The following is a 225,547-nucleotide window of genomic DNA, read 5'->3' on the forward strand; positions in this document are numbered from 1 at the left end:
GTCATCGATTCGGTCGCCGATCTTCCGGCCCTTCTCGGGGTCGTCCTCGAGGCTTGACCAGCCGGGGGTGACGGACTTCACTCGAGCGGGTACTCTCGCGCCCGAATCCAATGAACCTGTTCCACGAAGGAGTTTTCTATGCCCTTGATCTCGTCAGTCTGGTTCCGTCGCTCATCCTCTCGAGTCAGCGGAATTTCCAGTAGTCGGTTGGGGGGCCGCCTGGCGAGAACAGGGGCTGTGATGACTGTAGGTATGGGGCTCGCCGCCGGGCTGGCGCTGACCGGTGCGGGAGCTGCTTCGGCAGCCCCCGTCACGTGTGTCTCGCCGCCGTCGGCCAATGACATTCAGGTCTCCGAGACCGCGAGCTGCGGCGCGCAGTCCGTCGGAGCCGGCCGTTCGCAGGCCGGTGCTGCCGAGAGCGGTACCGCTGTGAGCGTCGCCGCCGACAACGGCTACTCCAATTCATATGCAAACGGCTTCGGAACCGCGCTGGGGGCTTCTCGCGGTAACGGTCAGGCGCAGGCATTTGCGCTCGGCGGCGGTATCGCGCGGGCCGGGGCGGCTGACGGAAACGTCACTTTCGCTATCGCCGGTTACGGAGCGGGCGCTACGGCTGATGCCAACGGCGTCGACTGCGTCGGAGTGCTCTCGTTTGCGGTCAATTTGAGTAACGGACAGTTCTGCATCGCGGGCTGAGGCTCAACCTTGCACTCGGCACGCTCGAGTGCTAAAAATGCAGTTGGCACTCGCGAACCGTGAGTGCCAGGTCGAGGCAGTGAGACCGGGAACCATAGACACCCCCGGTCGTCCGTCGCGGGCACTGACTAGACCACAGGCGTAGATGGGTGACCAGGCAAATCGGTCGCCCGTGTAATGAGGTGACTGGTCAAACGGTCGCCTTGTGCCGATGAGGTGACCCGACGAGCGGTCACCTTGTGTGTCACCCCCTATCCGGAGGATCACTTCGCAATGGCAAAGATCATCGCGTTCGACGAAGAGGCACGTCGTGGCCTCGAGCGAGGCCTCAACGCCCTCGCCGACGCTGTCAAGGTGACGTTGGGCCCCAAGGGTCGCAACGTCGTTCTCGAAAAGAAGTGGGGCGCCCCCACGATCACCAACGATGGTGTTTCCATCGCCAAGGAGATCGAACTCGACGACCCGTACGAGAAGATCGGCGCCGAGCTCGTCAAGGAGGTCGCCAAGAAGACTGACGACGTCGCTGGCGACGGCACCACCACCGCTACCGTTCTCGCACAGGCTCTGGTCCGTGAAGGCCTGCGCAACGTCGCAGCCGGCGCGAACCCGCTCGGCCTCAAGCGCGGCATCGAGAAGGCTGTCGAGGCTGTCACAGCTCGCCTGCTCGAGACCGCCAAGGAGATCGATACCAAGGAGCAGATCGCTGCTACCGCCGGTATTTCCGCCGGCGACCCGTCCATCGGTGAGCTCATCGCCGAGGCTATGGACAAGGTCGGCAAGGAAGGCGTCATCACGGTCGAGGAGTCCAACACCTTCGGCCTGCAGCTCGAGCTCACCGAGGGCATGCGCTTCGACAAGGGCTACATCTCGGCGTACTTCGCCACCGATGCAGAGCGTCAGGAAGCCGTCCTCGAAGACGCGTACATCCTGCTCGTCAGCTCCAAGATCTCCACGGTCAAGGACCTGCTGCCCCTGCTGGAGAAGGTCATCCAGTCCGGCAAGCCGCTCCTGATCATCGCCGAGGACGTCGAGGGCGAAGCTCTCTCCACCCTCGTGGTCAACAAGATCCGTGGCACCTTCAAGTCTGTTGCCGTCAAGGCTCCCGGCTTCGGTGACCGTCGTAAGGCTCAGCTCGCCGACATCGCCATCCTCACCGGTGGCGAGGTCATCAGCGAAGAGGTCGGACTCTCCTTGGAGACCGCAGGCCTCGAGCTCCTCGGCCAGGCACGCAAGGTCGTCATCACCAAGGACGAGACCACCATCGTCGAGGGTGCCGGCGACGCCGACGCAATCGCCGGTCGTGTCAGCCAGATCCGCGCCGAGATCGAGAACAGCGACTCGGATTACGACCGTGAGAAGCTGCAGGAACGTCTGGCCAAGCTGGCCGGCGGCGTTGCAGTCATCAAGGCCGGCGCTGCTACCGAGGTCGAGCTCAAGGAGCGCAAGCACCGCATCGAAGATGCAGTGCGTAACGCAAAGGCAGCTGTCGAAGAGGGCATCGTCGCCGGCGGTGGCGTTGCACTTCTCCAGGCAGCTCCCGCACTGGACGACCTCAAGCTCGAAGGTGACGAGGCAACCGGCGCGAACATCGTTCGCGTTGCACTGTCCGCTCCGCTCAAGCAGATCGCATTCAACGCAGGCCTCGAGCCCGGCGTTGTTGCGGACAAGGTCTCCAACCTGCCCGCAGGTCACGGCCTCAACGCTGCGACCAACGAGTACGGCGACCTGCTCGCTGCAGGCATCAACGACCCGGTCAAGGTCACCCGCTCGGCACTGCAGAACGCAGCGTCCATCGCGGCTCTGTTCCTGACGACCGAAGCCGTTGTCGCTGACAAGCCCGAGAAGGCCGGAGCGCCTGCAGGCGATCCGACCGGCGGCATGGGCGGCATGGACTTCTGAGTCCATCTCCACCTAGCTCCTAGAGCCCGGCCCACCGTTTGGTGGGCCGGGCTTTTGCTTGTCTGGAGATAAATGCGGGCATTTTGTCGACTACTGCGACGCGATTGCGCTGTTTGGCTGTCCACCGATTCCGGATCAATTTCAAGTTCGTACAAAAGTAGTAAGGCTACGATAAATGCCCTCAGGTTCGTACTTTTGTAGGATATTTTGGGCCTTGACGGCGAATTTTCTTGCTACTTAAGTCTAGCTAATCGGATACCCTTGCTTTCGCTAATGTTGTCGAGAATTCGGGAGTTCAGAGCTGCTCCAGGAAAACTGGTACACGTTTCAGAAGTATGGTCTACGCTCGCAAATGCCGCATAGCCCCCAGAGTCGACGCTTCGGGCAACGCGGATCGGGCGTCAAAATTCGAACAGAACGGTGCGCGCGGTTCTGATTCAGTTTCTTCGAATGTTTGATGCACATGCTCGCTTCTCGATAGCAGTGATTGTGTGCTGCGGAGAGAGTGAAGCATGCTTTCGGTAGTTGAAGATATCCTGATACCTTCAACTGCTTCATTCGTCTATCCCCTTTATTGGGGATTACTTCATGATGAAATCTGGAATTAAATTCGAGAGAGATGAAGGAACGATGAAGAAGATGCGTCATTCAGCTGTTCGTCAAATTGCTACCAGTGTCGCAATACCCGCAGCTGCGATAGGGCTGGTGCTTGCTGCAGTTTCGCCCGCATCGGCTCACACGGTTGCCACCACGGATAACATGGCGTGCATGGGTGATCCGGTAGCGTCCGGAATTGCGAATGTTCACCAGAGTTTGGTCGCGTTCACTGAAAATGTCACGCATCCCACGGCAAACACTTTTCATGTGCAGCCAGGCACGCAGGTCTTCAACAACTCCACCCCCTTTGCCATGAAGCGACTTGAAAATGTGCGAATGGTGTACAAGATCACCAACACGTCCAAGTTTGTGTCGGCCGCGGTGGGTACTGCAGGAAGCGGCTACACCGGGACGCCCGCCGTCACTCGTGTTGACGCTACCCTCTCGCCCAGCGCGACGGGGTCCTATCTGCTCTTGAGTGGAATCACCGTGCCTGCGGTAGCGGGAGCGACAACGTCTTTCGTTCAGCCCGGGATCACGATCAATCAGACTGACGATGCCGATCTGTACCTGGAGATCAACCGTGATGGCGATGCAGGAAAGTATGCCAATTCGAAGAACTTCCTGACCTTCACGTCGGTCGCAACTTTCCTTGGTTTCGAGCAAAAAGCCGCGACAATGTGTCTCGCTACTGATGTCAGTGCTCGCTCCGACTCCGATATCGGAAGTGTGTTGGCAACTAACGATTTGGGTGGGGACCTGCACCCCTGAACGAAGATTGGTGATCGACAGTATTAGTACATACCAATGAAATGGTTACCTTCATTCAATTTCTGGATGAAGGTAACCATATTGTGGAGGAAGTTGAATATCGGGTGCGCGCAACCGATGTGGCGCTTCCGGCTCTCAGGTGAGGTGGGAGCGCGCCCTAGGGCAATTTGGCTGGGAGGGTCTGCATGCCCAGGGGTGATCGGACGCATGGGCATGTTCATATCTGTTCCTTGTGAGATCTACACGGGCGCTAGCACTTTCGGCGGTATTTCGGGAGGGGTACCTCCTCGAGTACTAGTACTTTTGCTCTGCGTCGACTGCAGTGCGTTGCCGTCGAAAAGTATTGGTGGGCAGATCGATTGCACTCGTCGGCAGATACGTTGCAGTGTGTGGTGCCGCGTTGCCGAAGCTATTGAGTGCGGTGTGTTGATGGATTTCAGTAGAAATTGTGGCCGACTCGGGCCCGCGACCTGCAAAAATGGAACAGGTTTCAGAAAGCTTCAAAATGTTTAGCCGAAAGTTCCCCAAATCGGGCTCTTCTGCACTACCTTGATGTCACCCCACAGCCGCGGAAAGGGCGCGTACGCCCCGAAGAATATCGGTTACCTGGTTTGCAAAATCTTTCTCTTTGCTGCTCGGACCAGTTCTTTGTGGGCTACTGCAAGCGGTCCGATGTAAACGTCCTATGAGTAATCCAAGACCTACGAAAGGGTGGGAATCAGTATGATCGTCATGTTCCTCCAGGCGACTGCGCAATTGTTCACCGATCTGCTGGGCAACACATGGAGCGGGTCGATGCTGCCGGGCGTAGAGGCCGGCACAGGCTCGTTGGTATCCGCTATCGAACTCAGCTGATCGATAGTTTCAATTTCCGAGGATCTTTCTGACAGTGGGAGTGAATGATGGGTAGTTTGGGATCGGTCGCTGATGTGCTCGAAGGCGAAATGGGAGGGTTGATCAAGTCGGTCATTGCGGGCATCATTTTCGCGCCGATAATGTCGTCGATCGACCTGGGGTGGCAGGTTCCCCCTCTGCCGTAATTCGGAATCGTCAAGACCCGCGTGTTTGGATAACGGCCACGCAGATCTGATGGACTCCGCTGTTTTTCTTTTCAAAACCCGAACGAACGAATTCCAAGGAGTGTGGAAGTACAGTGGATACAGCAAGTTTGATCGACGCGGTCGGCAGTATTGACGCGAACTCGGTCCAGTTGCCTTTGGCGGCTCTCAAGGGAATTATCGAGGGAGTTTTCGCAGCTATCTCTTCTTTCATTGAACTGGGTGTCACAGGATCCGCTGCGTCAGCCGGATCGATCCAATCCGGCCTCGGCTCCATAGCCGGCACCTAATCCGAAGAGGAGAAAGAAATGTTGAACGGATCATTGACGTACCTGTCCGATCTCGTCAGTTTCGGGTCGGTTGATCTCGTGGGCACGATCGGGAAATACCTGAACGCGCTTTCGTCCTTCCCAGTGTGATGAAAGGAAATGCACAATGCTTGAAAGATACCTGACTTCGATCGTGCAATGGGTTATCGACACAGCGGGCCTCACCTCCGCCGGAAGCAAGATGCTTCAGAATCCGAAGTAGGAAATTCTTGGTGGAGTCTGAATTGGAATACGCCACCGAGTCCGAATGATCCCCGAGGCTGACGTAGGCCTCGGGGATCATTCGGTTTCGAGTTCCGGTCACGATTACCGATGCAGTGAGACGAGGTAGTGTCGATGCGATTGCCCAGCAAATTTGCGGTGCAGTTGGCGCGGTTGAGCCCGCGTGATGCCGATTTCATCTACAACGAGGCGGACGGCCATCTGGGGCATTTGATAGGGGTGTATTTCTTCGATACTTCTCAGCGCCCTGAGTCGGAGTTCTCGCGCGAGCAAGCAGTCGAATGGGTGACCGCACGGCTCGGCCACCATCGCATGTTCACCCACAAGGTAGGTCGTATCCCGCTCGGACTCGATCATCCGTACTGGATGCCAGTCAATGACTTCGACATCCGTGACCACGTACACGTCACAGACCTTGCGGAGCCTGGTTGGGCGTCACTCGAGAAGCCTTTGAGTGCTTTGATGACTTCCCGGATGGACTTGACCCGTCCGCCATGGGAGTTGCACTTCTTCAACGGAATCGAAGGTCTCGACGATCTGGACGGGAGGCTGACCGCCGTAGTGCTCAAGTCCCACCACAGCGCAGCGGATGGGATAGCAATCCGGATGTTGGGGGAATCCATCTTCTCGGGCGAAGAGCGAGCCGCCCGACACGTTCCAGTACCTCGACTATTGAAGGTGCGTGTACTCCTCGAATCGTTGGCGAGCATTCCCAGCCAGATGTTCAGATTCGCCCGGAGCGTTCCAGGGAATCGCGCTGCTCAACGAAGTGCGAACGCGGCCCAATCGGCCGGTGAATGGGTCGAGAGCCTCAACGAACGTCCGGCTACCAGGTTCAACGGCAAAGTCAGCGGATCGGGAACGCTGCAGCAATTAACCCTTCCCGGTGCCGTAATCGGTGGGGTCAAACACGCGGTTCCAGGCGCCACTGTCAACGATGTTCTCCTGGCGATCGTCGGTGGTGCGCTGTCGCGGTATCTGACAGAAAATGGTGAGCCGCCAGGGGGATCCTTGGTGGCAATGGTGCCTCGCTCGATGCGCAAGGTCGAGGAGTGGCAGTCTGCCAATCAACTGGTGACCTTGTCAGTCGATATGCACACGTCCGTTGCGGCGCCGCTGGAACGATTGGCACTCATCGCGGAATCCTCGCGTTCGGAGAAGGTACGTACTTCCCACCCTGCCACTCGCCGTGTGGATGCCGCGATCGAAACGGCGCCGGCATTCCTGCTGAGATTCATTGCTTTTGCGAGAAGTAGGAATTCCCACGATGTCACTCGTCCCCGCTACCAGCACACAATGGTGAGCAATATTCCGCTCTCTGTTGAAGGGCTGACATTGAACGGTGCACCGGGTGCAGCCGTGCTGGCAACCCAGCCCCCGGTTGACGGCGACGGGCTACGGCATTTCATGGTCGCCGCAGCAGGTGGGGGACTGACCCTCAACGTCATCGCGGATACCGCGACCATGCCCGATCTCCACCATTACATCGAACTACTGCGAGCAAGTTTCGATGATTTGGCGGCGGCAGCCGCGATGCAGACTGCGGATTCACCTAACCAAGAGGTTGCCTCCTGATCGATCGGAATCGCAGGCACCTTCTCTGATTGCTGGATCCGGTGATACCCAACGATTCCGAGCAGAACCCAGAGGATCTGCATGTCAGCTCGCTACAATTCGGACATTCGTTCAGCGTCGGAATTGAGGGGCATGCATGATCTTTCGGAACTCGTTGCCAGCCGCGGTATCTCAGATGGGACCGCGAGACGCGGAGTTCGTCTACAACGAGTCCGGTGGACATCTGAGCCACATGGTCTGCGCCTACTTCTTCGACACGACGGGCCATCCGCTCGCAGAGATGACGCACGACGACGCGGTTCGGTGGATCACCGAAAGATTCGGGTACTGGCCACTGTTCACGAGTCGACTCCAGCGAGTTCCGCTGGATCTGGATTATCCCTATTGGGTCCCGGCCGATTTCGACGTCGATGATCATGTGCACGTCCATCGTGCCCCTGTTGCCGGGTGGGCCCCGGTTCGTGAATTGCTCGGGCGCTCGCTCGGGGAGCCGATGGACCTGTCCCGGCCGCCCTGGGAGTTGCACGTCATGACCGGCGTGCACGGGATCGACGAGCTACCGGGCAATCTGACGCTGATCATGCTCAAGACCCACCACGGGGCCGGTGACGGTCTGGCGATCCGCGATCTGACCAACCTTCTGTTCTCCGGTCCGCCGAAACCGGAGACGAAGCGTGCCGGTTCGGGGCTTTCGTCGCTGGATTTGATCGGGCGCACGGTCGTGGGTTTGCCCGGCCAGGCGATCCGTTTCGGCCGGGGTCTGTCCGTGACAAAGGTTGCGGCCGAGACGGTTCGGGAGGCGGAAGAGGCCGGAGAGCTACCTACGTACTCGGCCGACCGCCTACCGACCCGATTCAACGGCGTGCTGGGTGGAGACATCACGATCGATTTCCTGACGCTGGACGGCGCAGACATCAAAGCGATCCGAGCGGCCGTTCCGGACGTGACGGTCAACGACATCTTCCTGACCGTCGTCGCCGGTGCTCTCGACGCCTACCTGTCGGAGAAGGGCGAGAAGTCGGCCAGTGGGTTGGCGGCGATGGTTCCCCGATCGATGCGGCAAATAGCCGAATGGGAATCGGCCAACCAACTGGCGCTGTTGACGGTCGATCTGCACACGGACGTCGAAGATCCGGTCGAGCGGCTGACACTGATCAGGGATTCGGCGCTGATGGCAAAGGGGCGGAGTGCGCACCCAGCCGTCCGTCGTTACGGCACACGCATCGAAACCTCGCCTGCGGCTCTGCTCAGACTCACCGGTCTCTCGCGTCGGCTCAACAAGCTGGACCCTTCGCACAAGGTCATTCAGAACACGACGATCAGCAATGTCCCGGTATCGGTCGACGGCAATGTTTTCGAAGGTGCGCCGGCGGTGGCAGTTCTCGGCGGGCAGGCGCCGGTCGACGGAGACATTCTGCGCCACTTCCTCATTGCCGCGCGTGGAGGTTCTCTGACGCTCAATGTCATCGTCTCGCGAGAGACGATGCCGGATATCGAGCACTATGTCGAATTGTTGCGGGTGGGGTTCACGACGCTTCTGCAGGCAGTTTCTGAACAAAATCGTGAGGTAGTCGAACGATAAAGAGCAACTTGCGTCGGAACTTGTTGTGAATCGACGATTTGTGTTCGGGAAATTTCTGTCGAATTCGTCCTAATTAAGGTAATTGTCCGTAGTGGTGTCGAGTCGTTATCTCGCGGATTAATGTGACTGTCGACACGTCGAGTGTCTACCGCCGGACTGGTTCGATAATCGTCACCGACGGTAAAAAGAATCACCTACGCGAGGAGCTGAACATGGGTTCGTTGATGGATATTCTCGGTGGTCCGAATGGGGACGGTGCACCGATGCAGGCTTTGCTGACAATGCTGCTGGGATTGGACAATGTCGGTGCAAACCTCTTCGGTTCACTGGCTGACACCGCCGGTGGAATCTTCGGATCTCTCGACACCCTCAGCTTTGCGCCGCCTGTCGTTCCCTGAGTTTTCTGATCGGCGTCATTTGCTCGTCCCAAGTGAACCACTGAACATCTAAAGGAGAACGTCATGCTTGAAGGATCTGTCATGGACGCTGCCGGCTCAGTCGGTGCGATCATCGGTCAGGGGTTGGGCAGCGTCAGTGGCCTGGCCGTCAAGGGTCTCGAGGCCCTCGCTGCGCTCAGCGGTGGAGAGTTGAAGGCCGCCAAGTAGATTGTCGATTTCGGGGCCTGCTCGTGTTGGCGCGTAGGCCCCGAAATACTTTTTGTCGGCGCGTAATTCTCGCCATGTCAATTGCCGGAATTCTCACCCTAATGGCATGAGCATCCAGGCGGCGAGATATACCAATGCCGCGGTTCCACCCGTGCAAATAGCGGCGATAACGGCGAGTAGACGGACAAGATTGACGTCGGCGCCGAAGTAATCTGCAATTCCGCCGCACACTCCGGCGAACATTTTCTTGTCGTTGGAACGGGTGAAGGGGCGAGGTGTGTTGCTTTCGAATGTCATGCTTCAATTCTGAAGCGAGATCGCATCAGGCACCATCGGGGACGACCCCCATCTGCACCCTGATCTTTTGAGCCCGTCGTGTCATACCCCGGTAGTTCATCCCAGCTTCACCGAACGGTTGCTGCGGGAGACTACCTTGTCGGCGGTGACCGATTTAGCAGAACGCCGACCGTTCCTCAGCGCCTTCGCGGATCTCTCGACCGCCGTCGATCTGGCCGACACCGCCGCCTTCACCGTCGACGACAATGACGACGACGATCCGGTGCTGCTGACGTCGCCGGACGGTTTCGAGGTCGACACCTGGCGGGAGGGCTACCCGTACGACGCACGGATGCCTCGGGACGAGTACGAAATGTCCAAGCGTCTGCTGCAGATCGAACTCCTCAAGCTGCAGAACTGGTCGAAAGAAACCGGCGCACGGCACGCCATCGTGTTCGAAGGACGCGACGCTGCCGGCAAGGGCGGAACGATCAAACGATTCATGGAGCACCTCAATCCTCGTGGCGCTCGCGTCGTCGCGCTGGAGAAGCCGTCGGCTCGCGAGTCGACGCAGTGGTACTTCCAGCGCTACGTGCAGCACCTTCCCGCCGCCGGGGAACTGGTGATGTTCGATCGATCTTGGTACAACCGGGCCGGGGTCGAGCGGGTCATGGGTTTCTGCACCGACGAGGAGCATGAGCGATTTCTGCGCCAGGTGCCGTTGTTCGAGCAGATGCTCGTCGACGACGGCATCAGCTTGATCAAGTTCTGGTTCTCGGTTTCACCGCTGGAGCAGCGCACGCGGTTCGCGATCAGACAGGTCGATCCCGTGCGGCAGTGGAAGCTTTCGCCGATGGACATCGCTTCTCTGGACAAGTGGGATGCGTACACGGCGGCGAAGGAAGAGATGATCCGGTTCACCGATACCGCCACCGCTCCGTGGACCGTCATCAAGAGCAACGACAAGAAACGCGCGCGGATAAACGCGATGCGTCACGTGCTCAGTCAGTTCGATTACGACAACAAGGATTACGAGATCGTGGGTACTCCGGATCCGCTGATCGTGGGCAGCCTCGAATAGTCGGCGCGTGTGCTCTGCCCATCCGCGGCGTGGGTGGTTAGTGTGAGTTGAATGGAGACCGTACCGATCCAACTCCCCGACGGCACCGTGACCCCGATCCGTCTGTTTCCCGGACCGAACGACGACGCACCCGTGGTGGTGATGTTGCCCGGGCTCGGAGTTCCCGCCGGGTTCTACGATCCGGTGGCGCAGGCCCTGGTCGAAGCCGGCTTCAACGCGGCCATCGGTGAACTGCGCGGCCAAGGTGACAGCAAACCGCGCCCGAGCGCGTCGAGTGCTTTCGGATATCAGGAACTGGTCTCGATCGATTGTCCGGCGACGTTCGAGGTAGTGCGCGAGCGGTTCCCGGCCAGCGCACCATTTCTGATGGGGCACAGCATGGGCGGCCAGATCGGGGTGATGTACGCGTCGAGGATTCGGGGCCGGCTCGGCGGACTGATCCTGGTTGCCTCCGGATCGCCGTATCACCGCGGATTCCCCGGAATCCGTGCGCCCGGACTCTATCTGGGTTCGTCCGCGATGTCGGTGACAGCCAACATTGCCGGCTTCTGGCCGGGAGACCGGGTCAACGTCGGCGGCTTCGGTCGACAGTCGAAAGTACTGATCACCGATTGGGCACGGTTCGCCAGGACCGGTCGCATGGAACCCGTCGGTGGGGATATCGACTACGAGGAGCGGATCGCTCGCCTGACCTTGCCGGTTCTGTCGATCACGATCGAAGGGGACGATCTCGCTCCACGCCGGTCGGCAAAGAACCTGGTGGACAAGCTCTCCGGGGCCCAAGTGACGATGACGCACATCGACGAACCACTCGGTCACAACGGTTGGATACGCAATCCCACCGCTGTGAGCGAGCGCGTCGTCGCGTGGTTACGCGACCGCTGAAAGATCAGCCGAGTTTCTGCCAGAGGAACTCGTAGGTCAGCGCGGTCTTGAAGGCCAGCTGAGCATTGTCCGCGGCGCCGCCGTGGCCACCCTCGATGTTCTCGAAATACAGCACCGGCTTGCCCAGCTCTTCCAGCCGTGCGGCCATCTTGCGGGCATGCGCGGGGTGGACGCGGTCGTCGCGGGTGGATGTCGCGATCAGGATCGGCGGGTACGACGCGGCGGCGTCGATGTTCTGATACGGCGAGTACTCCGAGATGAATGCCCACTCCTCCGGGACATCGGGGTCACCGTATTCGGCCATCCAGGACGCGCCGGCCAGCAGGAGATGGAATCGGCGCATGTCCAGCAGCGGGACCTGGCAGACGATGGCGCCGAAGAGTTCGGGGTATTTGGTCAGCATGATGCCCATCAGCAGGCCGCCGTTGCTTCCGCCCTGAGCTGCCAGAAGATCCGGGGTCGTGATTCCGCGTTCGACGAGGTCTCTCGCGACGGCAGCGAAGTCTTCGTGCACCTTGTGGCGCCCGGCCTTGAGAACCTGTGTGTGCCAACCGGGTCCGTACTCGCCGCCACCGCGAATATTCGCAACCACATAGGTTCCGCCCTGCGTCAGCCAGGCGCGGCCCAGAGAACCACTGTACGACGGTGTCAGCGAGATCTCGAATCCGCCGTACCCGTAGAGCAGGGTGGGGCCGGGCTCGCTACGCGGACTGCGCACCACGAAGTACGGAACTTGGGTGCCGTCGGCAGAGGTGGCGAAGAACTGCTCCGTGGTGATGCCCTCGGCGTCGAAGAACGCGGGAGCCTGCTTGAGGGCAGTGGGTTCGGTTTCGCCGATCACGCCGTGCAAAAGAGTTGCAGGGGAGGTGTATCCACTCGAATTGACGAAGTATTCATTGCTGACATCGGGGTCGGTGTCGAGAATTTCGATACTGGTCAGTTCTGGAAGCCCTTCGAAAGGTCGATCCTCCCAGCCGTTTTCGCCCGGCGTCAGGATTCGCAGCGTCGTGCGCACGTCGGTCAGGACCACCAGAATCGGATGATCGCGTGTCCAGGTGTAGTGCTCGAGCGAGGAATGTGCGTCGGGTTCGAAGATCGATGTCAGTGCTCGTGAGCCGGCAAGGAAATCGTCGTAACGGATGGCAAGCAGTGCGCCGGTCGGATATTCGGTGTCCTCGACGGCCCACACGGACTTGGTGCGGATCAACAACCACTCGTGGTGAATCGAGATCCCGGCGTCCTCGGGGACGTCCACGAGCACCAGTTCACCGTCGGGGCGAACTTCGAAATGCTGAGAGTTGTAGAAATCGACCGAGCGAGTGACGAAGTCTCGTTCGAACCCGGGCGTCGGATCGTGCGAAGCCGAGACGGCCACGTCCGTGGCCTGGCCCTCGTAGACGGTCTCGGCGCTGGAGAGGGGAGTGCCGCGCTTCCACCGTTGGGCCAGACGGGGGTATCCGGAATCGGTGAGCGATCCTGGTCCGATATCCGTTCCGACGTAGACGGTATCGATGTCGATCCAGTCGATGTCGGTCTTGGCCTCGGGAAGGTAGAAGCCGGGATTCTCGCCCTCGGGAGCGAGGAACTCGCGCTTCTCGATGTCGAACTCGCGAACGACCGCCGCGTCTGCCCCACCGCGGGAGAGGCTGATCAATGCACGGTTGCGGTGTGGGCGCAGAAGTTGCGTGCCCTTCCAGACCCAGTTCTCGCCCTCGGCCTCGGCCAGGGCGTCGAGGTCGACGAGGACGTCCCATTCCGGGTCGTCGGTGACGTACTGATCGAACGTCGTGCGTCGCCACAATCCGCGAACGTGGGTGCTGTCTCGCCAGAAGTTGTAGAGGAACTCACCGCGACGGCGAACGTAGGGGATTCGCGCGTCGGTGTCGAGGATCTCGCGCACGTCGCTCTGCAGTCGATCGAAGCGCTCGTTGTCGGTGAGCTGCTCCTCGGTCACGGCATTGTGCTGACGGACCCAATCGAGTGCAGACTCACCGGTCACGTCTTCGAGCCAGAGGTAGGGGTCGTCGCCGGTGGTGGGCTGCTGATCGGAAGTCATACGTCCATTCTTACTGCTCGCTCCCGACAGCACTCGACCCCGCTCCCGAAACACCGGAGCGGGGTCGAGTACGAATCGAGTCAGACGCCCAGGGAGTGAGCGAGCATCGGCCAGGAGTTGTGGAGATCGTCCTGCCAGTAGCCCCACGAGTGGGTGCCTGTCGGCTTGAAGTCGAAGGTGGCCGGGATCTTCAGGTCGCTCAGGCGGTAGGCGAGGTTGTGGGTGCAGTAGTTGACCGCTGCCTCGATGACGCCGCCGACGATCGCCTGGTTGGCGAGCGCACCGACCTGACCGTTGATCGCGGGATTGGCGAGAGTGTCGTGTGGGCCGGGGAGTCCCGAGCCGGTGGAGACGTAGAGCTCGGTGCCGCGGAGCTTCTCGGCGTTGAGGACCGGATCGTTGTCCTTCCATCCCTGACCGTCGAGCGGGCCCCACATGTTGGTGATGTCAGCTCCGCCGCGGGTACCTGTGACAAGTTCGATCGCACTCTGACCGACGGGGGTGCTGGTCTCAGCGCATCCGCTGTACGCGCCGACGCCCTTGTAGAGGCCGGGAGCCGCGATGGCGAGGTTGAGGACCGAGGTCGCGGTCATGGAGATCGCGGAGATCGACTGGACCTTGTTGGTGTTGAACTCGGCGTCGATGACGGGCGGGAGTTCCTTGGTGAGGAACGTCTGCCACTTCTGGCGACCGAGAACCGGATCGTCGTTCACCCAGTCGGTGTAATAGCTGAACGCGCCTTCGAGTGGAGTGACGACGTTGACGTTCTTGTCCTGGAAGAAGTTCATGACGTCGGTCTTGCGTTGCCAGGTCGCCGAGTCTTCGCCGCCGCCTGCACCGTTGAGCAGGTAGAGCGTCGGGCGGGGTTCGCTGTTGTCTGCTGGGAGGATGACCTCGAGCGGGATGTTGCGATCCATCGCCGGGGAGAAGACCGAGATGGTGACCTTGCGGTCGCCGGTCTTGGTGTTGCTCACAACGTGCGATCCGGACGTGTCACCGCCCGCAGAAGCTGTCGCCGGACTGATCAGCATCGGCAGCACCGTGGCCACTGCGAGAGCTGCGATCACACTGCCACGCTTGAAAATTCGAGCACGCATACGTTCGGATCCTCCACCTGAATGTCTTCGGATCCGGAACGGATCGAAGTGCCTGTGAGCCCTTACTGGAACAGGTTCACTTTTTGTTATGTGTCAGTAAAGCAGAGCGGGCGCAGAAAGTGACGCGATTCGATTGCCTGACAATTGAATTGGCCCCGGAATTAACCCCGGAATTAACCCCCGAATCGGCCCAGACAAGCACTCGACCCCGCTCCCGGAAGTGCAGGGAGCGGGGTCGAGTCGGAACGATTTCGGTCAGATGCCCATCGAACGAGCGAGCATCGGCCAGGAGTTGTGGAGATCGTCTTCCCAGTAGCCCCACGAGTGGGTGCCGGTCGGCTTGAAGTCGAAGGTGGCCGGGATCTTGAGATCGTTGAGGCGGTAGGCGAGGTTGTGGGTGCAGTAGTTGACTGCTGCCTCGATGACGCCGCCGACGATCACCTGGTTGGCGAGTGTGCCGACCTGTCCGTTGATCGCCTCGTTGTTCAGGGTGTCGTGCGGGCCGGGGAGTCCGGAGCCGGTGGAGATGAAGAGCTCGGTGCCGCGGAGCTTCTCGGCGTTGACGACGGGGTCGTTGTCGATCCAGCCCTGGCCGTCGAGGGGGCCCCACATGTTGGTCACGTCAGCGTCGCCGCGCATGCCCACAACCAGTTCGATGGAGGACTGGCCGACCGGTGTGCTGGTCTCGGCGCATCCGCTGTATGCACCGACGCCCTTGTAGAGGCCCGGAGCTGCGATGGCGAGGTTGAGGACCGAGGTCGCGGTCATCGAGATCGCGGAGATCGACTGGACGCCGTTGGTGTTGAACTCGGCGTCGATGACGGGCGGGAGTTCCTGGGTCAGGAACGTCTGCCACTTCTGACGGCCGAGGGACGGGTCGTCGTTCACCCAGTCGGTGTAGTAGCTGAATGCACCTTCGAGCGGGGTGACGACGTTGACGTTCTTGTCAGCGAAGAACTCGTTGACGTCGGTCTGACGCTGCCACGTCGCCCGGTCTTCGCCGCCGCCTGCACCGTTGAGCAGGTAGAGGGTCGGGCGGGGTTCGCTGCCGTCTGCCGGGAGGATGACCTCGAGCGGAATATCGCGTTCCATGGAAGGGGAGTACACCTTGATGGTGGCGATGCGCCCGTTGTCCGTGCGGCTCGAGAGCTTGGAACCCGTTGTGTTTGCCTTGGCAACAGTTGCCGTGGTGGTCGACGGATCTCCGCCTGCGGACGACACTGCAGGGCTGATCAGCATCGGCAGCACGGATACTGCGGCTACAGCGGCGACCAGACGGCCACGCTTGAAAGTGCGAGCACGCATACGTTCAGAAACCTCCACCTAAAATTCCTTCGAATCCGCCCAGGAGTGAACGGTCCTTTGTTGCTGTTCCCGTACGGGAATTCATGCTGGGTACATGCTCTGTCGATAGGTACAGGGCGTGTGAGTCTTGTAAGTTCTACCGCATCGGTGCGTTATCCGCCAGTGAACCAGAGATTTGCTGAACGTACGACCAGTTTCAGGTGAATTTCCCTGATCATCGACGGGATTAGTGAGTGAACCGGACATATCCACTATGGGAACAACATTGTTGCCTACCTCTGCAGTCGAACGCGTCTGTCGAAGATCTTCTCCGATATCAGCGCCCAGCGGGGAGTTACGTTTCGGTGAACGTCGGTTACTCGCCGCAGACTCGCGCGGACTCGACGGCAATCGCCAAGAGTTTCGCGTGGCAGGCGCGGGTCGAGTTCCCGGAGATAACCCCTGTCTTCACCGTCGACGGCGTCGTCGAGATTCAGGAGTCCGGCGGAATCGCCCTGGCCTTCGACCTGGAGGACTCGAATCCGCTGGAGGGAGACCTGGCCAACGTCTCGTACTTCTACGACCTCGGAGTCCGCTCGATGTTGCCGACGTATAACTACATGAACGCTGCCGGCTGCGGCTGCTTGGACCTGGCGGACACGGGGTTGAGTGGATACGGCCGTGACCTGGTTGCCGAGATGAATCGCGTCGGAATGACGGTCGACGGCTCACATTGTTCGGTACAGACGGGGTTGGACATCTCAGCTATCACCCAGCGAGCAATGATCTACAGCCACTCGAACCTCCGAAGGTTGTGGGAGCATCCGCGCAACATCACCGACGATCAGGCCAGAGCGTGTGCGGAGACCGGCGGCGTCATCGGGATCAACGGCGTCGGCATTTTCCTCGGCGTCAACGGACCGGATGACGACCAGGCTCGGCTGTCCGCGATGGCCGACCACATCGAAGAGGCTGTGGGACTCGTCGGCATCGATCATGTCGGGATCGGCTCCGACTTCTCCTTCGACGCCGACGACTTCCGCGAAGAGATCGAGCAGAACCCGTCGTCGTTCTCCGAGGCGTACACCGCGTGGGGGCCACTGCAGTGGACTCCTCCGGAGGACGTGCTGACACTTGATCAGGTATTGCGTGACCGGGGCTTCGACGAGCCGTCGATCGAGGCCGTGTACGGCGGAAATTTCGCCCGAGTTGCCCGAGAAGTGTGGGCTACCGACGGGTAATGCGACCATCTGGGGACAGCGAAACGATGCAGGACTACCCTGGTGAATCGTGACCTCACACTATGACGTCGTTGTCCTCGGAGCCGGCCCCGGTGGGTACGTCGCTGCTATCCGCGCGGCACAACTGGGCCTGAGCACCGCCATCATCGAGCAGAAGTACTGGGGCGGTGTATGCCTGAATGTCGGCTGCATTCCGTCCAAGGCGCTTCTCCGTAACGCCGAACTCGCGCACATCTTCACGAAAGAAGCGAAGACGTTCGGCATGTCCGGAGACGTGTCCTTCGATTTCGGCTCCGCTTTCGATCGCAGCCGCAAGGTCGCGGACGGGCGAGTCAAGGGCATTCACTTCTTGATGAAGAAGAACAAGATCCCGGAGTACGACGGCAAGGGCACGTTCGTCGACGCCAACACCATCAGCGTGGAGCTGAGCAAGGGTGGCACCGAGACGATCACGTTCGACAACGCGATCATCGCGACGGGTTCGTACACCAAGCTGCTGCCCGGCACCTCGCTGAGCGAGAACGTCGTGACCTACGAAGAGCAGATCCTCACCCGTGACCTTCCGGGTTCGATCCTGATCGTCGGTGCCGGCGCGATCGGCATGGAGTTCGGTTACGTCCTCAAGAACTACGGCGTCGACGTCACGATCGTCGAGTTCCTCGATCGGGCACTGCCCAATGAGGACGCCGACGTCTCGAAGGAAATCGCCAAGCAGTACAAGAAGCTCGGCGTCACCATCAAGACCGGTGCCGCTGTGCAGTCCATCAGCGACGACGGCAGCAAGGTCACCGTCTCGATCAAGGACAACAAGTCCGGCGAGATCGAGACCGTGGTCGTCGACAAGGTTCTGCAGTCCGTCGGCTTCGCACCGCGTGTGGAGGGCTTCGGTCTCGAGAACACCGGTGTCGCGTTGACCGATCGCGGCGCCATCGCGATCGACGACTACATGCGCACCAACGTCCCGCACATCTTCGCCATCGGTGACGTCACCGCCAAGCTGCAGCTCGCGCACGTCGCAGAAGCTCAGGCTGTCGTCGCTGCCGAGACCATCGGCGGGGCGGAGACGCAGACACTCGGTGACTACCGGATGATGCCGCGTGCGACGTTCTGCCAGCCGCAGGTCGCCTCGTTCGGGTTGACCGAGGAGCAGGCCAAGGCCGAGGGCTACGACGTCAAGGTCGCGAACTTCCCGTTCGCTGCCAACGGCAAGGCACACGGTCTCGGTGACCCGACCGGTTTCGTCAAGCTGATCGCCGACAAGAAGTACGGCGAACTGCTCGGCGGGCACCTCATCGGACCGGACGTGTCGGAACTGCTGCCCGAGCTGACCTTGGCCCAGAAGTGGGACCTCACGGTCAACGAGTTGGCACGCAACGTCCACACCCACCCCACGCTCAGTGAGGCACTGCAGGAAGCGATCCACGGCCTCGCAGGCCACATGATCAACTTCTGACGGCAGGGCCTTCGGCCCCGTGCGCCTTTTCGGTAGTTCGCACTACCGGAAAGGCGCACGGGGTTTTTCGTCTTTTGTGTCGAGTTGTGTTGCGAAACCGCCATCTGAGGCCTTCGAGTCGGGGTATAGGCGCGCAACGCATTAGCGTCCCGAGTCGACCATCCGGCTTTCGAAGGACCACTCATGAAAACTCGTTCCGTACTGCTCGCGGCTTGCGTCGCGCTGACGCTCTCCGCCTGTGGAACCTCAGGTGATTCCGGATCGGACGCCGAAGCTTCGGGTGCCGCCGAGGCGGGGGCGTTCCCCGTGACCGTCGACCACGCCTACGGTTCGACGACGATCGACGCGGAGCCTATGCGCATCGTGACCATCGGATGGAGTGGCCAGGATTCGGTGATTGCACTGAACAAGGTCCCAGTCGCGATGGAGAGCTTCTCCGGCGACGGCATCGAGAACAACATCCTGCCCTGGGACGCTTCGCGTCTGAACGGTGCCAAGCCTGTTCTCATGACGACCAATCCCGATATCCCGTTCGAGCAGATTCTCGGGCTCGATCCCGACGTGATCCTTGCCGTCTACTCGGGCATCGACGAGGGCGAGTACAAGCGTCTCAGTGACATCGCGCCGACCGTCGCGTTCCCCGACCAGCCGTGGGATACGGCGTGGGACAAGCAGATGAGCATGATCGGTGCAGCGCTCGGACAGCCGGAGCAGGCTCAGACGCTGATCGACGAGACCGGGGCGTACTTCGAGAAGCAGGCCGCTGATCACCCACAGTTCCAGGGCAAAACCGCAACGTATGCAATGCGCACCGACGAGGGCCTGATCGTCTTCTGCGGCACCGACCCGCGGATCCGTCTTCTCGGCCAGCTCGGGGTGAAGACCTCGCCCGGTGTCGACGCAGTGTGCACTTCCGGCGACAGTTCGGTGTCCGTGGGCATGGAATCCATCGACACACTCGACGCCGACGTCTTCATTCTCGTCGACGCCGACGGCACCAACCTGGACAAGCTGATGTCCTTCGGTCCGTTCGCGAACATGACCTCGGTGTCGAACGGCCGTCTGGTTCGTCTGGTCGGAATGGACTACGCGATGGCTACGTCCGCTCCGACGGTGCTGAGCGTTCCCTACGCATTCGACGAGTTCATCGCTCAGCTTTCGGACAAGTTGAGCTGATTCCGAGCGTCGTACGACGCTTGTGACGCAACGATTTTCGGAACCTGCGACTCGAGTAGTTCGATCAGGGCCGTGATCTTTGCGGCGACGTCGGCGCCGAGTTCGGTCAGGCTGTATTCCACTTTGGGCGGGATGGTTTCGAGTACCTCACGGTGCACGAGGCCATCCCGCTCGAGTGTTTGCAGGGTCTGCGAGAGCATGCGCTCGCTGACTCCGTCGACGCGTCGGCGCAGGGCACTGAACCGGTACGGGCCCTCGTTCAATGCCGCCAGCGCGAGTGCGCCCCAGCGTCCGGTTGCATTCTGCAATGCCGCCCGAGAGTTGCATCCGCGAGCGAAGACGTCAGCCTCGAGGGTTGGGTCCACGACGTCGGCATTCGGATCAGGAGTCTGGGCAGCACGTGAAGGTGAGTCGGTGCTGGTCATGAACCCAGGCTACTACTGCACGATCCGATAGCGCTAACTCGCCGTGTTGCACTTACGAAAAATAAGTGCATGATGGTTGCGGAACGCATTTACGCTTCAACCTGGATCGGGAGTTCGCATGAGCATTGCAGTCACCGGCGCAACCGGAAACCTCGGACAACTGGTAGTCGAGTCGTTGATCGAGCGGGGAGCCGCCGCGTCCGACATCGTCGCAGTGGTCCGCAATCCACAGAAGGCGGAAAGCCTCGCGGCGCGCGGAGTAGTTGTACGTCAAGCGGACTATGCCGATGCCTCGGCGTTGGAAACCGCATTGGCGGGCGTCGACAAGCTGGTGCTGATCTCGGGAAGTGAAGTGGGGTCACGGCTCGCGCAACACACCAACATCATCGACGCGGCGAAGGCTGCCGGTGTCGGATTCATCGTCTACACGAGCATCTTGAATGCTCAGGACACGCCGATGAAGCTTGCTGCCGAGCACAAGGCGACCGAGGACGTGCTCACTCGGAGCGGTATTCCGTTCGCGCTGTTGCGCAACGGTTGGTACTGGGAGAACTTCACCAACGACCTGGCCGGTGTGATCGAACGCGGCGCACTGGTCGGTGCGGGAGCGGAAGGCAAGATCGCGGCTGCGGCGCGTGCGGATTACGCCGACGCCGCAGCAGTAGTCGCGACCACCGATGGCCACGAAGGCGCAGTGTACGAGTTGGGCGGTGACGAGAGGCTCACCTACGCCGAATTTGCCGAGAAGATCAGCGAATTCGCGGGTAAGCCCGTCGTGTATCAGTTCGTGGACGAGCAGGCATACGAAGGCATTCTCGAGAGTGTCGGACTGCCCGCACCGGTTGCGCAGATCCTCGCCGATTCCGATGCTGCAATTGCCAAGGGGGCGTTGGACACCGAGTCGGGTGACCTGCAGAAGTTGATCGGACGCAGCAGCACTCCGGTGGCTGAGGTGTTGAAGCAGGCCTAACCTGCTGTGCGCCTTTATTAACCGCGGGCGGTTAATAAAGGCGCACAGGGGGTTACCCCATGTGGACTGCACCCTCGGCGGGCAGATCACCCTTCTTGGCGCGGACCAGAACCAGCACTACCGGTGCGATGATCGCCAACAGGATTGCCGCCCAACCGAATGCGGCCGAGTATCCGGATACCTCGGCGCCGAAGAAGTAGTCCGTCATCGAGGCGACGAAGTCCTGCACCGGCTGGGGGAGTAGTGCCAATTGATCGCCGGTCGGGATGGTCGCGTTCGACATGTCGACAGGAATGCCTTCCGGCGGGATCGGCGCCGCGTTGTCGGCGGTGAAGGCCGACTTTGCCGAAGCGTAGATCGTGGTGAACAGTGCGGTTCCGAGTGCGCCGCCGATCTGCAGGGTGGCGTTGACCAGGGCACTGGCAGCGCCGGCGTCGTGGTCGGGGACACCGATCAGTGCGAGGTTCTGCATCGGCACCATCAGCAGACCCAGTCCGAAGCCGAAGATCGCGAGGCCGGGGAACACGTGCGTCCAGTAGGAGCTGTGTACCTCGATCTGGGTCAGCATGAGCAGTCCTACTGCTGCCACCAGCGGGCCGGCGACCATGAGCGGCTTGGGGCCGATCTTGGTGGACAACTGCGCTGCGATGGTCGACGCCAAGACGATGAAGAACGCCATCGGCAGCGATCCGACGCCGGCCATGACCGGGCTGAATCCGAGCACGATCTGTAGGTAGAACGTCAGGTACAACGTGCCGCCGAGCAGGGCAGCGCCCACCAACATGGAGCCGATCAGAGCGGCGCCGCGATCACGATGCCACGGAACACTCAGCGGCAGAAGCGGATTCTTGCTGCGGCTCTCGACGACCACGAAGATCGCGAGGAAGACCAGGCCCAGTGCGATGAACAGCAAAGTGTCCGCCTGACCCCAGCCGTGCTCGGCGCGCGTGAACCCGTACACCAGTGAACCGAGGCCGAGTGCGATGAGAATCGCACCGGGAAGGTCGTAGCTCGTGTCGCCGTGTGCCTTGGTTTCCTTGACGATCGGGACGGCCGCAGCGATGGCGATCAGCGCGATCGGGATGTTGACGAGCAGGCACCAGCGCCAGTCGACGTACTGCGTCAGCACTCCGCCGAGGAGCAGGCCGATGGCAGCGCCACCGCCGGAGATCGCGCCGTAAACGGCAAAAGCCTTGGCGCGCTCCTTCTCTCCGATAAAGGTGGTGGTGAGCATCGAGAGTGCTGCGGGCGCGAGTAGTGCTGCGAAGACGCCCTGGCCGGCGCGGGCGATGAACAGTTCGATACCGCTCTGCGCGATGCCGCCGATGCCGGAGGCAACCGCGAAGCCCGCCATGCCGACGATGAAGGAGCGCTTGCGGCCCCAGTAGTCGGCGATTCGGCCGCCGAGGAGCAACAGCGCACCGAACGCCAAGGCGTACGACGTGACCACCCACGCGCGGTCCAGGTCGCTGATACCCAGTTCCTCCTGGGCCGCCGGTAGGGCGATGGAGACGATGGTGCCGTCGAGCACCACCATGAGTTGAGCGAACGCGACGATGCAGAGCACCAGCCAGCGACGTTGATGATTCGGATTCTCGGAGACAGCCGGGGTCGGTGGCAGAGTGCCGCCGTCGACGTGGGACGTGGTGGTCATTGGAAAAAGGTATTCCAGCCTTCTCGGGTGAGTCAAACGAAATAGTTCGTTCGGTTACCATCATCACTATGGCTCCCACTGATGTGACCGCGACAAAACAGCGAATCCTCGACGCTGCGCAAGAAGAATTCGGCACCTACGGGCTTGCCGGTGCGCGCATCGATCGGATTGCGAAGAACGGAAACGCCAGTAAGGAGCGCCTCTACGCCTATTTCGGCGACAAGGTCGCGTTGTTCCACGCGGTGCTCGACGTCGACTTCGAGCAGGCAATGGAGTCTGTCGAGTTCACCGGTGAAGACATGCCCGCGCATGCCGTCGAACTGTTCGACGCGATGCTCGGCAAACCGCAGATTCAACGGATGATGATCTGGGGTCAACTGCAGGGTGAGGCGCCACGGATGAAGAAGCTGGCCGAGGAACATTCCAGTTGGGTTCCGCGAATGGCCACGATCCGCAAGGCACAGGACGACGGCATCATCTCGAAGCATTGGGATCCCCAGGACTTGATCACAATGCTGTTCGGCCTCGTGTTCGGCTGGGTGGTGGCACCCGGTGTGGCTGACAACCAGAACGTCGACGCCGACGAGATTGCGCGCCGACGCGAAGTGGTGCGTGAGGCGGTCACTCGAATCTGCAAGCCCTAGCTGTCAGCGAGCGAGGTACGCGGCCCAACCGCCGTAGCCGGTGATGTCAGCTGCGCCATTTACGGCGTCATGGGTGCAGCTGAAACCGACAGTCGTTCTGCCGTCGGATAACTCGACGCTCGTGAGCGCCATCGGCGCAGGCAGTGCAGCGAGGAACGTTCCCAGACCTGCCGGTGAGATTCGGAATATCTCGCCGACGACTGGCGCTCCGAGGTCAGGACCGCGGCGCACCAGGCCGGGCTTCGGTGGCGTTGTGTCGAGAGCGAAGAGCCGGTAGGCATCCGAGGTGGTGACGGTTTCGACGTACCGCGCACCGAGGTCGACCAACTGTGTGTTGAGGGGTTGCCCGCGCAGGTGAGCGCCGAACACTGCGAGGTCGATTCCGGTGTCCACGAGGGTAGGCGAAGGCACACCGCCGAGTCGCGCAGCGAGGTCGATGGCGATCTGGTCGTCGAAAGCGGGTACGACGAACATGACGCCGAACGGGTGGTCTTCGGCAGTGCGGTGCCCGGGCGCCGCCACAGCTGCCATGTCGAGCAGGTTGCAGAAGTTTGTGAAAGTTCCCATCCGGCGGTTGATTCCGATCGGATCCTCGGTCACGGCGGCGATGGTCGGATGTTCGGTGGTGGTCGGAAGCAGTAGGGCGTCGAACCCGGCGAGGAGTGCCCGGGCAGCGGCCTTGGCGCGGGTGAGAGCATCGAGATCGTCGACTAGCTGGTATCCGGTGGGGTGCTTCGCGCCGAGCACGATGTCGGACACCGCGGGATCTGCTCCGGCAGGACGAGTTTCGAGGAACTCGCCGGCCGCTGCATATCGCTGCGCCACCACGGCGCCGTCGTAGAGCAATCGGGCCGCGTCGAGCAGTCCGGAGATGTCGACGGTCTCGGTCTCGGCGCCGCCGGCTACCAGAGCCCCCACGGTGTCCTGGAACGCTGCCAGATACGACGGGCTCAGTTGCGCCAGATCTTCGATTCGGGGCACGGCGACACGGGGATTCGGCGCTGCTGCGAGACGAACATCCGAAGGCCAGACTCGGCTGCGGGGATCGCGCGGTTCGTGGCCGACCATGATTGCCGCTGCCGCGGTTGCCGATTCGAGGTCGCCGGCGAACACGGTCAAAGCGTCGTAGTCGACGCAGGCGGGTACGACTCCGTGGACGGGGATGACGCCGAGCGAAAGCTTGAGTCCGTAGATCCCGTGGAACGCTGCCGGGACTCGGCCGGAACCGGCAGTGTCGGTGCCGATTCCGATGTCTGCAATCCCCAGTGCGACAGCGACGGCGGATCCGGAACTACTACCACCCGAGATCAACTCTTCGTTCCAGGCGCAGCGAACGGCTCCGTACGGGCTCCGCGTTCCGACCAGTCCGGTGGCGAACTGGTCCAGATTGGTCTTCCCCAGAACAACAGCGCCGCGCTCGATCAACCGCGCAACGGCACTGGCTGTTTCATCCGGCGCATACGCGAATTCGGGGCACGCCGCTGTGGTCGACAGACCGACGACGTCGACGTTGTCCTTGACGGCGATCAGACTCCCGGCCAGGGGAAGCTGTTCGCCTGCGGCGAGTCTGGCCTCGACCGAGGCGGCGTCGGCAAGCACATCGTCCTTGCTGCGCAACGTGATCCAGACTTCGGGGCGATCTACTTCCTCGATCCGCTGGAATGCCTGCTCGACCCGGGCTGTCGGGGTGAAAACTTCTGCTGCGATGGTCATGTGTGTACTGCTCCGATCAGTCCGTGATGTGGGCGAGTGAGAGCGCGGTGATCGCACGGGTCACCCGGTCGAGAACGACGTCGAGAGACTCGCCGATGTGTTGGTGCAAAAGAGTGCGGGCCTCGGGCAGGTTGCCGGCAAGTAGTTGTTCGAGGATGCGAATGTGCTCCGCGATCGAGGTGTCGATGCGGCCGTTGACCATGAAGTCGTACATCCGAACGTGCCGGATACGGGAGTTCACGGACAGCAGTGACGCGACCAGTTCATTGTTTCCCGACGCCCTCAGTACGGCGACGTGGAATTCCTCGTCCAGTTCGACGAACCCCGGTTCCTGAGCGGGCGGATCGAGAGCCAGGGCACGCCACCGCACCAATTCGTCGTCGAGGATTGTTCGGTCGTGCCGGATCGTCGGATCTGCAATCGCCCGGGTAATTCCTTGTAGTTCCAGAGTGATTCGGAGTTCATACAGATCTCGGATCCGCGGGATGCTCGGGCGCACGGCGGAGAACCCGTACTCTTCCCGGCGCAGGAGTCCATCGGCGCACAGCATCGTCAACGCTTCCCGTACTGGTGTGCGAGAAATGCCGAAACGCGCGGAGAGTTTCGGTTCCGTCAGGCGCTGATCGAACCCGATAGTCCCGTTGACCAGTTCGGTGCGTAGTTCCCGGTAGACCACCTCACGCAGTGGCTCCGGCGCCGTATTCATCCCTGTCGACATACCTGTATACGCTATTGATCAGGTGTTTCGTCCAGATGTCTTCGGGTTAGAGCTGAGTTACGGCCGCCGCGGAACTTCAGGAGAAGTCGCGCTGAACCCGCAAGGTTCCGATCGTGGTGGCCAGGCCGTCGTACTGGGTAACCAGCAAGGTGAATTCGATCAACCGACGATCGTCGAGATGCTGTGAAAGCGTTCCCCACGTGGTGTCGGTGACGTCCTTGGTGGTGACCAGCTCGTCGACCGCAGTCAAGATCGCACGGTGACGCGGACTCAATTCGGAAGCGCCAGGGCCCTCGATGATTCGGGCCAGTTCTTCTGCGTCGATTCCGGCTTTGCGGCCGAGCCTGATGTGGTGATCCATCTCGTAACCGCAGTCCCGCAGGTGCGCGACTCGCAGGATGATCAGTTCGGTGTCGTGGCGAGAGATCTTGCCGCCGGGCATGAGTGAGCCGGAGTAGTGCAGCCAACCGCGGAAGAGTCCGCCCGTGCGCCCCAAGGTGCTGAACAGATGCGCATCGGGTGCTCCGGCAGCCTTCGACAGGACACGCCAGATTCCCCAGTTGATCGGACCGAGGTCCTTGAATCGGCCGGGCGGGATGCGGGGGTTCATGCGACTCCACGGATGTGAGAGGGACGGAGGTCGATAGCTCGTTGCGCGATGTGGCGGACCGCGGCGCTGCGGCGGGGCGCGTGTACGCGTGACTTTCGGCCGACGATACCGCGCTCGAACGCGTCGACGGCGTCAGCGACGGTGGTGGTGCCGACGCTGGCGAGGGTTCCGCGTGCTCCGTCGAACGACAAAGCGGTGGTGTCGGTGTCGATGTCGCCGATGTACGCGACGCCCACCTTGGTGCCGAGGTGTTTCATCTCCAGGCGCAATGCGTCTCCCAAGGCTTCGACGCCGGCGCGCGAAGCACCGAACGGTCCGCGAAGCGGATGCTTGGCGGCGCCGTGAGCCGAGGTGACCACCAGGGCGTAACCGTTTTCGTGACTGATGTGCGGACCGGATGCGCGCAGGGTGTAGTACGTGCCCATGAGATTGACTTCGACGGCGCGGCGCATGTCCGCAGGGTCGCCGCCGAGGATCGACGAGTTCGCCTCGACACCGGCATTGGCGACGACGACGTCGATGCCGCCCAGCTTCTCGGCTATGTAGTCGACGCCGCGAGATAGCTGCGCGAGGTCGGCGACATCGCACAACTGCCAGGGCGCGCGGCCGCAGGAGGTGGCGACTTGTTCGAGAAGTTCCGGCTCGAGTCCGAGGAGCCCGACGGATGCACCGCGGTCGTAGAGGCGTCTGGCCAGCGAAGAACCGATATTGCGGGCGGCGCCGGTGATCAGGATGCGCCGACCCGTCAGGTCGTCCGCACCACTCTTGGCCGATTCGGCCTTGCCCGCCTCGCTCTTGCCCATTGCTGTGTCCCTACGCAGTGACCTTCTGGTCCTCCGACGCTAACACCGCCGGGTAGCTGCGACTGCAAGTACCGCCAACTCCGTCCGGATGGACGCTCAGACCGATGCGGCTTCGAGACGCGGATGTGACGCGGAAGCCTGTGTCGACCGCAATCGGCGGAATCGGACCACGGCAACGACGGCGGCAACAGCCGCGAGGATCACCAACGGCAGTGACGGACCCATCGTGGGTTCGATGACGACCAGCAGCACCGGCAGTCCGAATCCGAGATAGGTGCCGACGTAGAAGATCCCGGTCAACGCGCCTCGCGAGGCCGGGGGAGCCAGCGACTCGAGATCGAGCAGGCCTTCACGCAGGCACAGTCCGTAGGCCGTACCGAGGACGAGCGCGCAGACGATGAACAACCCGAGCGTGGGGTGTGCACCGCCGACGGCGACCAGGCAGTATCCGAGTGCCGCCAGTGCGGCGCCGACCGTGCCGGCCTGGGGACCCCAATTACGATGACGCGCAGCGGTTTGAACCAGAATCCCGGCACCGAGAGTCAACGCCGCCGCGAAACCAGGAAGGAGCGGCCCGGAGTAGCGGTCACCGAGCCTGGCCGTCATGGTCACGAAAGAGACTGTTGCACTGGCGAACACCCACGGAGCCAACGGAAGTGCCCAGAACAGTGCAACCTTCACGCCGGTTCCCGACTGCTTTGCAGGGTCGGGAACCGGCGTGAAGGTCGCAGCTTTGGTGGGAGCAGGAGTACGACTCCACACGGCCGCCGCGGCAACCGAACCCACCGACAAGACGGCTGAGACGACAAACGGCGTGGCGAGCGGGAAAGCGGCAAATTCCGCCAACAGACCCGAAAACAGCGGTCCCAGTGCAAAACCCGAGGTAAGTACGACGCCCGCCATGACGGTGCCGGACTTGCCGCGAAGGTCGGCCGCCCACGCGGTACCGGCGCCGATCGCCAGACCGGCACCGATACCGACGACAAGGCGTCCGACCATGAGTCCCGGCGCGTCGTGCCAGAGAAGAAGAATCAAGGTTCCGAGCGAGGCTATGAGCGCACCGGGCAGGACAACGACAGCTCGACCGACGCGGTCCGACACAGCTCCACCGGTCAACAGGCCGGGCAGCAGCCCGAGCGCGTAGATGCCGAAAACACCGTCGAGCACGGTGTGCGAGAGGCCCTCGTCCACCCGGAGAACCGGGATGAGCGAGGCAAAGTGGTTGGCGGCCCAACCCATCGAAAGCAGAACGGCCAGTACCGAGATGAACCCGCGACGGGAAGGATCGCCCATACCGGCAGCTTATGCGGGCACCAGATCGCTCACGTCGGCGAGGAGTTCGAACGTACGCAACCATGCCTCGCGGTTGGTGCCGGTCGACACCGTGATCAGCTCGTCGGCCTGCGCATGCTCGGTGAACTCGTCGAGGTAGGCGCGGACCTCCGTGGGCGTGCCGATGGCGCTGTACTTGGTCATCTGCAGAACCTGCTGACCCGCGGGGGAGTCGAGCAGCATGTCCGCTTCGTCGTCCGTGAACTTGCGTCCGCGTCCGAGAAGAAGGCTGACGCGCGAACGCTTGGCCGCGAGGAAGTCCTGCTGAGCCTGCTCATGGGTGTCGGCGGCGATGACGTTGACGCCCGCGATGACGTACGGCTCCGCCAACTGCTCCGACGGCTTGAACTCGCGTCGATAGATCGCGACGGCGTCGCGCAGGGCGTTGGGGGCGAAGTGCGAGGCAAATGCATACGGCAGGCCGAGCATCGCGGCGAGCTTGGCTCCGAACAGTGACGATCCGAGAATGTAGAGCGGAACGTGAGTGCCCTTACCGGGAACGGCATTGATTCCGGGGACGCGCGAAGTGTCGCCGAGGTAGCCCTGAAGTTCGAGTACGTCCTGCGGGAAGCTGTCCGAAGAACTCGGGTCGCGTCGCAAAGCCTGCATCGTCTTCTGATCACTACCGGGCGCGCGACCGAGACCGAGATCGATGCGACCCGGGTGCAGAGTCTCGAGGGTGCCGAACTGCTCGGCGATCGTCAGCGGCGCGTGGTTGGGGAGCATGATCCCACCGGCGCCGAGGCGGATTTTGCTGGTGTGCGCGGCGACGTGGCTGATCAGAACACTCGTAGCCGAAGACGCGATGGAACCCATGTTGTGGTGCTCGGCGTACCAGATTCGCTTGTAGCCCCACTCCTCGGCACGCTGCGCCAAGGTCACGCTGGCGTCGAAGCTGTCTTTGGCGGTTTCGTTGTCGCCGATGTGGGCGAGATCGAGGATGGAAAGTGGGACGGCCATGAATGTGGTGCCTTTCTCAGCGAATAGAACGCAAGCGTCGTTGGAAGGTGCAACCATCTGGCAGGCTTTCCTATTTCCGAGAGCCTTCCCACCCTGAGCAAGTGCGATTTTCTGAGGGTCGGTGACTCCCGCTCGATCAGTTCCGTACAGCGTTGGCCATAGCGGCCAACGAGAGGGCTTGGCGGGCGCGGTCGAGGACGACCGTGCGAGAGATGTCGATGTGCGATACCAGTGCCTCGTGCGCCTGCGGAATCTTGCCGTCCAGAACCAGTTCGACGACGGAGATATGTTCCTCCACGGTGGCCTTCATACGGTCGGGAGTCAGGTAGTCGAACATCCGCACGGGGCGCAGCTTCGAGTTGACGGCCTGAAGAGCGTCGACCAGTGCGTGGTTGCCGGACGAGGCGAGGAGCGCAATGTGAAACTCTTCGTCGAGGGTCACGAAACCGGCATCCGGCGATGGCATCTGTTTGCGAAACGCGTACCACCGGTCCAGTTCGGAACCGAGCGCGTCTTTGTCATGGACGGGGGCTTCACCGTCGAGTACCCGCCGAAGCCCGTGCACCTCGAGGAGTACGCGCAGCTCGTAGAGGCCACCCAACTCGTCGAGGTGCGGTCGGTACGGAAAGAGGCCGTGTTCGTCGCGTTCGACGAGCCCGTCGGATTCCAACTTTGCGAGCGCCTCGCGGACCGGTGTTCGCGAGACGCCGTAGAGATGAGCCAACCGTTCCTCACCGAGTCGTTCGGATGGCGCGATCTGACCCGACATCAGATCGTTCCGGATCGACCGGTAGACCTGCTCGCGCAGCGGCGGCCGCACACTCATGTCAGATTGCCATCGCTCGACGAACCGCGTCGGTGGACGTGGTGCCACCCTCACCGGTCGAGGTCACGTGTCCGGCCGCGAGAATGCTGTAATGCTGCGCAGATTGGAGCGCGAAACCGATGTGTTGCTCCACGAGGAGGACACCGAGATCGCCTCGCTCGGTGAGTTCCATGACGGTCCTTTCGATTTCGGCGACCACGTTGGGCTGAATGCCCTCGGTCGGCTCGTCCAGGATGAGGATCTTGGGTTCGGTGATCAGTGCGCGAGCGATGGCAAGCTGCTGTCGCTGCCCACCGGAGAGAAGCCCGGCCCGTCGATCGAGCAGCGTGGTGAGTGCCGGAAACAGATCCAATGCCTCTGCGATGAGTGCTTTTCCGCGTTTGCGCCCGTCGGCGACCACTCGAAGATTCTCGGCAGTTGTCAGTTGTCCGAACGACTGCTGACCCTGGGGTACGTAGGCAAGTCCGCGAGCGACACGGGCGCTGGGCCGCAGACCGGTGATGTCCTCACCGTTCAGAAGTACCTTTCCGCGCGTGGGTTTGATCAGTCCGACGGCGGCGCGCAGCAAGGTGGTTTTGCCCGCACCGTTGTGACCCATGACTGCCGCAACCCCGTCGCTGGGAACCAGTAGGGAAACGCCGTGGATCACTTCGGTACGTCCGTAGCCGGCGCGGATGTCGACGAGTTCGAGCATGATTCAGTCCTCCGGGGTCGGTTCGGTGTCGGCGCCGAGATCGGTTCCGGCAGCGGCTGTGCCGAGATAGACCTCTTGCACCTTGGGGTCGGCTTGGACCTCGGCCACGGTCCCTTCGGCGAGCACTTTCCCAGCGGCGAGCACCGTGACGGACGTGGCGAAGGATCGCATGAAGTCCATGTCGTGCTCGACGACGACGACGGTTCGCGCACCGCCGATGCGCCGCAGAAGGTTCCCGGTCTCCTCGCGCTCCTCGAGGCTCATACCTGCGACGGGCTCGTCGAGCAGAAGCACGGAACAGTTCTGTACCAACAACATTCCGATTTCGAGCCACTGCTTCTGGCCGTGCGCGAGAATGCCCGCGGGAGTGTCCCTGAGGTGTTCCAAACCGGTTGTCTCCAGTGCTTCTTCGATCTCGGGAAGCACACCTTTGCGTTTTCTGAGCAGGTTCCACGGTGATCGGCCGGCTCCGGCCGCGATGTCGAGGTTCTGCAGCACCGAGAGCTCTTCGAAGACGCTTGCCGTCTGGAAGGTTCGCCCGACCCCGAGACGGGCGATCTTGTGAACTTTCTTGCCGAGCAGTTGCTCGCCGGACTTCGTGATGGAACCGGTAGCGGGAACCAGCCCGGTGATGGCGTCGACCAACGTTGTCTTTCCAGCCCCGTTCGGGCCGATGAGAAACCTGAGGTCGCCCTGCATGAGGGTCAAGTCGACGCCGTCGACGGCCTTGAAACCGTCGAAGCTGACCGAAAGGTTCCGTACTTCGAGGTACTCGGACGACATTCCGGCGTTGCCGCCCAGTGCCGGTGTGGGTTCGCTGGTGGCGGTTGTGTTGGTCATGACGACACCTCCACTGGTTCGGGTTGGGAGACCTTGACCGGCGGGTCGGCCGGGGTCTCACGCTTCTTGCGGTGGCGCATCAGGGCGAACAATCCGGCCACACCTGCCGGGAAGAACCCGACCACGACGATGAACATCAACCCTTGTGCGTAGATCCATCCCGAAGGGAGTTTTTCCGAGAATGTCGACTGCGCCCATGCGACGCCGATCGCACCCAGTACCGGACCCAGAAGCGTTGCGCGGCCGCCGATCGCAACTCCGATGAGGAAGGCGATGGACGGCACGATCCCGACGTCGGCGGGGGAGATGATGCCCACGATCGGAACGAAGAGCGCGCCGGCGATACCGGCGAGGAACGCCGCGGTCACGTAGGCGACCAGTTTGATGTTCGCCGGATCGTATCCGAGGAAACGCACGCGCTCCTCTTGATCGCGGACCGCGACGAGCAGTTCGCCGTATCGGGAGTTCATCAGCTGGCGAATCAGAGCTACCGACGCGAGAAGAACTCCGGCGGCGATGAAGAACAACATCTGCTTGTTCGCCGGATCATTGAGGTTGAAACCGAAGAACGTGCGAAAGCGGTTGAGGCCGTTGCTGCCACCGATCGATTGTTGTCCGATCAAGAGGATCGCAAAAGCTGCGGCGAGTGCTTGCGAGAGGATCGCGAAGTACGCGCCCTTGACCCTCCGCTTGAACACACCGAGTCCGAGGAGAAAGGCAACAGCGGCCGGCAGGAAAAGGATGGCGAAGATCGCCACGAATGGCGAGGCGAACGGTTGCCAGTACCCCGGCAGTTCGGTCTTGCCGGCGATGGACATGAAGTCCGGGACAGCGTCGCCCTTGAGTTCGGCATCGGCGATCTTGAGGTGCATTGCCATCACGTATGCGCCGATTCCGAAGAACACGCCCTGGCCGAGCGTGAGCATTCCGCCTCTGCCCCAAGCCAAACCGATGCCGACAGCGACTATGGCGAAGCACAGGAATTTGGCCAACAGTGACAGCCTGAAGTCCGAGAGTACAGCCGGAGCGATGGCGAACAGCACGATCGCGGCGAGTGCAAAACCGCCCCACACCCGAATTCGGGAATTGTTCAGGATGCTCATACGAGGCTCCTCGTCTTGACTGCGAACAGGCCCTGTGGCCGGACTTGAAGGAAGACGACGATGATGACGAACACGATCACCTTCGCGATCGACGCCGTCGTCGAGTACTCGATGAACGAGTTCAAGATGCCGAGGGCGAAGGCTGCGATCACAGCTCCCTTCATCTGACCGAGACCGCCGACGACAACAACCAGGAAGGCGTCGATCAGATAGGACTGACCGATGGTCGGGCTGGTGGAACCGATGAGCGTCAACGCGACACCCGCTACGCCGGCGAGCCCGGATCCGAGGAAGAAGGTCGTGATGTCCGTACGACGAGAAGAGATTCCGCTCGTCTCGGCCAGATCGCGATTCTGTACGACGGCGCGGATGCGTCTACCCATCGACGACTGCTTCAGCGCGACCGAAAGCGCGATCACCGCAGCGATCGCCAATACCAGAATGAAGATGCGGGTCTTCGGGACCACGGCGCCGAAGATGTCGACCCCACCCGAGAGCCAGGTCGGTGCCGAAACATTGACTGCCGGCGCCCCGAAGATGTCTCGTGCCAACTGCTGAAGGATCAATCCGACGCCGAACGTCACCAACAGGGTGTCGAGGGGTCGGTGGTACATCCGCGATACCAGGACCACTTCGAGTACGACACCCATCAGTCCGCCGACGACAAAACCGACGAGGAGAGAAATGATCAACGATCCCGTTGCATTCGAGATCACCTGCTGCACTACGTATGCGGTGTAAGAGCCGGCCATGATGAACTCGCCGTGTGCCATGTTGATGACACCCATCTGCCCGAACGTGAGAGACAATCCCAACGCTGCCAACAGGAGAATCGATCCGATACTCAAACCCGTGAACAACTGTCCGATCACAACATCCATGACAGACGCTCCACCTCTCTACTCGTCGATTCCGTCAATTCCGCCTTTCCTCGATCAGCTGCCGAGTCCCTCGGCCCAGGGGTAGTTCTTCAAGTACGGATCCGGCTCGATCGGCTGTCCCGAATCCCAGACCGTGTAGATGAGTCCGTCGGAACGGATTTCGCCGATCCGAGCAGTCTTGGTGATGTGGTGGTTGTCGCCGTCGATGGTGACGAGTCCTTCGGGTGCCTGGAAGGTCACGCCGTCGGCGTTGTCCTGAATATCCTTGACCGCAAACGAGTTGGCCTTCTCGACGGTGTTCTTCCAGAGGTAGACGGAGGTGTATGCCGCTTCCATCGGATCGGACGTGGGCTTGTCCTGGCCGAACTTCGCCTTGTACGCCGCGACGAACTTCTTGTTCTCGGGGGAGTCGATGGTCTGGTAGTAGTTCCACGCCGTCAGCTGGCCTTCGACGTTTTGGACACCGATACCACCGACCTCTTCTTCCGCGATGGAAACGGAGACGACAGGCATGTCGGCAGGCTTCAGGCCGACATTCGAGTATTCACGGAAGAACGCGACGTTGGAATCACCATTGAGTGTGTTGAACACGGCATCCGCGTCGGCGGTGCGCACCTTGTTCACGATGGTGGAGAAGTCGGTCGAGCCCAATGGCGTGTAGTCCTCACCCTTGATCTCGATGCCGTTCGCTGCCGCGTACGCCTTGATGATGCGGTTGGCGGTCTGCGGGAACACGTAGTCGCTGCCGACCAGATACAGCGACTTGACGCCCTTCTCCTTCAGGTAGTCCAGAGCCGGGATGATCTGCTGGTTGGTCGTTGCACCCGTGTAGAAGATGTTCTTGGAATCTTCGAGTCCCTCATACTGGACCGGGTAGTAGAGCAAAGAGTTGTTGTCCTCGAACACCGGCAGCATGGCCTTACGGCTCGAGGAGGTCCAGCCGCCGAAAACTGCTGCGACGCAATCGCTGCTGATCAGCTTCTCGGCCTTCTCGGCGAACACCGTCGGCTCCGACGCGCCGTCCTCTGCCACGATCTGAATCTTCTTGCCCAGCACACCGCCGGAATCGTTGATCTCCTGCACCGCCAACGAGATGGAGTCGCGGACCGTCACTTCACTGATGGCCATGGTGCCCGAGAGTGAATTCAGGGAACCGACCTTGATCGTGTCCCCCGAGGTGTCGACGCACGACGTAGCCGTCGAATCTCCCGATGCGGTGTCTGTTGCCTTGCTTCCGCAGCCGGTGAGAACCAAGCCCAGCGCGGCGAGAGCGGCCGGCGCGGCAAGGGTGCGCTTCGAGAAGGTTCGCATGTACGGGCCTTTCGTGTCGATGGCTCTGGCAGACAATGGCTCTGACAGATCTGTATCCGGAGTGCGTATACAACGCTGTATTCGTCGAGTGCACAGAGTAGGTGGAAGTTGTTGCGGTGGAATGACTGTCGGTGACAAGTGTGTGTCCGGTGTTTCGATTGGGTGTCCAGGACCTCACACCGCAGGTCAGCGAGGGTGCGGTGTTAGCATCGACGAGAAATTGATCAAGCACTCGCTTGACGATCGGAACGTCGGAAGGATCTTCTCGTGCGCTCGACCCGACGGGACGAAATACTCGCTCATGCGGCCAAGCTGTTCAGTGAGCGGGGAATCGCCGCGACGACGGTGCGAGACATCGCCGACGAAGTCGGGATCCTCTCCGGCAGCCTCTATCACTACTTCGACTCCAAGGATGCGATAGCCAACGAGATCGTCGTCCGGTTCCTCGAAGATCTCAACGTCCGGTACGAGGACTCGATCGAACCGGAAGGTTCGGCTCGAAATCGGCTGGCCACGATGGTGTCGGTCTCTTTTGCCTCGGCGGTGGATCACCCGTATGCCACGGAGGTCTATCAGGGAGAAGCCATACTTTCGTCGCAACCGGCTGACGCTCCCATCACGGTCCTGGTGCAGAAGGCCCACAGTTACTGGCGATCGGCCATCGCGCGCGGAATTGCCGACGGGGAGTTTCGGGAGGACATCGATCCCGAGCAGTTTCATCGGCTCCTGCGTGAATCCGTCTGGTCCACCGTCGCGCAGTATCGCCCGCAGCTTTCCGAGTTGGCCGACGATCTGCAGCGCAATCTGATCTCGGTATTCCTGGACGGCTTCGCCGCACGTTCCGGCGACGGAGATCCGGTGGCACGCATTGCGCGGCGCACCGCGAAGAAGGATGCGCAAACCGAATCCCCCGACTCTGAATTTGCCGAACTCCGCTCTGATGTCGACGAATTGAAGTCCGTCATTCGCGAACTCAGCTCCTCGATCCGGCAGCTGCAGAAACCGTAACACCGCAGTTCCTGCGCGTGTAGTTCGGATTTTGACTATCAGTGTGACCCAGTGCATACTTCTGTCCACACTCGTAAATCAAGCGCTTGTTTGATTTACCAAGCATAGTTTGGACGGGAGTTCGATGTGAGACTCGGAAAGGCGATCGCCGTCTGCGCGGCAGTGGTCCTCGGGGCGAGCGCGTGCGCATCTGCCGGTGTCATTCCCGAAGACACCATCGTCATCGGTTTGGACGAGGACTCCACCGGGCCCGGTGCGTCATACAGCACGATCGCCGGCAAGACCGTGCGGATGACCGTCGACCTGATCAACCAGGCGGGCGGAATCAACGGTAAGCAGGTCGAATTGGTTGTCGAGAACGACGAGAGCAGTCCCACCAAGACCCCGTCGATCATTCGGAAGTTGGTCGATCACGGATCAAGTGCGGTCATCCTCGCCACGGGCAGCGGGTCGGTGCTGCAGGCCAAGTCGATTCTCCAGCAGTCGAAGATTCCTGCGATCGCTCCGGTCGTTCTCAGCGACGCCTTTGCCTCGGCGCCCGACAACGACTACTCGTTCATGATTCCGAATTCGTTGAAGCAGTACGCCCAGGTGTACTGCGGCGCTTTCGAGAAGATGGGGTACAAGTCCCTGGGAATTCTCGGTGACGCGAGTGCGTCCATCGACGGAATCATCAAGACCCTGCGGCCGGCGCTCGAGAAGTGCGCAAGAGTGACGGGCGTCGAAAAGGCTCCGGTGGATGCCGCGGACATCACCGCACAGGTCTCACGTCTCGCGGAAACCGAACCGGACGCGATTCTGGTCGCCAGTATCGGCGGGCACTTCGAGATTCTCGCGCACAACACCTTGTCGAAGATCGCCCCGCAGACGCAACGCTTCTCACTCGCTTCCATCGGAAACCAGCCCGCATCTTGGGCTTTGGCGGACCCGAAGGCGTTGAGCGGCATGGTGTACATGGGCTCGCTCAGTGAGAACAACCCGAGAACCGCCGAACTGCGTCGCAAGGTGCAGGCGGTGAAGGGGCCTGATTATCAACTGACTGCCTACGACGCACAGGCGTACGACGCCGTCATGATGTTGGCCGAGGCCATCGAAATTGCCGGCGATCACCGAGATCGGACGGCCGTTCGTGATGCACTTCAACAGGTTTCGGCACTTCCCGCCAGCTTCGGCCAGGACGGACTGACACTGTCGTTCTCCCCACAGGATCATCTGGCTCCGGACAGCCTCTGCGGACTGGTGCTCATCGAATTCGGTGAGGACAACAAGCCGGCCCATCCGTGGGATTCCTACCAACCCCCGTGCGGATAACCGAGGAGCCTTGACATGACAGACGCACAACTGTGGCTCGCAGCCATCGAGATCGGTGCATTTTTCTCGCTGATAGCCCTCGGAATGTATCTCGTGGTGGTCGGAGCCGACTTCTTCAACTTTGCGATGGGCCCGTACGCGATGGCTGCGGCCATGGCGTCGAGTTGGGTCGCGATCAATTACGGGCTCGCTCTCTGGATTGCCATGCCGCTGGGGATCGCGGTGGCAGTGGCGCTGTCGATTCTGACGGAAAAGCTTGTGGTCAAGCAGGTTCAGAAGCGCTCGGGTCGGGGGGAACTACCGGCGTTGGTGGCTGTGACCGCGGTCCTGTTCGGGATCCAGCAGCTCGCCGGCACGGTCTTCGGCCGCACACCGCTTCCCGGACAGAAGATTTTCGACTTCGATCCGATATCGGTGCTCGGCGCCACCGTTGACAGTTCGACCGTAGTACTCGTCGTCGGAACTGCTCTGATCTTCGTCGGTATCGGATTGTGGCTGAACCGGTCCACCTCAGGCCGTCTGCTTCGCGCCGTCGGCGACAGTCCGGATGCCGCCCGTGTCCTGGGTTTGCCGGTGGACCGGGTCCGGCTCATCGCGTTCACCCTCGCCGGTGTGATCGCCGCCGTTGCCGGACTTCTGTTCGCTCCCAAGGCCGGTGTTCAGTTCACGAGCGGCCTGTCGTGGACCCTGACCGCCTTCATCGCGCTTGTCATCGGCGGTACCGGCCGGAGTTGGGCTCCGCTGATCGGCGGAATGGTGTTGGGCGTCGTCCAGGTATTCGCCCCGTACTACTTCGGTGCGAGTGCTGCTCAAACCGCGATTCTGCTGATTGCACTGGTGTTCTTCGCTTTCCGTCCGGAAGGCCTGCTCTCGAGGAAGGTTCGCGTCTGATGGCCTCGCTTTCTACCAGTCCGCTCACGTCACGTCCGCCCACTTCAGGTGGCGGTTCCCGGACGAGAATGCTTGCCGTGTCACGGGAAGCTCTGATCACCGTGGCAGTGGTTGCCGCCGTGCTGCTGTGGATGGGGCCGAGTCTGTATCGGCAGGATCTGGTGTTCCTCGCTGCGACCTATTCGTTGATCGCTCTCGGAATGTACGTGCCATTCGTGCTCGCGGGATCACTGTCGATGGCGTACAGCGCGTACGCCGCGATCGGTGCGTACGCGGTTGCGCTGATCTCTGTTCGGACCGGGTTGTCGATGTGGTGGGGATGGATTCTCGGCGCCCTCGCCGCCGCAGCGGTCGCAGTGCTCCTCAGCTTGGCGACGCAGAAACTCTCCGGGTTCTACCTCGCCGCGGTCACCTTGTTGTTCGGTATCGCCTTCGAGCACTGGCTGATCGACGGGCCGAGCTTCACCGGAGGTTCGGCCGGGATCTCGGGTGTCGAGACTGCGACGATGTTCGGTTGGGAGCCACCGCGTTACGCGTTGGTCGTGTTCGCGATCCTGTTCGTGTGTCTGATCGCGGTCGCTGTCGATCGGCTTCGGAAATCCGTGTGGGGTCTGATGTTGCAAGCTGCCCGCGACAATCGCAATGTCGCACGGTCTTCCGGCGTCAATCCCGCTCACCTGACCGTGGTGGCGCTGGCGATCGGTGCCGCCGTCGCGTCGACCGGCGGATCGCTGTTCACCGTGTCGGTGCAAGCTGTCACTCCTGAAACATTCACTCTCAGTATTGTTTTCCTCGCGATCTTCATGCCGATCATCGGTGGTCGCGGTTCCGCGTGGGGTGCTCCGCTCGGTGCACTGATCGTGGTGATCGTGACGCTGAACATGCCCGGGTACCAGGGAAGCGGTGAACTGCTGCTCGCCGGAGCCGTCCTGGTGATCCTCATCGTCGCGCCTGGCGGGGTGATCGGATGGAGCCAGAACGTTCTGGGCCGAATGAACCGTCTGTACAAGGAGCGTGGCAACCGATGACTCGGCTACTCGAAGTGAGCGGGCTCCACAAGTCCTACGGCGGGGTCCGCGCTGTCAGCGACGTCTCGTTCAGCGTCGGACCGGGTGAGGTGGTCGGCCTGGTCGGTCCGAACGGTGCAGGCAAGACCACACTCGTGGACTGCATCTTCGGCACACAGCAAGCAGATTCCGGAGCGGTCACGCTCGCCGGTGTTGCTCTGACCGGGCCGTCGGAGCGCCGTGCACGGCAAGGGCTCTCGCGTACGTTCCAGCATCCACAGCTCGCGGCGGAACTCGACGCCGTCGACAACATCATTCCGGGACTGTACGGGCACAAGATCACCTCACCGCTGCACTCGCTGTGGTGGGCGATCAAAGGGCCCTTCGAGAACTGGGATCGCGCAGCGCAGCGGGCCCGGGAGATCGCCGCCCGGTACTCGGTTACCGATGTCGAAAGTGCCTGCGGGGATCTCAGTTTGGGTGCGCAGCGCCTGGTCGAGGTAGCGCGGGCGATGTCGAGCGAACCTGAAGTCCTCCTGTTGGACGAACCGTTTGCCGGTGCGGATCACGACGGTATCGCCGCGATTTCCGGTGCTGTTCGATCGATTGCTGCACAGGGCAAGGGAGTGGTTCTGGTCGATCACAACGTCGATCTCATCGCGGCGCTCGCAACCAAGATCGTTCTGCTCAATTTCGGATCGGTGGCGTTCTACGGACCGCCGCAGGAGTGCCTGGCCAGCGATGCGATGCGCGAAGTCTATTTCGGTTCCGAATACGAGGAAGGTGCCTGACGATGCTCGAACTCGACAGAGTCACAGTTCGATACGGCTCCGCGGTTGCCGTCAGGAACGTCTCCCTCACCGCCCCGGCCGGTCAAGTGACCGCAATTGTGGGACCGAACGGTGCCGGCAAGACCAGCTTGATCGGAGGAATCTACGGCTCGGTTCCCGCCACCGGGACAATCAAATTCGATGGTCGAGAGATCCAGAAATTATCGGCTCTCGCCCGAGTCCGTAGCGGATTTGCCTATGTCCCCCAGGGCAGGCAACTGTTCATGCGTATGTCCGTTCGCGAGAACCTACGCGTCGGCGCCGACCTGATGGGTTTGAAGGCCGAGGCCGTGGAAACAGCTTTCGAGAGGTTTCCGATCCTGCGCGAACGCTCGGAAAGTTATGCCGGGGTTCTCAGCGGTGGTGAACAGCAGATGTTGGTTCTGGGGCGGGCCCTTCTGGAAACTCCGAAGGTGTTGCTCCTCGACGAGATGATGACCGGGCTGGCACCGAAAATCGTCGCGGAACTGCGAGCGTTGGTCGGCGATCTGGCCGCCGAGGGAGTGACCGTCGTCGTGACGGAACCGGCTCTGGCTGCACTGAAGTCGGTTGTCGACCGCGGATATGTCATGCAACGCGGCGAACTCGTCCGCGAATGCGATTCCGCAGCGACACTGGACAACGCGTACAAACAATCGATGGGCGTACTCAGCGCCGACGGGAGATGATCGACGATCATGCTTGAAACGAAGACACTCGACTTCACCGTCGGTGAATTCGCCACGAATCCGGCCCGGTTCGCCGGCATCAGCATCAGCGAGATGGTCAGGCATTGGTCTGAGACCATCCCGGACGAAACCGCCTTTGTCACCCCGGAATCGAGGGTCTCGTGGAAACAGTACGACGCCGCTGCCGATGCCATCGCGTCGGCGCTGGACCTAGCGGGTGAGGGATACGGGCATGTGGCCGTGTTGCTTCCCGACACCGCTGTCTTCCATGCGGCTCTCTGCGCAGCATTTCGGACCGGCCGCGTTGCCGTCGGAATCGGTTCGCGCTCGGGCATTCGCGAGATCTCTCATCTGATCGCCCGCTCCGAAGCATCCGTTCTGGTCACCGCGCGCACGCTGCGAGGCGTCGACACCGCCGAACTCGTGGCGAGTCTGCGGGCCGAGCATCCCGGACTGGACGTGGTCTTCGCCGACGAACGCGCCGATGTGATTTTCGAACGCGCGGGCGCAGGTGGCGAATTCACTTCGTTGCCGGTCGAAATCAAGCGTTTCCCCGCAACCAGCCCGTGTTTTGTCACGTCGGGCGTTTCGATGTTGAACTCAACCTCCGGCACGACGGGCCTGCCCAAGCTGGTGACACAAACCGAGGATCGTTGGGTTGCCTTCTCCGAGATTGCCGCCGAGGCGGCGGCGATCGGTGCAGACGAGGTGTTCCTCGGCGCGGTTCCGGCCCCTTTCGGATTCGGTCTCTGGACTTCGCATTTCCTGCCCGCACTACTCGGTGCTCGTAATGTCGTCATGGAACGCTTCGACGTATCGGTGATGATCGAGTTGATCGAGCGCGAACGGGTAACTGCTTTGAATTGTGTGAGTACACAATTCAAGATGCTGTTGCGCTCGGAGGCCGCGGAATCGGCCGACCTCTCGTCGCTTCGTTTCATGTTCACCGGTGGTGAAGCCGTGCCGTATTCGGAGGCACTGGCTTTCGAGCAACGTACCGGAGCGGCTGTCCTGCAGTTCTACGGATCGAACGAAACCGGCGCCGTCTCGGTAACGACGGTTTCGGACGGTTCCGATACCCGACTGAAGACGTGCGGTCACGTCATCGATCGCATGCAAGTTCGTGTATTCGACGATGCGGCAAAGGAAGTGACGGGCTCCGTCCGTCGCGGTCAGCCTGCGGTCAACGGCCCTCTGATGTGCCAGGGTTATTGGGGCGACGTCGATGCGAACGACGAGTTGTACACCGACGAAGGTTGGATGCTTCTCGGTGACATCGTCGAGATCGACGAGACAGGACGGGTGCGGGTGGTCGGACGCAAAGCCGACATCATCATTCGAGGCGGCAAGAACATTTCCGCGGTCGAAGTCGAGGAGTATGTACGCGCGCACCCTTCGGTGGAACTGGTCGCCGTAGTGGGAGTCGACGATCCGCTGTTCGGTGAGAAGGTCTGTGCGGTCGTCGTGTCCGCTGATGACGATCTGAGTTCGGAGGACTTGACGGCCTGGCTGCAGAGCCGAGGAGTGACCCGCGAGTACATACCCGAGTACGTGACGACGGTCGCCGAATTGCCGATGGCGGCCGGGGGCAAGGTAGCCAAGGGTGAAGTCAAGGCGCTCGCGCAGAGGCGGATCGCGGAACTCAGCTGATCGCGCCTGGCGGTACCGGCTTCGCGTTACGCTGATCCGGACATTGTGCCGAGAGTGAGGGAAACCCGATGACGAACCCTTCACCGCACCGATGGCGTAAGCGAGCGCTGTGGACTCTCGGGACAGTGATAGTCCTTGTCGGAGCCGTGGTTCTGGCTTTTGTGCTGAGTCCGCGACCCGGCGCGCTCACCGTGCGCTGGGTCTTCGATCGTGATGCTGTGAAAGTCACCGAGGCGCTCGAGAAGCATGCTCCAGGTGGCGTCGACTCGATCAAGGACCAGCACTATCGCGCCGATGACGACGACGCATATCTGGACGTCTACTTTCCTGCAGCGACGACTTCAGCGTTGCCCACGGTGATCTGGACTCATGGCGGTGCCTGGATCTCGGGAAGCAAATCCAACTACGCGCCGTACTACGAATTGCTGGCTTCTCGCGGGTACACCGTTGTGTCCCTGGACTACTCACTCGGGCCCGAGCATCACTACCCGACAGCGGTGCGACAGCTCAACGACGCGCACGCGTACGTCGTCGCGAATGCAGAACGGCTGCATGTTGATCCGACGAAGATCGTTCTCGCCGGTGATTCTGCGGGAGCGCAACTCACGAGTCAGCTCGCCACTCTCGTCACTGATCCCGCGTATGCGGACCGCGTGGGCGTGAACCCGTCGTTGCGGCCGGATCAGCTACGCGGAGTGATCCTGAACTGTGGAATCTACGACGTCGGGAACATGGTCGGCGGACCCGGCATCATCGGTTGGGGAGTTGATCGGTCCCTCTGGGCGTATACCGGGGTGCGTGACTTCATGAGTACCGATGCAGCGGATCAGATGTCGACCTTGAACTACGTCACCGATCGATTTCCGCCTGCTTACATCAGCGGTGGAAACGCGGATCCGTTGACCGATTCTCAGTCGAAACCGTTGGCTGACAAATTATCGGGGTTGGGAATTGCGGTCGACACACTGTTCTATCCGGCCGATCACGTTCCGGCGCTCGGTCACGAGTATCAGTTCGATCTGGACAATGCCGACGGTCTCACGGCGCTCGATCGGACGGTTCAGTTTCTCGACGCTCATACCGGCTAGTTACCGGATTGTGTTGAACCACCGGGAAAATGGTCATTTCGGGCAAAGCTCCGAGGGTGTGTTCGGAGGGAATTCCCAGCTAGTCCTTTTGGTCTAGCCTGGGGAGATCCGATCCGACACCAGGAGTTGTTGTGCGAGCGTCTTCCCCCGACAGACGGCGAAGACTCGTTGTCGGAAGCATGGCGGCGTTCGTCGTCATTCTGTTCGGCATAACCGCCGCGCTGTTCAGTCCGTGGCCAGGAGTTCTCCTCGTACGGTGGATGTCAGCGGGTGGGTCCGAAGCGACTCACGCACAACTCGACAAACACGCACCGCCAGGAATCGTCTCGGTCCTCGATCAGCCGTACCGCGACGGCGACGACGACGCACGACTGGACGTGTACTACCCGTCGGAGTCCACGTCAGCGCTACCGACGGTGGTCTGGGTGCACGGCGGTGGCTGGATAGCGGGATCGAGAACTGATGCCGCCGGTTACTACAAACTTTTGGCAGATCAAGGTTTCACTGTGATTTCGGTGGACTATTCACTGGGGCCGGAAGCGTATTACCCCACCGCAGTGAATCAACTGAACGACGCGTATCGATTCATCGTGAGCAATGCGGACAGGTTGCATGTCGATTCGAACAATCTCTTTCTTGCGGGAGATTCGGCAGGCGCGCAGTTGTCCAGTCAGTTGGCGACCGTCATGACCAGCCCTGACTACGCGTCGGAAATGGGTGTGGAGCCGGCATTACGACCCGAGCAGATACGCGGAGTTGTCCTCGACTGCGGGGTCTTCGATCTGAAACCGCTGCTGTCACAGGGGAAGTACTTCGGATGGAGCGTCGACAAGCAATCACTGTGGGGCTACCTCGGAACGAGGGACTTCGACGGGTCGACTGCAGTGGGTCAGATGTCGACACTGGGTCATGTGACCTCGGACTTTTCAGCGACGTTCATCACCGGCGGAAATGTCGACCCACTGACCGCCAGCCAGTCGAAACCCATGGCAGAACGGCTCGCCGATCTGGGCGTCGAGGTCGATGCACTGTTCTACCCCGACGATCACGAGCCTGCACTCGACCACGAATATCAGTTCGACCTCGACACCGTGGACGCGATGATCGCGTTCGACCGCACAGTCGCGTTCCTGCGCGACCACGTGCGTTAACGCGGTCAGCGAATCACGTACGGCGAAATCGAACTCCGGTGCTCGCTGATGTCGAGGTCTTTACCCAAGGGAGGGAAGGCGCGCTGCGGACAGTTGAGGCGTTCGCAGACGCGGCAGCCCGAGCCGATCGGCGTTCCTGGATTCGACTCGTCCAGATCCAGACCGTCGCTGTAGACGAGTCGATGAGCGTGGCGAATCTCGCATCCCAATCCGATGGCGAAGATCTTCGCGGGCTGTCCGTACCGAGCAGCTCGGCGTTCGACGGTGCGCGCAACCCAGAGGTATCGACGACCGTCGGGCATCTGCGCGATCTGCGGCATGATCTTGCCCGGATAAGAGAACGTCTCGTAGACGTTCCACAGCGGGCACGTACCGCCGCTGGTGGAGAAGTGGAATCCGGTGGCGGACTGACGCTTCGACATGTTTCCGGCACGATCGACACGCACGAACATGAACGGAACCCCGCGAAGTTTGGGGCGCTGCAGGGTCGAGAGGCGATGGCAGATCGTCTCGTAGCTCGCGGAATAGAAGGCAGACATGCGCTCGATGTCGTAGCGGAAGTCCTCGGCAACCTCGTGAAACTGGCTGTAGGGCAGCACGGTGGCCGCCGCGAAATAGTTGGCCAAGCCAAGCTTGGCCAGGGAGACCGACGCTTCGCTGGTGAAGTTGCCCTCGGCCACCAACGAGTCGAGCAGGTCGCCGTGCTCGAGGTACGCGAGTTCTGTCGCGAACTTGAAGACCTGTTGCCCGCCCGAGAGCCTTGCGGAGATTTCCAAGACCCTGGTGTCCGGGTCGTAGCGATGAAGTATGTTCTCGCCCAGATCGACTCGTCGAACGATCTGCACGTCATGGACGGATTCGAGGCGTCTGGCGATCTCGCCGGCGACGTCGCCGCGGTGAAAGCGCATCCGGGCAGTGAGTTCTTCGGCTGCGGTGTCGAGATCGTGGATGTAGTTCTGTCGCTGATAGAAGTAGTCGCGCACTTCCTCGTGCGGCATGGTGATCGAACCGCTGCCACTGCCGTCCGAGAAACGGTCCTCTGTGGCTGCGGCGAGCTGGGCCGTCGTGTTGCGGAAGCGGCGATGCATGTTCACCATCGCCTTGGCGAGGCCCGGGTGCGTGGAGACCATCTCTGCGATTTCGTGGGCGTCGGCGTCGATACCCATCTCCTGATCGAGGGCAACTTCACGCATTTCCGCGATCAGGCGCGTGTCGTCCTGCGGGGAGAAGAAGGTGGTGTCGACACCGAACACTTCGCTGATGCGCAGGAGGACCGGCACGGTGAGTGGCCGGACGTCGTGCTCGATCTGATTGAGATAGCTTGCCGAGATCTCCAGCGTCTTGGCCAGCGAAGCCTGACTCAACCCGCGCTCGGTCCGCAGTTGGCGGAGCCGGACACCGACAAAGGTTTTCGACATTTTCCCAGGATACGAGCGTCGGTCCGGCTTCGCAAAGGTGGGTTCGCAGTCTTCGCACCGGGGCTCCGCCCCCGTGAGTGGTTGAGGAGCCTCGGCACTCCCTAACCACTCACGGGCCGGAGGCCTAGACCCTGTTTTCCGAACGCGGGGCGCCAATTCCGGGATCGATCTGGAACGGTCCGCTCGACGACGGTGCGAGCGGGAAGTCGAAGATCGCTGTCGGGAGATACACCGTCGAACACGAGTTGGGGATATCCACGACGCCCGACAGACGACCCTCGATCGGCGCCGCACCGAGTAGCAGGTACGCCTGCTCCGGTGCGTAGCCGAACTTGGTCAGGTATTCGATCGCATGCAGGCACGCACGCTGGTACGACAGATGTGAATCCAGGTACTTCTGTTCGCCGTCCAACGTGACAGAAGTGCCCGAGAATGCAAGCCACTCGGAATACTGCGGATCTGTGTTGCCCGGCATGAAGATCGCGTTCTCGGAAACGCCGTAGGTATCCATGCCGCCCTTGATGATGTCCACACGAAGGTCGATGAAGCCGCCCATCTCGATGGCACCGCAGAACGTGATCTCGCCGTCGCCCTGGGAGAAGTGAAGATCGCCGACCGACAGATTCGCACCGTCCACGAACACCGGATAGAAGATTCGGCTGCCCTTGGTGAGGTTCTTGATGTCCTGGTTTCCGCCGTTCTCGCGCGGGGGAGCGGTGCGAGCCGCCTCGCCGGCCACGCGTGTGTACTCGTCACCGGTCAAGGTTCCCAGAACGGCATCGCGGGGCTCGGGCGGAAGCGCAAGCGGGGGAACCCGATTGGGGTCGGTGGCAATCAGGGCGCCCTCGCGGGCATTCCACTTGGCGAGCAGGGCTGCCGACGGAGCCGTGCCCATGAGTCCCGGGTGGACGATGCCTGTGAACGAGACGTGCGGGATGTGGCGCGACGTCGCCGTTTGTCCGGAGAAATCCCAGACAGCCTTGTACGCGTCGGGGAACTGTTCGGTGAGGAATCCGCCGCCGTTGTTCCGAGGGAAGATGCCGGTGTACCCCCAGCCTTGGCCGGCCAACGGACCCGAATCCTCTTGGGGGATAGGACCGATATCCAAGATGTCGACGATCAGCAGGTCGCCGGGCTTCGCGCCTTCGATGGAAAAGGGGCCGGACAGCGTGTGGACCGTGGTCAGTGGTGCATTGAGAATGTCGTCGGCGGAGTCGTCGTTGTGGATTGCGCCGTCGAACCATTCGCGGCAATGGACACGAAACGCATCACCGGGTTTCACCGTCACCGCTGCCGGGATGTCCGGGTGCCACCGATTGTGGCCGACGATCGCCTGGTCGTTGAATTTCTTGGCGGAATCGAGTGGAAACAGCAGTTCGGGCATATGCACTCCTCATTCTCGAAGAAACGGAAAACTCGTGGCGGCAGGACTTTCGTGTCGGATCGTGACTCGCTGTGAGGGTGCTCAGGGGCGAGGTAGCTTGCGGTGCAACGGATTGGATGTGGTCGGGGCAGTTTTTCGGCCGCCGCCGGGTAGTGACCCACTGACCACGGCAGGCTCGTGAGCCGATCGAGCCGTGGTGTCCAACAGACCCATCGCGGCCGACGATGCGTGACTTAACCGGGGTGACGAGACCACTCGCTTGGACTCGAGACTGCACTGGGGGCAACTGATCGACTGGGGCACTTCGGCCATCGCAAACGACCGCTCGAGCGGGCCGCAGCCGGTACAGCGAAACTCGTACAGGGGCATGCGGTCACGCTATCGGAGGATCCGTCAGTGCGACACTGGAACGACCAGGGCGACACTGGAACGACGAGGGCGACACTGGAACGACAAGCGCCGGGTTGCTGCCGCCGCAAGTGCGAACGTCAGCGCAAGTACACAACCGCGTTGTCTCCGCCGGTGCAGGTGACGATGCCGGAGGCCACCTTGCACGCCATCGTGTACTCCTTGCCGGTCACCGGACTACGTGCGGAAATCGTGCTGGATCGACCGGCGGCACCGGAGTTTCCGTAGGCGATCCGAACTGCCTCGGCAAACTCGCACGAAGTTTTGCCCCCACTGGTCGCGGATTCCTTGTAACTTCCGGCCGGCTGCCCGCCGGGGCAGGTGGACGCGCCTGCCGGGAAGTTCGCGGCGCGTGTGGTCGTCGGGGATGTCGTACTGGGAGCAGTTGTCGTGGCACCGGCGGTGCCGGGTGTGTTCGCGGCGGCGGTGGTGGAGTGGGCGGCTCCACCGGCCGTCGAGTTGGGGACGTCCTTCGGCCACAGAACCCATGCAAGCCCGCCGAAGAGAGCCAACACGGTGACGACACCGATGATCGATACCGGAATCACCCAGCCGGGTCGTCGTGGCGGCGGATTTCCACGTGGCGGACCAGGCGGGAATCCCTGCGGTGGGGGATAGGACTGCGGCGCGGCCCGGTATCCCAACTGCGGCGGTTGAGGCCCGGATTGCGACCATGCCTGGTTGTTCGGTGGCTGCTGATAGTTGTCCGGCACAGCTTTATCGCCCGTTCAGTGGTGTCGAGGGCGTCGAACGACAAGTCATGGTTCGACAGCATATGGCCGGCGAACGGGTTGTCGGGGGCTTTGCGAGACCTCGATCTCGGGAAAGTGCTCGCGCGAATGCCGTTGCGACGAAGTGATTGCGGTCACTTGCGGGCAATGAAGTTGACTCCGAAGTAGCGGACAGGCCCGTTCCGTGCGCTGCGCGAACAGGCGTAATTCACCAGTGGCGGAGTTGAGTGCATTTCGTTCACAGCCTGCGGTTTCATTACTACTCGCCAGTACGGAACCTGTCCGAATGGGCAGTGCTCGCCGTGTAGGAATCTTCACAGACTTAGCAAAGTGTGTTGAAAAGGTAGCGAAGATTGGCATTAGCAACAGGTAGACGGCACTTTTTCGATGTGCCATTCTCGGTAAGTACACAAGAAGGGCCTGGCAAGTATGTGAAGTAGTACGCACGTACTGCTCACAACAGGCCGGACCAGCAGATCAAAGAGATGGAGTCTTGATGTCGACCACCGGCACCCCGAAGACCGCAGCTGAGCTCCAGCAGGATTGGGACACCAACCCTCGCTGGAAGGGCGTTACTCGTAACTACACGGCCGATCAGGTCGTCAAGCTCCAGGGCACCGTCGTCGAGGAGCAGACCCTCGCTCGTCGCGGATCCGAGATCCTGTGGGATCTCGTGAACAACGAGGACTACATCAACTCCCTCGGTGCACTTACCGGCAACATGGCTGTGCAGCAGGTTCGCGCCGGCCTGAAGGCCATCTACCTCTCCGGTTGGCAGGTTGCCGGCGACGCGAACCTCTCGGGCCACACCTACCCGGACCAGAGCCTCTACCCGGCCAACTCGGTTCCGGCCGTCGTCCGTCGCATCAACAACGCACTCCTGCGCGCCGACGAGATCGCCAAGACGGAGGGTGACACCTCCGTCAGCAACTGGCTCGCTCCGATCGTTGCCGACGCCGAAGCCGGCTTCGGTGGCGCTCTCAACGCTTACGAGCTGCAGAAGGCCATGATCGGCGCCGGCGCTGCCGGTGTCCACTGGGAGGATCAGCTCGCTTCGGAGAAGAAGTGCGGCCACCTCGGCGGCAAGGTGCTCATCCCCACGCAGCAGCACATCCGCACCCTGACCTCGGCTCGCCTGGCTTCCGACGTCGCGGACGTTCCGTCCGTCATCATCGCCCGCACCGACGCTGAGGCCGCAACCCTCATCACCTCCGACGTGGACGAGCGTGACCGCCCGTTCCTCGACGGAACCCGCACGGCTGAGGGCTTCTACGGCGTCAAGAACGGCATCGAGCCCTGCATCGCTCGCGCCAAGGCTTACGCACCGTACGCAGACCTCATCTGGATGGAGACCGGCGTGCCGGATCTCGAGGTTGCAAAGAAGTTCGCCGAGTCCGTTCGCAGCGAATTCCCGGACCAGCTCCTGGCCTACAACTGCTCCCCTTCCTTCAACTGGAAGGCGCACCTGGACGACGCCACCATCGCGAAGTTCCAGAAGGAGCTCGGCGCAATGGGCTTCAAGTTCCAGTTCATCACGCTGGCCGGCTTCCACTCGCTCAACTACGGCATGTTCGACCTGGCCTACGGCTACGCCCGCGAAGGCATGACGGCATTCGTCGACCTGCAGGAGCGTGAGTTCAAGGCTGCTGAAGAGCGTGGCTTCACCGCCATCAAGCACCAGCGTGAGGTTGGCGCCGGCTACTTCGACACCATCGCCACCACCGTTGACCCCAACACCTCGACGGCAGCTCTCAAGGGCTCCACCGAAGAGGGCCAGTTCCACTAAGAACTGACTTCGGGTGGGGGAGAGGCTCGGGTTCGGGTCTCTCCCCTGCTTGTATCACCGATCTACTTTCTCTCGTCTTCAAGGCAGTTCCAATTGCATCGGCCACCAGCGTCGACGCAGTTCGAAGTGCTTTCTTTGCAACACCTTCAGACTGCAAAACCTTCACCAGACAAACTCCACGAGACAAACAAGGAGCTGACGTGACCAGCGAAAAAATTCAGCGCGTCGGCGTTATCGGCGCCGGAATCATGGGTGCCGGAATCGCCGAGGTGTGCGCCCGCGCACATGTCGATGTTCTGGTCTTCGAGCAGACTCGCGAGCTTGCAGCAGCCGGGCGTTCACGCATCCTGCGTTCGCTCGACCGCGGCGTGAGCAGCGGAAAGATCACAGAACGCGAGCGTGAGCAGGCCGCATGGCGTCTGCGTTTCACCTCCGATCTGGGAGATTTCGCGGACCGCCAGCTCGTCGTGGAGGCCGTCGTCGAAGACGAGAAGATCAAGAGCGAAATCTTCGCCGAGCTCGACGCGGTCGTGACGGACCCGGATGCGGTTCTCGCGTCCAACACGTCGTCGATCCCGATCATGAAGCTCGGCATCTCGACCAAGCGTCCCGAGCGAGTCATCGGTATGCACTTCTTCAACCCGGTGCCGGTTCTGCCGCTCGTCGAATTGGTGACGACGCTCAAGACCAGTGCCTCCGTCTCGCAGCGCGCCGAGGCTTTTGCCAGCGACATCCTCGGCAAGCAGGTCGTCCGCAGTGCCGACCGCTCCGGCTTCGTCGTCAACGCACTCCTGGTGCCGTACCTGCTCTCGGCGATCCGCATGGTCGAGTCGGGCTTCGCAACGAAGGAAGACATCGACAAGGCAACGGTTCTGGGCCTCGCGCACCCCATGGGTCCGCTGGCGCTGACGGACCTGGTCGGCCTCGACACCGTCAAGTCCATCGCCGACTCCATGTACGAAGAGTTCAAGGAGCCGCTGTACTCCGCTCCGCCGCTGCTCCTGCGTATGGTCGAAGCCGGATTGACCGGCAAGAAGTCCGGCGCGGGCTTCTACGAATACGCCGACAACGGTCGCTCCACCAAGCAGGCAAGCTAAGGCCCAAAGCCCCCTGTGCGCGTTTGTGGAGTGTAGAGACTCCATAAACGCGCACAGGGCGCTCGCGCCCCTCGGTTAGAAAGGTCGACCGCATGTCCAGCAGCACTGCAGCATTCGGCTCCAGCGTCCTGGGGTATCCGCGCATCGGGCCGCGCCGTGAGCTCAAGCGCGCCCTCGAGTCCTACTGGCACGGCACTTCGGACAAGGACGCACTCCTCGCGGTCGCCAAGGAACTCCAGGAATCGACCTGGAGCGAATTGGCTGCGACGGGATTGAGCCAGGTTCCCGGCAACACCTTCTCCTTCTACGATCACGTGCTCGACAATGCGCTGCTTTTCGGCGCAGTGCCGGAGCGGTTCAAGCCGCTCGAGGGCGCACTCGATCCGCTCGATTTCTACTTCACGATGGCCCGCGGTCGCCCCGACTTCCCGCCTCTCGAGCTGGTGCGCTTCTTCGGCACGAACTACTACTACCGTCAGCCCGAGATCGACGCGAACACGGTGTTCTCGCTCAACTCGGAAGCACTGCTCGACGAGTTCGAACGTGCGAAGGCGCGCGGCATCGAATTGCGCCCCGTCATCATGGGACCGGTTTCGCTGCTTCTGCTCTCGAAGGTCGGGCCTGCCACCGAGAAGTCCGATCCGAACTTCACCCCACTCGATCTGTTGGACGCAATCCTGCCCGAGTACGAGAAGCTCTTCGAGCAGCTCGCCAAGGCCGGTGCCACCTGTGTTCAGTTGGACGAGCCTTCGGTGACCGAGGACCGCACCGCCGACGAGCTCGCCGCTCTGGGACGCGCATACGAGAAACTTTCGACGGCTCCGCTGCGCCCGCGCCTGTTGGTGACGGGTCCGTACGGCAAGTTCGGCGAAGCCCTCAACATCTTGGCGCCCACCAAGATCGAGGCCTTCGGTCTGGACTTGGTGCACGGCAAGATCACGGCCGAGGAACTGGCCGCGGTGCCGAACATCAAGCGCAAGCGCATCTACGCAGGCGTCGTCGACGGTCGTAACGTGTGGCGCGTCGACCGGTTCAACACGTTGACGTACCTGAACGAACTCAAGGACGTCGTGCCTGACCTCGTCGTCTCCACGTCGTCGTCGCTGCTGCACGTGCCGTACGACGTGCTCTCCGAGTACGACATTCCGGGAGACGTCGCAGACCGTTTGGCTTTTGCGAAGCAGAAGGTCGGCGAGGTCGTCTCACTGGCGAAGGCGCTCACCGAAGGTCCTTCGGACAAGTGGCGTAAGCGTCCGACGAAGGTGCACTTCAAGCTCAAGCACGCAGTCCGTGCTCGGGTCAACGCGATCAAGCCCGAAGATCGTGTGCGTGCACCGTACGAGGAGCGTCGCAAAGCTCAGCAGGAACGGTTGAACCTGCCTTTGGTTCCGGCTCAGACACTGGGTTCGTTCCCGCAGACCGACGCGATTCGCCAGGCTCGTTACGAACTCGGCCAGGGGCGCTTGGAGTGGGACGACTACTACAAGCGCATCCAGGAAGAGATCGAGCGCACAATCCGTCTGCAAGAGGACATCGGTCTCGATGTTTTCGTGCACGGCGAGCACGAGCGCAACGACATGGTCCAGTACTTCGCCGAACTGCTCGAGGGCTATGCCTTCACGCACAACGGTTGGGTTCAGGCCTACGGATCTCGTTGTACGCGTCCGCCGATTCTCTACGGAGACATCGCACGTCCGAAGCCGATGACGGTCGAGTGGATTGCGTACGCGCAGTCGCTGACCGACAAGCCGGTCAAGGGCATGCTGACGGGTCCGGTCACCATGATCGCTCGTTCGTTCGTGCGTCAGGATCAGCCGCTCTACGAAACGGCAGAGCAACTGGCACTTGTCATTCGAGACGAAATCGCGGATCTCGAAGCCGCCGGAATCGCCATCATCCAGGTGGACGAGCCGGCAATTCGTGAACTGCTGCCACTGCGTGAGGACGGCCGGGAGGCCTACCTGGAGTGGGCCGTCGACGCGTTCCGTCTGGCAACGGGTGGAGCGAAGCCGGAAACACAGATCCACACACATCTGACGTACTCCGCTCGGTCGTCGGTGGTCGACGCCATCGAACGGTTGGACGCCGATGTGACGGCTATCGTCGCGACCCGCTCCATCACGTGGGTTCTCGAAGCACTCAAGGAAGGCGCGCTCACACACGGCGTCGGCCCCGGCGTCTACGAATCTCGTTCGGCTCGGATTCCCGACATCGACGAGCTCGACGAATTGCTTACCGAGGCAAGCGAATCGATCTCTCTCGATCGTTTGTGGGCAAACCCGGACGGTGGCCTCAAGACCCGCCATCCGTGGCAGCTCGAGCCTTCGCTGCGCAACATGGTTGCGGCCGCGAGGCGCTTGCGTCGTCGCGCCGAGCAAGCCGAGCGCGACCCCGAGTAAGTCACGTAAAGAACTAGTCATGGAGGGGCCTGCGAGTTGCAGGTCCCTCCATGCACGGGTAGGCATGTCTGCATGGTTACTGCTGCTGCTTATGCCGCGACGTCTGCTGACGGTCCGCTCGAGAAGACCACCGTCGAACGCCGCGAGCTCGGTCCACTGGACATTCTCATCGACATCAAATTTGCCGGCATCTGCCATTCCGACATCCACACCGCTCGCAACGAGTGGGGCGGAGCCAAGTACCCGATCGTCCCCGGACACGAAATCGCCGGCGTCGTCGCCGCCGTGGGTTCCGATGTCACCAAGCACAAGGTCGGCGACCGCGTCGGCGTCGGCTGCTTCGTCGACTCGTGCGGAGAGTGCGACGCCTGCACCGCCGGCGAAGAGCAGTACTGCCGCAAGGGTGTGACCGGTACGTACAACGCCACCGGACGCGACGGCGAGCGCACTCAAGGTGGCTACTCGACGCACATCGTCGTCACCGAGCATTTTGTTCTCTCGATCCCGGAGGGCATCGAACTCGACGTTGCCGCGCCGCTCCTGTGCGCAGGCATCACCTTGTACTCACCGCTGCGGCACTGGAACGCCGGCCCCGGCAAGAAGGTCGCCATCATCGGTTTCGGCGGCCTCGGTCACGTCGGTGTGAAGATCGCCAAGGCGCTCGGAGCGGAAGTCACCGTCCTGAGTCAGACGCTCGGCAAGAAGGAAGATGGTCTTCGCCTCGGCGCCGATCACTACTACGCGACCAACGACCGTGAGACGTTCAAGGCTCTTCGCGGCGAGTTCGACCTGATCCTCAACACGGTCTCGGTCAATCTCGACATCGACGCCTACATGTCCCTGCTCGCCATCAACGGCACTCTCGTCGAACTCGGCCTGCCGGAGAAGCCGATCGAAGTTCGGGCATTCTCGCTCGCCGCAAACCGTCGTAGTCTCGCCGGCTCCATGGTGGGTGGTATCCCGCAGACACAGGAGATGCTCGACTTCTGCGCCGAGCACGGCATCGGTGCAGAAATCGAACTGATCCCGGCGAGCGACATCAACGATGCTTACGAGCGCGTGATCAAGAGCGATGTGCGATACCGATTCGTGATCGACACCGCAACGATCTGACCCGCTCAGTCGAGTTGCTCGCGAAGATTACTCAGTGTCTTCGCGAGCAATCTCGACACGTGCATCTGGGATACGCCGACTTTCTCGGCGATCTGTGTCTGCGTCAGGTTTCCGAAGAATCTGAGCATCAACACCGTCCGCTCTCGTTCGGGAAGCTTGTCGAGAAGCGGGCGTAACGCCTCGTGATTCTCGACGTTCTCGAGTGCTGCGTCGTAGTCACCGAGTGTTTCCACGAGCGGGAGATCATCGGTGTGATTGGACGCGGCACCGTCGACCGAGACGGTCTGGTACGCGTTGCCGGCGATCAACGCCTGGGCGACTTCTTCGCGTTCTATCCCTAACGTCTCGGCCAACTCGTCGACGGTCGGGGCGTGCCCGAGTTGCTGAGACAGCTCACTGATCGCCTGCCCGAGTTGGAAATGCAACTCCTTCATCCGACGCGGAACGCGTAGCGCCCAACCGGTGTCACGGAAGTGTCGCCGAACTTCACCCATCACGGTGGGAACTGCGAACGAGACGAAATCGGAGCCGCGCGTGGAATCGAAACGGTCGACGGCGTTGACCAGACCGAGCCGTGCCACCTGAACCAAATCGTCGTGCGCCTCACCGCGCCCGTCGAATCGCCTGGCAATGTGCTCGGCCAACGGTAGGCACCTGGTGATGAGTGCAGTGCGCACTCGTTCGTACTCGGGGCTGTGGGGTTCGAGGGTCCGCATTTCCTCGAAAACTGGTATGACGTCCCGATATTCGTCGGTGGACCGCCGACGCGGGCGTGACGGGCCGTCTGCGGAAGCGGTCACAGGCGCCCGCTGAGGGCCTTGGTGAACTTCATGGTCGTGATGTAGCCGGCACCGCCGAGGTTCTCTTCCTGGTCGAGCGAAATCGAATCCGTCAGTTCGGTGAGGATGTGCCACCCGAACGAGCGCTGACTGCCGTCCTCGTACTCCGTGGTGGTCGTCGAAACGGACACGTGCAGTTGTGGGGGAGTGAAGACGAACCGACACACCAGAACCGAATCAGGGGCAGCACGAACAATCAGATGCGTACAGATTTCGTCCATGGCCAGCTTGATGTCGGCGATGGCGTCGAGGTCGAAGTTTTCCTGAATGGCAACGGTGGCAGCCAGTGCACGCAAAATCGACAGCTGATCGAGAGTCGCTTGAATCCTCAACTCCACGACTGGTTGAGTCTGATCCTGATCGGGCTCGAGTGCGCTGAGGTGTGCCATAAGTTCTCCGGATCGTCGTACCAGGGGTCGCCGTGAAGTCTGGTGCCGAGAACGATACCCATCTCGACCTTCACCGTGACCCCCGAACACGAAATTTCGTCGATGGTGGTGCCGGGGTAATCGACACAGTTCTGCTCACGACCGTTGGCAGTCGCAACATCGGATTACCTCGCGGAACCGCAGACCAAACCACATTTTTGTTCGGAGCACCGAAACGAATGGTCGCAACGCACTTGTGACGTCGGTCATGCTGGCGTACTGTTTCAAACCGAGGTTGAGCACACAGCCGATGAGGGATTTATCCGTATTTCTGGAGACCCGTTCATCGTGCGTCTCCTTCGGAGGTCCCTTCTCTTTTGCAGAGTGTAAACCGTTGCGGGATGGGAGAACCATGACTGTTGTTCCAGGATCATCTATTTCAGGCTTTACGAACGCGGCGAAGGGATCGGTAGACTACGGACCTCCCGCGACCGGGACAGCGACCGCATCGTTTCACGCGCACCGCATCAGTGCACACACCGCTGTGATCAAAGTTCGTGGTGAGATCGATCTGATGAGCGCCAATGCTTTTCGTGACTTCTTGACGTACCACGTGGCCGCGGACCGGACGCTGGTCGTCGATCTATCCGAACTCGAATTCATGGGGACGTGCGGCTTGTCCGTACTGTCGGTCCTGTCGACGCGATCACGCGACGTGGGCGGCACACTCGCGCTCGTCTGCGCCCGCCCGGTGCAAAGGTTGCTCAAAGCAGCTGGTCAGGAGTCGATGTTTGCCTGCTACGAGTCGCTCGATCATGCAATCGGACTCGAAGAGACCCGACGTTTCCCCGCTTGATCACGCAGTTTCAGTCCAAGCTTCGTGAAATTCAGTTTCGTAGAGCCCGTCAGCGTCAGTGCACTTCACTTCGGTGAGTGCCCTTGTGTTGGCGGGCTCTCGGCGGTGCTGTGACGCAGCGGCCGTAGGTGCGGACCACTTCGGTGGCGACGTGATCCCACGAATACGATTCGCACGCTCGGGCCCGGCTCTGCCGTGCAAACGCCGCGCCTTCGTCCTCGTCGTCGAGAAGATGGCGGACTGCGCGCGCGGTTTCCACCGGGTTGTTGACCGGGACCCGACGCCCGGTGAGTCCGTCGATCACCGTATCCCGCAGTCCGCCAACAGGAGTCGCGACTACGGGAACTCCGCACGCCATTGCTTCCAGTGCCGCGATTCCGAACGGTTCGTATCGAGGGGTGCACACGAGGGCGTCGGCCGATCGCATCAGTTTCGGTAGTTGGCGGTGCGGAACCCGTCCCAACAGTTGGACTCGATCTGCGACGCCGAGGCGCTCGGCGAGCTTGACCAAGCGGATCGCCACTTCGTCGGTGCTCAGTTGCGCGACGGGTGGCCCGCCGATCACCACCAACTCCGTATCCGGCAGCGAAGCCAGCGCGGCGACGGCAACATCGAAGCCCTTCTGCTCCACCAGTCTTCCGACGCAGATCAATCGATGCGGTGCGGTTTTCTTCGCGGCGGGTCCCTCCGGGGTGAATGTTTCGGTGTCCACGCCCGAGGGCACCATCGTGGTCCGTGATCGCGGTGATCCCTGCCGGACCAGATCGAAGATTTCGTCCGAACTGGTCGCGATGACATGGGTTGCGCCCCTGGCGATCAACGGTTCCAGGTGAGTCCGCTCCGAGGGGCTGTCGTCGGCTGCTCCTAGGTGGCGGTGCGCCGCAGATCCCAGGGAATGGAATGTCTGAAGTACGGGGATGCCGAGCGATCGGGTCGCGAGTTCCGTTGCCACACCGGACATCCAGAAGTGCGAGTGCACCACATCGGGTCGGTCGGTACTCCACTGAGCGCGCAGAATGCTGGCAAAGGTTCCCAGGTGAGGGAGGATGTCGGCATCCGGAAGAGCCTGCGTCGGGCCGGCCTCGAGATAGTCGACGGAGTACCCGGCGCGGGCGCGAACGCGGTCCGGCCCACCGACGTGGGCACGCCTGGTGAAGACGGTGACGTCGTGTCCGGCACGAACCAAGGCGGCAGACAGTTCGTCGACGTGCAGGTTCTGTGCACCGGCTGCCGAGCAGCCCACCGGTGCGAGTGGATCGGCGTTCACCGACACCATGGAGATCTTCAGCATTCGTCCGGGAGCCATAGCGGGCGAGTACTTCATCGGGTCCCCTCTCCACTTGATCGGTTCGTCTGGGGATACCCGGAGTCCGTGATCTGAACCGGGTTTCGACGCGGTCAGCGCTGGGCACATTCCAAACACGATGGCGAGGAGTGAGGTTCGATGACAGAACAAATGCTGGTCGACGCAACCGTCGGACTCGGGTTCGAGCGGTACGTACAACGGGTGGCGGTCGGTGTGGGGGCCGGCATCGAGCAGTGGTGTTGCAGGCGCGAGCACCCTCTGGAGGCTTACATCGCATTGGACCGAACTGTGCCGCGTTTCCCCGGGCGCGAGGTGGCTTTGCTGTGGGAGGAGACGTGCGGTTGGGCCCTGGCCGTGGAGACCAGATCAGGGGAGGACCTCATCGTTCTCGGATATCTGGGCGAACACGCAGTGCCGACCCCGGACGCCGTCGCCGATTTTGCCGCGACACTGGGCACGCGCAGCCCACACTGGGTCATGAACAGACCATTGGCGGATTCGGACGAGACCGCGCGAGAACTGCGGAGCTACTCCGGAAGTGCTTACGCCTGAACAGTATCGAGGTCCGATCGGCTCAGTTGACTGCATCCAGGATGGGATCGAGAACCGGAGTCGCTGCAGCCTCCACGGCCGGATCGTCCATGAGCTTGAAAACGATGTGACCACCGAGCGCGCCACCGACACCGACCGCGGTGAGCCCCAGCACCGACAGCACTCGCGCCAGTGCGAGTGAGTCCTTTCCGCGTAGCCTGTACGACGCCGCAAAAGACCAGATCCCCACTGCATTCGACGCCGCGTGCACCAGCCCCACTCGGCGTGCGACGTCGCCACGTTCGGACCAGTCCAGCCATCCCGTCAGCAAAGCCGGCGGAGTCGAAACCAATCCGAGCCCGATCAGCCGTCGTGCAGTCTGCGGATCGCCTAGAACATCGAAGACCAACGAAGCCGTCCACGCGCCCGCGGGAATGGTCACGAGGGCAGGATGGATGGGATGCCCGACGGCGGCGCCGCGGAGAAGTGCGGCGACAGTGCGCGATCGGTCGGATCGCTCCGTGATCTCGAGGATTCTGCGCCTGAGGCCAGTGGACGGACCGTCCAGTCCGCGAGCGGATTCGATTCCGCGATAAAGAGTTCCGATGTCCATGTAATTCGGCTACCCGGCGTAGACGTCGGGAAACCTCGCGACGGCAGTGTCTTGTCGACCGTCATGCTCCGGCGTACGGTCGAAACGAAAGAGATCCGACCGGAGGAGCGAACGATGAAGCTCAATCTCTTTGCGGCGTGGGCGTCGTATTTCCTGGTATTGGCCACAGTGGTCTGCCTCGGCAGTTTCCTGGTGGCGGCAGGCTCAGGTCAGGGCGGTTGGGCATTGATCGCCGGACTCGCCGGCGTCGCGTCCATCGGCCTCGCGGTAGCCCTGTACGCCAGCACTGTGCGTCACGACCACAAAGTGCACCGCGAATCCCCACACCTGTTCTGATCGGGAATGCTTCTGATCAGGACTGTGCGAGTCGCGCCTTCTCCGCCTCGATGTCGAAGTTGGCAGGCGGCCAGTCGAGATCGAGCTTTTCCAGAGCGTCGATCAGTAGCTCCGTGACCGCAATTCGGCTGTACCACTTGCGATCACACGGCACGACGTACCACGGCGCGTGCTCGGTCGACGTCTTGTCGAGCATTGCCTGATACGCCTGCTGATACGCCGGCCACAAACCGCGCTCGGTCACGTCGCCCGGGTTGTACTTCCAGTACTTGTCCGGACGGTCGAGACGTTCTTCCAGTCGCTTCTTCTGCTCGTCGAGCGAGACGAACATCGCGACCTTCACGATCGTGGTTCCGGCGTCGACGAGTTCCTTCTCGAACTGGTTGATCTCGTCGTAGCGCGTGCTCCAGACATCCTCCGGGACAAGATCGTGAACGCGCACGACCAGGACGTCCTCGTAGTGGGAGCGATCGAACACACCGAGATAGCCGCCGCGGGGCAGTTCCTTCTTGATCCGCCAGAGGTAGTGGTGTTGCTTTTCCTCTTCGGTCGGGACACCGAAGGCTGCGTGCTGCACTCCCGAAGGATCCACGTGGCCGATCACGTGCCGGACCATGCCGCCCTTGCCTGCGGTGTCCATTCCTTGCAGGACCAGCAGAATCGAGCGGCTGTCCCCGGACCGGCCGTTGGCGTACAGCAACTCCTGCAGGTCGGACAGTACCGCGCCGCGCTCCTCGAGCAGACGTTCGCCGTCAGCTTTGTTTCCGGTGAATCCCGGAGTGCTGTTGCGATCGAGTTGATCGATTTCGAACCCGGGCTCTGCCCGCAAGGTCTTGGCGGCCGGTGTTTCCCACAGCGAGTCTTGTGCCATGCCGAAAGAGTGCCACAGGATCGCCCCCTACGGCCCGAAAGTTCGGTCTCGGGCGAGTCAGTCCTCGGCAGGCTTGACGAGGGGATGCGGAACCGACTTGAACTTGGCCGGTGATCCGTTGACCGCCGCAATGCCGGTGATGCCGCCCCACGTCATCATCGTGAGGTAGTCGATCAGCGATTCAGCGGACATCGACTTGTTCGAGATCCACCAGTGCGTCGCGAGCTGAATTCCGCCGACGATCCCGAATGCCCACGGCAGGGAGCCGCCGGAATCCATCTCCATCTCGCGAAGACGATTGCCCAACACCGTGGAGAGCAACTCGGCGATCATGCGCTCGGAGTCGGCAACGACGTCGCGGTTGGCGCCGGCGCCGTTGGCCATCACGTAGAGGTAGATGTCCGGGTCGGATGCCACCGTCTCGACGTACGCGGTGATGCTGGCCTGAGTGAGTTCGAAATCGTCGAGATCGCCGCTGATCGCTTCGTAGATACGCGGCGAGAGGATGGTCTCGACGTACCGCATCATCGTGGCGGTGGTGAGGTCGCTCTTGTCGGCGAAGTAGCGGTAGAGGACCGTCTTGGAGACACCGATCTCGGATGCGATCTCGTCCATGCCGATCTCACGCCCGCGCGCGCGGATGGCGGCGATGGTGCCGTCGACGAGTTCCTCGCGGCGAGCGATCTTGTGCTCACGCCAACGACGCTTACGACCGTCGGATTTCTCGGGCTTCGCATCAGCAACGACTGGGCCGTCTACCTGCTCGTTGTCCTGCACGGCATTCTTGGCCACGAGTCATCTCATATCTGTGGTGCGAGCCACGTCCGATCGGTCTACTTTCCGGTCCAGCTTAATGTCCGCGCCTTTATCTCGGGCACTCACATCCGCAGTTCGGGGGATTAGGTCCTGCAGAATCGGACTTCGTGTCGCTCGCGCTACGCCGCGTCACACCTTTCGGCACAATGGCGAGGGTGCAGCAACTGAGCCTCTCCGCCTTCGACGACGCCGCCAAGCGTCGGGACCTTCGCAAGATGAAGGTCTTCGCTACTGGCCTTCTGGGCTTCGCGACGGTGGTCTACATCTTCTGCCGGTGGCAGGAATCCCGCGGCGCCGGAGAGTGGGTCGGGTACGTCCGGGCCGCGTCCGAGGCAGGCATGGTCGGCGCGCTTGCCGACTGGTTTGCCGTCACCGCGCTCTTCCGTCATCCGATGGGCCTTCCCATCCCGCACACTGCCATCATCAAGCGTAAGAAAGACCAGCTCGGAGCCAGCCTGAGCTCATTCGTCGGTCAAAACTTCCTGGCTCCCGAAGTTGTGTCGGCCAAGGTGCAGCAGGCGCAGATTCCGCTCCGCCTCGGTACGTGGATGGCCGAACCTGCCAACGCCGCTCGCGTCGCCGCCGAGACGTCGACGGTCTTGCGCGGCATGGTCGAGGTTCTTCGCGACGAGGACATCGCCCAGATCATCGACAACACGATCGTGAAGCGTCTGGCCGAGCCCATGTGGGGACCGCCGATCGGCCGAGTGCTCGGTGAACTTCTCAAGGACAACAAGCAACTGCCGATCATCGAATTGCTTGCCGAGCGGGCACATCAGTGGGCGCTCGGCAGCCAGGAGACGATCGATCGTGTGATCGTTCGCGATTCGCCCGCGTGGTCGCCGAAGTTCGTCGACGCCATGCTGGGGGAGAAGATATACAAGGAACTCGTCGAGTTCACCTGGAAGGTCCGTTCCAACCCCGAACACGAGGTACGCCTCGCCGCCAACCGCTTCCTGATCGACTTCGCCGATGATCTGCAGAACGACCCGGAGACCATCAAGAAGGCCGAGGGGATCAAGGCCGAGATCATGGGTCGCGAGGAAGTGACGGGTCTGGCGTCGTCGACATGGCAGGTTGCCAAGCGGCTCATCATGGAGTCCGTCGACGATCCGAACAGCACCCTGCGGACCAAGGTCGCCGAGAACGTCGCCGGCTTCGGAGTCAGGCTGCGTGACGACGAGTCCATGCGTGAGAAGGTCGACGGCTGGCTGGTGCAGGGCACCAAGTACATCGCGGAGAACTACACCGACGAGATCACTGGAGTCATCAGTGACACCGTCGAGCGGTGGGACGCCGACGAAGCGAGCCAGAAGATCGAGTTGCAGGTCGGTCGAGACCTTCAGTTCATCCGTATCAACGGCACCGTCGTCGGGTCGATCGCCGGTCTGCTGATCTATACGATCTCGACGCTCATCTTCGGCTGAACTGTCCGGTATGTGACGTCCACCACGAGTGCTAGCAGTAGTGCTTGCAATAGTTAGCACCCTCTCCTATCCTGGGAAATGTCCACTGGAAAGGGAGGACGCAATGCCAGCGAAGTCGACGAACTCCGATGACGGAGATCGTGAATCATCCGGTGCCGCAGCCGGAGCAAGCGACTTGGCAGCTCGCGTCGTCAGCTCTGCGGCACACGACATCGGGGGGTTCATTCGTGCACAGCGGGAAGCCGCCCAAGTTTCGATGCGCCAACTTGCTCAACTCGCCGGCGTCAGCAATCCGTATCTGAGTCAGATCGAACGCGGATTGCGCAAACCGTCGGCAGACGTACTGGCGCAAATTGCCAAGGGCCTTCGAGTCTCCTCGGAAGTCCTGTACGTCCAAGCGGGATATCTCGAACAACGCCCGCACAGTCCCATCAGGGACGCGGTGTTGGCCGAGACGGCCATCAACGAACGGCAGAAGCAAGTACTGCTCGAAATCTACGACTCGTTCTGTCGCGAGAACGAGTCGTCCAGACCAGCCGCAGCGCCCGATTTTGCTGAATCGGCCGCAATTCCAGACACCGAGACTTCACTAGGAGAAAAAGATGACTGACAAGAACGCCATCGACAGCGTCAAGACCTCGCTCTACGCCGCCGTCGGTGCAGGCGACCTCGTCGTCCAGGCCGTAGCCGACGTTGTTGCTCAGGTTCGTGAACGCGCCGAGAACACCCAGGGTGACGTCAACGGCCGTGTCGACGGTGCCCGCGAGAAGCTCGCTTCCGTCCAGGGTGACGTCGCCGAGAGCGTCGAGGCACTGCGTGAGCGTCTCGCCGGCCTGCCGTCCGAGCTGCCCGAAGAGCTCGCCGAGCTGCGCGAGAAGTTCGCACCCGAGGAGCTCCGCAAGGTCGCCGAGGCATACCTCAAGGTTGCCGGCGATCTGTACAACTCCCTCGCAGAGCGCGGCGAAGACGCAGTCGAGCGCATCCGCAAGCAGCCCGCAGTCGAAGAGGGCATCGCTGCTGCAGAGTCGGCACTCGGCGACGCCGTCGAGCTGACCGAAGACGCACTCGGAACCGTTGCTCGTCAGACGCGCGCCGTGGGCGAGCAGGCTGCCAAGCTGGCCGGCCGCGCTGCCGGACGCATCTCCGACACCGCAGAAGAGGTCGGCGAGAAGATCTCTGACGCCGGCGAGAAGATTGCCGACGCAGGCGACGAGGCCGCACTGAAGGTCCTCGACCTCGGTGACCAGGCTGACGAGGCTTCCAAGGAAGCTGCCGCTCGCGTGACCGCTGCTGCTTCCGACGTCCAGGAGCGCGCAACCACCGCCGCCAAGAAGGCCGCTCCGGCCAAGGCTGCTCCCGCGAAGGCTGCACCGGCCAAGGCCACCGCGCCGGCTCCGGCCAAGAAGGCTGCTCCGGCCAAGAAGGCCTGATTTGCCCAGCCCCACCTGACGAAGGCTCCCGCGCTCAGCCGAGTGTGGGAGCCTTCGTGTTCGTCGGGAACCGGATGAGAACTTAGGATGTAGTTGTGGTCGTAGCTGTGGATGGCATAGTCGAACTGATATTCCGTGCTCTGCAACTTGTTGCGCTGGCTGGAGCAGTATTTGCAATCGTGCACGTCGTGAGGCAGCGACCGGACGCATTCACGGCAGTCAACAAGTTGACGAAACCCATCTGGCTCGGAATCTTGATTGCCTCCGGATTGGCACTGCTCTATTTCCTCCCGGTTGACATACCGGGACTGATCGCGGTGGTGGCAGTGTGCGTGTACCTCGTCGACGTACGACCTCGGGTCGACGACATTCAGCGCGGCGGTTCTCGCTGGTAGTGTGCTGCGGTTCCCGCTCATCGTGTGCTGCCCCACTCTTCGCTCCAACGCTGACAACAGGCGTTGTTCGAGTGATAGTGTCGGTTAACGGCAGTCACACATAGATTGCGTCCGTCTGTCGTCAGCAGCAGTCAGGGGTAAATGCATGTCCAGTCGTTCGCGCACCACAGAGCTTCGAGTACTGGCAGGCGCCGTCGGAGTGGGAGCACTCGTCGCGGCTGTCGCGGGGATCCGGCATCGGCGATCCACGCGTGGGTTGACCCTCTCGAGTGACGTCGAGCCCAATGCACTCCTGAAGACTCCGACGCTCAAAGCTGACATCAGCGAACTGACCACCGACGACGGTGCGATCATCAATGTCCGAGCTTACGGTCCCGTCGACGGCGATCCGATCGTTCTCAGTCATGGCTGGACGTGCTCCACCGAATTCTGGTACCCGCAGGTCAATGCGCTGGCCGGCGAATATCGCGTCATCACCTACGACCAGCGCGGTCACGGCCGCAGCACCGTGGGCAATCTTCCTCTCGGCCCGGATGTCCTTGCCGACGACCTCTCTGCCGTGCTGGCGGCCACGGTTCGCGAGGACAAGAAGGCCGTCATCGTCGGTCACAGCATGGGCGGGATGAGCATCATCGCCTGGGCTGGTCGCCACCCCGACGAGGTCAAGAAGTACGCATCGGCGGTCATGCTCGCGAGCACCGCGAGTGAAAGGTTGATCGCGGAGACCACGGTCATCCCACTGCCCAATCGTTTTCCTCGGGTGCCGGTCCCGGTGGGCCGCGCCATCCTCAGCTCGCCCGTTCCGTTCGTCTCCTCGGGCGCGATGACGAAGGCGATCCAATACGTCTCGATGTCACCGAACGCGACCAAGGCCGAGATTCAGTTCTGCGAGAACATCGTTCGCGAGTGCAAGCCCCGCATCCGTGGCGGTTGGGGAGCAGCGCTGAGCACCCTGGACATTCACGAGGGACTCGACAATCTCGAAGTGCCGACCACCGTGCTCGTCGGCTCGCTTGATCGGCTCACTCCGCCGGTCCATGCGCGCAAGCTTGCGCAGGTCCTCGACGACGCCGGCAACCTCGAACGGTTGATCGTGTTGCCGGGCGTCGGGCATATGTCGTCGATCGAGAACATCGACGAGTTCGACAAGGAAATCGTGCGATTGCGCAACCTCTAGCGCAACGCTGCTCTAGCTGAAGACAACCGTCTTGCGCCCGTGGACCAGAACACGATCCTCGAGGTGCCAGCGCAGTCCGCGTGAGAGTACGAGCTTTTCGATGTCTCGACCCTGACGGACCATGTCGGCGACATCGTCGGCATGGTCGACGCGGATCACGTCCTGCTCGATGATCGGGCCTGCGTCGAGTTCGGCGGTGACATAGTGGCAGGTGGCGCCGATCAGTTTCACGCCGCGCGCGAACGCCTGGTGATAGGGGCGGGCGCCGATGAACGACGGCAAGAAGCTGTGGTGGATGTTGATCGCGCGGCCGGCCCAGTGCTCGCACAGTGATTCGGGCAGCACCTGCATGAAGCGTGCAAGAACAACGGCGTCGGGGTTGTGAGCGTCGACCAGGGCGCGGACCTTCTCGAAGGACGGTCCCCGTTCGGCCGGGTCCTTGGCGAACGGAACGTGGTGAAAGTCGATCCCGTGGCGCTCGGTGACACTGCGCAGATCCTCGTGATTGCCGATGACGGCGCTGATTTCAGCCGGGAGTTCCCCGCCCGCAGCGCGGCCCAGGAGGTCATGCAAGCAGTGGCCTTCCTTGCTCACGAGCAGCACGATCTTCTTGGGAGCACCCGAGTCGTGAAGGGTCCACTCGGTTTCCGGACCGATCTCGGCTGCAACAGCTTTGAACCGTTCACGAAGCTCGTCGATGCTCATGCTCACCGAAGACGCACGGACCGCCTGCCGCGTGAAGAACCAGCCGGTGTCGGCATCGGCGTGATACGCAGCTTCCACGATCCATCCACCGACGTCGGTGAGAAAGGTCGAGATGCGTGCGACGATGCCCGTGGTGTCGGGGCAGCCGAGGGACAGAACATAGCGACGATCGTCGATCGAAGGTGCAGCGGTCATGCGGCCTAGTCTCTCAGGTGCGGCTGCGGCGACGGTCGCGTGGTGGTGTGCCAAGCTTTCCACCATGTCTGAAGCTGCACTCACTCGTTCCCAGGTTGCCGCGATGGTGGACCACACTCTGCTCAAACCCGAAGCCACCGCGGCCGATGTCACCGCCTTGATCGACGAAGCACGCAGCCTCGGTGTGCTCGCGGTCTGCGTCTCGCCGTCGATGTTGCCGATTCGCGCCGACGGACTGGTGACGGCGGCCGTCGTCGGATTCCCGTCGGGGAAGCATCATTCACTGGTCAAGGGCGCTGAAGCGCGACTGGCCGTCGATCAAGGCGCAGCCGAGATCGACATGGTAATCGACGTAGGAGCGGCGGTCGCCGGCGACTACAGCGCGGTGTTGGCAGACATCCTCACCGTCCGCGAGGCGATGGGGGAGAGTGCGATCCTCAAGGTGATCCTCGAAACCGCAGCGCTGTCCGATGAGGCCATCGTCGAATGTTGCCGCGCAGCTGTGCGTGCCGGGGCGAACTTCGTCAAGACCTCCACCGGCTTCCACCCCGCGGGCGGAGCGACGGTCGAGGCCGTCGCACTGATGGCGCAGACGGTCGGCCCGGGCGTGGGAGTCAAGGCCAGTGGCGGAATACGTACGACGCAGGCAGCACTCGACATGATCGCGGCCGGTGCCACCCGCCTCGGATTGTCCGGAACCCGAGCAGTACTGGACGGACTGGCCGACTAGGTCAGCAGGCCGCAGCTGTCCGGCACCGCCGAGGTGTTCTGGTTGTTCGCGTCGGCGACGGGCATGGCGTAGGCGCCACCCTCGAGCGAGATCTCGATAGCGTCGTCGGTGACGGTCAGCTTGGTGGGCTTCATGTCCAGCGGGTACGTCTGCAGGCTGTCGGTGAGTGTCTGGACGATGCCGTCGACCAGGTCGGTCGGCAGACCCAATCCGAGAATCTCGGCGCCGACGGTCTGGACGTCGACCACACCGTTGGTGACGGTGGGCTTGACCGTGAGCTTCGCGAGCCCGACCGGTCCGACGTCGAACGCGAGTGTTCCGGCGCTCGAGTCGGCGGTGACGCCGGAGACGAGCCCGCCGAAGGTCTGTTCCTGCAAGGTGGCGAGAATGCCTGCGGTAGACCAGTTGACGTCGGCGCTGGAGCTGCCGATGGTGCCGCTGTTACCCGCCGAGGGCTGCAGGTTGATGTCGTTCACCTTCGCGTGAACCTGCATTCCCGTTGCGGGGCCGAACGACGAGTCGTCACTGTCGATGCTGATGTACGGCACCTTCTTGTCGACTGCCTGCAGGAGTACTGGCTTCCAGCTCAACCCGACATCGACCTGGGATCCCAGTTCGCTCTGGAACTGGTCGGCCATGCAGGTCTTCACCTGGTTGCGTACGTACAGTTCTCCACCGACGAGTGCCGCGACGAGTACGGCGATCACCACGAGAAGGATGATGAGCACTCGGTTGCGCGGACGAGGGTTGTTCGCTGCGACAGTCATTCGCCAGATTCTTCCCGACGAGTCTGAACGAACTCTGTGAATACGCACTTCCTCATTCCTGTGATGCGCGACACAGTCGCCCGTAGTCTGTTCGAAACGGCGTTTTCGACGGTCACCGGAGGTGGTCATGGCTTCGGACTACGAGTCACTCGAGCTGCTGGCGCTACGACAGTGTGGATTTGTCACGGCTCTCCAGGCATCCGAACTGGGTTTCGGTCTGGCCCTGATGGACGAGATGACGGAATCCGGAGCTTGGACGTGTGAGTGTCGCGGACTTTTTCGCCTCGAACGCGTCAGACATACTGCCTTGGACGAGTTTGCGAAGTGGTGCACGTGGTTCGCCGGTAGCGCCACCGTCTCGCACTACAGTGCCGCAGATCTGCATGGCCTCGGGCACCTGCAACCTCGTTTCATTCATCTCTCCGTTGCGCATCCTCTCGCGGCGCCGACCCGCCAGGTCGCACTGCATCGACTGCCGCTCGCGGACGACGAGTGTGAACAGATCGGGCCCATCCGCATCACCACGCCTTTGCGCACCGTGCACGACCTCGCTTCCGGTGGAATTTCCCAAGTCCTACTCAACGAAGTAGTCGCCGATGCGGTGGCGATCGGTCGACTCGATGCGCACGAGTTGTATCTCTCGTGTGAGAACGCGAGTGTGGATGTTGCTGTTCGAGTGGAGTTGGCGCTCGCCGCAAGCCTGTAATCGAGATTGAATTTTTATACTTCTGCGAGCTTCTGGCATCACGTCCCAAATCGAATATGACGCCCATATCAGAGATGAGTGCGGGACTTACGGAATGGCCGATGTGGGGCGGCGACGTGAAGACGTTCGAGTTCCAGTATCGCGTTGGTGCGGATTGTGCGCTGTAAAGGTAGGGCAGTCCGTTGAGCTGAAGGCGGCAGTGACCGGTGGTGCCGACGGTGATTCGGTCGAGTTCTTCGACGGCGCCACCAGGATCGGTGCGGGCACGCTCGCCAATGGTGCTGCAACACTTGCCTGGACACCGGCCGACGTCCGAACGCACAGCGTGACGGCCAAATATCTCGGCAATGCGAAGGTATCGACCTCGACGTCTTCGGCTGTCGACGTCGTCGTCTCCGAAGACGACAAGAGCACTGCCACCACGATCACCGGTCCCGCAAGTGCGGTGGCGGTGTACTCCGGTTCCGGTGTGTACCAGGCCTCGACGTCCGCGCCGCATGCGTTGACGGTCGCTCCGGTAGTCGTTCACTGACTCCGTCTCGACCGGTGCTGCAGGCGGAACCGTGCAGTTCAAGCAAGGCGGCAGGGATCTGGGCTCACCGATTCCCGTGAACGTCAAGGCGCCGGCTCCCACCGACCAGCAGACCCAAACGACCTTGACCGTTCCGGCGAATGCGAAAACCGGTACGGCAGTTGGTCTCTCCGTAGCCGTCACGCCGACTCCCGTAGGCGGCACGGTGCAGTTCAAGGACGGCTCGGGCAATCTCGGCTCGCCGGTGTCGGTCGTCGACGGCAAGGCGTCGATCATGCACGAGTTCGCGAGCGTCGGCACGCATGACATCACGGCCGTCTACTCGGGTGCCACAGGATTCCTCACCTCTACCTCGGCCGCGCGGGCGGTTTCGGTTCCGGCTCCGGCCGCGGAGGATCAGGAAATGTCCATCACCGTGAGCGTCCCGGCATCAGCGGTCAATGGCGCGAAGGCCGATCTTGTTGCGGCAGTTGTACCTACGCTCAGCGCAGGAACGGTCCAGTTCATGGATGGAGCCACCCCGATCGGTGGATCGGTTACCGTGGTGAACGGCAAGGCCACGCTCTCACATACTTTCACCGAACTCGGCGATCGTCGAATCACCGCGGTGTTCAGCGGAACTGACGGCTACCTCGGTTCCGAGACCCAGGCTGTAGTCACCGTCAAGGTCACGGCAGAGTCTGACGGCGGCGATCCCGGCAACGGCGGCAGTTCGACCGGTTCGCTGGGAAGCCTGGAAAACACCTTCGGGTCCTAGCCCGACGCCGGCACAAAGACGCCTCGCCGCGGAGAACACCTCCGCGGCGGGGCGTTTCCCGTCTGTGAGTTCAGGGATTCGGCGCTACGACGTGCCAGGGCACGGTCAAGATGCAGTCACGAAGACGTCGACGCGCGGGTTGGACGGGAATTCCCTGTGCCCGAAGAATTTCCAAGGCGGCGGCCCACCGGTGGCGAGGGCCGAACGAGGCGTGGGGCGCAGCGGTGGCCCAGGCTCGATCGGCAGCGCTCAGCAACGCATGGATCGGCTCGCCCGGAACATTGCGATGGATGAGAGCCTTCGGCAGTCGTTCCGCGATGTCGGACGGTCGCTCGATGTCGAAGGGGTCCCAAGCCAATGTCAGCGTCAGCGGACGATCGGCGTCGAGAAGTACCCAGGCGCAACGTCTCCCGAGTTCGTCGCAGGTGCCGTCGAGTAACAGTCCGCCCGGTGCGAGACCGGACTGAATGTGTGACCACGCAGAGTCCACAGCCTCCTCCGGGTACTGCCGGAGCACGTTGAAGGCGCGTACGAAGACGGGTGTGAGACCGGCCAGTTCGAATCCACCGCGGGCGAAGCTGACACCGTCACGACTCTCGACCACGCGGGCGGGGTCGATCTCGAGTCCGATGACGCGTCGGTCCCGCCGGACAGCGGTGAGGCGGCTTGCCATCTCGAAGGTGGTATCCGGCCTCGCCCCGTAGCCGAGGTCGACTATCAACGGATCGGCTGCGTTGTTCAGGGCGTGCGCGATCGTGCGGTTGTGGACAATCCACCGGTCACTTCGTCGCAGTCTGTTGATCCCCGTCGTGCCACGGGTGATGACCCCCTCGATCTTCGGGGGTGGAGCCTTCTTCACGCCGGCTTCAGCGAGCGGCGAGCCAGGTCGCGGTGACCTGTGCCTCGGTGCGGAACAGATCTACGAGGTTGATCAGCATGAGCTGTTCCAACTTCGCGCCGATGAACGGGATGAATACCTTGGCCTCGGACGTGGTTCGCAGTGTGGACCCGGTATCGGTAGCGAACAACTCCATGGTTCCGGACAGACTTCCCGGCCCGGCGGGGATCGAAGCCTCATACGTTCCGGTCACGGTGTCACCGAAGGCGCCGTAGGACTCCTTGCGAGTGATGACAAGATCCTTCTTCATCACCGTCTGAGCAATGTCTGGCAAATCGGTGCGCGGAAGAATGTGGTGGAGCACGAGATCGATTCCGGTATCGGTGACCTCGAAATGTTCCACATGGTTCTCGGAGTGCTTGCGCATCTCCTCGACGCGGGCCTCCCAGTACGAGCGGTCCGCCAGCGCCGCGTAGACCTGCTCGGGGGAGTGCTGATAGCGGGCGGAGTAGTCGATGCGGCGAGCCATGATCGGAAAGAATACCTGTTACCCGCTGTGACAAGCCAAATTGGCCGTATCCACAACTGTCGCCGCCCGCAGGGTTTTACTTCGCGATCCACTCCCGGGTGAAGTCCTGTTCAGCCTGGATGAGTCGGACAACCTCGTCGACTATCGCGCTCTCGATCTTTCCGCCGAGGAACGGGATCTTGACCTCGACCTCACCGTCGACCTCGAGAGTGGCGGAGTCCTCGTCACCAGTCAGAACCTGGGTGCCCTCGATACGGGCGGGAACACCGTCGACGTGGGCGGAGAAGGTTCCGGTAGCCCTGCCGTCCTTGAACGGGGCCATCGTTTCACTGCGCTTGATGACGATGTCGCCGTTGACGACCTTCGACACCATGCTCGGGAGGTGCTCGGCGGCAATGATCTGCGACATCGTGGCCGCAACGGTCTCGTCGCGGACGGTCAGCTCTTCGATCGTTGCGCCGGGACCACCGACAGCGACGATTCGGTCGCGCCAGTACTGCTCGGAGGTCACCGCCTCATGGACCTTCTCGGCGGGGACTGTGTACTTCGACGAATGCTCGATGCGACGGCTCACGATTGTGGAGGCTACCGTTTATCGATGTGTGGGACGTAACCATTGGCAGACGCGTCGTGGAATCAGGCGCTTTCGTGTCCGAGAACGTTGACTTGTCAGGATTGACGACGCTGCGAATCGGGGGACCGGCGCGGCTGCTCGCAGAATGCCCGACGACGCAGTCGTTGATCGACGTCGTGACGCTGCTCGATCGCGAGCAGATCCCGACGCTGATTCTCGCCGGCGGATCGAATCTCGTGATTTCCGACGAGGGATTCGACGGAGTTGTCGTTCGTGTGGCCAACACCACCGTGAGCCTCGACACGGACCGCGTCGTTGCCGAAGCGGGTGCGGTGTGGGACGAAGTAGTCGGCCAATCCGTCGCCGCGGAGTTGGGTGGCCTCGAGTGTCTCTCCGGGATTCCGGGCTCCACGGGTGCGACGCCGGTACAGAACGTCGGCGCGTACGGCGTCGAGGTGGGCTCGCGACTCCGGCGAGTTCAATTGCTCGACCGGCGCAATGGCGAAGTGTCGTGGGTCGAACCGTCGAAACTCGAATTGGGTTACCGGTCGAGCGTCCTCAAGCATTCGGACGCAGCACTGGTTCTCGCCGTCGAATTCGACGCGTCGACCGACGGATTGAGCGCCCCGCTCGCGTACCGCGAACTGTTCACCGCGCTGGGAGCAGAAGAAGGCGCGCGGTTGCCTGCGTCGCAGGTCCGTGAGGCAGTTCTGGGACTTCGGACAGGCAAGGCGATGGTCCTCGATCCGTACGATCACGACACCTGGAGCGCGGGTTCGTTCTTCACCAACCCCGTGGTGCCGGGCGACAAGCTGCCTGCCGTGCTCGCAGCCATCGCCGAACAGCTCGGCGACGTCACCGTGCCGCAGTTCTCCGGCAGTGGTGGGACGAAGCTCTCGGCCGGATGGTTGATCGAACGGGCCGGATTCTCGAAGGGTTACCCCGGCGAAGATGCACCGGCCAGGCTGTCGACCAAACACACCTTGGCGTTGACCAACAGAGGGTCCGCAACGAGTGCGGATGTGGTCTCGCTCGCGCGGGCAGTGCGCGACGGGGTCGAGGCCGCGTTCGGCGTCCGCCTGGAACCGGAACCGGTAACTGTGGGCTGCACCGTCTGATTCCTGACAGAGCCCGCAGGTAGCCTGTTGAAGTGCATGAGCTGGGTGGTCGGAGAAGTCGTTCGCGTCTTGTTGCGTTGGTAGCTGTATTGCTCGCTGTGATGGTGGCCGTCGTCGGCTGCACGATCGGCGGCAAGGACGGACAGGGCGGCGCGGCGGCCGCCGAACCAGCACCGGTGGCGACCGTGGTGTCGACGCCGGCGCCCGGTACCAAAGATGTCAGCCCGGTCGCCCCCGTCTCGGTAGCAGTGACCCAGGGAACGCTGTCCGACGTCAACCTCAGCAACGCGGCCGGTAAAGCCGTCGCCGGACAACTGTCGCCCGACAAGACATCGTTCGCCGTCAGTGAGGCACTCGGCTACGGCACCACGTATTCGTGGTCGGGCTCGGCAACCGGAACCGACGGTAAATCCGTGCCGGTCCAAGGGAGCTTTACGACGGTTGCCCCGGAGTCGACCACCGGCGCCACCCTCAACATCGCCGACGGCCAGGAAGTTGGCATCGCGGCACCGATCACCGTGCAGTTCGACAACTCTGTAGTCGACAAGGCGGCCGTCGAGAAAGCGCTTGTCGTGACCACCGTGCCTCCCACCGCCGGATCGTGGGCTTGGCTGGCTGACGACAACGGCGGATCTCGGGCTCATTGGCGCCCGGCCGATTACTGGGTGCCAGGAACGGCTGTCCATCTGGATGCCAAGCTCTACGGTTTGAACTACGGCGGTGGCGCCTACGGCGACCAGGATCTCACCCTCGATTTCACGATCGGTCGCAGCCAGATCGTGAAGGCGAATGCACCGAGCCACCGCATGCAGGTGGTGCGCGACGGCCAGACGATCATGGACATTCCCGTCAGCTACGGCGAGGGCAACGAACCCCGAAACGTCACGCGCAGTGGCATTCACATGGTGACCGAGAAGTACGAAGACTTCATGATGTCCAACCCGCCGTTCTACGAGAACGTGCGCGAGCGTTGGGCGGTGCGCATCTCCAACAACGGCGAATTCATCCACGCCAATCCTGAAACCACCGGGGTGCAGGGCTCGTCGAACGTCACGAACGGTTGCATCAACCTGTCGACGTCCGACGCGCAGGAGTACTTCGGAACGGCCCTCTACGGTGACCCCGTCGAGGTGACCGGCACGTCGATCGACCTGTCTCCTGCGGACGGCGACATCTACGACTGGGCGATCGATCTGCCGACCTGGAAGTCGATGTCCGCACTGCCGTAAACCGATTTGTTGCTGTGAACCGAGCAATCTGGGGAAGTTCGGAACCATCCGGGCGTTGCGTGCGTCAGTACAGGTAAGTGCTGTCGGCTCGGGGGAGTCTGACGGAGGTTTCGACGTCAGGGGGACGGCAGTGGGCATTCCATTTCTGGAAGACGTGCTGAGCAGAATTTCCGAAGCGACGCAGGCCGTCCCTTCCGGCGTGGCGGCATTGCCAGTTGTCGGTATTCCCGTCGCGAGCGCAATCGCTACATCTGCTCTGGTTCAATCCGTGACCGACGACCGCGGCGCGTTCGACGGCGAGATGGCTGCTGCGACTGCGGACGCCGATTCAGAACGCGCACGAGCCTGGGGTGAGCGCGATGCCCTCACCGCTCAGACCTCGTCGCTGGAGTACAGCGAACATGCAATCGTGGACGACGATCCGTTCGACGCGATGTCGCACTCCGAAATCTTCGATCACGTCAACGAGATGGATCCGGCAACCCTGAGCGCAATCGGCGAGGCCTGGAAGGCAATTGCCGGCCGGGTGGAAGCCGGCATCGGGAAGTTCCAGAACGATGTGAACGGCGCGATCACCGAAGGATGGCAGGGGCGGGGCGGCTCTGCTGCGTTGGAAGCCGTGCTGGCCTACTCGGCAGATGCGGGTGAGCTGAAGGTGCGGGTCGATCTGATCTCGAACAAGATCGAGGAGGCGAAGATCGCACTCCACGAGGCCAAACGCTCGATTCCGGCACCCGACGGCGCCTCGACGGTCGAGATGATCCTCAGCGTGGTTCCCGGGGCTACGTGGAAGCAGGCCCAATACGAAGCGGAAGAAGCCGAACGTCAAGCGCGTCAGGTGATGAAGGACGTGTATCTGCCGTACATGAAGCGCGCGGACGACCAGGTGCCGATCCTCCCGGCCGCGTTCAATCCGGTCACCGGCAGTGGAGGGTCAGGCAGTGGAGGGTCAGGCAGTGGAGGGTCTGGGGGCGGCGCATTCGGTGGCGGTGGTTCCGGCGGCGGGAACACTTCGGGTTCGGGGAACGGGCTCGGCACGCCACCTACATCGGGTGGCGGAGTTGGTGGAGGAGCGGACGGTGGAAACTCCGGCGGTGCAAACCCGGCAGGAGACGGTTCCGGTCAGAACGCATCCGGAACCAGTTCCGTAGATGGTGACAACCGTAGCGGCGTTGATGCCCAAGGGAATTCGGGTGCCGATGCTGCCCGGTTCGCAAACGATTCCGGCCCGGCCGGGACTACCGCGGCACATGCCGGCCCACTGCCGGCCGGTGCAGCGCCAGGTGCCCTGGCAGGTGCAACTCCGAATGGTGCTCAGCTCGGTTCCGGAGTGCCTTCAGGCCTCATGGGTAGCGGTTCGGGTGGTGGTTCCGCAGGTGGAATCGGTACCGGCGGCTTCGGGCCAGGCGGAACCGGAGGTGGCGCTCTCGGACCTGGCGGCCTCGCCGGTGGCGCTCTCGGCCCTAGCGGCCTCGCCAATGGCGGGCGTGGGGGCGTCAACGGAACTGGCGGTACCTCGGCGACGGGCGCGCAGAGCGGTCGAGGCGCGATGGGTGGCGTCGGCGGCATGGCACCGGGACGCGGACAAGGACAAGACGAAGACAACGTTCACGACACCCCCGGCTACCTCGTCACGGTCGAGAACGGCAACGCCCTGATCGGCGACCTACCCATGGTCTCCCCGGCGGTGTTGGGCGAATGACCACCAAGCAGTGGCAATTCACCGGCCTCGAATTCTCGATCCTCTGGGAAGCGGTCGGACGTGACCGCCTCCCGTACCCGCTTCGGTTTCGTTCGACGGCCGAAACCATGAACGAGCTGACAGCGGAGCGCCGTCGAGCGGGAGCGCGCCTGTCTTCCATGCTTGACGATCGGCTGCATCACGTTCTCGGGGCACTTGCGAATCCCGCTGCGCGCGTCGAGGTTTCCGGTTTTCACGGGCCGAACATGAGTACAGTGACGCGATTGCACGGCGTTGTTGCCGGCGATCTGGGCGTGCTCGCAACCCAACTGCCCGGCAGGACCTCGGACTGTGGCTCCGATGTGGTTCTGAGCGTGGCGCATCCGTCGGCAATTCCGCGGATGCTGGTCGATCGGCTGCCCGCCTGCTCCGCCGGATCGGAGCGTGGTGTGAGCATCGAGAGATCGAAACCTGCCGGGGGACAGAGCTTTCTGAGCAGCGCCGGCAGTGCACGCGGGAGCGAGGAAGTGCGCAGGTTCTTCGGCCGAGCACGGACCTCGATCGGTGAAGTCACCGCATACCCAGGCGGAGCCGTCGACAGCAGACCGACCGACGACGGAATAACGTTCCACTGGTACGACTATGGCGATGACGGTCGGTACATCATCACCGCGGGTGAAACCGTCAGTGCCCGCGGCGCTTCCGCGGAAATGACGGAGGCCGAGATTGCACGCAATCTCGGCCTCGTCCTACACCGGGCGATTCGCACTGGTTAGTCAGAACGACTCGAACTAGTTGGTGGTGCGGTGGAACCGGCCGGGGCTTGCCTGATCCCTCGGCTTGACGACGATCTGATCGAGGTTCACGTGCGACGGCCGCGAGGCGACAAAACCGATGATCTCGGCGATGTCCTGCGCCACCAACGGTGTGATTCCCTCGTACACCTTGTCTGCCTTGTCCTGATCACCTTCGAACCGGACGAGTGAGAACTCCGTCTCGACGGCTCCCGGCGCGATTTCGGTCAGACGAACGGGCTTGCCCAACAGTTCACCGCGCAATGTCCGGTGAAGGACGGCTTGAGCGTGCTTGGCGGTGGTGTAGCCCGAGCCGTTGTCGTATGCCTCCAGCGCGGCCACCGAGGTGATGGTCACGACCAGACCATCGCCCGAATCGATCAGCTTGGGCAGCAGTGCCTTCGTCACACGCAACGTGCCCAGGACATTGGTCTCCCACATCCACCGCCAGTCGTCCAGATCGGCGTCCAGGACCGTCGCCAGACCCTTTGCGCCACCCGCGTTGTTGACCAACACGTCGACACGGGGGACCACCGCAGCGAACGCGTCGACGGAATCCTCGTCGGTGACGTCGAGTTCGAGAGCAGTACCACCGATTTCCTCGGCGATCTTCTCGAGACGATCGACGCGGCGAGCACCGATCACGACGTGGAATCCCTGAGCTGCCAGGGTGCGAGCGGTGGCCTCACCGATTCCGGAGCTGGCTCCGGTGACTACGGCGATACGGGCATCGGAAGAAATGGTCATGATGCAATCGTAGGGCTAGTCGGCGGCATACTCTGCTTCCCGTTCGATGGATTCGATGTGACGACGCGGTACCTGTATCCGGCCGGGTGTGTAGGTGACGGCGCGCAGAGAGCCGCTGTACCGGAACGGTCCGTGGCGTCGGCGCACATCCCACGACACCGGCCCTCTCGCGTCGACGCCGACTGAAATGCCGGTCCACGGCGCCATCCCGACCAGTTGTACCTGCCCGAGTAGTTGACCCGCATGGATTCCGTCGACACTGACGTGGAGATCCCAACGCAGCCGAGGTACCACCGTCACGGACACGTCGATGCGCTTGCTGCCGATCGCCAACGGGCCTGCATCGACCACGGAGTAGGAACCGAATGCGTTGTATCCGAGATGCAGGTGCCCGTCCTCGACGTAGAGAAGATATCCGCCCTGTGGATCACCGTGAGCGACAAGAACACCGGCGTCACCTGCTCGGTAACCGTCGAGTTCGACGGTGATGTCGAAGTCGCGGAACCCGATCAGTTTGCTCGACCGGTAGCGCTCCAGTGGAGGTGTTCCGGCAAGCAGACGGACCGGGCGCGAGAGTGCTTCCTCCGCCGGCCGCCGGACTGCGCCCACCGAGTTGCCGAGCAGTGGAAAGACGGTGTTCGCCCACGCCGAGTGGTCCCAGGCCTCGGCGAGTTCGCGGACCTTGTCGGGAAACCGTGATGCGAGGTCGTCAAGTTCGGTCGGGTCGGTGCGGACGTCGAACAATTGCCAGTGTGGCTTGTCGATGTCGTCCGGCGCCAGGGCCAGCAGTTTCCAACCGTCCTTGTAGTAGCCGCGGTTGCCGGTCATCTCGGTGTACTGCTCGGTGTGAGTGCTCGGAGCGGTGGACGATCGCAGAACCGGTGCGGTCGAGACACCGTCGAACTCCTTCACCGGAAGCCCGTTGCGTACGCTCGGTGCGTCGATTCCGGCCAGGTCCAGCAGCGTGGGGGTCAGGTCGGTGACGTACGCGAACTGGTCGCGAATCCCGTTGTCGTCTGCTCCGGGTTTCAATCCCGCGGGCCACGACAGGACGAAGGGAACACGAATTCCCCCCGCGAAGGACTGCCCTTTGTAGAACCGGAAGGGGGTGTTGGACGTCTGCCCCCATCCACGTGGATAGTGGACGCCCAACTCCGGTCCGCCGATCAGGGATTCGTCGTGGGGGACATCGCCGACCCAGTCCGGATCCTGGATATGCGCGAATTGTGCGAAGTAGCTTCGGGTTCCGTCCGAACCGCCCTCGGCGGTGCCGCCGTTGTCCGAGGTGAAGACGATGATCGTGTTGTCGAGCTCGCCCAGCTCGTCCAGGGTGTCGACGATGCGTCCGACGCTCTGATCGATCGAGTCGACCATCGCCGCGTACACCTCCATGTAGCGGGCGAACCGAGACTGTACTTCCGGTGTGAGCGAATGCCATTCGGGGACGTCGAAGCCGGGTTCGGAGTTTCGCGGAGCCTGCCGTGTTCCGTCCGGAAAGAGTCCTTGCAGGAGCTGAGAGGCGAACCGAGACTCTCGGATTCGATCCCAGCCCTCGTCGTAGCGACCGCGGTATTTTGCCTGATCGGCCGGCTTGGCCTGCAAAGGTCCGTGCATCGCGACGTGCGCGAAGTAGAGGAAGAACGGCTTGTCCTGATCGTGGGCGCGCAGATCCTTGATGTACCCGACGGCCTTGTCGGTCAGATCGTCGGTGAGGTAGTAGCCCTCGGGATACTCGTCGACGTCGACCACCGAATTGTCGGAGATCAACTGATTGGGATAGTAGAAGGAATTGAGGCCTTCGAGCGAGCCGTAGTATCGATCGAAACCGCGCTGCGTCGGCCAGGAATCGCGACTTCGGCCCGGGGCGAGGTTTGCGTCGCGCACGAGATGCCACTTGCCCACCGCATAGGTTGCATAGCCTGCGCCGCGCAGGATTTCGGGGAGTGTCTGTACGTCGTCGGCCAATTCCAGGCGCAGCCCGGGGTATCCCGGATCGGCGTTGGCGACAAATCCGTACCCGGCGCGGTGCGGATTGAGGCCGGTGAGAAGTGCGGCGCGTGAGGGTGAGCAGAGGGGTGTCGTGTGATAGTTGGTCAACCGAACACCCTGTGCGGCAAGCCGATCGAGGGTCGGAGTCTCGATCTCGGAGCCGAAAGGCCCGATGTCGCTGTATCCCATGTCGTCGATCAGAACCACGACGATGTTGGGTGATCCGGGAGTCGGGGTCGAGGCGGTGGGCCACGACGGGGCCGAATCGGCTGCGGTGCGGCCGATTCGGCCCTCGAAGCCTTCGTAACCGCGGGCATGCGGAGGAAGGATGGAATCCGGTGAAGTCATGGGAGAGTCGAGGCACCTTCGATAATCGAGTATTCGGAAGCGTCGCCGGCGATGCTGCTGCTTCGTTCCCCGTGGATGTTGACCGGAATGTCACCGGCAAGTGTGATGCGCTCCAGACGGCGGTACTGATCGTCGTAGTCGGCGATCGCGTAGTGCTGGGTGGCGCGGTTGTCCCAGAGGGCGACATCACCCGCCGCCCAGTTCCAGCGCGTCGTGTACTCGAGCTTGATGGCGTGATCCTGCAGGAGCTTGAACACACCGTTCGACTGTTCGGTGCTCAACCCGACGAAGTTCTTGACAAAGTGTCCGAGGACGAGCGTGCGTTCTCCGGTTTCGGGGTGGACACGCACCACCGGGTGTTCCGTCTCGAAGTACGTGGACTGGAACTCTTCGCGGTAGGCGGCCGTGCGATCTTCGGTGAGCCGCTCGGCGCTGGTGGCCGCGTAGTCGTAGACGTTCGTGTGGCGGGCCCAGAGGTTCTCCGCGAGCGCCTTGAGCGGATCCGGGAGTCCGTTGTAGGCGGCTACCCCTGACGCCCACGTCGTGGAACCGCCGTATTCGGGTAGCTGCACCGCGCGCAGGATCGACGCCTTGGGGATGCGATCGACGAAGGTGACGTCGGTGTGCCAACTGTTGGCCTTGCCCAGGTCCGAATCGATGGGGAGGACTTTTGCGCCGTGCGACTTCACCGTTGGGTGGGCAGTGGTCGGGGTGCCCAGCAGCTGGGCGAACTCGTACTGCGAATCGTTGTCGAGGTGGTCTTGCCCGCGGAAGAAGATCACCTTGTGTTCGAGAAGTGCCTGTCGGATGAGCGAGATCGTCGCCGGGTCGAGGTGCCCGCCGAGGGTGATTCCGTCGATGCGGGCGCCGATATGCGCGCCGAGGGCGGTGACAGTGCCGCGAGCGGCGTCAGCAGCCGCTCCGTTCGTCGACGCCGCATTGGTGAGGGTCGGCTTGGCGAAAGCTGTAGACATGGTGCACCTTTCGTGGGGAGTGTGCCCACCCAAACACGCGAGATTTCGCCACGACAGGGTTGCGTTCAGTGTGATCGTTACCGCACCTGATTTGTGAATCTCGGTGAAGCTGCTACTTTTGGAGCCATGTCGACCGACCAGCCTGCCGCTTTGCGGGTCACCTATGTGACCGCTGCGCTTGGTTCGCGTCTGCCTCTGGCGCGAGAGCTGTGTTGTCGCCGCCGTTCTTTCTGCAGCTAATTTCTGCGCCTTTTCTGTCTACTTCTTCGTGTGACCAGTGGAAACGCTGATTTCTCGGTCGACAGAGATATGCGCCTTCTCCTCCTTCTGCAAGGGACAGCCATGTCGACACCCACCATCTCTGCCATTCCGAACATCCGATCGCGAACCGCGCTCTCGGGAACCCGGACCCGTACCCAGATTGTTGCGCCCGAACTGCGCATTGCCGACGGTCCGTCCGCGACTGTGTTGCGCATTGCTCGATCCCGCGGACCGCTCTCTCGCGATACCGCCGCGAAAGCGTCCGGACTGAGTATTGCCACCGTGAACCGGCAGGTCACGAGCCTGCTCGACCTCGGAATCCTGCGCGAACGCGCAGACCTGACAGCCTCCGGCGCCATCGGGCGTCCGCGGGTTCCGTTCGAGGTCAATCACGAGCCGTACCTGACCGTCGGCATCCACATCGGTGCCGTAGTCACCAGCATCATCGCCAGCGACATTCGTGGCAAGGTGCTCGGCGCCGTCGAGATTCCGACGCCCGCCACCAATTCCGCTGTCGCACTTGCCACCATTGCGCGGTCGGCCAAATCGTTTGCCTCACGGTGGCACAAGCGTCGCCCGCTCGCCGTCGGCGTGGCCATCGGCGGTCGCGTCGATTCAGCGACCGGAGTAGTCGATCACCCGCGCCTGGGGTGGAAGGGCGCCAAGGTCGGGTCCATCATCGGAGCCGGCTTGGACCTCCCCGTTTCGGTCGCCGCCCACGTCGAAGCGATGGCCGCGTCGGAACTTCTGCTCAGCAACGACCGCGCCGAGGCGCCAACGCCGGGAACCACCGGACTGTACTTCTACGCCCGTGAAACCGCTGGTATCGCAATCACTTTCGAAGGGCGAGTGCACACTCCGTCCAGCGGGCCCGGTTCGATCGCGCACCTGCCCACCGGCTCGTCGGCGCGGTGCACCTGCGGCGCGGTGGGTTGCTTGGAAGCGACGATCAGCGACCGCGCGGTCGTCGCGCAGGCGCTGTCTTCGGGCGCAGTGATCCAGGGCAGTGAGCGTGTCACGATCGCCGATGTCTATCGTGCTGCGTCGGCGGGTTCCATTCCGGCTCACGAACTTCTGGTCGACCGGGCGCGCGTGCTCGGCCGGACAGTGGCGATGTTGCGTGACCTGTTCAACCCGGATCGGGTGATCCTCGGTGGCCAGGCGTTCACCGACTATCCGGCCGGCGTGCCGCACGTCGCCGAGGCTTTCTCGTCGGCATCCTCCTTGGAGCGCAAGGATATTCGAATCACCGGTTTCGGCAATCGCGTTCAGGAATACGCCTCGACGGTCGTGTCACTGAGCTCGCTGTTCGCCGATCCGGCGGCGGCAATGCGGCGTGCGTCGGCCGTCTGACTGCGAAGAGGGCAGTCAGAGTTCCGGTCGATCGAGCACCCGCAACCACGAACCGTCGGGCTGGCGGCGCGCCACCTGTGTGCGTCCGCCGGTTCCGTCGGAAGGTTTGGTCGAGGTCATGGCGAGGTCGTCGCTGATCACCGTTGGTAGGGTTTCCTCGACGGTGAATGTCGGTGCTGCTGCGAGCATCTGAGAAATCACTTCGCGGATGGCCTGACGGCCGATCGTGAGGGATCCGGGTGGAAACGCCATCACAGCGTTTTCCTCGTACAGTCCGGCGACAGCGTCTGCGTTTCCGGCGTTCGCGAACTGGACGAAGAGTCGGGCAATATCTTCGGGGGTTGCGGCCTTCTGAACTTCATGTGTTGTTGTCATGTTTCCATCGTGCAAGCACACTTTCGATAAGTCCAAGATCTAGTTTGTCTCAAAGCTAGAATCAACAGTTATGGAACTCCGGCAGCTGGAATACTTCGTCACGGTAGCGGAGGAAGCCAATTTCACTCGCGCCGCCGAGCGGCTTCACGTAGCACAGCCGGGTGTGAGTGCGCAGGTCAAAAGACTGGAACGTGAGCTGGGGCAGGAGTTGCTCGATCGTAGTGGTCGAACCGTTCGTCTGACCGATGCCGGGCGAGCCGTCCTCCCACACGCCCGCGCTGCACTTGCTTCCGTGCAGAGCAGTCGCGACGTTGTCGACGCCTTGAACGGACTGGTTCGGGGCTCGGTTTCGGTCGGGATGGTCACCGCCTGCGCTTCCGCCGATCTGACCGATCTGCTCAGTCGTCTACACACCAGACACCCAGGTTTGGACATTTCGCTGGCCGAGGACGATTCGCGCAGCCTGCTTGCCGGAGTGGTGGACGGAACCTTCGACATAGCCGTCATCGGAGTTGCGGGCGAGCTGCCGGAAGGCCTCGAATCGAGGGTGATCACCGACGAACGACTGGTGGCCGCAGTGGCGGCGGATCATCCGCTGGCCGCGTTGTCGTCTCTGCCGTTTGCCGAACTCGCCACGCGATCGGTCATCTGTCTTCCGGAGGGAACCGGTATCAGGACGTGTCTGGACTTCGCGTGCGCCGCGGCCGGCACGAAGGCGACGGTTGCGCTCGAGGCAAGCAACCTCGGCATCATCGTTTCGTTGGCCGCACAGGGGTTGGGAATCGCTGTGCTTCCCGAGTCGACAGTGGGGGAGTTGCATCGGATCGATCTCGAACCGGAAGCTCGATCCCGGTTGGAATTGGTCTGGCGTTCGTCGGGCGGCAAGAACCCGGCGGCATCCGCTCTCATCGATCTCGCGAGAGCTGTTCCCGCCGAGTGAGTTCGGCCTGCGCCCGATCCAATCCGCCGTGCTCTAGGGCGGCCAATCGTGATCTGTCCTTCCAGACTATGGTGCCGCGTCGCCGGACGATAACCGACATGGTTCCACCGAGATGCTCGAGCGCTCCGGGTACGTTTCGACGCTCGGCGGGAATGGGAACCGGAAGTATGTGCGCGTCGGCGATGGGTGCGGTCCCGTCGATGTCGACGCTCCACTTTCGGCTGTAACCTCGAAGCGTCCAACGATCGTCGGACACGGTCGTCTCCACCTGTGACGTCAGCGGATTGCCCAGACGCAACACTGTGCCGTCTGGCAAGGCGACCACCACGGCGGTGACTTCGGTGCGCAGAGGCCCGGCGCTGACCTGGCCGCCGGCAAACGCCACGCAGGCCCGCGGATCGGTGAATCCCTGGGCCTGTCCCCACCACCAGGAATCCGGGAATCCTCCCTTTCCCCAGTTCTTCTCGCCGTACACCTGTGCTCCGCAGAGATCCCAGCTCTGTCCGTCGATGACGGCGCTTCCCTCGACCCGGCCGCCGAGCAGCCACGGATGCCAGTACTGATTGAGTGCGGGAACTGATTGGAAGTAACTCGATCCCCCGAAGCGGCGGTGCGGCCAGAATCGCTGATTACTGATCCGCACATCGAGATGGCTGTCGCCGAAATCGACCTGTAGTCGATCAGCATTGCCGCGGAAAGCGTTGTCGGCGTATGCCCCCAGGATGCGGGAATCGGCCGATCCGCTCGGGTGCTCGGCGGTCCGGAGGAATCCGCCCGGATGCGCCGCGAGACCGAGCGTCGACCAGTTGCCACCATCGGACTTGTTGATTCCGGCGAGCGCGATCACCACCCGCCCGCTCTCCGGCATCGTGAAACGCCAGAAGTAACCCTCCATCGCAACGTCATGGGAGGCAAGCAGATTGCCGAAAGGAAGGGTGGCACCGGAGGCGCGGTACGAGGGAAGCTTCACGGTCCCAGCACTGCCTGTGATGCGGTGACCTGAGCGACGAGACGGCCCTCGTCGTCACGAATCTCGGTCACGACCGCGACGGTGCTGCGTCCCGCGTGCAATGGACGGGCAGTTGCGGTGACCGTGCCTTTACGAACCCCGCGGGTGAACACGGTCGACGAACTGGTGGTGGACGTACTTGCGCCGGGCGGAAGATTGAGGAATGCACAGACGGCGCCGACGCTGTCTGCCAGCGTCATCAAGGCGCCGCCGTGCATTCCGTTGCCGGCGGTGGTGCGGTGGCTGTCCCAATCCAGATGGCCGACAACCTGTTCGGGTGCCGCGCTGTCCAACTGAATTCCGGTGTGAACTGCAAAAGGCATGCTCGCGACAAGTTGTTCGAGGTCCATGCCTACCGATGGTAACGAGCCGCCGAAACCTCCGTCGGGACTTCGGTTTATCGAGAGCGGTGACTCAGAGGGGCAGGGCGGTTTCCGACAGTCCCTCCGGCGCGTTTCGGCGACGGAACCACTCGGTGCCGAATGCCGCGGCGAGCTGCTCCGTCGGCATTTCGAGGAACGGGCCGAAATCGCCGACCTGCGTTGCGTGCGCGTACATGGCCGCGCGCTTGGACGAGATCACCGAACTCACGTCGACTGCGGTGGTGAGTTGGTCAGCCGGAAGCCCGAACGATTCGATGTCCGGCGGCTGCGCCTCCTCGGTCCACTCGGGGTTGGCCTGCATCAGCATCTTCATGTGATCGCGGTTGGTGGACGCCTCGTAAACGAACGGCGTGCCCGCGAGTTCTGCAGCACGAACGCCGACATGGTGGACCTGGATGTGATCCGGGTGGCCGTATCCGCCGTTGGGGTCGTAGATGGTCAGGACATCGGCGTTCTCTTCACGAAGAACCTCGGCCAGACGCTCGGCGGCCTTCTCGACGTCGACGTTGCAGAACGCTTCCGGATTCTCGTTCTCGGGCGTACCCACCATCCCCGAATCCGGGTAGTGCAGTGACACGACGCGATTGGCACCCAACGCGTCGGTGGACGCCTCGAGTTCACGGCTGCGGCGCTGAGCCAACGTCTCGTATTCGTCCAACAGTCCGTCGGGGAATTCACCGAGAGCACCGTCGGTAGCGGTGACGACTACGACGCGGTGACCTGCGTCGGCGGCCATTCTCATCACGCCGCCCGTAGTGAAAACTTCGTCATCGGGATGGGCGTGGAAACACACCAGGACACTCATTCGCGCAATCGTAAGGCAAGTTACCGACAGGTCAACCCGAGCGCACAGTGAAAACGATTTGTCGAGTCGGCCTCGGCTCTGTGAACCTTGTTCAGTGCACGAGAAGCTGACATGAGCGAATCCACCAACAAAGGCCTGCTGAGCGCCTACCGCGAGATATTCTCGGCCCCGGGATCGGTTGCCTTCTCGGCCGCCGGATTTGTCGCAAGGCTGCCGATAGCGATGATCGGCATCGGAATCGTGACGATGATCTCGCAACTTCGTGGTGACTACGCGCTCGCCGGGGCGCTCGCCGCGGTTTTTGCGCTCTCGTCGGCGATCATCGCGCCAGCGGTCTCGCGCGCGGTCGACCGCTTCGGACAGAGGGCGGTCCTGCCGATTGCCGCGGCTGTCAGCGTCACCGCGATCGGGGCACTCTTGCTCGCAGTCCGGATGGAAGCCCCCGACTGGCTGCTTTTCGTCCTGGTAATTCCCGGCGGCGCCACCCCGACGATCGGGGCGATGATTCGCGCCAGGTGGGTCGCGATCTACGTCGGAAAACCGCAGCTGCGCACTGCCTTCGCCTTCGAATCGGTGGTGGACGAGCTCTGCTTCGTGGCGGGCCCGGTCATCTCGGTGGGTCTGAGCATCGGACTCTTCCCCGAGGCCGGACCACTTGCAGGGTTGATTCTGCTGGTCACGGGGACCTTGCTGCTGGTGATCCAGCGCGGAACAGAGCCGAAGGTGCATCCGCGTCGACCCGGCCGCGGACGGTCGGTACTCGGTAACCACGTGATGTGGATCGTCATCGTGATCATGGTGATGCTCGGAACGATCTTCGGTGTCATCGACGTCGGCGCCATCGCGTTTACCAAGGAACAGAATTCACCTGGCTCCGCGACGCTGGTCCTCGCGCTGTTCGCCGGCGGTTCGGGAATCGCGGGACTGATCTTCGGATCGATGCACCCGGCGCGATCGCTGCGTGGGCAATTGATGATCGCGTCCGCAGCGGTGGCCCTTCTCAGTGTCCCGCTTCTCCTGGTCGGAAACGTGGCCGCACTTGCTGGCGCGTACGTCCTGGCCGGCGCGACCATCGCACCGACGCTCATCATCGCGACAGCCCTGGTCGAACAGATCGTCCCGCCGGAAAAGCTCACCGAGGGAATGACCCTGACGGTCACCGGACTCGGCGTCGGCGTGGCGCTCGGGTCTGCGCTGGCCGGACAGCTGATCGATCGCTACGGCGTCCCGTCGGCCTACATGCTCGCCGTCGGCGCTGCAGTCGCAGCCTCTATCGTGACGGCATGTCTATTCGCGAAGCCGTCAGCGTCGACGGCACGTCCATCGTCTATCGAGTAACCGGAAATCCGGCTGGGACCCCGCTGGTGCTGCTGCACGGCTGGGCTCAGTCGTCACAGTGCTGGGGCGAGCAGGTCCTCGCGGACCTGGCAGCGGACTACCGCTTGATCGCCGTCGATCTGCGCGGCCACGGTTACTCCGATGCGCCCGAATCCGGATACGACGATTCCGCGAACTGGGCCGGCGACGTCGCGGCCGTTCTCGCGGCCGAAGGCGTCACCGAGAACGCGATCCTACTCGGCTGGTCGTACGGCGGTCTGGTGATCTGCGATTACCTGGCAGCACACGGAACCGGCGCGGTGGCGGGTGCGGTTCTGGTCGGTGCGATCACCAGCATCGGGCGCGGTGAGAAGGGCGGCAAGGTCGGCTCGGCAATGCGGAGTGCGGTTCCCGGCGCTATGTCCGAAGATCCCCGCGAGGCAATCCGGGCACTCGGCGCTTTCGGCAACGCGCTCACCGGCCCACCCGAGGGCAAGGGCGCAGCGTCGCAGGCCTTGTTCGGGTACAGCCTCTCGACGCGTCCGCGGGTGCGCGCAGCACTGTTCAACCGTGCCGTCGGTCACGATGACCTGCTCCGCAACTTGGACATCCCGGTCCTCGTTCTGCACGGAACCGAGGACTCCGTCGTCGACGTGAGTGCAGGTAAGCACGCCGAGGAATTGATTCCCAAGTCGCAGGCGTCGTACTGGGAAGGCTGCAATCACGGCCCGTTCGTGGAGGATCCGACACGATTCGTGTCCGAAGTGCGAACCTTCATCTCGAGCCTCGGTTAGAGTTCGCGCCCGGTGAGGGGGCAGTATGGAGTCGTGACGCCCATGCACATTTCGCGCCCTCGCCGGGTGGCCGTTCTCTCGGTCCACACCTCGCCATTGGCGCAACCCGGCACCGGTGACGCGGGTGGGATGAATGTCTACGTTCTGCAATCCGCCATTCAGCTCGCCAAACGTGGCGTCGAGGTGGAGATATTCACCCGCGCGACGTCCTCGGCCGACGCGCCCGTGGTGGACGCCGCTCCCGGAGTGCGGGTTCGGAACATTGCGGCCGGTCCCTTCGAAGGACTGGACAAGGCGGATCTGCCGACTCAACTGTGTGCCTTCGTCGCGGGAGTTCTGCGGGAGGAAGCGCGCCGCGAACCCGGGTACTACAGCCTGATTCACTCGCACTACTGGTTGTCCGGTCAGGTCGGCTGGCTGGCCCGCGACCGCTGGGGCGTGCCCCTCGTCCATACCGCCCACACTCTCGCGGCAGTGAAGAATCTTTCGCTGGCCGAGGGGGACACCCCCGAGCCCGCAGCACGCCAGATCGGCGAGCAGCAAGTTGTCGCCGAATCCGATCGGCTGGTCGCCAACACCACCGACGAAGCCAAAGCGCTGCACGAGTTGTACGGCGCAGATCCCACGCGTATCGATGTTGTTGCCCCGGGCGCCGACCTCACCCGCTATCGACCGGGTGACCGCGATGCTGCCCGCGAGTTGTTGGGATTGAACCCCGGCGAAGTGGTCGTGACATTCGTCGGCCGGATCCAACCTCTCAAAGCACCGGACGTGCTGCTGCGTGCTGCCGCCGAAGTGATCAGCCGTCGCCCCGAGTTGCCGTTGCGCATCCTTGTCGTCGGTGGGCCGTCGGGAACCGGTCTCGCGCGGCCGGACGTGTTGATCGAACTGGCACGTTCGCTCGGCATCACGGCGCAAGTGACGTTCTTGCCGCCGCAGGCGCCGGAGCGTCTCGCCGATGTCTACCGTGCTTCGGATCTGGTTGCGGTGCCGAGCTATTCGGAGTCCTTCGGGTTGGTGGCCATCGAAGCTCAAGCCTGCGGAACCCCGGTGATCGCCGCCGACGTCGGCGGACTGGGAGTGGCCGTACGCAACGGTGAGACGGGCCTGCTGGTTCAAGGACACCGCACCGAAGACTGGGCCGGCGCCCTCGAATCTTTGGTGGCGGCCCCGACGCGCCTGGCCGAACTCGCCGCACAGGCACCGCGTCACGCCGAGAATTTCTCGTGGGAACACACCGCGGACGGTTTGCTCGAGAGCTATCGCAAAGCCGCAGTCAACTACAACAACGGAACCGGTCCCAGCGACTTCTCGCCCCGCCGTGCGCGGGGTCTGTGGCGTCTGCGCCGGACCGGGGGAGTGCGTACATGAGCAGCATTTCGGACACTATCGAGCAGGCCCTCACCGAGCGCGAACTCGAGTTCTCCAGAAAAGACGACGCGCATTTCATCGTCGAACTTCCCGGCGAGCACAAACTCAAGACGTCGACTCTGCTCACCGTCGGCAATCACGGCGTGCGGGTCGAGGCCTTCGTGTGCCGCAAGGTGGACGAGAACTTCGAAGGCGTCTACAAGTTCCTGCTCAAGCGCAACCGCCGTCTGTACGGGGTGGCGTACACACTCGACAAGGTCGGGGACATCTACCTGGTCGGCAAGATCGCCGAGCATGCCGTGACCGGCGATGAACTCGATCGAGTGCTCGGTCAGGTTCTCGAAGCCGCCGACGGTGATTTCAACGTCATCCTCGAACTCGGTTTCTCTTCGTCGATCAAGCGTGAGTGGGCGTGGCGGGTGTCGCGAGGTGAGTCGCTGGCGAATCTCGAACCGTTCAAGCACCTCATCGAGGAGGAGCCCGCGCAAAGCTGAACGAGCGGGGTGAGACACATCGCTGATGTGTCACGTAAAGTGACCTTTACTTGTGACTGTCGTCACGGAATAATACTGTTCCCGTGAGTCACAGTAAGTTGGTCACACCACCCTGCCGCGCAACTTTTCGAGGAGCACAGTGAGCTTCAAGAGTCCGTTCCCCGACGTTGAAATCCCCAACCTCAGCGTCTACGACTTCCTGTTCGGAAACACCGACCCCGCAGATCTCGACAAGACGGCATTTGTCGAAGGCAGTTCCGGCGCGGTCACCACATACGCTTCGCTGATCGCACAGATCAACGGCGTTGCAGGCGCTCTCGCTGCGCGTGGACTTGCCGTCGGAGACGTGGTCGGGCTGCATTCGCCCAACGTCCCGGCCTTCGGTTCCGTCTTCCACGGCATCCTTCGTGCCGGTGGTGTCGCGACCACGATCAACGCTCTCTACACCGCCGAGGACATCGCCAAGCAGCTCACCGATTCCAAGGCCAAGTTCCTCTTCACCGTCTCGCCGTTGCTCCCGCAGGCCAAGGCAGCCGCCGATCAGGTCGGCATCCCCGCTGAGAACGTGTTCGTGCTCGACGGCGCCGAAGGCCATCTGTCGCTGCGAGATCTGCTCGGCGAGGGCGCAGCGGCGCCCGAGGTTTCGTTCGACCCGGCCACCCAACTCGCGGTGCTGCCGTACTCGTCGGGCACCACCGGCCGGCCCAAGGGCGTCATGCTCACCCATCGCAACCTCGTGGCCAACGTCTGCCAGATCATCCCGCGGATGGGGATCGAGACCGACGACAAGATCCTCGCGGTCCTGCCGTTCTTCCACATCTACGGCATGACGGTGCTGCTCAACGCCGCGCTGTACCGCCGCGCGAGCCTCATCACGATGCCGAAGTTCGATCTCGTGGAGTTCCTGCGGATCGTCGCCGAGCAGAAGTCGACGTACATTTTCGTCGCGCCGCCGGTTGCCGTCGCACTGGCCAAGCATCCGTTGATCGACCAGTACGACCTCTCGAGCGTGCACACCATCTTCTCCGGTGCGGCCCCGCTCGACGCGGCGCTCGGCAAGGCCGTCGCAGACCGGTTGAACTGCCACGTCCGCCAGGGCTACGGCATGTCCGAGATGAGCCCCGTCTCGCACGCGATCCCGTTCGATCGTGACGACATCGCCCTCGATACCTGCGGTCCCACCATCGCCAACATGGAATGCAAGCTCGTCGACCCCGGAACGGGCGAAGAGGTCGCGTACCCGGCTCTCGGCTCGGACGGCGTCAGCGAGCCCGGCGAACTGTGGTGCAAGGGCCCGAACATCATGCTCGGCTACCTCGGCAACGACCAGGCCACCAAGGACACCCTCGACGACGACGGTTACCTGCACACCGGTGACATCGCGACCGTCGACGGAGACGGCGTCGTCAAGATCGTCGATCGCCTCAAGGAACTGATCAAGTACAAGGGCTACCAGGTTCCCCCGGCCGAACTCGAGGCTTTGCTGCTGACGCATCCGCAGATCGCCGACGCCGCCGTGATCGGTGTGCTCGACGCCGAGGGCGAAGAGGTTCCGAAGGCATTCGTCGTTCTCCAGGACGGCGCCGAGTTGACCGAAGCCGACGTGATCTCGTTTGTCGCCGAGCGCGTCTCGCCGCACAAGAAGGTCCGCCAGGTTTCGTTCATCAGCACCGTGCCGAAATCCGCGGCCGGGAAGATCCTCCGCAAGGATCTGCGAACTGCGGAAGTAGCCCCGAGCTGATTTCCAGACAGGGTTGACCAAGAAGGGTTCCGGTACTCGTGCCAGGATGAACGCCATGAGTATCGGAACCCTGGTCCTGCTCCGCCACGGCGAGAGCGAATGGAATGCACTCAATCTGTTCACCGGCTGGGTGGACGTACACCTGACAGACAAGGGCATGGCCGAAGGCAAGCGCGCCGGCGAACTGCTCGCCGAGCACAACCTGTTGCCCGACGTTCTCTACACGTCTCTCCTCCGCCGCGCGATCAGCACCGCTAATCTCGCGCTCGATGCGGCCGATCGCCACTGGATCCCGGTAGTTCGCGACTGGCGCCTCAACGAGCGCCACTACGGCGCTCTGCAGGGCAAGAACAAGGCTCAGACCAAGGAAGAGTACGGAAACGAGCAGTTCATGCTCTGGCGTCGTAGCTACGACACCCCGCCGCCCGCCATCGAAGCCGGCAGCGAGTACAGCCAGGACACCGATCCTCGGTACGCGAACCTCGACGAGGTTCCCTTGACCGAGTGCCTGCTCGACGTCGTCAAGCGCCTGATCCCGTACTGGGAGGACACCATCTCGCAGGAGCTGCTCGCCGGCCGGAACGTGCTGGTCACCGCGCACGGCAACTCGCTGCGTGCATTGGTCAAGCACCTCGACGGCATCTCGGACGAGGACATCGCGGGCCTGAACATCCCGACCGGAATCCCGCTGCGGTACGACCTCGACGAGAACCTGAAGCCGCTCAATCCTGGCGGCACCTACCTGGATCCGGAGGCCGCCGCTGCCGGCGCCGCCGCGGTGGCGAATCAGGGCGGAAAGTAGCAACCCGATGATGTGCGTCGAGGCCCCCCGAACAGTGTTTTCGGGGGGCCTCGGCCAACAACAGATGAACGACGAACCAACGCCGTCCACCTGGCGGATTACACGGGTGGGAACGTCCGAACCCGCCGTAACCGACACTTCGCGCGAACGTACGATTGCGCCGTGAGTGTCGTGATTGCAGTGCTGCTGGTCGTGGTCGCCGGCTTGGTCGGCTACCTCGTCGGCGGGGTGCTGGTGCCAAGGCTGTCGTCGCGCCAGAGTCAGCGCTCGGACGAACAGACCGGGCTCACGATGTCCCAGGTTCTCGACCTCATCGTGTTGGCTTCGGAAAGCGGTATCGCCGTCGTCGACGGTTTCCATGACGTCGTGCTCTTCAACCCTCGCGCCGAAGAACTCGGCCTGGTCAAGAATCGTCTGGTCGACGAGCGAGCGTGGCGGGCAGCGCAGGAAGTCCTGCGGACAGGTCACACCGTCGAGGTGGATCTGACAGCGCAGACCGCGCAGCGCGGCCGCGACAAGATTGCCGTTCGTGGCACCGCTCGGCTGCTCAGCAAGGACGACCGCAACTTCGTGGTCCTGTTCGCCGACGACGATTCCGAGCAGGTCCGCATGGAGGCGACTCGACGCGATTTCGTCGCGAACGTCAGCCACGAACTGAAGACTCCGGTCGGCGCGATGAGTTTGCTCGCGGAGGCACTGCTCGAATCCGCTGACGATCCGGAGTCCGTGCGCCACTTCGGTGAACGGGTGCTCGGTGAGTCGATTCGTCTGGGCAAGATGGTCACCGAATTGATCGCACTCTCGCGCTTGCAAGGTGCCGAGAAGCTGCCCGATCTCGACGTGGTCGACGTCGACACGGTGGTGTCCGAGGCGCTGTCGCGGTCGAATCTGTCGGCCGAGGCCGCCGGGATCACCGTCACCACCGACCATCCGAGCGGGCTGGAGGTGCTCGGGGATCAGACCCTCCTCGTAACTGCACTGTCCAACCTCATCGAGAACGCTATTGCATACTCGCCCAAAGGTTCTCCGGTGTCCGTCAGTCGGTCGGTGCGCGGCGACAATGTCGCGATCGCGGTCACCGACCGAGGTGAGGGCATCGCGAAATCGGATCAGGAGCGAGTGTTCGAGAGATTCTTCCGCGTGGACAAGGCGCGGTCACGGCAGACCGGTGGAACCGGTCTGGGGCTGGCGATCGTCAAACACGTCGCGGCCAATCACAACGGCTCCATCGAACTGTGGAGCAAACCGGGAACAGGGTCTACCTTCACGTTGCAGATACCGGCACACGTGGAGTCGGACGACGACATCGACTCTGACGACGCGGGAACCGCCGGTTCCACGCGGATCGGCAGACGAGAACAAGGCAGTAGAGAAAACGGCATGGAGGCCAAACGATGACGAGTGTGCTGATCGTGGAGGACGAGGAGTCCTTGGCGGACCCGCTGGCGTTCCTGCTCCGCAAGGAAGGCTTCGAGACCACCATCGTCAACGACGGACCGTCGGCGTTGGCGGAATTCGACCGCTCCGGCGCGGACATCGTCTTGCTCGACCTCATGCTGCCCGGCATGAGTGGTACGGACGTCTGCAAGGCGCTGCGATCGCGCTCCGGCGTTCCCGTCATCATGGTGACGGCGCGCGACAGTGAGATCGACAAGGTCGTCGGCCTGGAACTCGGTGCGGACGACTATGTGACCAAACCGTATTCGGCGCGCGAGTTGATCGCCCGCATCCGTGCGGTGCTGCGCCGCGGGGTGGAGAACGAGGCAGACCTCGCCTCCGACAACGGTGTGCTCGAGGCCGGACCGGTACGGATGGACGTCGAACGTCACGTCGTGCAGGTGGCCGGTAACCCGGTGACGTTGCCGCTCAAGGAGTTCGACCTTCTCGAGTACCTGCTCCGCAACTCCGGCCGGGTGCTGACCCGCGGACAGCTGATCGACCGCGTCTGGGGAGCCGACTACGTCGGTGACACCAAAACCCTTGACGTACACGTGAAGCGGTTGCGTTCGAAGATCGAATCCGATCCGGCCAAGCCGGAACACCTGGTCACCGTCCGCGGGTTGGGCTACAAGCTCGAAGCGTGATCGACCTCAGAAGAAGAAAGATTTCGGCCGCTCACACAATCGTGTGAGCGGCCGAAATCTTTTGGTTTACGTGGAGTCAGCCCTGAGCGTTGTTCTGAGCGATCGTGGTCGCCGGGTGGACCGCTATGAGGCCGAGGCCGGCGCGACGCCTGCAGAGGCGAGCCAGCTCGTCGTACGCGCGCTTTCCGAGAAGCTCCGTCAGTTCCGGCCCGTAGGACTGCCAGACTTGCCGCTCCCCGACGTGAGCGTCGGGGGAGCCGGAGCAGTACCAGGCGAGGTCGTCGCCGCCCTCACCCCAGCCGCGGCGGTCGTACTCGGTGATCGTGGTCTTGAGGATCTGTACGCCGTCCGGCCGGTCGACCCAGTCCTGAGTGCGGCGGATGGGTAGCTGCCAGCACACGTCGGGCTTGACCTCGAGCGGCTCGATGCCCTTCTTGAGCGCCATGGAATGCAGTGCGCAGCCCTCGCCGCCGGCAAAACCCGGCCGGTTGAGGAAGATGCACGCTCCTTTGTAGCGGCGGGTGCGCAGCGCGGGCTCGTCCTCGAGGTCGTCTTCTTCGACGTAGCCCTTCTTGCCGAGGCCCTTTTCCATGTACTGCCAGTCTTCGGCTGTGAGCATTTTCACTGACGCATCGAGCTTGTCCTGATCCTCCTGATCGGAGAGGAAAGCGCCGTGCGAGCAGCAGCCGTCGTCCGGGCGGTCGCCGATGATGCCCTGACACGCCGGCGTGCCGAACACGCAGGTCCAATGCGAGAGCAACCACGTCATATCAGCGGAAATGAGGTGCTCGGAGTTCTCCGGATCGACAAATTCGACCCATTCGCGCGGGAAATCGAGATCGACCTCGGGGCTCGGAGTCATCTTGTGGGACCGGTCTGGGTTACCTGCTGTCACAAGGGCCGACGGTAGACCCAGTAACGTGGCGATGTGCGACTAGGGGTACTCGACGTCGGAAGCAATACCGTCCATCTATTGGTTGTGGACGCCCATCGGGGCGGCCACCCAACACCCATGAGCTCGACCAAGTCCACGTTGAGGCTGGCGGAGAACACCGACGACCGCGGCGATATCACCACGTCAGGAGCCGATCGGTTGGTCTCGACGGTCTCCGAATTCGCCGGTATCGCCAAGACGTCCGGATGTGAGGAAATGATGGCATTTGCCACTTCCGCCGTCCGTGACGCCAACAATTCCGAAGCCGTGCTCGCCCGCGTTCGCGCAGAGACCGGAGTCAATCTCGAGGTTCTCTCCGGGGTCGACGAAGCCCGTTTGACCTTTCTGGCAGTGCGCCGCTGGTACGGCTGGAGCGCCGGACGCATCCTGAACCTGGACATCGGCGGCGGCTCGCTCGAACTCACCGCAGGTGGTGACGAGGATCCGGACGTCGCCTTCTCACTGCAACTCGGTGCGGGACGGTTGACGCGCGACTGGCTTCAGGCCGATCCGCCGGGCAAGCGCCGGGTCGCAGTCCTGCGTGACTGGCTGGACGCGGAGCTGGTCGGACCAGCCAAGGAACTGCGCGCCGCCGGCGACTGGGACCGCACGGTCGGGACGTCGAAGACCTTCCGATCGCTGGCTCGGCTCACCGGCGCGGCCCCTTCTGCCGCAGGCCCCCGGGCCAAACGGACCCTGACTTCCAGCGGACTCAGGCAACTCATAGCCTTCATATCCAGGATGACGGCGGCGGACCGTGCAGAATTGGAAGGAGTGAGCTCGGATCGGTCACAGCAGATTGTGGCCGGCGCGCTCATCGCAGAGGCAACCATGCGGGCGCTCGGAGTGGACGAACTGGAAATTTGTCCCTGGGCACTGCGTGAGGGTCTGATTCTGCGAAAGCTCGACACAGAAATGGGCGGTGAATTGGTGGTGAGTGCTTGATGACCGAGGACAGTCAGCAGATTTCCGTAGCGGAACTGCTCAAGCGGAACGGTCAGAGCGTCGAATCCCGAGGTGGACGACGCCGGCGCGGCGTAGCCGGTGGCATCTCCGTCGCCGAACTGACGGGTGAGATCCCGATCGTTCGCCAGTCGGGATCGCGCGCGGCAGCCGAGCCCGAGTCGGCCGAACCAGCAGCGTCCGAGCCGGCAACCGCAGCGCCTGAAACTGCTGCACCGGCCGAGGCTGTTGCGGAAACCGCGAAGCCCACCGCGCCGGCACCGAAGGTTCCCGCCGACCGCACTGCCGCTTTCGCCGTTTCCTTCGACGACGACGATGACGACGAGCCGCAGGCACCCAAGGCCGAGTCGAAGCCGGTTGCCGCGCCGCCGACCACGACTCCGAAGCCGACTTCCACACCTTCGCCGGGACAGACCTCGAAGTCCTCGCCAGGACAGTGGGTGAGCCGGGCACCGCTCAACTCCTCGTCGCCGACGCAGGTAACGCAGGAACCGGCACTGCTGTCGGGTCAGACCCTGGCAGGTGACCTGATGCGTCAGGAACGTGCCGCAACCCAGTCACCGTCGTTGCGTCCGCCGATCCTGCCGCCGCGTGTCCCCACTCCCGTCGCCAAGACACCTGCTCCGGCCGCCCCGGACGACAGCACCGAACTGATCGACAAGATCGCAGAAGCGGATTCCAGCGAGGCCGAATCGACCGCAGTGGTCGATCTGGTCAAGGCGCCGGCAGTCACTGACAGTGCAAAAAAGTCCACTGCCGTCGCTGAGCCCGAGACTGATGTCGAAGCCGAACCGGCCGCGGAAGAGGCCGGCGAACGTAACTCGATCCGTGAATGGGCAGTGCTTGCCGGTCAGGTCGTCGTCGCACTGATCGTCGGCGGCGCGATGTTCAAGGGCTTCGAGAAGCTGTGGGACATGCTGCCGTGGGTGGCGTTGGTGCTCGCGCTGATCGTGATCGTCGGCCTGGTGGCCGTCGTGCGGGTTCTGCGCAAGACGGACGACATCACGAGTTTTGTGATCGCGGTGGTCGTCGGCATGATCGTGACGCTCGGTCCATTGGCGTTCTTGTTGACTTCGGGTTGATCGGACGATGATCGGGGGATCGCAGCGCAGAATTCGTCGGCCGATAGCCGTCGGCTTGTCGACGGCTTCGGTGTATCCGGAGAACACGGAAGCAGCATTTCGTTACGCCGCCGATCTCGGATACGACGGTGTCGAACTGATGGTGTGGGCCGAATCCGTCAGCCAGGATGTCGGTGCTGTTGCTGCCCTCGTTCGCAAATATGCGATCCCGGTGCAGGCTGTGCATGCGCCGTGTCTGCTGATTTCGCAGCGCGTGTGGGGATCCGATCCGGTCGAGAAACTCGAGCGTTCGGTTCGCACCGCCGAAACCTTGGGTGCGACGACGGTGGTCGTCCACCCACCGTTCCGGTGGCAGCGCAAGTACGCCGAAGGCTTCGCCGAACAGGTTGTCGACCTCGAATCGAAGAGCAGCGTCGTCGTGGCGGTGGAGAACATGTTCCCCATGCGCGCGGACAGCTTCTTCGGCGGTAAAGACAAGTCTGCGGAGCGTCTACGCAAACGTGGCGGTCCGGGCGCGGCGCTGTCGGCATTCAGCCCGTCGTACGACCCGACCGATTCCGATCACGCTCACTACACACTCGACCTGTCGCACACCGCGACGGCGGGCATGGATGCCTTGGAGTTGGCCTCCCGGATGGGTAGGGGACTCGAGCATCTGCACCTGGCCGACGGTCGCGGGGCGTCGATGGACGAGCACTTGATCCCCGGGCATGGTTCACAGCCGTGCGCGGAGTTGTGTCAGCAGTTGGCCGCGAGCGAATTCAGCGGCCAGGCCGTCATCGAGATCAACACTCAGAACGCGCGTACCAGGCGGGAGCGGTCGTCGATGCTGGCGCAGGCGCTCGCGTTTGCACGCGAGCACCTGGCACGTTCAGCGGTGGCCGGCAAGTAGCGCAGCTTCGAACTGCGCGCGTACCTTCTCGACGTGCGCGTCGAGGTCCTTGGTCTCCCAGCCTTCGGTCGAGATGGGATCGAGCACCGAGACGTAGACCGGGCCCGGATGGGCGACAAGCGAATTGCGCCACATTCTTTCGCCCGCGTTGTGAATCACCACGGGCACGATCGGCACACCGGCCTGGATCGCCAAGTGGAATCCACCTTTCTTGAACGGGCCCAGGCGTGGTGTCGGAGAACGGGTGCCCTCCGGAGCGATGACTATCGAGACGCCGTTCTTCAGCTTGTCGACCGCCGGCTGCAATGCGGCCTTCGCCTTGGTGGTGTCCGTGCGGTCGATGTAGGCGACGTCGAGCAGTGCGCCGACGGGCATGAACCGCGGATCGCTTGCCGCTTCCTTCTTCGCGACGCCGGTCACGTCACGCTTGATCACGGTGCCCAGGACCAACATGTCCAGGGAACTCTGATGATTGAACATGAATACCGCCGGACGGTGATCCCACACGTTGTGCTCGCCGTCGATCTCGACGTCGATGCCCAGCAGTGAGAGCGAGATGTCGGGGCCGTACGTGCCGACCAGGTTCGCTCCCAGTTGACGGTTCCCGGTGACAATGCCTGCCGACGCACCGAGGGCGGCGGTTGCTGCAAGCGCGCCCATGGCCGTCGCCGTTCGGATCGTGGAGATCGGTGTTGCGCCACGTTGCGGTTTACGCAGGCTGACCGAGGGCCAGTGATTGCGCAATGCGATCTTGGCCAGACCACGGTCGGGATTCAGTGCGACAGGTCGCCCGACGGCCTCGAGCATGAAAACATCTTCGACGCCGTTGGAGTACGCAAACGCGTTCTTCAAGTCGGCGCCCATCGTCTCGGCATATCCCGCAAGGGCATTGGCTTTGGCCGGACCCCACAGAGCGGGTGAGGACAGTTCGCCGGTCAGCATGCCGTCGACGACTTCGGGTTCGGTGCACAGCACGTCTTCGATGTCGAGATCTTCGGCGACGTATTTGGCCTGGAACGGAGTCGCCGACGTGGCCATCACGATGGTGTGGCCGGCGCGCCGGTGCGCAGCCAGAAGCCCGCGTGCTTCCGGGTAGATCATCGCGGCGATCTCCTGCTTGAACAACCGTCGGCCCCAGTCGTTCAGTTCCTCGACGGTCCGGCCGCCCAGGGCGCGAACGCCGATGTCCATCAGTGCTCCGACATCAGCGCCACGGAACTGCGTGTCGATCGCGGCACCGGTGGTGCGCAACAGTTCACCGACGCTGATGTCCAAGCGTCGCAGGCGGTCTCGGTACACAACGCTGGCCGAGTACCCGCTGATCAAGGTGCCGTCGAGATCGAAGGCGGCGATCGTTCCCGGTCCGGGCGGGGCGGCTTCGATGGCGGAGTGCAGACGCTCGAGTCCGGTCACAGTCCTACTTCCTCGTTCGCGGCGGGCGCTCGGTTTGCTTCTGGAATGGTCACTACCGCAGCGGCGTCCGGTACCGGCATCGCCACCTGATCGAGTCGCGCATGCGCGAGTGCGCGAAGGTGACGCAGGCGCTCGACCTGAACCTTGATCTCGGCAGCGAATGCCAGGCGCCGGGCCCGGACTCCGTCGTCGTCGACTTCGATCAAGTTACGGTTGCGCGCCAAATTCAGTGCGGTGGCGAACAATTCGCCGGAGACGGATTCGTTGCTGGCGATCTGCTGCCGCAGTCGACGCTGATGTGCGACGTCGATACAGTTGCTGATGAACGACTTCTCGTCGAACGACGTCGAAATCGGCGCGAGCACAAGCTGATCGGCGACAACCTGGTACGCCTCGAGGAACGGTTGGAGCACGCGGTGCGCGAGGTACGGGCGAACCGTCTCGATCATGTGCTCGGTTCGTTTGTCGTCGGCCATGACGGTTTCCCACTCGGGGTCGATCAACGTCAGCTCGGTCCGCATCTCCTGCTCGAATGTGTCCCGGTCGCTGAAGAAGAACTCGAATTTCAACAAATCTCGGATGCGCTTGGCCTCGGCCCACCCGTCCCCGATGGGATCCTCGAACCGCTCTTCGACGGCTGCCTGGAGTACCAGTTCGGTGATGGCACGCACGACAAGAAAGTGAATCGTGTTGTTGCGGTAGAAGGCAGCGACAAGATGCTGGTCCTTGCCGAGGTAGAAGACCTGCTCGCCGCCGCGATCGAAGCGCTCGAGCACACCGGACTCGACGTGTGTCTGCAACGCCTTCTCGATGACACGCGGATCGGACAGTTCGACGTCGCCGGCGATCGGAAGGTTGCGCGCGGTGATGTACCCGAACAGCGGCGTGAGGATCGCCGTGAGTTCGCGAACGGTCAACGCCCGGTCTTCGATTCCGAGGAACGCCAACATCGCCAGCGAAGACACGGTCACCGGCGTGACCTCGTTGATTCGGTGACACACCTCGATTCCGGCCTTTTGAATGGCGAGGCGCTGGTCGGTTTCCTGGCTGAGTGCGTCCGCGAGTGAGAGCGGCCTGCCGATGGTCACGTGCGCGACGCCGTTGCGCTTGCCCTGTGCACGTACGTAACCCACCATCCAGCGTAGGCCTTCCGGTGTCTTCTCGGCGCCGAGCGCCTCGGCCGCCATGGCCCCGACTTCGTAGAGTTGGTCGTAGCTCAGCGCGACCGGGACGAGGTACACGTCGGATGCGCCGCTGACCTGAAAGGCCTTGGTCAGGTAGGTCAGGAGACCGAAGCGCGGCGGGCGTAGTTTCCCGGTGCGCCCGCGTCCACCCTCGATGTACCACTCCAGATTGAAGCGCTTGGTCAGCAGGTAGCGCATGTACTCGTGCATCGACCACTTGTAGACCTCGTCGTTGCCGATGCTTCGACGAATGAAGACGGTGCCGCTGCGTTTGAGGATCGAGCCCATGGGCCAGAAGCTGATGTTGAGTCCGCCCATGACGTGATTGAGCGGCAAGCCGTTCGCGATCAACGCCGGACGCAGGACGAGGGGATCGAGATACGAACGGTGACTGGGGAGGAAGACCAGTGAGTGTTCCTTGTTCAGCTCACGGAGTTCCTCGAAGCGGCTCGTGTCCACGTCCAGCTTGTAGGCGCGAGCGAAGTAGCGGCCCAGGCGATCCCACACCGCGATGGCTTGGCGACTCTGGGTGGCAACCATTTCTTCGAGAGCTTCACGCGCACGACGATCGACGTCGGCGACGGCGATGTTCAACCGGTCGGCCAAAGCCATGACCTCGGTGGCGAACCGGCGAGTGTCGGTGATCTCGTCGACGACGAACCGCGACACCTTGTACTGGCCACCCAGTAGGCCCAACTCGGCGCGCTCGAGCGCCAGTGCGGCCTGACGACGGATGAACTCGGGTAGCGAACCGCCACCGCTCTTTTCGAGGCGACGCTCGAGATCGCTCAGTGGCGCGGGTTCACCTTCGATGACCTGGCACCGCGACGGGTCGGTGCGCAGGGTTCTGCGCTGCGCGCCGCGTCCGGGGTGGAGGGGGTCGCGTGGTGCCAGTGCATCGCGCACCCGCACCGCGACGTTGTGTTTGGTATGGGTGTCCGGGATCCACACCACGCGAAGCGGCGCGAGCATCGGGTCGTCGGTCCGCGCCGCCAGTTCGGCCAGGGTCTTGTCGGTGATGTTGACGGTGACCGGCCGCGTTTCGGATGCGGTTGCCTTGTCGGCAAGCCACTTTCGCAGTACACCGGCCTCGGCCTCTGTCATGGTTTCGGTGAGGTACACGCGCGGGTTGGTCGTGTTTTCGCTCATGACTCACGCACCTTCCGTTGGAACTCCGAGAGCCACGATCTCGTCCAGGCTCTCCTGCAGGCACTGCATCAGCAAGGCGGGTTTCGTGATCGCAGCGGTGTCGAGATTGATTCCGATGCAGCAGACTCCGACATGGGAGACCAGCGTTGCCATTGCCGCGCAACCGGGCGCCGGCCCGAACGGGAACATACGCTCGATCTTCGCTCCGGCGAGATACACCGGCACCGGTACGCCGGCGACGTTGCTCGCTTGCAGGTCCAGTCCAGTCGACTGGGACAGATACCAGTTCGCGAGCAGATAATTTGGCAGGCGGGCGAGGATCGGGGCAGCGACGTCGAGAGCGTCCAACGCCGGTTCCTCACGCAGACCCAGGACGATTTCTCGTACCTGCCTGATGCGTTTGGCCGGATCGGTCTCGGCGACCGGGCCGTTGAAGCGGACTGCTGCAAACCGGTTGCCGCCGTTGGCATCCGCGCCGGTACGCATACTGATCGGCATACCCATCGGAATGCTGTCGACGGATTGCCCGAACGATTCGTGGTAGCGACGGAACCCGCCGAGCAGGGCAGCAACGTACGCGTCGTTGAGTGAACCGCCGGCAGCTTTCGCCCCGGCCTTGAGCTCGGGAACACCCACCTCGAGAGTTCCGAACCACCGTCCGAGACCACGATCGTGGAGCAGTGGGGAACCGGAACGAGCCGGGGGAGTGACGATCTTGCGGAGTGAATTGGCGTAACCGAGGACCTCGGAAGCCGTCGTGATCGGACTCGAGATCGCCGTGGTCGCAACATTGGTAGCGCCGCGGACCAGCTTGGCGATACGCGAGGGCGCCCGCCGGATCTCGCTGACGACCTCCTCGCCGAAGGCGCCTACCGAAGACAGGTGCTCAGGAGCCGGCGGCGTGCGGTCGGGCTTGTTCGGGGTGGGATCCGGGCGCCTGCTGTGCAGGAGCGTCATCATCTGGATGCCACCCATGCCGTCGGTGATGGAGTGGTGAGTCTTGACCACGAACACGGCGCGACCGTCGTCGAGACCTTCGATGAGCAGCGCGCTCCACGGCGGCCGAGCCTTGTCGAAAGGTTCGGTGGCTAGGTGGCGACACATGCGCAGCGCGTGATCGAAATCCGCGGGTGCAGGCAAGCGAACCCGTCGTAGGTGATAGCCGATGTCGAACTCCGGATCAACGGACCACACCGGATTACCCAACTGCATCGCCGGTTCCACCGCTCGCATACGAATGCGCGGAACCACGTGCGATGCCCACTCGACTGCGTCGAGCAGACGGGCCCAGTCCGGGGCACGATCGAGAACCTCTACCGCAACGATCGGTGAGCGCAGTTGCGGCTGCGCCTCTTCCATCCGCCACATTCCAGTCTCGAAGTCGGACATCGTGCGGTTCGCCCCCCAGGCGACCGCGGAAAGGTCGACGTCGACCGCGCTAGGAGGAACAAATGGATTGCTGTTGGCCATACGTCAAGAACTCCCTCGGTCTGCGGATCCACCCCGCGCATCTCTGCTTCTAAGTGTGGACCCGCGACCGTGGGCGCGTCCCGGTTTCGGTGTCAGCCGGGAGGTGTGACGTTCGTCAGTTAAGGGCTAATCGGACATGCCGGGAAGATCAGTGATCAAGAAGTGACGCCGACGGCTTTCAGGGCTATCTCGCGGTAGAGGACACTGACTTCGCGTGGAGTCTGCGGTCCGTCGAGTCGATACCAGAGGACGACGGACTGACACATGCCCAGCAGTGCGCGGCCCGTTCCGGTGATGTCGGGGACCGTGAACTCACCGCTCTCGACGCCTGCCGTCAGTACGTCGACGAGTAGGTTCTCGAGCTTCTTTCGCTTGGCCGCGTAGCTCTTTCGTTCCGCGTCCTCGAGGTATCGGAGTTCGGAATCGAGGAAAGCTATGTCGGAGCGACTGGTCATGTGCAGGACGCAGGCCTCGATGAGATTGCCGAACTGTGTCGTCGGTGACGGGCCGGCAGCGTCGACGGCAGCGCTCGCGCGCGCGGTGACGTTCTCGATTCCCGGTTCCATCAGTGCGACGAGGATGCCTTGTTTGTTGCCGTGGTGGTAATACAGTGTCGGCACGGTGACGCCGGCGCGTTTGGCAATGTCGCGAACCGATGCTCCGTGGTAGCCGAGTTCGTGGAACACCTCGAGTGCGGCGGTGAGCAGGGGAGTCAGCGCCAGTGGTTCGACGATGCGCCACTGTTCGTCGGGCTGAGCCTCCGACTGCAAATCCGTCATTCCGCCTGTTCGCTCCGTTCGGAAATTTCTGGTGGTGTGCGCAAAGAAGGTTCAACCCTAGCGCAAGGCGTGTCCTCCTTACCGATGCTCGGCCACCATTGGATAGCATCACTATCCAGTAATGGGCCGAGCGAATTGGACGGAGGAGCGGTGAAGGTTTCCGAACTGGCCGCACAGTCCGGCGTGGCTCTGGCCACGATCAAGTACTACCTCCGTGAAGGTCTGCTGATGCCTGGTGAGCCGACCAGCGCAACGGGAGCGAGGTACGGCGAACAGCACGTCCGGCGACTCGCGTTGATCAGGGCCCTGGCCGGGGCGGGACTCGCGATTCCACGGATTCGCGCGGTGCTCGAACTGGTGGACAGTGACGAGCGATCCGAATTCGAGACTTTCGGCCGCGCAATCGCGCAACTACCTCCGTACGTCGAACTTGAACCGGATCCAGAGTTCCCCAGAGCTCGCAAGGTTCTGGAGTTTCTCGGTCAGGTCTTCGAGCCGAGGTACGTGGCGGTCGCGCACCTCGAGCGGGCACTGATCGGCCTCGAGGATGCCGGACTGAGCCTCTCGGACGAGCGATTGCGCGCCTACGGCGAGCACATCCGAGGGATCGCCGAAGTGGAAATCGAGCTGATGCCTACCAGTTCGACCGAGGACGGCATTCGCTATGCGGTCCTCGGAACCGCCATGTACGAACCCGTCCTGACAGCTTTGCGACGCTTGGCGCACCAAGACTTGGCCGCACGACATTTCCCGCAACACCGAGAAAGCATTGAACAGGAAAATCGATGAGCACCAGCCCCTTTCAAGATCTCAATCGCCTCACCTCGCTCGGCGACGGGCGGTACACCGCAACGATCGACCCGATCTGGACCATCGGGCCGAAAGTGCACGGCGGCTCCATGATGGCCGTGTGTGCTGCTGCGGCGCGTCAATGTCTGCGAGACGGCGCAGGTGAGAACGACTCGCTTCTGAAGATGCAGCCACTCGCGGTGAGCGCCAACTATCTCTCCGCCCCCGACCCCGGTGAAGTCGACTTGGAAGTGACGGTCCGCAAGCAGGGACGGCAGGTCGCGTTGTTCGACGTCGAATTGAGCCAGGCCGGTCGCAGCGCTGTTCGCGCGGCGGTCACGCTCGGATTCCCGGACGACGGCGACCCGACATTTGTCACTGCCTCGTCGATCGACGACATGTCACCGGAACCGCCGGAGAATGCGGTGGCAGTCATCGGTGATCATCCGATGGCTCAGGTCGTGCACGTCGGGCAGGGCTGCGACATGCGAATCGACACCACCTCGGCGCACTTCCTGACAGGGAGCCAAGGCGAGGCCGAGGTCAGGATGTGGGTCCGCCCCCGGCCCGAGGACGAGAACGATCTCGACACCGCTGTGCTGTTCGCCATCATGGCAGGTGACATCAGCGCGCCGGTGACGATGAACCGCGGCTTGTTCGGGTGGGCGCCGACAGTGCAGTTGACGACGTACCTGCGCCGACTGCCGACACCGGGATGGCTTCGTGTGCGAGCAAGTTCGGATGTTCTGGGCAGCACGTGGTTCGAAGAGGACCACGCAGTCCTCGATTCGGCGGGAGCGGTTGTCGTACAGAGCCGTCAGCTGGCGATGATGCCCCGCTAGGGTCGATCGCTGCGGTCGTGGCAGGCTGTTCGCCATGACAAGAATTGCGATTATCGGTGGCGGCAAGATCGGCGAGGCGCTGATCTCCGGGCTGTTGCAGGCCGGCCACGCCATCAAGGATCTGGTTGTCGCTGAGCAGTATCAGCCTCGCGCAGACGAATTGATTGCCGAATACTCCATCCGCGTCAGCACGGTCGCCGATGCTGCGGAGGGTGCAGACGTCATCGTCATCGCGGTCAAGCCCAGCGACGTCGAATCAGCGCTCACCGCGTTGACGAAGGTCGACCTGGACGGTGACCTCGAGCAGTTGATCGTTTCCCTTGCGGCGGGAATCCCCACCGGGTTCTTCGAAACGCGTCTGCCGGCAGGGTTCCCGGTCGTCCGCGTCATGCCGAACACCCCCATGTTGGTGGGGGAGGGCGTGAGCGTTTTGTCACCCGGACGCCACGTCAAGGCCGAGCATCTCGAGCTTGTACGCGGCATCCTCGGCAGCGTCGGCAAGGTAGTCACAGTTCCCGAATCGCAGATCGACGCGGTCACGGCTGTCTCGGGTTCCGGGCCGGCCTACTTCTTCTTGGTTGCCGAAGCGATGATCGACGCGGGGGTCGGTCTCGGCCTGACGCGCCCGGTCGCTACCGAATTGGTGGTGCAGACGATGGTCGGTTCCGCAGCGATGCTCGATCGCACCGGCGACAGCGCAACGGATCTTCGCGCCGCGGTGACGTCACCGGGCGGAACGACGGCTGCAGCGCTGCGTCAGCTCGAAGCGGGCGGCCTGCGGACGGCGTTCTTCGATGCCTTGGATGCGGCAAAGACGCGCTCGGCCGCGATGGGTGCAGCTGCGGAATAGACGTCCGTTTAGCCACACCCGTCGCTTTAACCCCACCAGTACAGCTAAGCTCGACTTAGTACGTACGTGTCTGTTCCGCCGGAGGGGAAGCCGGCGGCGCGAGTCGTGCTGGAGGTATGTGGATTAATGGTGTCTGCAAACAAGCCGTCCATGGGTTCGTCCCACGACGGAAAGCCGGCAGTGGCCGGCACGCAATTCCTCACTGTTGCTGAGGTAGCAACTTTGATGAGGGTGTCGAAAATGACTGTGTACCGGTTGGTACACAGTGGCGAATTGCCCGCTGTACGAGTGGGCCGTTCGTTCCGTGTACATGCGAAGGCAGTGCACGATTACCTCGAAACCTCGTACTTCGATGCCGGCTGACCAGTCGGTTCGAAGCGGATGACCTCGGCGTGAGCCGAGTCGCGGGCACAGCGGTTGCTGTGCCGGAGGCTCGGTTTATGCCGAGTGAGTCCACACCGGTACGATGAGTCACTGTCGTACCAGCAAGCTGGTGTCGTAAGGCGCTGAGCTAGTTAAGAACGAGGGCCAGGCGCCAATTGCTTGGCGCAGGCGTACGTGACCGGCGTGCGCAGGAACGCTAGAGAAGAACGTGAGGGACACCCGCTATGGGTTCAGTGATCAAGAAGCGTCGCAAGCGCATGTCGAAGAAGAAGCACCGCAAGCTGCTTCGTCGTACCCGAGTACAGCGCAGGAAACTCGGTAAATAAGCAATACCTGTTGATGCCCGCCGCCCCTTCCGGGGTGGCGGGCATCGACGTATTTTAGGGGAGGGGCGACGTATCTCCGGGGAGAGATGTGTCGGCCGTCTCATTGTCTGGGCGGTTTGTCTTGAATGACCGAAATCTGGGTAGTCAGCGCGGGACCCCCTCTGCCCGTAAAGTGGGGGAAAATCGCGGGAGGGACGCTTCGGCAGAGCGCGTTTCTACTGGATATGGGGGTACTTGGTGGTTGAAGGTGACAACACTTCAGGGGGCACGGCGCCTCGCGTCGTACTGGTGACCGGGGCGAGCAGATTCCTCGGCGGCTACCTGGTTACCAGGCTTGCGCAGAATCCGTCGATCGAGCGTGTCATCGCCGTCGACGCGGTCAGTCCGAGCAAGGACATGATGCGCAGAATGGGCCGCGCGGAATTCGTGCGAGCAGACATCCGCAATCCGCTGATCGGCAAAGTGATCCGAAACGCCGAGGTCGACACCGTCGTGCATGCGTCGACGCTTCAGAAAGCCCCCAAAGCCGGCAGCCGCGCCGCGATGAAGGACATGAACGTCATCGGCGCCATGCAACTGTTCGCGGTCTGCCAGAAAGCTCCGACGGTTCGCAAGGTGGTTCTGCGCTCGGCCTCGGTCGTTTACGGGTGCAGTGCCAAGGACCCCGCTCAGTTCACCGAAGAAATGAGTGCGCGCCGCCGGCCGCCGGGCGGATATGCCCGCGACAGTCTCGAGATCGAGGGATACCTCCGCGGGATGGGGCGTCGGCGTCCCGACATCTCGGTCGGGATTCTGCGGTTGGCGCCGCTGATCGGACCTCAACTGACGGCAACTGTCGGGCATTACGTCACCGCCCCGCTCGTGCCGACCATCGTCGGGCGGAACGCGCGTCTGCAATTGCTCCACGTCGAGGATGCCCTCGCAGCGTTGGAGAAGGCGACCATCGGACACGCCTCGGGTACGTACAACATCGCCGGCGACGGAGTGGTGATGATGTCGCAGGCGATCCGCCGGGCAGGAAGGGTCGAAGTTCCGATGCCGCTCGCGCTGTTCCGCAGTGTCGGGAGCGCGTTGGTGGGATCGTCCATGAGGCTGTACACCGACGAGCAACTCGAATACTTCCGGTTCGGCTGCGGACTCGACACCACTCGCATGCGCAGCGAATTGGGGTTCGAGCCGCGATGGACCACCATGCAGGCACTCGACGATTTCATGCGTGCGATGCAGACCCGCCGGATCATCAAGTCCGAGTGGATCGATCGGGCCGAGAATGCGTTGACCACGATCCTCGGCGGTGACGCCGCCGCGGCGAGCGCAAGTGCAGACGTGATGCACATGCCGTTGTCGCGGCAAAGTGCGGTGAAGGGGTGACTGACGTGGCGAAGGTAATTCCCCTGAGACCCAGCGCAACTCACACCGGAAAGTCGGCAACCTCGCGCTCGCGTGAGTCCGTCACGGGCACGGAGCGTGACATCCGTGAACAAAGTGAGCGTCGGCATCCGTCCGGAGCGTCCTCGGCGGCCGACCACGGCGGTGAGAGCACATTCGTCGATGCGGCCAGGTCCGCGATCGTCGACCAGATCGGCTCGGCGGCAGAATTTTTCCGACGTCGGGTGTCCGGTGACTACGAGGTCGACGAGTTCGGATTCGATCCGCATTTCGCGGACAACGTCGTCATGCCGATGTTGCGGCCGTTGTTCGAGAAGTGGTTCCGCGTCGAGGTCAGTGGGATCGAGAACATTCCCCTCACCGGGGGAGCACTGGTGGTTGCCAATCACGCCGGCGTGATTCCGCTCGACGGTCTGATGACGTCGGTCGCAGTGCACGATCATCATCCGGCGCATCGCCCGCTGCGAATGTTGGCTGCGGACATGGCTTTCGAGATGCCGGTGGTGGGCGGTCTGGCGCGCAAGGCCGGTCACACGTTGGCGTGCAACCCCGACGCCGAGCGTCTGCTCAACGACGGTGAAGTCGCGGCGGTGTTCCCGGAGGGATTCAAGGGGATCGGGAAGCCGTTCAGTGAGCGGTACAAGTTGCAGCGGTTCGGGCGCGGTGGCTTCGTGTCGGCCGCAATGCGTACCGGTGTTCCGATCATTCCGTGCTCGATCGTGGGTTCGGAGGAGATCTATCCGAAAATCGGTGATCTGACCACACTCGCGCGTGTTCTCGGGTTGCCGTATTTTCCGGTGACACCACTGTTCCCGCACTTTGGGCCGCTCGGCCTGGTTCCGTTGCCGTCGAAGTGGTACATCGAGTTCGGAAAGCCCATCGTCACCGACACTTTCGAGAGCGGTGCCGCCGACGATCCGATGGTCCTGTTCGAGGTCACGGACCACGTTCGAGAGACGATTCAGCAGACGCTGTATCGGCTGTTGGCCAAGCGTCGCAACGTCTTTCTCGGCTGAGTTCGGTCCGGATCGCCAGGCGATCCGGACCGAACCCGCTCAGGCGTTCTGTTCTTTGCGCCTGGCAAGAATTGCCGCGAGCGCCCCACCGACCGCTCCGAGCACCAGCGCCGTCGGTACGCCGATCTTGGCGGCCTTTCGTCCGGTGCGGAAATCGCGAACTTCCCAACCGCGGTTCTTCGCGAGTTCACGAAGATCTGCGTCGGGATTGATCGCCACAGGCGTCCCCACCAACGAGAGCATCGGAACGTCGTTGTGGCTGTCGGAGTAGGCGGAACAGCGCTTGAGATTGAGTCCTTCACGTACGGCCAATGTCCGCACGGCGTGAGCCTTGCCCATGCCGTGCAGGATGTCGCCGACGAGTCGGCCGGTGAAGACGCCGTCCTCACTCTCGGCGACGGTGCCCAAGGCGCCGGTCAGTCCCAGTTTCTCGGCGATGACCTGAGCCAGTTCGACCGGAGTCGCCGTCACCAACCACACCTGCTGTCCGGCGTCGAGGTGCATCTGAGCCAACGCCCTCGTGCCTGGCCAGATCTTGTCGGCGATGACCTCGTCGTAGATCTCCTCGCCGAGGCGGGCGAGTTCGGCGGTGGATCGGCCGGCCACGAAGGACAGTGCTTTCTCGCGGCCTTCCGCGACGTCGTCACTGCTTTCTCTGCCGGTAACTCGGAACTTGATCTGCTTCCACGCGAAATCGACCAGATCCGAGGTCTTGAGATACTTGCGAGCAGCGAGACCCCGGGCGAAGTGGATGATCGATGCACCCTGCACCATGGTGTTGTCGACGTCGAAGAATGCAGCGGCCGTGAGGTCGCGCGGAACAGTCGGCGGCTCTTCGCCGGTTTCGGGTTCTGTGGGGTTGGCAGCTTCGTGCAACGCCAGGGCTGCATCGGCACTCGCTTCGCCGGCGAGATTGGCTCGAACTTCCGACTCACTCGGGCCCAGCGGATTCTTCACATGGCGACGCCCGGGGAGTATGACCCCGGCCAGCCCTGATCCGAATCCGGAGCCGTTCGGTAGTGATCGCGCAGGCACCCGCACCTCCCGTGTTGCACTCTCGAGCAGAGAACTCTTCGAGTCAGCCTATCCTCCGCGATGAGGCCCGATGGGTTGGATGGCGACCTTCCCTGTGGTGTGTGACGTTCCTCTCCGCCGATTTGGTATCGAGTGGGGCTCTGGAGGCACACTCGACCGATCAAGTAGATGGCATCCCAGCAGAAGAAAGGTATGCGTCGATGACTGCAGCTACGCATGAAGTAACCCTGTTGACACGCGCAGGATGCGCGTCCTGCGTCGGCGCGGCGGAGGTACTACGACGGGTCTGTTCCGAGTTCGAGCTGGAATTGACGTGCATCGACGTAGACGAAGCTGCCGCGACCGATCCAGAGCTGAGAGCGGAGTACGGAGACAGATTGCCGGTCATTCTTCTCGACGGACGCGAGCACGGTTACTGGGAAGTTGACGAAGAACGCCTTCGCGACGATTTACGCAAGTAAGGCAACCCTCAAAGTTGTGCGCGGAGCCGCTTTGCAGGTGAACGGCACATCGCACCCGTCTCGAGCAACTTTGTGCATGGGTTCACAAGCGGTTACCGTGGTGTGAACATTCCCCCCGGAGCATCGTGGAGGTCGACAGTCGTGTCGACCGGACGAGGAGCCAGCGACGTGACCGAACCGCACCAGACGCATGAGCCTGTGGCTCAGCGCGTCACCGGCGCTGCGGGCTCTTCTGTCACCGACGCTGCCAGCGCCTCGGTCACCGACCCGATCGCTCAGGATCGCGTCATCCCCCAGGCTACGGTGACGCGCTTGGCCGCATACCTGCGGGTCCTCGGAGTGATGTCCGACCGGGGTACCTCCATCGTCTCGAGCGAGGAACTAGCCCAGGCGTCAGGCGTCGGATCAGCGAAATTGCGTAAGGATCTGTCGTTCCTCGGGCCCAACGGCGTCCGCGGCGTCGGGTACGACGTCAACAGGCTCCGCATCCGCATCGAGCGTGCACTCGGACTCGATCGTGGGCACAAGGTCGTTCTCGTCGGCGTCGGAAACCTCGGCAAGGCGCTGGTCGGCTACGGCGGATTCAGCCGCCGCGGTTTCGAGATGGTCGGACTCTTCGACAGTGACGCAGATCGAATCGGAAGCAGAGTCGGCGATCTCGTCGTGCGCAGCACCGAGGAACTGACTGTCGCCTGCCGCGAACTGAACGCGACCATCGGCGTCATCTCCACACCGGACGAGGCAGCGCAGGGCGTGTGCGACCAGTTCGTCAGCGCCGGGCTGCGCTGCATCATGAGTTTCTCGCCGATCGCCCTCGACGTTCCTGATCACGTGGAACTGCGGCGCGTCGATCTGGCCGTCGAGATGCAGGTTCTCTCCTTCAACAGTGCGCGCAATGCCGATCAGGCATCCAGCGCGCCGCGAGTACGCGTGGCTCACGCCGCATCCGCTTCGTCAGTTCCATCCACCAGTTCACCCGCTCCGGTCGGAGCAGGTTCGACAAGAAACGGATCAGTGATCGCGCCGTGAGTGTTCTGCTTGTCGGGGTCTCGCATCGAACCGCGCCCGTCCCGGTGCTCGAGCGAGTAGCTGTGACCGACACCGATCGTCCGAAGCTGATCGACAAGCTTCTGGCGTCCTCGCACATCTCCGAAGCGATGATCGTCTCCACCTGCAACCGGGTGGAGGTCTACGCGGTGGTGGACGCATTCCACGGTGCTCTCACCGAAGTCGGTGAAATCCTGGCCGACCATTCGGGTCTCGACCTGACAGCGCTGCACGCTCACGCTTACGTCCGCTACAGCGAAGCAGCGGTCGAACACCTCTTCGCGGTGGCCAGTGGCCTCGACTCGATGGTGATCGGCGAACAGCAGATTCTCGGCCAGATCCGTTCGGCCTACGCATCTTCGGATGCGCAGCAGGCCGCTGGACGCGTCGTCCACGAACTGGCTCAGCAGGCACTGCGCGTCGGTAAGCGAGTGCATTCCGAAACCGGAATCGACTCCGCCGGAGCGTCAGTCGTGTCCGTGGCTCTCGATCGTGCAGCCGGCATCATCGGCGAGGGCGGCCTGGTCGGCCGCACTGCCGTGGTCGTCGGGGCAGGCTCGATGGGCGGCCTGTCCGTCGCGCACCTCACCCGCGCCGGAATCGAACGCATCGTGGTCGTCAACCGGACACAGGAACGTGCCGAGCACCTCGCCGAGACGGCACGCTCCAACGGCGTCGACGCCGACGGTGTTGCCTTCGATCAGCTTTCGGCCGCGATGGCGCAGGCCGATGTCATGGTCACCTGTACCGGCGCGGTCGGGGCAGTGGTCACCCTGGCGGATGTGCACCTCGCACTCGCCGAGCCCGATCGCGACAACACCAAGCACCTGGTCATCTGCGACCTCGGGCTGCCGCGCGACATCGATCCCGCCGTCGCCGGCCTGCCGGGTGTCACCGTCCTCGACATGGAGACGCTGCAGCGTGATCCGGCGGCAGGCGCCGCCGCTTCCGACGCAGATGCCGCACGCACCATCGTTGCCGGTGAGCTTGCGACGTACCTCGCGGGACAGCGTCTCGCCGAGGTCACTCCGACCGTCACGGCTTTGCGTCAGCGCGCCGCCGACGTCGTCGAAGCCGAACTGATGCGGCTCGATTCGCGTCTGCCCGGCCTGGACGATCCGCAGCGCGACGAGGTTGCGCGCACCGTGCGCCGCGTCGTGGACAAGCTTCTCCACGCCCCGACTGTGCGCGTCAAGCAACTGGCGTCGGCCCCCGGCGGCGACTCCTACGCAGCAGCGCTGCGCGAACTCTTCGAACTCAGCCCCGGATCTCCCGCGGCCGTGGCCACACCCACCGATCTGGTGGACGGCGACCGCACTGGAAGGGACCTGCAGGCATGAGCGTCACCACCCCGCAATCGGGGAGCCCGCTGCGGATCGGCACTCGCGGAAGTCTTCTCGCGACCACCCAGGCCGGAACCGTGCGCGATGCGCTCATTGCAGCCGGACATCCCGCCGAGTTGGTCATCATCAAGACCAAGGGCGATCAGTCCACCGATCCCGTCCAGAAGATCGGCGTCGGAGTGTTCACCGCTGAGCTTCGAGAAGCCTTGCTGGACAACCGCGTCGACGTCGCAGTGCATTCCTACAAGGATCTGCCGACCGCGCAGGATCCACGTTTTGTCATCGCTGCGATTCCGCCGCGTGAAGATCCGCGCGACGCGCTCGTCGCCCGCGACGGTCTGGTCCTCGGCGAGCTTCCGGCCGGTTCCAAGGTGGGAACCTCGGCGCCGCGACGGGTTTCACAGCTGAAGGCACTCGGGCTCGGCCTCGACATCGTGCCGCTGCGGGGCAACCTGCAGCGTCGCCTCGGCAAGGTCGAATCCGGTGAACTCGACGCCGTGATCCTCGCCCGCGCCGGCCTGTCCCGGATCGGCCTGCTCGATCTCATCACCGAGAACATCGAGCCCGTACAGATGCTCCCCGCTCCGGCGCAGGGCGCTTTGGCCGTCGAATGCCTTTCTGCCAATACGGAGTTGGCAGCAATTCTGGCCGAGCAGGACGACGCGGGTACCCGAGCGGCAGTCACTGCCGAGCGTGCACTTCTCGCCGAGTTGGAAGCCGGCTGCACCGCGCCGGTCGGTGCGATCGCGGAAATCGTCGAATCCCTCGACGACGACGGCAGAATCTTCGACGAACTGTCGGTACGCGGCTGCGCAGCCGCCATCGACGGCTCGGACGTCATCCGTACCGGCGCCGTCGGTGCGCCGGACAAGGCCGAGGAACTCGGCCGAGCGGTAGCGCGCGAGTTACTCGAACTCGGCGCCCGAGAGTTGATGAACGTGACTACAGGCGAGGCAGCCGATGTTTGACGCCCCACTTTGCACTTGCACCAAGTTCCCATTTCGATACAGCGCACTGGAGAATCACCGATGACCCGAGTCCGAAAGAACACTCCCGGACGGATCCTGTTCGTGGGATCGGGACCGGGCGACCCCGCCCTGCTCACCGTTCGCGCACGTGACGTCCTCACCGGCGCCGCAATGGCATTCACCGATCCGGACGTCGACAAGGGCGTCGTCGCGCTCGTCGGCATCGACATGGGTCGCGACGAGGAGACCGGCGAGCTGATCGCGGACGTGCGTCCGGCACTCGGTGAGCCGGCCGAGGTCGCAAAGACATTGGTGCACGAGGCCAAGAACGGCCACGACGTCGTGCGTCTGGTCTCCGGTGACCCGCTGACCACGGATTCCGTGATTGCAGAAGTCACCGCGGTCGCTCGCACGCAGGTTCAGTTCGAGGTCCTCCCCGGTCTTCCGTCCGGTTCGGCAGTGCCGAGCTACGCCGGCATGGCGCTCGGCTCGGGTCACACCGAGGCCGACGTTCGCGGTGAAGTCGACTGGGCTGCTCTGGCCGCTGCGCCGGGACCGTTGGTTCTGCACGCGACGTCCGGACATCTTGCCGAGACCGCCAGCGCGCTGGTCGAGAACGGTTTGGCTCCGCAGACCCCCGCTGCCATCACCGTCCGCGGCACCACTCGTCAGCAGCGAACCGTCGAGGCAACTCTCGCGACGCTCAACGAAGCCGGATCCGAACTGGTGGGCTCGCTGATCGTCACCGTCGGCAAGGTTGTCGCGCAGCGCAACAAGATGTCGTGGTGGGAATCGCGCGCTCTGTACGGCTGGACCGTTCTCGTGCCGCGCACCAAGGATCAGGCCGGCGAGATGAGCGACCGTCTGGTCACTCACGGAGCCATCCCGATCGAGGTTCCGACCATCGCCGTCGAGCCACCTCGCAGCCCGGCTCAGATGGAGCGTTCGGTCAAGGGTCTCGTCGACGGTCGTTACCAGTGGGTCGTCTTCACTTCCACCAATGCTGTTCGCGCAGTGTGGGAGAAGTTCGAAGAGTTCGGTCTCGACGCTCGCGCCTTCTCCGGTGTGAAGATCGCCTGCATCGGCGAAGCAACCGCAGCCAAGGTTCGCTCGTTCGGCATCAACCCCGAGCTGATCCCGACCGGTGAGCAGTCCAGCGAGGGCCTGCTGGCCGAATTCGCGCCCTACGACGACGTTTTCGATCCGGTCAACCGAGTTCTGTTGCCGCGCGCGGACATTGCGACCGAAACCCTTGCCGAGGGCCTGCGCGAACGCGGTTGGGAGATCGACGACGTCACCGCCTACCGCACCGTCCGGGCAGCGCCGCCGCCGGCCGAGACCCGCGAGATGATCAAGACCGGCGGATTCGACGCCGTCTGCTTCACCTCGTCCTCGACCGTGCGCAACCTCGTCGGCATCGCCGGCAAGCCGCACGCCCGCACGTTGGTCGCGTGCATCGGCCCGAAGACGGCCGAAACCGCTATCGAGTTCGGTCTGCGCGTCGACGTGCAGCCCGAGACCTCGCAGGTGGGACCGCTGGTGGAGGCTCTCGCCGAGCACGCAGCTCGTCTGCGCGCCGAAGGTGCTTTGCCACCCCCGCGTAAGAAGTCTCGAAGGCGCTAGCGCACCCGTGAGTGGTTGAGGAGTCTGTGGGCTCCTCAACCACTCACAGGTCCCGACGAAGGAGGCCCCTTCCGTGTTTCCCACTCATCGCCCTCGCCGGCTCCGGCGTACGCCTGCGCTCCGGCGGCTCGTGGCAGAGACCTCGCTCGAACCCCGGCACCTCGTGTTGCCGATGTTCGTCGCCGACGGCATCGACGCTCCGCGTGAGATCAGTTCCATGCCAGGCGTTTTCCAGCACACCCTCGATTCGTTGCGGTCCGCCGCGGTGGAAGCGGTGGAAGCCGGCGTCGGTGGCCTGATGCTCTTCGGTGTCCCCAAAGCGGAGGACAAGGATCCACAAGGTTCCGGTGCCTCCGATCCCGACGGCATCCTCAACGTCGGATTGCGCGCTCTGGCAGACGAACTCGGTGATTCGACGGTCATCATGGCCGATACCTGCCTCGACGAGTTCACTGATCACGGCCACTGCGGTGTGCTCTCTGCCGACGGTGCCGTCGACAACGACGCGACCTTGATCCGATACGTCGAAATGGCTCTCGCACAAGCTGAATCGGGTGCTCACCTGCTCGGACCCAGCGGCATGATGGACGGCCAGGTGGCTGCAATTCGAGGTGCGCTCGACGCATCCGGGTATGTCGAGGTCGGCCAGCTCGCCTATGCCGCGAAATATGCGTCAGCGTTCTACGGTCCGTTCCGTGAAGCAGTCGGGTCCTCGTTGCAAGGTGACCGTCGTACGTATCAGCAGGACGGTGCCAATCGCCGCGAGTCGATGCGCGAAGTAGACCTCGACATCGCCGAGGGCGCCGACATGGTGATGGTCAAGCCTGCGATGTCCTACCTCGACATTCTGCGTGAGACAGCAGACCGGTCTCCGGTTCCCGTCGCGGCGTACCAGATCTCGGGGGAGTACTCGATGATCACGGCCGCCGCGCAGAACGGGTGGATCGATCGGGATGCTGCGATTCTCGAATCGCTCACCAGCATTCGCCGCGCCGGTGCCGACGTGGTCCTCACGTACTGGGCGTCGGAAGTTGCCGGATGGCTGTGACGGTGTCACGCATGTTGTCTGTGACGGTGCCGCACATGGTGGCTGCGCCCGTATCGACCGATACGCTGGTGTCATGACCGAGCAGTGGCCGCCGTCGCGCCAGGAACCGCCCCGCCGGGAACCTCCCTACGAGAACCAGCCGTTCGAGAACCAGCCGTTCGAGAACCAGCCGTACCGCGAACTCGGACCGATGCCAACCGGTCAGATCCCGGGATACGGCCCCGGTTACAACGGATACCCAGGACTTACGCCGAAACCCGAGCCGCCGACGGACGTCGTGACTGCGATTCAGTTGTGGTGGGCTGTGACGGCGCTGGGGTTGGTCCAGGGCGGCGCGATGATCTGGATGCTGCTCGGGCAGAAGTCGATGTTCGTCGACGAGATGCTCAAAAACCAAGCGGCTGTCGACGCGGGCCTGACGCGTTCCGACGTGGACGGTATGTTCCCACTGGTCATCGTGTTTTCCGCGGTGCTGGTCGTGATCGTCACCGCGGTGTTCCTTCTGTTTGTGCGCTCGATGAGTCGCGGCAAGAACTGGGCTCGAATGTTGCTGACATTCTGTGGTGTCTTCATGCTGGTCTCCGCGATCCCGGTGATCTTCGGGCTCGGCGGCGACGGCGGCGCGGCCACGCTGCTGTTCGGCGGAGCGGAAATCCTGCAGGCAGTCGCTGCTGTCGGCGCGATTGTGATGATGCACCGAAAAGAGTCCAATCCGTACTTTCTTCGTTTCCCCCCGACGGGGAACCGGTAGGTAGCTCGGGGTACTGTGAAACGGGTCACTGCAGTAGTAGGGGAGAGGTCGCACGCGATGAGTTCTCAGGAAGCCCTGCGCACAGAAAGCACCCACGACGCGCCACTGCGCCAACGTGGTTCACGCACCGAAGTGATCTTGTTCGCGATCCTCGGAGCCTCGGTTCTGGTGACACTCCTGGTGCTCATGATTCCGGGCATCGTCAGCGGATAGCGCACACTTGAACCCGTGAGTATCTCTACGAAGGTCAGGCGCCCGACAGCCGTCGAGGCAGCATTTTGGCTGTGGATCGCCAGCGCGTTCCTACTCATACTCTTCGGCCTGATCAACGTCACCAGCGCGTCGTATTCGCTGCGTGAGCAGTTCACCGATCAAGGCATATCGGCCGGAAACATCGACATCTACGTCACCTTCGTGCGGGTATCCGGGCTGGTTCTGCTGTTGACCGGTCTCGCGATCGGCGGCCTCGCCGGTCCCACGCGCGCCGGAAAGCCTCTCTGTCGACGAATCCTGGTGATCGTCTCGGGAGTGTTCGCGGTGCTGCAGATCGCGCTGGTGGTGGCCGGGATCAGTACCGTGCTCGCGCTTGTCGTTCCCGTCATGTTGATCTGTGCCTGCATTGCGATCTACCGAGACACCACAAGAAGTTGGTTTGCCCGTGGCTGACCGTGCTCCTGAAGGCGGCCCGGACGTTCTCTACTACGAGCCGGGTTCGCGGTGGTGGGCCGTCGCGTTCGGTCCGATCTTCTGCCTGATCGCCTTGGTCATCGAACTGTTCACCGGCCCTGTCGTGCATTGGTTCGGTCTGGCGATGTTCGCTGTGATTCTCACCGGATTGGTGTACGTGCAGGTGATTGCCGCGCGCCGGCATGCGAGCGTACTTCTGACCGCGACTACTTTGCGTCAGGGAACCGAAGAGGTGCCGATCACCGAGATCGCCGAGGTGTTCCCAGAGTCCGACGACGCGGCCTACGAGGACGAAATGGAACCGTGGGAAACGGCACGTGCACTCGGTGAGCTGTCCGGAGTGCCGAGGCGTCGGCACGGTATCGGCTTGCGTCTGACCACCGGGGGATTGGTGCGGGCGTGGGCGAAAGACGATCGGGCACTTCGCGAGGCGTTGAGCCAGGTTGTCACGGTTGGTGTCGAACCGGACGGGTCTGCCGATGACTGAGTCGCAGCCATCTCCGCTTGTCGACGTGAAGACGTGGATCGGTGTCCTCGGCATCGTCGCCGCCACGATTCTGGCGATCGTGTGCTGGCGGTCGGGTACGACGACTACCGACTTCGGCCCGATCTTGGAGGGCGCTCCGCCGTTCGAGAGCACGCACTACGACGGCCTCTGGATCTCGGGTGCCGGGCTGTCGATTCTGGTTGCGGGGCTGATGGCCATCGATGTCGTGCGCCGGGTCCGGGTGGGCTTCGTCGCATCCCGCTAGCCCTCATACGGGTAGGGGGTATAGTTGCGGTATGAGTAGTTACAGCCCCGAGCAGGACGATCTGCTCAAGCGCCTTCGTCGTATCGAAGGTCAGGTAGCCGGAATCTCGCGCATGGTCGCAGACGACCGGTACTGCATCGACGTGCTCACCCAGGTGTCCGCTGCGACGAGCGCGCTGCAGTCGGTATCCCTGAAGCTTCTCGACGCCCACCTCGCAGGTTGCGTCGTCGAAGCTGCCAAGCAGGGTGGTCCGGAAGCGGACGTCAAGATCAAGGAAGCACAGGCGGCTATCGCTCGTCTCGTTCGTTCGTAAGGTGCCGGTCCGTCACTGTGTGATGGACCGCGCGAGCGCCCGGGCGGAGAAGTTCACGAAATGCTCGGGCGTGATTTCCTTGGCGATGTTGACGACGATGGTGTCCGACAGACCTTTGAGCCCGGAGAGCACGACGTGGATCAGCGCAGGGTCGTCGATCAGCCGACTTCCTTCGGCTGCAGCAGCTTCGGTGAGCGCTCGAATCAACGCCGAGTTGAAGACCGCGACGGATGCGTGAAGTTCCCGCATGCTCTCTCGGTCGGATCCGGCCATGCCTTCGATGTCGCGCCAGGTGGTGGTGAGTCGACCCACCCGTGCCCAGTGCCGAGCAAACTCGGAAATCATGGACGCGAGCAATGCGCTCAGTCCCTGCTCGCGGGGGAGCGAGTTCACGAAATCAGCCATTTCCAGCTGACTTTCGCTCAAGAGGGCTGCGAAGATGTCCTGCTTGTCGACGAAGTACTGGTAGATCAGCCCAGTGCTGGTGCCGGCTCGTTTGGCGACCGCGCGGATCGTGAGCGCGGAGTAGCCACCCTCGTCCAGTAGCGAGATCGCCGCGTCGAGTGTTCGGCGCCGACGCACTTCGGCGTCGCCGTAGATCGACTTGCTGCTGGTACTGCTCATTTGATCACCGTAGTCGCGGTGGGCGGCATCCTCAATTCACATCGAACACTGTTCGTTGTCGAACGCCGCACTCAATTGAATGTGATGTAGATCATAGAATGAACATTGTTCGAAATAGAATGAACATCGTTCATTCTGGTGTTACGGTATGGCGCAGACCACATCGAGGCCAGTGCAAAGCGCTGGACACTCTGCGGTCGGCCTGACCTTTCTTCCCGTATCGATCGGGAGGTCTACACAGTTGTGGAGTACCTATGACACGCACCAACGATGAACGCGCGGCGATCGACATCGCCACTGCGGCGGGAGAACTTCTGCTCGAACACCGGAAATCTCTCGGCGAAAACGACGGTGATGCCGCGACTTTCAAGAACGCCGCCGATCGGCTCAGTCACGAATTCATCGTCGCCGAACTTGCCCGACGCTTTCCTGCGGATGCAGTGCTGTCGGAGGAAGGCGCCGACGACCTCGCGAGGCTGGCTGCGGATCGAGTGTGGATCGTCGACCCGCTCGACGGCACCCGTGAATTCGGTGAAGCCGGCCGATCGGACTGGGCCGTTCATGTCGCACTGACCGAAAACGGTGTCCTCACAGCGGGTGCGGTCGCAATGCCTGCCCTCGGTGTCACCTATTCGAGCAGCGATGATCGAACCGGGCGGGATGCCGCGACGCCGGTTCGAGTCGTCGTATCGCGGACGCGTCGTCCGGAACCGGTCATGCGCATGGCCGACTCGATGGGCGCGGAGTTGATCGAAATGGGATCCGCCGGAGCCAAAGCAATGGCGGTCGTCTCGGGTGACGCGGACATCTATGCCCATGCGGGCGGGCAGTACGAGTGGGATTCGGCGGCGCCGGTCGCTGTCGCACGCGCTGCGGGACTGCATGTTTCACGTATCGATGGCAGCGAACTTCGCTACAACCAGGAAAACCCGTGGTTGCCGGATCTGCTGATCTGCCGACCAGAACTCGCCCCGAAAGCACTGGAGGAACTGGGCCGATGACCACGACACTGACTCATCTCGAACGGCTCGAAGCCGAGAGCATCCACATCATGCGTGAAGCTGTTGCGCAGAGCGAGAACCCGGTGATGTTGTACTCGGTGGGCAAGGACTCCGCCGTGATGCTGCATCTGGCGCGCAAGGCCTTCTATCCGTCGAAGCTGCCGTTTCCGCTTCTGCACGTCGACACCACGTGGAAGTTCCGAGAAATGTACAAACTTCGTGACAGTACCGCTGCTGCAGGCGATCTCGATCTGATCGTCCACACCAATCCGGACTGCGTGAAGCAGGGGATCAACCCGTTCACTCACGGATCCGCGGTGCACACCGACATGTGGAAGACCGAGGGCCTCAAACAAGCCCTCGATCACTACAAGTTCGACGCGGCATTCGGCGGCGCCCGCCGTGACGAAGAAAAATCCCGCGCCAAGGAACGGATCTTCTCGATCCGATCGGCTGCGCACCGCTGGGATCCCAAGCAGCAGCGACCGGAGTTGTGGCGGATGTACAACGTCCGCAAAGCGCCGGGTGAAAGCCTGCGCGTCTTCCCGCTCTCGAACTGGACCGAGCTGGATGTGTGGGAATACATACGCCAGGAAGAGATTCCGATCGTTCCGCTGTACTTTGCCGACAAGCGTCCCGTCGTCGAACGCGATGGCGCACTCATCATGGTCGACGACGACCGGATGCCGTTGCTGCCGGGAGAAACTCCGGAACTCAAGAGTGTTCGTTTCCGCACCCTCGGCTGCTATCCGCTGACCGGCGCTGTCGAGTCGACCGCCACCAGCTTGACCGAGATCATCTCGGAAATGTTGCTCACCACCACTTCCGAACGCCAGGGACGGGTCATCGACCACGACTCCAGTGCGTCGATGGAAAAGAAGAAGCAAGAGGGGTACTTCTGATGACTGTTTCCTCGGATCTGATCGCTGACGACATCGAGACATACCTCGAGCGTCACGCGAACAAGAGCATGCTGCGATTCATCACCTGTGGCAGCGTCGACGACGGCAAGAGCACCCTGATCGGCCGTCTGCTCTACGAATCGAAGCTCGTCTTCGACGACCAGTTGACGGCGCTCGAAGCGGATTCACGCAAGAGCGGCACCCAGGGGGAGGGGCTCGATTTCGCGCTCCTGGTCGACGGTCTCGCTGCCGAACGTGAGCAGGGCATCACGATCGACGTCGCCTACCGCTACTTCACGACCGAGCGACGCAAGTTCGTCGTCGCCGATACTCCGGGGCACGAGCAGTACACCCGAAACATGGTGACCGGCGCGTCGACCGCCGATCTCGCGGTGATCCTTGTCGACTCCCGCAAAGGCATTCTGACTCAGACCCGTCGGCACTCGTATCTCGTGTCGTTGCTCGGGATCAAGCACGTGGTTCTTGCCGTGAACAAGCTCGACCTCGTCGACTACTCGCAAGAGGTCTTCGATGCCATTACCGCGGACTACACGGCCTTCGCTCACGAGATCGGGCTGGACGGATTCGTCGCCATTCCGATGTCGGCATACATGGGTGACAATCTCACCGAGCGCAGTGCAAATACCCCGTGGTACTCCGGGCCCAGCCTGATCGAGCATCTCGAAAGCGTGGACATCGACGATGCTGCCGCCGCGGCTCCGTTCCGGATGCCGGTGCAGTGGGTCAACCGGCCAGACCTCGACTTCCGGGGATTCTCCGGCCAGATCGTTTCCGGCACAGTATCTCCCGGGGACCCCATCCGCGTGCTCCCCAGTGGAAAGACGTCCACCGTCGAGCGCATCGTGACCATGGGTGGCGACCTCGACGTTGCCGGTGCCGGCCGCTCCGTCACCATCACGCTCACCGACGAGATCGACATCAGCCGCGGCGACGTGCTCTCCATCGGTGACAATCCGCCGGCCGTCGCCGATCAGTTCGAGGCCTGCATCGTCTGGATGGGTGAGGCTCCCATGCTGCCTGAACGGCCGTTCCTGTGCCAGATCGGTACCGTCACTCTCACCGCACGCATCACCAAACCGAAACACAAGATCAACGTCAACACACTCGAAAAGACCGCAACGACTACTCTCGAGCTCAACGAAATCGGTGTGTGCAACATCAGTTTCGATCGGCCCGTCCCGTTCGATCCGTACGTGGGCAACCGCGACACCGGTAGCTTCATCCTCATCGACCGTCTTACCAACGGCACTGTCGGTGCGGGCATGATCACGCACTCGCTGCGTCGATCGGACAACATTCACTGGCAATCCGTCGACGTCGACGAGGCCGCGCACACCAGGCTCAAGGGACACCAACCCGCAGTTCTGTGGTTCACCGGTCTTTCCGGTTCGGGTAAGTCGACTATCGCCAACGACGTCGAGCGTCAACTGCACGCACTCGGCGCGCACACCTACCTCCTCGACGGAGACAACGTCCGTCACGGGTTGAATCGAGACCTCGGATTCACCGAAGCCGACCGCGTCGAGAACATCCGCCGCGTCACCGAGGTCACCCGCCTGATGGCGGACGCGGGTCTGATCGTCCTCGCGTCCTTCATTTCACCGTTCGAGGCCGAGCGTCATGCCGCCCGTGAATTGATCGGCGACGACCAGTTCGTCGAAATCTTCGTCGACACCGCTCTTGCCGTCGCAGAGGAGCGAGATCCCAAAGGTCTGTACAAGAAAGCTCGACGTGGGGAGTTGGTGAACTTCACCGGAATCGATTCGCCGTACGAAGCGCCGCAGAACCCTGACATTCACATCGACACCAGTGTCACGACGACCGAGGACGCTGCGATCGCGATCATCGATTACCTCCGCGCCCGCGGAACCATCTCTTGATCCGACTGACCACGAGGAAATTCCATGCCTGACAGAGCTGAAATAGTTTCTGCTGTAGAAGATTACGTCAAGTATCTCGGAAGTCACGACGTCGACGGCCTGGTTGCGCTGTTTGCACCCGACGCAGTTCAACACGAACCGCTCGGGGTCCAGACCTACCGCGGGATCGACGAGATTCGCGCATTCGATACCGCGAACGCGCAGGTCGACTTCACAGTGAGTCTGCTCGGCCCGATTTCGGTGACGGGAAACTACGCGGCCATGCAACTTCGGGTGCAGCGAGTCGGTATCCCCGACTTCGCTGCCACCGACCTGTTCGAGTTCGACGAGAACTGCAAGATCACCTCTCTGAGCGTGGTTCTCGATCCGCAGGCGCTGTGCTAACCTGTCACGGCCTGCTGGCAGACAAGGTGGTCGTCGTCTCGGGAGTGGGCCCGGCGCTGGGTCGCTCGATTGCGCTGCAGAGTGCGGTGGCCGGAGCGAAAGTTGTCCTGGCTGCCCGTACACCCGAGCGCTTGGAATCGGTGGCAACCGAGATCCGTGATCGCGGCGGAATTGCACTGGCCGTTCCGACCGATCTCACCGACGTCGACTCGATCACGTCGCTGGCGGAGACAGCGGTCGCCGAGTTCGGTGCCGTGGACTGCCTTGTGAACAATGCATTCGTCCAACCGGCCCAGGTCCCGCTCCTCGACGCTGATTTGGCGTCCATCCAGTCGGGTATCGACATCAACCTGCTTGCGGCGTTGAATGTCACACGCGCGTTTGTGCCCGCATTGACCGAGGCACAGGGGTCCGTCGTGATGGTGACGTCCATGGTGCTGCGCAATCAGCTTCCCGGGTTCGGGGCGTACCGCATCATGAAAGCCGGCCTCCTGGCAATGGCGCGAAGTTTGTCGATCGATCTCGGACCCAAGGGGATTCGAGTGAACTCGGTTGCGCCCGGCTACATCTGGGCGGACTCGGTCAAGAACATGTTCGAGAAAAAGGCGGCGGCAGCAGGAGTCGACCCCAAGATGATCTACGACGAGATCGCAGCGGGCGCCGATCTACGCCGGCTACCAGAACCCGACGACATCGCCAATGCCGTCGTCTTCCTCCTGTCCGATGCGGCCAGAGCCATCGCCGGGCAATGTCTCGACGTCAACTGCGGTCACACCCACCACTGAACCCATCCCCCAAGGAATTACAGATGACACAGGATTACGACGGCATCGGTTCCATCGATGACCTGCACCAGGCTGCGCGCGAGGCGGCCGGGTACAAAAACTTCGGCAGCGAAGGCTATCTCGAAGGACTTCGAGTGCTGCTCGAAGCGTTCCGGAAGGAGGCCGACCTCACTCCTCACGGCAAGGTGATCGCTCGCAAGATGATCGTCGGAGCGCTCGCGGGTCGCCTGACCAGTGAGGCCGGATTCGCGAAATATCCAGAGCACGTAGACGTTCCGATCGAACGCCCGATCTTCGTGGTCGGGTTGACCCGCACCGGCAGCACCGCGCTGCACCGCTTGCTCGGTGCCGACCCGGCGCATCAGGGCGCCGAGATGTGGCTCGCCGAGTCGCCGCAGCCTCGCCCCGAGCGCGACAAGTGGTCGGAGAACGCAGACTACGTTCGTTCCGACGCCTTCTACCGTGCGCGCCAGCGCAACGAGGCGGACCTGATGAAGGTGCATTTCATGGGGGCAGAAGAGGTCGAGGAATGTTGGCGTCTGCTGCAGCAGACGATGCTCTCGACCGCGGTCGAGACGGTGGCGTACGTGCCGAGTTACACCCGGTGGCTGGCGGAGCAGGACTGGACCGAAACATATGCGCGGCACAAGAAGAACCTGCAGTTGATCGGGCTGCACGACCAGGACCGACGGTGGGTGCTCAAGAGCCCGAGCCATGTATTCGCGATCGACGAGATCATGTCGGTTTATCCGGATGCACTGTTCGTTCGGACCTTCCGGGACCCGTTGACGTCGATGGCGTCCACCTTCAGCCTTGCCGAGCAGGGCGGACACGACATGTCGAAGGCCTTCGACCGTCCGGCTATCGGGCGCACCCAACTCGACCTGTGGGCGAGAGGGAATGCGAACTTCAACAGTGCCCGTAGCCGTTACAACTCCGATCACTTCATCGACGTCGACTACAAGGACTTCATCTCCGATGCAGTCGGCACCGTCGAGAAGATCTATGCACAGTTCGCCCTGCCCTTCACGGACGAGGCTCGCGCCGCGGTGGAGGCGTCACACCAGGCGAGCCTTGCCGAGCATCGTCGTCCGTCGCACCGCTATTCGCTCGAGGAGTTCGGCGTGAGCGCTGCCGACGTCGAAGCGAAGTTCGCCACCACACCCTGAAGCCCTGACCGAAACAAGGAGATTCACATGAATGCTGTTTGGGAAAAGTTCTGCGCAGATCTGCTCGAGGTCGGAAAGGTCCTGGAAGACGAGATCGTCCCTCAGGACCCGCTGACCCAGGCCGAGGGCGTCCGCTATCTGAGTCGGTTGCTTCGGTACGGCACGATCAACTGTGTCGAGTACACCGATCCACGCTGGCCACAGTTCTCGTCGGCTCCGAACCCGAACATGATGACGAAGATCGGTGCCGACAACCCGGACAACGTCTACATGCGCGCCAACATTTCCGGTCAGTACAACTACCGGATCATCGGCACCCGAGGCACCGTCCCGTTGATCACCTTCGGCTCGCGCGTCAATCGGTACCACATCGACGGCACCATGCTGCAGACCGGCGATCTGCATATCCAGGACCTCGAGGTCGACGAGAACGGCCGTTTCGAGTTCATCGCGAGCGTCGACAAGCCCGCTGAGGGGGCTTGGCTGCCTTTGGCGCCCGACAGCAACCTCATCTCCGTTCGGCAAACTTACAAGGATCGGCGCAACGAGGTCATCGGTGATCTGACCATCGAATGCCTGAACCCGGACGGGGAGTTCGTCCCGCTGACTCCGGAAGAGATCGGCGAGCGCCTCACCAAGTCCGTCGGGATCGTGAAGGGGATGGCGGAGACCTTCCTGGAATGGTCGCGCAAATTCCAGCCGCACACCAACGAGATCTTCGACTGGGGACAGGACTACTTCCAGGACGCCGGCGGCGATCCGACGATCTTCTACTTCCACGGCTACTGGAAGCTCGCCGAGGACGAGGCGTGGGTCATCGAGACCGAGGTTCCGAACTGCGAGTACTTCAACTTCGTGCTGCAGAACTTCTGGGTCGAGTCTCTCGACTACAACCGCACGAACATCTACATCAACAACCACACCGCGAAGCTCAACGACGACGGCACCATGACGATTGTCGTGGCGGCGAAGGATCCGGGCTACGGCAACTGGATCGACACCGATTCGCACGCCGAGGGGACTTGGGCGCTGCGCTGGATCAAGGCGGACTCGCACCCGATCCCGACGTCGAAGGTAGTCAAGATCTGACCCGCTGCCGAGATTGGGAACGTATGTACACCAAGAAGAATCGGTTCGTCCCTCGATTTGTCGCGCTCGGGCTTGCCGGTGCCCTGTTGTTGGCCGGGTGCGCCTCCAGCAGTGGGGGCACCGCAGGATCGGATTCACCGGGCAGTAGCGGCGCAGCGGGTTTCGTGGGAGCTCGAGATACTGGGGAGCGGATCGACGGAGGTCTTCTCACCTTCGGGTCTTATTCGTTCCCTTCCTCACTGGACCCCACTAGAACTCAAGCCGCCGGTTCGACCGGCGGAACCGAAATGGCCGCGATTTACGACACGCTGGTGCGCAGCGACTCCGCCAGCGGGAGCTTCGTGCCGAAACTTGCGAAGTCACTGTCGGGCAACAGCGACTTCACCTCGTACACCGTCACTTTGGCTGATGGTCTGACCTTCAGTGACGGAAGCCCGCTCGACGCGGAAGCGGTGAAGTGGAGTATCGAACGATTCGTGGCAGGTAAGGGTGATGTATCGCAGACCTGGCTCAACATCGTGGAGCGGATCGAGACACCCGACGCCACCACTGTCGAATTTGTGCTCGAGCGGCCCTGGCGACAATTCCCGGCACTGTTGTCGCTCGGCCCCGGAATGATCGTTGCGCGAAGTTCCGACGCAGAGACCGTGGGAGGGGAAAAAACGTTCACTCCGATCGGGGCGGGCCCGTTCACCTTGGCCAAGTTCGCGCCGCACGAAGAACTGGTACTCGCCGCACGCACGGATTATCAGGGCGGCAAACCGCCACTGGACACACTGCGGTTTGTCCCTACCTCGGGTGCACAGTCTCAGTACGAATCGCTGAAGAGCGGTCAGATCGACATGACGTACATTCTTCGCGACGAGGCCGTCATCAACCAAGCTCTCGATGACGGATACTCCGGCTACCTCAGTCCGACCGGACAGAACGGGATCGGCACGATCAACAACCGGGCGGGCAAGCCCGGAGCCGATGTGCGCATTCGTCAGGCGATCGCCTACGGGGTGGATCCGGCGGCGATCAATACCCGTGCGAACAACGGATTGGGCACCGCCAGTTCCGAACTGGTCCCGCAGACATCACGTTGGTTCAACAACACCGCAGGCATCCCGTTCGATCACGTGAAGGCAAAGGCGCTGCTCGATCAAGCGAAGTCCGACGGGTACGACGGGAAACTCCGCTACCTCACCACCTCGGAGCCGAGCCAGCAGGCGACGGCACTGACGGTTCAGGCGTCGCTGAACGCGATCGGTTTCGACGTCACCATCGACTACGCCACCGATGTGACCGACCTGGTCCGACGGGTATACAAGGACCACGATTTCGACATGACCAGAGGTGGCGCTCCAGTCGGCGAAGAAGCGCCGTACCTCAATGTGTACAACAGTATGGCCAGTGATTCGAAGAACAACCCGTCGGGCTTTGCGGACCCGGAGATGGACGCACTGATCACGGCTGTGCAGACTGCACCGTCGGACGACGCTGTCCGTGATGCGATCAGCAAGGTGCAGGAGTACGCCAATGTGACTGTTCCTTACGTGATCTGGGGTCCCGCATCGGTGTTGACCGCATGGGACGGCAATATTCACGGCGTCGAACGCAATATCACCGACATCATGTTCTTCGACGAAGCCTGGATGTCGTCGAAGTGAGTTCCTCTGAACGGAAGGGTGTTTCGACGTGCGAATGACGAAATGGTGTAGCGGCGAAATGGTGGAACGATGAAGTGGTCGTTGGCGGGCGCGATGATCGACGCTCTGGAACTGTGCGAATTGGCCCAGGTTGCAGAAGAGGTGGGGTTCGACGGTATCGCGATGCCGGATTCCGTGTTCTATCCCGAGCAGGTGTCGGCGCCGTATCCGTACACCGCTGACGGGAAGCGGATGTGGGCGCCCGAGACTCCGATGCCTGATCCGTTCATTGCGATGACGGCAATGGCGGCCGTCACGTCGCGAATTCAGTTTTACACCAACGTGTTCAAACTCCCACTGCGTGATCCTTTGTTGACGGCAAAGCAGGTCTCGACCATGGCAGTGATGTCGCGAAATCGCATCGCACTCGGCATCGGTTTGTCCTGGATCCCCGAGGAATTCACCTTTACCGGGACCGAGATGCGCACCCGCGGTGCGCGTACCGACGAAGCCATCGAGATCATCAAGGCCGTGTGTGCGGGACGTGGACCCGAATGGATCGAATACCACGGCAAGCACTACGAGTTCGACGCTCTGATGATCAGTCCTGCTCCGGAGATTGCGGTTCCGATCTACATCGGTGGGCACAGTGAACCGGGATTGCGCCGCGCAGCCAGGCTGGCCGACGGTTGGATGTCGGTGAACACGACCAAAGCCGAATTGGCCTCCGCCATCGATCGCCTCATGGAATTGCGGGTCGAGTACGGTCGTGCCGATATTCCTTTCGGCGTCAACGTCTCGCCGACTGATGTTCGTGATCTGGACGGATATCGCGAACTCGAGACTCTCGGAGTCACGGAAATCAGAGTGTCGCCGTGGTATCGCTACGGAGTTGATGCCGGTGATCGTCAGGGAAGACTCGACTCCATTCGACGGTTTGCCGACGAGGTCATCGCTCAGTACTGATCGATCAGCGTCTGCATCGCCCGGCCGTAGAGCTTTGCCAACTGATCTCGATCTGCCGACTGAGGGATGCTCTCGTCGCTGAGAGCACTCAACAATCCGGACACCTGGGCGGAGACCAGGAGCGCGCGGGTGTACGCGTCTTCGCCGTCTAGACGAGCGGCGAGATTGGTGGCAAATACTCCGGTCATGTCTCGGAGTCGAGCGCGGATGCGCGGGGAAGCGGCTCGCAGTAATCACGTGACTTATGTTGTGGGCATCTACGCGGCAGCAACAGTATTCTCGTTGATTCTTTCCTTGGTGATTCACGATGTTTACGTAGCTATTGTCTTCGATCTCCTGTTGTATGCGATCTGGGCGGGAATCGCCTACGCCTTCGTTGCGTGTGGGAGGAAATCTTCTCATCAAATGGCGACATGGGGGATAGTGCTGGTTGGCGGGATCGTCGCGTGTCGGAAAGTGATGAGTTCGTTCGTGGGTGCTGCGTTCACCAATACGATGAATGCTTTCTTGTCGATACAGATATTTCCGTTACGGGTGCAGGGAATTAGATTATTCAGATGTTGCTTTTCGCAGTGATTGCCAACGGATGTATCTATTTTGTTGTCAGAATGTTTCGAGCAATGCAGGCGATGTGAAATGTTCCTACTATCGTAGATCCTCCTGTCGCCCAGATTCGATTTGGAGCCGGCTGGTCTGTACGACTAAGCGTCAGCGGAGAGCGATTCGATCGATAGAAGTGTGGAGCGGAATGCACTGTTTTCAGCAGCGTCCCGCTTCTGCGCGTTCGCGATTTGCGGAGACGGTGAAGGATCTTTCAGACGTCGGCTCTCCATGAACTCTGCGGCGGTGTCGGCATTTCTGGAAGAAATCTACTGCGGACACAGATGTTCGCGAGCGGCGGTGGCTTTTGTGAACGCGTAGGTAACAAGGGCATCGCTCACACCAGGTGAGCGCATGCTTTCTTTTGTCGAACTAGCGTAGGAATCCCGTTGGGACGCTGGTAAAGACAGTATGACGGCGCAAGTCATTATTCCATCCAGAGCTGCTGCCCACGGGGTGCTGGTGATGGTTGGTACGCCCTGGAACGACTCCTCCGACTCGCAGATGGCCCGTACATATCGGGCGTATCCTCCACTAGGAATACCCGCCGCGAACTGTTCCTGCTCGGCCGATTGTTCGGGTGGGAGTATCGCGACAACGGAGTCATAGGAATTTCCTTGTCGGATAGCCTCCACCTCGGCTTTTGAGCTTCCCCCCGCAATAGCAGTGCTAGCGAGTAGTTCTGCGGCGCCGTCGTAGACCTGGCGCAAGGTCGGATTGTCGGCGTCCCAGTCCGTGCATTGTTTTGCGGGGACGACGTCGTCGGGCCCAGGGGTATCGGAGATGGCACATGCCGTGAAAGACCCTGCGCCTATCGCAAAAGCGACCACAAAGTGGACGGGACGCATTCGAGTAAAGGACATGGGATGATTCTGACACGGAGATAGTTCGATGGTGAGAGTGACAGCAGCAAGTTCATCTAAACGAAGTACAGCTTATGTTTCTGATGCCGCTACCCCACATCGGACGTAACTTTGATGTCGTCAGACCATGACGAGAAGGCCCTCGGCGTCTGGGACACGGGATCTAACGGGATCGAATCCGATGCGCCCGCTCTACTACATCCGGTTCAGTCCGTCGGCTGGGTATATGTCATGGTGACCAACCCTGCTGATTTCGTCGGAGACTGGGCTCCGGCCCTTCTCGAGGTTGGTCAGGCCTTCAGGCTTACTTCCGATCCGAGTAGCGTGTTGGATGGTGGGCCTGGGATTACGTTGTTCAAGAGATTGGCCCATGGTCATTGGTCCAGCGTCGCCGCAGTGGACCCGGGATTTGCGTCCTGGCTGGAATCTGCACCAGCCTTCCGGCTAAGGATTTTGCGATTCATGTGATGGAGATTTCCGAGTCCGGCCTGTGGTACGTATCTTCGTTGAGTACCGTGACCGCGGACTTGCTGGTCCAGGCGGTTCTTTCCGCCTTCGGGAGCTAGTGCGGCGTGCTCGTATTTTTCGGCGGTTAACGTTGGTCAGGATGTGATCGGCGGGGTTTCGTCGAGAGGGATGGTGGGTCCGCGGTGTTCGAGTCGTTGCATGACTCCCGTAATTATTCGGCACGTTTTTCACGGAATTATCTGACACGGTGACCGTTGTCTTCGAGGTAGCGGCAGAGGGTGCTTCGTCGAACGCCGAGGGTTTGGGCGATCTCGGTGATTGATCTGTTGTGAGGATTTCGGGCAACGGAGATGACTGTATTCGGATCGCGATCGTGAGCTGGTGGTTAAATGGCCGATCTTGTCGAATTCGCGGAAGAATCAGTTCTTGTCTTCGGGCGAGCATTCCCCGTTCTTCGATCTCCGATTTGTCGGAATGTGCCACGGTCGTTGCAACTCCCCAAAATTCGGGGTGCTGCAACGACCGCTAGAACCCAAGAGAAACTCGCGGGGCCCCTCTCCGCTGACGGCGGCCAGTGAAACCGAGTCCGTCAGCTGCCGAACACACTCCCCAGACTGCCGAGCGACCCCGTTCCATCGCTCGGCGGAGTGACCGGATCAGGCAGCAAAGGCGTCTCGGCGACACGGTTGTCCTCCGTCAGCACGAACGCAGCATCGTCCACCGCCGCAGCGCTATGCGCGACCGTGAACTTCGCACCGTAGACAAGGCCTGTCTCCGAGGTGAAGATCAGTCGGTGCTCGCCATCGGGCAGAGCGTCGGGCAGCGTCACCGTGAACACCGCGAGACCGTCCGCGTCTGTGGTCACCGTGCCCAGTTCGATCGGCTCGGACCGTGCTGACACGGTGTGCTTGGTGTTCGGCAACCCCTTGAAGACCACCTCCGCGGACTGGCCCTGCCGCAGCAAGGGCGGCCCGCTAAGGCCCGGAGCGATCGGCGCCGCGTACAACTGCGGGATGCCGCCATCGGCGTCGCGTGGAGTCGGGTCCAAGGCAGATGCCGGAACGGCCGGCCCGAAGGCGCTGAGAATCTTGCTGGCCCCGCAGTTGGGCACGGTCATCGTGCTCCCGGCGGGGATTCCCAGGGCGGTGCACCGGACCGATTGGCTCAGATAGCTCGTGTGTACCCGCGTGCCCGTGGCAACCACCGCCGCTGTGGTGACACCCGTCACCGAAGGTCTCAGATATTGACCGAGAATCTTCCCCATGAACTTGTCGACACCCAAAATCAGTTTTGCGTCGAACTCCGTGTCGCACACGATGTCCGAACGACCGCAGAATGAGAACAGGGTGTTGCCCGGATTCTCCGCGATCCAGTCATTGCGGGCCGGATCCGCCGGCGAGGGAACGGACGACCACTTGCCCGGGGTGATCCAACGGACACCAGCGCCCGTGCCGCTCAGTACCTCGATGCCGCGACCGTCCGTCTTGCTGGGATCACCCAGATGGACGATCGACACCACATTTTTGAACACAGCCTGATCGCCGGTACGTTGGGCTCGGGTCATCGCCGCATTGATGACATCCGCGCCCTGCGAATAGCCGCTCAACGCGATCCTCGGCACGAACGATGATTGCGAGCATGCCGCATTGATCGCGCGCAGCGTAGTGGACAAGTTGGCTTCTCCAATGCTTACCGACGTTTCGTAGGCGTCGCCGTATCCACTGAATTTCACTGTCCCGGCGACGATGTCGAATTCCGACACCCCTACCGGGACCGCCGGATATGCCACTGCCAGGTACTCGATCCCGGCTTGCGGCGGCGAATGTGTGGCCCACCACATCCGGTCCAATGCCTGAGCCTGAGCATTCAACTCCGGCCCCATGCCCTGATCGACGGTCCCCGCCGGGTACGTCGATGCCGAGGGCAACGCGCCTTGCGGTGCCTGCCCGGAGCCTCGCACTCCGACGAAGTACGTACTCTTACACACCGGTTCCGGATCAGGATTCCCGGGCACACCCGGGTCGATGATGCCTGCAAGGCCGACCACCTCGACCGGCGTCGATCGCTGGGTAGTGGTGCCGTCCCCCAACAGCCCGCGCCAGTTGAGTCCCCAGCATTTTGCGGTGCCGCCGGACATCAACGCACACGTATGGGTGTTGCCGGCGGTGAGGGCGATGGCGCCGGAAAGCCCGACCACCTCGACCGGCGTCGATCGCTGGGTGGTGGTGCCGTCCCCGAGTTGGCCGGCCTCGTTGCTGCCCCAGCATGTGGCGGTGCCGCCGGGCATCAACGCACACGTATGGGCGTTGCCGGCGGTGAGGGCGATGGCGCCGGAGAGGCCGACCACCTCGACCGGCGTCGATCGCTGGGTGGTGGTGCCGTCCCCGAGTTGCCCGTTTGTGTTGTAGCCCCAGCATGTGGCTGTGCCGCCGGGCATCAACGCACATGTATGGTTGCCGCCGGCGGTGAGGGCGATGGCGCCGGAGAGGCCGACCACATCGACTGGTGTCGATCGCCTGTTGTAGTTGCTGCCGTCTCCCAACTGCCCGTACTGGTTGTAGCCCCAGCATTTTGCGGTGCCGCCGGGCATCAACGCACACGTATGGGCGTTGCCGGCGGTGAGGGCGATGGCGCCTGCAAGGCCGACCACGTCGACCGGCGTCGATCGATAGGCGATGGGGGCACCGCCGTCCCCGAGTTGGCCGGACTCGTTGCTGCCCCAGCATGTGGCGGTGCCGCCGGGCATCAACGCACACGTATGGCTGCCACCGGCGGTGAGGGCGGTAGCGCCTGCAAGGCCGACCACCTCGACCGGCGTCGATCGATGGGTGGTGGTGCCGTCCCCGAGCTGCCCGTTTGCGTTGTAGCCCCAGCACGTGGCGGTGCCGCCGGACATCAACGCACACGTATGGCCGCTGCCGGCGGTGAGGGCGATGGCGCCGGAGAGGCCGACCACGCCGACCGGCGTCACCCGATATGTGGTGGTGCCGTCGCCCAGCATTCCGTTCGTGTTGTCGCCCCAGCATTTGGCGGTGCCACCGGCCAGGAGCGCACATGTATGATCGCCGCCGGCAACGAGGGCGGTTGATGCCGGCGCGGTCGCTGTTGTCGATGTGGTGACCGGATCGGCGTTCGCACGCGCTGTCACACCCGACGGCATCACGATCCCGGACACCACGAGAACCGCAATCACCGCCGAAACCAGCCACGACAACCGATGATCGAAAACTGTGCGACGCAACATAACAGGTACCTTCGGGTCGGGTGTCGTTCGTGAGACTGGAGAATTCGTTCATACCGGTCGGTGCCTCAGAACCGTTGAACCATTTGCAAGACAACGGAAGTCCAGTGATCGAGACGCATCACCTGTCTCGAGACATCATCACCTGTCTCGAGACATACTGTGTGGATGTGATCTGGTCTAGTCGATCCGTTGGGTCACGAGCCGAACAAGGATCCGAGGGAGCCGGAGCTACCGCCGCCGGTGGGGGGATTGCCTGGGTCGGTAGGTCCCCCAGGTTCTTCGGTACCGCCGACGGTGAACGATGCGAAGTGGGTGACGTCGTCGCCGGCGTAGTTGCCGTTCTCGTCGTAGGGGGTGCATTTTCCGATGATCGTGTACGTGCCTGTGGACAGCGGGATCGTGTTGACTCTTGGGCTGGTGTACCCCAGGTCGCGTACTCCTGCGAATCTCGGGGTCTCGAACAGTGCCGGGTCATGTGCGAGGAACTCGTACCCTCCTGTCCATCCCGGACCTGATGGTGGGTTTACAGGCAGGTTGCCTTCGGCCTGCGCATTGAGGTCGGAGGGTGAGCCGGGGACGATCAGACCTGCGTTGCACACTTGGTAAGAGGGTGCGGTGAGCGTGATGGTCGCCGCGGTTTCGGTGGTGGTGATGGTGTAAATATCGGATTCGGGTCCGGTGAGGAAGGGATCCGCTGCTGCGGCCCCGGTTCCTGCGGCGACGAGTAGAGCGGTGAATCCTGCGACAGCGCAGACTTTTCGCATGGGGAAGTCCTTTCGGGAGGAGTGTTGGCCGACGTGCGCTTCTTGAGGTGTGTTTGTCAGCGGGAGCTAGGCGTCAGCGTGTGAGGGAGCGGATTGTCATCTGCACCAGCTGAAACCGACCAGTCGATCCACCTGGAATGAGTCAAAAGTAGTCGAATGGATCGATGGCGCACAGACCCCAAAAATGGTGGCACAGCCGCTATGAGCAAGCAGACCTGATCAGATACGTGGGGCGAGCGGTTGACCGCCCGGGTCGTATTCGACTCGGACGATGTCGTCGCGGGTGCTGTGGACGATGGTGGCGAGAATGCCACGCCCGGGTGGGAGGATCCGGATCGTGAGTGTCCCGGATCGTGCTCGGATGAGTGCGTCCGCGGCGGCGGCGATGACGCGGTCTCGTATTTCTTCGGGTGCGGTGTCGAGGGCGTGGTCGTCGAGCAGGATGACCTCGACGCCGCGTGTGCGGGCCGCACGCGCTTCGGCAGCGATGTGGGGGACGGCGAGGGTCGGCGCTCGCAAGGTGTCGCGTAGGTGCGCTTCGAGGAGTTGGCATTCGAGACGTTCCTGGCCGGTCAGTGGGTCGGCGTCGGTGATGCGTTCGAGGAGGGGTCGTGCGAGGTCATCCAGGCGTGTGAGTTGGGCATCGCGTTCGTCGAGAACGGCGGTGTCGGCTGCTTCGGCGGCGATGCGCAACGTCGCTTGTCGGCGGAGGGCAAAGATCTCGCGTGCGGCCGGCCGGATGGTCCAGGCGAAGAAGGTTGCCATCAGTAGCGGTGCGAGGTTAATCGCCGACATCGACAGCCCGTAAGCGGCGCTTTGACCGGTCCGCTCCGCCCAGAGCATGCAACTGGCCAGGACGGCAGCCATACCGATCCACGCCCACGCAGTGCGGCCTCGGACGCACATGTAGGTGTAGATCGCCGTCGACGCCGCCAGGGGCCACAACTGCAGGAGCCCGTCGATCGGAACGGGGACGACGACAAAGATCAAATTGACCGCGATCGGCCCGGACAGCGTCAGGTATGCGGTAGCCGGAGCCGCAAGCGGATCGCCCGGAACCCCGATGAGGCCCACTGCGCCGATGCTGACGACGATCCAGGCTGCGAACTCGAACCATCCACCTCCGGGTGGATTCGTGGACCAGGCGACCAGAGCGAACGTCGCCACGAACGCGGTGACGACGGTTTTCGCTGCGATGGTGCGCAGACCGAGCAACTCTCGAACATCGTGAACATCGTTGTCGTGGTGAGTCATTCGGATTCCCACCCCAGATGTACTGTCGTGCCGACGCCGGGGCTGGTATCCACGTGTGCCGATCCGCCGGGGACGGCGCGCATGCGGCCGAGGATGCTGACGGTGATGCCGAGTCGGTGCGGCGCGACGTCGGAAGCAACGAAGCCGGACCCGTTGTCAGCGACCTCGATTCGGACGCCGGTCCTGGTCACTGCCGTGGTGACCGTTCGCAGTGCATCAGGTCCGGCGTGCAGGCGAGAGTTGCGCAGGGCCTCGGACAATGCCGACCCCAGTGCGCGAACACACTCGGCAGGCAGGAACGGCAACGACGCGGCAGCGGTGTCGATGACTTCGAACCTGGCCTGGGCGTCGGCGTCGGTGGCCGCGGTCCTCAGATGGACAAGTGCGTGTTCGAGTGAGAACGGTTGTGCTGGTTCGCTTCCGATACGGAGATCGTCGAGTTCCGCCAGCGTTGTTTCGGAGAGGTCGCGGAGAAGAGAATGCGGCTGCCCATGTGAGGCAGCCAGAAGCGTCGAGAGCACGCTGTCATGGATGAGCGCGTCGAAACGTTCACGCTCGACGATACGAGCACGTTGGGCGGCAGCGTCAGCTGCCGCGGCGTATGTCTCGTCGGTGGTGGCATCGAGGACCCTCCCGGTGCGTAGTGCCATCGCGGCGCCGCCGACGAACAAGGTGCAGAACATGATCGCGAAGGCGATCTCCGGGACCAACATCCCTGATTGCGCGCCGTCGCGGGCTACGAGGTTGATCAGCTGTACACCCGTGCACCCGATCGCCAGGTGAACGAATGCGGCCGGTGTCGACCAGACAAGTACAGCGGCGAGGCTTGCCAGACCGGGGAACGCGGCGAGCCACACGCCATCATTGGCGGGGAGGTCCGGTCCGTTCCACGCCGCCGGCCAGGTGACCACCGCGATAAGAAAGACCGTCGCCGCTAAGGCAGCGGAGGCACGCATCGCCTGCGTCTCGGTTCGAAACGACAGCGCGCCGGGGATGAGTCCGGACCCGAACACGACAACGACCATGATCGGCGTCCACCACGGAGCCATTCGCGGAGCGAGTTCGGTGATCGATGGCCACAAGATCACCAGGTATGCGACGTATCCGATGCTGGTGAACCTGGCGAACATTCGCAAGATCCGGTCGGTGTCTTCCGTCCGAACGGCATTCTGTTCAGGGCGAAGCGACTGACGGGTCATCGGATCGGATGCTCTGGAACCGGAAGCCAGCCGTCTTCGACGGCGCGCTTGTAGAGGTCTGTTTTCGTTCGCGCCGGCCGGCCGGCGTCGGCGTATTTTGTGCGGATCCGTGCGAGGTAGTCGTTGACTGTATTCGGAGTCAGCCCGGTCATCCGCGCTACGCGATCGGCTTTCTCTCCGGAGGCGTACAAGGTGAGGACGTCTTGTTGCCGTGGGCTGAGCCCGACGTCGGATAGGTCCGGATCACCGTCGATCGCAGCGGCCCATTCGGTGGTCGCTACAGGGTGGCCGGCGGCAGCCGCGACGATGGCTTCGACAACCTGCTCTGTCGGCGCTGACTTACGGATAACACCCAGCACACCTGCCTTCGCAGCCAACCTGACCAGATAAGGATTTTCCGCACCCGTGAAGACCAACGCCTCCAACCCCGCAGCCCGCAGTCGGTCGACATTCGCAGTCGGGGAGGAACCATCCGCCAACCTCAGATCGAGCAGCACGAAATCCAATGGAATCTGCTGATTCAGCAGGTCTGTGACCGTGGCAGCCGACGCAGCCACTATCAAATCGGGCTGTCCAGAGAGCATCGCTTGGACTCCCAGTACTACCGCGGAGTGATCTTCCACCACACCAATCCGCTTCATGCCGGTCTCTGTCATCGCATCAGCCGTCCTCTGTCGAGGGCGCTGAACCGTTGTCAGCTACCCCTGTGCATCATCGATATTTCAGCACATCGGTACTGCGTTGGTGTTCGCTTACCGGACATGCGATCCTTGCGGATCGTCATCGCGGTCTGTGTAATCAGCAGGCCAGAAGGCGAGCGAACGTCCAGTCCCCTGATCGCCGCCGCAGGGATGGCACGTACCCCGGGGAGGCTCCGAGTGTGCTCTTCCGGCTGATTCTGGTAGATGCCGGCGACTCCATGTTTGTCGGAAAGCCTTTAATTGGAGCAGTTTTCGACATAAGCTGTTCGGCTACGTACGAGTCTCAAGCGCAAATCAGAATTCCCAACAGGTCGATGCCCTGACACGGGCCGGTGTCTATGCCGCGAACATCCGCATGGACCATTCCGGAGGTGCGAAAGCATCGCGCCCGCAACTTGATGCCGTTACGGCGCGGTTACGGGTTGGGACACGTTGGTGATCACTCGCCTCGATAGGTTGGGCCGCTCAGTGCTTCATCTGATCACCCTGCGGGGCGCAGCCGCGCGAGCGCGGGATCAAGTTGAAGGTTCTCGAGCAGGGAATCGACACATCGTCCGAGGAAGCGGGCGATGGTCGGGATGCTGTCGGTACTCGCGGTTTCAGTGTGAGCTGATTGCGGCGAACACGCGGCACGGCTTGGCCGCTGCGCGGGCGCGCGTCAGAGAAGGCGGGTGCCCCCGAAGCTCACCGACGATCAAATCGCCCGCGCCCGGCGGCTGTACGACGCGGGAGAGAACATGGTCGCGCAGATCGCTGCGATATTGAACGTCCATCTACTTCGATGGCAACGGTGCGGGGCCGCACCTGCTCGTTCTGGGAATCTGGCTCGTCGCGGCACTCGGCCTGACCGGACTGCTTACCTCACGCCAGTCGAAAAAGGCAGCAGCGCACTGAGTGTGGTGGGGCCGGCGTTTGCCGACCCCACCCGACCATCTACTTCAGACCGTCTGCTTCAGCCGTACCGCGTCCGTACCCGGTCCGTCGAGCATCGCCGACCCCAGCAGGATGTCCGGAATGCCGAACCCGTCGATCAGTGTCTCGACGTGGGGACGCAGGGTGCGGCAACGCTCGTTGATTCCGCGCGTCACGGCCTTCGAACGCTCCACCGACAGATGCCGGTGCTCCATGAACCAGGCCTTGTCCTCCTCGATGACGGACAGTGCATAGAGGTCGCACACCTCGCCGAAGAGTTCCTTCGTGGTCTCGTCCTCACAGGAGTCGATACCGGCGACGAATGCTTCCAGGATGACACGCTCGATGTGTGCCTGAGCGGCTTTGAGCACGTGATCCTGCACGAAGTTGAACGCGTCGAAGGGGTTCTCCTCGCGCTTCTGTGCGGCCTGCAATCGCCTTGCCGCAGTAGCGAGTAGGTACTCCTCGCGGTCCTCGAACATCTTCATCTGGGTGCCGCGGTTGAAGAGGCTGCCGTCCTCTTCGTTGTCCTGGCGGGTGTCGACGATCGTCTGCAGAATCTGCTGCGCCGCCGTGCGCTTCTTGACCACGTCGGAGACCGTCGTAGCGGCGAAGCGCATCCAGTCGACCGGGCTCATGCCGCGTACTTCGTCGGCGTAGGAGGTGAGCAGTTCCTTGGCGACCAACTGCGTCAGAACGTGGTTGTCGCCCTCGAACGTGGTGAACACGTCGGTGTCCGCCTTGAGTGCGGTGAGACGGTTCTCCGCGAGATAGCCTGCGCCGCCGCACGCTTCGCGTGCCTCCTGGATGGCCCGCGTGGCATGCCACGTGTTTGCGGCCTTGAGTCCGGCGGCGCGACCTTCGAGTTCGCGCTGCTCCTGCGGATCCGGGTTGTCGCTGCTCTGGATGTCGTGCATCGCGGCAACAAGTTCGTTCTGTGCGAACTGCAGAGCGTACGAGCGGGCGATCAACGGCAGCAGACGCTTCTGGTGGACGAGGTAGTCCATGATCAGAACCTCGTCGTCGCTCTTCGGGGCGCTGAACTGCCTGCGCTGCAGGGCATATCGACCGGCAATGGCCAATCCCACGCGGGCGGCCGCTGCTGCCGAACCACCGACGGTGACACGTCCACGAACCAGTGTGCCGACCATCGTGAAGAAACGACGGTTCGGGTTTTCGATAGCCGAACTGTACGTGCCGTCCTCGGCGACGTCGGCGTAACGGTTGAGTAGATTCTCACGCGGGATGCGGACCTGGTCGAAGACGATGCGGCCGTTGTCGACTCCGGGTAGTCCGCCCTTCAGTCCGCAGTCGGACGTCGTGACGCCGGGAAGGTCGTTGCCGGCGTCGTCACGAATCGGCACGACAAAACAGTGGACGCCCTGGCTTTCGCCACCGGTGATCAACTGAGCGAACACCGCCGCGACGGTGGCGTGCTGGGCCGCGCCGCCGATGTAGTCCTTGCGCGAGGACGGAGTGGGGGAGTTGACGACGAACTCGCCCGTCTCGACGTCGTAGGTTGCGGTGGTTTCGAGTTCTTGTACGTCGCTGCCGTGGCCGGTCTCGGTCATCGCGAAGCATCCGAGTAGGTCCAGATCGATCAGCGGTTTGACGTACGCCTGGTGATGACGCTCGGTACCGAGGTTTTCGATGGCGCCGCCGAACAATCCCCACTGGACGCCCGCCTTGACCATCAGCGAGAGGTCGGACATCGCCAGCATCTCGATGCTGGTGACGGCGCCGCCCGCGTCGCCCGTTCCGCCGTGAGATACCGCGAAACCGTTTGCGGCGTAGCCGAGATCGGCGAGAACCCGCATCTGTTCGAGAGCCTTGGAACGCGCTATGGCGGTGTTGGGTGTGTAGTGCGGAGCAAAACGTTCGTCGTTCAATTCGCCGCGAACGCGCTCACGCACCTCCCGCCAGCGTCCGTCGAGTGTTGTCCTGAGGTGGTCCGCTGTGGTGGCCATGGAACCGACGATAGCGCGTAGCGCACCGCGGGCAACCCGGTTCGATCTCAACCGTCGCATTCAGCAGGAGCCTGCGGCGCCCGCTTCGATTCCCTGACGGAAGAGTTCCTTCTCGCTCTCGGACATAGCCTGGTACGAAGGGTCGCTCTCGACGATCTTCAGGAAGTCGGCTCCCGCCGCCCGAGTCGACGTGTCGCCGCTCTGAACACGCTGCTGAACGTAGACGGACACGGCCGAACACCCGCCGAGAAACGCGGGATCAGTGCTCGCCGCCGCGGTGGTTCGAGCCGAATCGGTGGCGCTCGATTGCGACGAAATTGTCGCCTTGTCGTCATCGGAAGCGTCCGAACCACATGATGTGAGAAGAATCGCAGCCGAGACCATCAGCGTCGTCAACAGTCGCTTCATGCCCGAAATCGTCTCACGTGAGGTCCGGTTCGACCGGAAAACTCGCCTCGAGCACCGAAGTCCTACACCCTGTCGTTGTCAGATTCGACAGAACTGGGACACTGGAAGCCGTGACTGTGTCTTCCGGTGATCCCGACGTGCATGCAACGAACTCCGCTCGGCTCTTCGAACGTGCCGGCAACGTGATTCCGGGTGGCGTCAACTCGCCCGTCCGTGCGTTCGGTTCGGTCGGCGGAACACCGCGATTCATCCGCGAGGCGTCCGGTTACACCCTCACCGACGTCGACGGGAACAACTACGTCGACCTGGTGTCGTCCTGGGGTCCGATGATTCTCGGGCACGCTCACCCGGCAGTCGTCGAAGCCGTTCGCGAAGCCGCGCTCGGCGGTCTCTCCTTCGGTGCGCCGACGGAAGGCGAAGTTGCCCTCGCCGAGGAAATCGTCGCCCGCGTCGCGCCCGTGGAAAAGGTTCGCCTGGTCAACTCCGGAACCGAAGCCACGATGAGCGCAGTCCGCCTCGCCCGCGGATTCACCGGACGCACCAAGATCATCAAGTTCTCCGGTTGCTATCACGGCCACGTCGACGCCCTTCTCGCCGACGCCGGATCAGGCCTCGCGACGTTCGGACTGCCGACCTCGCCCGGTGTGACCGGTGCGCAAGCCGAAGACACCATCGTCGTCCGCTACAACGATCTCGACGCAGTGGCCGCGGCGTTCGCCGCCAACCCCGGCGCCATCGCGTGCGTCATCACCGAAGCTGCCGCTGGAAACATGGGCGCCGTCGCGCCGCTCCCCGGCTTCAACGAGGGCCTGCGTCGTCTCACCCGTGTGCACGGCGCACTCCTGATCATGGACGAGGTGATGACCGGATTCCGCGTCAGCGCCTCGGGTTGGTACGGCATCGACAACGTCGCAGGCGACCTCTACACCTTCGGCAAGGTCATGAGCGGCGGCCTGCCCGCCGCAGCCTTCGGCGGCCGCGCCGACATCATGGGCCACCTCGCACCCGACGGTCCCGTCTACCAGGCAGGCACCCTCTCGGGTAACCCCGTAGCCGTTGCCGCCGGACTCGCGAGCCTGCGCGCCGCCGACGCCGAGGTGTACGCCAAGCTCGGCCGGAACGCGACCGCCCTCGGCGACCTCATGACCCAAGCCCTCACCGCCGAAGGCGTCGAACACCGTGTGCAGTACGCAGGCACCTTGGTGAGCGTGTTCTTCACGGAGAACACGGTGACCAACTACGACGAAGCCAAAGCCGCGCAGACCTGGCGATTCCCCGCCTTCTTCCATGCGCTGCTCTCCCGCGGCGTGTACCCGCCGCCGAGCGCGTTCGAAGCGTGGTTCGTCTCCGCAGCACTCGACGATCGAGCATTCTCGATCATCGCCGACGCCATGCCTCACGCAGCCAAGGCCGCGGCTGCTGCCGTCAAGCCCTGATCCGTTCCAGTTCCAGAACACCCGCACGCTTCCGACATCCATCACCTTCAGCCATCCATCACCTTCAGCGAGGACCCTCGACTGTGACCGACGCCGATCACCCCGACCACACGTCCACCCGCACCATCGTCCACGTCCTTCGCCACGGTGAAGTTCACAACCCGCGCGGGATCCTCTACGGACGGCTCCCGGGCTTCCGGTTGTCGGTGGCGGGCGAGGCCCAGGCTCGTGCGGTCGCATCCGTGCTTTCCGATCACGACATCACCCACGTGGTCGCGTCGCCGCTTCAGCGCGCACAGGAAACCGCGACTCCGATCGCCGAGGCGCACAAGCTCGACATCGTCACCGACGAGAACCTCATCGAGGCGGGCAACGAATTCGAGGGCCTCAAGGTAGCTGTCGGGGACGGTGCGCTCTCGCGTCCGCGTCACTGGTGGAAACTGCGTGACCCGTTCACCCCGTCCTGGGGCGAGCCCTACTTGCAGATCGCACATCGCATGCTGGCAGCCGTCAACGCCGCACGCGTCGCGGCAGTCGGACACGAAGCCGTCGTCGTCAGCCATCAGCTTCCGGTCTGGACTCTGCGTCGATTCCTGCAGGGTGAGCGTCTCTGGCACGACCCCCGTCACCGTCAGTGCGGTCTGGCCTCGTTGACGTCACTGGTCTACGAGGGCGACACACTGGTCGACATCGTCTACTCCGAACCCGCCGGCGCCTCCGACCCGAGAGTGACAGGCGCATGATTTCGCGCCGCATCGCCGCAGCACTGGCAGCCGCTGCATCCGCGATGCTCCTTCTCTCGTCCTGCGCGACCGGCGACGACGCCGTCGCACAGGGCGGAACTTTCGACTTCGTCTCACCGGGCGGACAAACCAAGATCTTCTACGATCCGCCGTCCGACCGAGGCACCATCGGCAACCTCTCCGGGCCCGACCTGATGAACGAAGGCCAGAAGGTCGGCGTCGACGACTTCGAGGGCAAGGTCGTCGTCCTCAACGTCTGGGGTCAGTGGTGTGGACCGTGCCGGGCCGAAGCCGACGATCTGGAACAGGTCTACGAGCAGACCAAGGATTCCGGCGTGCAGTTCCTCGGTATCAACGTCCGCGACGACACCAAGAACAAGGCGCAGGACTTCGTGGTCGACAACAAGGTCTCGTACCCGTCGATCTACGACCCGTCGATGCGCTCGCTGATCGCCCTCGGCAAGGGCTACCCCACGTCGGTCATTCCGACGACGATCGTCCTTGATCGCCAGCATCGCGTCGCCGCGGTATTTCTCCAAGAACTTCTCGCCGAGGATTTGCTGCCCGTCGTCCAGCGGGTAGCTCAGGAAGACGCGCAGTAGACATGACAACCACGACCACCACGCTGCTGGCCGGCAGCGAAACACTGAGTGCCGGTGTGGGCGAAGCATTTCAGAACGCGGCGTCGTCCGGTCCGCTGCTGCTGGCCCTCGGTGCCTGCGTCCTCGCCGGTCTGGTGTCGTTCGCTTCACCGTGCGTCGTGCCGCTCGTTCCCGGCTACCTTTCCTACCTCGCCGGCGTCGTCGGCGCCGACGCACCCGCGATCACCGCCGACGAGGCGAGGACCCGGACGATCACCCGGAGCAGTCGCCTGAGGGTCGCCGGTGCGGCCGGACTGTTCGTCGCCGGCTTCACCGTCGTCTTCGTTCTCGCCACCGCGTCGGTGTTCGGCGTTATCTCGACTCTGCTCGTCAACCGCGAGGTCCTGATGCGCGTGGGCGGTGTGGTCACGATCGCGATGGGCCTGGTGTTCATCGGACTGATCCCGGCGCTGCAGAAAGACGTCCGCTTCGAACCGCGTCGTGTGTCGTCGCTGGTGGGGGCGCCGCTACTCGGGGGAGTGTTCGCGCTGGGGTGGACGCCATGCCTCGGACCGACATTGGCAGGCGTGATGTCCGTAGCCGCGGGAACCGACGGGATGACCGCCGCGCGCGGTGTCACGTTGATCGTCGCGTACTGCATCGGACTCGGGCTGCCGTTCATCTTTCTGGCGCTGGGGTCGGCACGTGCGCTGACCGGCGTCGGCTGGTTGCGTCGTAATGCACGCACCATTCAAATTTTCGGCGGAATCATGTTGGTGGCAGTGGGAATCGCCCTCGTCACAGGCGCGTGGGACCAGTTCGTCGGCTGGGTTCGCGACGCATTTATCTCGGAGGTGACGCTGCCGATATGACAGCTGACGACAATAACGACAACCCGACACCCGTGCTGCCGAAGCAGTCGGTGATCGGTCGAGTCGTTGCACTCGGGCGCAACACCTGGCGCGGGCTCACCTCGATGCGGACCGCGCTGGTTCTGCTGTTCCTCCTCGCACTCGCTGCGATCCCCGGTGCCCTGCTGCCACAGCGAACACTCAACGAGGGCAAGGTCGCCGACTACATCGCCGCGCGTCCGACTCTCGGCCCGTGGATGGACCGCCTCGAACTGTTCGACGTGTTCAGCAGCTTCTGGTTCACCGCGATCTACGCATTGCTCTTCATCTCGCTGGTCGGCTGCATCCTGCCGCGTTGTGTGGAGCACGCAAAGGCACTGCGCACCCGTCCCGTTAATGCGCCGCGTAACCTCGCTCGTCTGCCGCACCACACCACGAGCGTCGTGGACGGCGAGACTCCCGACGAACTTGCCGCCCGTGTGTCGAAAGAACTGCGTGGTTGGCGCGTCGAAACGCGTCGCGGCGATACGAAATCACGACGCGAAGGCGAGATCACCATCTCGGCGGAGAAGGGATATCTCCGCGAATTCGGCAACCTCGTGTTCCACCTGTCGCTGGTCGGACTGCTGATCGCGATCGCCGCGGGCAAGTTGTTCGGCTACGAAGGCAATCGCATCGTCATCGCCAACGACGGCCCCGGGTTCTGCACTACGTCACCGGCGGTGTTCGACTCGTTCGTCGCGGGCCTGAGCCTCGACGGCACCGGCATGACTCCGCTGTGTGTCCGTGTGAAGAACTTCCAGGCCGACTACCTCGAGACCGGTCAGGCCGAGATGTTCACCTCGGACATCTCGTACCAGGCAGGCGACGACCTCGAGTCCGATACCTGGCGGGACACGACCATCCAGGTGAACCACCCGCTGCGGATCGCCGGCGATCGTGTGTACCTGCAGGGACACGGATACGCGCCGACCTTCACCGTCACGTTCCCGAACGGCGAGACCCGCACCGAGACGCTTCAGTGGCGTCCGGACGACGCCACGACGTTCCTGAGCAGTGGCGCGATGCGTTTCGACCCGCCGGGCGGTATGTATCCGGATGCGGACGAGCGTCGGAAGAATCAGATTGCCATCGAAGGATTGTTCGCGCCCACCGCGCTGTTCCACGGCAACCTTCTGTCGTCGAGTTACCCGGCGATGAACGATCCGGCCGTCGCGATCGACATCTACAAGGGCGACACCGGACTCGATACCGGTAACCCGCAATCGCTGTTCGAACTCAACACCGAACTGATCAATCAGGGTCGACTGCTCAAGCAGGACCGGGTCAACCTTTTCCCGGGGGAGAGCGCGACGCTTGCCGACGGAACCCAGGTGCGATTCGACGGTGCCGTCGACTTCGTGAACCTTCAGGTCTCCCATGATCCCGCTCAGGTATGGGTGTTGGTTTCGGCGTTGACGATGATGGCGGGTCTGCTCGTCTCGCTCGTGATCAAGCGTCGCCGCGTCTGGGCGCGTATCTATCCAGATGACGAACGACGTACTGTAGTAGAACTTGGTGGGCTTGCCCGCACCGACCACGCAGGCTGGGGCGACGAGTTCGACCGCCTCGCCGACCGCTTGCTGAAAAGCAATCCGACCACCGCGGTGACCGAACCGCACGCGCAGGAGACCGCCCGATGACAACCAACGAGACACTCGCGCAGTACAGCGACTGGGCCTTCAAGTCCGCCTTCACCGTGCTCGTTCTGGCGTTTGTGCTGCTCATCGTGCAGTACGCGTCGGCCAGAGCCAAGGCGGTTCAGGACAAGGAACTGGTCTCGGCCGGTGGAGTCGACGCTTCCGTGCCTGGCAGGGTCGCGGAGACTCCGACCAAGTCGCTCTCGGAGCGATTCGGCGGAATGGGCCGAGCTGTCCTGGTCGTCGGAACGGTTCTGATCATCGCGTCGATCGTGCTCCGCGGATTTGCGACGGAACGATTCCCGCTCGGCAACATGTACGAATTCGTGGCGATGGCGTGTGCGGCGTCGTTGCTGGTCGGGCACGTCCTCTTGATCAAGCCGGCTTACCGTCCGATGTGGGTCTTCCTGCTGGTTCCCGTTCTGATTCTGATGTTCCTCGCCGGCACGGTTCTCTACGCCGACGCGGCCCCCGTGGTTCCGGCGCTGCGCTCGTACTGGCTTCCGATTCACGTGACGATCGTCAGCGTCGGCTCCGGCATCTTCATGATCGGCGGTATCGCAAGCCTCCTGTTCCTGCTGCGACTGAAGTTCCCGCCCGGTGACGAGGGCACGAGCATCGGCGGCCGGATCGCAGAGCGACTGCCGGACGCCCAGACTCTCGACCGCTTGGCATACAAGAGCACGATCATCGCGTTTCCGCTGTTCGGCGCAGGCGTAATCCTCGGTGCCATCTGGGCGGAAGCTGCGTGGGGACGCTTCTGGGGTTGGGATCCGAAGGAGACGATGTCCTTCATCGCCTGGGTGATCTACGCGGCCTACCTGCATGCGAGGGCAACGTCCGGGTGGCGGGAGACGAAGGCTGCTTGGATCAACATCGCCGGTTTCGTTGCGATGCTGTTCAATCTCTTCATCATCAACATGGTCGTCTCCGGCTTGCACTCCTACGCGGGACTCAACTGATCCTCTCGAGGTACCGTGGGTGGCTGCCGACCGGTCTGTAGGTATTACCGGTAGGTAGGTCAGGGGCGGCACCAGCTACGATGCAGCTCGGTGAATAACTAGCTGCCTGGTAGCTGTGGGGATCGACGAGGGGGAACGGCGAGATGGCCGACAAGATTGAAGACGCCGGAGCAGGATTGTGGGAGCCGGTGCGTCCTGCCGAGCCGACGCGGCGCGAGCCGCGCGCGTCCGCGCCGGATCCGTCATCCGACTCGGTTCCCAGCGATGTTCGCAGTCTCTTCGTGGCCCCGGTCGACTCCGGTCCGCTCCAGCAAGTAGGCGGCCAGGCGCCCAGTGCATCCCCCACCCACCCGCCCAGTGCATCCCCCGCCCACCCGCCCAGTGCATCCCCCGCCCACCCGCCCAGTGCACCCGCCGCCCACCCGCCGCTGACGACGCCGGCAGCTCCGCCGGCGCCTGCGCCAGGCCCTAAAACTCCGGTCATCCAATACCCGGAAGCACAGCCAGGCCCCATCAACGGCCAGTTCTCGACCTCGCCCGCGATGCCGATGCAGACCTACGAACCCGCGAATCGTGCAGGGTCGGTTCCGGATTCACGAGTCGCCGCTCCGCAATCCGCACAGAACTCGCAGCCCGTTCAGAACCATCCCAGCCCGACCGCGAGACCTCTCCAGCAACCGCAGGCACCTTCTTCGCCCGGCATGCATCAGCCCAATCCCGTGATTCGGCAGTTCGGTCACCCCGGCGCTGCGCCGGTGCAGAACGGTCAAGCGCTGCAGAATGGTCACACCCTGCAGAACGGTCACACCCTGCAGAACGGGCAGGCGATGCCGGTTGCTCCGCCGACGGCGGCACCGGTTCACCCTCCGATGCAGAAGGTCGGATTCAACCCCGCTCCCGGCAATCGTCCTGAGCCGGCTCTTCCGATGACGGCGCAAGACCTCTCGGCAGCGCTTCTCGTCAAGCCGGTCCGGCCAGCCCCGGCCGGTGGCTGGCGCAAAGCGCTGTACACGATGTCCGGCCGATCGGTGAACCTCGGGAACGGCGCGAAGGATCAGCATGTCGTCGAGTTGACGCGCCAGATCAACCAGCCGCTGCAGGGCTGCTACAAGGTTGCGGTGCTCAGTCTCAAAGGTGGCGTCGGAAAAACCACGACCACTGCGACGCTGGGATCGATGTTCGCATCGATTCGCGGCGATCGCGTCGTCGCAGTCGATGCAAACCCGGACCGGGGAACCCTGAGTCAGAAGATCCCGCTCGAGACGCCGGCAACTGTGCGTAACCTGCTGCGTGACGAGAACAGTATCGAGAAGTACAGCGACGTCAGAGGCTATACATCGCAAAACCAGCACCGGCTCGAAGTGCTTGCGTCCGACAGTGATCCAGCAGTCTCGGAGGCATTCAGCGGCGTGGACTACACGCGCACGGTCGACATGCTCGAAAAGTTCTACAGCATAGTTCTGACCGACTGCGGCACCGGCTTGATGCACTCGGCGATGCAGGCCATTCTCGAGGGCGCAGATTCGTTGATCGTCGTCAGTTCCGGATCCGTCGACGGTGCACGTAGCGCCTCCGCAACACTTGATTGGCTCGACGCTCACGGTTACAGCAGGCTGGTCGCCACGTCCGTGGCCGTCATCAACGCGGTGCGGCCTCGCTCGGGCAAGGTTGATCTACCGCGCGTCGTCGAGCACTTCGAGCAGCGCTGCCGAGCGGTGAGGTTGATTCCGTTCGACCCGCATTTGGAAGAGGGCGCCGAAATCGATCTGGACCGGTTGCGTCCGGGTACTCGGGAAGCGGTGCTGGAGTTGGCTGCTGTGGTTGCGCAGGACTTTCCGGCCTCCCCGTACGGCTTCTCAGGGCGGTAATCGGATAGCCGGGTAAGCCCGGACGCTACGTCGACGTGTCAGTCGGCGGTACGTCCGGCCCTTCCGTGCGCTTGCGTCGTGTTTGCTGGTTCACATTCCACAGGAATTCGGGATCGTCGTCCGGTCCGCGCACGCCGCTCACCGGGGCGCGCGTCGACGGATCGGGCCCGAATGCCTTCCACATCAGAACGATCAATGTCACCAAACCCACCAACGCCAACAGATACAACACGGCGCACCTCCTCAGGGAACTGAGGTCGAGCCTACTCAGTCTCCGGCCCGCATCACCAGAAGTGCTGCGGACAAGTGTTTAGGCTCAGTGCGTCAGTGCTGTATCTGTCGGGTAGTACGTGTTTCTCTTTGCGGGCTGTGGATGCTCAGTTGTGGTCCGCTTCCGTGGTCAGCGATCGCAGAAGCTGCATGACCTCGGTCTCACGGAATCGACGATGTCCCCCTGGTGTGCGAAGCGAGCCGAGTCGTCCTGCGTGTGCCCAGCGGGTCACGGTCTTGGGATCGACATGAAACAATGCCGCTACCTGTCCGGGCGTCATGAGTGCGTCTGCGGCGGTATTGAAGGTTGGTGCGCTCATTGTGAGGTCCTCCATGTTGATGTCGAACGTTGACGAACAGTGACTCTGAACAGTGATACCGAACCGGCGTGTCGAGCAGTTGCCGAAAACCTGCGTCGAGTTTGTTTCGAAGTCCTTCGCTTACATTCGACCGTTTTCTGAGTGGTAGCGCAATGTTTGCACAGATATAGCCGGGTAGTCGATCTTTCAAGACAAAGTAATGTTTAAGTAAAGGACAAAATGGATATAGCGGGCTCGGTGCTACCGGTATTCGGAATGGGTAACCTGAGAGGGTGAGTCAGTTGTCTGAAAACCCCGAAAATGTTCCTTCTGAGCCGGTCAAGGCCAGTAAACCTTCCGCAAACTCTGGGCAAGCAAAGTCGGCTGCCGGGCCGGTGACCAAGGGTCAACTGGCCCGCGACGTGGTGCTGTACTCGGTCGCCCGGTTGCTGCTTGTCGTCGTGATCGGTGCCCTCATCATCGGCGGCGGAAAGCTCGCCGGCACCGACGTTCCGCTGATTGTCGCCGCACTGTTCGCAGTGCTGATCGCCTTGCCGCTGTCGCTGCTGCTCTTCGCGAAACTGCGCAAGCGTGTCAACGCGGGCATTGCGGCCGTCGACGCCCAGCGGCGGTCCGATCGTGACGATCTTCGTTCCAAGCTGCGTGGAGACGGCCGGTGACCACGGAGTCGCTCGACGTCGACCGCCGGACGTCTCGGCAGTGGGTCGACAACGCGGTGCGGTTGATCGAAGCTGATGCGCAACGCAGCGCGGACACTCACCTGCTGCGGTATCCGCTGCCGAGTAACTGGACCGTCCAGCTCTATCTGAAGGACGAGTCGACACACATCACGGGAAGTCTCAAACATCGACTCGCGCGGTCGCTTTTCCTCTACGCGATCTGCAACGGCTGGGTTACCGAAGAGACCACCGTCATCGAAGCGTCGTCCGGTTCGACGGCTGTGAGCGAGGCGTATTTCGCGAAGTTGCTCGGTCTGGATTTTGTCGCGGTGATGCCAGCGAGCACGAGTCCCGCCAAGATCGCGTTGATCGAGGCGCAGGGTGGACGTTGTCATTTCGTGAGCGATCCGTCCTCGATCTACTCGGAATCGCATCGGCTCGCGAGTGAGTTGAACGGTCACTACATGGACCAGTTCACCCACGCCGAGCGTGCGACGGACTGGCGCGGAAACAACAACATCGCCGAATCCATCTTCACTCAGCTCGAGCACGAGGATCATCCGATTCCCGACTGGGTGGTCGTCGGAGCCGGAACGGGCGGAACCGGCGCCACGATCGGCCGCTTCCTTCGCTACCGGAAATTCGACACCGGACTGTGCGTCGTAGACCCGGAGCACTCCGTGTTCTTCGACGCGTGGCGAGCGAGCGATCCGTCGATCGTCGGTACTCGGGGCTCCCGGATCGAGGGCATCGGCCGTCCGCGCGTCGAACCGTCGTTTGTCGGTCAAGTGGTCGACCGCATGATCAAGGTGCCGGACGCGGGCTCGATTGCGGCGGCACGGCACGCCAGCGCCGCCCTGGGGCGCAAAGTGGGTGGCTCGACGGGTACGAACCTGTGGGGAGCTTTTGCGTTGCTTGCGGAGATGATGGCCGCCGGACGCAGCGGCAGCGTCGTCACGCTTCTGTGCGACGGCGGAGAGCGCTACTCGGGCACCTACTACAACGACGAATGGGTGGCCTCGGAAGGGATAGACCTGCTCGGCCCGACAGCAGTGCTGGACGAGTTCGTTCGTTCGGGTGCGTGGACCGCCAACTCCTGAACCGCATACTCCTGCGCCGCGCGCTTCTGCACTGCTGACACATGACCGCGGGCGGGGCGGCTCATTGTCACGCGAGGCCACGCGTCCAGGCCGGATGACTGCTCGATCATTCTGATGCGGATCAGGCCGGGGGAGAGTGTGTTCTCCGCCAGGCGCACGAATCCGAGTCGCTCGTAGTACGGCGCGTTCCACGGAACGTCGACGAAGGTCGTCAGAGTCACGAGATCGTGGTGATGGTCCGCCGCCCATTCGGTGACAACGTCGATCAGTTGGGCTCCGAGGCCTTTGCGGGCATGATCGGGGTGAACGGAAACCTGCTCGATATGTGCGCCGCCGTCCACGATCTCGACCAGTGCATACGCAACGGGCACGTCGTTTGCGTCGGTCTGAACCCAGATGTGTTCGGCGGCGAGAAAATCGTTCAACTCGTCGAGCGTCGGCGGTGGATCGTCTGCGATGGCGTCCATCCCGATGTCTCGGAACGGTTCGCCCGCGGCGATCTCGATCTGTTGCAGTGCGGGTAGGTCGGTGGATATGGCCGAGCGAATCACAGAAACCGTTTTACCTCGAGAAGTGCGTTTCTCCCAGCGCTACGCCATGTGAAACACAAACCTACGCAACCGTAGGTTGTGTATCGTTTGTCCAAGGGACACTTCTCCAGCGAGGGCGGATCATGGGCAATCCTGAAGTTTCACTCGACAATTACGAAGCTGTGTACGAGTACTACCGCAGCCATCAGCAGAACCGGTTTGTGGCGAAGCTCGCTTATGCCGCGCTGGCGGTGAAGTACCGCCCGCGGGTGAAGTACGCGCCGGGTGCGGAAGCTGCGCTGAAGACTCTGCTCGAACGCAAGACGCAATTGGTCGTGGCAGTCAATCATCTGACGGAGAGCGACCAATTCACACTCGCCGCGACCGCGTGGCGTACTCCGTTGCGTCGCGTGATCGGACGGACCAGGGTCCTCGCCAAAGACGAACTCTTCGTTGATCCTTCGCAGCGCAAGAAGGTCGACATGATGGGCAGCATTCCGGTTTTTCGCAGCAAGAACTACGGCCTTCGCGCTGTTTCGGATGCCGGCCGCGTGATGATGGACGTCGCGGCCGAGCGTCTGGGCAATGGGGATTGTCTGGCGATTTTCCCGGAGGGGACGTGCAATACCGAGGATCCGACGCGGCTGCAGCATGTCAACAGCGGTATCGGCCACATCGTCGCCCGAGCCGAGAAGTTGGGATGCTCGCCGGCCCTGGTGTCGATCGGCATCAACTACGGCCCGGTTGCCGGCGACGTGAAGGCTGCGAGCGTCTTCGTCGGGATGCCCGTGACCGAACTTCCGGACAAGCCGATGGATATCGCCCGAACCGTGCAGGCTGACCTGCAGTTGGCAGTGGACGGCGCAGTCGCCGGGTACTGACATGGCGGTGTCAATTTTGGTTGACAGATTTCGATTGTCAATCTAAATTGACAATATGACCGAAGCAACCTCTCTTGCCGCTGCCGCCGGCAGTCCGGATCCCGCCGAGGGATTGCGTGCCGTTCGAGCGCTGCGACGTCTACTCGAAAAACTCGAGGCCATTCAGGTCGCCAATGCGCGTCGTCACGGATGGTCCTGGCAGGCAATCGCGGAAACCCTCGAGGTCAGCCGTCAAGCCGTCCACAAGAAATATGCGTCCGCGCAATCGGAATCGATGCTGCGTTCACTGCGCGAGAAGGGCAGGTAAGTGCCATGTTCGAAAGGTTCTCCGCGCAGGCGAGGGGAGTCGTCGTCGATGCTGTCGCCGGCTCCGGTCCTGTCACTCCGATGGAACTGTTGACCGCGTTGCTCACCTCTGATCGGGGCATCGCCACCGAGGTGCTCGCCGAGTCTGGTGTCACGCTCGACGTGATCCGCCACGCCGGCGCCGGGTCGAACGAAGGTAGCTCGAACAAGCTCGACGACGACGCCGAGATACTCAAGTCGATCGGCATCGATCTCGATGCGGTTCGGGAGAGTCTCGAGCAGTCCTTCGGCGAAGGTGTGCTGGACGAGACTCCTGTGCCGGACGGCGTCGACACTTCCCGCAAGAGCCGATTCGGGTTCCCTCGTTCACGATTCGAGAAGGACTCCAAGAAGGTGTTGGAACTCTCGCTCCGTGAAGCGCTCGCGCACAAGGACAATCGCATCGGCGCCGAACACATCCTGCTCGGCATCCTGCGTGTCGCCGACGGACCCACCCGTGAGGCTCTCGAAACGCAGGTCACGATGTCGGTGATCCGTGAGCGGTTGGAAGCGAAGATGAATCGCGCGGCCTAGATTCGGCACGGTTCCGCATGCACGGGAGGGATGTGCCAGCATTCAGACATGACATTTCTGGCACGTCTCATCATCAACGGCATAGCCATCTGGCTGGCGTCGGCGTGGGTCACCGGCATCACGATCGCCAACCACGACAACGGCACCTGGGGCACGGTTCTCGTGATCGCGGTGATCGCCCTGATCTTCACGGTGGTCAACGCCTTCATCAAGCCGGTAGTACAGCTTCTCTCGCTACCGCTGCTCATCCTGACGCTCGGACTGTTCACTCTCGTGATCAACGCCCTGATGCTGATGCTGACGGCGTGGATCTCGTCCGGAACGTCCTACGGCTTGACGGTCGACGGCTTCTGGACGGCAGTCTGGGGCGCGCTGATCATCTCGATCGTGAACTTCCTGCTCAGCGCGTTCGTGCCCGACAACCGTTGAGTGCGTCGACGTTCAGGCGAGACTGAGCGCAACTGCGGTCGCGGCACCCCAGACGAGCATGGCAAGTCCGGTGTCGCGCAGCGCGGGGATCAGGGCCATTCCCTGCCCGCCTGAACGCAGCGGGGCGTTGGCTCGGATTGCCAGTGGCAACGCGAGCAATCCGAGCAATGCCCACGGAGTGCGCAGGATCAGCAGCAGGGTCGCGACGAACGGAACGGCCAGCAGGATCACGTGCAGCGTGCGGGTCTTCGCGTCGCCGAGCCGTACTGCGAGAGTGATCTTTCCGGACTCGGTGTCGGTCGGGATGTCGCGAAGATTGTTGGCAACGAGCACTGCGCTCGAGAACGAGCCGATGGCGATCGCTCCGGCCAGCCCGGCCAGATCGACCCGCTCGGCCTGCACGAACTGAGTTCCCAGCACTGCGATCAGCCCGAAGAAGATGAACACGGCGATCTCGCCGAACCCGCTGTATCCGTACGGCTTCTTGCCGCCGGTGTAGAACCAGGCACCGATGATGCAGAACACGCCGACCGCGACCAGCCACCACGCTGTGGTCGCCGCCAGAACGAACCCGGCCACCGCGGCAACGGCGAAGCAGCTGATCGCTGCGGCCTTCACGGCTCCGGGACTGACCAACTTCGATCCGACCAAGCGCAGTGGCCCGACGCGGTCGTCGTCCGTTCCGCGGATTCCGTCGGAATAGTCGTTCGCGAAATTCACCCCGACGATCAAGGCCAAGGAGACGACCAGTGCCAGGAGCGCCTTCCACCACACTGCGAGGTCCAGGGACGCCGCGGCTCCGGTGCCGACCAGCACGGGCGCAATCGCGTTCGGGAGTGTGCGCGGCCTCGCGCCTTCGATCCATTGAGCAGCTGTTGCCATACAACGATCTTTGCACTGTGCAATACGATCGAACGCGGTGGATCAGCACATGACTCGAGACGTGAGTGAGCGCGCCAGGTACGCGCAGTCGGGCGAAGACCTGGCAGACATTGCCTTGCTCGGACCCGTTTCGACCAAAGTGGGCGATCGCCTGGTTCCGCTGCCGGGTCCGCGAGCTCGAACTCTGCTGGTTGCGCTGGCTCGCAATCCCGGTGAGCCACGCACCGCGCAGAGCCTGATCGACGACGTCTGGGGGCTGGAGCCGCCGCGCTCACCGATGAACGCCCTCCACACTCAGGTCTCGCGCTTGCGATCTGCACTCCCGGACGGGGCCCTCGAGGTCACGGCGGCCGGATACCGGCTCACTCTCGCCAGAGCGCGCGTCGACCTGGCCCGGGCAGCGGACGCGGCTCGTCGTCTGCACGCCGGCGACGCGGACGCGTCCGAGTCACTTGCGGCCGCGACCGAGGCGCTGCGCCTGTGGCGCGGCACACCCGGGAGCGACGTCGTCGGCGACGTCGCAGATCGTCTGGCGCTCGACGCGGGCCGCGTGTACGACGAACTGGAGACGGCGCAGATCGACGCGTGCCTCACGCTGGGGGAGTACGCGGCAGCCATCCCACTGGTGCGCGGACGGCACCTGGCGAATCCATTCGACGACACGGCAGCCGAAGCGCTGATGCGTGCGCTCGCCGGAGCCGGCCGGGTCAACGAAGCACTCGAGGTGTTCGCGGAGTTCCGCAACCATCTCGCCAACCGTCTGGGCGCTGATCCGTCACCTGCACTGGTGACTCTGAACGCAGAACTTCTGGGGGCGCCGGCGGCAATACCGCGGGCTGCGCGTGCGATCGGCCTGCGCGCTGCCCCCAACACCCTGCTCGGTCGCGACAACGACATCGACCAAATCGAATCCTTGCTCGCCCGCTCACGTGTGGTGACGATTCTCGGACCCGGCGGTGCCGGAAAGACCCGTCTTGCACACGAATTGGGCCAACGTACATCCGTGAATCAGCCGGGCGTCTCGGTGGTACTGGTGGAGTTGGCGTCGCTGCGCAGCAGCGAAGATGTGATCGCGGCCATCGGCGGCACCCTCGGAATCAGTGAATCCGACCTGGCTCCAGGCAAATTGACCGTCGGCCGGACACATTCGGCGCGAGAACGACTCAAAGAGGCGCTGTCCGCCGGTCCGATGTTGCTCATCCTCGACAACTGCGAGCACGTGATCGGCGCGTGTTCGGAGATCGTGGCCGAGATGATCGCGGCCGGCCGTCAGCTGACGGTACTGACCACCAGTCGATCGCCGCTCATGATCAGCGCCGAGGCTGTGTACCCGTTGCCGCCGTTGGCGATCGACGACGGAACCGGCTCGGCAGTCGAACTCTTCTCGGCGAGAGCCCGCGCGGTGCGGCCGTCGGTTCATCTGGACGTCGACGCCGTCGTCAAGCTGTGTACGACGCTCGACGGACTCCCGTTGGCGATCGAACTCGCGGCCGCCCGGGTCCGGACGATGAGCGTCGACGAAATCGGTTCGAGACTGCGAGATCGGTTCGCGTTGTTGCGCTCCGATGATCCGACGTCTCCGGATCGGCATCGCACTCTGCACGCGGTGATCGACTGGAGTTGGAATCTGCTGGGCGGCGGCGATCAGATTGCGCTGCGTCGGTTGTGCCGATTCCCGGCAGGCTTCACGCTTTCCTCGGCGCAGGCCGTTGCCGGGTGGGGCGAGTTGACCGATGTGGCCGGTGCGGTCGAAGCGCTGGTGAATCAGTCTCTTCTTTCCGTCAGCGACGGGGAGGGTGAGCTTCGCTACTACATGCTCGAGACGGTCCGTGAATACGGCGAGGAGCAACTCGCCGCGTCCGGAGAGGGGCCGGAAGTGATTCGGCGCCTCGATGACTGGGCGATCGCGATCGCCGAGGACGCCGTCGTGCGTGCGCGCACCGATCAGCTGCGTCTGATTGCCGACCTGGACGCCGAGCACGACAACCTTCTCGCAGTTCTTCGCTGGGCAGTGGAGCGCGGCGACGCGGTCACCGTGGCCAATGTCTTTCCCGTCCTTGCGATTCTGTGGGCAGTGCGTGGATCGAACTCGGAAATCTCGAACTGGGCGTCGAAGATCGTCGGGGCTACCGCGGACAACGATCTGCGCGACGTGAATGCGGAACTGGTGGGCGCCACGTTCATCCTGGTGGCGATGCATCTCTATTTCGGGGAGGCCGATCGAAACCATGCCCGCGCACGGGTTCGTCTTCGAAAGTTGTTGCGAGAGCGCGATGATCTCGGTCCGTTGTTTGCGTTTCTGATCAGACTTTCCACGAGTGGGATCGCCAACCACAAACTTGCGCGGTTGGTCGCGGAGGGCGTTCGCAGCCCCGACCCCGAGACCCGAATGGCTGCGCTGTCCGCGCGTTCCAACATGCGGGAGAACATCGGCGATCTGCGCGGCGCATTGCTCGACGGGCAGGCTCTGTTCGACTACGCGACCAGTGTCGGTGACGAATGGGGACTGGCGATGGCAGCCCAGCATGTCGGGTCGGTTCACAGCCAGTCCGCCCGCTACGGCGACGCCATTGCGTTCTACGCGATTGCGGCGGCGTCGATGGAACGTCTCGGCGCGCGTGACGAGGCGATGCAGCTCATCTGCTTTCAAGCGGGAGCGATGATCGCATCCGGTGACACCGCCGGCGGGCGAACACTTCTCGATCGGGCGCGCCCGGCCTTGGCGCACTCGACCGGGACCGGTGCGATCGAAACCGATCAACGGCGCGCGGCGCTCATGGCGAGCATTGCCGAGGCGGATCTCGCGGACGGCCGTATCGAGGACGGCCTGGCTCGCTATCGAGAAGCCCTGGAGTTGTTGGGTCCTGCAATCGAGAACATCTTCGGTGATCCCTTCGTCGTTCTGCTCGGTGCCGCGGCAGTGTGTGCTCACGTCGTTCACGGACGACACGAACTCGTAGCCGGTCGGGTTCTGCAGATGAAGGATTCGAGTGCTCTCAAGTTCGATCCGAACGGTTATGCGGACCTGCCGCTCGCGGGTTCCTTGGCGTCGGCGATCGGGTCGTTCGATCTTGTCACGGGCAACATCGACCGCGGGGTCGAACTGATGGCTCTGTCGTTGAAAATGCCCGGGAGACAAGACTTCGTCTCGCTCCACCATGCGCGCCTGTCCGACTTCGCCGTTGGTGTGGTCGGAGCCGACAGGTGGTCCGTGGAAACCGAAAAGGTGTCGGGCTACTCACGCAGAGCGGTCCGCGAAGCAGCGTTGGCTGTGCTTCGCGGACCGGTGCTCGATTAGAGCTGGACAGTGGTGCGGGACTTAGGTCTTGCGCATGTACATCCGGACGGTCAGAGGTGCCATGACGGCAACGATCACCGCGGCGCCGACCAACGACCACACGACGTGGATACCGAAGTGACCGTCGTTGGCCAGCTCGCGAACCGCGGTTACCAGGTGTGAGACCGGATTGACGTTCACGAACTTCTGAAGCCAACTCGGCATGGTGGCAGGATCGACGAACGCATTCGACAGGAACGTCAGCGGGAACAGCACGAGCATCGAAACGCCCTGCACCGTGGACGCTTTGTTCATCAGCACGCCCATGAGGGCGAAGATCCAGCTGATCGAGAACGCGCACACCATGACCAGGATCGCGGCGGACAGAATGCCGACCACGCCGCCCGCGGGGCGGTAACCCATCGCGAAACCGACGATGAACGTGATGGTCGTGGCGATGCCGTAGCGCACGACGTCGGCGAGCAATGCACCGGACAGCGGGGCGATACGAGCGATGGGAAGGGACTTGAAGCGATCGAACACGCCCTTGTCCATGTCCTCACGAAGCTGAGTGCCCGTGACGATGGAACCGGTGATGACGGTCTGAACGAGAATGCCGGGGATGATCGTCGGCAGATATGCCGTCACGTCACCGGCGATCGCGCCGCCGAAGATGTACGTGAACATCAACGTGAAGATGATCGGCTGGATGACGACGTCGAACAGTTGCTCGGGGTTGTGCTTGATCTTGAGAATTCCGCGGTACGCCATCGTGAACGTGTTCGCGAAGCTCTGCTGCAGGCTGATGCGGCGGGGTGCGGCATCCGGCTGGGCTATCGGTGACCGGGGTTTGGTGAGGGTGGTTGTCATGCGACGCTCCGATCGGAGTCGTTGTCGGACTGGGCGTCGTTGCGTCCACCGTCTTCGGGTTGGTGCCCGGTGATGGTCAGGAACACTTCGTCCAGGCTGGGTTTCTGTACGTTGATCTCGTCGACGGCGATACCTTGCTCGCGCAGGCGGATCAGCAGGTCGGCGGTGATCGACGGGTCGCTCAACGGGGCGGTGATCCGTCCGACCTCGGGCGTGACACCTACCTCGACACCGAGCGCCGACGCGATGAGTGAGCGAGCTTCCTCGGTGCGATCACGATCGACCAGCTTGAGCTGGAGCGAGGAGATCCCGACCGAAGCCTTGAGTTCGTCGGCAGTGCCGTTGGCGATCACGCGGCCGCGGTCGATCACCGCGATGCGATCCGCCAACTGATCGGCCTCATCCAGGTACTGCGTGGTGAGCAACACCGTCGAACCCTCGGCGACCAATCGCCGGATGGTCACCCACATCTGGGCGCGGGTGCGCGGATCGAGGCCCGTGGTGGGCTCGTCGAGGAACAGCAGCGGCGGGCGGGCGATCAGGCTGGCTGCCAGGTCGAGGCGTCGACGCATACCACCGGAGAAGTTCTTGAGCGGCTTGCTTGCTGCCTCGGCCAGGTCGAACTCTTCGAGGAGTTCGAGGGACTTGGTCCGCGCATCGCGGCGGCTCAGGCCGAGCAGTCGCGAGAAGATCACGAGGTTCTCGGTCGCGGTCAGGTCCTCGTCGACGGAGGCATACTGCCCGGTGACGCCGATCAGGGAGCGGACTGCGGTGGGTTCACGGCTGACGTCGTGGCCGAAGATGCGCGCCTCACCGCCGTCGGGACGAAGGAGGGTGGCGAGCATGCGGACGGTGGTGGTCTTGCCGGCGCCGTTCGGCCCGAGGACGCCGAAGACCGAGCCGGTGGGGACGGTGAGGCTGACGCCGTCGACCGCGCGGTGCTCGCCGAACTTCTTGACGAGTCCGTCGGCCTCGATGGCAAGAGGCGAAGCTGTGTGGTTCATGGGGTGAAGCTTGGCAGATCGATCTTGCATGGACCTTGCGTGGAACTTGCGGTTACTTGCACAGCGCGCGAGGTCGGTGCTCCACAACCGGCAGACAATCCCCAGACGGATCTTGTTTGTCGGTGTGCGGGCGCGATGGCGTCACGCTCGCTGCATGGGAATTCTCACGCGGGCGCAGGCTCACCGGGACGGCACCAGCGACGCGCAGTTGCAGCGAGCGGTCAGGCGCGGTGAGCTGTACCGAATCGCAGCGGGGATCTACATGCGAGCCGATCACTTTCGCGAACTCGATGAGAGAGCACGCCACCGGTGCGCTGTCCTCGCGGCCGCTGAAACCTGTGGTCCAGGTGCGATCGTGAGCCACGCTTCGGCAGCGGTCATGCACGGATTGGATTGCGGCGGATTGCGATTGGGCGCCGTGCACATGACGCGTAACCGGTGCTCGGGTGGGCGGAAGAGTCAGACCTTGCATCTTCATCCAGCAGTGGTCCCGCCCGAGGAGGTCGTGCTGATCGACGGTGTCGCAACCACGTCACTTGCGCGAACGTTCGTCGACCTCGCACGGACGACGTCGTTCGAGAACGCCGTGGTGATCGGCGATTGCGCCCTGCGACGCGGGATGAGACGTGAGGACGTCGACGCTTCGCTCGATCATGCGCGCGGAAGGCTGGGCATGAGTCGTGCGCGAGTGGCGGCGGAGTTCATCGAACCGGGTGCCGAGAGCCCAGGGGAGTCCATCAGCCGCGTACGCATGCGCGCCGACGGTTGGCCGAAGCCGACCCTGCAGCACGAGATCCGTCACGGTGGGCGGTTCATCGGACGAGTCGACTTCTTCTGGAAAAAGCACGGTGTGGTGGGCGAGTTCGACGGGATGGTCAAGTACCGCGGCGACAATCCGGGCAGGGCGGTAGAGCGCGAGAAACTGCGTGAGGACGCGATCCGGGACGCGGGGTTCGAGGTGTTCCGCTGGGTGTGGGCGGATCTTCGCGACTTCGAACGCGTCCGGGAAAGGTTCGAGCGGGCTTGCCTCCGCGCAGCCGCGCGCTGATTGTGCAGCCGCGGGGCTGGTCAGGCCTGCGGCTGAACAATAGTGCTGCGGCTGCTAGCTGAACCGAGCCACCAGGGCGGCGCGGTCGAGCTTGCCCGGTCCACGCAGGGGGAGCGCGTCCACAACGAACAGTTCGCGCGGGGCTGCGGTGACGTCGAGTGTCCGCTGAGCATGTGTGCGCAGTTCCTCGAGCGTCGGAGCTTCGCCCTCCGGTACGACCACTGCCACCACCCGCTGCCCGAGCCGCGGGTCCTCGATGCCGATCACCGCGCACTCGCGTACGGCGGGGTGATCTGCCAACGCGGCCTCGACCACCTGCGGTACGACGGTCAGCCCGCCGGTGGAGATAGCTTCGTCCAGTCGGCCGCTGATGCGCAGGACCCCGTCGACCACCGATCCGGCGTCGTCGGTCCGGAACCACCCGGGCTCGGCGAAGGCAGGGTGGTCGGGAAGCCCGCGGTACCCGGACGCGAGCATCGGCCCGCCCAGCAGAACCCGGCCGTCGTCGATGCGAATCTTTGCCCCGGACAACGGGATTCCGTCGTACACACAGCCGCCCGACGTCTCACTCATCCCGTAGGTGCGGACGACGGTGATGCCAGCTTCGGTGGCCTGCGCGAGTACCGGTGCGGGAGTCGCAGCGCCGCCGAGCAGGACAGCGTCGAGCGAAGCCAACGCCTCGACCGCGACGCGATCACCGAGTGCCTTGACCAGCTGCGTCGGCACCAACGAGGTGTAGCGGCGCGGTCCGCTCATCGCGGCGACAGCGCCCGGCAAGGCCGCCGGGTCGAAACCCGCACTGACGTCGACGATCACCGGTTGTGTTCCGGCGAGGACACTGCGCAACAGAACCTGCATCCCGGCGATGTGGTGCGGAGGGAGAACCAGCAACCAGGTTCCCGGCCCGCCGAGGCGTTCATGCGTCGCGTCGCCGCTGGCCCGCAGTGCGCTCGCCGCGAGCATCGCACCCTTCGGAGTGCCGGTGGTTCCCGAGGTTGCGACTACCAGCGAAACACCGTCGTCGATGGGCTGATCGGGGTGCAGAGCGCCGCTCAGGCGGGCCGTCTCGCGCGCGTCGGCCGCCGGGACGGGGAGCACGGCGTCGTGCTTGCCTTCGAGGATCTGCGCGATGCGCGGCAGGACCTCGAAAATCGCCTCACCCTGCGGAACGGCCAGTGTGCGAAGAACGTTCACCGGACGTCCGGCCCGGCCAGCGGCCATCCACCGGCAGCCAGATGGCTTCGCACGCGGTCGACGTCGGTTTCGAGTGGCATCTCGTTGGTGATCTTCGTGATGAGGACCTGGATGTCGGTCTTCTCGATGGGCAGATCGCCGTCCTCGATCAACGCGTCGGCGACGGCGTCGACCTCGGTTTCGGAGAGTCTGCGAGTGAGAAGTGCGAAGAGGGGGATGTAGTCCTGCTCAGGGACGCCATTGGGATAGCCGGCCCGCAACCAGCCGACTATCGACGTGAGGAAGGGCGGAAGGGCCATGACGTCAGCTCACGTCTCGAACTTCGTTGTCGGATTCCGCGTCTTCGATGACCGGCCACCCACCTGCACGCAGTCTCTCGCTGACACGATCGACGTCGTCCTCGGAAGGCTCCTCGTTGAGGATTCCCTCGATGATTGCGCGGATGGTGTCGTAGTCGACGTGCCGGTCCGGTACCTCGTGTGCGGACTCGATGGACATCGAAACGACCTGCTCGATCTCCTCGTCGGTCAGACGACGACGGAGAACGGCGAGCAGCGCAAAATGATCCTTGTCCGGGATGCCCTCGGGGTACCCGGCACGCAGCCAGTCGAGCACGCTGCGCAATGAATACTTGCTCAAATCCTCGGCCTCATTTTCGTTTCGGTGGTTTCAGTGGTGTGCCGTGACGACCACTCAGAAGACGTGGATTCCGAACGTGCTGGCCAAGAAGTTCTTCATCAACAACAGTATTCCGGCGAAGATCGTGACGAGCACGACCGCAAAACAGAGGTACGCACCCATTTTACCCAGGGTGGACGGTCCTTCGGTGCCGTCGGCGTTCGGCAGGCTCAGCGACTTGAGGCCGAAGGCGAAGATCGCCGGCAGTCCGGCTCCGAAGAGCAGTCCGACTGCCACTACCTGCCAGAGCGAATCGAGGGTATCGGTGAGTAGATGCATTCTCTTGCGCCCCTTTCAGGAGTTGCGAGTGGGTTCGGTGGACGGAGTGGGATCGGCGACCGGAATCTCTCGAGCCGTCACATCCGGATTCTCGTCCCATTCGGCGGTCACGTTGGCCGCGTCTACGGGTTCCTTACGCGAGCGCAGGTACATGAAGATCGCGAACGCGATGAGGGCAGCGAAGACGACGAGCACCCCGGCCAGTCCGCCGACCAGATGCGCGAGTGCCCAGCAGATAGCGCCGACGACGGCGGCCGACGGCAGCGTGATCAGCCAGGCGGCGGCCATCCGGCCTGCGACGCCCCAGCGGACCTCCGCGCCTTTGCGGCCGATGCCGGTGCCGAGGATGGATCCGGTGGCGACGTGGGTGGTCGAGAGGGGGAGTCCGAGATGGCTCGACGTGAGGATGATGGCGGCCGACGATGCTTCGGCTGCCAGACCCTGCGGCGCAGCGATCTCGACAAGGCCCTTGCCCAGGGTGCGGATGATGCGCCAACCGCCGAGGTAGGTGCCGAGAGCGATCGCGACGGCACAGGTGAACTTCACCCAGAACGGCATCTCGGTTTCGGCGGTGATGGTGCCGTGAGCGACCAGGGCCAAAAAGATGACGCCCATCGTCTTCTGGGCGTCATTGGTGCCGTGCGCAAGTGAGATCAGTGAGGCGGTGCCGATCTGGCCGTAGCGGAAACCGCGCTCACGCTCGTCTTCCTTGACGGATGCGGTGATTCGGTACACGAGCTTGGTGCCGACGCCGGCGACCAGAGCCGCGACGACCGGCGCGAGGATTGCGGGCACGACGACCTTGGTCAGAACGCCACCCCATTCGACGCCGCCCATACCGATGGAGGCGATTGCGGCGCCGATCAATCCGCCGAACAGTGCGTGCGAGGAACTCGACGGCAATCCGAGCAGCCAGGTCGCCAGATTCCAGATGATTCCGCCGACAAGACCGGCGAACACGATCAGCAGCAGATCCTGCCCACTGACCGCGCCGAGGTTGACGACGCCTTTGGCCACGGTTGCGGCGACCTCGACGGAGAGGAACGCACCGACCAGGTTCAGGATCGCGGAAAGTGTGACCGCAACTTTGGGCTTGAGTGCACCGGTCGCGATGGAGGTGGCCATTGCGTTACCCGTGTCGTGAAAACCATTCGTGAAATCGAACGCGAGGGCGGTGACTACTACCACCAGGAGGATTAAAAGCTCTGCGGTCACAACGTGAATTGTGCGTATCGAACGCGTAAAAGTACAGCGAACGGGATGCGAACAGCGGCTCCGTGGAGTACGTCGCCGCGCGTGGGCTGCGGCGCTGCCGTTCGTGATGTGTTCAGCGCCACGAATTTCGAACCCTGTGTGGGACCTCACTTTTTGGTCTCACTCACCGGGAAGGCACATTCGGGCCGTTTTAAACGCTGATTACCTACGGGCACCGAGCGCACCGGAACAGGGGTTTCACCCCTGTATCTCGGTGTCTGTCAGTGAGAAGGAGAGCTCCGACCGTGAAGCCCAAGAAGTCCACGAAGCTGATCGTGGCACTCGCCGCGACCGCCGTTCTGGCATCAGCCTGCGCATCGAATCGTGGTGACGATCCCTACGCCGTTGCCGTCGGCGGATCAGGCGTCAGCGCCGACGTCGCGTCGAGCACCTCCGATGCCAAGTTCGGCACCCTCGATTCGCCGTGTGGCGAAGGTGATGCCACCGGGGCAACCGATCAGGGCGTCAGCGACACCGAGATCAAGATCGGATTCGGCGACGACCGCGGGTACGTGAAGTCTCCCGGGCTGAACAAGGAAATGAGCGACGCGGTGAACGCGCTCATCTCGTGGTGCAACGATCAGGGCGGCATTAACGGCCGCAAGGTCGTCGGAACCGACTACGACGCCGCGATGACACAGGCCAACTCGGTCATGCAGGAAGCGTGCGCAAGCCAGTTCATGATGGTCGGCTACGGCTTCGCGATGGATCAGACCGCCGAGCAGACGCGTGTCGCGTGCAACCTGGTGTCCGTGCCAGGCTTCACCGTCTCGCCCGACGCAGCCAACGGGCCGATGACATTCCAGGGTGTCCCGTTCCCGGTCGACTACGCGAACGGCTCGCAGTGGTTCCAGATGGCCGAGATGCACCCCGACCTGGTGAACGACTTCGACGTCGTCAACAGCACGATGCCCACGATCATCAGCTCCACCACGAAGATTCGTTCGATTGCCGAGGCTGCGGGCTTCAAGCTCAAGGATTGTGGCGTCACCCTCAACTACGAGGGTGAATCGAGCTACGTGCCGTTTGCCGAGAAGTTCAAGGAGTGCGGCGCGAAGGGGATCTGGACGTCACGATCGGCGAGCCCTTCGGAGCTGAACTTCGTCAAGGCCCTCGACCAGGTCGGGATCGATCCCATCTTCTTCGGTGAAGCCACCTGGTACGGCGCGACCGTCTCCGATTGGAACAAGGACACCGGACTGCTCGACAACCTCAACGCGGGCATGACCTTCCAGATGCTCGAGAACGCGGACAAGGTGCCCGCAGTGAAGAAGTACGTCGATCTGGTCTCCGAGCAGGGCGGCAAGACCGCGCTCCTCGGTATGCAGGCGGCGTCGTCGTTCCTGCTGTGGGCAGCCGCCGCGGACGAGTGCGGCAGCGATCTGACGCGCCAGTGCATGGTCGACGAACTCTCGAACATTCACGAGTGGGATGGCGGCGGACTGCACGCCGCCACCGATCCCGGCAAGAACATGCCGGCCACTTGCGGACTCACGACCGCGCTGAAGGGCAATACCTACTCGCAGGCGTTCCCGTCGACCGCGGGCGAATTCAAGTGTGACCCCAAGTACCTCGTCGCGACCGACAAGAGCACCTGGGGAACCGAACTCGGCACCGACCGCGTGTCGACGAAATACCAGAACCCGAACGTCATCAAGCCGCAGTCCTGATTCTCCTGACTCGGGCGGTGAGCGCCAACCACCGCCCGAGTCCCTAACGAGGGTTCAGCCATGAACACTTTTGTCACTTTCACGATCCTGGGCCTGGTCCTGGGGTCGGTGTACGCGATCGCCGCCTCCGGGCTGGTGCTCACGTACAACACGTCAGGCATCTTCAACTTCGCGCACGGTGCACAGGCAATGCTCGGTGCGTTCATCTACTGGCAGTTGCGCTACGGCTGGGAACTTCCCACCGTGGTCGCTTTGCTGATTTCACTCGTCCTGGTCGGGCCACTGATGGGCCTCGGCCTGTACGTCCTGATCATGAAGGGTCTGCGCGATACCGCCGAGGTCACCAAAATCGTTGTGACGGTCTCGATCCTGCTCGGAATGCTCTCGATCTCGCACTGGTTCTGGCACCCCGAAACTGCTCGGACGATGCAGATGTTCTTCGGCGACCAGTCCAAGATCACGGTGTTCGGTGCGAGCATTCGCTACCACGAGTTGATCTGCATCCTCGTTGCGATCGCCATCGCGGTCGGCCTGCGGATCCTGTTCACGCGCACCCGCGCCGGCGTCGCGATGCGCGGCGTCGTCGACGATCCGGAACTACTGCGCCTCAACGGGCACAATCCGGAGCGCCTCGCGGCACTCTCGTGGGCGATGGGTTCGACGCTCGCCGTCCTCGCCGGCATCCTGATCACCCCGATCAGCGGCGGCACGCTCGAAGCGAACATGCTGACACTCTTGGTGATCGACGCGTTTGCCGCGGCCATGTTCGGCCGGTTGCGCAGCATCCCGCGCACGTTTGTCGGCGCCGTAGTTCTCGGGCTTGCCGGTACGTACGTATTGGCGTACTTCCCGACGAGTTGGAGTTGGACGTCGAATTTCCGTGTCTCCCTGCCCATGATCGCGCTGTTCGTGGTGCTGATCGTGCTCCCACAGGACCGGTTGCGTGGCGCGGTCACCCGTACTCGCGAGCGGTACCACGTGCCGAGCGTGCGCAAGGCCGTCGTCTGGGGCGTGGCACTGATCGTCATCGTCTACCTGATTCGTCTGCTGATGGTGACGTCCGCGGTCACCACACTGACCATCGGAATGACGTTCGCGATCATCGCACTCTCGCTCACCCTCCTCACCGGCTATGCGGGTGAATTGAACTTGGCGCCGGTGTCTTTCGGCGCTATCGCCACCATCGTGGCCTTCCACTTCGGGATTTCCGGTTCCGGATTGGCCGCGCACCTCAACCTGTGGGGCATCGTCGTCGGAGTCCTGGTCACCGCAGTCATCGGCGGCCTGGTTGCCCTGCCGGCGCTGCGGCTGCGAGGGCTGTATCTGGCGCTTGCGACCATGGCCTTCGGAGTGTTCCTCTCCAACATGGTCCTTCGTGACACCACCGAACACGAGATGTTCGGCATGAAGTACTCGCTGTTCAAGGACGGCAACATCGCCCTACCGCCGCTGAAGATCGGCCCGCTCGATCTGAGCAACGAGACGGTGTTCCTGATGACCGTGACCGCGCTGTTCTCAGTACTCGGCGTCGGCGTCATCGCGTTGCGTAACAGTGGCTACGGGCGCCGACTCGCTGCGATGAAGGACAGCCCGGCCGGTTCGGCCATGCTCGGGCAGAGCCTGGTTCGGCTCAAGCTCAGCGTCTTCATGATCTCCTCGGGGATCGCCGGCCTCGGCGGCATTCTGATGTCGAGCGCCATGGGCTCCGTTTCGGGCGAAAGCTTTGCCATCATGGTCAGCCTCTCGCTGCTCATGCTGACCGTCGTCGCGGGTATCGGGTACGTCACCGGCGCCCTGTTCGGTGGACTGATGGCCGGAATCGGGTTTGCAGTCATCATGGTCTCGTTCACCAATCTGGCTTCGGCGCAACCGGAGTTGGAGGGAATGTGGCTGCTCTTCGGCAACATCGCGGCCGTCAGCCCGGCACTGATCGGCATCGGTGTCGGCGCGAACCCCAGCGGAACGGTCCACACCGTGATCGAGGGCTACCGAAGGCTTGCCGACGCCAAGCCGGTTCTGATCGGCGGCGCCGCAGTTGTTCTGCTGACGTACGTCCTTGCCCTGGCCGGCGTGCTCGGCAACTGGTGGTTCGCATCCATCACGATTGCCGTGGTGTTCATGCTGCCGGTGATCGGTGAGATGGTCATGCCCAGTGCGGTTCTCACCCCGGAAGAACTGGCCGCCAAGTCGACAATCGTTCCCGAGGACGTCGGGATCGTCGTTCCGTACAGCCCCGAGATCCGTGACGAGATCGACCGCGAACTGGGGATTCCTCAGTACCAGGGCGGCTCGCCGAAGGAGTTGACCGCTCATGTCTGATGCACCACTTCTCGAAACACGCGGTGTGAGCGTTCGTTTCGGTGGACACGTCGCGGTCAAGGACGTTTCGCTCACCGTGCAACCCGGCACGGTGACGGGTCTCATCGGACCGAACGGCGCCGGTAAGACGACGCTCTTCAACACCATCACCGGGCTGCAGAAACCCACGTCCGGTCAGGTGTTCCTCGGTGGCGTCGACGTGACGAAGCTGCCGCCGCACAAGCGTGCGGGTCGGGGGCTGGCACGTACCTTCCAGCGGCTCGAGCTGTTCGTCTCGCTGTCGGTGCGTGACAACCTGCGCGTCGCGGGAGACATCCACAAGGCCAACGGCCGCAACAAGATCGACGTGGACGGCGAGACCGATCGCCTGCTGGAGCTGACCGGGCTCACGGATGTCGCTGACAAGGACGTCGCGGACATTCCCACCGGACGTGCTCGCGTCGTCGAAGTTGCACGAGCCCTCATGACCGACCCGCGAGTCCTTCTGCTCGACGAACCGGCCTCGGGTCAGACCGAGCAGGAAACCGAGGTCTTTGCGGAGATGCTCACCGAACTGGCTGCGGGTGGACTCGGAATCTGTCTGGTGGAGCACGACATTCCGCTGGTGATGAAGGTGTGCTCGACCATTCACGTGCTCGACTACGGCGCTGTCCTCGCCTCGGGTGATCCGGAGAAGATCCGGACGGATCCGGAAGTGATCGCGGCCTACATCGGGACCGAGGAGGAGGCGGTATGACTTCAGCGAAAATTGGCGAGGCGAAAATTGGCGAGGGTATACGCAGCCCCGACCGCGCCGAACCGTTACTCGAACTGTCCGGTGTCCGCGCCGGTTACGGGTCCATCGAGGTTCTGCACGGCGTGGATCTGGTCCTCGAACCGGGCGCCGTGGTGGCGTTGCTCGGACCCAATGGCGGCGGCAAGACGTCGACGCTCAAGATATGTTCGGGCGTCCTGCCCGTCACCCGCGGCGAGTTCCGGCTCGCGGGCCAGGTCGTGAACGGCGTCGAGCCTTCGGAGTTGGCGCGGCTGGGTATCTGCTCCATCCCCGAGGGACGCGGGATCTTCGCGAACCTCACTGTGCGCGAAAACCTGTGGATCGCTACGGGAACGGGCGTCGGGTTGGCCGAACTCGAAGAGGTTGCGTACGGCAGGTTCCCGATCCTGGGGGAGCGGCGCGGACAGTTGGCCGGATCGATGTCCGGTGGTGAGCAGCAGATGCTGGCGCTGTCGCGGGCACTCGGCACTCACCCGACGGTGCTCCTGCTCGACGAGCTGTCGATGGGTCTTGCACCTCGAATCGTCTCGCAGATGTACGACGTCGTCGGCTCGCTTGCAGCCGAAGGCATTTCCATTCTGGTTGCCGAGCAGTTCGCACGAGCGGTGCTGCCCATCGCGACCTCGGCCGCACTGATGTTGCAGGGACGCGTCGTCAAGACCGGCGATCCCCACGACATCGAAAACGAACTTTCTACCAGTTATCTAGGAGGATGACGATGACTACTCTCGCCGAAGATCGCCGTGAGGAATTCAAGAAGAACATCGCAGAGTTGAAGCTGGACAAGAAGCAGGCAGGCGGCGACGCGGCGACGCGCATCGCCGGCCTGGTGCTCATGGTCGTCGGAGTGGTCGGCGCCTTCGTCGTCTACATCTCCTCGCTGACGCTCTCGGACCTGCGTGATCTGGTGTCGTACCAGATCCTCACCGTGGTTTTCCTCGCCCTGACGGTGGTCGGCGCTGCGCTCTTCCTGGCCGCATCGGTGGCAAAGGTGCTGCGGCTGTGGTTGGTTCGCCAACTGCTCGAGGGCCAGGCACAGACAGATCAGATCTCGCAGGCGTTGAGCACGCGCAACTGATCCCTGGGAAGAACCGAAAGATGCCCGCCACGAAAGTCGTGGCGGGCATCTGTCACTGCTCGGCTACAGCTGTGTCTCGGCTACAGCGGTGTCTCGACTACGCGGACGGTGGCCGGGAATCGCGTCGGATGGGATGGTCCTCCGGGATCTGCACCATCACGATCGGTGTCCCGTCGGGGTCGGCGATCCACATCTCGTGCAGACCCCACGGTTCCTGCCTGGCCTCGCGGGCGATCTTGACCCCGGCGAGAACCAGTTCGGTCTGAGCGGCAGTGAGGTCACGGACCTGCAGCCAGATCGCGCCGCGAAACCCACCCTCGCCGGTGCCGCCGTGCGCAGCGACTTCGATCAGCCCTTGGCCGGCGAAGAAGACTGTGCCGCCTGGATATTCACGAGCGATCGCCAAACCGAGGGTGTCTCGGTAGAAGCTCAGCGTTCGTTCGTACTCGCTCGGGCGCAATATCGTACGGCTACTCAGAATCTCCACGTCCGGCCTCCCGTCTCACACCTACTGTCTCAGAAGTACCAGGGATATGGTGACCAATCGGGATCGCGCTTCTCGAGGAACGAGTCACGACCCTCGACGGCCTCGTCGGTCATGTACGCCAAACGTGTTGCCTCACCGGCGAACAACTGCTGACCGACCAACCCGTCGTCCTGCAGGTTAAACGCGTACTTGAGCATCCGCTGCGCCTGCGGCGACTTGCCGTTGATCTTGCCGGCCCAGTCGATCGCGACGTTCTCGAGTTCCGCGTGGTCGACAACCTTGTTGACGGCGCCCATCTGATGCATTTCCTCGGCGGTGTACGTCTCACCCAGGAAGAAGATCTCGCGGGCGAACTTCTGGCCCACCATCTTTGCCAGGTAGGCGCTGCCATAGCCGCCGTCGAAGCTTCCGACGTCGGCGTCGGTCTGCTTGAAGCGAGCATGCTCGCGGCTCGCGAGCGTCAGGTCGCACACCACGTGCAGGCTGTGGCCGCCGCCCGCAGCCCAGCCGTTGACCAGGCAGATGACTACCTTCGGCATGAAGCGGATCAGGCGCTGAACCTCGAGGATGTGCAGGCGTCCCGCGCGTGCCTTGTCGACGGTGTCCGCTGTTTCACCTTCGGCATACTGGTAGCCGTTGCGGCCACGGATGCGCTGGTCGCCGCCCGAACAGAACGCCCAGCCGCCGTCCTTCTCGCTCGGTCCGTTGCCGGTAAGCAGCACCGCTCCCACGTCGGAGGTCATGCGGGCGTGATCGAGGGCCCGGTACAACTCGTCGACGGTGTGCGGGCGGAACGCATTACGTACTTCCGGTCGGTCGAAGGCAACGCGAACGGTGCCTTGGCTGACATGCCGGTGGTACGTGATGTCGGTGAGGTTCTCGAATCCGGGGACAGGGCGCCAGAGCTGCGGGTTGAAGGTCACCTGAGCCACGATAGAGGCACGCCTCGCGCGGCTAACGGATACCTGAGGTAGAACACGTTCCCGGGCGCGCTAACGTGCAGGTCATGAGCGAACAAACCGCAGATGGCACGGAGATCGTCACAGACGGTGAGAACCGGGGCGGATTTCCACGGTTCCGGCACACTCCCGCAGGTCCGGACTTCGGCCGCTTCGTCGAGGCAATGCGCAGGTTGCAGGACCTTGCGGTCTCGACCAACGTGCCCGACGACGTACTCGCAGACATCGCCACGCAGGCCGAGGAGCTTGCCGATCGGTTGACGCCGTACGAGGTCCCGGAAGGCAAGTCGCCCGCGGGTTCCAACATTCAACTGCCCGGTCGCGGCAGCCTCCTCATGCTTCCGTGGATGGTCGAGAAGTTCGACACCGAAGGAGTCCGCAGTACCGGTGTCTTCCGTCGCTACCACCTGGGCGGCAACGGTGCCGCTCACGGCGGCGTATTGCCCCTGCTTTTCGACGACGTCTTCGGGATGACGGTCCACGCGGGTGGCCGTCCGATCTCCCGCACCGGCTACCTCCACATCAATTACCGCGCGATCACTCCGCTCAATCAACAACTGGTGATCGAGGGGCAGGTGGATCGGGTCGAGGGTCGCAAGACTTTTGTCAGCGCGCGCCTGACCGATCTCGACGGCAAGCTCCTCGCCGACGGTGAGGCGCTCATGATCGAACTGCTTCCGGGACAGCCCTGACATGTTCCCCTCGTTCGACGATCTGATCGCGGACGCCGTGGTGCTCGCGCTGCCGATGCGAGTTCGCTTTCGCGGCATCACGACTCGTGAGGCGCTGCTCGTTCGCGGCCCGGCCGGGTGGGGAGAATTCGCCCCGTTCGTCGAGTACGACGATGACGAGGCGTCGCAGTGGCTGCTCGCGGGTATCGAAGCGGCGTGGCTGGGTCCGCCGCCGGCGCTTCGTGACGCAGTTCCCGTCAACGCGACCGTGCCGGCGATCGACGCGTCTGGCGTTCCGGAATTGTTGGAGCGCTTCCCCGGGGCCCGGACCGCCAAGGTCAAGGTCGCCGAGAAGGGGCAGTCGTTGGCGCAGGACGTCGCACGGGTGAACGAGGTGCGTCGGCACATCCCGAACGTGCGCGTCGACGCCAACGGCGGTTGGAGCGTGGACGAGGCGATCACTGCTTTGCGTGCGATCACCGAGGACGGTGACCTCGAATACGCCGAGCAGCCGTGTGCCAGCGTCGAGGAACTGGTCAGGGTTCGCGCCGCGGGGACCGGTGTGCGGATCGCCGCCGACGAGAGCATTCGCCGCGCCGAGGACCCGCTGCGCGTCGTACGAGCCGGGGGAGCGGACGTAGCCGTCGTGAAGGTGCCGCCGCTGGGCGGAATGCGTGCTGTGGTGGCGCTGTCGGCGCAACTGGCGGACTACGGGGTGCCGGTGGTGGTCTCGAGTGCGCTGGACACGGCTGTGGGGATGTCAGCGGGGCTGGCTGCCGCGGCAGCTTTGCCTTCGCTTCCGTTTGCTTGCGGCCTCGGCACCGGCGGCCTGTTCGTCCGGGATGTCGCGGTCACCGGGGCAGTCGTCGACGGCGCTTTGTCCGTTGGCGCGGTCGAGCCCGACCCCGTTCTACTCGAGACGCTGGCCGCGCCGGCGGACCGGCGCGACTGGTGGCTGGATCGTGCTCGGCGCTGCCATCGGATACTCGGCGGTAAGGACCTGCCGAATTTCGTATAGTCTCGGGCCCGACCTGATGAACATCAGTGAAGAATGAAGGGATCGAAAGTGGTTGCAGCTCTGAACGAAACCCTGCTCGAGGAATCACGGGTTCCCGCGGTCGTCGCGGACGTGCAGACCTTGATCGACGCAGAGGTTTCGGATAAGTCGGGGGCCTCAGGGCTGGCTCTCAAGGGTGGCTACGGCGCGGTCAAGAAGGTGAGCCCGTCCATCGTGCCGGACGCCGTCACCGCGCTTCTGCCGGCTTTCGTGGCAAAGCTCGAGCCGTACTGGCAGGACTTCTCGGCTTCCGGTGAAGGCAGCTTCGCCGATTTCATCAGCGCCCGCGGTGACGCGGTTGCCGATTCCCTCCTCGAGGTGACGGACGAGCGTATCGACGGCAGCGACAAGGCCGTCGTCAAGTCGATGTACTCGAAGCTGCGCGGTTCGGCCAAGAAGCATGTGACTGCAGCTCTGCCCCGTCTGGGCGAGCTGATCCAGAAGCACGCTGCCTAAGCGAACATAAAACAGCGAGCGGCCCGGGAGTTTCTCCCGGGCCGCTCGTTGCTTTTGATGAGTCCGTCAGTGAGCCGAATGGCCGTGGCGCCAGAAGCCGGTGAAGGTGATGTCGGTTTTGGCGAACTTCCGGTCGTTCACCAGGTGCCGACGCAGCCCGGTGGTAAGTGCCTGTTCGCCGGCGACAAACGTGTACGACGGCCCCTCGGGCAGTTTGGCATCGCGGACGGTCTCGAGGGTAAGAACACCCGGCGTTGCGTGTTCGTCCTCGCGAACGAGCCAATGAACGTTGACGTTCGCCAGCTCCGGAATGTCTTGCTTGTCTTCGATGTTCGGAATCTCGACGAAGACCTCGGCCCGCAGATCTGCGGGCGCGGATTCCAGAATGCCGATGATCGCCGGAAGCGCACTCTCGTCGCCGACGAGCAGTTGCCACGTGGCCTCGGGAGTGGGGTTGTAGATGCACCCCTCGTCGAGGAGGGCGACCTTGTCTCCGGCCGACGCGGTGTCCGCCCACGCGGATGCCGGGCCGATGTCCCCGTGGTAAGCGAAGTCGATGTCGATCTCCGTGGTCTCGCCGAAGAGGCCTGATCCAGCTGCGCGGTAGGCACGAATCGTGTAGTTGCGCACGACAGGTCGCGTGTCCTTGGACATCAACAGGTACTGGGCGTACCAGAGATTGCTTGCCGCGCTCGGCAACCGGAGTTCACTCTGACCGAGTTGCGGGATGAACATGCGGAACCACTGATCGGCACCCATCGGTGCGATGGTGGACAGTTCCTCGCCCGCAATGGTCACTCGGATGAAGCTGCGGCTGATTCGCTTGTTCGCCACGACCTGCGCCGACACGATGCTGCGTGAGGCCGGTTTCACGAACTTGGCGCGCTTGGCCATGACTGGTTGCTCCCTGATTATCTGTTACTCGTATCTAATCAGGTAACCCTAACCTGATTTAGCGTCGCTGTGGAGTGGTGGGTCTGTCCTTTTCGACGACTTCGGGCGGAAGGCCCCACTGCGCTCGGCCCAGACGGCTCATCGGCGCGATTGCCGCGAAGTCCGGTAGGCCGTCGTCGGCCACGGCCTCGGGACGCACAGCGACCGCGACCACGTTTCCCATCACGACAAATGAATTACCGACCTCGATGACCTGGTGGAGCGTGCATTCGATGGCGATCGGGGAGTCGGCGACCCGGGCGGGGCGAACCCGCTCGCTCGGCTCACTCGCGATACCGAGCTCGAGAAACTCGTCGGCCTCGGCGTCGTAGAAGGCGGAACTCTGGTTCACCACGTCGGCGAGTCTGGCAGTCGCCAGGTTGATCACGAATTCGCCGGTCGCTTCGATGTTGCGCAGACTGTCCTTACGTCCGACCGACGTGAACTGCACGATCGGCGGCGCCGAACTTGCCACGGTGAAAAAGCTGTACGGAGCGAGATTGCCGACGCCGTCGGCCGACACCGTGGACACCCACGCAATCGGCCGGGGGACCACCGAAGCGGTGAGTAGCTGGTAGAACCGGCGGGGTTCGAGCTCGGCTGGATCGAAGAGTGTGCGCACCCACACATAATGCCGCTGTCCCCGCCCCTGGGCATGCTTGCGCCCGAACATCTGACACTCTTGAAGGCGTGAATCCGTCCACTGCACAAGCCACAGCCGTCGTCGACGAACTGGTTCGTGGTGGCGTGCGTGAAGTCGTGCTGTGTCCAGGCTCTCGCAACGCGCCCCTCGCATTTGCCCTACAGGCTGCCGACCTCGACGGCCGGTTGCGTCTGCACATGCGGATCGACGAGCGGACCGCAGGCTTTCTGGCACTCGGACTGGCAATCGCCGGGAAACGACCGGTCCCCATCGTGATGACGTCCGGGACCGCCGTCGCCAACCTCGGACCCGCTGTCCTCGAGGCCAACTACGCGCGAGTGCCGCTTGTCGTCCTGAGCGCGAACCGGCCGTACGAGATGCTCGGCACCGGTGCCAACCAGACCGTCGAACAGCTCGGGCTCTTCGGCAGTCAGGTCCGCGCAACAATCAGCCTGGGCCTGGCCGAGGACGATTCGACGCAGAACAGCCAGTGGCGCTCGGCAGTCTGCCGTGTGCTCGCCGCTGCCCGCGGAACCCGATCCGGAAACGCGGGCCCCGTGCATTTCGACATCCCGCTCCGTGAGCCGCTGGTGCCGGACGTGCACGTGCAGGGACCGGTTCCGGAGGGCCGTCCCGGCGGTGCGGCCTGGACCACCACGCAGAACGCGACGCTCGATGTTCCGGTTGATCTGGACCTCACTGCGGACACGGTCGTCATCTCCGGACACGGCAGTGCGCTTCGACCCGAGCTGGCCGGGCTGCCGACGGTGGCCGAGCCGACGGCTCCGATGCACGGGATCGCGCTGCATCCACTCGCTCTCTCTCAACTCAAGCCCAAGCAGGCGATCATCACCGGCCGCCCGACGCTGCATCGCCAGGTCTCGAAGGTGTTGGCCGACCCGAGCGTCGACGTCTACGCGCTGACAACCGGGCCGCGCTGGCCCGACGTGTCCGGCAACGTACTCGCCACCGGTACCAGGGCAGTGGTCACCGGAACGCCAGATCCCGCGTGGATCGCTCGGTGCGCCGCGCTGACCGAACACGCCGAAACTGCCGTGCGCAAGCAACTCGACGCCCACCCCAAGGCCACCGGCCTGCACGTCGCAGCGGCCGTGATGGATGCGTTGGTGGACGGTGACCAGCTTCTGCTCGGCGCATCCAATCCCGTTCGCGACGCGGCCCTCGTGAGCTACCCCAAGCCCGCCGTGCGTGTGCTTTCCAACCGCGGTGTCGCAGGTATCGACGGCACCGTCTCGGCGGCGGTCGGGGCTGCGTTGGCGTATGGCGGTGGCCGGACCGTCGCCCTCATGGGCGACCTGACGTTCCTGCACGACGCTTCCGGACTGCTGATCGGGACCGGTGAGCCGAGGCCGAGCGACCTCACCATCGTCGTCGCCAACGACGACGGCGGCGGCATCTTCGAGCTCCTCGAACAAGGCGACCCGCAGTACGCGGGAGTCTTCGAGCGAGTCTTCGGAACTCCGCACGGCATGGACTTGGCCGCGCTCTGTGCGGCGTACCGCGTGCCACACGCAGCTGTCACCGTCGACGCCCTGGCCACGACGCTGGCGCAACCAGCCAACGGGATCCGTGTCCTCGAGGTCGCGACAGATCGCAGTGGGCTGCGCGAACTCCACGCTTCCGTGCGGGCACAGCTGTGACGCAAACAGTTCTGCGTCGCTTCCGCATCGGCGTGCTGGTGGTTGCCGTCGGCATTTCGGTGCTCGCGGTCATCCTCGTCCTCGGTGCCTGGCGCAACGATCGGACCATCGAATCGAACATGGGGACCGCAACTGCCGAGGTGCTCTCGGCAGGCTCGCTTCGGTCGGCGATCAGCTTCGTGACACCGGACGGCGCAAATCACAACCCCGAACTCGGCGTGCTCTACCCCACCAATCTGACTGTGGGACAACGTATCGAGGTGGAGTACTACAAGACGGACCCCGATTTGGTCAGGGTAGCCGGACGCAACGCGACGGTGGCGCTGATCCCGGCCGGATCCGTGATCGTCGTGACGTGGCTTCTGGCAGGACCGTCGATCTGGTACCTGCGCAAGCGGGAAGCACAGGCAGCGGGTTCGGCGCCGGTCGCCTCGAGTTAGTTCGCGCTTCGCCCGAACTTCACACGAACATGACGTGGACTTTTCCTGGCCCTGTCACCGTTCTCGGTGTGAGAGTAGCCATCGTTGCGGAGTCATTCCTGCCCAACATGAACGGCGTCACCAACTCGGTACTACGCGTGCTCGAACACCTAGATCGCACTGGCCACGACGCCATGGTCATTGCGCCGGACACTGTCGGATCCGACACCTCTGCCGCCACCGAACACGAAGGTGTTCAGGTGGTTCGGGTGCCCGCTGTCATGGTGCCCAAAGTCAGTTCACTCCCAGTCGGCCTGCCACAACCGCGTCTGACGACGGCCGTGCGGACCTTCGCGCCCGACGTCGTACATCTGGCGTCACCGTTCCTGCTCGGTGCCGGGGGAGTCGCCGTCGCCAAACGCCTCGGAATCCCCACCGTCGCGGTTTACCAGACCGATGTCGCTGGATTCGCCGAAAGCTACGGGCTGGGCGTCACCAGTCGCGCCGCGTGGGCGTGGACCCGTCGAATCCACAAGAGCTGCAACAGGACCCTCGCGCCCTCCACGTCGGCAGTCGACGCCCTCGAAGAGCACGGCATTCCGCGTGTCCACCGGTGGGCCCGCGGCGTCGACGCACAGCGATTCGCGCCTTCGCGTCGTAGCTCGGCTTTGCGCCAGTCCTGGATCGGCGACAGTGATCAGCTGGTGGTCGGCTTCGTCGGTCGCCTCGCGCCCGAAAAGCACGTCGAACGATTGGCGGCGCTGGCCGGCGATCCCAGTGTGCAGATCGTCGTCGTCGGCGACGGCCCGGACCGCCAGAATCTGCAGCGACTGATGCCGGACGCGATCTTCACCGGACAACTCGGCGGTACCGCGCTTGCTGACGCTTACGCCAGCCTGGACGTGTTCGTTCACCCCGGCGAGCACGAGACCTTCTGCCAGGCGGTTCAGGAAGCGCTCGCGAGCGGTGTGCCCGTCGTCGGCCCGGACGCCGGTGGCCCGCGTGACCTGATCTCGCATTGCCGCAACGGCTACCTCCTGCCGACGGACAGGTTTACCGAACTCCTGCCCAGCGCTGTCGACGCACTTCGCCAGCGTGATCTGCGAGTGCAGTTCGGCTCCGCAGCGAGGCGCTCGGTGCTGCACCGCACCTGGCCGGCCATCTGCGAAGAGCTGCTCCGTCACTACGAGGACGTGCAGGGCCTCAGGCGGCGAACGGGTGCCAGAGCAGCCTGAACGCCCTCGCTGCCCGAGGGTTGGTAGCGTTTCGGGTGTGGCCACTACACACGGAACCCGAGCAACTCTCGAGAAGCAACCGCACGAAGTCGCGTCGATGTTCGACGACGTCGCGGAGCGATACGACCTCACCAACACCGTGCTGTCCTTCGGCCAGGACAAGGGTTGGCGCAAGGCCACCCGCGAAGCCCTCGACCTGAAGCCGGGCGAGAAGGTGCTCGACCTCGCTGCCGGAACCGGTGTCTCGACCGTCGAGCTGGGGCGCTCCGGTGCCTGGTGCGTCGCCACCGACTTCTCCAAGGGAATGCTCAAGGCTGGAATCTCGCGCAAGGTCCCGATGGTCGCGGGTGACGCGATGTACCTGCCCTACGCCGACAACGTGTTCGATGCCGCGACGATTTCCTTCGGCCTGCGCAACGTCTCCGACTTCGAGGCCGGACTGCGTGAGATCGCCCGCGTCACCAAGCCGGGCGGACGCCTCGTCGTCAGCGAGTTCTCGACGCCCGTCTTCGGGCCGTTCCGCACGATCTACATGGAGTACCTCATGAAGGCGCTCCCGCAGGTCGCACGCACTGTCAGCAGCAACCCCGACGCCTACATCTACCTCGCCGAATCGATCCGCGCCTGGCCGACCCAGGAAGAGCTGGCACGCAAGATCGAGGCCGCCGGGTGGAAGAACGTCAAGTGGCGCAACCTCACCGGCGGCATCGTGGCGCTGCATTACGCCACTGCCTGACTGCTGTGCGCCTTTATTAACCCCCGGCGGTTAATAAAGGCGCACAGCAGTTGCTCAACCGAACAGCGGTCGGGAGTCGATCTTTCTCGACGCGGCCCCTGACGCGCGCCATGCCTTCGCTGTCAGATCGGCGTCGGCGTCGGTGACGAGGTTTCCCATCACCCGAACGGCGACCGTCATCAGTGCCCGTGAGCGCATCGCAATCGGACCCGACGCGGGCAGGAACTGCGGAACCGTCAGCAGTCCTGCGAGTCGGCGCGCGACCGAGAACGCCTGCCCGTAATGCTCCCGCAGCACGATCGGCCACAGCTGCGTCAGATCGTCGGCGCCGAGCGCTTCGACCACCAAGCGTCCGCCTTCGAGGCCGTAGTCGATGCCCTCACCGTTGAGCGGGTTCACGCACGCTGCGGCGTCACCGATCACGGCCCAGTTGCGTCCGGCGATGTTGGAGACGGCGCCGCCCATGGGTAGCAAAGCCGAAGCGACGGAATGTATTTCGCTGCTCCACTGCCACTCGCTTCGGCGCTGATCGGTGTAGAGGTCGAGCAAGGGTCGCAGGGCACCTGGTGCCGGACGCTTGGACGTCGCCAGTGTCCCGACGCCGATGTTCACCTCGCCGGTACCGAGCGGGAAGATCCAGCCGTACCCCGCCTGCAACGTGCCCTCACCGTCCCGCAGTTCCAGATGCGAGGTGATCCACGGATCGGCGCTGCGCGGCGTTGCGACATACGCGCGTGCGGCGACGCCGTACGCGGTGTCCCGGTGCCACTGCCGTCCCAGCTTCTTGCCGAGCGTCGAGCGAACACCGTCGGCGATGATCAGCGTCCGACAACGAAGGGTGCTGCGTCCCGAGGGGCCGGCGAGTACGACGGCGGCTACTCGATCACCGTCGAGTTCGACGTCCACTGCTTTAGTGCCCTCGACCATGACCGCGCCGGATTCGACGGCGCACCGGCGAATGGCGTCGTCGAGTTCGGTGCGGGGGATGGCGCTGCCGATCGGTGGAAACGACGTTCCTGGCCACTCGAGTTCGAGTTCTTGTCCGAAGCCGGACAACCGCAGGCCCTTGTTCGTCGTATGTGACCGAACCCACTCGCCGAGGCCGAGGAGATCCAGTTCGGCTACGGCGCGCGGAGTGAGTCCATCACCACAAGTCTTGTCTCGCGGGAAGACGGCAGCGTCCACCAGAACGACGTCTCGGCCGCTGCGGGCGGCCCATGCCGCGGCCGAAGAACCCGCGGGACCTGCGCCGATGACCACAATGTCGGTTTCGGTCGGAAGCGAATCGACGACGGGGGACTGCTCTTCTACGGACACACTCACATCTTCTCAGGCTCGCGATCGCCACCGTGGCGAGGCCGTCCCGAGTGCGAACCGCTAGGTTCACTACCGTGGGAACCGAGCCGTCACTGACGACAGGAATGGGTACTGACATCGTGAGCACCGAAAAGACTGCTGCCGACGCAACCGCATCGAGCACCGTCGTTGCAGGCATCGACCTGGGCGACGAACAGCTCGCCGCAGTAGTGCGTGGTGGACTCTCCGATGTCGAGGAGTTGTTGGTCAGCGAGCTGTCCGACGGCGAAGACTTCCTCACCGAGGCCGCGCTGCACCTCGCGCGAGCCGGTGGAAAGCGCTTCCGTCCGTTGTTCACGATCCTGACCGCGCAGCTCGGACCGGTGCCGAACGATCCGTCGATCATCACCGCAGCGACCGTCACCGAACTCGTTCACCTCGCGACGCTCTATCACGACGACGTCATGGACGAGGCGTCCATGCGCCGCGGGGCACCCAGCGCCAACGCCCGCTGGGGCAACAGCGTGGCGATCCTGGCCGGCGACTACTTGTTCGCGCACGCGTCACGACTGGTGTCGACGCTCGGACCCGAAGCAGTTCGGATCATCGCCGAAACCTTCGCCGAGCTGGTCACCGGCCAGATGCGCGAGACGATCGGCGTCAAGAAGGAGCAGGATCCGGTCGAGCACTACCTCAAGGTCGTGTGGGAGAAGACCGGTTCGCTGATCGCTGCCTCGGGACGCTTCGGCGGCACCTTCTCCGGCGCCGACGCAGCTCACATCGAGCGCCTCGAGCGCCTGGGTGATGCCGTCGGCACCGCGTTCCAGATCTCCGACGACATCATCGACATCTCGTCCGTCTCGGCGCAGTCCGGCAAGACGCCCGGCACCGACCTGCGTGAGGGCGTCCACACCCTGCCCGTCCTGTACGCATTCCGCGAAGAAGGGGCCGACGCAGATCGTCTGCGCGAGCTGCTCGCGGGTCCGGTAACCGAAGACGCCCTGGTAGAAGAAGCCCTCGAACTGCTCGAGCGTTCGCCGGGCATGGTCAAGGCGAAGGCAAAGCTGGGCGAGTACGCCGTCGCGGCCAAGGCTCAGTTGGCCGAACTGCCCCAGGGGCCTGCAAACGAAGCGCTGGTTCGTCTCGTGGACTACACGATCGAACGAGTCGGCTGACACCTCGACGAATCGGGGCTTCCGGGGGGAAACCCCGACGAGCTCTGGGTGGGAACCCTGATGGCCCTGTCCTTCGTTGACTGAACAGAACCGGTGCACACGCCGGGGAGTTCGGGTGAGCCTTCGGCTCCGGCGAGGCAAGAGGTGAGCGGTTTGCACGGCTACGCGAACGGTGCGAAGACATTCGGGTTGTTGGTGGGGATGTCGGCGCTGATCGTCTTCATCGGCTCGCTGTTCAACAGCCCGATGCTTCTGTGGGGATCCGTACTCTTTGCCGTCGGCATGAATGCATACCTGTACTTCAACAGCGACAAGCTGGCGCTTCGATCGATGCGCGCCCAGCCCATCACCGAGGTCGAGGCACCGGCGATCTACCGGATCGTGCGCGAACTCGCCACGACGGCGCACCAACCGATGCCCAGGCTGTACATCAGCCCCACGAACGCCCCGAACGCGTTTGCCACCGGTCGTAGCCCTCGGCACGCCGCGGTGTGCGTGACCAGCGGCATCATGCAGATCCTGAACGAACGCGAACTGCGTGCCGTGCTCGGGCACGAACTCTCTCACGTCTACAACCGGGACATTTTGATCTCGTCCGTGGCCGGCGCGATGGCCAGCGTCATCTCGGGCCTGGCCAACTTCGCCATGTACGCGAGCATCTTCGGTGGCCGAGGGAACGGGCAGGGAAGCAATCCGATCGCGCTGCTGCTCGTCTCCCTGCTGGGACCGATCGCGGCAACCGTGGTCAAGCTGGCCGTCTCGCGCTCTCGCGAGTACCAGGCGGATCAATCGGGAGCCGAGCTCACCGGTGACCCGCTGGCGTTGGCGTCGGCGCTGCGCAAGCTCGAGTCTGGCGTCGCAGCCGCGCCGTTGCCGCCTGAGCCCAAGCTCGCGGCGCAGTCCCACCTGATGATCGCCAACCCCTTCAGAGCGGGGGACAAGGTGAGCAAGCTGTTCTCGACGCATCCGCCCATGGCGGACCGGATCGAGCGGTTGGAGAAGATGGCCGGGATGTAGGGCCTTCGGCCCCTGTGCGCGGTTAGGTAGTCCCAGGACTACCTAACCGCGCACAGGGGCGCAGCCCCTACTACCGGTAGTTCACGAACTGCAGGGCGATCCCGAAGTCCTCACCCTTGAGCAGGGAGATGACACCCTGGAGGTCGTCGCGCTTCTTGCTACTCACCCGAAGCTCTTCACCCTGGATCTGCGCCTTGACGCCCTTGGGGCCCTCGTCGCGGATCTTCTTGGTGATCTTCTTCGCGTTCTCGCTGGTGATGCCCTGGACCAAGGTTCCGGACAGCTTGTAGATCTTTCCGGACTGCGCCGGCTCGCCGGCATCGAATGCCTTCAGCGAGATGCCACGACGGATCAGCTTCTCCTTGAACACGTCGAGGGCGGCCAGCAGTCGCTCCTCGGTGTCGGCGTTCAACGTGATCGTCTCTTCACCAGACCACTCGATCGACGCTCCCGTGTTTCGGAAGTCGAAACGCGTGGTCAACTCCTTGGCAGCCTGATGCAGAGCGTTGTCCACCTCTTGACGGTCTACTTTGCTCACCACGTCGAAGGACGAATCAGCCACTTCACACTCCCGCTTTCCGGTAGTTCACGAACATCGAGTTCCGCCCACCTTCCATACCGGTGGACACCTCGACGTTATCGGGTCGGCACCGCCCGTTACCACCCGGTTTGCAAAATGGGGGTGTGTTCGTTGTATTCTTCTCACCGCACCGAGGAAGCCGTTTTCGGCCGCCGCACGTCGCGATATACTTGCGAATGCGCCGGATCGAAGCCTGGTGCAAGCACGGCAGATTGCCCGAGCGGCCAATGGGAGCGGACTGTAAATCCGTCGGCTTATGCCTACGTAGGTTCGAATCCTACATCTGCCACACCAAGTCAGCCCCGATTCTCTTTCCGAGAATCGGGGCTGACTTTTTTGTGCTTGTTCCGATGTCGGCGGATGGCAGGTGACGCGTACCTGCTGCGGCTCAGTGCAGGACTCCGGGCGAGTGCGGGGCCAAGTTGGTTCTCGCAAAGCCCTCGCCACAGGCCCCGATCGGTGCAAGAATGGGCTCCGGCACCATTTTTGCCCCGATGACCAGCGGATTTGGTGCTGGCGCTCGTTCGTGTGTAATCTTTCGGAGGCTTCAAGAGAGCGGCAACGCACTCCTGAGCCACGCCCCCTTAGCTCAGTCGGTAGAGCGTTTCCATGGTAAGGAAAAGGTCAACGGTTCGATTCCGTTAGGGGGCTCGCTGGATTGTGGTGCCGTGCTTTCCGCGCGACACTCGACACCGAGGCGGTGTAGCTCAGTTGGTAGAGCAAACGACTCATAATCGTTGCGTCGCCGGTTCAAGTCCGGTCACCGCTACACAATATGCATGATCCACCCTGATTGCTCGTAATCAGATACACCCGAAAGAAGGCATCCCGTGGCCTCCTCGACCGACGTTCGGCCCAAGATCACCTTGGCCTGCGAGGTATGCAAGCACCGCAACTACATCACCAAGAAGAATCGGCGCAACGACCCCGATCGCCTGGAGCTCAAGAAGTTCTGCCCCAACTGCGGAACCCACCAGTCGCACCGCGAGTCGAAGTAGTAAGTCCTTAACCGGACGACGATTTTCGCGGAAGACCCTCTCCGGGCCTGCGTCTTCGGGTCCTAGCTAGAAGAGAGTCTCACCGCGTGACAGATTTGCAAGAGAACCAGGCAGCGGCCGAGGTCCCTACGGACCCGGCCGCTCATGCCGTCCAGATGGTCGGTCATCACTATCGTGTCGAAGACTTCTACGAGGTCGGACGCGAGAAGGTGCGCGAGTTCGCTCGCGCCGTCCAGGACGCGCATCCCGCGCACTACGACGAGTCGGCAGCCAAAGGCCTCGGATACGACGGTCTGATTGCTCCCATCACTTTTGTCGCAATCGTGGGTGCCATTGCTCAGCGACGTCTGTTCGAAGAGATCGTCACTGGCTACGACTTGAGTCAGATTCTTCAGACCGATCAGCGTTTGGTGCTGCACAAGCCCATGCAGGTCGGTGACCGACTCTTCTGCGATGTCTTCCTGGATTCGTTCAGGCAGGCCGCAGGTAGCGACATCATCGTGACCAAGAACATCATCACCGATCAGAACGACGAGGCAGTTGTCACCACGTGGACAACGCTTGTCGCTCGAACCGGTGGGGAAGTGGACGAGAACATCGCCCACGCAGTCAAGGGCGTGATGATGCATGTCGCTTCGTAAATTCTCCGACGTGAGTGTCGGCGAACTTCTCCCCGAGAAGTCCGTGACTCTGACACGCGGAAACCTCGCCAACTATGCCGGTGTCTCGGGAGATCCGAACCCGATTCACTTCAGCGACGAGGTTGCACGACTTGCCGGCTTGCCGGACGTGGTTGCGCACGGCATGCTCTCCATGGGCATCGGTGCCGGTTACGTCACCGAATGGCTGGGAGATCCGGGCGCAGTGACCGAGTACAACGTACGGTTCACGAGCCCGGTCATCGTGGCGGCCGACAAGGCTGCCGAGATCGATTTCACCGCCAAGGTGAAGTCGGTCGACGAAGAAAGCAAGACCGCAGTACTGGCAATCGTGGCCAAGTCCGAAGGTAAGAAGATCTTCGGTCGTGCCACTGCCACGGTCCGTCTAGCCTGATCGCAGGGCGGATTGTGTTTGTTCCGGGGCTTTGAAGTACACTGAGATTTCTGGGATTCCTCAGCGCTGCGCGCTGCCCTGAATGTTGCAAGGCATTCACCTCGGGTAGCGCGTATGTTGTGTGATCGCAGAACGGTTGATTCAGGCAGGGTCTACCTGTCGAGGTCAACCAAAGGGGCGTAGCTCAACTGGCAGAGCAGCGGTCTCCAAAACCGCAGGTTGCAGGTTCAAGTCCTGTCGCCCCTGCCCCCGGATGCCAGCGACTGAGAGGAACGACGTGAGCGAGGAGCGCGCCAAGCGCGACGCCGACACTTCGGATGCGGAGACTTCACCGTCTGCCGATTCGACCGATGTCGACGACACTGCAGCTGACGCGACTACGCGTTCCGATCTGTCGCTGGACAAGGACGGTGCCGACGAGGCCCCCTCCGCATCCAGTGGGGTTTCCAACAAGCCGACCGGCAAGCGCGCTGCACGCGGCGCCTCGGTCAGCGCGTCCACCGTGAAGACTCCGGCACGGACGGCATCCCGGACATCATCGGCCAAGCCGACTGCAACGAACCCCGGCAAGAAGCCCAAGGCGAAGAAAGACAACATCTTCAAGCGCCTGCGCAAATTCTTCCGCGAGGTCATCGCAGAACTCCGTAAGGTCATCTGGCCGAACCGCAAGCAGATGATCACCTACACCAGCGTCGTGCTGACGTTCGTGGTCTTCATGGTCGCTTTCATCAGCGGCGTCGATATCGCTGTGATCAAGGGTGTCACCTGGCTGTTCGGCTGATCGCCGTAGCAGTCGGGCGTCTTTGCCTGCGAGCGCGACAAGACCCGACCCGGGTCCGAGTAACGAGAGGAAGCGAGTGCCCCAGTGAGCACCCCCGAGAACGACACGAATGAGGCTTTGGCCGAAGAGCGTGTTTCTGCCGAGGCGGCAGCCGAAGTAGACGTCGTGGTTGCCGAAGGCACCGATGCAGACGTTGCCGAAGGCACTGATGCAGACGCTGCAGCGACCGAGGACGTCATCTCCGACGATGCCGAGAACTCCGACGAGGCCGCTCCCGCCGCCGAACTCGAGGTGGAGGATCCCGTTGCCGAACTCAAGGCTGCGCTGCGTCGCGCCCCGGGTGACTGGTACGTCATCCACTCGTACGCCGGTTACGAGAACAAGGTCAAGACCAACCTCGAGACTCGCGTTCAGAACCTCGACGTCGGTGACTACATCTTCCAGGTGGAAGTTCCCACCGAAGAGGTCACCGAGATCAAGAACGGCCAGCGCAAGCAGGTCAACCGCAAGGTTCTGCCCGGATACATCCTCGTTCGCATGGAGCTCAACGACGAGTCGTGGGGCGCAGTGCGCAACACGCCTGGTGTCACCGGTTTTGTCGGTGCAACGTCGCGTCCCTCGCCGCTGACCCTCAACGAGGTCGTCAAGTTCCTGCTCCCGCAGCAGGAGCAGAAGAAGCAGCAGGCTGCAGCGGCCGCCGTCGCAGCAGGCGAGGCACCGTCCGAGTCCTTCGGCAAGCCCCTCATCGAGGTCGACTTCGAGGTCGGCGAGTCGGTCACCGTCATGGACGGTCCGTTCGCAACCCTTCCGGCCAGCATCAGCGAGGTCAACGGCGAGCAGCAGAAGCTCAAGGTTCTCGTGTCGATCTTCGGTCGTGAAACCCCGGTTGAGCTCAACTTCAACCAGGTCGCGAAGATCTGACCACCCCAAAACTTGCAATTTGTTCGACGCAAGACACACACCCAAGCTAGAAACTAGGAACTAGAGATGCCCCCAAAGAAGAAGAAGCTCGCCGGGCTCATCAAGCTGCAGATCCAGGCAGGTCAGGCTAACCCTGCACCTCCCGTGGGTCCCGCGCTCGGTCAGCACGGCGTGAACATCATGGAGTTCTGCAAGGCCTACAACGCGGCGACTGAGTCCCAGCGCGGCAACGTTGTGCCGGTCGAGATCTCGGTCTACGAAGACCGGACCTTCGATTTCAAGCTGAAGACCCCTCCCGCCGCCAAGCTGCTCCTCAAGGCAGCCGGCGTCGCCAAGGGCTCCGGCGAACCGCACAAGACCAAGGTTGCCTCGGTGACCATGGATCAGGTGCGCGAAATCGCGAAGACCAAGGCTGAAGACCTCAATGCCAATGACATCGAGCAGGCCGCGAAGATCATCGCCGGCACCGCTCGCTCCATGGGCATCACGGTCCAGGGCTAGTAGCCCGCTCCACAGCATTACGTGGGAGGGCCGGCCAGGCCCCGACCACAACTGAACCATTCACCACTGCACCAAGTAACTCACTGCAGTGATAAGTAAGGACAGAACAAATGGCAAAGCGCAGCAAGGCGTACCTCGCCGCCGCTGAGAAGATCGACGCAGACAAGCTCTACAGCCCGCTTCAGGCCGCAAAGCTCGCCAAGGAGACGTCGTCCACCAAGATGGATGCAACCGTTGAGGTTGCAGTTCGTCTGGGCGTCGACCCCCGTAAGGCTGACCAGATGGTCCGCGGAACGGTCAACCTGCCCCACGGCACCGGTAAGACCGCTCGCGTCATCGTGTTCGCTGTTGGCGAGAAGGCAGCAGAAGCAGAGGCTGCAGGCGCTGACGTAGTCGGTGCAGAAGACCTGATCGAGCGCATCCAGGGTGGATGGGTCGATTTCGACGCCGCAATCGCGACTCCTGATCAGATGGCCAAGGTCGGCCGCATCGCCCGTGTCCTCGGACCGCGTGGCCTGATGCCGAACCCGAAGACGGGCACCGTCACGGCGGATGTCACCAAGGCTGTCAACGACATCAAGGGCGGAAAGATCAACTTCCGCGTCGACAAGCAGGCCAACCTGCACTTCGTCATCGGCAAGGCATCGTTCGACGATGAGAAGCTGGTGGAGAACTACGGCGCAGCCCTGGACGAGATCCTGCGTGCGAAGCCCTCGTCGGCCAAGGGCCGCTACGTGAAGAAGATCACGGTCTCGACCACCACCGGTCCGGGCATCCCGGTGGATCCGAACCGTACTCGCAACCTCCTCGAGGATGCTGCAGACGCGTAAGCAGTCCGCATACGAACAAGAAGGCCGGCAGGGATCACTCCCTGCCGGCCTTCTTGTCTGTTTCGGGAGAGGGTGATCCCTGCCGGTGGTATCGGTCCAGCGGTGGTATCGATCTAGCGGTGGCATCACCGGGTGTATGCACGAAGCGTTCCAGTTCCTCGGAAATTTCTGGTGGCTGCTGTTCGTTTTCGGCGGCACCATCGGTGGGGCGCTGAAAGGTGTCGCGGTTGCCAACGAAAGGCGGATCGAGCGCCGGCAGGAGCGTTTCCGGCTCAAACAGCAGACCAAGGTCGCCATCGCCCAAGCCAACGCACAACATCACGCCGACGAGGACACACAGCGTCGCGAGCTGGCGAAAGCCGTCGAACAGCACGACGAAATCGACGCAAGATGGTTCTCGTACGAGCTCGACCCGGTCACGCTGCTCGACACCCCGATGATGACGGACATGCGCGAGCCGTTGACCGCCGATTTTCATCGAGCCAAATATCGTGCCGATCTCCTCCGACCAGGCAATCCGGAGACGATGATCGGTAACGAGCAGGCACAAACCGAGTACCGCGAGTCGGTGCACGCTTACGCGATCGCCTTCGAAATCGCGGAAGCGGAAGCCAAACGCCGCCGACGCAGCGGCTTCACCCTCGTCGAACAAGAGCGTCTGGTACGAGCGCAGCGTCTGTTGCGACTGGCCATGGACGAGGGCGCGACGCCGCAGGAACGTCAGAGCGCGTACAGGAAGGCCCACAAGGAACTCGAAGGACTGCTTGTCTTGCCGGATCGTGCTCGGGCGGAGATCGAGCACAAGATCGCCAGGGCTATAGGTGCGTGAAGAAGCGGGGCGTGACGAACCCGATTTGGTTATGCAGCGAGCAGTCAGGTAGTCTTCGACGCGGAGTTCAGTGCTGGATATGAACTTCACCCCAAAATCATGTTCTACCCAAGACCGTTGGTGATTGCGCTCAGTGATGAGTGTGGTTGAAAGTCCGGGAGTGCCCGGCGGCCCACGTAGGTGAACGAGGTAGGGGGATAGCTTGATGTAGTGGTTCTACAGTTTGCCTGGTTGTGCACTGCTTTGCGTTGCATCGTTACGCTGATTCGTAAGCCTCTTCTTCATGTTTCCTCTGTACGCCCCGTGCGCTTGCGCCGGGGCGTTTTGCATGTCGCGGGTTGTGTCTTCTCGGGTTCATCCCCGATGAGGTGCAGCGGTTCCTGAGTGGGACAACGACGCTCACGAGAGGAGGCGAAGTATGGCAAAGCCTGAGAAGGTTTCCGCAGTTGCGGAAATCACCGAGCAGTTCAAGGGTTCGACCGCCGCTGTGGTCACGGAATACCGTGGCCTTTCGGTTGGCAACATCACGACACTGCGACGCGCTCTCGGAGAAGGTGCCACCTACTCCGTCGCCAAGAACACCCTGGTCAAGCGTGCCGCCGCAGAGGCTGGCATCGAGGGCCTTGATGACCTGTTCGTTGGTCCGACCGCCATTGCATTCATCAAGGGCGAACCGGTCGACGCTGCGAAGGCTCTGAAGAACTTCGCCAAGGACAACAAGGCGCTCATCATCAAGGGCGGCTACATGGACGGCGCTGCGCTGTCCGTGGAAGAGGTCAACAAGATCGCGGATCTCGAATCCCGCGAAATCCTGTTGGCAAAGCTTGCCGGCGCGATGAAGGGCAACTTGGCAAAGGCCGCAGGCCTGTTCAATGCTCCCGCTTCGCAGTTTGCCCGTTTGGCTGCTGCACTGCAGGAGAAGAAGGCCGCAGAAGGCGGAGCCGCAGAGGCCCCCGCAGAGGCTGCCACCGAGGCTCCGGCCGAGGCCGAAGCCGAAAGCTGATCCGCACCCGCGCATCACTGCTATAACCCCGCCCGGTCGCGGATCAGCGACATGGGACTTACAGGAAGGACCGCCACAATGGCGAAGCTCAGCACCGAAGAGTTGTTGGACCAGTTCAAGGAGCTCACCCTCCTCGAGCTCTCGGAGTTCGTTAAGGCATTCGAGGAGACCTTCGAGGTCACCGCTGCTGCTCCCGTCGCCGTCGCCGCTGCAGGCGCACCGGCTGCCGGCGCAGAAGCTGCTGAAGAGCAGGACGAGTTCGACGTCGTCCTCGAGTCGGCTGGCGACAAGAAGATCCAGGTCATCAAGGTCGTCCGTGAGGTCGTTTCCGGCCTCGGCCTGAAGGAAGCCAAGGACCTCGTCGAGAGCGCTCCGAAGGCCATCCTCGAGAAGGTTGCCAAGGACGCCGCAGAGGCTGCCAAGGAAAAGCTCGAAGCTGCCGGCGCAAAGATCGTCATCAAGTAAGACGGTTTTCCCGCTGCTCTTCGCGAGTAGTAACGAAGAGGGCCACTCCCCACGGGGAGTGGCCCTCTTTTTTTGAACTTTTTTCGCGGGCGATATGTCGGAATCCATGCAGGTGGGAGGGGTGTCCGAACTAGGCTGTGACCCGAATTATGCTTCTTCCCTACTCGTTAGTAGTATTCGCAGTCACGGGTACCACTCCCATGCGATAGAGTGACCCAACCCACACGGGTGCATGCATGCAACGGACGTCGCGGAGGTAATGGTGGGAGTCGAGGTAGCGGTACAAGGACTGACAAAGTCTTTCGGGTCGCAGAGGATTTGGCAGGACGTGTCGTTGACACTTCCCGCGGGTGAGGTCAGTGCACTGCTCGGGCCTTCGGGTACCGGTAAGTCGGTGTTCCTGAAGTCCCTGATCGGACTGCTCCGCCCTGAACAAGGCTCCATCGTCATCGACGGCACGGACATCCTGCAGTGCTCCTCCAAGGAGCTCTACGAGATCCGCAAACTGTTCGGCGTTCTGTTCCAGGACGGCGCTCTGTTCGGCTCGATGAACTTGTACGACAACATCGCCTTCCCGCTTCGTGAGCACACCAAGAAGTCGGAATCCGATATCCGCAAGATCGTGATGGAGAAGTTGGACCTCACCGGTCTGGTCGGCGCCGAGGACAAGCTCCCCGGCGAGATCTCCGGCGGTATGCGCAAGCGTGCCGGTCTGGCGCGTGCACTCGTTCTCGATCCCGAGATCATCCTCGTCGACGAGCCGGACTCCGGTCTGGACCCGGTGCGTACGACGTACATCAGCCAGACCCTGATCGACATCAACGCGCAGTCCGACGCGACGATTCTGATCGTCTCGCACAACATCAACCTCGCGCGCACGGTGCCGGACAACATCGGCATGCTCTTCCGTCGCCAGTTGGTGATGTTCGGTCCTCGTGAGGTTCTGCTCACCTCGGACGAACCCGTCGTCAAGCAGTTCCTCAACGGAACGATGATCGGCCCGATCGGTATGTCGGAGGAGAAGGACGAGGCTCAGATGGCGCACGAGCAGGCGCTAGTCGACGCCGGTCACCACGCCGGTGGTGTCGACGACGTCGAGGGCATCGTGCCGCAGATGAAGGCCACGCCCGGAAACCCGGAGCGTCAGGCTGTTCGTCGTCGCCAGGAGCGCGTCCGCCAGATCATGCACACCCTCCCAGCTAACGCTCAGGCGGCAATTCAGGACAGCCTGGACGAGGTTGACGGAACTGGGCAGTACGATCCCCAGTACGCCGAAGCGAGCGGCTATCAGGGGGAGTGGAACGACAACTCGCAAGACACGCAGGTCATTCCTGCATACGAGGGCGATCCCTACGGAAACACGACACACGGGCAAGGGTAGGCATATCGGATGGGGGTTACCCGCAACTCGGTTCTGAGTCCGGTCAACGGAGCATTAACTCAGGCCGGAAACATCGTCGAACTGTTTGTCGACGTCGTCAGGAATACGTTCCGGCGTCCATTTCAGTTCCGTGAGTTCATCGAGCAGGCCTGGTTCATCGCCAGCGTGACGATTTTGCCGACGGCATTGGTAGCCATTCCTTTCGGCGCCGTCGTCTCACTGCAGACCGGTTCGCTGATCAAGCAGTTGGGTGCAGAATCGTTCACCGGCGCGGCCAGCGTCCTGGCGGTGATCCAGCAGGGTAGCCCTCTGGTGACAGCGCTGCTGGTCGCCGGTGCGGCCGGATCGGCCGTGACGGCCGACCTCGGTTCACGAACCATCCGCGAAGAGATCGACGCGATGGAAGTCCTCGGAATCAATCCGATTCAGCGCCTGGTGGTTCCGCGAGTACTCGCGATGGTGCTGATCGCTGTACTGCTCAACGGACTGGTGTCCGTGGTCGGTATCGCGGGCGGCTACTTCTTCAACGTGATCCTGCAGGGCGGTAACCCCGGTGCCTACATCTCGTCGTTCTCAGCTTTTGCGCAGCTACCGGACATTTGGAGCGGTGAGATCAAAGCCGCGGTGTTCGGTGTCATCGCAGGTGTGATCTCCGCGTACAAGGGACTTCACCCGTCCGGTGGCCCCAAGGGCGTCGGTGAGGCGGTGAACCAGGCCGTCGTCATCACGTTCCTGCTGTTGTTCTTCGCCAATCTGATTCTGACGATGGTGTACCTCCAGATCGTGCCGGCGAAGGGATCTTGACCTAAATGACCATCGCACGAGGCCGCGGCGATCAGTTCCTGCTGAAGAGCCGCAAAATTGCCAAGATTCCATTGAACGCGTTGGACCGCGCGGGCGAGCAGATGTCGTTCTACGCGCGCGCAATCGCGTGGACTCCGCGCACCCTGCACCGGTACCGGAAGGAGACGCTTCGGCTGCTCGCCGAAGTGACGTTCGGTAGCGGTGCGCTCGCAGTCATCGGCGGAACGATCGGCGTCATCGCGATGATGTCGGGATTCACCGGTGTCGTCGTCGGTCTGCAGGGCTTCGCCGCCCTCGAGCAGTTGGGTAGCTCGGTTCTGACCGGCTTCCTCTCCGCCTACGTCAACACCCGTGAGATCGCTCCGATCGTTGCGGCCCTCGCGCTCTCGGCCACGGTGGGTTGTGGATTCACAGCTCAGCTCGGCGCCATGCGAATCTCCGAGGAGATCGACGCACTCGAGGTCATGGCGGTGCCTTCGGTGCCGTTCCTGGTCACGACGCGCATGATCGCCGGCTTCGTCGCCGTCATCCCGCTGTACATCGTGGGTCTGCTTGCGGCGTACCTCGCCTCGAGAGTGATCAGTACGGTGTTCAACGGGCAGTCGACGGGCTCGTACGACCACTACTTCAACCTGTTCCTGCCACCGCAGGACGTGCTGTACTCGTTTGCGAAAGTCCTGGTCTTCGCCTTCGTGCTGATCCTGATCCACTGCTACTACGGTTTCCACGCCTCGGGTGGTCCCGCAGGCGTTGGCGTGGCCGTCGGCCGCGCTGTTCGCGCCGCCATCGTGACGATCGCCGTTCTCGACTTCTTCCTCAGCCTCGCAATCTGGGGCACCACGACGACAGTGAGGGTGGCCGGATGATCGAGGCTCCGTCAGTCCTGCGCCGCCGTGTGCTCGGACTCGTGTTCTTCGTGGTGTTGGCCTTGTTCCTGGCCTTCACCATCGGAACTTTCAACAAGACGTTCAAGGACGTCGTGAAGATCGACCTCGTGACCGACACCGTCGGAAATGCTTTGCCGCCCAACGCGGACGTCAAGGTCCGTGGGCTGCTGGTGGGCGAGGTGCGATCCGCGTCGACAAAAGACGGCCAGGTCACGTCGGTCCTCGCGATCGAACCGGACAAGGCTGATCTGATTCCGTCCAACGTCACGGCGCGTCTGCTTCCGAAGACGCTTTTCGGTGAGCGATACGTCTCCCTGATCATTCCGGAGGGAACCACCGCGACCCCGATTTCCGCGGGAACGGTTATTCACCAGGACAAGAGCGGCAACGCTGTCGAGGTCGGTGACGTTCTGGACGGGCTGCTCCCACTCCTGCAGGCCATTCCGCCGCAGGATCTGGCGAACACTCTCGGGTCTCTCGCTCAGGGCCTGACGGGACGCGGCGCCGAGCTCGGATTGACCGTCGATCGTCTCGAAGAGATCTTCCGCGGCGTCAACACCGAACTACCTGCCGTGCAAGAGGATCTGCGCAAGTTCGCAGACTTCTCCCAGACGTACTCAGACGCTGCGCCCGACCTGATCAACGCTCTCGACAATCTGCGGACCACGGGTAACACGGTGGTGCAGAAGCAGGATCAGTTGCGGACACTGCTGGCGTCGCTCACGGCGACCTCGTCGAACACAGCAGCATTCCTCGAGACGAACTCGTCCTCGATCATCACGCTCGCTGCGGATTCGACCGAAGCGCTCCAGCTGTTGGCGCAATACTCGCCGACGTTCGGGTGCACGTTCAAGGGCTTCTCGGACACTGCTCCGGAAGCGGCCAAGATCCTCTCCACCGACGCGCCCAATCCCGGTGTGCGTGCGAGTATTCAGATCGTGAACCCCAAGGGCCGCTACCTGCCCAACCAGGACGAGCCCCGGCTCGTCGACAACCGCGGCCCGGTTTGCTACGACAACGTCACCGAGCCCGGTCGCCCGTTCCCGCAGTACCCCGGCGGGTCGTACGGTGACGGTTCCTACCAGGTGCCGTCCCGCAACCCAGGACCCGCGACCATGGAATTCCTGCCCGCACCCGAGGGCTCCGGACCGCAGCTCTTCTCGACCAACAACAGTGGTCCTGCACAGCAGGCCGGCTACGCGGGCTCGCGACTCGAAGAGGATACGTTGAAGGTGATCTACGGACAGGCCAACGGTGTTGCGCCGGACGACGTTCCGGCGTGGACCACAATGGTCAGTGCTCCGGCATTCGCCGGTGCGGAGGTGAGCGTCCAATGAGAGGACTCGCAGCTCCGCTGACAAAGCTCATCATCTTCGTGGTGGTCACCGTCCTGGCGACAGGATTGCTGGCGGCCAGTATCGCCAACCTCGGAGGCGGTGGCGGTACCAAGTTCAACGCCGTCTTCTCCGACGTCACCTCGCTGAACGAGGGCGACGAGGTACGCATTGCCGGAGTTCGTGTCGGGCAGGTCGAGAAGATCGCCATCGTCAACGACAATCAGGCCGAGGTGCAGTTCTCGGTGTCCGACCGTGATTGGTTGCCGGCGAGTTCCATCGCCACGATCCGGTTCCGCAACCTGGTGGGGCAGCGGTACATCTCGCTTTCACAAGGTGAAGGTAGCCAGGGCAAGAAGATCACCGGCGGCGACACCTTGCCGTTGGCGCAGACGCGTCCGGCGGTCAACCTCACGACGCTCTTCAACGGGTTCAAGCCGTTGTTCACCACCCTGAGCGCCGACGACGTGAACAAGCTGTCGTACCAGATCATCCAGGTCTTCCAGGGTGAGTCGGGCACCATCAGCGAGCTCGTACGCAACACCGCGAGCCTGACCAACACCGTTGCCGACAAGGACGCTGTCATCGGCGAGGTGATCAAGAACCTCAACGACGTTCTCGACACCGTCAACGCGAATGACAAGAACCTCGATTCGCTGATCGTCAACACCCAGCAACTGGTCACCGGGTTGGCCAACGAGCGTGGTGTGGTCGGTTCGGCCGTCACCTCACTCGCCGGCCTGACCGACGCGACGGCCGATCTGCTCGAGCCGACGCGGCCGTCGATCCAGGGCTCGATCACGGCACTCAACACCTTGGCGACCACACTCAACCGTCGTAGTGACGACGTGAATGCGGTGCTCGAGACCTTGCCGGTCAAGCTCGACAAGCTCGCTCGCGTCGCGAGTTACGGTTCCTGGTTCCAGTTCTACCTGTGTGGAATCGACATCGTCGCCGGTCCCGGACAGTCTGCGTCGCTGAATCTGCCCACCGGCCTGCCGACGGTCAACCAGCCGATCTACACCAACGCGGCCACGCGATGCACTCAAGACGGTATGAGGGAGTTGCAAGGTCGATGAGTAAACGTCGCAGTCCGGCAATGGCCGGAGCCATCGGTATTTTCGTGGTGCTCTTGGCCACTTTGTCCGCGTTCTTCCTCGATTCGCTTCCGTTCGTAGGGGCAGGCTCGTCCTACTCCGCGGAGTTCTCCGAAGCCGCCGGGCTCAAGCCCGGCAACGAGGTTCGTATCGCCGGTGTGAAGGTCGGAAAGGTCACCTCCGTCGATCTCGACGGAGATCGTGTACTTGTCGATTTCAAGGTCAGCGACGCGTGGGTCGGCGATCAAACTTCGGCGTCCATCCAGATCAAGACGATTCTGGGGCAGAAGTACCTCGCACTCGATCCGCGCGGAACCGACAACCTCGATCCCAAGGACCGGATTCCGCTCGAGCGCACCACGTCTCCGTATGACGTCGTTCAGGCTTTCTCGGCCGCGGCGGACACGGTCGGCGACATCGACACCGACCAGTTGGCGAAGAGCATGGAGACGTTGTCCCAAGCCTTCTCCGAGACACCTGGCGACGTGCGAGCCTCGCTCGACGGTGTCAGCCGGTTGTCCCAGACGATCGCGAGCCGCGATCAGGACTTGCAGAAGCTTTTCGACGCGACCGGGAAGACGTCACAGATCCTTGCTGATCGCAACAAGGAATTCACGCAGCTCATCCGAGACGGCGGACTTCTGGTGCAGGAACTCAACAATCGTCAGCAGGCGATTTCGCAGTTGCTCACCGGAACTCAGCGAGTCTCGCAGCAGCTCACCGGTCTCGTTCGCGACAACGAGGCGGCAATCGGGCCGGCGTTGACGCAGCTCAACGGCGTCATCGACATCTTGAAGGCCAACAACGAGAACTTGGACAAGGCACTGAAGCTCTACGAACCCTTCATTCGGCTGTACGCCAACGTGGTCGGCAACGGCCGTTGGTTCGACCAGGTCGTCGTGAACCTCCTTCCGCCGGGTCTGCCGGATATTCCGGGCTACCGTGACCCCGTTCGTACGTTGGGAGGCAACTGATGGCTGACACTGCCGAAGCCGGAAGCGGCTCCAAGAAGCGTTCGGTCGCGATCATCGCCGCTGTTCTGATCGGGTTACTCGTCATCGGTGGCGCACTGTGGTGGGTGTTCACGCGCGCCGGAACGACCAAGATCACCGCCTACTTCGACAAGTCGGTGGGTATCTACGACGGTTCCGACGTTCGTGTTCTCGGTGTCAAGGTCGGCACCGTCGAATCCGTCGAACCTCAGGGAGATCAGGTCAAGGTCGAGTTGCGTGTCGATCGTGGGATCGACATCCCCGCCGGCGCCAGCGCCGCACAGATCACTCCTTCGGTGGTTGCCGACCGTTACATCCAGTTGACTCCGGTCTTCACCGGCGGCGACAAGATGTCCAGCGGTGCAGTCATTCCGCTCGAGAAGACGGCGACGCCCGTCGAGGTCGACCAGTTGTACTCCAGCATCGACGAACTCGCGTCGGCACTCGGTCCCGAAGGTGCCAACAAGAACGGTGCGCTGTCCGATTTCGTCGAGACCGGGGCGGCCAACCTCGAAGGCAACGGTGAAGCGTTGGGGGACAGCATCACCAACCTCTCGGATGCCGCACGGACGCTGAACGATTCGCGTGACAACATCTCGCTCACCATCAAGAACCTGGATACTTTCGTGGGCGCTCTCGCGGCCAACGATCAGCAGGTGCGCCAGTTCAACACGCAGTTGTCGGACCTGACCGGATTCCTGGCAGGTGAGCGCGACGATCTCGGTGCCGCTCTGAACCAGCTCTCGATTGCGCTCGGCGACGTCGCGAAGTTCGTGGCCGACAACCGCGATCAACTGGTCCAGACAACCGAGGGTCTCGTCGAACCGACACAGACATTGGCGAACAACAAGGAAGCCCTGGCCAACACGCTCACCATGCTTCCGTTGGCGATCTCCAACCTGGTCAACTCGTACGACGCCGAATCAGGTGTGCTCGCTTCACGTCTGGCGTTCCCTGATCTTCAGAACCCGGCCGGAGTGCTCTGCAAGTTGATGGACCTCGGCAAACTATTGCCTGGTGATCCGCGGTTCGAGGCGTTGGGACGGCAGATGCAACCGGCCATCGACCAGTGCGCAAACGTCGCAGCGATGACCGACGCAGCCAATCAGGCTGCAGGCCTGAACCTTCCCTTCGGCATCCTTGCCGGTTCCGAACGACAGATGCAGGTAGTTCCGGGCACTGTGCCCGGCGTCGTGTCACCGCGACTGACCAGTGGAAACGGGGAGGGCGAGTGAAGCGTTCATTGATAGTCGGCGCCGGATTGTGCGCCGTCCTGATCTCGGCAACCGCCTGCTCGTCCGAGGGGATCTACGCTGTCCCGCTTCCCGGCGGTCCTGATGTGGGATCCGATCCGATGCACTTGACCATTCAGTTCGACGATGTCCTGGACCTTGTTCCGCAGTCCGCTGTGAAGGTCGACGGCGTTCCTGTCGGTCGCGTCGACGACGTATCGGTCGGACCGGACGGATGGACCGCGGACGTCGGCATCATCCTCGACTCGTCGGTTGATCTGCCCGCCAATGCAATTGCCGCGGTCGAGCAGACGAACCTGCTCGGCGAGAAGTTCATCCAGCTGTCGGCCCCGCCGTCAGGCCCGGACTCTGCGAAGCTGGCCGACGGCGATCTGATCCCGCTGGATCGCACCCGGCACGCCACCGAGATCGAGCAGGTTCTCGGCGCGTTGTCGCTGCTCCTCAACGGCGGCGGTGTCGGCCAGTTGCAGCCCATCGTCGAAGAACTCGGGGCCGCGTTCGACGGCCGCGAAGGCAAGACGAGGAGTCTGCTGGAGCAGGCGAACACTCTCATCGGTGGACTCAACGAGCAGCGTGACGACATCACCCGCGCGCTCGACGGACTCGACGTGCTGTCGAGTCGAGTCAACGATCAGAACGAGAAGATCGGCAAGATTCTCGAGGAACTGCCCGTTGCGACACAGGTTCTCAACGAGCAGCGTCCGCAGTTGACGCAGATGCTCGCTCAGGTGGATCGACTCGGAACAGTGGGAACCGACGTTCTCACGCAGTCCAAAGACGATCTGATCGCTGATCTTCAGGCCCTTCGTCCGACGCTGCAGGCGCTTGCGGACTCCGGTGACGACTTCGTCGGGGCACTTCCTTTCCTCCCGACCTTCCCGTTCCCGGACGGTGTCGAGAAGATCGCGCAGGGTGGTTCCGTGAACCTCTTCCTGAGCGTCGACCTGCAGATCGGCAATACTCTCTCGGGTCTTGGTGTCGGACAGGGTGAACCGGAATACCGTCAGCCGAAGTTCGGCAATCCCAAGCCGGTGGTCGATCCGTCCAACCCGTACTACAACGGCAACGGTCCGCGGCCGGGTTGGCCGACGGTGTCACTGCTGCCGATCGCTCCGATCCTGCCGCAGATCCCCGTCGTCGCTGGTCTTCCCGCGACAACGGCCGGTGACCCGGCAACCCCCGCTCCGGCGGCGGATCCGCTCAACCCCATCCAGGGAATGCTGGAACAGTTCGGAATCGGTGGTGATGGACAGTGAGATCAGCTCTGGTCAAATGGCAGCTCGTCGGCTTTGTCTTGGTCGCGCTTCTGGGTCTCATCTACGTCGGTGCCAAGTACGTGCGTCTGGACAACCTCATGGGGTTCGGGCAGTACACGGTCAAGACCGAATTGGCCACGTCCGGTGGAATTTTCACCAACGCCGAAGTGACGTACCGCGGCGTTCCGGTCGGCCGAGTGGGCGACATGTCGTTGACCGAGGACGGAATTCAGGTCGACCTGAAGATCGACAACAGTGCTCCGGAGATTCCCTCGTCGGCCCGTGCCGTCGTGGCTAACCGCTCCGCCATCGGTGAGCAGTACGTCGACCTTCAGCCCGATACCGATCAGGGACCTTTCCTCGAGGACGGGTCGGTGATTGCGGTGGGGGACACCACAACTCCGATCCCGATCGAGGATGTGTTGACCAGTGCAAACGGTTTGGTCAAGTCCGTGCCGGTCGACGCACTCCACACCGTCGCCGTCGAACTCGGTGCCGCGTTCAACGGCAAGGGTGAGGACATTCAGGTCCTGGCCGATTCGTTGTCCGGTCTCTCGCAGTCCGGTCTCGACACTCTGCCTCAGACACTCGCGCTGATTCGCAACAGCGAGACGGTTCTGACGACGCAGTCGGATCAGTCCTCCGCGATCAAGCAGTTCAGTACCGATCTCGACGCTGTCACGGCGCAGTTGCGTACCAGCGACCCGGACATTCGACGTTTGATCGACAACGGCATTCCGGCCAGTGATCAGATCGGCGCCCTCATCAACGAGGGCGGTCCGAGCCTGACGACCGACCTGACCAATCTGGCGGCCACTACCAAGACGCTGGCGCCGCGAACGATCGCGCTGCAGCCGTTCCTGATCTTCCTTCCTGGCCTTGCCGCTGCCGCACCGACGGTTGCTCCGGGCGACGGAACGGTCCATCAGGGCTTGGTGCTCGAGACCAACAATCCGCTCTCGTGCACGGTGGGTTACGAAGGCACGATGGCGATCCTGGACGACATGAAGCGTCAGAATCCCAATTTCGACGACACCCAGCAGGATTTCCCGCTCAACACCGCGGCGTCGTGTGAGGTGCCGTTGGGCAGCGAGACGGGTGTCCGTAGTGCCAACCGTGTGATCTACGCAGACCCCGACACGATCCAGCCTTGGGACTTCAAGCCGAAGGTCGATCCGGACAAGTTGAACCTCAACCCGATCGCGACGCAGTTGGCGCCGATGCTCGGAGTGACACCGAAGTAGACCGATCCGAATGTGATCGAGTTTGTGCAGTTCAGGCTACTGAGTTGTGGCAGTTGACGATTCGCGGCCAGAGGCTGGGCAAAACAGGTAAGTAGGGTAGTGAGTGTGATTCAGAGAAACAGTTCCCCGCAGTCCGGCGGGCCCGAGCAAGTCGAAGCGGGATCGCCGACGACCGGCAAACCGAAGGGACTGACAGCGTCTCTGATTGCGGTCGGTGTCTTGCTTCTGGCGGCAGTGGTTGCGCTCGGTGTGTTCGGCATCCCGTACGTTCGGGCGCTTCCCACCGACCGAACCACCGCCGAGATGCGTGACGACGCGCTGATCGGTGCGCAGCAAGTCGCGATCAATCTCAACAACGCGGACTCGGCCAATCTCGACCAGTCGATCGAGAACATGCGTTCCTCGGTGACCGGTGACGAGATGACGACGTATCTGCAGACCGTTCAGGATTCGATCACCGACGAATTGCGTAACTCCGGCTCGAAGGCTGACACCGAGGTTGTGCAGTCCGCTCTGACCGAACTCAACACCGATGATCGGACCGCCACGGCTCTGGTCGTCGTTCGAGTGACCACGACGCAGGGCAACCAGTTCGTCAAGAACCAGCTCGGGATGCGGCTCGGAATGGTCGAGGTGGACGGGGTCTGGAAGGCGCAGTCGGCCGATCCGGTCGGATCGCGGGTCGACCTCGGCTCCGGCGCTTTGCCGGCTGCCGACGGCTCCACGCCGGCACCTGATGCGACGCCCGCCCCCGGCTCGGGGACCGAAGCACCCGCATCCAGTGCTCCTGCACCGACAACCGAGGGTGGTGATTCCGGTGGCCAGTAGTTCTTCGAACCTGCACACCGACATCCCTCGAAGGAGAAGCGCGTAATGCCACCCAAACGTCGTACCGGCGGACCGTCCTCCCCGCAGAACCGTCGGCCGAAGATCGCTGGAAGCGCTCGCTCGCTCAACGTCTCCGCGGGGACGTCCGATTCAGATCCGGTCGAGCCCACGATCGAGCAGCCGGCAGCAACGACTCCGGAAGCCGTGACTCCGGAAGCAGTGACTCCCAAAGCTGTGACTCCCGAAGCAGCGACACCTGAATCAGCGAAGCCGAACCTCGCGAAGGCGCAAGCCTCCAGTGCCGAGCCCGCGAAGTCTGAATCCGACGCCCCGGAATCCACACCAGCCCCGGATCTCACCAAGCCGGCGAAGACCGTCGCCGACGAACCGAAGGCCGCTACCGAAGAGTCGAAGGCCCCCGCTGCCCCGGAGACGGACGCAGGGGAGTCGGCGACAACCTCTCCACCATCCAAGGCTGGCTGGCGCCTGGTCGCGATCCTGGGCGCAGCAGCGGTGGTCGTCGCGATCCTCGCGGGCGTCGCATTCTTCAAAGTCGGCGCGAAGACGGACGACATCGCCTGGGTGGACGAAGGCGCCACGGCTGAGGTTCTTCGTGTGACGCCGTCGGCGTTGGCTGCAGTCTTCACGTTCTCTCCCGACACGTTCGACGCCGATTTCGACAAGGGTGTCCAGGGCCTGAACCAGTCGATGCGCGATCAGCTGACGCAGTACAAGGACACGCAGAAGGCCGGCGTCGAACAAACCCAGACGGCAACGACCGCTGATGTCCCGCTGATCGGGATCACACGGCTCGAGAAGGACCGGGCGCAGTTGCTCGCCCAACTGAACGTCAGCTCGACGCAGAACGGCGTGGCGGCAGACTCTCGCTCCGGAATGGTCATCGTGAGTCTGGAGAAGCAGGACGGAAACTGGCTGATCTCGGAGATTCGCGACCAGTAGAACACCAGTAGCACCTGCGTACCAGCGTGAAGATCTGGACCGACGCACGATGTCGGTCCAGATTTTTCGTGTGTGACGCCGTTGCTCGCTACACTTCCGGTGGCAGTGTTCGAATGCAGGTGGCCAATGTTCGAATGCTGCGACACGCGCTCTCGCCCTTGACGGGGCGGTCCGCAAGGTCCACTCTGATCGGTGAACATGCACGGACGAGTGATCGGCAGTCTCACGTCAGTATCTGAATCAGACCCTCAGTTACACCCGACTCGACATTTCCTGAGTAAGGGTGTACTTTTGGACGTTGCGCTGGCTGCCTCCTGTCCACCCCTCGTCTCAACCGCTGCGAAGTCAAGTACTTCTTGCTTTCTGCGACGGGTTTCGTTCGGGTTGTAACCAGCGAAATTCGAAGCAGATACAGCGGCGGTCGCAACAGCACGGAGCGGCCCGCGTGAGGTGCTGGAAGGACGCATCTTGGCAGTCTCTAGCCAGACCAAGGCAGTTTCCGGAATCCCCGGAGCCCCGAAGAGGGTTTCGTTCGCGAAAGTTCGCGAACCCCTCGAAGTTCCCGGGCTTCTTGACGTACAGACAGATTCGTTCGAGTGGCTGATCGGCGCGCAGAGTTGGCGCGAACGAGCAGCGGCACTCGGCGACAATGCAGTGTCCGGTGGTCTCGAGGACATCCTCGCGGAGCTTTCTCCGATCGAGGATTTCAACGGCACTATGTCGCTGTCCTTCTCCGACCCTCGATTCGACGAGGTCAAGGCCTCGACGGACGAGTGCAAAGACAAGGACATGACCTACGCGGCGCCGTTGTTCGTCACCGCGGAGTTCATCAACAACAACACTGGTGAGATCAAGAGCCAGACGGTCTTCATGGGAGATTTCCCGATGATGACCGACAAGGGCACCTTCATCATCAACGGCACCGAGCGTGTGGTCGTCTCGCAGCTCGTGCGTTCCCCCGGTGTGTACTTCGACATGAGCGTCGACAAGAGCACCGAGAAGGATCTGCACAGCGTCAAGGTGATCCCGGGTCGCGGCGCATGGCTCGAGTTCGACGTCGACAAGCGCGACACCGTTGGTGTCCGTATCGACCGCAAGCGTCGTCAGCCTGTCACCGTCCTGCTCAAGGCACTCGGCTGGACCACCGAGCAGATCACGGAGCGCTTCGGCTTCTCCGAGATCCTCATGGCCACGCTGGAGAAGGACAACACCGCCGGCACCGATGAGGCGTTGCTCGACATCTACCGCAAGCTGCGTCCGGGCGAGCCCCCCACCAAGGAGAGCGCGCAGACTCTGCTGGAGAACCTGTTCTTCAAGGACAAGCGCTACGACCTCGCTCGCGTGGGTCGTTACAAGATCAACAAGAAGCTCGGCCTGAACGCGGGTCAGCCGATCGTTGCATCCACGCTCACCGAAGAAGACATCGTCGCCACCGTCGAGTACCTCGTGCGTCTGCACGCAGGTGACACCTCGATGACGGCTCCGGGCGGCGTCGAGGTTCCCGTCGAGGTCGACGACATCGACCACTTCGGCAACCGTCGTCTGCGTACGGTCGGCGAGCTCATCCAGAACCAGATCCGCGTGGGCCTGTCCCGCATGGAGCGCGTGGTTCGTGAGCGCATGACCACGCAGGACGTCGAGGCAATCACGCCTCAGACGCTGATCAACATCCGTCCCGTCGTCGCTGCGATCAGGGAGTTCTTCGGAACCTCCCAGCTGTCGCAGTTCATGGACCAGAACAACCCGCTGTCGGGGCTGACGCACAAGCGTCGTCTGTCCGCCCTCGGCCCGGGTGGTCTGTCCCGTGAGCGCGCCGGCCTCGAGGTTCGCGACGTTCACCCGTCGCACTACGGCCGCATGTGCCCGATCGAGACCCCGGAAGGCCCGAACATCGGCCTGATCGGTTCACTGTCGGTCTACGCCCGCGTCAACCCGTTCGGTTTCATCGAGACCCCGTACCGTCGCGTCGTCGACGGACAGGTGACCGACGACGTCGACTACCTGACCGCCGACGAAGAAGACCGCCACGTGGTCGCGCAGGCCAACTCGGCCATCGACCGTGAGGGTCGCTTCACCGACTCGAAGATTCTCGTCCGCCGTAAGGGTGGCGAGGTCGAGTTCGTCGCGTCCTCCGACATCGACTACATGGACGTTTCGCCGCGTCAGATGGTGTCCGTCGCTACCGCGATGATTCCGTTCCTCGAGCACGACGATGCAAACCGTGCCCTGATGGGCGCGAACATGCAGCGTCAGGCTGTCCCGCTGGTGCGCAGCGAGGCGCCTCTCGTCGGTACCGGCATGGAGCTGCGTGCAGCTGTGGATGCCGGCGACGTCATCATCACCGAGAAGACCGGTGTCGTGGAGGAGATCTCCGCGGACTACGTCACGGTGATGGCTGACGACGGAAGCCGCAAGACGTACCGGATGCGCAAGTTCGCGCGTTCCAACCAGGGCACGTGCGCCAACCAGCGTCCGATCGTGGACGAGGGACAGCGTGTCGAGGCCGGCCAGGTTCTGGCCGACGGCCCTTGCACCGAGAACGGTGAGATGGCGCTGGGCAAGAACTTGCTCGTCGCGATCATGCCGTGGGAAGGCCACAACTACGAGGACGCGATCATTCTGTCGCAGCGTCTCGTGGAAGAGGACGTCCTGACCTCGATTCACATCGAGGAGCACGAGATCGATGCCCGCGACACCAAGCTCGGTGCCGAGGAAATCACTCGCGACATCCCGAACGTCTCCGACGAGGTCCTCGCTGACCTCGACGAGCGCGGCATCATCCGTATCGGTGCCGAGGTTCGTGACGGCGACGTGCTGGTCGGAAAGGTCACGCCGAAGGGCGAGACCGAGCTGACCCCCGAAGAGCGCCTCCTTCGCGCCATCTTCGGTGAGAAGGCTCGCGAGGTTCGTGACACGTCCCTCAAGGTTCCTCACGGTGAGACCGGCAAGGTCATCGGAATCCGCGTGTTCTCGCGTGACGAAGACGACGATCTGCCTCCCGGTGTCAACGAGCTGGTCCGCGTCTACGTGGCACAGAAGCGCAAAATCCAGGACGGCGACAAGCTCGCCGGCCGCCACGGTAACAAGGGCGTCATCGGCAAGATCCTGCCGCAGGAAGACATGCCGTTCCTCTCGGACGGCACGCCTGTCGACATCATCTTGAACACGCACGGCGTCCCGCGTCGTATGAACATCGGTCAGGTCCTGGAGACCCACCTCGGGTGGATCGGCAAGACCGGCTGGAACGTTCAGATCGCGTCCGACGGCTCTCGCCCCGACTGGGCTGCGACCCTGCCGGAAGAGATGCTGTCCGCTCCGGCCGACTCGAACATCGCCACCCCGGTGTTCGACGGTGCGAAGGAAGACGAGCTCACCGGTCTCCTCGGCGCGACGCTGCCGAACCGTGACGGCGAGCAGATGGTCGGACCCGACGGAAAGGCCACCTTGTTCGACGGCCGCTCCGGCGAGCCGTTCCCGTACCCGGTCTCGGTCGGTTACATGTACATCATCAAGCTGCACCACTTGGTCGACGACAAGATCCACGCTCGTTCGACCGGTCCGTACTCGATGATCACGCAGCAGCCTCTCGGTGGTAAGGCCCAGTTCGGTGGCCAGCGCTTCGGTGAGATGGAGTGCTGGGCGATGCAGGCCTACGGCGCGGCTTACACGCTGCAGGAACTGCTGACCATCAAGTCGGACGACGTGGTCGGTCGAGTCAAGGTGTACGAAGCCATCGTCAAGGGCGAGAACATCCCCGAACCCGGCATCCCCGAGTCGTTCAAGGTGCTCCTCAAGGAGCTCCAGTCGCTCTGCCTCAACGTGGAGGTGCTGTCCTCGGACGGCGCGGCCATCACGATGGCGGACGGCGACGACGAGGACTTGGAGCGGGCCGCAGCGAACCTGGGCATCAACCTGTCCAGGAACGAAGCTGCGACGGTCGACGACCTCGCGAACTAGGTTTCGGTCCCCGGGTTGCTCTTCGAAAGAGCGGCCCGGGGGCGTAGTTCACATTTGAATTGGCAGTCAGGTTGCCGGGTGACCGGCAACCGTAACCCCAACGGGGAAAGGAAGTTACGTGCTCGACGTCAACTTCTTCGATGAACTCCGCATTGGCTTGGCCAGTGCAGAGGACATCCGCAATTGGTCCTACGGCGAGGTCAAGAAGCCGGAGACCATCAACTACCGCACGCTCAAGCCCGAGAAGGACGGCCTCTTCTGCGAGAAGATCTTCGGCCCCACCCGGGACTGGGAGTGCTACTGCGGTAAGTACAAGCGTGTCCGCTTCAAGGGCATCATCTGTGAGCGCTGTGGCGTCGAGGTCACTCGCGCCAAGGTTCGTCGTGAGCGTATGGGTCACATCGAACTGGCCGCACCGGTCACGCACATCTGGTACTTCAAGGGTGTTCCGAGCCGTCTCGGTTACCTGCTCGACCTGGCTCCGAAGGATCTCGAAAAGATCATCTACTTCGCTGCCTACGTCATCGTCGGCGTCGACGAGGAGCTCCGTCACAACGAGCTGTCCACCCTCGAAGCCGAGATGCAGGTCGAGAAGAAGACCGTCGCAGATCAGCGCGACGCCGATCTGGAGGCACGTGCGCAGAAGCTCGAAGCCGACATCGCGGAGCTCGAGGCAGAGGGCGCGAAGTCCGATGTCCGCCGCAAGGTCAAGGACGGCGGCGAGCGCGAAATGCGTCAGCTCCGTGACCGCGCGCAGCGTGAGCTGGATCGTCTCGACGAGATCTGGACCACCTTCACCAAGCTGAGCGTCAAGCAGCTCATCATCGACGAGCTGCTGTACCGCGAGCTGGTCGACCGTTACGGCGAGTACTTCACGGGTGCGATGGGCGCAGAGTCCATCCAGATCCTGATGCAGAACTTCGACCTCGACGCCGAGGCAGAGTCTCTTCGCGAGACCATCCGCAGCGGCAAGGGCCAGAAGAAGCTGCGTGCTCTCAAGCGCCTCAAGGTGGTTGCGGCTTTCCAGACCAACGGCAACTCGCCGATGGGCATGGTCCTCAACGCTGTTCCGGTGATCCCGCCGGAGCTTCGCCCGATGGTTCAGCTCGACGGTGGACGTTTCGCGACGTCCGACCTCAACGACCTGTACCGCCGCGTCATCAACCGCAACAACCGCCTCAAGCGACTGATCGACCTCGGTGCTCCCGAGATCATCGTCAACAACGAGAAGCGGATGCTGCAGGAGTCGGTCGACGCCCTGTTCGACAACGGTCGTCGTGGACGTCCGGTCACCGGACCGGGTAACCGCCCGCTGAAGTCCCTGAGCGATCTGCTCAAGGGCAAGCAGGGACGTTTCCGTCAGAACCTGCTCGGTAAGCGCGTCGACTACTCGGGTCGTTCCGTGATCGTCGTCGGTCCTCAGCTCAAGCTGCACCAGTGTGGTCTGCCCAAGCTGATGGCTCTCGAGCTGTTCAAGCCGTTCGTGATGAAGCGTCTGGTCGATCTGAACCACGCGCAGAACATCAAGTCGGCAAAGCGCATGGTCGAGCGCAAGCGCGTCCAGGTGTGGGACGTCCTCGAAGAGGTCATCGCCGAGCACCCGGTGCTGCTCAACCGTGCACCTACGCTGCACCGTCTGGGTATCCAGGCATTCGAGCCGCAGCTCGTCGAGGGTAAGGCCATTCAGCTCCACCCGCTGGTGTGTGAGGCCTTCAACGCCGACTTCGACGGTGACCAGATGGCTGTTCACCTCCCGCTGTCGGCAGAGGCTCAGGCCGAGGCACGCATCCTGATGCTGTCCTCGAACAACATCCTCTCGCCTGCTTCGGGTCGCCCGCTCGCCATGCCGCGTCTGGACATGGTCACGGGTCTGTTCCACCTCACCCGTCTCGACGAGGGTGTCACCGGTGAGCTCATTGCTCCGACCAACGACGAGGCAGAGCAGGGCGTGTACTCCTCGCCCGCCGAGGCTCAGATGGCGGTCGACCGCGGTGCTCTCTCGGTGCAGGCTCAGATCAAGGTGCGTCTGACGCAGCAGCGTCCGCCGCGCGACCTCGAGAACGAACTGTTCCCCGAGGGCTGGAACTACGGTGACGGCTGGACCGCCACCACGACACTCGGCCGTGTGCTCTTCAACGAGCTGCTTCCGGCGGACTACCCGTTCGTCAACGAGCAGATGCCGAAGAAGCGCCAGGCGACGATCATCAACGATCTCGCCGAGCGGTACCCGATGATCGTGGTTGCACAGACCGTCGACAAGCTCAAGGACGTCGGGTTCTACTGGGCCACCCGTTCGGGTGTCACGGTCTCGATTTCCGACGTGCTCGTGCCGCCGGAGAAGCCCGCCATCATCGAGGACTTCGAGGCTCAGGCCGACAAGATCGAGAAGCAGTACCAGCGTGGTGCTTTGGACAAGAAGGAGCGCAACAGCGCTCTGGTCACCATTTGGCAGGAAGCGACCGACAAGGTCGGCAAGGCCATGGAGGCTCACTTCCCCGACAGCAACCCGATCCCGATGATCGTGAAGTCCGGCGCAGCCGGCAACATGACTCAGGTTCGCTCGCTCGCCGGTATGAAGGGCTTGGTGACAAACCCGAAGGGTGAGTTCATCCCGCGTCCGATCAAGTCTTCCTTCAAGGAAGGCCTGACCGTTCTCGAGTACTTCATCAACACGCACGGTGCTCGTAAGGGTCTGGCCGATACCGCACTCCGCACCGCCGACTCGGGTTACCTGACCCGTCGTCTGGTGGACGTTTCGCAGGACGTCATCGTCCGCGAGGTCGACTGTGGAACAGAGCGCGGCATCGTCACCACGATCGCCGAGAAGCAGGCCGACGGCACGATGATCCGCGATGCTCACGTGGAGACCAGCACGTACGCCCGTACCTTGGCGGCCGATGCAGTCGACGCGAACGGCACCGTCATCGTCGAGCGTGGCCACGATCTCGGTGACCCCGCGATCGATGCTCTGCTCGAGGCCGGCATCACGACGGTCAAGGTCCGCTCGGTCCTGACCTGCACCACCGGCACCGGCGTTTGTGCCACTTGCTACGGCCGCTCGATGGCCACCGGCAAGCTGGTCGACATCGGTGAGGCTGTCGGTATTGTCGCCGCTCAGTCGATCGGTGAGCCCGGTACCCAGCTGACCATGCGTACCTTCCACCAGGGTGGTGTCGCAGGAGATGACATCACCGGCGGTCTGCCGCGTGTCCAGGAGCTGTTCGAGGCACGTGTGCCCAAGGGCAAGGCTCCCATCGCGGACGTCACGGGTCGGGTACAGCTCGAAGACGGCGATCGTTTCTACAAGATCACCATCGTTCCGGACGACGGCGGCGAAGAGGTTGTCTACGACAAGCTCAGCAAGCGTCAGCGTCTGCGCGTCTTCAAGCACGCCGACGGTCGCGAAAGCCTCTTGGCTGACGGTGACCACGTCGAGGTCGGACAGCAGCTCATGGAAGGTGCTGCCGATCCCCACGAGGTCCTGCGAGTCATGGGTCCGCGTCAGGTTCAGATCCACTTGGTCAACGAGGTCCAGGAGGTGTACCGGAGCCAGGGTGTGTCGATCCACGACAAGCACATCGAGGTCATCGTGCGCCAGATGCTTCGTCGCGTGACGATCATCGATTCCGGTGCCACCGAGTTCCTGCCCGGTTCGCTCACCGAGCGCGCCGAGTTCGAGTCGGCAAACCGCCGCGTTGTCGCCGAGGGTGGCGAGCCCGCAGCCGGCCGTCCGGTGCTCATGGGTATCACGAAGGCGTCGCTCGCGACGGATTCGTGGCTGTCCGCGGCATCGTTCCAGGAGACCACTCGTGTCTTGACCGACGCGGCTATCAACTGCCGCTCGGACAAGCTGATCGGTCTGAAGGAAAATGTCATCATCGGCAAGCTGATCCCTGCCGGTACCGGTATCAACCGTTACCGCAACATCCAGGTTCAGCCCACCGAAGAGGCACGCGCCGCTGCTTACGCAGTGCCGTCGTACGACGACCAGTACTACAGCCCGGACGGCTTCGGCCAGAACACCGGTGCTGCAGTTCCGCTGGACGACTACGGCTTCAGCAACGACTACCGCTAGTCGGGTAGTCGCATGTGACGACTACCGCTAAGCGCTAGGTCGTGAGAAATCCCCCGCCTGAATCAGGCGGGGGATTTCTTCGTTTCGGAGGTGCGGTTTTCAGGAGTTACTGCCGCTGAGGTCCGGGATGACGATCTCCTGGACGGCCCACTTGTTGCCGTCGGGGTCGGCGAAGTAGATGAACCGTCCCCAGGCCTGGTCGTCGATCGGGCTGATGTCGATGCCGCGGCTCTTGAACTCGCGCTCGGCCTCTTCGATGTCTTTGACCACTACCTGCATGCCGACGACGGAACCGGGCTCGGCGTCGGTGATTCCCTTGCCGATACAGATCGAGCAGGCAGAGCCGGGTGGGGTCAACTGGACGAACCGCAGGTCCTCGCTGACCGTGTGATCGTGGTCGGCATTGAAGCCGAGACGGACGTAGAAGTCCTTGGCGCGGTCGATGTCGGTGACGGGAATGGCGACCAGTTCGAGCTTGATGTCCATGACGTGCCCTTCATGTGATGGTGAATTCCGGCGACAGGTCCAGTGTTGCGAGTATTGCGGTCAGAAACGGTCCTCGTTCGGCACCCGGATGAAACTTTCCGAATTCCTTGTTGCTCCGAGAGTGCTTCTCTCACTTCTCGACCGATCCCGAACCAGGAGCGGATACCCCGACTCCGCAGCTCTGACGCATTCGCTCGAACGCGCCACCGACGCCGACGCTCTCGGCTACCACCGGTTCTGGGTCGCCGAGCATCACGCGGTGCCGGGGATCGGGAGCGGATCGCCGGCAGTACTGCTCGCCGCGATCGGCGCACATACGCGAGATATCAGGCTCGGGAGCGGTGGGGTAATGCTGCCGAATCACCAACCGCTGATCGTCGCCGAGCAGTTCCTGATGTTGGAAGCGCTGTATCCCGGGCGAATCGATCTCGGTCTCGGCCGATCGCTGGGATTCACGGAGCCTGTTCGTCAGGCACTACGACGCAGCAAGGATGCTCCGGACACGTTTGTGTCGGACCTGGACGAGGTGAGGCGCTACCTGGACGGCTCCGCCGCAGTGACGGCACGGCCGGCGTCGCAGACCGGGGTGCCGATCTTCGTGCTGGCGACGCGCACAGGTCTGAAAGTGGCAGCGCAGCTGGGGCTTCCGGTGGTCGTGGGTGGGCCGGTACTGGGAATCGGTAGCACCGATCGGGTGGATGCGTTGGATGAGTACCGCCGAGCTTTCCAGCCCACCGACACGCACCCCGAACCCTATGTGGTGGTTTCCCTCGAGGTGGCGGTTGCCGATACCACCGAGGCGGCCCGTGAGTTGCTGATCCCGGAGGCGTACGCGCTCGCAGAATCGTCACGGACAGGGGAGTTTCCGCCGCTCGCGTCGCCGGACGAGATCAGGCGCGCCCCGCGCAGTGATCGAAACGCCAGGCGCATCGAGTCGTTCACGGCGTCGGCGCTGCACGGGACGCCCGTCGAGGTGAAGCAACAGCTTCACGATCTGGCCGAGCGAACCGGTGCCGACGAATTGCTGGCGTCCACGTCGACGTACGACCGTGACGCGCTTGCACTTTCGGACCGCCTGCTGCGTGAGGTGATCTAGCGGGGTACGTGAAACTCGAGCAGCGTCGCGACGGAGTCGTCGAGTTCGGTCCACGGCACCGGTACCGAGAGGACCGCGATCGCCGAAGTCGGGAACTTGTCCCGGATACGTTGGGCCGCTTCCGAGTTTTCGTTCGACGCCAGATCGAGGGCAGTCCACGGGATCCCGGGTTCGTGTCCGACGATCAGGAGTGTTTTGACGTGGTCCGACGTAGTGCGCGCAGCTGCGATCACGTCGGCGGGTGAGCCGCCGTAGATGGACTTCTCGAATCCGGCGGGCGCCTCGATACCCGTCGAGGCAAGGGTTTCGACGGTCCGCCGGGAGGTGGAGCACAGAACGGCGTCGACGGGCGGGACGTTCTCGCGGATCCATTCGCCGCCGATGCGGGCCTCGCGCAGGCCCCGTTCGGCGAGTGGACGCTCGTGATCTCGGATGCCCTCTGGGTAGCTGGACTTGCCGTGTCGCATGAGGACGAGGGTGCGGTGGTCGGCCATGCGTTCACGGTATCCGCTTTATGCCCGTCAGTCCGGTTACTCTGGATGGTCAGGACCTTGAAGGAGGTTTTCGATGGCCGGTAAGAAGCTTGATCGAACTAATGCCCGAACCGCACTCGAGGTGGTACGCGAAAGCCCCACCATCGCGTTCATCACCGTTGCCCCGGCAGTGGTGGTCTTCGGTGTGGTGTGGTGGCTCTTCGGTTTCTGGGCCGCGATTCTTCTCGCGTTGGTTTTCGGTGTCGCGGCAGTCGCGACCCAGAAACTGCGTTAGAGGGCGCTCACCTGCGCAACTGCGCGGAGCGCTTCGCCCACCAGGAACCAGACCGTGACGGTCTTGTCGTCGACGCGACTGCGCAGGACGACGTCGTCGCTGGAGACAATGGGGGAGAGGTACTCGATCAGCGCTCGATGCGGAACGGTACGCAGTTCTGTGCGAGCGCTGAGGACCTCTTCGACCGCTTGCCAGTAGACGGCGTTGTTGACGTGGTCGAACGGGTCGATGTCGGTGGCGCGCAGAGCGAACGGCGTGTCGAGAACACCGGCGTCGTCCACCTCCGGTGCGTTCTCGGCGAGGACACGCTTCCACTTCAGTCGATGCTCGTCGGTGGATTCTTCCAACGGCCGCATGAAGTCGTCACTCATCCGGGTGGGCATGCCCGACTCGGCGCTGATGTTGATCCAGAAGCCTTCGGTTTCCATCAGCGCGCCGTTGCTGCCGTCGAAGCGCACGCGCATGTTCGCCCATCTCGTGGAGAAGCCTGAGCACCAGCGAGTCATGGTCAACTCTTCCGGCCAGATTGCCGGCCGGACGACGTCGACGACGGTGCGACGCACTATCCAGAGCGGGTGTGTGTCGATGGCCCCCGCGGCCTCGATGTTGTCGTTGCCGATGTCCTGCAGGTAGCGGGCGACGGCGTCGAGCCTGACCTGCTTGGCGACGTCGATGTCGCCGGTGCGTACCGGGCGGGACTTGACGAAGATCGGTCCTCTGTCTGGCTGCTGCGCGAGCGTGAGATCTGGGTTCACGTGAGATTCCTGTTCGCTGGAGTGAGCCGATTCTGTCAGGCTTTTCAGCGAGTGGCGATTATCTGCTTTCCGCAGCCGGAACCGTCGACCATCCGTGCCACAGCGACGGCGGTGTCGGCAAGGGAATGAACGGAGTCGATCACCGGGGTGACGAGGCCTGCGTCGATCATCTGTGTCAGGACCTCCAGATCGTCGGCGTTCTCCGAAGCCATCAAAGACCCGAGCTTCTGAGATACGAACGGAGACAAGCATAGTGCGCGGATTTGGCGATCGATTCCGCCGAGCCACCGTCCACCGTTCTCGCCGCCCACGATGACGAGAGTTCCGGTGCGTGTGAGTGCTCGTCGTAGGTCTCGCAATCGGCGGTTGCCGCCGGTGTCGATGATGACGTCGTACCGATGCGATCCGTCGGTGGCGTCGTCGACGCGGTAGTCGAGAACCTCGTCGGCTCCGAGAGCGCGGACGGTATTGATCTTCGATGCGCTGCATACGCCGGTGACGTGCGCCCCGAGGGCTTTGGCCACTTGGACCGCATAGATTCCGACGCCACCGGATGCACCGAGGACGAGGACGGATTGCTCCGCTTCCACGTGGCCGTGATCGCGCACCGCTTGCAGTGCCGTCAAGGCGGAGACCGGTACCGCTGCCGCTTGCGCGAACGACAGCCGGGCAGGTTTTGCGGCAATCTTCGATTCGAGCGCGCACGCATATTCCGCAAAAGAACCGACTGCGATCCCGTACACCTCCTGGCCGACTGTCACGCGGGTAACCGAACTGCCGATGGCTTCGACGCGACCGCAGACGTCCAGTCCGCGTACCCGGTTCTTGGGTGCGCGCAGTCCAAATCCCGCGAGGCGCAACGGATATGGCAACCCGGCCATGAGGTGCCAGGCCCCTCTGTCGACCGACGCAGCCTCGACGCGTATCAGCACTTCGTTGTCGGCGACGGTGGGGCGCGGAATGCGATCGAGGTAGAGAACGTCGGCTTCGCCGTAGCGATCCTGCACGACGGCGGTCATCAGTTCCTGTGCCATGCGAGTCTCCGTTCGTCGAGTACTTACACCGTAAGTATGACACTTACGGTGTAAGTTCTGTCAATGTGGAGAAGGGCGCGAGATTGACCCGAGACGACGTCGTAGGCGGTGCCGTCGCACTGGCCGATTCCGTGGGGATCGACTCGATGACGATGCGCAAACTGGGGACGCAACTGGGCGTCGAGGCGATGTCTCTGTACAACCACGTGTCGGACAAGGGTGACCTGCTCGACGGAATGGTCGACGCGGTCTTCGCGGAGATCGATCTGCCGACGCCGGGACGCCCGTGGCGCACGGAACTTCACGTGCGAGCGGTATCGACAAGGGAAGTATTGGGGAGGCACCCGTGGGCAACTCCGTTGATGGAGTCCCGAACGACGCCTGGTCCCGCGACCCTGCGCCACCACGATGCCGTCATCGGAACGCTACGCGCCGCGGACTTTCCCGTCGCCCTTGCTGCGCATGCCTTTTCGATCATGGATGCGTACATCTACGGCTTCGTACTGCAAGAGGTGAGCTTGCCGTTCGAAACAGCGCAGGAAACGACGGAACTGGCGAACGCGATCATGGGATCGTTCGAGAGCGGTCAGTATCCGCACCTGGCCGAGTTGACCACCGAGCACGTGCTGGCGCCGGGATACAGCTACGCTGCCGAATTCGCTTTCGGTCTGGATCTGATTCTCGACGGACTCGAACGACTGCACATCGGGAGCGAACGATGATCTGACGTGAGTACCGGGTTAAGGTCGAGAAAAACCGGGTTACCGGTCCAGATTTCAGATGTCCCGAATTTCAGATGTCCCGAAGAGGAGCTTTCTGTGCGCGCAATGGTGGTTACGGAACTGACCGGTCCCGAAGGAATTGTCGCGCAGGAGGTTCCCGAGCCCGCAGCCGAAGGTCTGGTCCTCATCGACGTGAAGGCCAGTGGCGTCTGCTTTCCGGACCTACTGATCACCTACGGCAAGTATCAGATCCGGCCGGAACCGCCGTTCATTCCCGGAGCGGAGATATCGGGCGTCGTGGTCTCCGCGCCCGAGGGTTCGGGCTTCGCTCCGGGTGATCGTGTTCTGGCAGCCGCATATCTGGGCGGCTATGCGGAGCGGATCGCCGTCAACCCGGCGCAGGTACTTCGAATTCCGGACGGACTCGCATTCGACGAGGCGGCTTCGCTGATCATCAACTATCAGACGATGGAGTTCGCGCTCGCTCGTCGCGCAAAGATCGTCGCGGGGGAGACGGTGGTTGTGCTCGGCGCTGCGGGTGGCGTGGGAACGGCAAGCATTCAATTGGCAAAGGCGCACGGCGCCCGGGTGATCGCGGTAGTACGACGCGAGGGCGTCGAGGACTTTCTTCGCGAGCTCGGTGCCGACGAGGTTGTCGCCCTTGCCCCGGGATGGGGAGAGCGGATTCGGGAACTGACCGACGGTGTCGGCGCTCAGATCGTGGTGGATCCGGTGGGCGGCGATGCGTTCGACGACGCGGTGCGTGTTCTGGCACCCGAAGGACGGCTTGTGGTGATCGGATTTGCCGGCGGCGGTATCCCCGAGGTGAAGGTGAACCGCGTGCTGTTCCGGAACATCAGCATTGTCGGGGCGGCGTGGGGCGAATTCACACGCACCAATCCCGAAGCGGTAGCCGAGGTGCACGCATCGTTGGTCGAGCACGTCCGAAACGGCCTGCGACCCCTGGTCAAGGCACGGTATCCGCTCGCGGACGCTGCGGTTGCCCTGGCTGATCTCGAAAGCGGCAAAGTTCTCGGAAAGGCCATCTTGCTGCAGGAATGATAATTCCAACGTGATGGTGCTCACCAAATAATAAGTTGCAACATGTTTTCATTTGGGCAATAGTTGCAACCGCACTACCATTTGCCAGGTGATCGCTTCCGATTCTGATGACCTGTTTGGAGCACTCGACGAGTTGTTCACTCGCCTGATGAGCGCCGGTGATTCGGAGTCGATCGATGCGTTGATCGAACTGGATCTCTCGTTCTCTCAGGTGCGTGTGCTGTTCGTACTTGCACAACGTGATGCGGCGATCCCGATCAACGAGGTTGCCGAGGAGCTTCGGCTCTCGGTGGCAGCTACGGGACGAAACATCGACCAGCTCGTGAACATGGGCCTGGTCGATCGCCGTGAAGACGAGCGGGACCGGCGCGTCAAGCGGGTTTCCTTGTCGGAGGCCGGTCGTAAGGTGACGACCAACCACATCGAGTGCAAGCGCGGCCAGCTTCGTGATTTCGCGTCGCGTGTTCCAGAGCCAGAGCGAATTCGTTTGTTCGAGGCTCTCAAGCCCATTCTCGCGGGTGACTATCTGCGAGCACTTACCCAGGAGACTTCGCGATGACATCGCCGAACGCGCCGGCTACGGCGCCTGACAAACTCGACGGGGCGGTCCTCAAGATTGCGTCCGTGGTGGTGCTCGGCGCCATCATGTCGATTCTCGACGTAACCGTGGTGAGCGTCGCGCTCACCACCTTTGCCGAGGACTTCCAGACCTCGTACGCCACCGTTGCATGGACGATGACGGCGTACACCCTTGCCTTGGCGACGGTCATCCCGGTCACGGGTTGGGCAGCAGATCGATTCGGTACCAAGCGCCTGTACATGACGGCCCTGGTGCTGTTCGTGCTCGGTTCGGTCGCCTGTGCGATGGCGTGGGACATCACCTCGCTCATCGGCTTCCGTGTGCTCCAGGGCCTCGGCGGCGGCATGTTGATGCCGCTCGGTATGACGATCATGACCCGGGCTGCCGGTCCGGACCGCGTCGGTCGCGTCATGGCAGTTCTCGGTATCCCGATGCTGCTCGGCCCCATCGGTGGTCCGATCCTCGGTGGTTGGCTGATCGAGGCCGCGAGCTGGCACTGGATCTTCCTCATCAACCTGCCGATCGGCATCATCGCGTTGGCAGCAGCATTCATCATTCTGCCGTCCGACAAGGCAAAGCCTTCGGAGTCCTTCGACTTCCTCGGCATGATTCTGCTGTCACCCGGCCTCGCGCTGTTCTTGTTCGGTGTGTCGTCCATTCCCGAGGTGGGAACCGTTGCGTCGGCTCGGGTTCTGGTGTCGGCCGGTATCGGTCTGGCGCTGATCATCGCCTTCGTGTTCCACGCGCTCAACAAGGATCACCCGCTGATCGACCTGCATCTGTTCAAGAACCGTCAGTTGACCACCGCCGTCATCACGACGTCGCTGTTCATCGTCGCCTTCATGGGCGCCGGACTGCTCTTCCCGAGTTACTTCATTCAGGTCGGCGGTCACACCACGCTCGCTGCCGGATTGTTGATGGCTCCGCAGGGCCTCGGTGCCATGGTCACGATGCCGATTGCCGGCCGGCTGGTCGACAAGATCGGCCCGGGCAAGATCGTCCTGACCGGTTTGCCGTTGATTCTGATCGGTCTGGGTGTCTTCACACAGGTCGCCTCGGATTCGCCGACGTGGTTGCTGATGGGCGCGCTGTTCGTCATGGGCCTCGGCATGGGTTGCACCATGATGCCGTTGATGACCGCAGCCATCGTGACGCTTTCCAACGAGCAGATCGCTCGCGGTTCCACCCTGATGAACATCGTTCAGCAGACCGCAGGTTCGATCGGTACCGCTGTGATGTCGGTGGTTCTCACCAACCAGCTCCTCGATCGTGGCCTCGATACGACGATGGTCGGAGCGGCGTCGCACATTCCGACCGAGCCGGGTAGCCCGCAAGAGTCTGCGGCCGATTCGATTCTCAGCGCAGCGTCGGACGCATTCGGCAACACCTTCCTCGTTGCCACCGTGTTGATCGTCCTGACCCTCATCCCGGCGTTCTTCCTGCCGCGGAGCAAGACCACCAGGCCGGTGGCCGAGGGCGAGACGGCAGCGCCGATCGTTATGCACTGACCGGTTTCCGGTACAGAGTTTGACCAGGTGAGGGCGGCACACATCATGTGTGCCGCCCTCACCTTTTGCCGTGGAATACAGCTGGATGGTTGAATGTTTGATCAGTTACATGCAAACGCATGGATCTAGTTCGCGGAGGAGCAACCATGCAGTTCGGAATCTTCACGGTCGGCGACGTCACCACTGATCCCACGACCGGGGTCACGCCCACCGAGCACGATCGCATCAAGGCCATGACGACCATCGCCAAGCACGCAGAGGAAGTCGGTCTCGACGTCTTCGCGACCGGCGAGCATCACAACAAGCCGTTCGTTCCGTCGTCTCCGACGACGATGCTCGGATACATCGCTGCTCAGACCGAGAAGATCACGTTGTCCACGTCCACGACGCTGATCACCACCAACGACCCGGTGAAGATCGCCGAGGACTACGCGATGCTCCAGCACCTCGCCGAGGGACGCGTCGACCTGATGATGGGACGCGGAAACACCGCGCCGGTGTACCCGTGGTTCGGCAAGGACATTCGCGCCGGAATCCCGTTGGCGCTCGCGAACTATCAACTTCTTCGCAGGCTGTGGGACGAGGAGGTCGTGAACTGGCAAGGGGAGTACCGCACACCGCTGCAGGGATTCACGTCCACTCCGCGCCCGCTGGACGGCATCGCTCCGTTCGTGTGGCACGGGTCGATCCGCAGCCCCGAGATCGCGGAGATCGCGGCGTATCACGGTGACGGATTCTTCGCGAACAACATCTTCTGGCCGAAAGAGCACTACATCGAGCTGATCAATCTCTATCGCCAGCGTTACGAGCACTACGGCCACGGGTCCGCGGATCAGGCGATCGTCGGCCTCGGCGGTCAGGTCTTCATGCGCAAGAACAGTCAGGACGCGGTCAAGGAGTTCCGTCCGTATTTCGACAATGCCCCGGTGTACGGCCATGGACCTTCCCTCGAGGAGTTCACCGAGCAGACCCCGCTGACGGTCGGTTCCCCCGAACAGGTCATCGAGAAGACCTTGGCTTTTGCCGATTTCTTCGGTGACTATCAGCGCCAGCTGTTCTTGATGGATCACGCAGGACTGCCGCTCAAGACAGTGCTCGAGCAGCTCGATCTGCTCGGTGAGGAAGTTGTTCCGGTTCTGCGCCGTGAGTTCGCGGCCAGACGCCCCGCCCATGTGCCGGACAACCCGCCTACTCACGCGTCGATGAAGGCGGCTCGTGAGGCAAGCAGTGTCACTGCCTGACGCACAACAGCCAGAGGCTCCGGTCAGCACCACCGAGCTCGCCACCGACGCCTGGGAAGCCTTGTTTCGCGCCCAGGTGTCGGTGATGCGGCGGCTCTCTGCCGACGACGTCTGGGATCAGGTGTCAATGCGCGAGTACGACGTGCTGTTCACGCTCAGTCTCGCGCCGCGGAACTGTCTGCGCCTGCATGACCTGAATCGGGAGATTCTGTTGAGTCAACCGTCGCTCAGTCGCCTGGTGGAGCGGCTGGAGGGCGAAGGCTTGGTGTCCCGAAGCGTGGATCCACTCGACCGCCGCGGCACGATCGTGCAACTCACCGAAGCGGGTGCAGCGCTGCAGAAATCAGTGGGTCGCCGTCATGCGGCAAGTATTCGCCGCCATGTCGGACCGGCGTTGGACGCGGACGAACTTCGACTGTTGGCCGAATTGTGCACGCGTCTGCGTCTCGCGCAGGCATGACTAGAGGCAGGATGGACGATATGAGCAACCTCGAAGCGCAACCCGTCGAGCAGGAATGCGAAGGCCATCCGGTCGAGAGCGAGATTCAGATTCTCACCCCGCGCGACGTGCCGCTCGGCGGCCCGCGGGCAATGCGAGTACGACGCACCCTCCCACAACGCGAGCGTTCGTTGATCGGAGCGTGGTGTTTTGCCGATCACTACGGTCCGGATGACGTCGGCTCTGGTCCGGGCATGCATGTGCCGCCGCATCCGCACACTGGATTGCAAACGGTCAGTTGGCTGTTCACCGGAGAGATCGAGCACCGTGACAGCATCGGTTCCCATGCGATGGTGCGACCGGGTGAACTGAATTTGATGACGGCCGGGAGTGGGATCGCGCACTCCGAGGTGTCAACGCCGAACACCAAGGTTCTGCACGGGATGCAGTTGTGGGTGGCGCTTCCGGATGCGGCACGCGATACCGCACCCGCATTCGTTCACTACCGGCCCGAGCCGGTGACCATCGGCGGCGCCACGCTCAGTGTGTTCCTCGGTTCGCTCGCCGGTGACACATCTCCGGTGTCGACGTTCACCGAATTGTTGGGCGCCGAGGTGATTTTGGATCCTGGCGCCGAGATCGCTCTCGCCGTCGATCGTTCACATGAGCACGGCGTAATCGTCGATCAAGGATCGGTTGTGCTACGCGGAACCACCGTCGGCTGGGCCGAGTTGGGTTATCAAGCACCGGGTTTCGGCAAACTGACATTGCGCAATCCGGGATCCGAACCGGCTCGACTGCTACTTCTCGGCGGTAAACCGTTGGGAGAGCAGGTCATCATGTGGTGGAACTTCATGGGCCGCACCCACGAAGAGATCGTCGAGTATCGACGCAAGTGGCAGGCCGAGCTTGGCTCCGGATTCGACGGCAGCGTCCCGGACCAGCGTTTCGGCGTCGTGCCGGGATACGACGGTCCGGCGCTCCCGGCACCCGAGTTGCCGAACAGTACGTTGCGGCCCCGAGGCTAGTCGTTGCTCTTGCTGCTACCGGCCGCGAGCGTCGTCTCGATCAGGCCTGCTCGATGTCCTGGTGGGCCTTCGCGAGCATCAGGTAGCCGGCGCCGTTCGCGGTGATACCGGCCTTTTCGCCTTCGGAGAGTTCACGTTTGACCTTGGCGGGCACACCGGCGACCAGCGATCCGGGCGGGATCTGCATTCCCTGAGACACGACGGCACCGGCCGCGATCAGCGATCCCGAACCGATGTGCGCGCCGTTGAGCACCACGGCGCCCATGCCGACGAGCACGTCGTCTTCGACGGTGCACCCGTGCAGCACCGCGTTGTGGCCGACCGAGATTCGTTCGCCCAGTACCGCGGGGAACGTCGGGTCGGCGTGAACCGTGCAGTTGTCCTGAATGTTGGTGTCAGCACCGATGGAGATCGATTCGGCGTCGCCGCGCAGGACTGCGCCGTACCAGATGCTGGCGCCCGCAGCGATGGTCACCGCGCCGACAACGGTGGCGTTGGGTGCGATGAACGCACTTTCGTCGATCTGCGGGGTGTTACCGAGAACGGTGGCGATGATCGGGTTGGTCATGGTTCTCCTGTGCGTTGGAATGACGTGCTCTGACGGTACCTGGACTATTTCGGCGTGGACTTTCGATTCATGACAACAGTCCCGACACCCGCGGTCACCACCAGTCCGATGGCGACGAGTGTGAAGGCGTCGAGCGATTGCCCGATCACGAGAACTCCGGCCAGTGCAGCCGCAGCGGGTTCGAGGGCGATGAGGACGGCAAAGACCTTCTTGGCCAGCGAGCGTAGCGCCCACATCTCCAGGCTGTAGGGGATGACGGACGAGAGGATCGCGACGGCCGCGCCGGCGGCGAGCATCTTCGGATCCAGCAGTTCGCTTCCGCCGGAGACGAGGCCGAACGGCAGGGTCAATACTGCCGCGACGATGCTTGCGCCGGCCAAACCGTCGGCGCTCGGGAGGGTCGCAGCGAGGTGGGAACCGGCCACGATGTAGCC

At 62.7% G+C, this 225,547-nt stretch carries 228 protein-coding genes and 4 tRNA genes (2 of these 232 running past the window's edge); 153 read left to right on the top strand and 79 right to left on the bottom strand.

Features of this window, described 5'->3' with window-relative positions; translation table 11 throughout:
• The 9 genes from ACFQ6Y_RS23890 to ACFQ6Y_RS23930 form a co-directional block, all read left to right on the top strand.
• Window positions 1–57, top strand: the 3' end of a protein-coding gene (locus ACFQ6Y_RS23890; protein ID WP_378637932.1) for an HAD-IIA family hydrolase. It extends 729 nt beyond the left edge of the window; only the last 57 of its 786 coding nucleotides appear in the window; its start codon lies beyond the left edge, outside the window; the stop codon is at window positions 55–57.
• An 81-nt stretch (window positions 58–138) separates the two neighbouring features.
• Complete coding sequence (locus ACFQ6Y_RS23895) at window positions 139–696, top strand: DUF6764 family protein (RefSeq protein WP_019744475.1); 558 nt, start codon at window positions 139–141, stop codon at window positions 694–696.
• A 273-nt stretch (window positions 697–969) separates the two neighbouring features.
• A complete protein-coding gene (gene groL, locus ACFQ6Y_RS23900) occupies window positions 970–2,595 on the top strand; it encodes a chaperonin GroEL (protein ID WP_003941476.1) in 1,626 nt (541 codons plus the stop codon).
• Between the two features lie 588 nt (window positions 2,596–3,183).
• Window positions 3,184–3,963 carry a hypothetical protein gene (locus ACFQ6Y_RS23905; RefSeq protein ID WP_378637935.1) on the top strand — a complete coding sequence of 260 codons (780 nt, stop codon included), beginning with the start codon at window positions 3,184–3,186 and terminating at the stop codon, window positions 3,961–3,963.
• A 723-nt stretch (window positions 3,964–4,686) separates the two neighbouring features.
• A complete protein-coding gene (locus ACFQ6Y_RS23910; protein WP_378537383.1) occupies window positions 4,687–4,818 on the top strand; it encodes a hypothetical protein in 132 nt (43 codons plus the stop codon).
• Window positions 4,819–5,686: 868 nt separating this feature from the next.
• Window positions 5,687–7,147: a wax ester/triacylglycerol synthase domain-containing protein gene (locus ACFQ6Y_RS23915; RefSeq protein WP_378637939.1), complete on the top strand. Its 1,461-nt coding sequence runs from the start codon at window positions 5,687–5,689 to the stop codon at window positions 7,145–7,147.
• 136 nt (window positions 7,148–7,283) lie between these two features.
• A complete protein-coding gene (locus ACFQ6Y_RS23920; protein WP_378447059.1) occupies window positions 7,284–8,729 on the top strand; it encodes a wax ester/triacylglycerol synthase domain-containing protein in 1,446 nt (481 codons plus the stop codon).
• Between the two features lie 122 nt (window positions 8,730–8,851).
• Window positions 8,852–9,127, top strand: coding sequence for a hypothetical protein (locus ACFQ6Y_RS23925; protein ID WP_378537387.1), 276 nt, complete (start codon window positions 8,852–8,854; stop codon window positions 9,125–9,127).
• A 63-nt stretch (window positions 9,128–9,190) separates the two neighbouring features.
• Window positions 9,191–9,334 (top strand): hypothetical protein, encoded by a 144-nt coding sequence (locus ACFQ6Y_RS23930; RefSeq protein WP_003941503.1) that lies wholly within the window; start codon window positions 9,191–9,193, stop codon window positions 9,332–9,334.
• 93 nt (window positions 9,335–9,427) lie between these two features.
• Here ACFQ6Y_RS23930 and ACFQ6Y_RS23935 read toward each other — a convergent pair whose 3' ends face one another.
• Window positions 9,428–9,631 (bottom strand): PspC domain-containing protein, encoded by a 204-nt coding sequence (locus ACFQ6Y_RS23935; RefSeq protein WP_003941534.1) that lies wholly within the window; start codon window positions 9,629–9,631, stop codon window positions 9,428–9,430.
• Window positions 9,632–9,776: 145 nt separating this feature from the next.
• Here ACFQ6Y_RS23935 and ppk2 point away from each other — a divergent pair, with 145 nt between their 5' ends.
• Both ppk2 and ACFQ6Y_RS23945 read left to right on the top strand, forming a co-directional pair.
• Window positions 9,777–10,691: a polyphosphate kinase 2 gene (ppk2, locus tag ACFQ6Y_RS23940; protein ID WP_007733731.1), complete on the top strand. Its 915-nt coding sequence runs from the start codon at window positions 9,777–9,779 to the stop codon at window positions 10,689–10,691.
• A 51-nt stretch (window positions 10,692–10,742) separates the two neighbouring features.
• Window positions 10,743–11,576, top strand: coding sequence for an alpha/beta fold hydrolase (locus tag ACFQ6Y_RS23945; RefSeq protein ID WP_378637944.1), 834 nt, complete (start codon window positions 10,743–10,745; stop codon window positions 11,574–11,576).
• A 4-nt stretch (window positions 11,577–11,580) separates the two neighbouring features.
• On the opposite strand, the gene ACFQ6Y_RS23950 is transcribed toward ACFQ6Y_RS23945, so the two are convergent.
• The 3 genes from ACFQ6Y_RS23950 to ACFQ6Y_RS23960 form a co-directional block, all read right to left on the bottom strand.
• On the bottom strand, window positions 11,581–13,632 hold the full coding sequence (locus ACFQ6Y_RS23950) for a prolyl oligopeptidase family protein (protein WP_378637953.1): 2,052 nt from the start codon (window positions 13,630–13,632) through the stop codon (window positions 11,581–11,583).
• Window positions 13,633–13,712: 80 nt separating this feature from the next.
• On the bottom strand, window positions 13,713–14,729 hold the full coding sequence (locus tag ACFQ6Y_RS23955; RefSeq protein WP_007733734.1) for an alpha/beta hydrolase family protein: 1,017 nt from the start codon (window positions 14,727–14,729) through the stop codon (window positions 13,713–13,715).
• A gap of 255 nt (window positions 14,730–14,984) precedes the next feature.
• Window positions 14,985–16,034 carry an alpha/beta hydrolase family protein gene (locus tag ACFQ6Y_RS23960; protein ID WP_007733735.1) on the bottom strand — a complete coding sequence of 350 codons (1,050 nt, stop codon included), beginning with the start codon at window positions 16,032–16,034 and terminating at the stop codon, window positions 14,985–14,987.
• Window positions 16,035–16,267: 233 nt separating this feature from the next.
• On the opposite strand from ACFQ6Y_RS23960, the gene ACFQ6Y_RS23965 reads away from it, so the two are divergent.
• The 3 genes from ACFQ6Y_RS23965 to ACFQ6Y_RS23975 all read left to right on the top strand — a co-directional run bounded on the left by ACFQ6Y_RS23965 (window position 16,268) and on the right by ACFQ6Y_RS23975 (window position 19,883).
• Window positions 16,268–17,254: a membrane dipeptidase gene (locus ACFQ6Y_RS23965; RefSeq protein WP_350491797.1), complete on the top strand. Its 987-nt coding sequence runs from the start codon at window positions 16,268–16,270 to the stop codon at window positions 17,252–17,254.
• 49 nt (window positions 17,255–17,303) lie between these two features.
• Window positions 17,304–18,707, top strand: a complete 1,404-nt coding sequence (gene lpdA / locus ACFQ6Y_RS23970; RefSeq protein WP_003941477.1) for a dihydrolipoyl dehydrogenase — start codon at window positions 17,304–17,306, stop codon at window positions 18,705–18,707.
• 183 nt (window positions 18,708–18,890) lie between these two features.
• Entirely contained in the window at window positions 18,891–19,883 is a 993-nt protein-coding gene (locus ACFQ6Y_RS23975; RefSeq protein ID WP_378637962.1) for an iron-siderophore ABC transporter substrate-binding protein, read from the top strand.
• Here the strand turns inward: ACFQ6Y_RS23975 and ACFQ6Y_RS23980 are convergent.
• Window positions 19,859–20,308 carry a helix-turn-helix domain-containing protein gene (locus ACFQ6Y_RS23980; protein ID WP_007735410.1) on the bottom strand — a complete coding sequence of 150 codons (450 nt, stop codon included), beginning with the start codon at window positions 20,306–20,308 and terminating at the stop codon, window positions 19,859–19,861. The two genes, ACFQ6Y_RS23975 and ACFQ6Y_RS23980, sit on opposite strands and share 25 nt — an antisense overlap.
• Before the next feature lie 118 nt (window positions 20,309–20,426).
• Between ACFQ6Y_RS23980 and ACFQ6Y_RS23985 the strand changes: the two genes are divergently transcribed.
• Complete coding sequence (locus ACFQ6Y_RS23985; RefSeq protein WP_378637966.1) at window positions 20,427–21,278, top strand: SDR family oxidoreductase; 852 nt, start codon at window positions 20,427–20,429, stop codon at window positions 21,276–21,278.
• Window positions 21,279–21,330: 52 nt separating this feature from the next.
• Here ACFQ6Y_RS23985 and ACFQ6Y_RS23990 read toward each other — a convergent pair whose 3' ends face one another.
• Window positions 21,331–22,932, bottom strand: a complete 1,602-nt coding sequence (locus ACFQ6Y_RS23990) for an MFS transporter (protein ID WP_378637971.1) — start codon at window positions 22,930–22,932, stop codon at window positions 21,331–21,333.
• A 68-nt stretch (window positions 22,933–23,000) separates the two neighbouring features.
• Here ACFQ6Y_RS23990 and ACFQ6Y_RS23995 point away from each other — a divergent pair, with 68 nt between their 5' ends.
• Window positions 23,001–23,576: a TetR family transcriptional regulator gene (locus ACFQ6Y_RS23995; RefSeq protein WP_378447068.1), complete on the top strand. Its 576-nt coding sequence runs from the start codon at window positions 23,001–23,003 to the stop codon at window positions 23,574–23,576.
• A 3-nt stretch (window positions 23,577–23,579) separates the two neighbouring features.
• On the opposite strand, the gene atzF is transcribed toward ACFQ6Y_RS23995, so the two are convergent.
• The 12 genes from atzF to urtA all read right to left on the bottom strand — a co-directional run bounded on the left by atzF (window position 23,580) and on the right by urtA (window position 35,367).
• Window positions 23,580–25,346 (bottom strand): allophanate hydrolase, encoded by a 1,767-nt coding sequence (gene atzF, locus ACFQ6Y_RS24000; protein WP_378637975.1) that lies wholly within the window; start codon window positions 25,344–25,346, stop codon window positions 23,580–23,582.
• On the bottom strand, window positions 25,306–26,007 hold the full coding sequence (locus tag ACFQ6Y_RS24005; protein ID WP_378637980.1) for a GntR family transcriptional regulator: 702 nt from the start codon (window positions 26,005–26,007) through the stop codon (window positions 25,306–25,308). Before ACFQ6Y_RS24005 ends, atzF begins: the two co-directional genes overlap by 41 nt.
• Before the next feature lie 76 nt (window positions 26,008–26,083).
• A complete protein-coding gene (locus ACFQ6Y_RS24010) occupies window positions 26,084–26,617 on the bottom strand; it encodes a carboxymuconolactone decarboxylase family protein (protein ID WP_378637985.1) in 534 nt (177 codons plus the stop codon).
• Window positions 26,614–27,420: an SDR family NAD(P)-dependent oxidoreductase gene (locus ACFQ6Y_RS24015; RefSeq protein WP_378637988.1), complete on the bottom strand. Its 807-nt coding sequence runs from the start codon at window positions 27,418–27,420 to the stop codon at window positions 26,614–26,616. Before ACFQ6Y_RS24015 ends, ACFQ6Y_RS24010 begins: the two co-directional genes overlap by 4 nt.
• A gap of 96 nt (window positions 27,421–27,516) precedes the next feature.
• The gene (locus ACFQ6Y_RS24020; RefSeq protein ID WP_378637991.1) at window positions 27,517–28,713 is read right to left on the bottom strand and encodes an MFS transporter; all 1,197 of its coding nucleotides are present in this window, start codon (window positions 28,711–28,713) and stop codon (window positions 27,517–27,519) included.
• A gap of 9 nt (window positions 28,714–28,722) precedes the next feature.
• Entirely contained in the window at window positions 28,723–29,712 is a 990-nt protein-coding gene (locus tag ACFQ6Y_RS24025; RefSeq protein WP_039973481.1) for an LLM class flavin-dependent oxidoreductase, read from the bottom strand.
• A 136-nt stretch (window positions 29,713–29,848) separates the two neighbouring features.
• Window positions 29,849–30,538, bottom strand: a complete 690-nt coding sequence (locus ACFQ6Y_RS24030; protein ID WP_378447079.1) for a GntR family transcriptional regulator — start codon at window positions 30,536–30,538, stop codon at window positions 29,849–29,851.
• Between the two features lies 1 nt (window position 30,539).
• Window positions 30,540–31,232 (bottom strand): urea ABC transporter ATP-binding subunit UrtE, encoded by a 693-nt coding sequence (gene urtE / locus ACFQ6Y_RS24035; RefSeq protein WP_050656708.1) that lies wholly within the window; start codon window positions 31,230–31,232, stop codon window positions 30,540–30,542.
• 3 nt (window positions 31,233–31,235) lie between these two features.
• Entirely contained in the window at window positions 31,236–32,072 is an 837-nt protein-coding gene (gene urtD / locus ACFQ6Y_RS24040; protein WP_064688302.1) for an urea ABC transporter ATP-binding protein UrtD, read from the bottom strand.
• On the bottom strand, window positions 32,069–33,175 hold the full coding sequence (gene urtC, locus ACFQ6Y_RS24045) for an urea ABC transporter permease subunit UrtC (protein WP_021333894.1): 1,107 nt from the start codon (window positions 33,173–33,175) through the stop codon (window positions 32,069–32,071). The genes urtD and urtC overlap by 4 nt, the downstream gene beginning before the upstream one ends.
• Window positions 33,172–34,056, bottom strand: coding sequence for an urea ABC transporter permease subunit UrtB (gene urtB / locus ACFQ6Y_RS24050; protein ID WP_095970422.1), 885 nt, complete (start codon window positions 34,054–34,056; stop codon window positions 33,172–33,174). The genes urtC and urtB overlap by 4 nt, the downstream gene beginning before the upstream one ends.
• 54 nt (window positions 34,057–34,110) lie before the next feature.
• Window positions 34,111–35,367: an urea ABC transporter substrate-binding protein gene (gene urtA, locus ACFQ6Y_RS24055; protein WP_007735391.1), complete on the bottom strand. Its 1,257-nt coding sequence runs from the start codon at window positions 35,365–35,367 to the stop codon at window positions 34,111–34,113.
• Window positions 35,368–35,634: 267 nt separating this feature from the next.
• Here urtA and ACFQ6Y_RS24060 point away from each other — a divergent pair, with 267 nt between their 5' ends.
• From ACFQ6Y_RS24060 to ACFQ6Y_RS24100, 9 genes are all read left to right on the top strand, one after another.
• Window positions 35,635–36,375 (top strand): TetR/AcrR family transcriptional regulator, encoded by a 741-nt coding sequence (locus tag ACFQ6Y_RS24060; RefSeq protein WP_378637996.1) that lies wholly within the window; start codon window positions 35,635–35,637, stop codon window positions 36,373–36,375.
• A 126-nt stretch (window positions 36,376–36,501) separates the two neighbouring features.
• On the top strand, window positions 36,502–37,686 hold the full coding sequence (locus tag ACFQ6Y_RS24065) for an ABC transporter substrate-binding protein (protein ID WP_378638000.1): 1,185 nt from the start codon (window positions 36,502–36,504) through the stop codon (window positions 37,684–37,686).
• A 15-nt stretch (window positions 37,687–37,701) separates the two neighbouring features.
• Entirely contained in the window at window positions 37,702–38,577 is an 876-nt protein-coding gene (locus tag ACFQ6Y_RS24070; protein WP_054186876.1) for a branched-chain amino acid ABC transporter permease, read from the top strand.
• 68 nt (window positions 38,578–38,645) lie between these two features.
• Window positions 38,646–39,605, top strand: coding sequence for a branched-chain amino acid ABC transporter permease (locus ACFQ6Y_RS24075; protein ID WP_378638587.1), 960 nt, complete (start codon window positions 38,646–38,648; stop codon window positions 39,603–39,605).
• Window positions 39,602–40,375, top strand: coding sequence for an ABC transporter ATP-binding protein (locus tag ACFQ6Y_RS24080; protein ID WP_378638004.1), 774 nt, complete (start codon window positions 39,602–39,604; stop codon window positions 40,373–40,375). Before ACFQ6Y_RS24075 ends, ACFQ6Y_RS24080 begins: the two co-directional genes overlap by 4 nt.
• 2 nt (window positions 40,376–40,377) lie before the next feature.
• Window positions 40,378–41,082: an ABC transporter ATP-binding protein gene (locus ACFQ6Y_RS24085; protein WP_378638008.1), complete on the top strand. Its 705-nt coding sequence runs from the start codon at window positions 40,378–40,380 to the stop codon at window positions 41,080–41,082.
• A gap of 9 nt (window positions 41,083–41,091) precedes the next feature.
• Window positions 41,092–42,732, top strand: a complete 1,641-nt coding sequence (locus tag ACFQ6Y_RS24090) for a class I adenylate-forming enzyme family protein (protein WP_378638013.1) — start codon at window positions 41,092–41,094, stop codon at window positions 42,730–42,732.
• Between the two features lie 68 nt (window positions 42,733–42,800).
• Entirely contained in the window at window positions 42,801–43,820 is a 1,020-nt protein-coding gene (locus tag ACFQ6Y_RS24095) for an alpha/beta hydrolase (protein ID WP_378638018.1), read from the top strand.
• A gap of 131 nt (window positions 43,821–43,951) precedes the next feature.
• Window positions 43,952–44,971 carry an alpha/beta hydrolase gene (locus ACFQ6Y_RS24100; RefSeq protein ID WP_378638021.1) on the top strand — a complete coding sequence of 340 codons (1,020 nt, stop codon included), beginning with the start codon at window positions 43,952–43,954 and terminating at the stop codon, window positions 44,969–44,971.
• A 5-nt stretch (window positions 44,972–44,976) separates the two neighbouring features.
• On the opposite strand, the gene ramB is transcribed toward ACFQ6Y_RS24100, so the two are convergent.
• The 4 genes from ramB to ACFQ6Y_RS24120 all read right to left on the bottom strand — a co-directional run bounded on the left by ramB (window position 44,977) and on the right by ACFQ6Y_RS24120 (window position 48,894).
• On the bottom strand, window positions 44,977–46,389 hold the full coding sequence (gene ramB, locus ACFQ6Y_RS24105) for an acetate metabolism transcriptional regulator RamB (RefSeq protein ID WP_003941547.1): 1,413 nt from the start codon (window positions 46,387–46,389) through the stop codon (window positions 44,977–44,979).
• 124 nt (window positions 46,390–46,513) lie between these two features.
• Entirely contained in the window at window positions 46,514–47,773 is a 1,260-nt protein-coding gene (fmdA, locus tag ACFQ6Y_RS24110; RefSeq protein ID WP_378638026.1) for a formamidase, read from the bottom strand.
• A gap of 81 nt (window positions 47,774–47,854) precedes the next feature.
• The gene (locus tag ACFQ6Y_RS24115) at window positions 47,855–48,142 is read right to left on the bottom strand and encodes an FmdB family zinc ribbon protein (RefSeq protein ID WP_378638031.1); all 288 of its coding nucleotides are present in this window, start codon (window positions 48,140–48,142) and stop codon (window positions 47,855–47,857) included.
• 119 nt (window positions 48,143–48,261) lie between these two features.
• Window positions 48,262–48,894 (bottom strand): serine/threonine protein kinase, encoded by a 633-nt coding sequence (locus ACFQ6Y_RS24120; protein ID WP_378638036.1) that lies wholly within the window; start codon window positions 48,892–48,894, stop codon window positions 48,262–48,264.
• Between the two features lie 514 nt (window positions 48,895–49,408).
• Between ACFQ6Y_RS24120 and aceA the strand changes: the two genes are divergently transcribed.
• From aceA to ACFQ6Y_RS24140, 4 genes are all read left to right on the top strand, one after another.
• Window positions 49,409–50,698, top strand: coding sequence for an isocitrate lyase (gene aceA, locus ACFQ6Y_RS24125; protein WP_050656693.1), 1,290 nt, complete (start codon window positions 49,409–49,411; stop codon window positions 50,696–50,698).
• Window positions 50,699–50,898: 200 nt separating this feature from the next.
• Window positions 50,899–51,795, top strand: a complete 897-nt coding sequence (locus tag ACFQ6Y_RS24130) for a 3-hydroxybutyryl-CoA dehydrogenase (RefSeq protein WP_003941541.1) — start codon at window positions 50,899–50,901, stop codon at window positions 51,793–51,795.
• A 92-nt stretch (window positions 51,796–51,887) separates the two neighbouring features.
• Window positions 51,888–54,194, top strand: coding sequence for a 5-methyltetrahydropteroyltriglutamate--homocysteine S-methyltransferase (gene metE, locus ACFQ6Y_RS24135; protein ID WP_378638040.1), 2,307 nt, complete (start codon window positions 51,888–51,890; stop codon window positions 54,192–54,194).
• Between the two features lie 72 nt (window positions 54,195–54,266).
• Window positions 54,267–55,307 carry an NAD(P)-dependent alcohol dehydrogenase gene (locus tag ACFQ6Y_RS24140; RefSeq protein ID WP_042452947.1) on the top strand — a complete coding sequence of 347 codons (1,041 nt, stop codon included), beginning with the start codon at window positions 54,267–54,269 and terminating at the stop codon, window positions 55,305–55,307.
• A gap of 5 nt (window positions 55,308–55,312) precedes the next feature.
• Here the strand turns inward: ACFQ6Y_RS24140 and ACFQ6Y_RS24145 are convergent, their stop codons facing one another.
• Both ACFQ6Y_RS24145 and ACFQ6Y_RS24150 read right to left on the bottom strand, forming a co-directional pair.
• A complete protein-coding gene (locus ACFQ6Y_RS24145) occupies window positions 55,313–56,107 on the bottom strand; it encodes an RNA polymerase sigma factor SigF (protein WP_020906739.1) in 795 nt (264 codons plus the stop codon).
• The gene (locus ACFQ6Y_RS24150) at window positions 56,104–56,535 is read right to left on the bottom strand and encodes an ATP-binding protein (protein WP_230816889.1); all 432 of its coding nucleotides are present in this window, start codon (window positions 56,533–56,535) and stop codon (window positions 56,104–56,106) included. The genes ACFQ6Y_RS24145 and ACFQ6Y_RS24150 overlap by 4 nt, the downstream gene beginning before the upstream one ends.
• Before the next feature lie 391 nt (window positions 56,536–56,926).
• On the opposite strand from ACFQ6Y_RS24150, the gene ACFQ6Y_RS24155 reads away from it, so the two are divergent.
• Window positions 56,927–57,370 (top strand): STAS domain-containing protein, encoded by a 444-nt coding sequence (locus tag ACFQ6Y_RS24155; protein WP_007735372.1) that lies wholly within the window; start codon window positions 56,927–56,929, stop codon window positions 57,368–57,370.
• A gap of 55 nt (window positions 57,371–57,425) precedes the next feature.
• Here ACFQ6Y_RS24155 and ACFQ6Y_RS24160 read toward each other — a convergent pair whose 3' ends face one another.
• On the bottom strand, window positions 57,426–58,694 hold the full coding sequence (locus tag ACFQ6Y_RS24160) for a glycosyltransferase (RefSeq protein WP_209921288.1): 1,269 nt from the start codon (window positions 58,692–58,694) through the stop codon (window positions 57,426–57,428).
• A gap of 120 nt (window positions 58,695–58,814) precedes the next feature.
• On the opposite strand from ACFQ6Y_RS24160, the gene ACFQ6Y_RS24165 reads away from it, so the two are divergent.
• A complete protein-coding gene (locus ACFQ6Y_RS24165; protein WP_003941464.1) occupies window positions 58,815–59,228 on the top strand; it encodes a DUF6292 family protein in 414 nt (137 codons plus the stop codon).
• A gap of 22 nt (window positions 59,229–59,250) precedes the next feature.
• Here the strand turns inward: ACFQ6Y_RS24165 and ACFQ6Y_RS24170 are convergent, their stop codons facing one another.
• Window positions 59,251–59,820 (bottom strand): DUF2231 domain-containing protein, encoded by a 570-nt coding sequence (locus ACFQ6Y_RS24170; RefSeq protein ID WP_378638048.1) that lies wholly within the window; start codon window positions 59,818–59,820, stop codon window positions 59,251–59,253.
• Window positions 59,821–59,934: 114 nt separating this feature from the next.
• On the opposite strand from ACFQ6Y_RS24170, the gene ACFQ6Y_RS24175 reads away from it, so the two are divergent.
• Complete coding sequence (locus ACFQ6Y_RS24175; RefSeq protein ID WP_230816894.1) at window positions 59,935–60,156, top strand: hypothetical protein; 222 nt, start codon at window positions 59,935–59,937, stop codon at window positions 60,154–60,156.
• Between the two features lie 16 nt (window positions 60,157–60,172).
• Here ACFQ6Y_RS24175 and ACFQ6Y_RS24180 read toward each other — a convergent pair whose 3' ends face one another.
• Together ACFQ6Y_RS24180 and ACFQ6Y_RS24185 are read right to left on the bottom strand one after the other, a co-directional pair.
• Window positions 60,173–61,027: a polyphosphate kinase 2 family protein gene (locus tag ACFQ6Y_RS24180; RefSeq protein ID WP_378638053.1), complete on the bottom strand. Its 855-nt coding sequence runs from the start codon at window positions 61,025–61,027 to the stop codon at window positions 60,173–60,175.
• 57 nt (window positions 61,028–61,084) lie between these two features.
• Window positions 61,085–61,819, bottom strand: coding sequence for a TetR/AcrR family transcriptional regulator (locus ACFQ6Y_RS24185; RefSeq protein WP_003941527.1), 735 nt, complete (start codon window positions 61,817–61,819; stop codon window positions 61,085–61,087).
• 170 nt (window positions 61,820–61,989) lie between these two features.
• Here ACFQ6Y_RS24185 and ACFQ6Y_RS24190 point away from each other — a divergent pair, with 170 nt between their 5' ends.
• The 5 genes from ACFQ6Y_RS24190 (at window position 61,990) to ACFQ6Y_RS24210 (ending at window position 66,272) form a co-directional block, all read left to right on the top strand.
• On the top strand, window positions 61,990–63,270 hold the full coding sequence (locus ACFQ6Y_RS24190) for a DUF445 domain-containing protein (RefSeq protein WP_020968906.1): 1,281 nt from the start codon (window positions 61,990–61,992) through the stop codon (window positions 63,268–63,270).
• Between the two features lie 103 nt (window positions 63,271–63,373).
• Complete coding sequence (locus ACFQ6Y_RS24195) at window positions 63,374–63,880, top strand: helix-turn-helix domain-containing protein (protein ID WP_230816898.1); 507 nt, start codon at window positions 63,374–63,376, stop codon at window positions 63,878–63,880.
• The gene (locus ACFQ6Y_RS24200; protein ID WP_378447100.1) at window positions 63,873–64,700 is read left to right on the top strand and encodes a heparin-binding hemagglutinin; all 828 of its coding nucleotides are present in this window, start codon (window positions 63,873–63,875) and stop codon (window positions 64,698–64,700) included. Before ACFQ6Y_RS24195 ends, ACFQ6Y_RS24200 begins: the two co-directional genes overlap by 8 nt.
• A gap of 95 nt (window positions 64,701–64,795) precedes the next feature.
• Window positions 64,796–65,095 carry a DUF2516 family protein gene (locus ACFQ6Y_RS24205; protein WP_378638057.1) on the top strand — a complete coding sequence of 100 codons (300 nt, stop codon included), beginning with the start codon at window positions 64,796–64,798 and terminating at the stop codon, window positions 65,093–65,095.
• A gap of 145 nt (window positions 65,096–65,240) precedes the next feature.
• Window positions 65,241–66,272 (top strand): alpha/beta fold hydrolase, encoded by a 1,032-nt coding sequence (locus tag ACFQ6Y_RS24210; RefSeq protein ID WP_021333908.1) that lies wholly within the window; start codon window positions 65,241–65,243, stop codon window positions 66,270–66,272.
• Between the two features lie 12 nt (window positions 66,273–66,284).
• Here the strand turns inward: ACFQ6Y_RS24210 and purU are convergent, their stop codons facing one another.
• Window positions 66,285–67,172, bottom strand: coding sequence for a formyltetrahydrofolate deformylase (gene purU / locus ACFQ6Y_RS24215; RefSeq protein ID WP_003941509.1), 888 nt, complete (start codon window positions 67,170–67,172; stop codon window positions 66,285–66,287).
• Between the two features lie 64 nt (window positions 67,173–67,236).
• Between purU and deoC the strand changes: the two genes are divergently transcribed.
• Entirely contained in the window at window positions 67,237–67,902 is a 666-nt protein-coding gene (gene deoC / locus ACFQ6Y_RS24220) for a deoxyribose-phosphate aldolase (protein ID WP_378537485.1), read from the top strand.
• Here the strand turns inward: deoC and ACFQ6Y_RS24225 are convergent.
• Entirely contained in the window at window positions 67,899–68,669 is a 771-nt protein-coding gene (locus ACFQ6Y_RS24225; RefSeq protein WP_378447101.1) for a DUF2993 domain-containing protein, read from the bottom strand. The two genes, deoC and ACFQ6Y_RS24225, sit on opposite strands and share 4 nt — an antisense overlap.
• 127 nt (window positions 68,670–68,796) lie before the next feature.
• On the opposite strand from ACFQ6Y_RS24225, the gene ACFQ6Y_RS24230 reads away from it, so the two are divergent.
• The 3 genes from ACFQ6Y_RS24230 to ACFQ6Y_RS24240 all read left to right on the top strand — a co-directional run bounded on the left by ACFQ6Y_RS24230 (window position 68,797) and on the right by ACFQ6Y_RS24240 (window position 70,664).
• Entirely contained in the window at window positions 68,797–69,375 is a 579-nt protein-coding gene (locus ACFQ6Y_RS24230; RefSeq protein ID WP_378537489.1) for a hypothetical protein, read from the top strand.
• Window positions 69,376–69,574: 199 nt separating this feature from the next.
• Complete coding sequence (locus ACFQ6Y_RS24235; protein ID WP_378638062.1) at window positions 69,575–69,907, top strand: Ig-like domain-containing protein; 333 nt, start codon at window positions 69,575–69,577, stop codon at window positions 69,905–69,907.
• Between the two features lie 31 nt (window positions 69,908–69,938).
• On the top strand, window positions 69,939–70,664 hold the full coding sequence (locus ACFQ6Y_RS24240; protein ID WP_378638066.1) for an Ig-like domain-containing protein: 726 nt from the start codon (window positions 69,939–69,941) through the stop codon (window positions 70,662–70,664).
• Window positions 70,665–70,734: 70 nt separating this feature from the next.
• Here ACFQ6Y_RS24240 and ACFQ6Y_RS24245 read toward each other — a convergent pair whose 3' ends face one another.
• The 3 genes from ACFQ6Y_RS24245 to ACFQ6Y_RS24255 form a co-directional block, all read right to left on the bottom strand.
• The gene (locus ACFQ6Y_RS24245; RefSeq protein WP_378549167.1) at window positions 70,735–71,523 is read right to left on the bottom strand and encodes a class I SAM-dependent methyltransferase; all 789 of its coding nucleotides are present in this window, start codon (window positions 71,521–71,523) and stop codon (window positions 70,735–70,737) included.
• A gap of 7 nt (window positions 71,524–71,530) precedes the next feature.
• Window positions 71,531–72,031: a DUF2505 domain-containing protein gene (locus tag ACFQ6Y_RS24250; protein WP_378537494.1), complete on the bottom strand. Its 501-nt coding sequence runs from the start codon at window positions 72,029–72,031 to the stop codon at window positions 71,531–71,533.
• 76 nt (window positions 72,032–72,107) lie between these two features.
• Window positions 72,108–72,605 carry a DUF2505 domain-containing protein gene (locus tag ACFQ6Y_RS24255; RefSeq protein ID WP_378638071.1) on the bottom strand — a complete coding sequence of 166 codons (498 nt, stop codon included), beginning with the start codon at window positions 72,603–72,605 and terminating at the stop codon, window positions 72,108–72,110.
• Between the two features lie 74 nt (window positions 72,606–72,679).
• Between ACFQ6Y_RS24255 and ACFQ6Y_RS24260 the strand changes: the two genes are divergently transcribed.
• From ACFQ6Y_RS24260 to ACFQ6Y_RS24275, 4 genes are all read left to right on the top strand, one after another.
• Window positions 72,680–73,723, top strand: a complete 1,044-nt coding sequence (locus tag ACFQ6Y_RS24260) for a UDP-N-acetylmuramate dehydrogenase (protein WP_378638076.1) — start codon at window positions 72,680–72,682, stop codon at window positions 73,721–73,723.
• Window positions 73,724–73,755: 32 nt separating this feature from the next.
• Window positions 73,756–74,952: an Ig-like domain-containing protein gene (locus ACFQ6Y_RS24265; protein ID WP_378638080.1), complete on the top strand. Its 1,197-nt coding sequence runs from the start codon at window positions 73,756–73,758 to the stop codon at window positions 74,950–74,952.
• A gap of 130 nt (window positions 74,953–75,082) precedes the next feature.
• Window positions 75,083–76,654, top strand: coding sequence for a hypothetical protein (locus ACFQ6Y_RS24270; protein WP_378638084.1), 1,572 nt, complete (start codon window positions 75,083–75,085; stop codon window positions 76,652–76,654).
• Window positions 76,651–77,409 carry an ESX secretion-associated protein EspG gene (locus ACFQ6Y_RS24275; RefSeq protein WP_378638088.1) on the top strand — a complete coding sequence of 253 codons (759 nt, stop codon included), beginning with the start codon at window positions 76,651–76,653 and terminating at the stop codon, window positions 77,407–77,409. The genes ACFQ6Y_RS24270 and ACFQ6Y_RS24275 overlap by 4 nt, the downstream gene beginning before the upstream one ends.
• A 15-nt stretch (window positions 77,410–77,424) precedes the next feature.
• Here ACFQ6Y_RS24275 and ACFQ6Y_RS24280 read toward each other — a convergent pair whose 3' ends face one another.
• The 3 genes from ACFQ6Y_RS24280 to ACFQ6Y_RS24290 are packed head-to-tail and all read right to left on the bottom strand — an operon-like array spanning window position 77,425 to window position 81,485.
• Window positions 77,425–78,174, bottom strand: coding sequence for an SDR family NAD(P)-dependent oxidoreductase (locus ACFQ6Y_RS24280; protein ID WP_378549182.1), 750 nt, complete (start codon window positions 78,172–78,174; stop codon window positions 77,425–77,427).
• Between the two features lie 15 nt (window positions 78,175–78,189).
• Window positions 78,190–80,511, bottom strand: coding sequence for an arylsulfatase (locus ACFQ6Y_RS24285; protein WP_378638092.1), 2,322 nt, complete (start codon window positions 80,509–80,511; stop codon window positions 78,190–78,192).
• Window positions 80,508–81,485, bottom strand: a complete 978-nt coding sequence (locus tag ACFQ6Y_RS24290; protein WP_378638095.1) for a TauD/TfdA dioxygenase family protein — start codon at window positions 81,483–81,485, stop codon at window positions 80,508–80,510. Before ACFQ6Y_RS24290 ends, ACFQ6Y_RS24285 begins: the two co-directional genes overlap by 4 nt.
• A gap of 342 nt (window positions 81,486–81,827) precedes the next feature.
• On the opposite strand from ACFQ6Y_RS24290, the gene ACFQ6Y_RS24295 reads away from it, so the two are divergent.
• A complete protein-coding gene (locus tag ACFQ6Y_RS24295; protein ID WP_378447114.1) occupies window positions 81,828–83,099 on the top strand; it encodes an ROK family protein in 1,272 nt (423 codons plus the stop codon).
• 15 nt (window positions 83,100–83,114) lie between these two features.
• On the opposite strand, the gene ACFQ6Y_RS24300 is transcribed toward ACFQ6Y_RS24295, so the two are convergent.
• On the bottom strand, window positions 83,115–83,474 hold the full coding sequence (locus tag ACFQ6Y_RS24300; RefSeq protein WP_378537510.1) for a YybH family protein: 360 nt from the start codon (window positions 83,472–83,474) through the stop codon (window positions 83,115–83,117).
• 70 nt (window positions 83,475–83,544) lie between these two features.
• Between ACFQ6Y_RS24300 and ACFQ6Y_RS24305 the strand changes: the two genes are divergently transcribed.
• Window positions 83,545–84,414 (top strand): LysR family transcriptional regulator, encoded by an 870-nt coding sequence (locus ACFQ6Y_RS24305; RefSeq protein ID WP_378549191.1) that lies wholly within the window; start codon window positions 83,545–83,547, stop codon window positions 84,412–84,414.
• Here ACFQ6Y_RS24305 and ACFQ6Y_RS24310 read toward each other — a convergent pair.
• From ACFQ6Y_RS24310 to ACFQ6Y_RS24320, 3 genes are all read right to left on the bottom strand, one after another.
• Window positions 84,380–85,384 carry a tocopherol cyclase family protein gene (locus ACFQ6Y_RS24310; RefSeq protein WP_378549194.1) on the bottom strand — a complete coding sequence of 335 codons (1,005 nt, stop codon included), beginning with the start codon at window positions 85,382–85,384 and terminating at the stop codon, window positions 84,380–84,382. The genes ACFQ6Y_RS24305 and ACFQ6Y_RS24310 overlap by 35 nt on opposite strands.
• Window positions 85,381–85,773 carry a PaaI family thioesterase gene (locus ACFQ6Y_RS24315; protein ID WP_003942017.1) on the bottom strand — a complete coding sequence of 131 codons (393 nt, stop codon included), beginning with the start codon at window positions 85,771–85,773 and terminating at the stop codon, window positions 85,381–85,383. Before ACFQ6Y_RS24315 ends, ACFQ6Y_RS24310 begins: the two co-directional genes overlap by 4 nt.
• A 64-nt stretch (window positions 85,774–85,837) precedes the next feature.
• Window positions 85,838–86,611: a PIG-L family deacetylase gene (locus ACFQ6Y_RS24320; RefSeq protein ID WP_019744397.1), complete on the bottom strand. Its 774-nt coding sequence runs from the start codon at window positions 86,609–86,611 to the stop codon at window positions 85,838–85,840.
• Between the two features lie 111 nt (window positions 86,612–86,722).
• On the opposite strand from ACFQ6Y_RS24320, the gene ACFQ6Y_RS24325 reads away from it, so the two are divergent.
• From ACFQ6Y_RS24325 to ACFQ6Y_RS24360, 8 genes are all read left to right on the top strand, one after another.
• Window positions 86,723–87,949 carry an MFS transporter gene (locus ACFQ6Y_RS24325; RefSeq protein WP_378638099.1) on the top strand — a complete coding sequence of 409 codons (1,227 nt, stop codon included), beginning with the start codon at window positions 86,723–86,725 and terminating at the stop codon, window positions 87,947–87,949.
• Window positions 87,895–88,722 (top strand): alpha/beta fold hydrolase, encoded by an 828-nt coding sequence (locus ACFQ6Y_RS24330; protein WP_378638103.1) that lies wholly within the window; start codon window positions 87,895–87,897, stop codon window positions 88,720–88,722. The genes ACFQ6Y_RS24325 and ACFQ6Y_RS24330 overlap by 55 nt, the downstream gene beginning before the upstream one ends.
• Before the next feature lie 42 nt (window positions 88,723–88,764).
• A complete protein-coding gene (gene mshA / locus ACFQ6Y_RS24335) occupies window positions 88,765–90,093 on the top strand; it encodes a D-inositol-3-phosphate glycosyltransferase (RefSeq protein ID WP_378638590.1) in 1,329 nt (442 codons plus the stop codon).
• A complete protein-coding gene (locus ACFQ6Y_RS24340) occupies window positions 90,090–90,587 on the top strand; it encodes a YbjN domain-containing protein (protein WP_378638107.1) in 498 nt (165 codons plus the stop codon). Before mshA ends, ACFQ6Y_RS24340 begins: the two co-directional genes overlap by 4 nt.
• Window positions 90,588–90,726: 139 nt before the next feature.
• Window positions 90,727–92,328 (top strand): AMP-binding protein, encoded by a 1,602-nt coding sequence (locus tag ACFQ6Y_RS24345; protein WP_378638110.1) that lies wholly within the window; start codon window positions 90,727–90,729, stop codon window positions 92,326–92,328.
• 46 nt (window positions 92,329–92,374) lie between these two features.
• Window positions 92,375–93,130, top strand: coding sequence for a phosphoglyceromutase (locus tag ACFQ6Y_RS24350; RefSeq protein ID WP_003941992.1), 756 nt, complete (start codon window positions 92,375–92,377; stop codon window positions 93,128–93,130).
• Window positions 93,131–93,292: 162 nt separating this feature from the next.
• Window positions 93,293–94,528, top strand: a complete 1,236-nt coding sequence (locus tag ACFQ6Y_RS24355; RefSeq protein ID WP_378549206.1) for a sensor histidine kinase — start codon at window positions 93,293–93,295, stop codon at window positions 94,526–94,528.
• Window positions 94,525–95,214, top strand: a complete 690-nt coding sequence (locus ACFQ6Y_RS24360) for a response regulator transcription factor (RefSeq protein ID WP_003942020.1) — start codon at window positions 94,525–94,527, stop codon at window positions 95,212–95,214. Before ACFQ6Y_RS24355 ends, ACFQ6Y_RS24360 begins: the two co-directional genes overlap by 4 nt.
• 76 nt (window positions 95,215–95,290) lie before the next feature.
• On the opposite strand, the gene ACFQ6Y_RS24365 is transcribed toward ACFQ6Y_RS24360, so the two are convergent.
• Entirely contained in the window at window positions 95,291–96,076 is a 786-nt protein-coding gene (locus ACFQ6Y_RS24365) for a hypothetical protein (RefSeq protein ID WP_378638113.1), read from the bottom strand.
• Between the two features lie 66 nt (window positions 96,077–96,142).
• On the opposite strand from ACFQ6Y_RS24365, the gene ACFQ6Y_RS24370 reads away from it, so the two are divergent.
• Genes ACFQ6Y_RS24370 through ACFQ6Y_RS24380 form a run of 3 tightly spaced genes read left to right on the top strand, consistent with a single transcriptional unit; the run spans window position 96,143 to window position 99,085 of the window.
• Window positions 96,143–97,093, top strand: a complete 951-nt coding sequence (locus tag ACFQ6Y_RS24370; RefSeq protein WP_003941975.1) for a Ppx/GppA phosphatase family protein — start codon at window positions 96,143–96,145, stop codon at window positions 97,091–97,093.
• Complete coding sequence (locus ACFQ6Y_RS24375; RefSeq protein ID WP_378638116.1) at window positions 97,093–98,193, top strand: hypothetical protein; 1,101 nt, start codon at window positions 97,093–97,095, stop codon at window positions 98,191–98,193. The genes ACFQ6Y_RS24370 and ACFQ6Y_RS24375 overlap by 1 nt, the downstream gene beginning before the upstream one ends.
• Window positions 98,194–98,200: 7 nt before the next feature.
• Window positions 98,201–99,085 (top strand): sugar phosphate isomerase/epimerase family protein, encoded by an 885-nt coding sequence (locus tag ACFQ6Y_RS24380; protein ID WP_378447122.1) that lies wholly within the window; start codon window positions 98,201–98,203, stop codon window positions 99,083–99,085.
• Here ACFQ6Y_RS24380 and ACFQ6Y_RS24385 read toward each other — a convergent pair.
• The 4 genes from ACFQ6Y_RS24385 to ACFQ6Y_RS24400 all read right to left on the bottom strand — a co-directional run bounded on the left by ACFQ6Y_RS24385 (window position 99,065) and on the right by ACFQ6Y_RS24400 (window position 105,080).
• Window positions 99,065–100,498: an HAD-IB family hydrolase gene (locus ACFQ6Y_RS24385; protein WP_378638120.1), complete on the bottom strand. Its 1,434-nt coding sequence runs from the start codon at window positions 100,496–100,498 to the stop codon at window positions 99,065–99,067. The genes ACFQ6Y_RS24380 and ACFQ6Y_RS24385 overlap by 21 nt on opposite strands.
• On the bottom strand, window positions 100,495–102,831 hold the full coding sequence (locus ACFQ6Y_RS24390) for a glycerol-3-phosphate 1-O-acyltransferase (protein WP_378638124.1): 2,337 nt from the start codon (window positions 102,829–102,831) through the stop codon (window positions 100,495–100,497). Before ACFQ6Y_RS24390 ends, ACFQ6Y_RS24385 begins: the two co-directional genes overlap by 4 nt.
• Window positions 102,832–102,834: 3 nt before the next feature.
• Window positions 102,835–104,301 (bottom strand): wax ester/triacylglycerol synthase domain-containing protein, encoded by a 1,467-nt coding sequence (locus tag ACFQ6Y_RS24395; RefSeq protein WP_378638129.1) that lies wholly within the window; start codon window positions 104,299–104,301, stop codon window positions 102,835–102,837.
• Between the two features lie 155 nt (window positions 104,302–104,456).
• A complete protein-coding gene (locus tag ACFQ6Y_RS24400) occupies window positions 104,457–105,080 on the bottom strand; it encodes a TetR/AcrR family transcriptional regulator (protein WP_378537530.1) in 624 nt (207 codons plus the stop codon).
• A 150-nt stretch (window positions 105,081–105,230) separates the two neighbouring features.
• Here ACFQ6Y_RS24400 and ACFQ6Y_RS24405 point away from each other — a divergent pair, with 150 nt between their 5' ends.
• From ACFQ6Y_RS24405 to ACFQ6Y_RS24435, 7 genes are all read left to right on the top strand, one after another.
• Window positions 105,231–105,869 (top strand): MerR family transcriptional regulator, encoded by a 639-nt coding sequence (locus ACFQ6Y_RS24405; RefSeq protein ID WP_378638132.1) that lies wholly within the window; start codon window positions 105,231–105,233, stop codon window positions 105,867–105,869.
• Window positions 105,866–106,711 (top strand): thioesterase family protein, encoded by an 846-nt coding sequence (locus tag ACFQ6Y_RS24410; RefSeq protein WP_378638137.1) that lies wholly within the window; start codon window positions 105,866–105,868, stop codon window positions 106,709–106,711. The genes ACFQ6Y_RS24405 and ACFQ6Y_RS24410 overlap by 4 nt, the downstream gene beginning before the upstream one ends.
• Before the next feature lie 34 nt (window positions 106,712–106,745).
• On the top strand, window positions 106,746–107,561 hold the full coding sequence (gene proC, locus ACFQ6Y_RS24415) for a pyrroline-5-carboxylate reductase (protein ID WP_378638142.1): 816 nt from the start codon (window positions 106,746–106,748) through the stop codon (window positions 107,559–107,561).
• Between the two features lie 126 nt (window positions 107,562–107,687).
• Complete coding sequence (locus ACFQ6Y_RS24420) at window positions 107,688–107,924, top strand: helix-turn-helix domain-containing protein (RefSeq protein WP_003941845.1); 237 nt, start codon at window positions 107,688–107,690, stop codon at window positions 107,922–107,924.
• Between the two features lie 245 nt (window positions 107,925–108,169).
• Window positions 108,170–108,271 carry a 30S ribosomal protein bS22 gene (locus ACFQ6Y_RS24425; RefSeq protein ID WP_003402602.1) on the top strand — a complete coding sequence of 34 codons (102 nt, stop codon included), beginning with the start codon at window positions 108,170–108,172 and terminating at the stop codon, window positions 108,269–108,271.
• Between the two features lie 237 nt (window positions 108,272–108,508).
• Window positions 108,509–109,642 (top strand): NAD-dependent epimerase/dehydratase family protein, encoded by a 1,134-nt coding sequence (locus ACFQ6Y_RS24430; RefSeq protein ID WP_378447128.1) that lies wholly within the window; start codon window positions 108,509–108,511, stop codon window positions 109,640–109,642.
• Window positions 109,639–110,676 carry a lysophospholipid acyltransferase family protein gene (locus ACFQ6Y_RS24435; protein ID WP_378537537.1) on the top strand — a complete coding sequence of 346 codons (1,038 nt, stop codon included), beginning with the start codon at window positions 109,639–109,641 and terminating at the stop codon, window positions 110,674–110,676. The genes ACFQ6Y_RS24430 and ACFQ6Y_RS24435 overlap by 4 nt, the downstream gene beginning before the upstream one ends.
• Window positions 110,677–110,715: 39 nt before the next feature.
• Here ACFQ6Y_RS24435 and ACFQ6Y_RS24440 read toward each other — a convergent pair whose 3' ends face one another.
• Complete coding sequence (locus tag ACFQ6Y_RS24440; protein ID WP_378638147.1) at window positions 110,716–111,711, bottom strand: HAD family hydrolase; 996 nt, start codon at window positions 111,709–111,711, stop codon at window positions 110,716–110,718.
• A gap of 200 nt (window positions 111,712–111,911) precedes the next feature.
• On the opposite strand from ACFQ6Y_RS24440, the gene ACFQ6Y_RS24445 reads away from it, so the two are divergent.
• From ACFQ6Y_RS24445 to ACFQ6Y_RS24500, 12 genes are all read left to right on the top strand, one after another.
• Entirely contained in the window at window positions 111,912–112,172 is a 261-nt protein-coding gene (locus tag ACFQ6Y_RS24445; RefSeq protein ID WP_003941953.1) for a glutaredoxin family protein, read from the top strand.
• Window positions 112,173–112,313: 141 nt separating this feature from the next.
• Window positions 112,314–113,201: a redox-sensing transcriptional repressor Rex gene (locus tag ACFQ6Y_RS24450; protein ID WP_042923244.1), complete on the top strand. Its 888-nt coding sequence runs from the start codon at window positions 112,314–112,316 to the stop codon at window positions 113,199–113,201.
• Window positions 113,198–114,559: a glutamyl-tRNA reductase gene (locus ACFQ6Y_RS24455; protein WP_378537542.1), complete on the top strand. Its 1,362-nt coding sequence runs from the start codon at window positions 113,198–113,200 to the stop codon at window positions 114,557–114,559. The genes ACFQ6Y_RS24450 and ACFQ6Y_RS24455 overlap by 4 nt, the downstream gene beginning before the upstream one ends.
• Complete coding sequence (gene hemC, locus ACFQ6Y_RS24460; RefSeq protein WP_378447131.1) at window positions 114,556–115,530, top strand: hydroxymethylbilane synthase; 975 nt, start codon at window positions 114,556–114,558, stop codon at window positions 115,528–115,530. Before ACFQ6Y_RS24455 ends, hemC begins: the two co-directional genes overlap by 4 nt.
• Before the next feature lie 60 nt (window positions 115,531–115,590).
• Entirely contained in the window at window positions 115,591–117,153 is a 1,563-nt protein-coding gene (locus ACFQ6Y_RS24465; RefSeq protein WP_003941969.1) for a bifunctional uroporphyrinogen-III C-methyltransferase/uroporphyrinogen-III synthase, read from the top strand.
• A 73-nt stretch (window positions 117,154–117,226) separates the two neighbouring features.
• Window positions 117,227–118,201 carry a porphobilinogen synthase gene (hemB, locus tag ACFQ6Y_RS24470; RefSeq protein ID WP_378537544.1) on the top strand — a complete coding sequence of 325 codons (975 nt, stop codon included), beginning with the start codon at window positions 117,227–117,229 and terminating at the stop codon, window positions 118,199–118,201.
• A 73-nt stretch (window positions 118,202–118,274) separates the two neighbouring features.
• The gene (locus ACFQ6Y_RS24475) at window positions 118,275–118,952 is read left to right on the top strand and encodes a hypothetical protein (protein WP_378638151.1); all 678 of its coding nucleotides are present in this window, start codon (window positions 118,275–118,277) and stop codon (window positions 118,950–118,952) included.
• A gap of 57 nt (window positions 118,953–119,009) precedes the next feature.
• Window positions 119,010–119,165 (top strand): hypothetical protein, encoded by a 156-nt coding sequence (locus ACFQ6Y_RS24480; protein ID WP_019744371.1) that lies wholly within the window; start codon window positions 119,010–119,012, stop codon window positions 119,163–119,165.
• A 15-nt stretch (window positions 119,166–119,180) separates the two neighbouring features.
• Window positions 119,181–119,618: a hypothetical protein gene (locus ACFQ6Y_RS24485; protein WP_378447134.1), complete on the top strand. Its 438-nt coding sequence runs from the start codon at window positions 119,181–119,183 to the stop codon at window positions 119,616–119,618.
• Window positions 119,611–120,126 (top strand): hypothetical protein, encoded by a 516-nt coding sequence (locus tag ACFQ6Y_RS24490; RefSeq protein ID WP_378638155.1) that lies wholly within the window; start codon window positions 119,611–119,613, stop codon window positions 120,124–120,126. Before ACFQ6Y_RS24485 ends, ACFQ6Y_RS24490 begins: the two co-directional genes overlap by 8 nt.
• Entirely contained in the window at window positions 120,119–120,391 is a 273-nt protein-coding gene (locus tag ACFQ6Y_RS24495) for a hypothetical protein (RefSeq protein ID WP_378447136.1), read from the top strand. The genes ACFQ6Y_RS24490 and ACFQ6Y_RS24495 overlap by 8 nt, the downstream gene beginning before the upstream one ends.
• Before the next feature lie 31 nt (window positions 120,392–120,422).
• Entirely contained in the window at window positions 120,423–120,704 is a 282-nt protein-coding gene (locus ACFQ6Y_RS24500) for a metal-sensitive transcriptional regulator (protein ID WP_003942012.1), read from the top strand.
• Window positions 120,705–120,716: 12 nt separating this feature from the next.
• Here ACFQ6Y_RS24500 and ACFQ6Y_RS24505 read toward each other — a convergent pair whose 3' ends face one another.
• Entirely contained in the window at window positions 120,717–121,328 is a 612-nt protein-coding gene (locus tag ACFQ6Y_RS24505; RefSeq protein ID WP_378537550.1) for a TetR/AcrR family transcriptional regulator, read from the bottom strand.
• Between the two features lie 254 nt (window positions 121,329–121,582).
• Here ACFQ6Y_RS24505 and ACFQ6Y_RS24510 point away from each other — a divergent pair, with 254 nt between their 5' ends.
• The 9 genes from ACFQ6Y_RS24510 (at window position 121,583) to ACFQ6Y_RS24550 (ending at window position 131,156) form a co-directional block, all read left to right on the top strand.
• Window positions 121,583–122,329, top strand: coding sequence for a 3'(2'),5'-bisphosphate nucleotidase CysQ (locus ACFQ6Y_RS24510; protein ID WP_378638159.1), 747 nt, complete (start codon window positions 121,583–121,585; stop codon window positions 122,327–122,329).
• Window positions 122,326–123,231, top strand: a complete 906-nt coding sequence (gene cysD, locus ACFQ6Y_RS24515; protein ID WP_138869752.1) for a sulfate adenylyltransferase subunit CysD — start codon at window positions 122,326–122,328, stop codon at window positions 123,229–123,231. Before ACFQ6Y_RS24510 ends, cysD begins: the two co-directional genes overlap by 4 nt.
• On the top strand, window positions 123,231–125,132 hold the full coding sequence (gene cysN, locus ACFQ6Y_RS24520) for a sulfate adenylyltransferase subunit CysN (protein WP_378537556.1): 1,902 nt from the start codon (window positions 123,231–123,233) through the stop codon (window positions 125,130–125,132). The genes cysD and cysN overlap by 1 nt, the downstream gene beginning before the upstream one ends.
• 24 nt (window positions 125,133–125,156) lie before the next feature.
• Window positions 125,157–125,516 carry a nuclear transport factor 2 family protein gene (locus tag ACFQ6Y_RS24525; protein WP_378537558.1) on the top strand — a complete coding sequence of 120 codons (360 nt, stop codon included), beginning with the start codon at window positions 125,157–125,159 and terminating at the stop codon, window positions 125,514–125,516.
• A complete protein-coding gene (locus ACFQ6Y_RS24530; protein ID WP_378638164.1) occupies window positions 125,510–126,301 on the top strand; it encodes an SDR family oxidoreductase in 792 nt (263 codons plus the stop codon). Before ACFQ6Y_RS24525 ends, ACFQ6Y_RS24530 begins: the two co-directional genes overlap by 7 nt.
• A 23-nt stretch (window positions 126,302–126,324) precedes the next feature.
• Window positions 126,325–127,470: a sulfotransferase family protein gene (locus ACFQ6Y_RS24535; RefSeq protein ID WP_378638167.1), complete on the top strand. Its 1,146-nt coding sequence runs from the start codon at window positions 126,325–126,327 to the stop codon at window positions 127,468–127,470.
• Between the two features lie 27 nt (window positions 127,471–127,497).
• Window positions 127,498–128,559 (top strand): DUF1214 domain-containing protein, encoded by a 1,062-nt coding sequence (locus ACFQ6Y_RS24540; protein WP_378537567.1) that lies wholly within the window; start codon window positions 127,498–127,500, stop codon window positions 128,557–128,559.
• A 23-nt stretch (window positions 128,560–128,582) separates the two neighbouring features.
• Window positions 128,583–130,211, top strand: a complete 1,629-nt coding sequence (locus tag ACFQ6Y_RS24545) for an ABC transporter substrate-binding protein (protein ID WP_378638171.1) — start codon at window positions 128,583–128,585, stop codon at window positions 130,209–130,211.
• 69 nt (window positions 130,212–130,280) lie between these two features.
• On the top strand, window positions 130,281–131,156 hold the full coding sequence (locus ACFQ6Y_RS24550) for a TIGR03619 family F420-dependent LLM class oxidoreductase (RefSeq protein WP_378548608.1): 876 nt from the start codon (window positions 130,281–130,283) through the stop codon (window positions 131,154–131,156).
• Here ACFQ6Y_RS24550 and ACFQ6Y_RS24555 read toward each other — a convergent pair.
• Window positions 131,147–131,386: a hypothetical protein gene (locus ACFQ6Y_RS24555; protein WP_378638593.1), complete on the bottom strand. Its 240-nt coding sequence runs from the start codon at window positions 131,384–131,386 to the stop codon at window positions 131,147–131,149. The genes ACFQ6Y_RS24550 and ACFQ6Y_RS24555 overlap by 10 nt on opposite strands.
• 1,347 nt (window positions 131,387–132,733) lie before the next feature.
• Between ACFQ6Y_RS24555 and ACFQ6Y_RS24560 the strand changes: the two genes are divergently transcribed.
• Window positions 132,734–133,087, top strand: coding sequence for a hypothetical protein (locus ACFQ6Y_RS24560; protein WP_378638177.1), 354 nt, complete (start codon window positions 132,734–132,736; stop codon window positions 133,085–133,087).
• Window positions 133,088–133,676: 589 nt separating this feature from the next.
• Here ACFQ6Y_RS24560 and ACFQ6Y_RS24565 read toward each other — a convergent pair.
• The 5 genes from ACFQ6Y_RS24565 to ACFQ6Y_RS24585 all read right to left on the bottom strand — a co-directional run bounded on the left by ACFQ6Y_RS24565 (window position 133,677) and on the right by ACFQ6Y_RS24585 (window position 140,204).
• Entirely contained in the window at window positions 133,677–136,331 is a 2,655-nt protein-coding gene (locus ACFQ6Y_RS24565) for a cutinase family protein (RefSeq protein WP_378638180.1), read from the bottom strand.
• A 194-nt stretch (window positions 136,332–136,525) separates the two neighbouring features.
• Window positions 136,526–137,095 (bottom strand): hypothetical protein, encoded by a 570-nt coding sequence (locus ACFQ6Y_RS24570; protein WP_378638184.1) that lies wholly within the window; start codon window positions 137,093–137,095, stop codon window positions 136,526–136,528.
• Window positions 137,096–137,314: 219 nt separating this feature from the next.
• On the bottom strand, window positions 137,315–138,349 hold the full coding sequence (locus ACFQ6Y_RS24575) for a hypothetical protein (protein ID WP_378638186.1): 1,035 nt from the start codon (window positions 138,347–138,349) through the stop codon (window positions 137,315–137,317).
• On the bottom strand, window positions 138,346–139,548 hold the full coding sequence (locus ACFQ6Y_RS24580; protein WP_378638189.1) for a sensor histidine kinase: 1,203 nt from the start codon (window positions 139,546–139,548) through the stop codon (window positions 138,346–138,348). Before ACFQ6Y_RS24580 ends, ACFQ6Y_RS24575 begins: the two co-directional genes overlap by 4 nt.
• Window positions 139,545–140,204: a response regulator transcription factor gene (locus ACFQ6Y_RS24585; protein WP_378638192.1), complete on the bottom strand. Its 660-nt coding sequence runs from the start codon at window positions 140,202–140,204 to the stop codon at window positions 139,545–139,547. The genes ACFQ6Y_RS24580 and ACFQ6Y_RS24585 overlap by 4 nt, the downstream gene beginning before the upstream one ends.
• Window positions 140,205–140,568: 364 nt before the next feature.
• On the opposite strand from ACFQ6Y_RS24585, the gene ACFQ6Y_RS24590 reads away from it, so the two are divergent.
• Window positions 140,569–140,688: a hypothetical protein gene (locus ACFQ6Y_RS24590; protein ID WP_378638598.1), complete on the top strand. Its 120-nt coding sequence runs from the start codon at window positions 140,569–140,571 to the stop codon at window positions 140,686–140,688.
• 160 nt (window positions 140,689–140,848) lie between these two features.
• On the opposite strand, the gene ACFQ6Y_RS24595 is transcribed toward ACFQ6Y_RS24590, so the two are convergent.
• The 3 genes from ACFQ6Y_RS24595 to ACFQ6Y_RS24605 all read right to left on the bottom strand — a co-directional run bounded on the left by ACFQ6Y_RS24595 (window position 140,849) and on the right by ACFQ6Y_RS24605 (window position 143,536).
• On the bottom strand, window positions 140,849–141,022 hold the full coding sequence (locus tag ACFQ6Y_RS24595; RefSeq protein ID WP_378638195.1) for a hypothetical protein: 174 nt from the start codon (window positions 141,020–141,022) through the stop codon (window positions 140,849–140,851).
• 165 nt (window positions 141,023–141,187) lie between these two features.
• Window positions 141,188–143,128, bottom strand: a complete 1,941-nt coding sequence (locus tag ACFQ6Y_RS24600) for an acyl-CoA dehydrogenase (protein WP_378537575.1) — start codon at window positions 143,126–143,128, stop codon at window positions 141,188–141,190.
• Between the two features lie 60 nt (window positions 143,129–143,188).
• Complete coding sequence (locus ACFQ6Y_RS24605; RefSeq protein WP_378638198.1) at window positions 143,189–143,536, bottom strand: hypothetical protein; 348 nt, start codon at window positions 143,534–143,536, stop codon at window positions 143,189–143,191.
• 110 nt (window positions 143,537–143,646) lie between these two features.
• Here ACFQ6Y_RS24605 and hemL point away from each other — a divergent pair, with 110 nt between their 5' ends.
• From hemL to ACFQ6Y_RS24640, 7 genes are all read left to right on the top strand, one after another.
• Entirely contained in the window at window positions 143,647–144,972 is a 1,326-nt protein-coding gene (gene hemL, locus ACFQ6Y_RS24610; RefSeq protein ID WP_378638201.1) for a glutamate-1-semialdehyde 2,1-aminomutase, read from the top strand.
• An 83-nt stretch (window positions 144,973–145,055) separates the two neighbouring features.
• Window positions 145,056–145,715 (top strand): histidine phosphatase family protein, encoded by a 660-nt coding sequence (locus ACFQ6Y_RS24615; RefSeq protein ID WP_378447149.1) that lies wholly within the window; start codon window positions 145,056–145,058, stop codon window positions 145,713–145,715.
• Window positions 145,712–146,317: a TlpA disulfide reductase family protein gene (locus ACFQ6Y_RS24620; RefSeq protein ID WP_378447150.1), complete on the top strand. Its 606-nt coding sequence runs from the start codon at window positions 145,712–145,714 to the stop codon at window positions 146,315–146,317. The genes ACFQ6Y_RS24615 and ACFQ6Y_RS24620 overlap by 4 nt, the downstream gene beginning before the upstream one ends.
• Window positions 146,318–146,319: 2 nt before the next feature.
• Window positions 146,320–147,168, top strand: coding sequence for a cytochrome c biogenesis CcdA family protein (locus ACFQ6Y_RS24625; RefSeq protein WP_283304941.1), 849 nt, complete (start codon window positions 146,320–146,322; stop codon window positions 147,166–147,168).
• Entirely contained in the window at window positions 147,165–148,829 is a 1,665-nt protein-coding gene (locus ACFQ6Y_RS24630; RefSeq protein WP_378548614.1) for a cytochrome c biogenesis protein ResB, read from the top strand. The genes ACFQ6Y_RS24625 and ACFQ6Y_RS24630 overlap by 4 nt, the downstream gene beginning before the upstream one ends.
• Window positions 148,826–149,788, top strand: a complete 963-nt coding sequence (gene ccsB, locus ACFQ6Y_RS24635; RefSeq protein ID WP_019744351.1) for a c-type cytochrome biogenesis protein CcsB — start codon at window positions 148,826–148,828, stop codon at window positions 149,786–149,788. Before ACFQ6Y_RS24630 ends, ccsB begins: the two co-directional genes overlap by 4 nt.
• A gap of 548 nt (window positions 149,789–150,336) precedes the next feature.
• Window positions 150,337–151,656: an AAA family ATPase gene (locus tag ACFQ6Y_RS24640; protein ID WP_378638600.1), complete on the top strand. Its 1,320-nt coding sequence runs from the start codon at window positions 150,337–150,339 to the stop codon at window positions 151,654–151,656.
• Window positions 151,657–151,681: 25 nt separating this feature from the next.
• On the opposite strand, the gene ACFQ6Y_RS24645 is transcribed toward ACFQ6Y_RS24640, so the two are convergent.
• Both ACFQ6Y_RS24645 and ACFQ6Y_RS24650 read right to left on the bottom strand, forming a co-directional pair.
• Window positions 151,682–151,888, bottom strand: coding sequence for a hypothetical protein (locus ACFQ6Y_RS24645; RefSeq protein ID WP_060939066.1), 207 nt, complete (start codon window positions 151,886–151,888; stop codon window positions 151,682–151,684).
• Window positions 151,889–152,033: 145 nt separating this feature from the next.
• Complete coding sequence (locus ACFQ6Y_RS24650) at window positions 152,034–152,246, bottom strand: BldC family transcriptional regulator (protein ID WP_230812117.1); 213 nt, start codon at window positions 152,244–152,246, stop codon at window positions 152,034–152,036.
• A 272-nt stretch (window positions 152,247–152,518) separates the two neighbouring features.
• Here ACFQ6Y_RS24650 and ACFQ6Y_RS24655 point away from each other — a divergent pair, with 272 nt between their 5' ends.
• Together ACFQ6Y_RS24655 and ACFQ6Y_RS24660 are read left to right on the top strand one after the other, a co-directional pair.
• Window positions 152,519–152,905, top strand: coding sequence for a DUF4229 domain-containing protein (locus ACFQ6Y_RS24655; RefSeq protein WP_050656729.1), 387 nt, complete (start codon window positions 152,519–152,521; stop codon window positions 152,903–152,905).
• Window positions 152,902–154,005: a PLP-dependent cysteine synthase family protein gene (locus ACFQ6Y_RS24660; RefSeq protein WP_378638205.1), complete on the top strand. Its 1,104-nt coding sequence runs from the start codon at window positions 152,902–152,904 to the stop codon at window positions 154,003–154,005. The genes ACFQ6Y_RS24655 and ACFQ6Y_RS24660 overlap by 4 nt, the downstream gene beginning before the upstream one ends.
• Here ACFQ6Y_RS24660 and ACFQ6Y_RS24665 read toward each other — a convergent pair.
• Window positions 153,903–154,556: a GNAT family N-acetyltransferase gene (locus ACFQ6Y_RS24665; RefSeq protein WP_378537592.1), complete on the bottom strand. Its 654-nt coding sequence runs from the start codon at window positions 154,554–154,556 to the stop codon at window positions 153,903–153,905. The two genes, ACFQ6Y_RS24660 and ACFQ6Y_RS24665, sit on opposite strands and share 103 nt — an antisense overlap.
• A gap of 122 nt (window positions 154,557–154,678) precedes the next feature.
• On the opposite strand from ACFQ6Y_RS24665, the gene ACFQ6Y_RS24670 reads away from it, so the two are divergent.
• From ACFQ6Y_RS24670 to ACFQ6Y_RS24685, 4 genes are read left to right on the top strand one after another with little or no spacing between them, the layout of a single operon-like run.
• Window positions 154,679–155,416, top strand: coding sequence for a lysophospholipid acyltransferase family protein (locus tag ACFQ6Y_RS24670; protein WP_378548621.1), 738 nt, complete (start codon window positions 154,679–154,681; stop codon window positions 155,414–155,416).
• Between the two features lie 55 nt (window positions 155,417–155,471).
• Complete coding sequence (locus ACFQ6Y_RS24675) at window positions 155,472–155,723, top strand: HTH domain-containing protein (RefSeq protein WP_230812121.1); 252 nt, start codon at window positions 155,472–155,474, stop codon at window positions 155,721–155,723.
• 5 nt (window positions 155,724–155,728) lie between these two features.
• Window positions 155,729–156,295: a Clp protease N-terminal domain-containing protein gene (locus ACFQ6Y_RS24680; RefSeq protein ID WP_378638215.1), complete on the top strand. Its 567-nt coding sequence runs from the start codon at window positions 155,729–155,731 to the stop codon at window positions 156,293–156,295.
• Between the two features lie 48 nt (window positions 156,296–156,343).
• Entirely contained in the window at window positions 156,344–156,724 is a 381-nt protein-coding gene (locus tag ACFQ6Y_RS24685) for a phage holin family protein (RefSeq protein WP_003941998.1), read from the top strand.
• Window positions 156,725–156,736: 12 nt separating this feature from the next.
• Here ACFQ6Y_RS24685 and ACFQ6Y_RS24690 read toward each other — a convergent pair whose 3' ends face one another.
• Window positions 156,737–157,606 (bottom strand): 1,4-dihydroxy-2-naphthoate polyprenyltransferase, encoded by an 870-nt coding sequence (locus ACFQ6Y_RS24690; RefSeq protein ID WP_230812123.1) that lies wholly within the window; start codon window positions 157,604–157,606, stop codon window positions 156,737–156,739.
• A gap of 49 nt (window positions 157,607–157,655) precedes the next feature.
• Between ACFQ6Y_RS24690 and ACFQ6Y_RS24695 the strand changes: the two genes are divergently transcribed.
• Window positions 157,656–160,904 carry a BTAD domain-containing putative transcriptional regulator gene (locus tag ACFQ6Y_RS24695; RefSeq protein WP_378638220.1) on the top strand — a complete coding sequence of 1,083 codons (3,249 nt, stop codon included), beginning with the start codon at window positions 157,656–157,658 and terminating at the stop codon, window positions 160,902–160,904.
• Between the two features lie 21 nt (window positions 160,905–160,925).
• Here ACFQ6Y_RS24695 and ACFQ6Y_RS24700 read toward each other — a convergent pair whose 3' ends face one another.
• On the bottom strand, window positions 160,926–161,753 hold the full coding sequence (locus ACFQ6Y_RS24700; protein ID WP_003941848.1) for an ABC transporter permease: 828 nt from the start codon (window positions 161,751–161,753) through the stop codon (window positions 160,926–160,928).
• Window positions 161,750–162,757 carry an ATP-binding cassette domain-containing protein gene (locus ACFQ6Y_RS24705; RefSeq protein ID WP_378638225.1) on the bottom strand — a complete coding sequence of 336 codons (1,008 nt, stop codon included), beginning with the start codon at window positions 162,755–162,757 and terminating at the stop codon, window positions 161,750–161,752. The genes ACFQ6Y_RS24700 and ACFQ6Y_RS24705 overlap by 4 nt, the downstream gene beginning before the upstream one ends.
• 154 nt (window positions 162,758–162,911) lie before the next feature.
• On the opposite strand from ACFQ6Y_RS24705, the gene ACFQ6Y_RS24710 reads away from it, so the two are divergent.
• Complete coding sequence (locus ACFQ6Y_RS24710; protein WP_378638228.1) at window positions 162,912–163,805, top strand: hypothetical protein; 894 nt, start codon at window positions 162,912–162,914, stop codon at window positions 163,803–163,805.
• A gap of 54 nt (window positions 163,806–163,859) precedes the next feature.
• On the opposite strand, the gene menE is transcribed toward ACFQ6Y_RS24710, so the two are convergent.
• Genes menE through ACFQ6Y_RS24735 form a run of 5 tightly spaced genes read right to left on the bottom strand, consistent with a single transcriptional unit; the run spans window position 163,860 to window position 167,171 of the window.
• On the bottom strand, window positions 163,860–165,026 hold the full coding sequence (menE, locus tag ACFQ6Y_RS24715; RefSeq protein WP_378638232.1) for an o-succinylbenzoate--CoA ligase: 1,167 nt from the start codon (window positions 165,024–165,026) through the stop codon (window positions 163,860–163,862).
• Window positions 164,996–165,298, bottom strand: coding sequence for a DUF3349 domain-containing protein (locus tag ACFQ6Y_RS24720; RefSeq protein WP_003941976.1), 303 nt, complete (start codon window positions 165,296–165,298; stop codon window positions 164,996–164,998). The genes menE and ACFQ6Y_RS24720 overlap by 31 nt, the downstream gene beginning before the upstream one ends.
• A 4-nt stretch (window positions 165,299–165,302) precedes the next feature.
• Window positions 165,303–165,638 carry a DUF3349 domain-containing protein gene (locus ACFQ6Y_RS24725; protein ID WP_378447163.1) on the bottom strand — a complete coding sequence of 112 codons (336 nt, stop codon included), beginning with the start codon at window positions 165,636–165,638 and terminating at the stop codon, window positions 165,303–165,305.
• A 54-nt stretch (window positions 165,639–165,692) separates the two neighbouring features.
• Window positions 165,693–165,956: a hypothetical protein gene (locus tag ACFQ6Y_RS24730; RefSeq protein WP_003942079.1), complete on the bottom strand. Its 264-nt coding sequence runs from the start codon at window positions 165,954–165,956 to the stop codon at window positions 165,693–165,695.
• A gap of 15 nt (window positions 165,957–165,971) precedes the next feature.
• Window positions 165,972–167,171 (bottom strand): anion permease, encoded by a 1,200-nt coding sequence (locus ACFQ6Y_RS24735; protein WP_378537606.1) that lies wholly within the window; start codon window positions 167,169–167,171, stop codon window positions 165,972–165,974.
• Window positions 167,172–167,455: 284 nt separating this feature from the next.
• Between ACFQ6Y_RS24735 and ACFQ6Y_RS24740 the strand changes: the two genes are divergently transcribed.
• From ACFQ6Y_RS24740 to ACFQ6Y_RS24760, 5 genes are read left to right on the top strand one after another with little or no spacing between them, the layout of a single operon-like run.
• Window positions 167,456–168,880, top strand: coding sequence for an ABC transporter substrate-binding protein (locus tag ACFQ6Y_RS24740; RefSeq protein ID WP_378638237.1), 1,425 nt, complete (start codon window positions 167,456–167,458; stop codon window positions 168,878–168,880).
• Between the two features lie 60 nt (window positions 168,881–168,940).
• Entirely contained in the window at window positions 168,941–171,199 is a 2,259-nt protein-coding gene (locus tag ACFQ6Y_RS24745; protein WP_378638242.1) for an ABC transporter permease, read from the top strand.
• Window positions 171,192–171,935 carry an ABC transporter ATP-binding protein gene (locus ACFQ6Y_RS24750; RefSeq protein ID WP_050656716.1) on the top strand — a complete coding sequence of 248 codons (744 nt, stop codon included), beginning with the start codon at window positions 171,192–171,194 and terminating at the stop codon, window positions 171,933–171,935. The genes ACFQ6Y_RS24745 and ACFQ6Y_RS24750 overlap by 8 nt, the downstream gene beginning before the upstream one ends.
• A complete protein-coding gene (locus ACFQ6Y_RS24755) occupies window positions 171,932–172,690 on the top strand; it encodes an ABC transporter ATP-binding protein (protein WP_378638251.1) in 759 nt (252 codons plus the stop codon). Before ACFQ6Y_RS24750 ends, ACFQ6Y_RS24755 begins: the two co-directional genes overlap by 4 nt.
• Window positions 172,691–172,692: 2 nt before the next feature.
• On the top strand, window positions 172,693–173,052 hold the full coding sequence (locus ACFQ6Y_RS24760; RefSeq protein WP_003942018.1) for a hypothetical protein: 360 nt from the start codon (window positions 172,693–172,695) through the stop codon (window positions 173,050–173,052).
• A gap of 97 nt (window positions 173,053–173,149) precedes the next feature.
• Here ACFQ6Y_RS24760 and ACFQ6Y_RS24765 read toward each other — a convergent pair whose 3' ends face one another.
• Both ACFQ6Y_RS24765 and ACFQ6Y_RS24770 read right to left on the bottom strand, forming a co-directional pair.
• A complete protein-coding gene (locus ACFQ6Y_RS24765; RefSeq protein ID WP_019744328.1) occupies window positions 173,150–173,539 on the bottom strand; it encodes a VOC family protein in 390 nt (129 codons plus the stop codon).
• Between the two features lie 29 nt (window positions 173,540–173,568).
• Window positions 173,569–174,462: a 1,4-dihydroxy-2-naphthoyl-CoA synthase gene (locus ACFQ6Y_RS24770; protein WP_378537616.1), complete on the bottom strand. Its 894-nt coding sequence runs from the start codon at window positions 174,460–174,462 to the stop codon at window positions 173,569–173,571.
• Window positions 174,463–174,545: 83 nt separating this feature from the next.
• Between ACFQ6Y_RS24770 and ACFQ6Y_RS24775 the strand changes: the two genes are divergently transcribed.
• From ACFQ6Y_RS24775 to ACFQ6Y_RS24785, 3 genes are read left to right on the top strand one after another with little or no spacing between them, the layout of a single operon-like run.
• On the top strand, window positions 174,546–175,190 hold the full coding sequence (locus ACFQ6Y_RS24775) for a PaaI family thioesterase (RefSeq protein ID WP_378447168.1): 645 nt from the start codon (window positions 174,546–174,548) through the stop codon (window positions 175,188–175,190).
• Between the two features lies 1 nt (window position 175,191).
• Window positions 175,192–176,187, top strand: coding sequence for an o-succinylbenzoate synthase (locus ACFQ6Y_RS24780; RefSeq protein WP_378638289.1), 996 nt, complete (start codon window positions 175,192–175,194; stop codon window positions 176,185–176,187).
• Between the two features lie 48 nt (window positions 176,188–176,235).
• A complete protein-coding gene (locus ACFQ6Y_RS24785) occupies window positions 176,236–176,682 on the top strand; it encodes a DUF6918 family protein (RefSeq protein WP_378447170.1) in 447 nt (148 codons plus the stop codon).
• Between the two features lie 66 nt (window positions 176,683–176,748).
• On the opposite strand, the gene ACFQ6Y_RS24790 is transcribed toward ACFQ6Y_RS24785, so the two are convergent.
• Window positions 176,749–177,576: a siderophore-interacting protein gene (locus ACFQ6Y_RS24790; RefSeq protein ID WP_378638293.1), complete on the bottom strand. Its 828-nt coding sequence runs from the start codon at window positions 177,574–177,576 to the stop codon at window positions 176,749–176,751.
• 58 nt (window positions 177,577–177,634) lie between these two features.
• Window positions 177,635–178,237 carry a flavin reductase family protein gene (locus ACFQ6Y_RS24795; RefSeq protein WP_378638298.1) on the bottom strand — a complete coding sequence of 201 codons (603 nt, stop codon included), beginning with the start codon at window positions 178,235–178,237 and terminating at the stop codon, window positions 177,635–177,637.
• Window positions 178,238–178,305: 68 nt separating this feature from the next.
• Between ACFQ6Y_RS24795 and menD the strand changes: the two genes are divergently transcribed.
• The 4 genes from menD to ACFQ6Y_RS24815 all read left to right on the top strand — a co-directional run bounded on the left by menD (window position 178,306) and on the right by ACFQ6Y_RS24815 (window position 182,309).
• Window positions 178,306–179,919: a 2-succinyl-5-enolpyruvyl-6-hydroxy-3-cyclohexene-1-carboxylic-acid synthase gene (gene menD / locus ACFQ6Y_RS24800; RefSeq protein WP_378638303.1), complete on the top strand. Its 1,614-nt coding sequence runs from the start codon at window positions 178,306–178,308 to the stop codon at window positions 179,917–179,919.
• The gene (locus tag ACFQ6Y_RS24805; protein WP_378638307.1) at window positions 179,916–180,359 is read left to right on the top strand and encodes a DUF3592 domain-containing protein; all 444 of its coding nucleotides are present in this window, start codon (window positions 179,916–179,918) and stop codon (window positions 180,357–180,359) included. The genes menD and ACFQ6Y_RS24805 overlap by 4 nt, the downstream gene beginning before the upstream one ends.
• Window positions 180,360–180,427: 68 nt before the next feature.
• On the top strand, window positions 180,428–181,573 hold the full coding sequence (locus tag ACFQ6Y_RS24810; RefSeq protein WP_378638310.1) for a glycosyltransferase family 4 protein: 1,146 nt from the start codon (window positions 180,428–180,430) through the stop codon (window positions 181,571–181,573).
• 37 nt (window positions 181,574–181,610) lie between these two features.
• Window positions 181,611–182,309 (top strand): demethylmenaquinone methyltransferase, encoded by a 699-nt coding sequence (locus ACFQ6Y_RS24815; protein ID WP_378638314.1) that lies wholly within the window; start codon window positions 181,611–181,613, stop codon window positions 182,307–182,309.
• A gap of 54 nt (window positions 182,310–182,363) precedes the next feature.
• On the opposite strand, the gene ACFQ6Y_RS24820 is transcribed toward ACFQ6Y_RS24815, so the two are convergent.
• The gene (locus tag ACFQ6Y_RS24820) at window positions 182,364–183,626 is read right to left on the bottom strand and encodes a geranylgeranyl reductase family protein (RefSeq protein ID WP_378548840.1); all 1,263 of its coding nucleotides are present in this window, start codon (window positions 183,624–183,626) and stop codon (window positions 182,364–182,366) included.
• Between the two features lie 104 nt (window positions 183,627–183,730).
• On the opposite strand from ACFQ6Y_RS24820, the gene ACFQ6Y_RS24825 reads away from it, so the two are divergent.
• A complete protein-coding gene (locus ACFQ6Y_RS24825) occupies window positions 183,731–184,780 on the top strand; it encodes a polyprenyl synthetase family protein (protein ID WP_037129929.1) in 1,050 nt (349 codons plus the stop codon).
• A gap of 153 nt (window positions 184,781–184,933) precedes the next feature.
• A complete protein-coding gene (gene htpX / locus ACFQ6Y_RS24830) occupies window positions 184,934–185,797 on the top strand; it encodes a zinc metalloprotease HtpX (RefSeq protein WP_378537821.1) in 864 nt (287 codons plus the stop codon).
• 70 nt (window positions 185,798–185,867) lie between these two features.
• On the opposite strand, the gene ACFQ6Y_RS24835 is transcribed toward htpX, so the two are convergent.
• Window positions 185,868–186,359 carry a YajQ family cyclic di-GMP-binding protein gene (locus ACFQ6Y_RS24835; protein WP_378638319.1) on the bottom strand — a complete coding sequence of 164 codons (492 nt, stop codon included), beginning with the start codon at window positions 186,357–186,359 and terminating at the stop codon, window positions 185,868–185,870.
• A gap of 224 nt (window positions 186,360–186,583) precedes the next feature.
• On the opposite strand from ACFQ6Y_RS24835, the gene ACFQ6Y_RS24840 reads away from it, so the two are divergent.
• The 27 genes from ACFQ6Y_RS24840 to ACFQ6Y_RS24970 all read left to right on the top strand — a co-directional run bounded on the left by ACFQ6Y_RS24840 (window position 186,584) and on the right by ACFQ6Y_RS24970 (window position 213,826).
• Window positions 186,584–186,666: transfer RNA gene (locus tag ACFQ6Y_RS24840), tRNA-Tyr, on the top strand.
• A 289-nt stretch (window positions 186,667–186,955) separates the two neighbouring features.
• Window positions 186,956–187,028, top strand: a tRNA-Thr gene (locus ACFQ6Y_RS24845).
• Window positions 187,029–187,073: 45 nt separating this feature from the next.
• Window positions 187,074–187,146, top strand: a tRNA-Met gene (locus ACFQ6Y_RS24850).
• 61 nt (window positions 187,147–187,207) lie between these two features.
• A complete protein-coding gene (rpmG, locus tag ACFQ6Y_RS24855) occupies window positions 187,208–187,375 on the top strand; it encodes a 50S ribosomal protein L33 (protein ID WP_003941903.1) in 168 nt (55 codons plus the stop codon).
• Between the two features lie 86 nt (window positions 187,376–187,461).
• Complete coding sequence (hadA, locus tag ACFQ6Y_RS24860) at window positions 187,462–188,016, top strand: (3R)-hydroxyacyl-ACP dehydratase subunit HadA (protein WP_378638323.1); 555 nt, start codon at window positions 187,462–187,464, stop codon at window positions 188,014–188,016.
• Window positions 188,003–188,428, top strand: a complete 426-nt coding sequence (gene hadB, locus ACFQ6Y_RS24865) for a (3R)-hydroxyacyl-ACP dehydratase subunit HadB (protein ID WP_230812146.1) — start codon at window positions 188,003–188,005, stop codon at window positions 188,426–188,428. Before hadA ends, hadB begins: the two co-directional genes overlap by 14 nt.
• Before the next feature lie 173 nt (window positions 188,429–188,601).
• A tRNA-Trp gene (locus ACFQ6Y_RS24870) sits at window positions 188,602–188,674 on the top strand.
• Window positions 188,675–188,705: 31 nt separating this feature from the next.
• Entirely contained in the window at window positions 188,706–189,209 is a 504-nt protein-coding gene (gene secE / locus ACFQ6Y_RS24875) for a preprotein translocase subunit SecE (protein WP_378638328.1), read from the top strand.
• 84 nt (window positions 189,210–189,293) lie between these two features.
• Entirely contained in the window at window positions 189,294–190,130 is an 837-nt protein-coding gene (gene nusG / locus ACFQ6Y_RS24880) for a transcription termination/antitermination protein NusG (RefSeq protein ID WP_003942049.1), read from the top strand.
• 66 nt (window positions 190,131–190,196) lie between these two features.
• On the top strand, window positions 190,197–190,631 hold the full coding sequence (rplK, locus tag ACFQ6Y_RS24885; RefSeq protein ID WP_003941896.1) for a 50S ribosomal protein L11: 435 nt from the start codon (window positions 190,197–190,199) through the stop codon (window positions 190,629–190,631).
• 110 nt (window positions 190,632–190,741) lie between these two features.
• Window positions 190,742–191,461, top strand: a complete 720-nt coding sequence (rplA, locus tag ACFQ6Y_RS24890; RefSeq protein ID WP_003941982.1) for a 50S ribosomal protein L1 — start codon at window positions 190,742–190,744, stop codon at window positions 191,459–191,461.
• A 136-nt stretch (window positions 191,462–191,597) separates the two neighbouring features.
• On the top strand, window positions 191,598–192,290 hold the full coding sequence (locus tag ACFQ6Y_RS24895; protein WP_378638333.1) for a hypothetical protein: 693 nt from the start codon (window positions 191,598–191,600) through the stop codon (window positions 192,288–192,290).
• Between the two features lie 418 nt (window positions 192,291–192,708).
• Entirely contained in the window at window positions 192,709–193,293 is a 585-nt protein-coding gene (gene rplJ, locus ACFQ6Y_RS24900; protein WP_378447180.1) for a 50S ribosomal protein L10, read from the top strand.
• 78 nt (window positions 193,294–193,371) lie between these two features.
• Complete coding sequence (gene rplL / locus ACFQ6Y_RS24905; RefSeq protein ID WP_003941857.1) at window positions 193,372–193,758, top strand: 50S ribosomal protein L7/L12; 387 nt, start codon at window positions 193,372–193,374, stop codon at window positions 193,756–193,758.
• Between the two features lie 259 nt (window positions 193,759–194,017).
• On the top strand, window positions 194,018–195,139 hold the full coding sequence (locus tag ACFQ6Y_RS24910) for an ABC transporter ATP-binding protein (RefSeq protein ID WP_007728450.1): 1,122 nt from the start codon (window positions 194,018–194,020) through the stop codon (window positions 195,137–195,139).
• 9 nt (window positions 195,140–195,148) lie between these two features.
• Window positions 195,149–195,943: an ABC transporter permease gene (locus tag ACFQ6Y_RS24915; protein ID WP_003942038.1), complete on the top strand. Its 795-nt coding sequence runs from the start codon at window positions 195,149–195,151 to the stop codon at window positions 195,941–195,943.
• 5 nt (window positions 195,944–195,948) lie between these two features.
• The gene (locus tag ACFQ6Y_RS24920) at window positions 195,949–196,809 is read left to right on the top strand and encodes an MlaE family ABC transporter permease (RefSeq protein WP_378638338.1); all 861 of its coding nucleotides are present in this window, start codon (window positions 195,949–195,951) and stop codon (window positions 196,807–196,809) included.
• Window positions 196,806–198,167, top strand: a complete 1,362-nt coding sequence (locus ACFQ6Y_RS24925) for an MCE family protein (RefSeq protein WP_378447181.1) — start codon at window positions 196,806–196,808, stop codon at window positions 198,165–198,167. Before ACFQ6Y_RS24920 ends, ACFQ6Y_RS24925 begins: the two co-directional genes overlap by 4 nt.
• Window positions 198,164–199,243, top strand: coding sequence for an MCE family protein (locus ACFQ6Y_RS24930; protein WP_378638342.1), 1,080 nt, complete (start codon window positions 198,164–198,166; stop codon window positions 199,241–199,243). The genes ACFQ6Y_RS24925 and ACFQ6Y_RS24930 overlap by 4 nt, the downstream gene beginning before the upstream one ends.
• Window positions 199,240–200,235, top strand: a complete 996-nt coding sequence (locus ACFQ6Y_RS24935) for an MCE family protein (RefSeq protein ID WP_230812152.1) — start codon at window positions 199,240–199,242, stop codon at window positions 200,233–200,235. Before ACFQ6Y_RS24930 ends, ACFQ6Y_RS24935 begins: the two co-directional genes overlap by 4 nt.
• Window positions 200,235–201,488 (top strand): MCE family protein, encoded by a 1,254-nt coding sequence (locus ACFQ6Y_RS24940; RefSeq protein WP_378548656.1) that lies wholly within the window; start codon window positions 200,235–200,237, stop codon window positions 201,486–201,488. The genes ACFQ6Y_RS24935 and ACFQ6Y_RS24940 overlap by 1 nt, the downstream gene beginning before the upstream one ends.
• A complete protein-coding gene (locus ACFQ6Y_RS24945; RefSeq protein ID WP_378447184.1) occupies window positions 201,485–202,762 on the top strand; it encodes an MCE family protein in 1,278 nt (425 codons plus the stop codon). Before ACFQ6Y_RS24940 ends, ACFQ6Y_RS24945 begins: the two co-directional genes overlap by 4 nt.
• Window positions 202,759–204,006, top strand: a complete 1,248-nt coding sequence (locus ACFQ6Y_RS24950; RefSeq protein ID WP_378537644.1) for an MCE family protein — start codon at window positions 202,759–202,761, stop codon at window positions 204,004–204,006. The genes ACFQ6Y_RS24945 and ACFQ6Y_RS24950 overlap by 4 nt, the downstream gene beginning before the upstream one ends.
• A 99-nt stretch (window positions 204,007–204,105) precedes the next feature.
• Window positions 204,106–204,834, top strand: a complete 729-nt coding sequence (locus ACFQ6Y_RS24955; RefSeq protein ID WP_378638347.1) for a hypothetical protein — start codon at window positions 204,106–204,108, stop codon at window positions 204,832–204,834.
• 45 nt (window positions 204,835–204,879) lie between these two features.
• Entirely contained in the window at window positions 204,880–205,794 is a 915-nt protein-coding gene (locus ACFQ6Y_RS24960; protein ID WP_378638351.1) for a hypothetical protein, read from the top strand.
• 450 nt (window positions 205,795–206,244) lie between these two features.
• Complete coding sequence (gene rpoB / locus ACFQ6Y_RS24965) at window positions 206,245–209,751, top strand: DNA-directed RNA polymerase subunit beta (RefSeq protein WP_378447187.1); 3,507 nt, start codon at window positions 206,245–206,247, stop codon at window positions 209,749–209,751.
• A 118-nt stretch (window positions 209,752–209,869) separates the two neighbouring features.
• Window positions 209,870–213,826 (top strand): DNA-directed RNA polymerase subunit beta', encoded by a 3,957-nt coding sequence (locus tag ACFQ6Y_RS24970; RefSeq protein WP_378447188.1) that lies wholly within the window; start codon window positions 209,870–209,872, stop codon window positions 213,824–213,826.
• Window positions 213,827–213,925: 99 nt separating this feature from the next.
• Here the strand turns inward: ACFQ6Y_RS24970 and ACFQ6Y_RS24975 are convergent, their stop codons facing one another.
• Window positions 213,926–214,312, bottom strand: coding sequence for a glyoxalase superfamily protein (locus ACFQ6Y_RS24975; RefSeq protein ID WP_003942070.1), 387 nt, complete (start codon window positions 214,310–214,312; stop codon window positions 213,926–213,928).
• Between the two features lie 88 nt (window positions 214,313–214,400).
• Here ACFQ6Y_RS24975 and ACFQ6Y_RS24980 point away from each other — a divergent pair, with 88 nt between their 5' ends.
• Entirely contained in the window at window positions 214,401–215,408 is a 1,008-nt protein-coding gene (locus tag ACFQ6Y_RS24980; protein WP_378638355.1) for an LLM class flavin-dependent oxidoreductase, read from the top strand.
• Here the strand turns inward: ACFQ6Y_RS24980 and ACFQ6Y_RS24985 are convergent.
• Window positions 215,405–215,902, bottom strand: a complete 498-nt coding sequence (locus ACFQ6Y_RS24985; RefSeq protein WP_007728426.1) for a histidine phosphatase family protein — start codon at window positions 215,900–215,902, stop codon at window positions 215,405–215,407. The two genes, ACFQ6Y_RS24980 and ACFQ6Y_RS24985, sit on opposite strands and share 4 nt — an antisense overlap.
• Window positions 215,903–215,975: 73 nt before the next feature.
• Between ACFQ6Y_RS24985 and ACFQ6Y_RS24990 the strand changes: the two genes are divergently transcribed.
• Complete coding sequence (locus ACFQ6Y_RS24990) at window positions 215,976–216,176, top strand: hypothetical protein (protein WP_003941897.1); 201 nt, start codon at window positions 215,976–215,978, stop codon at window positions 216,174–216,176.
• Here the strand turns inward: ACFQ6Y_RS24990 and ACFQ6Y_RS24995 are convergent.
• Complete coding sequence (locus ACFQ6Y_RS24995; RefSeq protein WP_378537653.1) at window positions 216,173–216,931, bottom strand: acyl-[acyl-carrier-protein] thioesterase; 759 nt, start codon at window positions 216,929–216,931, stop codon at window positions 216,173–216,175. The genes ACFQ6Y_RS24990 and ACFQ6Y_RS24995 overlap by 4 nt on opposite strands.
• Window positions 216,932–216,975: 44 nt before the next feature.
• On the bottom strand, window positions 216,976–217,965 hold the full coding sequence (locus ACFQ6Y_RS25000) for an NAD(P)-dependent alcohol dehydrogenase (RefSeq protein WP_378638360.1): 990 nt from the start codon (window positions 217,963–217,965) through the stop codon (window positions 216,976–216,978).
• 65 nt (window positions 217,966–218,030) lie between these two features.
• On the opposite strand from ACFQ6Y_RS25000, the gene ACFQ6Y_RS25005 reads away from it, so the two are divergent.
• From ACFQ6Y_RS25005 to ACFQ6Y_RS25035, 7 genes are all read left to right on the top strand, one after another.
• A complete protein-coding gene (locus ACFQ6Y_RS25005) occupies window positions 218,031–218,687 on the top strand; it encodes a TetR/AcrR family transcriptional regulator C-terminal domain-containing protein (RefSeq protein ID WP_378638363.1) in 657 nt (218 codons plus the stop codon).
• Window positions 218,688–218,783: 96 nt separating this feature from the next.
• On the top strand, window positions 218,784–219,749 hold the full coding sequence (locus tag ACFQ6Y_RS25010; RefSeq protein WP_378548677.1) for an NADPH:quinone oxidoreductase family protein: 966 nt from the start codon (window positions 218,784–218,786) through the stop codon (window positions 219,747–219,749).
• A gap of 88 nt (window positions 219,750–219,837) precedes the next feature.
• On the top strand, window positions 219,838–220,308 hold the full coding sequence (locus ACFQ6Y_RS25015) for a MarR family winged helix-turn-helix transcriptional regulator (RefSeq protein WP_378537661.1): 471 nt from the start codon (window positions 219,838–219,840) through the stop codon (window positions 220,306–220,308).
• The gene (locus tag ACFQ6Y_RS25020; protein ID WP_378537663.1) at window positions 220,305–221,837 is read left to right on the top strand and encodes a DHA2 family efflux MFS transporter permease subunit; all 1,533 of its coding nucleotides are present in this window, start codon (window positions 220,305–220,307) and stop codon (window positions 221,835–221,837) included. Before ACFQ6Y_RS25015 ends, ACFQ6Y_RS25020 begins: the two co-directional genes overlap by 4 nt.
• Before the next feature lie 146 nt (window positions 221,838–221,983).
• A complete protein-coding gene (locus tag ACFQ6Y_RS25025; RefSeq protein ID WP_378638366.1) occupies window positions 221,984–223,078 on the top strand; it encodes an LLM class flavin-dependent oxidoreductase in 1,095 nt (364 codons plus the stop codon).
• Window positions 223,065–223,538, top strand: a complete 474-nt coding sequence (locus tag ACFQ6Y_RS25030) for a MarR family winged helix-turn-helix transcriptional regulator (protein ID WP_378537665.1) — start codon at window positions 223,065–223,067, stop codon at window positions 223,536–223,538. The genes ACFQ6Y_RS25025 and ACFQ6Y_RS25030 overlap by 14 nt, the downstream gene beginning before the upstream one ends.
• A gap of 20 nt (window positions 223,539–223,558) precedes the next feature.
• A complete protein-coding gene (locus ACFQ6Y_RS25035; protein WP_378638369.1) occupies window positions 223,559–224,545 on the top strand; it encodes a pirin family protein in 987 nt (328 codons plus the stop codon).
• A gap of 40 nt (window positions 224,546–224,585) precedes the next feature.
• Here ACFQ6Y_RS25035 and ACFQ6Y_RS25040 read toward each other — a convergent pair whose 3' ends face one another.
• Both ACFQ6Y_RS25040 and ACFQ6Y_RS25045 read right to left on the bottom strand, forming a co-directional pair.
• Window positions 224,586–225,113, bottom strand: coding sequence for a gamma carbonic anhydrase family protein (locus tag ACFQ6Y_RS25040; protein WP_378638372.1), 528 nt, complete (start codon window positions 225,111–225,113; stop codon window positions 224,586–224,588).
• Window positions 225,114–225,157: 44 nt separating this feature from the next.
• Window positions 225,158–225,547 carry the 3' end of a DMT family transporter gene (locus tag ACFQ6Y_RS25045; RefSeq protein ID WP_378548689.1) on the bottom strand. The gene runs 471 nt beyond the window's last position, so 390 of the gene's 861 nt are visible here — the last part of the coding sequence; its start codon lies off the right edge, out of view — the gene reads right to left on this strand; the stop codon is at window positions 225,158–225,160.

The sequence above is a fragment of the Rhodococcus sp. NPDC056516 genome (assembly GCF_042794655.1).
Lineage (GTDB): Bacteria > Actinomycetota > Actinomycetes > Mycobacteriales > Mycobacteriaceae > Rhodococcus_F.

Excerpts from the sequence above, each read along its gene's own strand:
- ACFQ6Y_RS24475 (WP_378638151.1), top strand. The coding sequence starts at position 118,275 with ATGACCGAGCAGTGGCCGCCGTCGCGCCAGGAACCGCCCCGCCGGGAA.
- ACFQ6Y_RS24230 (WP_378537489.1), top strand. The coding sequence starts at position 68,797 with ATGGCTTCGGACTACGAGTCACTCGAGCTGCTGGCGCTACGACAGTGT.
- ACFQ6Y_RS24510 (WP_378638159.1), top strand. The coding sequence starts at position 121,583 with ATGACACGCACCAACGATGAACGCGCGGCGATCGACATCGCCACTGCG.
- ACFQ6Y_RS25040 (WP_378638372.1), bottom strand. The coding sequence starts at position 225,113 with ATGACCAACCCGATCATCGCCACCGTTCTCGGTAACACCCCGCAGATC.
- ACFQ6Y_RS24075 (WP_378638587.1), top strand. The coding sequence starts at position 38,646 with ATGCTTGCCGTGTCACGGGAAGCTCTGATCACCGTGGCAGTGGTTGCC.
- ACFQ6Y_RS24180 (WP_378638053.1), bottom strand. The coding sequence starts at position 61,027 with ATGGCACAAGACTCGCTGTGGGAAACACCGGCCGCCAAGACCTTGCGG.
- ACFQ6Y_RS24325 (WP_378638099.1), top strand. The coding sequence starts at position 86,723 with ATGAGCGAATCCACCAACAAAGGCCTGCTGAGCGCCTACCGCGAGATA.
- ACFQ6Y_RS25025 (WP_378638366.1), top strand. The coding sequence starts at position 221,984 with ATGCAGTTCGGAATCTTCACGGTCGGCGACGTCACCACTGATCCCACG.
- ACFQ6Y_RS24250 (WP_378537494.1), bottom strand. The coding sequence starts at position 72,031 with ATGGCTCGCCGCATCGACTACTCCGCCCGCTATCAGCACTCCCCCGAG.
- ACFQ6Y_RS24390 (WP_378638124.1), bottom strand. The coding sequence starts at position 102,831 with ATGAGCGAAAACACGACCAACCCGCGCGTGTACCTCACCGAAACCATG.
- ACFQ6Y_RS24115 (WP_378638031.1), bottom strand. The coding sequence starts at position 48,142 with ATGCCCCTGTACGAGTTTCGCTGTACCGGCTGCGGCCCGCTCGAGCGG.
- ACFQ6Y_RS24720 (WP_003941976.1), bottom strand. The coding sequence starts at position 165,298 with ATGGCCCTTCCGCCCTTCCTCACGTCGATAGTCGGCTGGTTGCGGGCC.
- ACFQ6Y_RS24585 (WP_378638192.1), bottom strand. The coding sequence starts at position 140,204 with ATGACAGAGACCGGCATGAAGCGGATTGGTGTGGTGGAAGATCACTCC.
- ACFQ6Y_RS23990 (WP_378637971.1), bottom strand. The coding sequence starts at position 22,932 with ATGACCACCACGTCCCACGTCGACGGCGGCACTCTGCCACCGACCCCG.
- cysN (WP_378537556.1), top strand. The coding sequence starts at position 123,231 with ATGACTGTTTCCTCGGATCTGATCGCTGACGACATCGAGACATACCTC.
- ACFQ6Y_RS24080 (WP_378638004.1), top strand. The coding sequence starts at position 39,602 with ATGACTCGGCTACTCGAAGTGAGCGGGCTCCACAAGTCCTACGGCGGG.
- ACFQ6Y_RS24500 (WP_003942012.1), top strand. The coding sequence starts at position 120,423 with ATGAGTAGTTACAGCCCCGAGCAGGACGATCTGCTCAAGCGCCTTCGT.
- ACFQ6Y_RS24495 (WP_378447136.1), top strand. The coding sequence starts at position 120,119 with ATGACTGAGTCGCAGCCATCTCCGCTTGTCGACGTGAAGACGTGGATC.
- rplL (WP_003941857.1), top strand. The coding sequence starts at position 193,372 with ATGGCGAAGCTCAGCACCGAAGAGTTGTTGGACCAGTTCAAGGAGCTC.
- ACFQ6Y_RS24095 (WP_378638018.1), top strand. The coding sequence starts at position 42,801 with ATGACGAACCCTTCACCGCACCGATGGCGTAAGCGAGCGCTGTGGACT.
- ACFQ6Y_RS25020 (WP_378537663.1), top strand. The coding sequence starts at position 220,305 with ATGACATCGCCGAACGCGCCGGCTACGGCGCCTGACAAACTCGACGGG.
- ACFQ6Y_RS24930 (WP_378638342.1), top strand. The coding sequence starts at position 198,164 with ATGAGAGGACTCGCAGCTCCGCTGACAAAGCTCATCATCTTCGTGGTG.
- metE (WP_378638040.1), top strand. The coding sequence starts at position 51,888 with ATGTCCAGCAGCACTGCAGCATTCGGCTCCAGCGTCCTGGGGTATCCG.
- ACFQ6Y_RS24680 (WP_378638215.1), top strand. The coding sequence starts at position 155,729 with ATGTTCGAAAGGTTCTCCGCGCAGGCGAGGGGAGTCGTCGTCGATGCT.
- ACFQ6Y_RS24010 (WP_378637985.1), bottom strand. The coding sequence starts at position 26,617 with ATGAACCCCCGCATCCCGCCCGGCCGATTCAAGGACCTCGGTCCGATC.
- ACFQ6Y_RS24940 (WP_378548656.1), top strand. The coding sequence starts at position 200,235 with ATGGCTGACACTGCCGAAGCCGGAAGCGGCTCCAAGAAGCGTTCGGTC.
- ACFQ6Y_RS24685 (WP_003941998.1), top strand. The coding sequence starts at position 156,344 with ATGACATTTCTGGCACGTCTCATCATCAACGGCATAGCCATCTGGCTG.
- fmdA (WP_378638026.1), bottom strand. The coding sequence starts at position 47,773 with ATGCCCGAACTGCTGTTTCCACTCGATTCCGCCAAGAAATTCAACGAC.
- ACFQ6Y_RS24285 (WP_378638092.1), bottom strand. The coding sequence starts at position 80,511 with ATGACTTCACCGGATTCCATCCTTCCTCCGCATGCCCGCGGTTACGAA.
- ACFQ6Y_RS24980 (WP_378638355.1), top strand. The coding sequence starts at position 214,401 with ATGAAACTTTCCGAATTCCTTGTTGCTCCGAGAGTGCTTCTCTCACTT.
- ACFQ6Y_RS24360 (WP_003942020.1), top strand. The coding sequence starts at position 94,525 with ATGACGAGTGTGCTGATCGTGGAGGACGAGGAGTCCTTGGCGGACCCG.
- ACFQ6Y_RS24155 (WP_007735372.1), top strand. The coding sequence starts at position 56,927 with ATGACTGTTGTTCCAGGATCATCTATTTCAGGCTTTACGAACGCGGCG.
- ACFQ6Y_RS24410 (WP_378638137.1), top strand. The coding sequence starts at position 105,866 with ATGAGCACCAGCCCCTTTCAAGATCTCAATCGCCTCACCTCGCTCGGC.
- ACFQ6Y_RS24160 (WP_209921288.1), bottom strand. The coding sequence starts at position 58,694 with ATGAAGTACTCGCCCGCTATGGCTCCCGGACGAATGCTGAAGATCTCC.
- ACFQ6Y_RS24400 (WP_378537530.1), bottom strand. The coding sequence starts at position 105,080 with ATGACGGATTTGCAGTCGGAGGCTCAGCCCGACGAACAGTGGCGCATC.
- ACFQ6Y_RS24330 (WP_378638103.1), top strand. The coding sequence starts at position 87,895 with ATGTCTATTCGCGAAGCCGTCAGCGTCGACGGCACGTCCATCGTCTAT.
- ACFQ6Y_RS24920 (WP_378638338.1), top strand. The coding sequence starts at position 195,949 with ATGACCATCGCACGAGGCCGCGGCGATCAGTTCCTGCTGAAGAGCCGC.
- ACFQ6Y_RS24090 (WP_378638013.1), top strand. The coding sequence starts at position 41,092 with ATGCTTGAAACGAAGACACTCGACTTCACCGTCGGTGAATTCGCCACG.
- ramB (WP_003941547.1), bottom strand. The coding sequence starts at position 46,389 with ATGTCGAAAACCTTTGTCGGTGTCCGGCTCCGCCAACTGCGGACCGAG.
- ACFQ6Y_RS23895 (WP_019744475.1), top strand. The coding sequence starts at position 139 with ATGCCCTTGATCTCGTCAGTCTGGTTCCGTCGCTCATCCTCTCGAGTC.
- ACFQ6Y_RS24150 (WP_230816889.1), bottom strand. The coding sequence starts at position 56,535 with ATGGCACACCTCAGCGCACTCGAGCCCGATCAGGATCAGACTCAACCA.
- ACFQ6Y_RS24005 (WP_378637980.1), bottom strand. The coding sequence starts at position 26,007 with ATGTCGACAGGGATGAATACGGCGCCGGAGCCACTGCGTGAGGTGGTC.
- ACFQ6Y_RS24315 (WP_003942017.1), bottom strand. The coding sequence starts at position 85,773 with ATGGACCTCGAACAACTTGTCGCGAGCATGCCTTTTGCAGTTCACACC.
- urtA (WP_007735391.1), bottom strand. The coding sequence starts at position 35,367 with ATGCGAACCTTCTCGAAGCGCACCCTTGCCGCGCCGGCCGCTCTCGCC.
- ACFQ6Y_RS24030 (WP_378447079.1), bottom strand. The coding sequence starts at position 30,538 with ATGAGTGTGCGGCCGCCGCTGCGCGAGCAGGTCTACCGGTCGATCCGG.
- ACFQ6Y_RS24775 (WP_378447168.1), top strand. The coding sequence starts at position 174,546 with ATGAGCGAACAAACCGCAGATGGCACGGAGATCGTCACAGACGGTGAG.
- ACFQ6Y_RS24545 (WP_378638171.1), top strand. The coding sequence starts at position 128,583 with ATGTACACCAAGAAGAATCGGTTCGTCCCTCGATTTGTCGCGCTCGGG.
- ACFQ6Y_RS24070 (WP_054186876.1), top strand. The coding sequence starts at position 37,702 with ATGACAGACGCACAACTGTGGCTCGCAGCCATCGAGATCGGTGCATTT.
- ACFQ6Y_RS23975 (WP_378637962.1), top strand. The coding sequence starts at position 18,891 with ATGAAAACTCGTTCCGTACTGCTCGCGGCTTGCGTCGCGCTGACGCTC.
- ACFQ6Y_RS24445 (WP_003941953.1), top strand. The coding sequence starts at position 111,912 with ATGACTGCAGCTACGCATGAAGTAACCCTGTTGACACGCGCAGGATGC.
- ACFQ6Y_RS24990 (WP_003941897.1), top strand. The coding sequence starts at position 215,976 with ATGGCCGGTAAGAAGCTTGATCGAACTAATGCCCGAACCGCACTCGAG.
- ACFQ6Y_RS24605 (WP_378638198.1), bottom strand. The coding sequence starts at position 143,536 with ATGAAGCGACTGTTGACGACGCTGATGGTCTCGGCTGCGATTCTTCTC.
- ACFQ6Y_RS24275 (WP_378638088.1), top strand. The coding sequence starts at position 76,651 with ATGACCACCAAGCAGTGGCAATTCACCGGCCTCGAATTCTCGATCCTC.
- ACFQ6Y_RS24915 (WP_003942038.1), top strand. The coding sequence starts at position 195,149 with ATGGGGGTTACCCGCAACTCGGTTCTGAGTCCGGTCAACGGAGCATTA.
- mshA (WP_378638590.1), top strand. The coding sequence starts at position 88,765 with ATGCACATTTCGCGCCCTCGCCGGGTGGCCGTTCTCTCGGTCCACACC.
- rplK (WP_003941896.1), top strand. The coding sequence starts at position 190,197 with ATGCCCCCAAAGAAGAAGAAGCTCGCCGGGCTCATCAAGCTGCAGATC.
- ACFQ6Y_RS24985 (WP_007728426.1), bottom strand. The coding sequence starts at position 215,902 with ATGGCCGACCACCGCACCCTCGTCCTCATGCGACACGGCAAGTCCAGC.
- ACFQ6Y_RS24300 (WP_378537510.1), bottom strand. The coding sequence starts at position 83,474 with ATGACAACAACACATGAAGTTCAGAAGGCCGCAACCCCCGAAGATATT.
- ACFQ6Y_RS24175 (WP_230816894.1), top strand. The coding sequence starts at position 59,935 with ATGAAGCTCAATCTCTTTGCGGCGTGGGCGTCGTATTTCCTGGTATTG.
- ACFQ6Y_RS24895 (WP_378638333.1), top strand. The coding sequence starts at position 191,598 with ATGCACGAAGCGTTCCAGTTCCTCGGAAATTTCTGGTGGCTGCTGTTC.
- ACFQ6Y_RS23920 (WP_378447059.1), top strand. The coding sequence starts at position 7,284 with ATGATCTTTCGGAACTCGTTGCCAGCCGCGGTATCTCAGATGGGACCG.
- ACFQ6Y_RS24625 (WP_283304941.1), top strand. The coding sequence starts at position 146,320 with ATGACAACCACGACCACCACGCTGCTGGCCGGCAGCGAAACACTGAGT.
- purU (WP_003941509.1), bottom strand. The coding sequence starts at position 67,172 with ATGACCGCTGCACCTTCGATCGACGATCGTCGCTATGTTCTGTCCCTC.
- ACFQ6Y_RS23955 (WP_007733734.1), bottom strand. The coding sequence starts at position 14,729 with ATGCGTGCTCGAATTTTCAAGCGTGGCAGTGTGATCGCAGCTCTCGCA.
- ACFQ6Y_RS24560 (WP_378638177.1), top strand. The coding sequence starts at position 132,734 with ATGTCGTCAGACCATGACGAGAAGGCCCTCGGCGTCTGGGACACGGGA.
- ACFQ6Y_RS24600 (WP_378537575.1), bottom strand. The coding sequence starts at position 143,128 with ATGGCCACCACAGCGGACCACCTCAGGACAACACTCGACGGACGCTGG.
- rplA (WP_003941982.1), top strand. The coding sequence starts at position 190,742 with ATGGCAAAGCGCAGCAAGGCGTACCTCGCCGCCGCTGAGAAGATCGAC.
- ACFQ6Y_RS24540 (WP_378537567.1), top strand. The coding sequence starts at position 127,498 with ATGAATGCTGTTTGGGAAAAGTTCTGCGCAGATCTGCTCGAGGTCGGA.
- ACFQ6Y_RS24760 (WP_003942018.1), top strand. The coding sequence starts at position 172,693 with ATGACTACTCTCGCCGAAGATCGCCGTGAGGAATTCAAGAAGAACATC.
- ccsB (WP_019744351.1), top strand. The coding sequence starts at position 148,826 with ATGACAACCAACGAGACACTCGCGCAGTACAGCGACTGGGCCTTCAAG.
- ACFQ6Y_RS24750 (WP_050656716.1), top strand. The coding sequence starts at position 171,192 with ATGTCTGATGCACCACTTCTCGAAACACGCGGTGTGAGCGTTCGTTTC.
- ACFQ6Y_RS24710 (WP_378638228.1), top strand. The coding sequence starts at position 162,912 with ATGGGAATTCTCACGCGGGCGCAGGCTCACCGGGACGGCACCAGCGAC.
- ACFQ6Y_RS24305 (WP_378549191.1), top strand. The coding sequence starts at position 83,545 with ATGGAACTCCGGCAGCTGGAATACTTCGTCACGGTAGCGGAGGAAGCC.
- ACFQ6Y_RS24620 (WP_378447150.1), top strand. The coding sequence starts at position 145,712 with ATGATTTCGCGCCGCATCGCCGCAGCACTGGCAGCCGCTGCATCCGCG.
- ACFQ6Y_RS24170 (WP_378638048.1), bottom strand. The coding sequence starts at position 59,820 with ATGGACATCGGAACTCTTTATCGCGGAATCGAATCCGCTCGCGGACTG.
- ACFQ6Y_RS23995 (WP_378447068.1), top strand. The coding sequence starts at position 23,001 with ATGGCTCCCACTGATGTGACCGCGACAAAACAGCGAATCCTCGACGCT.
- ACFQ6Y_RS24780 (WP_378638289.1), top strand. The coding sequence starts at position 175,192 with ATGTTCCCCTCGTTCGACGATCTGATCGCGGACGCCGTGGTGCTCGCG.
- ACFQ6Y_RS24225 (WP_378447101.1), bottom strand. The coding sequence starts at position 68,669 with ATGACTGTCGCAGCGAACAACCCTCGTCCGCGCAACCGAGTGCTCATC.
- ACFQ6Y_RS23945 (WP_378637944.1), top strand. The coding sequence starts at position 10,743 with ATGGAGACCGTACCGATCCAACTCCCCGACGGCACCGTGACCCCGATC.
- ACFQ6Y_RS24350 (WP_003941992.1), top strand. The coding sequence starts at position 92,375 with ATGAACGCCATGAGTATCGGAACCCTGGTCCTGCTCCGCCACGGCGAG.
- ACFQ6Y_RS24925 (WP_378447181.1), top strand. The coding sequence starts at position 196,806 with ATGATCGAGGCTCCGTCAGTCCTGCGCCGCCGTGTGCTCGGACTCGTG.
- ACFQ6Y_RS24480 (WP_019744371.1), top strand. The coding sequence starts at position 119,010 with ATGAGTTCTCAGGAAGCCCTGCGCACAGAAAGCACCCACGACGCGCCA.
- ACFQ6Y_RS24935 (WP_230812152.1), top strand. The coding sequence starts at position 199,240 with ATGAGTAAACGTCGCAGTCCGGCAATGGCCGGAGCCATCGGTATTTTC.
- ACFQ6Y_RS24210 (WP_021333908.1), top strand. The coding sequence starts at position 65,241 with ATGTCCAGTCGTTCGCGCACCACAGAGCTTCGAGTACTGGCAGGCGCC.
- ACFQ6Y_RS24700 (WP_003941848.1), bottom strand. The coding sequence starts at position 161,753 with ATGACAACCACCCTCACCAAACCCCGGTCACCGATAGCCCAGCCGGAT.
- ACFQ6Y_RS24910 (WP_007728450.1), top strand. The coding sequence starts at position 194,018 with ATGGTGGGAGTCGAGGTAGCGGTACAAGGACTGACAAAGTCTTTCGGG.
- ACFQ6Y_RS24375 (WP_378638116.1), top strand. The coding sequence starts at position 97,093 with ATGACCGAGGACAGTCAGCAGATTTCCGTAGCGGAACTGCTCAAGCGG.
- deoC (WP_378537485.1), top strand. The coding sequence starts at position 67,237 with ATGTCTGAAGCTGCACTCACTCGTTCCCAGGTTGCCGCGATGGTGGAC.
- ACFQ6Y_RS23905 (WP_378637935.1), top strand. The coding sequence starts at position 3,184 with ATGATGAAATCTGGAATTAAATTCGAGAGAGATGAAGGAACGATGAAG.
- ACFQ6Y_RS24695 (WP_378638220.1), top strand. The coding sequence starts at position 157,656 with ATGACTCGAGACGTGAGTGAGCGCGCCAGGTACGCGCAGTCGGGCGAA.
- ACFQ6Y_RS24630 (WP_378548614.1), top strand. The coding sequence starts at position 147,165 with ATGACAGCTGACGACAATAACGACAACCCGACACCCGTGCTGCCGAAG.
- hemC (WP_378447131.1), top strand. The coding sequence starts at position 114,556 with ATGAGCGTCACCACCCCGCAATCGGGGAGCCCGCTGCGGATCGGCACT.
- ACFQ6Y_RS24730 (WP_003942079.1), bottom strand. The coding sequence starts at position 165,956 with ATGCATCTACTCACCGATACCCTCGATTCGCTCTGGCAGGTAGTGGCA.
- hadB (WP_230812146.1), top strand. The coding sequence starts at position 188,003 with ATGTCGCTTCGTAAATTCTCCGACGTGAGTGTCGGCGAACTTCTCCCC.
- ACFQ6Y_RS24790 (WP_378638293.1), bottom strand. The coding sequence starts at position 177,576 with ATGGCCAAGCGCGCCAAGTTCGTGAAACCGGCCTCACGCAGCATCGTG.
- ACFQ6Y_RS24020 (WP_378637991.1), bottom strand. The coding sequence starts at position 28,713 with ATGGGCGATCCTTCCCGTCGCGGGTTCATCTCGGTACTGGCCGTTCTG.
- ACFQ6Y_RS24380 (WP_378447122.1), top strand. The coding sequence starts at position 98,201 with ATGATCGGGGGATCGCAGCGCAGAATTCGTCGGCCGATAGCCGTCGGC.
- ACFQ6Y_RS24295 (WP_378447114.1), top strand. The coding sequence starts at position 81,828 with ATGTCGACACCCACCATCTCTGCCATTCCGAACATCCGATCGCGAACC.
- ACFQ6Y_RS24755 (WP_378638251.1), top strand. The coding sequence starts at position 171,932 with ATGACTTCAGCGAAAATTGGCGAGGCGAAAATTGGCGAGGGTATACGC.
- ACFQ6Y_RS24570 (WP_378638184.1), bottom strand. The coding sequence starts at position 137,095 with ATGCGAAAAGTCTGCGCTGTCGCAGGATTCACCGCTCTACTCGTCGCC.
- ACFQ6Y_RS24525 (WP_378537558.1), top strand. The coding sequence starts at position 125,157 with ATGCCTGACAGAGCTGAAATAGTTTCTGCTGTAGAAGATTACGTCAAG.
- ACFQ6Y_RS24340 (WP_378638107.1), top strand. The coding sequence starts at position 90,090 with ATGAGCAGCATTTCGGACACTATCGAGCAGGCCCTCACCGAGCGCGAA.
- ACFQ6Y_RS24465 (WP_003941969.1), top strand. The coding sequence starts at position 115,591 with ATGACCCGAGTCCGAAAGAACACTCCCGGACGGATCCTGTTCGTGGGA.
- cysD (WP_138869752.1), top strand. The coding sequence starts at position 122,326 with ATGACCACGACACTGACTCATCTCGAACGGCTCGAAGCCGAGAGCATC.
- ACFQ6Y_RS24140 (WP_042452947.1), top strand. The coding sequence starts at position 54,267 with ATGGTTACTGCTGCTGCTTATGCCGCGACGTCTGCTGACGGTCCGCTC.
- ACFQ6Y_RS24015 (WP_378637988.1), bottom strand. The coding sequence starts at position 27,420 with ATGGGCAAGAGCGAGGCGGGCAAGGCCGAATCGGCCAAGAGTGGTGCG.
- urtC (WP_021333894.1), bottom strand. The coding sequence starts at position 33,175 with ATGAGCATCCTGAACAATTCCCGAATTCGGGTGTGGGGCGGTTTTGCA.
- menE (WP_378638232.1), bottom strand. The coding sequence starts at position 165,026 with ATGGCCGCTGGCCGGGCCGGACGTCCGGTGAACGTTCTTCGCACACTG.
- ACFQ6Y_RS24565 (WP_378638180.1), bottom strand. The coding sequence starts at position 136,331 with ATGTTGCGTCGCACAGTTTTCGATCATCGGTTGTCGTGGCTGGTTTCG.
- ACFQ6Y_RS23960 (WP_007733735.1), bottom strand. The coding sequence starts at position 16,034 with ATGCGTGCTCGCACTTTCAAGCGTGGCCGTCTGGTCGCCGCTGTAGCC.
- ACFQ6Y_RS24825 (WP_037129929.1), top strand. The coding sequence starts at position 183,731 with ATGGGTACTGACATCGTGAGCACCGAAAAGACTGCTGCCGACGCAACC.
- ACFQ6Y_RS24505 (WP_378537550.1), bottom strand. The coding sequence starts at position 121,328 with ATGAGCAGTACCAGCAGCAAGTCGATCTACGGCGACGCCGAAGTGCGT.
- ACFQ6Y_RS23930 (WP_003941503.1), top strand. The coding sequence starts at position 9,191 with ATGCTTGAAGGATCTGTCATGGACGCTGCCGGCTCAGTCGGTGCGATC.
- ACFQ6Y_RS24580 (WP_378638189.1), bottom strand. The coding sequence starts at position 139,548 with ATGACCCGTCAGTCGCTTCGCCCTGAACAGAATGCCGTTCGGACGGAA.
- ACFQ6Y_RS24280 (WP_378549182.1), bottom strand. The coding sequence starts at position 78,174 with ATGACCATTTCTTCCGATGCCCGTATCGCCGTAGTCACCGGAGCCAGC.
- ACFQ6Y_RS24200 (WP_378447100.1), top strand. The coding sequence starts at position 63,873 with ATGACTGACAAGAACGCCATCGACAGCGTCAAGACCTCGCTCTACGCC.
- ACFQ6Y_RS23910 (WP_378537383.1), top strand. The coding sequence starts at position 4,687 with ATGATCGTCATGTTCCTCCAGGCGACTGCGCAATTGTTCACCGATCTG.
- ACFQ6Y_RS24705 (WP_378638225.1), bottom strand. The coding sequence starts at position 162,757 with ATGAACCACACAGCTTCGCCTCTTGCCATCGAGGCCGACGGACTCGTC.
- urtE (WP_050656708.1), bottom strand. The coding sequence starts at position 31,232 with ATGCTCGAACTCGTCGACATCCGCGCCGGCTACGGACGTACCGAAGTG.
- ACFQ6Y_RS24650 (WP_230812117.1), bottom strand. The coding sequence starts at position 152,246 with ATGAGCGCACCAACCTTCAATACCGCCGCAGACGCACTCATGACGCCC.
- ACFQ6Y_RS24550 (WP_378548608.1), top strand. The coding sequence starts at position 130,281 with ATGAAGTGGTCGTTGGCGGGCGCGATGATCGACGCTCTGGAACTGTGC.
- ACFQ6Y_RS24365 (WP_378638113.1), bottom strand. The coding sequence starts at position 96,076 with ATGACTCCGAGCCCCGAGGTCGATCTCGATTTCCCGCGCGAATGGGTC.
- ACFQ6Y_RS24595 (WP_378638195.1), bottom strand. The coding sequence starts at position 141,022 with ATGGACGTTCAATATCGCAGCGATCTGCGCGACCATGTTCTCTCCCGC.
- aceA (WP_050656693.1), top strand. The coding sequence starts at position 49,409 with ATGTCGACCACCGGCACCCCGAAGACCGCAGCTGAGCTCCAGCAGGAT.
- groL (WP_003941476.1), top strand. The coding sequence starts at position 970 with ATGGCAAAGATCATCGCGTTCGACGAAGAGGCACGTCGTGGCCTCGAG.
- ACFQ6Y_RS24690 (WP_230812123.1), bottom strand. The coding sequence starts at position 157,606 with ATGGCAACAGCTGCTCAATGGATCGAAGGCGCGAGGCCGCGCACACTC.
- ACFQ6Y_RS23950 (WP_378637953.1), bottom strand. The coding sequence starts at position 13,632 with ATGACTTCCGATCAGCAGCCCACCACCGGCGACGACCCCTACCTCTGG.
- ACFQ6Y_RS24320 (WP_019744397.1), bottom strand. The coding sequence starts at position 86,611 with ATGAGTGTCCTGGTGTGTTTCCACGCCCATCCCGATGACGAAGTTTTC.
- ACFQ6Y_RS24190 (WP_020968906.1), top strand. The coding sequence starts at position 61,990 with ATGGCGAGGGTGCAGCAACTGAGCCTCTCCGCCTTCGACGACGCCGCC.
- rplJ (WP_378447180.1), top strand. The coding sequence starts at position 192,709 with ATGGCAAAGCCTGAGAAGGTTTCCGCAGTTGCGGAAATCACCGAGCAG.
- ACFQ6Y_RS23915 (WP_378637939.1), top strand. The coding sequence starts at position 5,687 with ATGCGATTGCCCAGCAAATTTGCGGTGCAGTTGGCGCGGTTGAGCCCG.
- ACFQ6Y_RS24640 (WP_378638600.1), top strand. The coding sequence starts at position 150,337 with ATGCAGACCTACGAACCCGCGAATCGTGCAGGGTCGGTTCCGGATTCA.
- ACFQ6Y_RS24960 (WP_378638351.1), top strand. The coding sequence starts at position 204,880 with ATGCCACCCAAACGTCGTACCGGCGGACCGTCCTCCCCGCAGAACCGT.
- ACFQ6Y_RS23985 (WP_378637966.1), top strand. The coding sequence starts at position 20,427 with ATGAGCATTGCAGTCACCGGCGCAACCGGAAACCTCGGACAACTGGTA.
- ACFQ6Y_RS25000 (WP_378638360.1), bottom strand. The coding sequence starts at position 217,965 with ATGGCACAGGAACTGATGACCGCCGTCGTGCAGGATCGCTACGGCGAA.
- ACFQ6Y_RS24395 (WP_378638129.1), bottom strand. The coding sequence starts at position 104,301 with ATGGCCAACAGCAATCCATTTGTTCCTCCTAGCGCGGTCGACGTCGAC.
- ACFQ6Y_RS24025 (WP_039973481.1), bottom strand. The coding sequence starts at position 29,712 with ATGGCCGTCCCACTTTCCATCCTCGATCTCGCCCACATCGGCGACAAC.
- ACFQ6Y_RS24425 (WP_003402602.1), top strand. The coding sequence starts at position 108,170 with ATGGGTTCAGTGATCAAGAAGCGTCGCAAGCGCATGTCGAAGAAGAAG.
- ACFQ6Y_RS24535 (WP_378638167.1), top strand. The coding sequence starts at position 126,325 with ATGACACAGGATTACGACGGCATCGGTTCCATCGATGACCTGCACCAG.
- ACFQ6Y_RS24195 (WP_230816898.1), top strand. The coding sequence starts at position 63,374 with ATGCCAGCGAAGTCGACGAACTCCGATGACGGAGATCGTGAATCATCC.
- ACFQ6Y_RS24675 (WP_230812121.1), top strand. The coding sequence starts at position 155,472 with ATGACCGAAGCAACCTCTCTTGCCGCTGCCGCCGGCAGTCCGGATCCC.
- proC (WP_378638142.1), top strand. The coding sequence starts at position 106,746 with ATGACAAGAATTGCGATTATCGGTGGCGGCAAGATCGGCGAGGCGCTG.
- ACFQ6Y_RS24975 (WP_003942070.1), bottom strand. The coding sequence starts at position 214,312 with ATGGACATCAAGCTCGAACTGGTCGCCATTCCCGTCACCGACATCGAC.
- ACFQ6Y_RS23935 (WP_003941534.1), bottom strand. The coding sequence starts at position 9,631 with ATGACATTCGAAAGCAACACACCTCGCCCCTTCACCCGTTCCAACGAC.
- ACFQ6Y_RS24165 (WP_003941464.1), top strand. The coding sequence starts at position 58,815 with ATGACAGAACAAATGCTGGTCGACGCAACCGTCGGACTCGGGTTCGAG.
- ACFQ6Y_RS24575 (WP_378638186.1), bottom strand. The coding sequence starts at position 138,349 with ATGACTCACCACGACAACGATGTTCACGATGTTCGAGAGTTGCTCGGT.
- urtB (WP_095970422.1), bottom strand. The coding sequence starts at position 34,056 with ATGGATGTTGTGATCGGACAGTTGTTCACGGGTTTGAGTATCGGATCG.
- ACFQ6Y_RS23980 (WP_007735410.1), bottom strand. The coding sequence starts at position 20,308 with ATGACCAGCACCGACTCACCTTCACGTGCTGCCCAGACTCCTGATCCG.
- ACFQ6Y_RS24085 (WP_378638008.1), top strand. The coding sequence starts at position 40,378 with ATGCTCGAACTCGACAGAGTCACAGTTCGATACGGCTCCGCGGTTGCC.
- ACFQ6Y_RS24670 (WP_378548621.1), top strand. The coding sequence starts at position 154,679 with ATGGGCAATCCTGAAGTTTCACTCGACAATTACGAAGCTGTGTACGAG.
- ACFQ6Y_RS24420 (WP_003941845.1), top strand. The coding sequence starts at position 107,688 with ATGGTGTCTGCAAACAAGCCGTCCATGGGTTCGTCCCACGACGGAAAG.
- ACFQ6Y_RS25035 (WP_378638369.1), top strand. The coding sequence starts at position 223,559 with ATGAGCAACCTCGAAGCGCAACCCGTCGAGCAGGAATGCGAAGGCCAT.
- ACFQ6Y_RS24290 (WP_378638095.1), bottom strand. The coding sequence starts at position 81,485 with ATGTCTACAGCTTTCGCCAAGCCGACCCTCACCAATGCGGCGTCGACG.
- urtD (WP_064688302.1), bottom strand. The coding sequence starts at position 32,072 with ATGACCAACACAACCGCCACCAGCGAACCCACACCGGCACTGGGCGGC.
- ACFQ6Y_RS24745 (WP_378638242.1), top strand. The coding sequence starts at position 168,941 with ATGAACACTTTTGTCACTTTCACGATCCTGGGCCTGGTCCTGGGGTCG.